Source organism: Psychromicrobium lacuslunae, from assembly GCF_000950575.1.
GTDB lineage: Bacteria > Actinomycetota > Actinomycetes > Actinomycetales > Micrococcaceae > Renibacterium > Renibacterium lacuslunae.
Genome location: NZ_CP011005.1, coordinates 2,403,093 through 2,633,778, shown reverse-complemented (window position 1 = coordinate 2,633,778; position 230,686 = coordinate 2,403,093). Strand labels below are relative to the sequence as shown.

Genomic DNA, 230,686 nt, shown 5'->3' with positions numbered 1-230,686 from the left:
GGCGCTGGCTAAACCATTCGCGGGGCGTCATTTCACCAGTCATCGGGAGTTCGACGAAGCGGTACTGAGCGAGCTGGAAGCGGACGCCCGAGGCTCCGCCGCGGGCGAAGCGGACCCGGTCAAAATGGCGATCGGTGCGCTCAATAAGGGTCGCGCACTGATAAAGGATTTAGTCGCCGACGGCGGCATCACCGATGCGTCCTGGCTTGGCGAATTGCGTGGCTGGTTTGAACCGCTCGCCGAGGGGTTGGCCAGCGGTCCGCCGGCGCTACGGATCGAACAGTTGGCAGCACTGGCCCGGGCGGGTGTGGTGCGCTTCGTCGGCCCGGATCCGCGATTCAAGGTGGCTGCTGAAGGGTATTCAGCCAGCTCGCCTTGGGTTGCCGACGAACCGTGGCGGGCAAAGTATCTGGTTGAGGCGATGTCACCGACTAACCAGGTGCTGTTGAGCACCTCCCCGCTGATGCAACAACTCTTAGCCAGCGGTTTGGCCAGGCCCAAAGCCATGCTGGCCGCCGACGGCGAGGTAGTGCAGAGCAGCGGCTTGGAGGTGACTCAGCCGCCCTACCGCCTGGTGTCGGAGTCAGGATCGGTTGAAGAAGGCATTTATTTACTCGGCCTGCAACTGTCCTCCACGCAGTGGGGCACAGCAATCGCAGCTGAGGCAAAATCCCAGTATCGCAGCGGCTATCGCACCCTGCTGGACGCAGATCAGATCGCCAGCGATCTGCTGGCCCGGCTCGTCGTTAAGGGCTAGGCACTCACTGTTCGATGGCGCCGCCAACGCTGCGCAAATGCTCCCGAAAGGTTAGCTCTGGTCTACTGGCCCGGGCCGTCAGGTACTCCGAGAAACCGACTTGGCTACGCAGGCTGTGACCTTGGCGAATCAACTCCGCTTGCGCGCGTTCGGTATCGCGAATTTTTTCGGCAGCGTCGAAAACAGTAGCGGCGGCCGAGATCGGGATGAAAATAGCGCCGTCGTCATCGGCGAAAACTAAATCCTGCCGGGTAATTTTCCACTCGGCGACCTGAGCGACTCGCAGTGCGGCGTCCGGACGTGGCCGGGCGCTGAGCGGCCCAGCGGAGAACCCCCCCCCCAAGACAAGACCCTGGAATGACCGGTTAAATTCCACTCGGCGCGCAACGCACTTTGACACCTGCCGGCAAGCAGCCGTCGGCCAAGTGAGCAGTGCTCAGGCTGGCGAATCTCGACTGAAAGCTCTGATCCTGCATACGAGTTCCTTCCGGTTAAACCACAAGTGCACTCCAGCACCGATCCTAGCTTCGATCGGTGCTGGAGTGCACTCACGGTTATTCAGCTGCCAGGTTTAGCCATGCAGGCCGTGCAGCCAGACCCAGAGCCAGCTGTGCCACAGCCAAAGCAGGGACTTCCAGAACCAATCCCACCAACTGGTCGGCGGGTTAGTCGGCTGGGTGGTGCCGATGTCGATTGGCAACCGACCATAGGTTCCGGTGTCAGTGGTGACCGTAAAGCGTCCACCCTTGAGTTCGGCAGGAACCTTGAAGGTCAGCGTGGCTGCACCCGCGGTCACCGGGAAGGTGCCCAGGTCGGCGGGAACCGCCGCGGTCGGCAGCGCCCAGCCCTTGCCGCCGCCAACGCCCGAGGGCTCGTAGCGAACCGTCACCTTGGTGCTCAGCGGGGTGCCCAGCGAGGTCAGATCGAGTTTCTGCAACTTGACGGTGACCTGCTGGTTTTCCTTCACCGTGCTCGGCGCATCGGTGACGCTGAGTGCCCGCCGGGTGAAGTCCGGCGCAATCGGAGCCTTGCTTGACTCGGTGCTGAGGTACTTGAACCAGGCATCCCGATCCACCAGACCGCTGTCCTTGGCGTTCGTGCCGTCCTTGAAGATCCGGAAGTTATCGCCGCCGGTGGTCAGGAAGCTGAAGGTGCCGATTCGGTAGGACTTAGCCGGGTCGATCGGTGCGCCATTGATCACGATGGAGGTGACGTGGCTGCCCTGCGGCTTGGTCGGATCGTAGGTGTAATCCACGTTCTTTGACAGGCCGAGGTTGAGGAACGGGCGGCTCGGAATGGTGCCGTCGGCATTGGTTTGCCACTGCTGCTCGAGCAGCGTCTTGAACTGCGCACCGGTCAGGCTGGTGGTCCACAGATTGTTCAAGAACGGCAGCACCGCATTAGCTTCAGCAACCGTCACCACGCCATCAGCTTCCGCGCCGGAGGCCTTGAAGAGCAGGTCCGCACGCAAACCGCCGGGGTTCACTACACCGATCTCGGCGCCGCCAAGGCTCGGGTCAGCTAGCGAGGACTTGAGCGCGTTGGCGACCAAATTGCCCAAGGTTGATTCGTTCTGACGGTCATCACGTGAGTACTTACCGGTGGCCGGATCGAGCACCTGAGCGGTGGTGATATCTGCCGAGATCTTGCCGATCGGCTTATCGCCTTCAGCCTTGGCGTAGGCGAGTGCTGCATCGACAATGGTCTTGACCTTGGCCGCCACCGGGAACTGGTTGACCAGATCCGCGGCCGGTGTGGTGGTGCGCGGTACATTGCGCTGCGTGTAGCTCAGTAGCTGCTTGCTGCTCGGGTCAACGTAAAGCTGAACCTGGCCGATGTTCGCGCCGTAATCACCGGTCTGCAGCACCGGACGGGTCTTCACCACAGCATCTGCGGCGACTCCCGGAATCGGCGCATCCCAGGCGTACTGCTTGTGAGTGTGACCGGTGAAGATCGCATTGACCGAAGCCGAGGTCTGGTTCACGATCTTCTTGAAGGCTTCGTTCTGACCGGCCGGAGCATTCAGTTCCTGCTCCAGACTGGCGCCGTCCGGAGTGCCTTCGGCAGCTCCTTCGTGGTACTCAGCAACCACGACGTCGGCCAGTTTCTGATCCTTCAGCTTGGTTGCTACCCGGTTGACAGCTTCGACCGGATCGCCGAAGTCAACCTGGGTGATCCCGCCCGGGCTGACCAGGGTGGGAGCTTCCTGAGTGACCGCGCCAACGACGGCGATGCGGACTCCGTTAGCGGTGAAGATCTTGTACTCATCGAGCGCCGGGGTGGTGGTTCCCTTGAGGTAGACATTCGCCCCTAGGTAGCTCCACTTGGCATTATTGCCGCCGTTGATAATCCGGTCTTTCAGGTCGGCAAAACCGCCGTCGAACTCGTGATTACCTACCGCCGAAGCCTGCAGGCCCATCGCGTTCAGCACATCGATGGTGGGCTGATCCTTTTGCACCGCGGAGGCGTACAGCGCAGCGCTGACATTGTCTCCGGCCGAGAGGAAGGCGGTGGCACCAGCGGGCGAAGCCGCCTTGAGCTGCTCCACCGTGCCAGCGAAGTTCACCGTATTGGCGTCAATCCGACCGTGGAAGTCGTTGATATTCAACAGGTTCACTTCGAGCGGCTTCGCCGGGGCTGCCTTGAGCTTCAGGCCAACAACTACCGGATCGTGATCGCTTGCCGAGTAGGGCTCGGTGTTGTAGTAGTTAGTGACGTTGTAGTTGTAACGCGAGTAGTTCAGCGAGATCGGCTCGACCGAGTTGATATTCCAGATATCAGCACCGGTGATCGAAGCCGCGAACTCATTGGAGACCAACACGTGATCCAGCGAGCCAACCCGACCCTGGAAGAGGTAGGAGTGCTTACCGGTCTGCGGGTCGAGGTCGGTGTAGCCACCAGCGGTCAGCGTGTTGATCGGATCTTCCTTGCTGTAAGCATTGAAGTCACCGATCAGCAGCACCTTCTTGGTGTTCTTCTGCGTCTTGAGCGTGTCAGCGAAGCTCAGCAAAGCCTGCGCCTGTGCGACGCGCGCCTTGTTCGCTTTGCCCTGGCCCAGGTCGACGTCGCTCGGGTCGCTGCTAGGAGCCGAACCCTTGGACTTGAAGTGGTTCACGATGGCTAGGAACTGCTCGGAATCTGGCGCTCCCTTGGCCTTGAAAGACTGAGCTAAGGGCTGACGGGCGATGCCGGTGAAGGCCGCGTCGTCGAGGATGACGGAATCGCCAACCGGCTCAGCCGCCGCGGTCTTGAAGATAAACGCGGTGCGAATGACATCTTCCTTGCTGACGTCTGGGCGAGTCTGCGGGGAGCGCACGTAGTCCCAGACCTGCGAGCCGAGCTTGGCGTTCAGCGCGTCAACAAGGGTTTTCAGAGCCTTGTCCCGGTCATTCGCGCTATCGGCGAACTTGGCCGAGTTTTCGATCTCTTCGAGCGAGAGCACGTCAGCTCCGGTGCCGATAATGCCGGCAACTACTTTGTCCTGCTGACGCTGCAGGTTCGCTGCGTCCCACGCCCCGCGCTGCGTGCAGCCGTCCTTGACGGTCAGTTTGTTGCCGTCGCGGTCGGTGTAGGCGACGCAAGTATCGGCGTTCAGATCACCGGTGTGGATGAAGTAGTTCTGCACGTTGAAGGAGGCGATTTTCAGATCGCCGCCGACGTTAGCCGGGGCCGAACGCGTATCGGAGAAGCTAGCAGGCTGCACGCTTGCCGCGTTATCCGGGGTGAGGTGGGTCAGCGGTTGCAGCTTGTACGCGCTATTACGGTTGTCGAAGATGACATTGGTCTTGAAGCTAACCGCCGCACCGACTCGCAATGAGCCGCCCGGGACGAGGTACGGCAGCGGAATGCTCTGATTGGCAGCGCTCAGGAAATTCGTCGAGGCACCGTCATCAAGGGTGATGGACTTTGCCAGGTTGCTGGCGATTAGCGCGGTGTTCTCGGCGCTACCGTAGGGGTAAAGGGCGTTGGGCTGGACCAAGGCAGAGGTGCCAGCAGCCAAACCGATTTCTCCGTATTGATTCAACGAGTAGTTGTCCGAGACGGTGAAGTCGCCCTTGGGCTGGAAGAGCATGCCTTCCAAGGACTCACGTTCCGCATCAGTGGCGGGCAGATCGACGACCGCGGGCTTGACCGCGACGGCTGCCTGGCTCAGCTTGGTCAGCTTGTCAGCCGCAACGGTGATCTCGGTGAGCGAGGTGACGTCTTTAGCGCCCTTGAATTCGCTGACCGCTCCAGTGACCTCAACGAAATCGCCGGCTTGGACCTGAGTTACCGTGCTCGGCGAATAAACGAACACTGCGTCTGAGGCTTTATGCGTGCTGAGGTCTAGATCGCCGCCGGTGCCTTCGGTTTGGATGTAGTAGCCGTTGAAGCCGCCAGTCGGGTAAACCGCGGTGACGACGCCGCGGGTGGTGACCGTCTGATTGACCAGCGGGCTGGTATCGGTGGTGCCTTGGATGTCCTTAATGGCCGCGATAGTCGGGTTGCCCGGGCCTGGATCGACTGGACCTGCCGCAGCACCCTGCGGGGTGATAGTCGAGCTCGCCACGAAGTCTGCGGCGTTGCTGTTGGTATCTGCGAAGTTAGTACGATTCAGCGATTTGGTCACGCTGGCGGCGCTGGAGGCCGCGGTCTCGAAAGTGTTCGAGGTGCCGTAGCCGAGCAGATCGGCTACATCGGCGTTGTCGGTCACCGAGCCAGTGGCGAGCGGGCTGAGAGCGGTGGCTTTCTTAGCCAAAATCAGGGTGCCGCCCGCTGCCGCGAAGCTGAAGCCGGAGGCATCGGCGTCGGCGGCGGGTAGCTCCGCGCCATTAGCTGCATTGCTGCTGCCCTTGATCAGGTAGTAGCCGTGCGCGGCAATTGAACCGCTCAGCGAGGCAACTCCGGTCGGTGCAGCGGTGCCGGTGGCACTGCGGTACTGCAAAGACCAACCGCTCAGCGAGACCGGGGCATCGCTGGTGTTGTACAGTTCGACGAACTTGTTCTTGTAGCTGGCGCCGGCGGAACCGCCGTTGAGATACGCCTCGTTAATGACGACCGGCGAGTTGCTGAGGCTCGCCGAGGGCGCTTGGTCTGCGGCCATTGCCGGCGCAGCGACCAAGGGGGTAGCTATGAAAGCCGCCGCCAGTGTCACCCCCACCGTGGCCCGGATGGATCGTACTTTCATTTTTCCCCATTTCTCTGAACTCTTCATTGAGTCACGCGCAGGCCTGGACGCCCCGGTGAGGCTGATTGGTGATGGAGGCAACGCGACTCTGCGATACAGCCAAGCAGGCCGGGGTTAACGCGAGGTTGCGTAGCGACAATAACTTCAAGAACATACACCAGAGGCGGCTCGGATGAGCCGCCTCTGAGTCATTTATTTTTTGGCGCCCTTCAGGCTGCCGGTGGTTTTCTCACCCTTTTTGCCGGTGACCAGGCAAAGAATTTCCCGATCGCCTTGCTTCCAGCTTTCAGCCGTCGGGTAGAAGTAGGTCATGTTCAGGGTTGAGTCGTCGATCGAGATGCCGACGAACTTCGTGAAGGCCGGCTTGCAATAAGCTTCGGCCTGATCGGTAGCCGCGGTTTCGCCGGGGTAATCGCTGTCCTTCATCTCGGTGCGATCAAAGGCCTCGTAGTCGTGTGGTTTGCTACACGGCAGTGTGACAACCTTCTCTACCGAGGTGGTGCCTGGATCCTGTAAGCAGTCGCCGACTTTGATCTGGAAAGCATCGGAGGTCGCGGTATTGGTGATCTGACCGTTTGACGGGTCCCGATCCGGACCACCTCCGCCGAGTAGGCCGCATCCGCTCAGTGCGAGCCCTAGGGCGGCGACGCCGCCGACCAGAGCAGTGGCACGAAGCCGGTTGGACTTCATGACTTTGACCATCTCTTAACTCCTATATTTCGTGATCCCCAAGGCCCCGCCGACGAGTGCCTGTCATTTTTGAACAAAAGTTACCTGCTTGAGACTACCCGATTTGCACAGCCGTTTTACAGCTAAATGCCGGGAAAATCAAAAACTCAGAAGAGCTTGCCGAGTTCGAAGATCTGCACGTTTGGAGCCCGCCTAAGCGTGCAGATCTCCGAACTCGATCACTTCGTAGCGGTGATTTGCGACCGGAAGCGCATAGTCCCAGAAGTAGCATAGTTGATCAACTGATCAATTTTTGCTTGACTCGGTGCATGAAAACTTTGCGACAAGGTATCGCGGTATCTGCTGTAGTGGCTTCTGCCGCACTGCTCGGCGCTTGTTCGGCTCCTCAGGGGCAGCAGAATCAGGCCGCTGGTGAACAGCAACAGACGACTAAGCAAACCTGTGACCGAATCGGCCCGGCAATGACCAGTTTGATGGAGTCAGCTAAGAAGGGGCCGGCCGCTGGCCAGGAAATTATCGACTCCTTTAAAAAGCTCAACGGGGATCTCGCCGCGGCCGCCAAAGACGCGGGCGACTCGGAACTCAAAACCGGACTGACAAGCCTCAATGGCAGTATTGACAAGTATCTTCAGCTCATCGATCAGCTGAAGAGCGCGCCGACTGAGGCGCAGAAAAACGTCCAGAGTGTGGTGTCGGAGCTAGGCGCGAACGGCAGTAAGGTCGGCCAGATCTGCAAAAACGCCTAAGCGCTGAGGCCTTTAGGCGCCGGAGCGAACACGGTAACAAGCTCCTAAACCATGAAGGGAAGCAAGCCCGAAACGGGCTTGCTTCCCTTCAGCTATGCGGAAGGTATGGGATTTGAACCCATGAGACGGGGTTACCGCCCACTGGTTTTCAAGACCAGCTCCATCGGCCGCTCGGACAACCTTCCAGGGTTACTAGTGTTTCATGACTCAGGCCGCTCAATCAAAGCGTGCGCCGAGAAAACCAGAATCAGCTGCTGAGCCATCCGGCGCCGGTTGTCCCCACGAGGGCGTCCAAGGTGTTCTCATTGCCGATAGTCTGGGTGAAGCCGTGGGCTAGTCGGTGGTGTTGCCTGCTGTGTCGATCATCGAGGAGTAGAAGTGAAAGCTGTCATCGTTTCTTCACCGGGCGGGCCTGAAGCCCTGCAACTCGCTGAGGTTCCTGAGCCTCAACCAGCTGAGGGCGAGGTGCTGATCGAGGTGGTAGCGGCAGGTATTAATCGGGCAGATGTGCAGCATCGCCGAGGTCTTTACCCATCACCCCCGGGCGTTGCAGAAAATCCTGGCTTGGAGGTTTCCGGCCGGATTGCCCAGTCAGCGGCGGGATTCCAGTCGGGCCAGCCGGTGGTGGCGTTGCTGGCTGGTGGCGGATACTCCGAACGAGTGGCTGTTCCCACGGGTCAAGTGCTGGCTGCCCCAGAGGGCATCGACCTGGTTTCTGCCGCCGGGATTCCCGAGGTCGCCGCAACCGTCTACTCGAATGTCTTTATGGTGGCTAAGTTGCAGCCCGGCGAAACCTTACTGGTACACGGTGGTGCTGGCGGAATTGGCGCGATGGCCATTCAGCTCGCCAAGCTGCGGGGCGCCCAAGTGATTGCCACCGCGGGCAGCGCGGAAAAGTGTCAGCGAGTGCTGGAACTCGGCGCGGACGAGGCGATTAACTATCGAGAGCAAGACTTCGTCGAGGTGGCCCATCGGTACCGTGGCGCGAACGTCATCCTCGATGTGATGGGAGCCTCCTACCTGGGCCGGAATGTCGAGGCATTAGCGCGCGGTGGACGCCTCGTGGTGATTGGTCTGCAGGGCGGCGCGCATGGCGAGCTCGATTTGGCGGCGCTGATGGGCAAATGGGGTTCGGTCTATGGCACCGGACTCCGCTACCGCCCGCTTGAAGAAAAAGCCGAGATAATGCGTCAGGTCGAAGAGCAGATCTGGCCGCTGATCGCTGAGGGAAAGATCAACCCGAGCATTGACAAGACCTTTCCGCTGGCCGAGGCAGCGGCAGCCCACGAGTACTTCGACTCCGGGGTCCACCAGGGGAAAATCCTGTTGACCGTCTGAGTTGCCCTTGAGCGGCCAGTGCCAGCAGTGGCAGTAAATGATGCCAACGGTGGGACTGGAGCACTCACTCGACGCGGACCGCGGTTGCTGATCCTCAGTCCTGCAAATGATCAACCAACTGGCTGGCAATGCCAGTGTAGCTAGCCGGGCTGAGTGCTTGCAGACGTTGTTCCGCTTCGGCGGAGAGACCGAGCTCGGAGACAAACTCCCGCATTCTGTTCACATCGACCCGCTGGCCTCGGGTGAGGTCCTTGAGTCGTTCGTAAGGATCATCCATGCCCGGTACACCGGCCAGCGCCTCGGCTCGCATCACGGTCTGAATTGCTTCCCCAAGGACCTCCCAGTTATGGTCCAGGTCCTCGGCGAGCACTTGCTCGGCGGTATCCAGGCGACTCAGGCCCGCCAGCACATTATTGATCGCTAGCAAGGAGTGTCCGAACGCGACGCCGATATTACGTTGGCTCGAGGAATCTGTAAGGTCACGCTGCCAGCGTGACGTCACCAGGGTCGAAGCTAGGGTGTCCAAGAGCGCCGAGGAGATCTCCAAATTGGCTTCGGCATTCTCAAAACGGATCGGGTTGACCTTATGTGGCATGGTCGAAGAGCCAGTGGCACCCGGCACCGGGATCTGGGCAAAGTAACCAATCGAGATGTAGCTCCAAATATCGGTGCACAGATTGTGCAAAATCCGATTGAATCGGGCGATATCGGCATAAAGCTCCGCCTGCCAGTCATGTGATTCAATCTGGGTGGTGAGCGGGTTCCAGCTCAGTCCTAGTCCCTCGACGAAACTGCGGGAGACCTGCTGCCAGTCGGTTTCCGGGGCGGCTGCATAGTGGGCCGCATAAGTACCGGTGGCCCCGTTGATCTTGCCGAGGTACTCGGCGTTCGCCACTCGGTTCAGCTGACGATCTAAGCGGTAGGCAAGCACCGCAATTTCCTTGCCGAGAGTGCTAGGCGTTGCGGGCTGTCCATGGGTCCTGGAGAGCATCGGCACGCTACGATTTTCCTCGGCGAGGGCATGCAATTTACCGCTCAAAGCGCGTGCCGCAGGTAGCCAGACCTGCTCCACAGCGCCCTTGACGCCCAGTGCGTAGGAGAGATTGTTGATGTCCTCACTGGTGCAGGCGAAATGCACTAGCGGTTTGAGCTGGGCGATACCAATATCTGCCAGCCGTCGGCCAATGTAGTACTCAACCGCCTTCACGTCGTGCACCGTGGTCTTCTCGATCTCAGCGAGCTCGCTCACCGACTCGACGCTGAACTCGGAGACAACGGCGCGCAAGTGCTGCTGTTGCTGATCGCTCAGCGGCTCGAGGCCAGGCAGTACCGAGTTCGAGCTCAGGTGAATCAACCACTCCACTTCCACTGCGATCCGATCACGATTGAGTGCTGCCTCGGAAAGGTAGTCGGTGAGCGGCGCGACAGCCGAACGATAACGTCCATCCAGTGGGCCGAGCGCGATGGCGTCCTCGGCAAGGGAAAGTCGGCCGGAGGGCAGTCGAGTCGAATCAGAAACCTGAGTGGGGAGTTCAGCCATAGCCTAATTCTTTCATGCCGCCGCGGTCACTCTCTCCGAGCTCCCTCAGCAGCGGCTCAGCGGTGTTCGCGTTGCCGGTTGACGCCGGTGATTGCACTGCCGATCATCGACAGGATGCTAATGATGATCGCCGCCCAAATAGCAGTCCAGAAGAAGGAATCGATGGTGAAGTGCACCGGGGTGTAGCTACTCAGCCACGAGGTCAGCCAGAGCATCAGCGCGTTGATCACAATGGTGAACAAGCCGAGCGTCAAGATCGTGACAGGCAGCGAAATAAGCTTCACTAAAGGACGGATCAAGGCATTCACTACGCCGAAAATCAGACCGATGAACAGGAAGGCCAACACCGCTGCCAGGGTGTCGTTACCCTGCGCGACATCCATGGTGCCCTGGTTTCCGACCTTCACGCCGGGCAGTATCCAGCTGGTGATCCAAAGCGCGAGGGTGCTGATCAGTACCCGAATCAGGAAACGTCCCATCTCACTATGCTGACACACGGATCGGGATTTGAGCAGTTACAGTGGCAGTGTGAGTAGTGAGAATTCCGAGCAGCCTTTGGTTCACCCGCGCGCCGCCCTAGGGCGACTGCCTCGCTATGCTGCTGGCAAGCCGCCGGTTCAGTTGGAGGGAATGCAGAGCTTCAAACTCTCCTCGAATGAAAACCCGTTGCCGCCGCTAGCAGAGGTGCTGCAAGCCATTGCCGACCACCCCGAGGTCAACCGGTATCCGGACCCGACAGCTGCTCCGCTGCGAGCCGCGCTCGCTAGCTTCCTTGACGTACCCGCCGATGACATCGTCACCGGCGGCGGCAGCTTGGGCGCATTGAACCAGATCCTGGCAGCATTCTCCGGTGCCAATGACGGCGCGGAGCCAGATGAAGTGATTTATGCCTGGCGTTCCTTCGAGGCGTATCCGATTTCGGTCGGCTTGGCCGGGGCCAGGAGCGTGCAGATTCCGCTGGCCGCCGGTGCTCGGCATGATCTGGATGCGATGGCCGCTGCGGTCACCGAGCGCACTAAGGTGATCATCTTGTGCACTCCCAATAACCCGACTGGACCGGTGCTGCACACCGCTGAAGTCGAGGATTTCTTGGCCAAGGTGCCCAGCGATGTTGTGGTGGTGATTGACGAGGCCTATGTCGAGTTCGTCACCGATCCCGAGGCCGTTCAAGGCCTGGAAATGTATCGCAAGTACCCGAACGTGGTGGTTTTGCGCACCTTCTCTAAGGCCTATGGCCTGGCCGGGTTGCGAGTCGGTTACTCGGTGTCGCAAGCAGAGCTCACCCAATATCTAAGGGTGGCTGCGGTACCTTTCGCGGCCTCCAGCCTGGCTCAGTTCGCCGCGATCAGTTCGCTTGAACTCTATCCAAAGATTCTCGAGCGGGTGCAGAGCTTGGTGCTGGAACGCGAACGCGTGGTGAATGGCTTGCGGGACCTTGGTTGGCCGGTGCCAGACGCTCAGGGCAACTTCGTCTGGCTCGATCTGAAGCAGGATTCGGCCGAATTCGCGGCCCTGGCTGAGGCCCAAGGACTCGCCGTACGTCCTTTTGCGGGTGAGGGCGTCCGGGTCTCGATTGGTGAGGTTGAGGCGAATACTCGGTTCTTGGAGTTCTGCCGAGATTCAACGATCCGACCGGCGGAATGAAGTAAGCGGTTCCACGCCGCGAATGCCCCATCACCTCCGCCGATCCTTGGCGATAAATCGTTGCAACCTCAGCACCGCACTGTTACACACCGATGACACGCGCTGGCAAGACTGGAGAAACCCCAAGAGAGGGCTTCCCTAGCTGCTAAGAGAACGATGAATCACGATCCACGCGAGCAAGCTTTACTGACCGTCGATGAGCAAGCTATTGCGAGCAATACCGAGTTCTTGAGCGGTGTGGCTGGAAAGCCGCTGATGGCGGTGATAAAAGCTGATGGCTTTGGCCATGGTTTGCTGACGGTGGCGAAGACCGCACTCGGTCACGGTGCCGATAGCCTCGGTAGCACCGGGCTGGCCGATCCGCTCAGACTGCGTGCGGCCGGAGTGCAGGCGCCGATACTGAGCTGGCTCAACCCGGTTTCGGCGAACTTCGAGGAAGCGATTAGTCACCGGATCATGCTCGCCGTGCCCAGCGTTGAGCATCTTGATGCGATTTTGCGAGCCGCGACGGCCTTGGGGCAGAGCGCTGTCGTTCATCTGCAGCTTGACCTGGGGATGCATCGAGAAGGGCTCGATCCGGAAGCTTTCGAGGACTTGCTCAGCCGGCTTTGTCGGGACCCGCGAGCGGACCAGCTTCGAGTTGTTGGTCTGATGGGGCATCTTGGCTGGGCGGAAGATTCTAGTGACGCGCTCAATGTTCGCGCCCGTGAGGTCTTTGAACAGGCCTGGCGGCAATGTGAAGAGGCCGGTCTCGGGATTCGTTTCAGGCACCTGGGCGGTACCGCCGCTGTTTTAGCGGACTCCCGCAATCACTACGACTTCTGCCGGGTCGGAGCCGGGCTGGTGGGAATCGATCCATCCGGCAGCCACAGGCTGCGGCCCGCTATCACGCTCACTGCGCCGGTGCTGGAGACCCGACGTGTTCGGGCGGGAGAATACATAGGTTACGGTCGCCACCATCGAACGGCCAAGGCTTCGAACTTAGCGCTATTGCCGTTGGGGTATGCCGACGGAATACCCAGAATCTCGAGTGGCCTTGGTCAGGTGCGCCTAGCTGGGAAGAATCGAGCCATCACTGGCTTGGTCAATATGGACCAAATCGTTGTGGACACCGGGGAAGATAGAGTGCTGCCCGGCGAAGTGGCGACCATCTTCGGTGCCGGCACTGACGGCGAGCCAACCGTCGCCGATTGGGCTACCTGGTGTAACACCCTGCCACACGAAATCATCACCGGTATCGGCCCACGAGTGCATAGGATCAATCGACCCACGGCGGTAGTTCGATGAGACATGCCAGTCTGAAAGTCGCGGTGATCGGTGGCGGTGCAAACACCGAATATCAGGTCGGTCTGGCAAGTGCAGCCGCGGTGAGTGACTCGCTGATCGAATTAGGACACGAAGTCATCGGATTGACTATCGATCAGCAAGGCCGCTGGGCCAGTGCGCAGGGTGAATTGCTGAAGGGTGGCTTGAGCTATGCCATTGCCTTGATGAACGGCTGCGATCTGGTTTTTCCTGTCGTGCATGGAGAGTTGGGCGAAGACGGCACGCTTGCTGCCCTGCTCGAATTGCTCGGCAAGCCCTATATCGGTGCGCCGACCGCGGCGGGGGCAATTGCGATGGACAAGATTGCCACCAAAGCGATCTGCCGAGGGCTGGGCATCGCGGTGGCCGAAGGCGAACTTATTGGCCCGGCGGGGCTGTCCCGGACCTATGCCTTGCCGGCAGTAGCTAAGCCGGTCACTGGTGGCTCTAGTCATGGCGTGCAGTTGATCCGTTCCCGAGGCGAGTTGAGTAGGTTGCTTAGACGTGCCCGGGAGGGGCGGCGGCGCTTGATGATTGAAGAGTACGTTTCGGGTCGAGAGATTGATATTGCGGTGCTGCGAAAGTCTGACGGCAGCTTGCTAGTCGGGCCAGCGCTGGAGATCACGGTCCAAGCGGGCGGTATCTTCGGGGCAGTCCAGAAATATGACGGTTCAGCGGTTTTCATGATCCCGGCCGCGCTCACCTCCGCGCAGCAGCGGCATCTTGAGAGCACGGCTGGTGAGCTCTATGAAACCCTTGGCTGCGCCGGAGTAGCCCGGATTGACTTCTTTCTTCGCGAAGACCAATTCGTTCTGAACGAGATAAACACCATGCCCGGCTTGACCAAACAATCCCAGGTACCCCGGATGTTCGCTCAATGTGGCCTGAGTCACCAAGAGCTGGTTGCCGAACTGTTGGCGGCGCCGACTATTCCGCTGCTTGCTAGCCCCGTGGCTTAGTCATTTCAATCAACACGTAGTGCTTCCGCTCCGTCGGCTACAAAAACAGGGCCGCTATCCTGGCGAGTCACATGTGCTTCGCCGTCCTCGTTTTTAGCTAGAGTGGGTATATTCAGTCGGGAAATATTCCGTGACTGGCATGCATTCCCTTTGAGGAATATATTTACCGTCGAAGCATGGATTGAGGTCTGCTGTGTCAACAGCGCATCTGCCGAGAACCGAAGCGGAACAGCTTTCGGGTAACCCCGCTCAGCGAGTTGAAGCACGCCATCAGCAAGGCGCCGAGGACGCGTCGCGAGAGGTTCTGCAACTGTTAGCCCCGGACGGTGGCCGTCGGCAAAACAGTACTTTCAGCCCCTTCGCCGAGGCACTGAGTTCAGCGCAACTTAGGCAGTTCTACCGAGACATGGCTTTGGCTCGCCGTTTTGACCAAGAGGCGACGGCGTTACAGCGCCAGGGCGAACTCGCAATGTGGGTGCCCATGGTGGGCCAAGAAGCCGCTCAGGTTGGCTCCGGTCGGGCCAGCCGACCGGAAGACTATTTGTTTCCTACCTATCGAGAGCATGCGGTGGCAATGACTCGTGGAGTCAATCCCTCGCAGCTCTTAGGTCTTTTCCGAGGCGTATCCCACGGTGGCTGGGATCCCCGGCAGAACAATTTCCATCTCTACACCCTGGTCTTGGCTGCCCAGACGCTTCATGCCGTGGGCTACGCCATGGGCGTGCAACGAGATCGCGCGGCCGGGCTGACGGAGTCGCCCGCTGTGCTCGCGTATTTTGGGGATGGCTCAAGTTCTGAGGGCGATGTGCATGAATCGATGGTGTTCGCCGCCTCCTTCCAAGCGCCAGTGGTGTTCTTCTGCCAGAACAACCGTTGGGCTATTTCCGTGCCGTTCTCGGTGCAATCCCGAGTTCCCCTGGCGCAGCGAGCGGCTGGCTATGGATTTCCTGGTTTGCGTGTCGATGGCAATGACGTACTCGCGGTTTACGCCGCAAGTCAGTGGGCATTGGAACACGCCCGAAGTGGTGCTGGCCCAGTGCTGATTGAGGCCGAAACCTATCGATTGGGAGCGCACACCACGGCGGACGACCCGAGCAAATATCGCGGTAGTGACGAGGAGGAGCAATGGCGGCTGCGGGATCCGTTGCTTCGATTGGAGACACTTTTGCGCGCTGAAGGGCATGCCGACGATGCCTTCTTCGATGATTTAGGTCAAGAGGGTGACCAGCTTGCCAGTGATGTCCGGCGTGAGGTGTTGGCCATGGTCAACCCTGACCTACGGGCTTCCTTCGCCAATGTCTACGCTCAACAACACCCTTTGATAGCCGAAGAGCTCGCCTGGCTGGAAGAGTACGAAGCTGGCTTCGTTACGGAAGGCGAGTAATCATGACCACAATGACAATTGCTAAAGCAATTAATGCCGGTCTACACCGCACCCTGAGTGAAGACCCGAAGACTCTGCTGATGGGCGAGGATATTGGTTCACTAGGTGGCGTCTATCGAGTCACCGAAGGGCTCAAAGCAGAGTTTGGTGCGGACCGAGTGGTCGACACCCCGCTCGCGGAATCAGGCATCATCGGTACCGCCATTGGGCTAGCGCTACGCGGCTACCGGCCGATTTGTGAGATTCAATTCGACGGTTTTGTCTTCCCGGGGTTCAACCAAATCACCACTCAGTTGGCCAAAATCCATGCCAGGGCTGCCGGTCAGCTCACCACCGGAGTGGTGATCCGGATTCCCTATGGTGGCGGCATTGGCTCCATCGAACACCATTCGGAATCGCCGGAGGCCTTATTCGCTCATACCGCCGGCTTGCGCATCATCACCCCGTCAAACCCGCACGATGCTTATTGGATGACCCAGCAGGCCGTGCAGTGCCCAGATCCGGTGATCATTTTCGAACCCAAGAAACGCTACTGGCTCAAAGGCGAAGTAGATACCGAGCAGCCCGCGGCGGACCCCTTCACAGCGCAAGTACTGCGCGAGGGGCAAGACGCTACCTTGCTCGCCTACGGCCCTTTGCTGCCGGTGGCACTCGCCGCCGCTAATGCCGCTGAACAGGACGGGCGGAGCGTGGAAGTTATCGACCTACGCTCGCTTTCCCCGATTGATTTCGACACCATCACTGAATCCGTGCGCAAAACTGGGAGGTTGTTAATCGCTCATGAAGCACCGACCTTCGGTGGTTTGGGTGGCGAGATAGCGGCTCGGATTAGTGAGCGGGCGTTTTACTCGCTGCACTCGCCGGTGATTCGGATCGGTGGCTTCCATATGCCCTACCCGGTAGCCAAGGTGGAGGAACAATACCTGCCCGATATCGACCGCATCCTCGAAGCGCTTGATCGCGCCCTGGCCTACTGAATACTGAGCGGAGTCGAGATGAACACTTTTCATTTGCCCGATGTTGGTGAAGGCCTGACCGAGGCTGAAATTGTTTCCTGGAAGGTTAAGGTCGGCGATACCGTGGCGATCAACGACGTCTTGGTGGAAATCGAGACGGCGAAGTCGTTGGTTGAACTGCCCTCGCCATACGCCGGAGAGGTCACTGAGTTGCTGGTCGGCGAGGGAGAAACCGTGGACGTTGGGGCGCCGATCATTGTGATTGGTGTGGCACACGTACCGAGCAGCGGTCTGCTCAATCTTGACCCGCAGCTGATTGAACAAGGAGGTTTTAAGGACACCCGGCCCAGTGCGCAGCTCGAATCAGTGGCGCCTGCGCCGTTAGTTGGTTCTGGGCCTAAGGCCGACGCCGTGAAGCGTCGCCCGCGGCTAGCAGCCAGTAGTTCGGGGCCGAAGGGCGCTGCGTTGCCGGATCAGCCGAGCGCTCAGCCGATGGCTGGTGTGCAGCCGCTCGGAACGACTCGGGTGCTTTCCACGCCGCCCGTACGCAAGGCCGCTAAAGACCTGGGCATAGATCTCGCCAGCGTGAACGCCACCGGCATACGTGGCGAGGTGACTCGGAAAGATCTGCAGACTCATCAAGAGCAATTGTCCAGGGAGACTGAACTGAATGGATCGACTGAATCTACCAAACTGCTTGGAGCGAACGCGCCAGCATATTCAGCAATCCAGTCTGACTTTGACGGCACGGTAGAACGGATCCCGGTCAAAGGAGTTCGTAAGGCGACAGCTCAGGCTATGGTGCGCAGTGCTTTCAGCGCCCCGCACGTCTCGATCTTTGTCGACGTCGATGCTAGCCGCACGATGGAATTCGTCAAGCGACTCAAAACTAGCCGCGATTTTGATGGGATCAAGGTCTCGCCACTATTGATAGTCGCCAAGGCGGTGATCTGGGCGGTGAGCCGGAATCCGGCCGTGAACGCCAGCTGGACGGAGCAGGAAATCCTGATCAAGCATTTCGTGAATCTTGGCATTGCGGCCGCTACTCCACGCGGATTGGTGGTGCCCAATATTAAGAATGCCCAGCAGCTTTCGCTCAAGGAACTAGCGCTCGCGCTCAATCAATTATCAGATACCGCCCGGCAGGGTCGCACTCAGCCAGCCGAGATGCAGGACGGCAGCATTAGCATCACAAATATTGGTGCCCTCGGACTGGACACCGGAACACCGATCCTCAATCCGGGCGAGGTAGGTATTTTGGCGTTTGGCAGTATTAAGCAAAAGCCCTGGGTGGTTGATGGTGCGCTGCTGCCGCGCTGGGTCACCACGCTCGGCGGCTCCTTTGATCATCGAGTGGTGGACGGCGATCTGGCAGCAAGGTTCCTCACCGATGTTGCGGCAATTCTTGAAGAACCAGCGCTTTTGCTGGATTAAGTCCTGCCGGGCCCTGTTCGGCTAAGGAGGCCCGGTGAAGACGGCTGGGCTTAGCCGGGCTGAACTTCTGCGATTGCTTTGGCTAGCACGGGCGCAAGCCGTCGAACACCTTCACGGATGTTCTCCGAACTCACCGCGCTAAAAGCCAAGCGCAAGGAATTGCTTCGCTCGGCAGTGGTGAAGGCCGCGCCAGGGACGAATACCACGCCCTCGGCTATCCCTTGCTGTAGCAGCGGATAGCTGTCCACGTCTTCCGGCAAGGTAAGCCAGACAAAGAATCCGCCAGCGGGGCGGGTCCAGTGCACCCCCGGTGGCATATGTTCCTCAAGCGCCTCGAGCATGGTTTCGCAGCGCTCGAAATACAGCTCGCGATAGCGCTGGATTTGTGCCATCCAGTCGTATTCTCGAATATATGTCGAAACGAGCATTTGATTCAAAGATGGCGGGCAGAGCGTCACCGCTTCGCTGGCTAAGTAGAATCTTTGCTTGAGTTCGGCGGGGACCAGAGCCCAGCCAATCCGCAGGCCCGGTGCGAAGATTTTCGAAAAAGAACCCAGGTAGAGCACATTTTCACTGTCCCGAGCGCGCAGAGGCGCTACCGGATGGCCATCGAATTTGAGTAGTCCGTAAGGATTGTCCTCCAGAATAAGAATATGCTCTTTCTTGCATATATCGATGATCTGTTGCCGCCGGGACTCCGCCAGCATCACTCCGGAGGGGTTATTGAAATTGGGGATGGTATAGAGCAGCTTGACCCGCTTACCTGCTAAGCGGAGCTGCTCAAGCTGGCTCTGCAAGGCCTCCGGAAGAATGCCTTCGGCATCGCCTCGCATCGGCACTACTTCAACCTGATAAGCCTCGAAAGCGTTGAGTGCACCGACGTAGGTGGGATCTTCCACCAGCACCACATCGCCCGGATCACAAAACACCTTGGCAGCTACGTCCTGGGCCGATTGGGAGCCGGCGGTGATCACTACATTTTCGGGATCGGCATTGTGAATGCCTTCGGCGGCCATCACCTGGCAGATTTGTTCGCGCAGCTCCAGGGTGCCCTGACCGCCGCCGTACTGCAGCGCTTCCAGCCCCTCGGTGGCGATGATTTGAGCGGCCGATTGAGCCAGCCGTTCTAGCGGCAGCGACTGCAAATAGGGGTTGCCACCAGCCAGCGAAATGAGTCCTGGTTGCATGGAAATTTCGAAGACGTCGCGCACCGCCGATTGCTTGATATTCGCGGCTCGGGCGGAGAACAGGTCGCTCAATGCAGAGGATTCGATATGCGGTGAAGTCACCCTGACAGCATAAACCTAGCGGTTGCATAGAAGTCAACAGAAGTTGCATATAACTTCTGAATGATTGATGCAAGCGCATGACGGTTTAGTAACTTTTCTGTAACGCAAGGAGGTCGATCGTGTCACCACAGCAACTGGTCCTCCAGCGAGAGTTGACTTGCTGAGTCCTCCGGAGTGTCGTCAATTTGGCTAAATGTAGGGAGAAAATTGCCGTTTTTGAGGGCGGTTCGTTGCTCGGTGTCTAGCATGATCTCGCTATTTCCGCAGTAGACCGCAATTTTTTCTCCCTGTGAATTGTGATGGCTGTGTGAAATTGCTGTGTTAGATTCGGTGCAATGTGATGCGCGACATAGTCATTTGGGGGATAGGGCGGCAACGGAGCCGCCACCATGAACCTCGTGGGAGCGAAGACTTCCGACTGGGGACGCGTCAGCCATCAGGCCCCAAGCCGTTCGAGAAGGAAGTTACCAGGTGTCAACGTTGGTCATGGGAAATCGAGGATTCTCCTTGAAAGCGCAAATTTGCCTCTCACAAGGGAGTTCTCGGGTCTAGAAGCCTTCGTTCTATGTTTGTATATCTACTTAAGCGAGCTGTCACTTATGTGGTGATGATCTTTGTCACCACTTCGGCAGCGTTTTTCCTAGCCACTGCTTTCTTCCACCCCGGCAAGGACATGGAGAGTAGATCTCCTCGTCCTAGCCAAGAGCAGATCAACGCCTCATTGGCGAGCCTGGGCTTAGATCCCAACCGTTCCGCCTGGGACAAGTACATCGACTGGTTGGTCGGTATTTTCACCCGTTGGGACTGGGGTCGTAGCCCCAATTCGCAGTATGTCACTCACGAGTTCGGTACTCGCGTCTGGGTAAGTACCCAGCTCTATGGCTTGGCCATTTTGCTCACCCTGCTGATCGGTGTTGCGCTCGGCGTTTACGCCGCCTCGCGGCAGTACAAATTCGGTGATCGGGTGATCACCGGCTACAGCTACTTCACCTTCATTATCCCGTTGCCGATCGCCTACTTCTTGATTCAGCAGATTGCCATCAATATCAACAACTCGGCAGGTCAGCGGATCTTCTATGTCACCGGCTCCAGCAGTGAGGGAGTGGAGGGCTTTTTCCCTCAACTCCTGGATTATGGGGCGCACTTCGTGGTGCCACTGTTTGCGATTACCGTCTTCGGCTGGGCGTCCTATCAGGTTGCCCAACGTCAATATTTGCTGGATAACATCAATGCGGATTTCGTCCGAACCGCGAGGGCTACCGGTCTTTCGAAGAATGCTGCGATCCGCAAACACGCGCTTCGGGTGTCATTTATCCCGGTAGCGCAGAGCATTGCTTTCACTGTTCCAGCTATTTTTACCGGCGGGTTCTTCGCGGAAAGCATTTTCGCTTGGCATGGCATTGGAAAGTGGTCGTTGGAGGCGATCCTGAATCAGGACGTCAGCGTGGCTGTTGCCACCGTCGCCTTCGCCTCAGTGATCTTCGCGATTGGCGCTATTCTGGCGGACTTCGCTACCACAATTGTTGACCCGAGGGTGAGGGTGTCCTGATGAGTGCAAATGTCGAGGCTGCCGAACAGGTCATCGATGCGGACCTGACTAAGTCGCTGGTCAATAAACGCACGTTGATCCTCCGCCGGTTCTTCCGGAACAAACCTGCTCTGATTGGCACCATCATCATGGTGTTGATGATTCTGCTCGCGATCTTTGGACACCTGATCAACGGTCGTTTCGATTCGCGGACTCCGGTGACCGATGTTTTCGGTGCGGTGCCGCCGGACGGCGAGTATTGGCTGGGCACTAACCAAGCCAGTATCGATGTTTGGGCGCTAACCATTGACGGCATCGGAATTTCGCTGATGATTGGCTTCATTGTCGGCATCAGCACCTCGCTGATCGCAGCGGTCTATGGTTCGGCCCTGGCCTACTGCGGTGCCGTGTATGAGCGTTTTGGCAAGCTCATCGACAAGGTGGGCTTGCTCTTCCTGGAAACTTTGATCATGGTGCCAACCCTGTTGCTGGTAGCCATTTTGATGGCCGGCTCCACCGGCGGTTGGGGCACCCTGTGCGTCGTCCTGGTGGTCTTCGGTTGGATGTACACAGCGCGTCTGATCCGCGGCATGTCCTACTCCTTGGTTGAGCGGGAATTCGTCAAGGCGGCCAGGTACATGGGTGTACCGGGTTGGAAGATCATCTTGCGTCACTTGGTGCCCAATATGGGTTCGTTGCTGGTGTTGGATATCACTCGTGGAATCTTCAACGCGATTATTTCCGAAGTGGCTTTTTCCTTCATCGGTATCGGTATTAAGCTGCCGGATACTTCGCTCGGCGTGCAGATTTCCCAGGCATCCGATCAGCTGGATGTCTATCCTTGGCTGTTCTGGGTCCCGGTGCTGACCTTGACCCTGATCACCACCTCACTTTTCTTGGTAAATGATGGTCTGCGCGATGCTCTTGACCCCAACTCGAATTCTGGAGGCAAGGCATGAGCGCCAACGCTAATACCGAAATAATCGACACCGGGGTCGGCAGCGAGTACTTGGAAACCGGCCGGGGTGAAGGCACCCCGGTGCTGCAGGTTCGGGACCTACACGTTCGATTCCCCACCGAGGCTGGATCGGTGCATGCCGTACGTGGCGTCGACTTTGACCTCTACCCGGGCCGGGTGCTGGGGATTGTCGGTGAATCAGGTTCCGGTAAGTCGGTCACCTCGCTCTCCATTATGGGTTTGCTGCCTGATTCGGCGAAGGTCACCGGCTCGATCAAGTTGGAAGGCCAAGAACTTCTCGGCCTGAGTGATCGGCAAATGGGCCGCTATCGCGGCAAGGATATGGCGATGGTCTTCCAGGATCCGCTGTCCTCACTAACACCGGTTTTCAGCATCGGCAAACAAATTACCGATGCCCTGCTGATCCACCAGAATCTCAGCAAATCGCAGGCGGAGAAGCGTGCCGTCGAACTGCTTGACCTGGTCGGTATTCCTAGCCCGAAGGAGCGGGTGAAGAACTTCCCGCATGAATTCTCCGGCGGCATGCGGCAGCGTGTGATGATCGCTATCGCGATGGCGAACGATCCTAAGGTGATCATTGCTGACGAACCGACCACCGCTCTGGACGTGACGATTCAAGCTCAGGTGCTGGAGGTGCTCAAGGCTGCGCAGCGGGAAACCGGTGCTGCCGTAGTGATGATTACTCACGATCTGGGCGTGGTGGCCGGGGTCGCCGACGACATGATTGTGATGTACGCCGGAAAGCCAGTGGAGCGCGGCAGCGTTGACGATATCTATTATCAGCCGCGGATGCCTTACACAATGGGACTGCTTGGTTCGATTCCTCGGGTTGACCGGGCTGAGAAGACCTCGTTGATCCCGATCGAGGGAAACCCGCCGAACCTGATTAAAGAGCCGGTCGGATGTTCTTTCGCTGATCGTTGCCCGCTGGCCACTGCGGAATGCCGAACCGCCGAGCCAGAACTGGTCAAGGTGGGGGAGAACCATCTGGCCGCCTGCATTAAGACCGATGACTTCGTCGGTGGCGTGAACGTGCGCGAAATTTATCACGCACCGCCTAAAGCCGTTTCCAAGTTTGAGCAAATTCCGCGCACCGAGCGTCAAGAAGTGCTGGCGCTCAAGGACGTCAAAAAGTACTTCCCGCTGACCAGGGGAGCCTTGGTCAAGCGTCGGATCGGCACCGTCAAGGCCGTTGATGGGCTGACCCTCGACATTCGTGAGGGCGAGTGCTTGTCAATTGTGGGTGAGTCTGGCTGCGGCAAGACCACCACACTGCTTGAGATCATGGAGTTCAGGAACAGCCAGCCGGGCGAGATTATCGTTAATGGGATTAGTACTAAGACAAAGTCATCGGGTGCCGAGCGGCAAAAGATGCGCCGCGAGATGCAGATGGTCTTCCAGGATCCGATGGGGGCGCTCGATCCGCGATTCACGGTTTTCGAGATCCTTTCTGAACCAATGCGTACCCATGGTTTCAGCAGTGCCGAGATCAAGAAGCGGACCTTTGAACTGATGAAGACAGTTGGTCTTCAACCGGATCATGTCAATCGCTTCCCTAACCAATTCTCTGGCGGGCAGCGTCAACGCATCGGCATCGCCCGGGCACTGGCAGTCAATCCCAAACTGGTGGTACTTGACGAGCCGGTTTCGGCGCTCGATGTGTCAATCCAGGCGGGTGTTATCAACCTCTTGGATAAGCTTCGTGCTGAGCTTGGTTTGAGCTATCTGATGGTCGCTCACGACCTCTCAGTGGTGCGACATATTTCTGACCGGGTCGCGGTGATGTACCTGGGCAAGATTGTCGAGCACGGCCCGGTTGACGAGGTGTTCGACAACCCCAAGCACCCGTACACCCGCAGCTTGCTCTCCGCTATCCCGATTCCTGATCCGAAACAGGAGAAGGCTCGGGAGCGCATTATCCTGCACGGCGATTTGCCCAGCCCCCTGGAAGCCCGAAAGGGCTGCAATTTCGCCACTCGTTGCCCGGTTTTCGCTGCTTTACCCGCGGAAAAACAGCAGCGATGCCTGGAAATTGAACCCGAGCTCGAGCCGAACGATTCGGTCCAAGAGTTCGCCTGTCACTTCCCGGAAGGGAAATTGGCCGCAGACACCCTAGTCGGCAGCCACTAGCAGCAGGAATTCATTCCTCAAAAGAAAGAAAGGAAGTACTGCAAGTGAAAAGACAAAAATATCTGGCCGCTGGCGCTGCTGCCCTTGGCTTGGCACTGTTCCTGAGTGCCTGCGGCGGAGGCGGTAACAATAACTCCGGCGGCCCGGCTAGCGCGACCTCGGATTCGGACAGCGCAAAACTGGCTGCTGACAATCCGCAGGCAGTTGACAAGCTCGACCAGGGTGGGACCTTCACCTTCGCGGTTGGTGACTTCGGTCCTAACTTCAACTTCAACACCAACTCCGGTTACAGCGACGGCGTTCAGCAGACCATCCAGCCGATCGATAACACCGGTTGCTGGAAGAGTGAACTCGATGGCACCGCGGTGAAGAACACCGACTACTGCACGGACGTCAAGGAAGAGGTGAAGGATGGTAAGCAGACCATCACCTACACCATCAACCCCAAGGCTGTGTGGAACGACGGTACCGCGATTGACGTCAAGACCTTCGAGAATCAGTGGAAGGCCTTGAACGGCTCAAACAAGGAATTCGACGTGCCCTCCACGCAGGGCTACGACCAGATTGAATCGGTGACCGCGGGCAAAGACGACCGTGAAGTTATCGTGAAGACCAAGGCCGTCTACGAACCCTACACGGATCTCTTCGCTGGTTTCATCCACCCGAAGGCTGACGCCGATCCGAAGACGTTCAACAACGGCTTCATTGACGACCTTCGCCCGGACTGGCGGATGGGCCCGTTCAAGGTTGAGTCACTGGACAAGACCTCGAAGACCGCCGTTTACGTCCCGAACGATAAGTGGTGGGGTGCTAAGCCGGTACTGAGCAAGGTTGTGGTTCGCGCGATGGACTCCTCCGCGACCCTGCCTGCCTTCAAGAACGGTGAGATTGACGCTACCGACGCCCGTACCCTGACCCGTTACAAGCAGGTCGAGAATGTCGCCGGTACTGAAATCCGTCGCGGACAGCGCACCTCGGTGTTCGGCTTCATCTTCAACACCACCAAGGCGCCGCTCACCGACGTCAACATTCGCAAGGCAATGTTCAGCGGCACGGACCGTGAGAAGCTCGCCAATGTGATCTTCAATGGTCTGAACTGGAGCGAGAAGGCTCCGGGCAGCTGGATGCTGATGCCGTTCGATCCGAACTACTCGGATAACACCGCCTTCAAGTACGACGTCGAGGGTGCTAAGAAGATCCTGGACGACGCTGGCTGGGTCGCTGGTTCTGATGGCGTGCGTACCAAGGGCGGCCAGAAGCTGAGCACTTCGGTGACCTACTACGGTGATGACGCTACCGTCGCTGCTTTCACCCAGACCTTCCAGGCACAGATGAAGGCGATTGGCGTTGACGTCGCAATTGACGCTCAGCCGGCTTCGGCCTTCGCTGACTACGTTGGCCAGAAGAAGTTCAACATCTCCCGCTCCGGTAACGGTGTGGGTCCGGAGGCTTCCTCCTCGCTTTCGCAGTACTTCGACAGCAAGAACAGCGGCAACGTAACCGGTGCCGGTAGTGCTGAAATCGATGCGATGATCAAGAAGGTTCCGACCATTGTTGACAAGAAGGAGCGCAGCAAGGCAGCTAACGATGTGGAGAAGAAGTTCTCCGAGCTGTACGCCATGCTCCCGGTTTACAACGGCCCGGATATCTATGCGGTGAAGAAGGGCCTGGCTAACTGGGGTCCCTCACTGTTCAAGACTCTTGACTGGACCACCGTTGGCTGGGAAAAGGGTTCGACCCACAAATAACTAGTCGATGAGTTCCTAGGAACTCAGCGACCGCCAGCTCCAGCAGCTGGGTCTATAAATGAAGAGCGTGGCCGAGATTTTCTCGGCCACGCTCTTCATTTATCAGTGCGAGCAATGCTTAGGCGGCGACCTTTTCGTTCACCGCACCGAGCAGGGTCTCCAGCACTTCACTGATCTGGGCAGAAACCTCGGAATCATCCTTGGGATGCTGCTCAGCAAAACGTACTAAGGAGCCAGGTACCGAGAGCTTAGCCTCTTCAACCACGTTCGCGCCGGCAATCTTGAGCGACTTGCGGGCGTCGTCGTGGGCCCAGACTCCGCCGTACTGACCGTAGGCGGTGCCGATCACGGCGGCAGGCTTGGCTTTAACCGCACCTTCGCCGAACGGACGAGACAGCCAGTCAATAGCGTTCTTCAGTACTGCCGGGATGGTGCCATTGTGCTCGGGGGTGAGTAGCAGCAGCGCATCGGCGTCCAGGGCAGCATCTCGCAGGCGCTGCGCAGCGGCCGGTACCGAACCCGGGACGTCAATATCGTCGTTGTAGAACGGAATGTCGGCCAGGCCCTCGAAAATCACCACCTGGCTATTGTTCGGGGCAAGGTGTGCAGCGGCTTCGGCGAGCTGGCGGTTGGTCGAGCCATTCCGCAGGCTGCCCACTAGTGCTAGTACGGTGTTGTCAGTCATGATGAATACCTAAGCTTTCTCTGTCGTTCTTTGGCCCAGACCGTTCGTCGAGCGAACGGTTCCCCTTTGAAACGGACTGTAGTCCGTTTTATATTCCCGAGTCGAGGTTTTATTGCCGGATATTACGTTGCCAGTCATTTCAAACGCTCCGGCGGTCTCCACGGAGCGTGGCGATGCGGCGCGCAATCGACGCAAGCTACTCGATATCGCCGCTCAGATCATCGCCGCTGAAGGTTTTGCGGCGCTGACCATGGACCGGCTGGCCGAGCAGGCGGAAATTGGGAAGGGCACTATTTTTCGGCGCTTCGGTAGTCGCTCGGGGCTGCTCGAGTCTCTGCTGAACCACACCGAGGAGGAGTTCCAACGGGCAATGATTTTTGGCCCACCGCCGCTCGGGCCCGGGGCGGAACCGGCAGTCAGATTACTGGCCTATGGCCGCGCCGTGATCGACCGTTACGATGCAGTTGGCGAATTGCAGCAAGCAGCCCGTGAGGCTTCCGATCGCCGGTTCAGCGTACCGGCAGCTCAATTGCATCGCGCCCATTTGCTGATGCTGCTGAAGGCGGCCGGGGCCGAGGCTCGTGGTGCCGATATTGAGCTGTTGTCCTACACCTTGCTCTCGGCCCTGGACCCGGGGCTGCTCGGCTATCAGCGCCGGGTGCTCGGTATTACCGCAATCCGGCAATACCAGCAGTGGCGCTACCTGATTGAGCGAATTCTGAGCAGTTGAGCAGGAACCGCTTAGACCAAGGTTTTCCAGTCCGCCGCGAGTTCCAGATCATGCGCCACCGCAACCGAGTGGTTGGTGACTTTCCCGCCAGCCACATTCAGGCCCGCGGCCAACGCTGGGTTGCTCTCCAGCGCAGCTTTGGCGCCCAGGTTGGCGAGTGCAACGGCGTAGCGCAGCGTGACGTTGGTGAGGGCGTAAGTCGAGGTATTGGGCACCGCACCGGGCATATTGGCAACGCAGTAAAACAGCGAGTTATGCACTGTGAAGGTGGGGTTTTCATGAGTGGTCGGGTGGCTGTCTTCGAAGCAGCCGCCCTGATCAACTGCAATATCTACCAGCACAGAACCCGGTTTCATTCGGGCCACCAAAGCGTTGGTGACCAATTTCGGCGCTTTGGCGCCCGGGATCAACACTGAGCCAATCACTAGGTCAGCGTCCAGCAGCGACTTCTCAATCTCCAAGGTGTTGGAGGCGATGGTCTTCAAGCGGCCCTGATAAATTGCGTCGAGTTCGCGCAGTCGGTTGATGTTGATGTCGAGAATGCTGACATCAGCACCCAGGCCAAGCGCCATCGCGGCGGCGTTAGTGCCCGCAACGCCGGCCCCGAGCACCACGACCTTGGCCGGCCGGACGCCTGGTACGCCGCCCAGCAGTACACCTTTGCCACCGGCCGGTGCAGTCAGGGACTGTGCACCAACCTGGACGGAAAGTCGGCCTGCGACCTCGGACATCGGTGCCAGCAGCGGCAGTGCGCGACCTTCCTGCACGGTTTCGTAGGCGATGGCGGTAACTCCGGATTTCACCAGTTCGGCGGTCAGCTCCGGTTCGGCAGCAAGGTGCAGGTAGGTGAAGAGCACCAGGCCTTTGCGGAAGCGGTGATACTCGGCGGCAATGGGTTCTTTGACCTTCATCACCATATCGGCGCGCGCCCAGACGTCATCGGCAGAGTCAAGGAGCTGAGCGCCAGCCGAAACGTATTCGGCATCGGTTATTGACGAGCCGATACCTGCCCCGGTCTCGATCAACACGGTGTGACCATGGCTAACGAACTCGTGGACGCCGGAAGCGGTAATCGCCACCCGGAATTCGTTGTTCTTGATTTCTTTGGGGACGCCGATGATCATGGCAAAAGCTCCGTTGATGGATGGGTGAGTTCTGCAACCAGCTTAGAACCGATGTGAGCCAGCAGACAGCACGAATAATGGAACTGAGGCCTCGAAAGGCTGCTATTCCGGGGATTTTGGACTTCATGACTCGACATATGTCGATCTTGGAAGCGTCAATTGTCGCCTGATGTTGTAACTGGTTCTAAGCTTGATATGTGCAATCGGCAGATGTTGAAGGACTGGTGGAACAGATAGCGCTCTCCCTCGGTCGGGGCCTTTCGCTGGAAGACCTGGACGGTATTCTGCTGGCTTACAGCTCAAACCAGCCGCGGGCCGATAAGGTCCGGGTGAACTTCTTGCTCAGCAAGAAGGTGCCTTCGGATGTCAGCGCCTGGCAGCTTTCTCATGGGGTTGCCATTGCGGTGCGCCCGGTGGCTATTCCGGCCAACCAGGCCTTAGGGATGTTCGGCCGGGTGTGCGTACCGTTGCTGGTGCGGGGCTATCGGGTTGGCTATCTCTGGGTACAGCAGGAAGAAGAGGAAGAATCTGCCACCGCTATCCTGGCTCAGCTGCCTTCGGTGCGCGATCAGATTGCCCTGCTAGCCGCCCTGCTCCTGGACTCCAATACGGCGGAATCTGAGTATCGACGAGGACGTGAGCAAGAGTTTTTGGGTGCCTGTGCAGCCGATCCGGCCGCGCTTGGTGCGGTAGCGGGGTGGCAGGAGTTCGCCCAGCGAGGCCGTTGGCAGCTGGTCACCGCGCTCGAGGTGCAAGACGGCCAGGCAACGCCTCTCGACGATCCGATTGCCGCTGCTTTGACGCATCGCTCGGCGGCCCTGCAAGCCACCGTTGGTCTGGACGCGGCACTGTTCAGCGCCGGCGCCAGCAGCCACGCGGTGATAATGTTTCGACACTCGACCGGTCGAGCAGCCCACGCCGCAGTATTAGTGCAGTATCAACTGGAGCTGGCCAAACGGCTAGGCCGGCCGGCCGGCCGGGTACTGCTGGGCATCAGCGAGCCGTTTGGCGCTTTTGCTGAACTCGCGACCGCCTATGAACAGTCGAAGATCGCCGCGCAGGCCGCAGCGGTGGACCCCGCGCTGGGCGAATTGGTGGACTGTCGTGCAGTCGGGGTGTATCAGTTACTCGCCGGGGCGAGCTGGGGCCGACTGGCATCGGTTTACTATCAGCGGCTGCTTGAGCAGGATCGTAATCATGAGTTACTGCCGATGCTCGAACTGCTCTACGACAGTGACAGTTCGGTGCAGTCAGTCGCTGATCGACTGCACCTGCACCGCAGTTCAATCTACAACCGATTGGCCAGGGTTCGTTCAATCCTCGCCGCCGACCCACTGCACGGCACGGTGCGGCTGGAATTACACAGTGCGCTCAAGGCTGAGCGATGGAGTCGCCGTCCACGCTTCTAAGCCGCAGAAGCCGCAGGGCTGGCCTGCCGGCAGAGTGCCGCATAGTCTCGAACCATGACTTTGTCGAAGGATGCCCCGATCAGAACTGCCGTCATCGGTTTTGGCTTGGCGGGGAGCGTTTTTCACGCTCCGGCAATTTTCGCTGACCAAAGCTTTCAGCTCGCCAGTATTGTCACCGCCGATTCGGAGCGGCAAGCGAAGGCAAGACTGAGCTATCCGATGGCAGAAATCGTGCCAGCTGTCGAGGAGTTGAATTTCGCGGAGTTAGATCTAGCGGTTATTGCCACCCCACCAGAGACTCACCTTCCCTTGGCCAAGCTTGCGCTCGCCGCTGGCGTTGCTGTGGTGGTTGATAAACCATTTACTCCCAGCAGCGCTGAGGGTTTGGAACTTATTGCCGCCGCCCAGCGCGCAGGCAAGCCGCTGACCGTCTATCAGAACCGACGCTGGGACGGCGAGTTTCTCACGCTCCGGAAACTGCTGGATCGGAACGCCCTAGGCGAGGTCTACCGGTTTGAGTCCAGGATGGAACGTTGGGCCCCCAGCATTGTCAAGGCCTGGAAAATGCAGGCAAAACCGGGGGCCGGAATTCTCTTCGATCTTGGCACGCATTTGATTGATCAGGCGCTCTTGCTCTTTGGTCCGGTGGATCAGGTTTACGGGGAGCTGAATGCGCGTCGGCCGCAGGAGCCCAGCGATGACGATGTCTTTATTGCCCTGAAACACAGCAACGGCGTCCGTTCCCACCTCTCAATGAACGTTTCTGTGGCGCAGTTCGCGCCCAGGATGCGAGTGCTCGGCAGCGAGGGAGCCTATCTGAAGGAATACGGTGATCTCCAGGAAGCACAAATACTTTCTGGCGTATTGCCCGGAGACCCAGAGTACGGCGTGGATCCAGAATCGCACTGGGGCCTACTTGGGCACAGCGGAGAAACTCGCAGGATTGAGACCGAGCGAGGCAATTTCCCCGAGTTCTACCAGCTGCTAGCTCGCTCGCTTAACACCGGAACGCCGCCACCAGTCGACCCTCTCGACACGGTGGCGGCGTTGCGGATTATTGAAGAAGTCCGAGCTCAGCAAGGGCTTTAGAGTGCGGCGGCTGCCTCTTCCTTAGCTGCAGCGGCTTCCTTCGGGTCGGTAATCTTCTTTTTCGGCAGGAAGAAGGTGATCACGAAGGCGACCGCTACCAGGCCAGCCGCACTCAGCATCACCAGGTCGATGGACTGGGCGAAGCCGTCACGGATCGGCTGGGTGAGCGCCTTATTGGCATCATGCAACCATGAAGTGTCATTCAGGTCGCTACTGCCGCCGCTCTGCGCGTTCTTTAAAAAGTCCAAGAAGCCCTTATTGTTCGGGTCCTGCACAATGGCCGGGTCCTTAAACATTGCGGCATAGCTGGAGTTCTTCATGGCATCGCCGAGCAGCGTCGAGATCTTGTCCTGCGCAGTGGAGAACAGCATCGAGATGAACACCGCGGTGCCCACTGTGCCACCCATTGAGCGGAAGAAGGTGGCTGATGAGGTGGCGACGCCCATATCCCGGGGCGGCACCGCGAACTGCATGGAGAGGGTCAGCGGCTGCATGCAGAAACCGAGGCCTAGGCCGAAGGCAATGGCAATTCCACCGGGAACCAGCAGCGAGGTATCAACTCCGAGCAGCAGGCCCATTGCTAAGGCCGAAGCGGCCAGAATCAGGGTGCCGACAATCGGGAAGATCCGATAGGTGCCGGTCTTCGAGATAACCTGACCACTGGTAATCGAGCCAGCCAGGATACCCACCGTGAAGGTGATCATCAAAAGTCCTGCCTCGGTCGGCGTCAATCCGGCGACTAGCTGTAGATACATCGGCAGCATGGCGATCGCTCCGAACATGCCAATGCCGATAATGAAGTTCAGCAGTGCGGACACACCGAAGGCGGGGATCTTGAAGAAACGTAGCGGGATCAGAGCCGAATCGCCGGCCATTCTCTCGGCCAGGATGAAGGCGATGATACCGACGGCGCCCAGCACGTAGCAAAGGATCGAGCCCAGCGACGTCCAGCCCCATTCGCGGCCCTGTTCAGCAACGATTAGTAAGGGCACCAAGCCCAGGGTGATGGTGGCAGCGCCCCAGTAATCAACGCGTTGTTTGACGTCGTCTTTCTTGGGTAGGTGCAAGAAGATCCAGACCACGATCAGGGCTGCGAGAGCGATAGGCACATTGATCAGGAAGACCCAGCGCCAGCCTTCCAGCCAGAGGATCTGCGAGGAGCCGGCAAAGAAGCCGCCGACCACCGGGCCGAGTACTGACGAAACACCGAAGACCGACATGAAGTAGCCCTGGTATTTTCCACGATCCTTGAGCGGCACAATATCGCCAATAATGGCCAGGCCGAGCGACATCAGGCCACCGGCGCCCAGGCCCTGGATGCCGCGAGCAACGGCGAGCTCGCCCATTGAATGCACGAAACCGGCATAAATTGAGCCAGCCAGGAAGATGCTAATCGCGATCACGTACAGCGGGCGGCGACCGAAAATATCGGAGAGCTTTCCGTAGAGCGGAGTGCTCACCGTGGAGGTGATTAGGTACGCTGTGGTAGCCCAGGCCTGCAAGGAGAGCCCATTGAGGTCGTTAGAAATCGTGTAGATGGAGCTGGAGACGATGGTCTGATCCAGCGCGGCCAGGAACATGCCGAGCAGCAAGCCGACCAACACCGTCATGATCTGACGATGGGTGTAGGGTTGCCCCGCCTCGGGTATCCGCCTATTGATGTTTGTTGTTTTTGATGTCATCGAATGTGACATGTTGCGCTCCGTGTCTGAGCTCAGGGATACCCCCGGTACCCGTAAAATTAGTTGCTTTCGTGAAACAAGTATATGTCGAGAGTTGGGAAATGTCGTTAAAAATCGAGTGATCTTCGCCGCAAGCCGCTATCGAGTGTCGAGATAGGGGGGTCAAAGCCGGGTTTTTAAGCCCCGCATCTCGACACTCGACGGTTGTTGGGGGATTAGAACTGCCAGATCCAGCCGGGGCCGTCGGTATTCTTCTGCGAGAGAATCAGGGAGCCCGAGCTGATCGGGGAGTCCAGCACTAGCAAGCCCCGGATCTTCTGTGACGGTCCGATCCGGGCAGGCAGCCCCAGTTCGTTGTCTAGGCAGGCATGGGCGGGATAGGTGTCAAGGGTGGCGGTGACTTTATTGCCGTCGCTGGACTGAAGATCAAAGTCCTTCGCGCTGACGCCGAAGTAGGGATCTTTCGAAGTTGAAAGCTCCGCAGTTGTCTCGATCCAGAGTTCAACCGCGATGAAGTGCCCATTGCTGGGTTTGACCGGACCGGGAACTTTGCATTGGTAGTCGGCTTTTATTGAGGCCACCGAAAAATTGACCAACCGGATGTTTGAGTTCTCGCTGGCCACCACACCGGCCAGTTCGCCGATTTTCTTTTGCAGCATGCCAGCCGAATTCGGATTGATGGTGCCCGAAGAAGAGGGCAGCTTGAAGTCACTGCGAGGCGTGGCCGGGGAGTTGTCGGTGCCGGAGCGGTCCCGGACGCTCGGGCTGGGGGTGGAGGCAGAACCGAGCGGTGGACTGCCTGGACTAGCTGCGCCGTCTCCCGGGGCGGTATCGCCTGGCACGCAGCCACTGAGCAGGAGTGAGCTAACTAGCAAGCCGAGAATCAATGGCACAAGATAGCTGCGGCGGGAGACACCGTGATGAGCGCGCACAGCTAATTCCTTTCTGCCGTGAATTCGATAGGCTGAATCCACGTTACCGGGCGGCATGCTCGGGCGCCGGACCTTTTGCAGAGTACACAGGAAAAACAGGGGGACAAGCCGATGACGCAGTCGCAGGCTAATCCGGACAATCTCGCTGAGCTGCCAGCGGCGCTCGCAGAGCCCGTGCTTAAGGTTCGTCGGGGCTGGACCGCGGCCGTCATTTTGGTCAATGTCGGGATTAACGCTGCTTTTTTCGGTCCGATTCAGGTGCTACTGGGTACCCAGGCGGCTTCCTTTGACGAACACCAGAAAGAGGCCATCCTGGCGCTGGTGACCGGGGCTGGCGCAATGGTCTCAGTGGTTGCTAATCCGCTTTTCGGCACCTTTTCGGATCGCACCACCTCGCGGTTCGGCCGTCGTGTCCCTTGGGTTTTCATTGGCGCGCTAATCGGAACCATTGCTCTGCTCAGCCTGACCGTGGCCCCCAGCGTGGCGGCGATGACTTTACTTTGGTGCTTGGTGCAACTCGGTTGTAATGGTGCGCTGGCCGCTATCACTGCCGCTATTCCGGACCGGGTACCGGTGGTGCAACGCGGTCTGATCGGCGGCCTGGTGTCGATGGGAACCGTTGTCGGCATTCTGGTCGGGGCTGGAATTGGCGCCATCGCCGGAGCGAACTTCGCACTGGGCTATCTGATTTGTGCGGTGGCTTTGCTGCTGGGTGTGCTGCTCTACGTGCTGCGGGGCCCCGATCATCGCCTGCTCAAGCAAGATCAGCCAGCATTTAGTTGGCGAGGCTTCCTGGCAGGCTTCTGGATCAATCCGGTAAAGTACCCGGACTTTGGCTGGGCTTGGCTGACCAGATTCCTGGTTCAGTTAGGCAGCCATATTTGCACCCTCTACCTCCTGTTTTTCCTCAAGGACGAGGTGCGCTACCCCGACCCGGCCTTCGGCGTGCTGATCCTGACTGGAATTTACGCAGTGCTGACCATTGTGACTGCTGCCATCGGCGGTATCTGGTCCGACCGGGTGAAGCGTCGGAAACCCTTTGTGATTGCTTCCTCAGTCATTATTGCTGCGGCATCGTTGATCCTCGCCCTGGCCCCCACCTGGACCGGGGCGCTCCTAGGCGCAGCGGTTCTTGGTATCGGGTACGGGGCCTACCTCGCGGTGGACCTTGCGCTTTTGACCCAGGTGCTGCCCGCCGCATTGAGCCGGGGGAAGGACCTGGGAGTGATCAATATTGCCAGCTCACTGCCCCAGGTACTCGCCCCGCTCATCGCCTTCCCCTTTGTCGCCTTTCTCGGTGGCTACCTCGCGCTCTACTTGGCGGCCGGGGTGATCGGCCTGCTGGGGGCGGTCTTCGTGGTGAAGATCAAGAGCGTGCAATAAGCCGCTGAGCGGCAGCTAGTAGCGCCGGGTAGTCCTTTAACCGGTATGCCTTGGCCACTTCGGCCACATTCGAAGTGGGGAATTCCGAGGGCTCCTGGACTTCCGAAGGATCTTGGTAGGCGGCCGAGTTTGAGAAGGCCAGTTGCTGGTTCTGCTGCACCCAAGACCGCAGCTCTTGCTGGTAAGCCTGATAAGCGTCCGGGCTACCGTGACTGAGCGCCAGTTCACCGGCCAGCACATAGGCGCCGACTAGGGCGATCGAGGTTCCCTGGCCGGAGAGTGGCGAGGCGCTATAGGCGGCGTCACCGACCAGGGCTACCCGTCCGCGGTGCCAGTTGTCCATTTTTATTTGCGCCATCAGATCGAAGTGAAAATCCTCAGCGGCGTCCATCGCGTCGAGAATCTCCGGAATCCGCCAGGCGTCGCGGGCGAATTCGGCGCGTAGCAGGGCTTTTTGCTGAGCGGCATCTCGGTAGTCGAAGTCCGCGGGTAGCTCACCTCGGTAGCCCAGCATGGCGCGGATCGCCTGATTGTTCCGCGCCGAGTAGAAGATGCACATCGATCCCGCCGAATCCTCGCTCGGACCGACCTGTCGGATAATCTGCCAATGATCGAGTTGCAGAATATTGGGGATTGAGAAGATGCCGATCTGAGTGTCCAGCGAATGAAGAAAATCCTGCTCTGCACCGAAGGCCAGCGCCCGGGTCCGGGAATGCAGGCCGTCGGCACCAATGACCAGGGTGAATTCTCGCTGCAGTCCGCTCTCAAAACTGACGGTCACCCCATCGGCGTGCTCACTGAGTTCTGAGATTGAGTCGCCAAAAATATATTCGACACCGTCGGTGGCCTCAGTGATCAATTGTGCAAGGTCGTCTCGCAGAATTTCAATGTCCGGACTGTCGATCAGGCCTCCGGTGAGAGTCCGTTCTTCGCTCCGCATGATCTCCTCGCCGTCGGCGCCAATCATTGTCATGCCGCGCATATCGGTGCGTTGTGCATAGGCTGCATCGCGCAAGCCCATCAACTCAAGCACCGTCAGTGCGGTGCCCCGTACGTCAATTGCTTGGCCGCCGGGTCGTAGGCCGCCGGGATGGCGTTCCACTACGGTGACCTGAAAGCCGTAGCGACGGAGCCAGAAGGCCAAGGTTGGGCCGGCGACACTGGCGCCGGAGATCAAGATGTTCATGACGGTTCCCTTCGGATCTGTGTACGTCATAAACATATATCAATATGTGTATCATGTAAACAGTTATCTTCATGGATGCATGTCGGATAATGATTCGTGCTCAGTTCTGGGGTGGGTTTCCTACTAGTGGCTCTCGGAGGAAGGCTGGGATGCCGATGTTGGCTAGTTGGGCTTCCATGTCCGCTATTTTGGCGGCGGTGGTATGGCTAGGCTGGGTGTCCCATCCCATGAGGGTGTAGCGGACTTGGAAAGAGTATGTTCCGTTCTCGTAGTGGGCGAGGAAGAGGGCCCCTGCGGTGCCTGCGTAGGCGCCTTGTTTTTCTAATCTTTTGTAGGCGGCTGTGGTGAATTCGAAAGCCATCCAGCCGCCAGCACAGCCAAGGACTTTGAAGTCCCCTGGATAGGTACGCATATTAGCTTGCCAAGGGTCGGTGGGCTCATCGAATCGTTTGATGTTGGTGATGCTGCAGCTCAGCCCAGTTGTTGGATCGGAAGTAGCTGGTGTCATGCTCGGGGTTGTTTGGACTGAGATTGTCGGTGAGGGAAGCGCTGGCTGGGTTTCGTGTTTGGGCAGCCCGGTCACGATACCGATGCCTAATGCGCAGAGCAGAAGAATGCAGGCCGCGGCGACGAGGGTTGTGATGTGCCGTTTGGGCCGGCGAATTGGTGTCGTCGGCTCCTCGACAGAGAGAATTTCGGCTGCGTTGAGGTCTTTTTGAACCGACGGGCGGGACAGCACCCGATCCGTTTCCTGGATGGGGTTTGCTCGCCGAAGCATTTTTTCTATATTGTCCATTTCAGTTCCCTGTCCGGTTCTTTGCGGCTCTTGGTAGAACGCTCGCAAAAGCACGTCGTGCGCGGTGGAGCCGCACTCCTGCAGCGGATTCGCTGCATTTGAGAATCAGGCCAATTTCGGCCAGGCTGAGGTCTTCCCAGTATGCGAGCATGAGGATCTCGCGCTCGGCTTCGCGTAAAAATTGTAATCCGGCTGCGACCAGCTCATTCTCGGCATTGTGGTCTTGTTGTTGAAGTCTTTGGACTTCTTGAAGTCGTAGCTGGAGTTGCTGGGCTCGTTTTCGACCCCGGTATTCGTTCCCGATCACATTGCGAGCAATGCTGAGAAGCCAGCCGATTCCGGGTTCTTCGTGATCATCAATTTTCTGCCACGCGATCCTGAAAACATCCGCGACGAGTTCCTCGGCTGTATCGTCGGAGCTAACCCGACGACGAATATAAGCCAAGACGCGTCCAGAAAACTGTTGGTGCAGGCCCTGGAAACGTATATTTCGCTCCATCTCAGCGTCTGCCCTTTCGTTCACCACATCGCTTCTCATAACTACGAAGTTTCCAGACCCGTATCGTTCTTTACACGCCTGCATAGATATCTTGAGAAGGGGTGTCAATCGGGCAAAAGTGTTCTGATGTGAGGGCTTACTAGTTGCCCGAGAAAACTATATTAATTTCACAATGTCGAATGCGTGTCTTCTCCGACCGTAGAGAACGACGCCTAGGCAAGAATTTTTGGTTTTTTGCTCAGGGATGTAAGGAACAGAGGTGATTCGGCAACTTCGTCAACATACGACGGTGCAACGTACCACCGTCGCGTTGCGAAAAAGTGCGACAGTCTACGAAGGAGAAGACAATGCTAAACAAGACCGAGGTCGGGGTAACTTCACTAAGCGTGGCAGTAGTTTTACTTTGCTTGAGCAGTCAGGTCGCCGGTGCTTCAGCACTGGAGGGAAGTCACCCAGAAGGAAGCAGTTGCGTTCAGGGGACCCAGACGCTCAAAACCTTTGACCTCCCTAGGGGTCAGCAGGGGTCAAAACTTGAGGTGGTTTATTCACCCCGCTGCGGGACTAAGTGGGTAGCGATCGAGAATGTCTCAGGTTATCCGCACGAGTACTCCGCCATCCTGACGAACACAAATAGCACCGGAAGGCATGACTATGCGCTGGCAGTCTCCACCCAAAGCACTGGCATCAGCCAGCAAACGGTCTCAGGCAGCGGCGGTTGTGTAGATGTAACGATGGGCTATCAGAACCTGGCTAAAGGCGACGCGCAAGTGAATTTAGGCCAGCTCCACATTTGCTAACTGACATCCAGAGGTAGCCTCCAGGCGCACGGCACTACAACGATAGCGATCACAGCTGCTACGACTAACACGACAGGAGCGGCGTCCAGCAAGGTGACGAGGGAGAACAAGGTTATCCGCCCGCCAGTTCCGGCATCGCAACGCGCATGAAGGCGTGGGCAGCCTGAGCGCCCTGCCTGGTAATTTAGCCTGGCGGCTAGCCGTGCACGAATTCGGCTAAGGCGCTCAGCTGATCCTCTCGGCACTGCGGGTTCAAATACATCATGTGGCCAGCCTGATGATAGTGGTGGCTGAAGCGCTCGCGTGCCTCAGCGGAAATATTCAGATGTGCCCAGACGTACTCGGCGGCGAAGTGCGGAGTGGCGCCGTCATGATAGCCATAATCGACGTGCACCCGAAGATTATCGTTGTAGTTCAGCAGCCGCTCAAGATCCTCTGCGACTTCGATCGGGCGGCCCTCGAAAGTCTTGTAGCTCCACGGCTGCACGCGGCCAGTCAAGATCTCATAGGGCAGGTCGTTCTGGTACCCCAACTCGGAGCGAATATAGTGATTAACCGCTGCTGCGTAGGGGCCATTAATAGCGTTCAGCGAGGGATCATCCCAGTTAATGGAGGCCTGACCACGCAGGTTCTTCTGAGTGAAACGGCCATCGATCCGGCCCACCGTAAGGCCCTCTTCGCGGAGCAACTCGGCGGAGAACTCCGAGTAGTCCCAGCGCAGATTGCTGCGCCGCACGAAGCCTTCGCTCAGTGTGGTGATGGCGGCAAGCCGCCGCACCACCTCGTCGTACTCGGTATCACTGAGTCGGTTGCCCTGGCTGAGTGCATAACCGAAATCCTTAGCCGCGAATTCTTCCGCCTCGGTCACCACTTCGGCGAGCTCGCGGCCGGGATGGCGGCCATGGAAATGCGCGATCGCGGCATAAGTCGGCACATGCAGGGCATAGGGGGTATCGGAGCCGGGCGCAAAATCTAAGGTGGACATATTCAGCACCGTAGAGATCAAGCCCAAGCCATTGATTGCCATCCCGTAGGCATCGAAAAGCCGGGCAGCGACGGCCACCGCGCGCAGCGTGCCATAGGATTCGCCGACCAGGTACTTCGCTGAAAGCCAACGATTATTGCGGGTGGTCCACAGCCTGATCACCTCGGCGACCAGGTCGCGGTCCTCGACGAAAGCGTGGAATTCGTCGTCCTTGCCACCTTTGACTACCCGAGAGAAACCGGTGCTGACCGGGTCGATCATCACCAGATCGGCGTGTTTCAGGATGCTGTTCTGGTTATCCAGCAGACCATAGGGGGCCGGGGTGAGGGCGCCGACGTCACCCGAGTCCACCAGCCGCGGGCCGAGCAGCCCCATGTGCAACCAGACCGAACTTGAACCTGGACCGCCGTTGAAAGCGAAAACCACTGGACGATTTTCCGCGGATTCAGCGACGTAGGAGGTGACGAAGATTTCCGCCTTGGCTTTGAAGCCCTCGCTCTTGCCGTCTTTACTCTCCTCTTTGCGGAGCACCAGGCGGCCAGCGGTCGAGGTGTAACGAAGCGAGCCGAGTTCGTGCGACCGGGTGACGAAGTCATCGCTGACATCGGGTTCGGCGGATTCCTTGGGATCAGATGATGTGAGCTCAGCCATAGTTTCGAGCATAGGCGGTTAGCTCTGGTTTTGCAGCGGCCGACCGACTGCTGAGATGAGTCTTTATTGATAGCCGGGTGGCGAAGGCTATGCCGAATTCGCTACCCCTCAGTAACATAGCCTCATGCACTTGTTCCTCAGGACCTTGTTTCATCTTTTCCTTGCTGCGCGTCGCTCTGCGCTGAGCCTCTGGGGACATTCCTCGGTGAAGATGCGGGCGTGGCCGACAGATATCGACATTGCCGGGCACATCAATAATGGAATGTACTTCTCGTTGATGGACCTGGGGCGTTTTGATTTGATGATCCGCTCGGGGATGTGGCAGAAGGTGCGGGATCGGGGCTGGACGCCGGTGATGAGCGCGGAGACGATTTCGTTCCGGAAATCGCTCAAACTGTGGCAGCGCTACACCATGGAGTCGCGGGTCATCGGCTTTGATGAGCGGGCCATGTACTTTGAACAGTGCATGGTGGTAGACGGTGAGATTTACGCCCGGGCCTTTATGGCGATGCGATTAGTAGGGCGTGGCAGGCCGGTAACCAATCAGGAACTTTTCGAGGTGATCGGTGAACCTCCGGCGGATCTGGTGTTGCCCGAATGGATCCACGGCTGGCGCTCCGAGGTGGCCTTGCCGGGTGCCCGTAAGCCAGCGCCCTTTGGCTGGACCAGCAAGCTGCCGACGGCTAAATAGCTTACAGCTAGTTCAACTGCCAGCTGTTGGCCAGAGCCGTATGATCCAGCGCCGTATGATGGCGTCGTGAGCTTTGATTTTTCTTCACCAACAGCGGCATCGTTACGGGCCCGGGGCGGTATCAAATGGAATGCCTATCCACCCGAGGTGCAGCCCATGTGGGTGGCGGAGATGGACTTCCCCACCGCCGAGGTGATCACCGAAACACTGCGCGAAGCGATCGGCCGAGAGATGTTCGGCTATGTAAACACTAGCCAACCGGAACTCGCCGCAGCGCTCGCCGAGTTCTGCCGGCAACGCTACGACTGGGCCTTCGATCCAGCCGCGGTGCGGGTATTACCAGAAGTGATCCGCGGCGTTGAGCTGGCGATTGATGCTTTCAGTGCTCCGGGCAGCGCTGTGGTTCTCCCGGTGCCAGCGTATATGCCCTTCTCAGAACTCATCGGGGTGATGGGTCGGCGGATCATCGAGGTTCCGATGCTGCGCCAGGGCGAGCGTTGGCAGCTTGACCTGGAAGCGCTTGAAGAGGCTTTCCGCCAAGGCGCTGGCTCATTGATCCTGACGAATCCGCACAACCCCCTGGGCAAGACTTTTGACGCGGCCGAGCTGACCGAGATCGCCAAGATTGTCGACCGGCACCAAGGCCGGGTGGTCTCCGACGAAATCCACGCCCCGCTGGTCTATCAAGGTCGGCACATCCCCTATGCCTCGCTGAGCGAGACCGCAGCGGCTCATTCGGTGACTCTGATGTCCACCTCGAAAGCCTGGAACTTGCCCGGCCTGTGTTGCGCCCAGGCCATTGTGCACACTGAGGCGGACCGGGTCCGCTGGGACGCCATTCCGGAGGTCAGGAAGCACCTGGTGTCTCCCTTGGGCGTGGTCGCCTCGGAGACTGCCTACCGTGCTGGTAGCCCTTGGCTGAACGCCTTAGTTCAGCAACTGGCGGCCAACCGGGACTACCTCTTCAACGCCTTGCAAGAGGTCGCTGGCCTGCGGGCTTTCGCTCCGCAGGCCACCTACCTGGCCTGGCTGGATTTTCGTGAGCACCGGCTGGCTCAGCTCGCTGAGAGTCCAGCTTCGTACCTGCTTCGCGAAGCGAAGCTCGCCACTGTAGACGGCAGAGCTTGCGGCGAGATTGGTGCGAATCATGTCCGGCTCAATTTCGGCACCACGAGCGAATTACTGCATCAAGCAGTGGATTCCCTCAAGGCGGTGCTCTGAGTGGGTCCTGAGCGGTCTTAGAGGGCGGCGGCGCTAACCGCGGACCCGGCTAATGAATAGCTCGGTGCGTTCCCGCAGACCATCGATCTGGCGTTGCCGGATGCTGGGCCAGTCCAGGTGCTCGGCTTTGCTGGGAACCTCAAAGCGGACGTTGCGCGAGCAGTGGAAGTCGGCGCAAATCAGCGTGCCCACGGTATTGCCGTTGCGCCCGGCCGGTCCGGTGCGACGGGCGACGTAAAGATAAACCACCACCTCACAGCGCACATCTCGGCAGAGGTCGCAGAGCACTTTGCGAAGTTTCCCGCTGCCACCCTCGGGGGCGCGCAGGAACAGGCCAACCGGGCCGTCCTGGCCGGGATAAATCAGATAACCGCGCTGCGGCATTTTGGGATCCCGCCAGCCCAGATAGTCCAGGTTCTCCCAGTCGGTGGTCTCAAACCCCGCCGGGAAGTTGATTGCCTTGACTTCGCTGCGCGAGGCATTGATGAAGCTGCGGCGAATTTGGTCTTGAGTAAGATTTTGCATGTCGAATCCTTCGTCTGTGAAAGCCACACCGACCGGCTGCTATGCAGCACAAGATGGCCGGTTTAAGTGAGGGGGCTCAAAGGCGTCGACGGCGCACTGAACAACCGAAAGCTCAGTGGCTCCTCGACGCGGAGCTCGCAGCGAAGCAGGCCTGGAAGGCCAGCACCCCGCTCCCTATGGCTGCATTTCGCACGCACATACTCCTGGATCGACGTGTTCCTGACAACCGGCGGTCAGGCGCGGTTGAGAAGAACTGGCTATTAGCCAGAGTAGCATTCTTGGCAATACAAGATCCAAGGAGGAACTGTGATGAGAGCAGCCGTGCTGCGTCAATCCGGGCTGACCGCTCCCTACGCGCAGTCGCAGCCGCTTTCCCTTGAGGAACTCAAGCTGGCCGCGCCGCGCGCTGGAGAGCTAGTCGTCAGGATTGAACGGGCCAGCCTATGCCACTCCGATCTCTCGGTGGTGAATGGGTCCCGGCTCAGGCCACTGCCAATGGCTTTGGGGCATGAGGCGGCCGGTGTAGTCACCGCCCTTGGCGAAGGCGTGAATGACCTGGAAGTCGGCCAGCGCGTGGTCACAGTTTTCGTGCCCAGTTGTGGTTCTTGCCGGGCGTGCGCGGCGGGCAGGCCGGCGCTGTGCCATCGCGGTGCGGAAAGCAACGGTAGCGGTGATCTGTTGCACGGCCCAGCCATCTTGGAAACCGAACACGGTGAGGAAGTTAAACATCACCTAGGGGTATCGGCCTTCGCCGAATACGCGGTGCTCGCCAGGGAGTCAGTGGTGCCGGTGGCCGAGGACGTTCCAGCCGAGGTGGCGGCGCTATTCGGCTGTGCGGCCCTCACCGGGATGGGAGCCGTGCTCAACACCGGTGAGTTCAGTGCCGGGCAGTCGATTGCTGTCTTCGGCCTGGGTGCTGTCGGGCTGGCGGCAGTGATGGCGGCCGCCATCGTTCCGGAAACCACAGTGATTGCGGTAGACCCGCTGCCAGCTAAACGCGAACTGGCCGTACGTTGCGGAGCGGATTATGCGGTGGCGCCCGAGGAAGCGGCCGAGCTGGTCAACCAGCACTGCGGCGACGGCGTGGACCTGGTAATCGAGGCGGTGGGCAGTGCTCGTGTGATCGAAGCTGGACTGGCCCTACTGACCCGAGGTGGCGCTGTTGTCTCGGTCGGGCTGCCAAATCCCGAGCAGCAACTCACCGTTCAGGCCTTGCAGTTTGCCGGCGCGGGTAAACGTCTGCTTGGTTCCTATTTGGGTGATGCGGTGCCGGAAAGGGATCTACCCAGGTATCTGCAGCTGTGGCGCCAAGGCGAATTGCCCATCGAGCTCTTGCACACCGATACCAGGCCGCTCAGCGAGATCAATCAGGGCCTGGACGCGCTTGCCTCGGGCGCTGTGGTTCGCCGACTCTTCGTGCCGGGGGAATAGCGGGTGTCGGCGCAACCTCGACAGATCCGTAATATTGCACTGGGCTTCATGCTGCGCGGGGATCGGGTTCTGGTCTCGTTCGGTGAAGATCGGCTCCGAGGCAGCAGGTTTTGCCGGGCGGTCGGCGGTGGAATTGAGTTCGGCGAAAGCGCTGAGCAGGCGCTGCGCCGCGAGTTTCGCGAGGAGCTGGCAGTCGAGTTGGAGGCAGTGCGGGCCATCGGGGTGCTGGAGAACTTATTCGAATATGAAGGGCGACAGGGGCATGAGATCGTGCACCTTTTTATGATCGAATCCGTCCAGCTCAGCGAGACTGAGCTGGACCAGCCACTGCGAATTCGCGATACCGGTGAGGCTGCTGGTTGGCTGCCGATCAGCGAGTTCGACGAGGCGAGCTTGCCACTATATCCGCAGGAATGCCAGCAAATTCTGCTGGCGGAATGGCGTCGAGCTTCGTCTTAGCGAGCGGGATTTTCCGGGCCGTCGTGCTGACTACTTCCATCCTGCGCAGCTCCGGGCCGTCCGGGCACTTCGGTTTTCTGGTCAGCGCTCTCGGAGCCGAAGGCTTGTGTGTAGAGCGCATCGAGCTTGCGGCCCGCTTTCCAGACCCCGTAGCAAAGGCAGCCCACGCCAGCGAGGGCAGCGAGTGCGCCGAGTAGGGCCAAGAAACGCCAACCGTCGGCGGCACCGGAGTAGCTTGAGGTATTCGCGCTCATGCTGCCTAGCACACCAATGACGAAAGCGGCCGGGCCGAGAGCGAGTAGCACGATCCCGTAAATGAGCGGCCCTGCAGTGGTTCCGATGCGCTTTTTCATGCACCGAGCATAGCCTGAGCCGATTGCTTAGGGCAGCCCAGAGGCAGCCGCCGAAAACGTGATGCGGCGCTGCAGCACCGATTCGGCATAGGCTGGGCAGATGAGCCTTAGTCTGCAGATCCCAATGCGTTGGGGTGATATGGATGCCTACGGGCATATCAATAATGTGGAGATCGTGCGCATCTTAGAAGAGGCTCGAGTGCACGCTTTCGGACCACCAGCCGGCACCGGGCTGCCCGGTGTGGAGGTCGAGCTGCCGATTTTTGCTGATTTACCCAGCGGCATCCAAGCGCTTGTGGTCGAGCATCGGATTAAATATCTTTCACCATTGCATTACCGGAACTTACCTGCCCGGGTTGATATTTGGGTCAGTGCGGTGAAAGGCGCAAGCTTCACAGTCGCCTATGCCATCTACGATGCGGTGAGTGGTACCAAATGCGTGATCGCCGAAACCACGCTGGCCTATTTCGACGAGGCAGCGCAGCGGTTGATCAGGCTACTGCCGGAGAAGAAGGAACTATTGCAGGGACTGCTGGAGGAATCAAACTTTCCCTGATTCAATGCTCAAGAGTTCACCTAGGGATAATGGCTCTCGACCGGTCAGCTCGCGGACAGCGGGGCTAAGCGCGGCCATTTCACCGGCCGCTATTGCGGTATAGGTGCTCACCCAAGCATCGAGCTCCCAATCGGGGGCGTTGAAAACGGCCCGGGAAGCATAAGCCTCGGCGACGGTTTCGTGCTGAAAGCTGGTCGCCCTGCCGGTCAGCCTGGTGATCTCCGCGGCAACCTCGGGCAAACTCAGAGCCTCCGGGCCGGTCAGATCGTAACTGGTATTGAGATGCTTAGCAGGATCCAGCAAGATCGCCGCGGCACTCCGGGAGACATCTGCCCGAGCCACCGCCGCCACTCGGCCGTCGGCCGCCGGGCCACGGATCACGCCGTGCTGATCGGCGAAGTGAGGCAATAGATCGAGGTAGAAGTTGTCTCTCAAGAAGGTGTGATCGAAGCCCTTGGCAATGATTCGCTGTTCGGTCGCCCAATGGTCACGAGCGAGGGTGAAAGTCGACGTTGGCGAGGCTCCGATGAATGAGGTGTAGACAATGTGTTGCACCCCCGCCGCGGCGGCCGCATCCAGGAAGCTGAAGTGTTGGGCTAGTCGGTCTGGAGCTTCGGCGGCCGAGACCATGAACAGCACTTCGACCCCGCTCAGCGCGCTGCGGGCAGCCGGGACGTCGTGGAAGCCCTGGAATTCTCTTCGCGAAGCCAGCTTCAGCCCCTCGAGATTTCTGCCCGGCCTGAGCAGCAGGCGAGCGGGCAGTCCGGCCTGATCGAGCAGCTTGGCTACTAAGCCGCCAATCTGGCCACTTGCTCCGGTGACGGCGATCTCACTGGGCATGCTGACTCCAGTCTTTCGGGGTTCTTTGAGTTGCTTCGCTGATTCCTTGAGTCTAGCTTCGCCCGGCGAGGATCGGTCGAGCTTTAGCCAGACTTTAGCTGTCAATAATTTGCTGCAAAATGGCGCCGTAGCGCTGGATTAATTCCTCTGCCGGCACCTCCGCAAACAGCCCGATGCTGCGCATTCCACTGCCAAAGCCGATCAAAAGCGCCATGACTAGTTCGGCTTTCTGCTGCTGTGGCCCCAATCGCTCGCTCAGCCAGCCCAGGTATTTATTGCGGGTTTCTTCCCGAGCAAGCTCTCGATCGGGGGAATCATGCACCCTGATCGGTGCCATCGCCCAGGGCTCCGGTTGACCGGTTTCCCGGCGTTCCACTAGACGACGGGCCAGCTGGAAACCGAGGGGTTCTGTGCTCAGTTCCTCGTCGCTGGGTGCGAGCGGGGTGGCAGCTGCGTAGAGTTCCGCTTTGCTGCCCATTGCCTTCATCACCATCGCCGGGGAGTAACCCGCCTTGCTGGCGATGTCTTTAATGGTCACCGCGGTATAGCCCTGTTCGGCGAAGAGCTGCCGGGCGGCCGCGATAATCGCCTCCCGGCTGGTCATGAGCGCACCAACTCGGCGGCGGGCAGCTCGTCGAAGTTCAGCACCGAAGCCTGAGAACTGAGGAACACCTGTTGAGCTGAGGCCTCAGTGGCACCCTCTGCCAGTCCACTGAGAATGTACCGCCCGGTTTGCGGCAACGGCATCTGGTAGCCGCCCTGCTGATCGCTACGTACCGAGCAGACGAACTCTCCAGTGGGTTTGGTCAGCGTGAGCAAGGCTCGGGCGGCTGGTTGCCCGGCAGAGCGGACCGTGCCGCTGAGCGCTAAGCGCTCTTTCAGCAAGATCTTGCGGTCCCGTTCCCCGGCGGCAAAATCAGCTACTGCGGACGACGGTGCCCAGCCGTCAGCGCTGGAGATCACCAAATAGTGGCCCGCGCCGGGCAGCACCAGGGTGTATCTGCCTTCATTGTCCGCGCGAGACCAGTCTGCGGGCTCACCATCCAAGTCGAGTGCGGTGACTACGGCATTGCGGACTGCCTTACCAACTGAACTGAGCACAGTGCCACGCACCACGATTTCGTCGTCGGCGAGCTGTAACTCCGGTTCCGCGGCAAGCTTCGGCAGCGCGGCGGTGCTGGGGCGTTTGTCCTGCTGTTCGGCGCCGGGAACTAGCTTGATCGCCCCGGTGGCGGTGCTCACCGACTGAGCAGCTGGGATGAACACGGCGACTCCTATCGCCGCGAGTGCGGCCACTGCCGCTACCCAGAACACCGTGGTGAAGGCGCTCAGCGTCGGCAAGGTTAGCTCACCGTGTTGAGCCACCAGACCGGTGAGAATGGCGGCAATGGCAGCGCTCGCGGTCGAGGTGCCGACCGCTCGAAGCAGCGAATTGAGGCCATTGGCGGAAGCGGTTTCGGTAATCGGTACCGCGCGCATAATCAGGGTCGGCATTGCCGCGTAAGCGATCGCGGTGCCTACGCTGACCGCAGTGGCCCCCAGAATGACCATCCAGACCTGACCGGTAAGAAAAACCCGCGCGACATAAGAGAGCGCTAGCACTGCGGCCCCGACAATCAGGGTGGTCTTGGCGCCGAATCGTTTCGTTAATCCTGCTGAAATAGGTGCGAAGGCAACCATCGCCAAACCTGACGGCACCATGCACAGGCCGGCCACGGTCACCGCTAGCCCGAAGCCAAAGCCGCTGATCTCGGGGAGCTGTAACTGTTGAGTGGTGGCCAGCATATTGGCGTACATCGAGAACCCAACCAGCAGCGAGGCGAGGTTGGTCAGCAGCACCGGGCGGCGCGAGGAGGTGCGCAAATCGACCATGGGTTGGCTGACCCTCAATTCATAGGGCACCCAGGCGGCTAGGAAAACCACTGCGGTAATAAAGAGTAGGATCACCGGTTCGCTGCTCCAACCCCAGTGCCCACCCTTGGAGATGGCGAGAAGCAGTGCGGTCAAGGCAATTGAGAGCAGCACTGCACCGAGGTAGTCGAAGCGGCCATGAGTACGCAGTTCGGATTCCGGTACCACGCTCAGTACGGCGATGATCATCAGCACGCCGACCGCAGTGCTGAGCCAGAAAATCGCCTCCCAGCCGAGACCCTGATAAATCAGGCCGGAAAGCGGCAAGCCCAGCGCGCTGCCGATGCCCAGCGTCGCACTCATCAGAGCGACGGCCGAGGCCACTCGTTCCTTCGGTAACTCGTCGCGCAGGATCGAGATTCCGACCGGAATGAGCGAGGCAGCTAGACCCTGAAAGGCGCGCCCCACCACGAGCCAGCCGAAGGATTCGCCGACGGCGCAGATCACCGAGCCAATCACCATGGTGACCATGGCGACGATCATCATCCGTCGTTTGCCGTACATATCAGCCATTTTGGAAACGATGGGGGTCGCCACCGCAGCGGTTAGCAGAGTGGCGGTAACCAGCCAGGAGACATCATCCGGGGTGGTGTGCAGAATCTTGGGAAAGTCGGGGAGCAGTGGCACCATCAGGGTCTGTTGTAGGGAGACGACTGTCCCGGAGAGGCAGAGGATGGTGACAATCAGCCAGGTAGGTCGACGGGCGGTGATGGTTTTAGTGCTTTGCAAATGCGCTGGCACGACTGTCCTCAGTTCGGGGGGTGAATGAGCGTTCACCATCCAGTCAATCACCGTTCGTTTGCCTTTAGCAACCAATTTTTGTGTTGCATGGCTCACAGCGCGAACAAGTTGCAATGCCCGCTGGTGGTCATTTGATGGCTCAGCTGAGCGGTATTTAGTTCCGCTGCTGAGCAGTCCCGGGGCGGCGTAGGCTGGTGCTATGGCTGATACCGAGCAGAACGTTGAGCACCGCGAACAATTCAGTACCGCCGGGGCCTATGTGCACTCCGGCGAGGAATACACCAGAGACACCAATTACATTGAGGACCGGATCACTCGTGATGGGCAGCCCGGCAAGAACGGTGAGCCGGGCTGGCCGGTGGAGGCAGGCCGTTATCGACTCGTGGTGGCACGCGCCTGCCCCTGGGCGCATCGTTCCACCATTGTGCGTCGCCTGCTCGGCCTGGAAGATGTCATCTCCCTGGGAATTTGCGGGCCGACCCACGATGTGCGGAGCTGGACCTTCGACCTCGACGAGGGGGCTAAAGACCCGGTGCTGGGTATTGAGAGACTGCAGCAGGCCTATTTCAGCAGGTTCCCCAACTATCCCCGTGGCATTACGGTCCCGGCAATCGTCGATGTTCCCAGCGGATCGGTGGTAACCAATAATTTCCCGCAGATCACCTTGGATTTCAGCACCGAATGGCAAGAGTTCCACCGTCCCGGTGCGCCCAAGCTGTATCCCGAAGAGCTCCGGGAGGAAATTGATTCGGTCAATAAGAGGGTGTTCACCGAGGTCAATAATGGCGTCTACCGCTGCGGCTTTGCGGGTTCCCAGCAGGCCTATGATGATGCTTATCATCGGCTGTTCAACGCGCTGGATTGGCTCAGCGAGCGGTTGGAAACGCAGCGTTACCTAGTTGGCGACACGATTACCGAGGCTGACGTCAGGCTGTTCACCACCCTGGTGCGCTTTGATGCCGTCTACCACGGCCACTTCAAGTGCAACCGCAGCAAACTTACCGAGATGCCGGTGCTTTGGGCTTACGCTCGTGACTTATTTCAGACCCCCGGGTTCGGCGATACGGTCAATTTCGAACAGATCAAACAGCATTACTACATCGTGCACACCGATCTGAACCCGACGCAGATTGTGCCGCTCGGACCGGATGAGAGCGGTTGGCTGAGCGAGCATGGGCGGCACGAGCTGGGAGGGCGTCCCTTCGGTGAAGGCACGCCGCCTTCCCGGCCAGCGAGTGAAGGCTGACAGTGTCTATTCCAGTGTCTAATCCGGTACCTCATTCGGCGGGGCCCCAGTGGCTCTCCACCGAGCAGCGACGGGCCTGGTTAGCGCTGCTCTCGACACTGGCGACCTTGCCGCGGGAGTTCGATGCGCCGTTACAGAGGGCAGCGCAGCTAACGCTCTTCGACTACAACGTGCTGGCCATGCTCAGCGAGCAGTCGGACGGCAGGCTGCCGATGAGTGAGTTGGCCTCGCGCACTGCGGCCTCGCTCTCCCGACTCTCGCATGTGGTGCGTAAGCTGGAGGGTCGCGGATTGCTCTCCCGCAGCGCACACCCAGCGGATGGCAGGGTTACCACGGCCGAGCTTTCGGTGTTTGGTCGACAACTTGTCGAGCAGCTGGCGCCCGAGCACGTCGAGCAGGTGCAGCGATTGATTTTCCAGCGGCTTGACGCCACCGAAGTAGAACAGCTGGATCAGATCCTGCGAAAGTTGCTCAGTGGCATTGATCAGAATCAATGGATCTTCCGAGCCGACTGAGTGTCATCTTGAACGTAAGCTTCGCCACAATTGGGAGATAGTGCCCAAATAGGGCACAAGTTTGTTTCCTAATCCTTTTGCTTTGCGCTAGCCTTTATTAGGTTTGCATTACCTAATAGAAGGCTCGTTGTGAAAATTTCTCGCCCCCGTAACCTAGCCGGTCTAGGCGTTGCCGCCCTGGTTGCCGCACTCGCTCTTACTTCCTGTTCAACCGGCAACGTTGCAGCTACCGACAAGAACAGCGAGCCCAGCGCGGCTAGCGATCAGTTCCCGGTCACCTTGAAAAACGTCTTCGGCGAGACCACTATCAAGAGCCAGCCGCAACGTGTCGCCACGGTGTCCTGGGTGAATGACGATACCGCTTTGGCGCTCGGAGTGGTTCCGGTGGGCATGCCGAAGGTGGAATGGGGTGGCGACGCTCAGGGTTTGACGCCCTGGAAGGCCGATGCGCTCAGTAAACTCTCGGCCTCGCTCGGTACTGAGAAGGCGCCGAAGCTCTACAGCGAAGCCGACGGGATTAACTTTACCGAGATCGCCAAGACCACTCCCGATGTCATCCTGGCCGCGTATTCTGGTTTGTCCAAGGAGGACTACCAGAAGCTCTCCAAGATCGCTCCGGTGGTGGCGTACAACGGTGATCCCTACGGCACTTCCTGGCAGGATTCCACCACCGCGATTGGCAAAGCCCTGGGCAAGAGCCAGCAGGCTCAGGAACTCGTCACCTCCACCGAGAAAGCCATTAAGGATGAGGCCTCGAAGTTCCCGCAGCTAGCGGGCAAAAGCTTTGTCGCCGGCAATCTTGAGCCGGGTAAAGCCGACGGGGTAAACATCTACACTGATCTCGATAACCGGCCTAAGTTCCTGACCAGCCTTGGCCTGAAGCAATCATCAGTGGTTCAGGCAGCTACTAAAGATGCCAAGAGCTTCTTCATCTCCTGGTCTTTGGAGAAAGCCAATGAGCTAGATTCAGATGTTTTCGTCAGTTGGGTCCCCGACGCGGGTGCCAAAGACGCGATCCTCAAGGATCCCTTGCTCGGGCAGGTACCGGCCATTAAGAAGGGTGCGTTAGTTGCCGACCCGGATAAAACGCTGAACTTGGCGATCTCAGCAGCCTCGCCATTGAGCATTCCCTGGGCTTTGAACAAATTCGTGCCGGAATTGGCTGCGGCGCTCGATGCTGCGGCCAAGTAGCCGAAGCATGGTGGTGAGTAGCACGAGCGAGCTGACCTAGAACCGATGACCGAGGTCCTTGATCGGCCCGAGTCAGCTGAGCAGTCGGTGACGGCGGCTCGGCGCTCCGGCCCGGCTCGCAAAACAGTGGTGCTGATCGTGCTGGTGACGGTGCTGGCACTAGTCAGCATGGTCTCGGTGGCGGTCGGTGCGCGGTTCGTGTCAGTGAGCACGGTGATTGATGCCTTGGCACATCTCAATCAGAGCGATGGCGGTGACTGGGACGTGGTACATAGCCGGATCCCGCGTACCGTGGCGGCTTTACTCACCGGTGCTTGCTTGGGGCTGGCCGGCACCGTAATGCAAGGGGTGGCGAGGAACCCATTGGCCGATCCGGGCATTCTGGGGGTGAATGCCGGTGCCGCGCTCGCGGTGATCGTGGCTGTGGTGTACTTCGGTATCCACACCCTGAGCGGATACGTCTGGTTTGCTTTCCTTGGTGCCGCGCTCGCTGCGGTGCTGGTTTACGCGGTGGCGAGTCTGGGCCGCGAGGGAGCCACTCCGGTCAAACTCGCGCTGGCTGGCGCGGCGTTGACCGCCGGGCTGGGCTCGCTGCTCAACGCCCTGCTGATCACGAATCAGGATGCCCTGGCCTCGTTTCGAAACTGGCAGGTCGGTTCAATTGCCGGAAAGAACCTGGAACAGATCCTTTCCGTGTTGCCGTTTATGGTGATTGGGACCCTCATTTTGCTATTCACTGGTCGGATCTTGAACGGTCTGGCGCTCGGCGATGATTTAGCTCGCGGCTTAGGTCAGAATCCTGCTCTCGGACGCGGGCTTTCGGCTCTTGGCGTGGTGCTGCTTTGCGGTTCAGCCACCGCTCTTGCCGGGCCCATTGGCTTCATCGGATTGATCGTGCCGCACCTTTTGCGGACTCTGATCGGCACCGACTACCGCTGGTTGTTGCCTTATTCGCTGCTCACTGCCCCCATTGTGCTGGTGGCAGCAGATGTGCTCGGACGAATAGTGCTTCTGCCGGGCGAAGTACCGGCCGGGATCATCTCAGTGATAATCGGTGCCCCGGTTTTCATCTGGCTGGTGCGTAAGCGCAAGGCGATTAGCCTATGAGCGCGCAACTGTTGGCTCCGGCTGGCGAGCGTGATTCAAGCCGCACAATCGATTCACTGAAGCTGCTGCGTGCGCAGCGCGCTCGGTTACGCCGCAAAACGGTGCTGGTCTGCCTCGGCCTGGCAACCTTGAGCTTTGCCCTGCTGGCCGTCAACATCCTGCTTGGCAGTTTTACCGTGACGATTCCTGATTTCTTCGCAATGCTCTTTGGTAAGACTATCCCGGGCGCCAGTTTCATCGTGATGGAGAATAAATTGCCGCGAGCCGTGCTCGGCCTGCTGGTCGGGCTGGCCTTCGGGGTTGGTGGAACGATCTTCCAGACCTTGCTGCGAAACCCGCTGGCGAGCCCCGACATCATTGGCATTTCGCAAGGCGCAAGCGCCAGCGCGGTGGCCGCGATCGTTTTCTTCGGTGCCAGCGGAGCCACTGTCTCCCTGGTCGCTATTATTGGCGCCGTCTTGCTTGCGCTACTGATAGTGGCATTGGCGGGCCGGAATTCCGGTGGCCGATTGATTTTGGTTGGTTTGGGAGTGGCGGCTCTGATGAACGCCTTTGTTACCTTCGTGATGCAGCGTGCTGAGATCAACCGGGCCCAGGACGCCATTGTCTGGCTGACCGGCTCATTGAACTCCGCCAACTGGGACCGGGTGGTGGCGCTGAGCGGCGCACTGCTGTTGATCTGGCCGCTGAGCGCACTGTTCTCTGCCCGACTAGGCACCTTGCAACTCGGTGACGATACTGCCGCGGGTCTAGGGATTGCGGTAAGTCGAACTAAATTGGGCCTCATTTTGGTCGGGGTTGCCTTAATCGCTGTGGCGACGGCGGCGGCCGGGCCGGTTGCTTTTGTTGCTTTCTTAGCCGGCCCGATAGCGCGAAGACTTCTAGCTGGCAGGATCTCGTTGCTCGCTTCCGGCTTAGTCGGGGCAAGTATCGTGCTGGCCGCTGATTATGTCGCGGCGTATCTGATTCCCGGTGGCGCTGCGCTTCCGGTGGGGGTCGTTACTGGAGCGACGGGTGCCCCCTTCTTGCTCTGGCTGCTGATCAGCAGCAATCGCCGCGGGAACGCTGCCTGATGCAGACAAAGACACAGACAAAGAAGCAGACAAAGATGCAGAGAACTAGGGACAAGCGAGGAGTGGCAGCGGCAATGCGCCAGCAGACCGGTAGCGGAAAGGCCCCCATGAGTGCGGGCTCAGCCAGTTTGAAAGCTCAGGGCATCTCCCTGGGCTACGCGGAGCGGCTCATTGTCGAAGAGCTCAGCGTGGAGCTACCGGCCGGGCAGATCACTATGATCGTCGGGGCGAATGCCTGCGGTAAGTCAACCCTGCTGCGTGGGTTGGCCAGGCTGCTCAAGCCCTCCGCCGGAAGCGTACTGTTGGACGGCGCTGATATTCACCAGCAAGCAGCCAAGCAGGTGGCGCAAAGGCTCGGGTTACTGCCCCAGGCACCGAGCGCGCCCGAGGGCATCACCGTTTCTGAACTGGTGGGTCGTGGCCGCTACCCGCATCAGGGCTGGTTCAGGAAGTGGTCCAGAGAAGACGATGAGGCGGTTGCCGATGCTCTTGAGGCAACCTCAACCCTGCAATTAGCAGATCGGGAAGTGGACGAACTCTCCGGCGGACAACGGCAGCGAGTCTGGATTGCGATGGCGCTGGCCCAGCAGACCCCGCTGCTATTGCTTGACGAGCCAACTACCTATCTCGATATGGCCCATCAGGTCGAGGTGCTCGATCTGATTACCGAGCTCAATCGCAGCCGGGGTACCACCGTCGCCATCGTGCTGCACGAACTCAACCTCGCGGCACGCTACGGCGACCATTTGATTGCGATCAAAGAAGGGAAGATCGCGGCGCAGGGAACCCCGGCGGAGGTGCTCGATGCTGAGCTGGTCCGCGAGGTTTTCGGTCTTGAGTCGATGGTGCTGCCCGACCCGATCACCGGGGCCCCGATGGTGATTCCGCAGGGTCGGCAACATGCCAGAGCACTCAACTCGGTGTCTCAAGCCGCGAAGCAGACCAGAGCCCATGCCGACCCTCAGCCGACCGATAATAACCACGACACCAGCTTGGAAGGAGTAGAAGCATGACAGCAGGTACTGCAGCCAGTCAGAACGCGGCTAAGGTCAAACCACTCGTTGCCTTCGAGGTGGAGGTGGACAGGGTGCAAAGCCTGAGTCCACACTTTAAGCGAATCACTTTCAGCTCCGAGCAGCTGCGCAATTTTGGTTCCGATGCGGAGGGCAATACCTTGGATCTGCGGATCAAGGTGATGGTTCCCTCGCCGGGTCACCCGCTGCCGGACTTCGCTGAGTTAATGGAAACCCACGACTCCAATTGGTATCAGACCTGGTTGCGAATGGATCCGGAGAGCCGTGGCTATATGCGCACCTATACGGTGCGTGAAGCCCGACCAGAGGCTGCCGAGATCGATGTGGATTTTGTGCTTCATCCGCCTGCTGCCGGAGTTGCCGCCGGACCAGCAGCGAGCTGGGCCGAGCAGGCGAGCGTTGGCGAGCCAATGGTATTGATTGGTCCCAATGGCCTCGCAGGCCCCTGCCTCGGCATTGAGTTCAAACCGGGGAATGCGCGTCGGGTGCTGTTGGTTGGCGATGAGACAGCGGTGCCAGCGATTGCGGCCATCCTGGAAAATCTCGATGCTGAGGTGACCGGCGAGGTGATCATTGAGGTGCCGGAAGCAGCGGATTTTCAAGATCTCAAGGCTCCTGCCGGTGTGAAGATCCAATGGCTCTCGCGGGCCGGAGCCGGAGCACCCGCGAGCCACGGAGAGCTCCTTGATGCCGCGGTACGTGCCACCATCCTGCCAGGCTCGCAGCACGGCCCGGTGGAACTGGAAGAGGTCGATGTGGACGCCGAGATTCTCTGGGAGACTCCTGATGCGGCTCACCCGCCGATTGCTCCTAGCGGCCCCGAATCCGAAGCCCATCGACTGTATGCCTGGATCGCTGGAGAAGCAGCGGTGATTCGTGAATTGCGTCGTTACCTGGTGCGCGAGGTCGGTATGGACCGTGGTCAGGTGGCATTTATGGGCTATTGGCGGATGGGGAAGGCCGAAAGTAGCTGATTCTTCAGACTGTTAATAGCAGTGATCGACAGGCAGCGATTCAGGAAAATTGATCATTCGAACAGGTTTTGGTGATTCTTTGAGGCGCCCAAAATGCGGTCGCCGTCGAGGCGAACCGTAAATCGCCAGTTTTTCTAAGGAGCCTGAGATTTACCTGAAAATAGTCTGAAAATAACGCGGCTGTGATTTAAAGTGGTTTTAAAAAACTGAGTAGTATTTCACTTTTGAATTTATGTCGTGATTGAGCTCACTGCGAAAGTTTCCCTTGTTTCCGGGGTTTCGATGCTCAAGTAGTGGTCCTGAGGTGGCCGTGTGTGACGGGGCTAGGTTTCTCCATATTTCGTATTTAATAATATAAAGTTACCTCCGATTAACATAGCGTGAATGAGTCGAAATTATCTTGACAATGTTGTTATTCGAGCCAATGCTTGAACAGCAAGATGGATTTAATGAAAATGCGGTCGATCGATTAATTGATCATCCGGTTTTGTGGATGTGGGGATCCTAGCGAGTCAAGAAGATGGGACACAGCCATGAGCATCGAATTTGTGGAGCGTACTGCGATCCTGGCAGTCAGCCCCTTTGCCACTCCAGATGCCAGGCTGGTAGCCGCTGCTTGTAATAGCGGAGCACTTGGCATTCTCGATCTGGGGTCCGCTGCCGAGCCGGCGCGTGAGGCGCTCGAGCGGCTGGGGCGTTGGACCTCAGAGCCTTTCGGGGTCCGAGTGGATAGCGCTTGCGCGCTGAGCTCCGCCGAGGTCTTTGCGCAGTCCGCTGTTGCGCCGAGTTTCCTGCTTCTGGCAGCCGGGCCCGATCAGCTACCAGGCTGGGCTCCGGAGACGCTGCCGGACGGCGTCACGGTGCTGGTCGAGGTACGTGATCTAGCAGAAGCCTTGGTAGCCCAATCCGCTCAAGTCAGCGGTTTGGTGGCTCGCGGGAGCGAAAGCGGTGGTTTAGTCGGGCCGCTGAGCAGTTTCGTACTACTCCAACAGCTGCTCAACGCTGAGGAGGTGTTGCTGCCGGTTTGGGCCGCCGGAGGCATTGGTCCGAACACCGCACGAGCAGCTAGCGTTGCCGGTGCCGCGGGCGTGCTTTTAGACACCCAGTTGGCGCTTTTGAGTGAGGCCGATAGCTCGGCAGCACTGACCGCTCTGCTCAGCAATCTCGATGGCTCTGAGACCTCGATTATCGACGGCTACCGGGTGCTACGGCGTCGTGGCCCAGCGCAAGGCCAGGAGCAACCAAGCTACCAGCTGCCACGGGATCTGGGCAGCCAGGATCTGCAACGACAACTACTGCCGATTGGTCAGGACGGTTTCCTGGCCAATCGTTTCAATTCGCTCTGGGGAAGTGTCCCGGCGACCATTAAGGGTCTTCGCGAAGCGGTGCGATTCCACTGCGATAGCGCCCTGTTGCGAACTGCTTCAGCGATGGCACAGGCGATGGGAACCGAGCTTCCGCTGGCCCAGGGGCCGATGACCAGGGTAAGTGACCAACCGGCCTTCGCCGCTGCGGTTGCTGCGCATGGTGCGCTGCCGTTCGTCGCACTCGCGCTTTCAACGCAGGCGCAGAGTCGAGCCGTGCTGGAAGGCACACGCGAACTGATCGGCGAGGCCCCTTGGGGTGTTGGCATCCTAGGCTTTGCTGACGAGGAGATCAGGACCGCTCAGCTCGAGGTGGTTCGTCAGCTGCGACCTAGCCATGCCATTATCGCCGGTGGTCGTCCCGCGCAGGCCGCTGAATTGGAAGCGATCGGCATTAAGACCTTCTTACACGTGCCATCTCCTGCCTTACTCAGCCAGTTTCTGAACGCCGGCGCTCGTCGCTTCATCTTCGAAGGCTCCGAATGCGGCGGCCATATCGGACCGCGGAATAGTTTCGCGCTCTGGGAAGCCCAACTCGCGGTACTCGAGGATCGGGTCGAGCAACTCCCAGGTGAGCCGGTGAGCATTTATTTTGCGGGCGGGATCAGCGATCAGCTTTCAGCTGCCATGGTGGCCGCCTTAGCCGCGCCGCTGGCTGCCAAAGGCGTTCAGATCGGGCTGCTTGCCGGCACCGCCTACCTCTTCACCGCTGAGGCGGTCAGCGCCGGTGCCATTGGTGAGGTTTTTCAGCAACAAGTACTCAGCGGGCACAGCACCGCGAGACTGGAAACCGCGCCTGGGCATGCCACTCGTTGTGTCACTAGCCCGTTCACCGAGGAATTCCGGGCGATCAAGACCCGGCTGGCGGCGGAGCAGGTGCCAGACCGGGAGGCGTGGCAGGAACTTGAAGCGCTCAATCTGGGACGGCTGAGATTAGCGAGCAAGGGCGTCGAACGACGAGGCGATGAGTTGCTCGAAGTGAGCGCGGAACGTCAGCTAAGTGACGGCATGTTCATGGCAGGCGAGGTGGTCGCGCTACGTTCCGAGGTCATCTCAATAGCTGAGTTGCATCACACCCTGAGCGAAAAAGCCGCAGAATTCCTAGATCGTCGTAGTGCCAAAAGCAGCTGGGTTGCTGACGAACCAGCAACCGCAGCGCCGCTGGACATCGCAATAGTTGGTATGTCCGGAGTGTTTGCGGGCAGCCCCGATCTAGCGGCCTTCTGGGCCACCATCGTTGCCGCCAAGGACGTTGTCACCGAGGTGCCAGCCGATCGCTGGAATGCCGAGGTCTACTACGATCCGAGCGGTAGCGAAGCAGTCAGCACGCCGTCCAAATGGGGTGGCTTCCTGCCCGAGATTCCGTTTGATCCACTGCGATACGGCATTCCCCCGGCGTCCCTCGGTGCCATCGAACCGGTCCAGCTACTTGCCCTCGAGGTTACCCGGAGAGCCCTTGACGACGCCGCCCTCGGTAAATCAATGGACCGCTCACGCGCAGCTGTTTTCTTTGGTGCCGAAGCGGGCAGCGACCTTTCTAATGCCAGTGTGCTGCAGAACCTCTTACCGCAATACCTCGAACAGGTGCCGGAGGAACTTTCCGCACAGCTGCCCCTGCTGACCGAAGACTCTTTCCCGGGCATGCTTTCCAACGTTATTTCCGGCCGGATCGCTAGCAGACTTGACCTGGGCGGAGCCAACTACACAGTTGATGCAGCCTGCGCCTCCTCGCTGGCAGCCTTGGACGCGGCCTGCAAAGAACTGACCCTGGGTACCGCTGACGTAGTGCTGTGCGGTGGCGCTGATCTGCATAACACTATTAATGACTACTTGCTTTTTGCCTCGGTCACAGCGCTCAGTCCGAGCGGTCGATCCCGAGCTTTCGACCGCGACTCAGACGGCATCGCACTCGGCGAAGGAGTCGGCTGTCTGGTGCTCAAACGGCTTGCCGATGCCGAGCGGGACGGCGACCGGGTCTACTCGGTGATCCGAGGCATCGGCAGTTCAAGTGACGGCCGTTCGCTCGGGCTCACCGCGCCTAGGCCGGAAGGCCAACGTTCAGCGTTGGAACGCGCCTACCGCAATGCTCGGGTAGACCCGGCCAAAGTTGGTCTGATCGAAGCCCACGGCACCGGCACGGTGGTGGGCGACCGCACCGAACTGAGCATGCTCAGCAAAGTGTTTGCTGAGGCCGGCGTACCGGTGGCCAACGCCGCTATCGGCTCGGTGAAGTCCCAAATCGGCCACACCAAGTGCGCTGCCGGGGTGGCAAGTCTGATCAAAACTTCGCTAGCGATTCATCACGGCGTGAAACCGCCCACACTGCACGTGAAAAATCCCAGTCTGGCCTGGCAAGCAGGGCAGAGCCCCTTCGTTTTCAATCAAGAAGCCACACCTTGGCAACAGCCGATAGAAGAGCGATTCGCCGGGGTCAGCGGCTTTGGCTTTGGCGGCACGAACTTCCATGTGGTGCTTTCCGGGCATCAGAAGGCGGCTCCCGGACGACACAGTCTGGACGAATGGCCAGCCGAGTTGTTTCTTTTCCACGGTGAGCCCACCGACGCGGTGCGGGCGGTCAAGGAGCTCGGCGCCATGGTTTCGTTGGGCGAGGACAACGGGAGACCGTGGCGACTTCGGGACCTGGCGGCAAACCAGGCAGCCCGCAGTAGTTCGACGAGCAAGCCGGTGGCGATTGCCTTAGTCGCTCGCGACATTGACGAACTCACGCTGCTTTTGGCCCGCGCTGCCCGTGGCGACCACGACCCGCAGGCTGGCCTGTTCAGTGCCGCCGAAGCGCCCGGTTCAGTCAGCTCAGACAATGCGAGCGGCAGCGGTTCCTTGGCTTTCCTTTACCCCGGGCAAGGCAGCCAACGCCCCGGCATGTTGCGGGAACTCTTTGTTGCCTTCCCGGAATTGCACGAACTGCTATCACTCGGCGAGCGTTGGGCTGGCACCATGTTGCCACCGGCCGCCTTCGGCGCGGAAGAGTCAGCCGCGCAGGTCAAAGACATCACCGATACTCGGGTGGCCCAGCCGGTGCTTGGCCTGGCCGCACTAGCACTCGGGCAGCTGCTGAAGAAGGCCGGAATTGAGCCTGATCTTGCCGCTGGACACAGCTATGGCGAACTGGCTGCCCTGGCTGCGGCCGGAGTTTTCGATGCTCGGACGTTAATTTCGCTGAGCGCCGACCGGGCAGAGGCAGTGGTGGCGGCGATTGGTGACGATCCCGGCAAGATGGCCGCAGTAGCCGCCTCCGGAGCGGAGATTGAGGCCGCTTTGGCAGCTGCCCAGCTCGAGCAGACGGTGACGCTGGCGAATCGTAATTCACCTTCGCAAACGGTCATCTCTGGCTCCACTACGGCCGTTGAGGCCGCCGTCGATGCACTCAAATCAGCCGGTCTGGGCGTAAAAACCTTCCCGGTGGCCTGTGCTTTCCACAGCCCGATGATCTCGCGGGCAAGCGATAATTTTGCGGAAAAATTGCGCGGAGTGCCGTTACAGGAGGCTGCCTTCCCGGTCTGGAGCAATCGGCAGGCAGTTGCTTATTCGAAGGACAGCGAGGAAATACGTGCTGAACTCGCCGCTCAGCTGACTGCCCCGGTGCGTTTCGTGGAACAAATCGAATCGATGTATGCCGCTGGGGCCAGGACCTTCGTAGAGGTTGGCCCGGGCCAGGTGCTGAGCAAACTGGTGAAAGCGATTCTGAACGATCGTCCGCATACCGTCGTGCCATTGGCGGCCAGCTCGAAGGGCAGTATCAGGGAATTGCTGCTCGCTTTCGCCGAGTTGGCCAGTGTCGGTGTATCGGTCAGCACCGACTGGCTTTACCGAGGACGTGACATTCAGCCCATTGACGATGCGGTCGTCCCCACTGTGCCCGGTTGGAAAATCAACGGCGTCACCATTAAAAATCGGCAGGGCAAGATCGTGCCCGGTGCCCTGGTACCAGCTCAACGAATCAAGGAGGTCACAGTCGTGAACAACACCCAGCAACGCTCAGAACGGGATGCCCTGGTGGCAGATTTCTTGCGCAGCAGTCGAGAGCTTATCGCTGCGCAGCGCGACGTCTTATTGGGGTACCTCGGCAGTTCTCCGGCCGCGCCATCATCGGCCGCGGCCCCCAGCGCCTTCGCCTCAATAGGGGCGGAGAACTCGCTGGCCCCTCAGACGGCACCGTCGCCCCAGCCCTTAGAGGCCGTAGCTGCTCCGGCCATTGACACTTTCCAGGCAGCAGCGTCGCTGCCCGGGGCTGGCCAGCAGGCAGTAGCAGCGTCGCAGCCGGCAGGTACCGACACGCTGACCCGTCAGCACGCGGAGAACTGGAGTTTGGCAACCGTGTTGGAGACGGTGGTGGGGGTGATTAGTGAGCGTACTGGGTATCCGGCGGAGATGATTGAGCCGGATTTGGATTTGGAAGCTGATTTGAGTGTTGATTCGATTAAGCGTACTGAGATTGCTGGTGAGTTGGCGGCTCGTTTTGCTACGGTTGGTGGGCCGAGTCTGAGTGAGTTGCAGCTTGAGGAGCTTTCCAAGGCGCGCAGCACCGGGGCAATCGCGGACTGGCTCTTTGCCAGCATCGACAACGCACAAACTGAGCAAACACAACAAGCTCAACAAACTCAGTCAGCGCAGGCCGGGATCGCGGTCAGCCAAGTTCTCCCCGCAGCACCCCAAGGAACGCCAACCAGCACGACCTCTCCGGGCTGGACACCGGCGAGCATCCTGGAGACGGTGGTGGGGGTGATTAGTGAGCGTACTGGGTATCCGGCGGAGATGATTGAGCCGGATTTGGATTTGGAAGCTGATTTGAGTGTTGATTCGATTAAGCGTACTGAGATTGCTGGTGAGTTGGCGGCTCGTTTTGCTACGGTTGGTGGGCCGAGTCTGAGTGAGTTGCAGCTTGAGGAGCTTTCCAAGGCGCGCAGTACCGGGGCAATCGCGGACTGGCTGTACCAGGCTGTGAACCCGCAGACCGCGCCGACAGAAGCCACCCAGGCTGAGACAACTCAGCCCGCCGAGCCGGATAGCCTCGCTCGAACCGAGGCGCAGCCAACGGCTGAGGCAGCACTCGGGGTTACCGGGTTCAGCCCGGAGCGGTTGCTTTTCAAGAAGACCCGGTTGCCGAACCCGCAGGCAACCGAGGGCAGTTTAGGTGGCGTGCAACTCCTGGTGGTCGGTTCGGGGGAGATCGCCCGACAGGCGGTTGAAGCTGCCAAAGCACTGGGGGCCACCGCCGAGTTGAGCAGCCCGGAACAAGCTCTGAGCGTTTTATCGGAAGACCTCGACGGCCTGCTCTATCTTGAGCCGCTGGACAGTTCAAGCAGCGCCGGAGTGCTCGAACTGTATCCGCTTTTCAAAGCTGCGGTTACGCTGAATCCACGCTACTTATTGGCGGCGCGTCCCACCGCTCATCACGGTGCGGGCGACGAGCAGCAGATCATTGGTTTACGTGGGCTGTTCCGCAGTCTGGCCCGGGAGTACCCCGAAGTGCTGGTTAGGTTGGTGGACATTGAGCCGACCAAACCCGCGGAAGCAGTTGCCACCGCTTTGCTAGCCGAATTGACCGACTCAGCCTACGAACCAATTATTGACTTGTTCAACGGTGAGCGCACCGGCCTGGAATTGGTCAAGACCACACTCGGTGTGCTGGGGGCTACCGGTGCCGGGCCGGCGGGAGAGGGTGCAGCTGAAGCCGAGGCCTTGCACCTGGATCGTGATTCGGTAGTTGTTTTGGTGGGCGGCGGACGTGGCATCACAGCCAAATTCGCAGCTACCTTAGCGCAGGCCAGCCGTTGCCGGATCGAGCTTTTTGGCCGCACTACACTGAGCGCCGAGCCCGAAGCCGCAGATATTGCTGGGCTTTCCGAGACCAATGAGCTGCGCCGGGCCTTGGCCGGTCGCCCTGGTGCTAGCCCGGCATCGGTCGCTCGAGAAGTTTCGGAGATTTTGGCTCGTCGCGAGGTCGCCGCCACGATGACCGAGCTCCGTGCCGCGGGTAGCTCGGTGGAGTACCACTCGGTAGATGTCCGCGATGCCGATTCCTTGCGGGACGCGCTATCAGCCGTTTATCAGCAGCATGGCCGGATCGATGGTCTGGTGTACGCCGCCGGGGTGATCGAGGACAAGCTAGTCGCCGAAAAGGACGCTGAGTCGTTCCGCCGGGTGTACAGCACCAAGGTTGATGGTGCAGCCACCATCTTGGAGGTGGTCGACAGCTTGCCTAGCGGTCCGGAGTTTGTGGTGTTCTTCGGCAGTATTGCGGCGGCCCTTGGTAACCGTGGGCAGAGCGATTACGCGGCTGCCAATGACGCCCTAGAGGCAATGGGCTCGGCCTGGTCATTACGCACCGGCGGCCGAGCGATCACCGTGCACTGGGGGCCATGGGCACCTTCCGGCACTAACCCCGGAATGGTAAGTCAGGAACTGGCCCGGGACTACCAGCGGCGCGGTATCAAGCTGATCGACCCAGAGGCCGGTACACATGCGCTGCTCAAAGAGCTCGCCTGGGGTGAACGTGATTTGAGTGCTGTGGTCTACACCGCCTCGGGGTGGTGAGAGTGCAGCAGCCGATAGCAGTTGTTGGCATGGCTGCGTTCTTCCCCGGTGCCAAGAATCTGCAAGAGTTTCGCGATAACCTCTTCGCCGGGACTGATGCGATCAGCGAGGTTCCCGAGGGTCGCTGGCAGCCTGAGCTCTATCATCCGGAAGCCAGTTCTGAACCGGCTAGCTCGGACCGTTTCTACTGCCGTCGCGGTGGTTTCGTGGCGGACTTTCCCGAGGTTTCGGTAGCCCGTTTCGGCATTATGCCCAGCTCGATTGAGGGTGCCGAACCGGATCAGCTGATCGCTCTTGAAATGGCGGCGGCAGCGTTAGCCGATGCCGGGGCCTGGGGACCTGAGGGACTGGTAGCGGGCCTGGATCGCTCCCGGGTGGGTATCGTGTTGGGACGTGGCGGGTATTTGGCGCCAGGCGTGGTGCGGCTCAACCAGCGGGTACGCACCGCCCATCAGCTGGTCAGCACTCTTCGGCAGTTAATGCCGGATCTAACCGAGCAGAAATTGGACAAGATCAAGCAGGCCTTCCTCGAGCAACTCGGTCCTGACCGACCGGATACTGCAATCGGCTTGGTGCCGAATCTGGCCGCCTCCAGGGTGGCCAATCGACTGGATCTGCGCGGGCCTGCCTATACCGTCGATGGTGCTTGCGCTTCCTCGCTGCTCGCGGTCGATCACGCGGTGCAAGAATTGGAGTCCGGCCGTTGTGATCTGGTCTTGGCGGGAGGGGTGCATCACGCGCATGACGTCACGCTGTGGAGCGTGTTCACCCAATTACGCGCGCTCTCGGTTGCCCAGCAAAGCCGCCCCTTCGATGCTGAATCAGATGGCATTCTGATCGGCGAAGGCACCGGAGTGCTGGCCTTCAAACGATTGGAAGACGCGGTTCGTGATGGGGACCGGGTGTACGCCACTATTCGGGGCAGCGGAGTGGCAAGCGATGGCCGCACCTCGAGCCTGATGAACCCCGACCCTGGTGGTCAAAGTCGTGCCGTCCGCTCCGCTTGGCAACAAGCCGGGATAGACCCCGCGGGCGCCGCCTCGGTGGGATTGATTGAAGCTCACGGTACTGGCACACCGGCTGGAGACGCCTCGGAATTGACCACTCTTGCCGAGGTTTTCGGTGCTGCTGATCCGGTCGGACCCAAGCCGGTGATCGGCTCGGTGAAGTCGATGATTGGCCATGCCATGCCCGCCGCCGGAGCCGCCGGGTTAATTAAGGCGGTCCTTGCGGTTTACCACGGTGTACTTCCTCCGACGCTGGGGATCAGCCAACCACACCCCGGCCTGGCAACAACCAGGTTTGCCCCGCTTAGCCAGCCTGCCGAATGGGCTACCGACCCGCGGCAGCCACTGCGCCGGGCCGGAGTCAATGCCTTCGGCTTTGGTGGCATCAATGCCCATCTGGTGGTTGAACAGCTACCCGGGCAAGCAGCGCAGCCAGTGCTGATCGGGACAGAGCTTTTCGACGCCGACGGAGTACGATCAGCCCCCTCGACGGCAACGCCGGTCCCCGCTCTCTCGGCGGCCCCGGTGTTATTGCTCTCGGCTGACAGTGTGCCGGAATTGCAGCAGATCCTCGCCCTGGACGACGATGAGTTAGTTGGCAAGATTGGCGCAGATCCGGGAACCGGTGCGGTCCGGCTCGCCATTCTGGCGCCCGGCAAAAAACAGTTGTCGATGGCCCGCAAGGCAGTGTCCAGAGGAAAGGCCTGGCATGGCCGCGGAGATGTCTGGTTCCGGCCCGGTCCGCTATCTGCCGATTCAGAGCGCGCCGGGGTCGGAAACCAGGCCGGGCTTGGTTCGCGCAGCGAGCCGCTTGGCTCAGCTGAGCTGGCCTTTGTCTGCCCCGGTTTGGAAGCCGAATTCAAGCCCAACGTTGCCGATGTGATTTCCCACTTCGGCTTACCGCCCTTGCGAGGCGCGGCCGGAGCGGGGGCCGATGGCGGAGCGACTGAGCTGGTCGGCAACACTCAGCTGCAGGGCAGCGCGGTGCTGCAAGTGTCCCGAATCTTGGCGGCGGCGTTACAGCAACTTGGCGTGCAGCCGGACGCGGTTGCTGGTCATAGCGTCGGAGAGTGGGCCGCGATGGTGCTGGGCGGCATCTACGACAGTGCGCGGGTCGATGAATTCCTGGACGCTTCCGGAATGTCCGATGCTCAATTCCCAGGGCTATCTTTCGCGGTGATTGGTGCTCCTGCACAGCAAGTGCTCGCCGAACTGGCGGGACAGCAAGAAGTGGTGCTCTCACACGATAACTCGCCGCTGCAGTCAATGATCTGCGGTCCAGAGGATGAGGTGGCTGAGTTAGTACAGAAATTTCGTGCCCAGGGGCACGTTTCCAGGGTGCTGCCCTTCGTCTCTGGCTTCCATACCCCAATGTTCGCGCAGTATCTCGACCAGCTCGAGAACCTCACCGGCAACTTGGAGATGCGGGCCGCGCAGATCCCGGTCTGGTCGGCCACCACGGTGGCGCCATTCCCGGATGATCAGCAGCAAATTCGAGAGATTTTTGTCAGGCACCTACTCGAAACGGTACGGTTCCGGGAACTGATTGAGCAGATGTACCAGGCCGGTCATCGGATCTTCGTGCAGCTTGGACCGGGACAAATGGGCAGCCTGATCACCGATACGCTCGGTGAGCGGGAACACCTGGTGGTTAGTGCGAATTCGGCTCAGCGTCAGGGCCTCGATCAGTTGCGGAACGTGCTGGCCGCGCTCTGGAGTTGTGGACGACAGGTCGATTTGAGCTTCCTCGGTGTCAACTCAGTTGCCGCCACTGGCTCGGTTGAACCCGCTGCCGAGAGGGAAGCGGCCCGGCGGACGGGGCCGCTCAGCCGACTGGATCTGACCAGCCCGGTGACCAAGCTATCCGAGCAGGCAGCGGCCGCGCTGGCCAGCGAGTTGGCGGCACAGAGCAACCAGCCCTCGTCGACGGCGGTGAAGGAACTGGCCAACAGCGGAAATCTCAATCCCCAACTGGCTACCGAGCTGAGTGCCCTGCTTGCCGAAACGAATCAGCTGGTCGACTCGGTGATGAGCGCGGCGCTGAAAGCCCCGAGCCAAGCGCAGCCAGCCATTCAGGCTTCGCCGAGCCTCGCCGAGCCTCCGACATCGATACCGCAGGCCGTACCAGTTGCGGTGATTGCGCCGGCCTTAGACGGGCCATCGCAGCCAGCCATCCCTAGCCAGCCGAGCCCGCCCGAACCGCGAAGTCTTGAGATATCCCTCCAGACGATGCCCCATCTTGCTGACCACAGCTTCTTCTCGCAGCGCGCGGATTGGCCCGAATTTAGCGACCGGTTCCCGGTGGTGCCAGGTACCACGATCATCCGCTTGCTGATGGATGAGGCCGAGCGGTTGAGCGGGCAGCACGCTGTGGCCGTGCATTCGGTCAGATTCAACCAGTGGGTCGAGCTGACCGAACCTCGTCGGCTGGAGATCACCGCGAGCTGGATCGACGATAGTCGACTGGCGATGTCCTTTGGCGGTTTCTCGCATTGCACGGTGGAACTTGCCGAGCACTACAACGTCCCCGAATCAGAGCCGTGGCTGGTCAATCTCGAAACGGAGGGTCCCTCCGGACTGACCGAAGTATCGGAAATGTACAGCAAGCGCTGGATGTTCCATGGCCCGCAATATCAGGGGATCGTGGCGGTGCATGGTGTTGGCCCGGAGCATATTCGCGGCCGGATTGTGGCTAAACCTGCCCCGGGCGCGCTGCTGGATAACGTCGGTCAGTTGGCTGGGTATTGGTTGATGTCGAGGTTTACCGAGCGTTCTACTGTGTTTCCGGCCGGGATGCAGACGATCAAATTTTTCGGCCCGGATCCGGCTCCCGGCAGCGAGATAGACTGCCTGTTGCGAATCACCGAAGTCAACGATGACTTCTTCCAAGCCGATGGCCAGTTACTCCATGATGGAAAGATCTGGTGTGAACTGACCGGCTGGCAGGATCGACGCTTCGACAGTGCCCCCAATATTCGCCAGATGGACGAAGCGATCGAGCATCATGCCTTCGCACATCCGCAACCCGGTGGCTGGGTACTGATGCCAGACTATTGGCCCGATCTGGCCTCCCGTGACCTGACCATGCGGAAGTATCTGGCCAAACAGGAGCGCCTGGAGCATCAGGCCAGCGCACCACGGGGTCGACGGCAACGGCTACTCGGTAAGGTGGCGCTCAAGGATGCGGTGCGTCTAGAACTCTGGAAATCGCAGCCCGGGCAGGCGATCTTCCCGGCGGAGATAGCCATTGATCACCTGGCCTCCGGGCAACCGGTGGTGGCTGGACTGCATGGTCGGGAATTGCCGGAGCTGGACGTCTCGGTGGCCCATTGTGAAGACCTTGGGGTTGCCATGGTGCGCCGACGCAAAGACAAAAAGAACCAACAGACCCAACTGAACGGGGTCGGCATCGACCTGGAGGTGATTGGCCATCGATCCGAATCGTTCCGGGAGATTGCCTTTACCGAGAACGAGCGAGAGCTGCTTGGCAGGCTCGAACCGAGCGCGCTAGGAGCCGAGGATGCTATTGAAGCACAGGCCTGGCCGACCCGGTTCTGGGCCGCCAAGGAGGCGGTTGGCAAGGCGCTCGGTACCGGACTTGCCGGTAAGCCTCGCCAATTCGAGATTGTCGCCGTGCACCCCGGCGATGCGAGCTGCGATTTCTATCTCGAGGTCAGCGCCGCGCTACGACGTCAGCTGGTTGCGGTGCGCACTATCGAAAATCCAGAAAAACTACCCGAGCGCAAATATGTGGTCGCCTGGACCACTGATTCATCCGATTATGAAAGGACTTCACGATGACTACCAACCTCTCACAGGATGTGCCAAGCCCAGAGGCAGTGCTTGCGGAAATTAGCCGAATCCTCGAAGAGCTACTCGGGGACTACGGGCTTGACGATATTGAGGTTACTCGCGAAACCCTGTTCCAGGATGATCTTGAGTTGGAGAGCATCGACTTGGTCACGCTTGGTGGCAAGCTGCGTGATCGCTACGGTGAAGCGATCAATTTCGCTGAGTTCCTCGGCTCGATGGAGCTTGACGAGATCATTGAAATGCGGGTGGGACAACTCGTCGACTATGTCACCGAGCGGCTCAGTGAGACGGCGAAGGACTCCGCAGCGGAGGGGGTAGCATGACCTCAGCGATCATTAACGGTCATAAACTCAACTATGAGCTGTTGCGTGCTACCGGCCTTGCCCCGGGAGCACCGCGAGAAACCTTGGTGCTCATTCATGGCATTCTGATCGACAATCTCTCCAGCTACTACTTCACCGTTGCTCCAGCGTTTGCGGCCGCAGGTTTCGATGTGCTGATGTTCGATCACCGTGGGCACGGTAAGAGCGCACGAATTGAATCTGGCTACACCGTCGACCACGTGGTAGACGATCTGGCCGAGTTGCTGACCGAGATTCAGATTCCCGGACCGATCCATTTGGTCGGTAACTCCTACGGCGGTGCAATTGCTTATTCGTTTACGCTGCGCTTTCCGGAGCGAGTGGCCAGCGTCACCGTCATCGAGGGTGAGCATCCCACTGAAAGTTGGCGTTCGGTGATGCAAGACGCGCTTGATCAATGCCTGATCGAATCGGTCAAACCCGATTTTATGAGCAAGATCAAGGATTCCTATGGTGCCCACGGGGTGCGGCTAGCCAAGGTCGCGCTACGTATTTTGAACACCACTAAAATCGTTGAAGAGCTGCCGCAAAGCCAGCTTGTCGCTGAAGATGCACTGAGTAAAATTGAGGCGCCGCTATTGGCGATTTACGGTGCTAAATCGAATTTGGCGGCGCAGGAACCACTGGTCCGAGCGCAGGTCAAAAAACATCGAATCATTATGGTGCCTGATATCGGTCACACCATTTTGCAAGATGCCGCCAAAACGGTGGAGATCGAAGTGATTGACTGGGTGCGCGCCCACCCAGCGGCCACCGGTTCGGTGGCTCCGCTGCGAATCGCCGAGCCTTCGCACTGAGCGGAGAACTGAAGATGCGAATCCTCATTGTCACCCCGCCGCTCGTCGGGCATATCAGCCCGTTGCTCGGTGTCGCCGCCGAACTCGAAGCCCGAGGGCACCTGATTGCCTGGGCCGATATTGCCGGTTTCCAGCGAAGATTACTGCCACCCACCGCGACCAGCTATCCGTGTCGCAGCGGCTGGCCAGACGATCTGGCACCAAGCCGTCCAGATAACTTGAAAGGGCCCGCAGCGCTGAAGTTCCTCTGGGAAGACATCTTCGTTCCGCTGGCCCGGGGGATGGCCGACGATCTAGCCGAAGCAGCACAGGATTTCCGGGCTGAGTTGCTGCTTGTCGATCAGCAGGCGCTCGCCGGGGCGATCGTTGCAGAGCGACTGGGATTGCCCTGGGTAAGCTCGCTCAGCACCATGGATGAGTTGCTCAACCCGCTCGCGGAACTACCCAAAGTCGCCCAATGGCGTGCCACGCTGTTCGCCGAACTTGCCGAGGAACTGGGCTTGCCGGACGGTGTCATCGGCCCGGCCGGCCCTCCTCATAACTCGCCTTTTAATCCGCTTTTCTCGCCGTTGCTGAGCTTGGCCTATGGCATTGCCGGATTGTTCCAGCGTGGCCCCCTGCCGAGCACGCCGATTGATTTTGTTGGGCCGGTCTTTCGTCCTAACACCGGCGGAGAGGCAGCGGAGCGGTTCATTGATTTCGCTCGCGAAGCCGAAGGACCGACCGCGTTGCTGGCGCTGGGCACCGCGAACGTCGAGGCTGGGGAGAGGTTTCTGAAAACCGCCGCCGAAGGGCTGACCGAGGCCGGTATCAGTACCATTGTCGCTGACCCGAGCGGGGTGCTAACCGGGTTCGAATCGGAGTGCCTGCTCAGCGCACCATTCCTGCCGCAACGGGAACTGCTACGCCATGTCGATGTCTTCATTACGCATAGCGGCTACAACAGTGTTTGTGAATCAATTTGGCACGGTGTGCCGATGGTGCTGGCAGGTATCCGTGACGATCAACCGCTGATCGCGCAAAACGCTGCTGAACACGGCCTGGGCATAGCAGTCAGATTCTCCCGAGCCTCGGGTGCGCAGATTGCCGAGGCAACCGCGCAAGTGTTGGCTGAGCCTAGTTATGCCGAGAAGGTTGAGCTCTACGCGGAGAAGTTTCATTGCGCCGGCGGGGCTGCCGCTGCTGCCGATGCGCTGGAAGGACTTCGCCTCGGCGAGCTGCAGACGGCCCAGTCGAACTCCGCACCAAGCTCAGGAAGCATTCATGATCAGAACCCTACGGTTTGAGCAGCACCTTGATAGCCCGCCGCTCATCCATTGCCCGGTAAGCCTCCGCTGCCTCGCTTAGCGGCAGCTCAAGGTCAAAAACCCGGCCCGGTCGCAGGCTGCCGTCAAGTACCTCGGGCAGTAGCTCCGGGATATAAGTGTGCGCGGGAGCGATGCCACCGGCGACATGGATATTCGTCTCAAAAAGATAGCGCAGCGGCAGTTCCGGACCACCCGCGGGTACCCCGACATAGCCAAGATGGCCGCCCGGTCGCAGCACATGCAAGGCCTGATCCATTGACTCCTTGGTGCCGACACACTCCAGGGCACAATCGGCGAGTCCGCCGAGTAATTGTTTAATCGCGGCGATGCCCGCCTCACCACGTTCGGCGATCACGTCGGTAGCACCGAATTCAACGGCGAGCCGCTGTCGATCAGCGTGCCGAGACATGATGATGATCCGTTCCGCGCCGAGCCGAGAGGCCGCTAGCACGCCGGAAAGGCCCACCGCGCCGTCGCCCACCACCACAACGCTCTTGCCCGGACCCACTTCTGCGGAGATAGCCGCATGATGGCCGGTGCACATCACATCGGCCAGGGTGAGCAGATCTGGGATTAACTCTGCCGGAGGCATTTCCGGGGTGGCGATCAGGGTGCCGTCCGCATAAGGCATCCTGACGTACTCGCCCTGAGCGCCATCGACCGCAAGTCCAAAACCGTCGGTGCCGCCGAAGCCGGTGCCGTGCTCGCAGGCCTGCGTCCAGCCATTGCGACAGTTGACACAGCTACCGTCACTGATCGAAAAAGGTGAAATCACAAAATCACCCGGTTTCACCGTCTTAACCTCGGCGCCCACCTCTTCGACGACACCGACCAATTCATGGCCAATCGGGTGCGGTTCTTTGGTCGCTCGGACGCCGCGGTAGGGCCAGAGATCTGATCCGCAGACGCAGGCAGCCACAACGCGCAACACGGCATCGGAGGGGTGCAAGATCTTGGGCTGAGGCCGCTCTTCAACCCTGATGTCCTGGGGTGCGTGGATCATGGTGGCAAGCATGGGAAGTCCTTAGGGTCTCGGCTGAAATGCTGTTCAGCTGGTAATGCTACTCGCTACTTATCACTCGTTGCTCGGGGCTTTGAGTGCCGCCAGCTTCTGCCTGCCACGGAACTCCCGCGGCGAGAGCTGCTCAAGATGTTTAAAAAAGCTGGAGAAGTTTGAGCTGTCTCGAAAATTCAGGATTTGAGATAGCTCCACAATCGATATTTCCGAGTGAGTCAGGTAGCGCTTGGCCTCTAGATGAACGCGCAGATCAATGATGTCTTTAGGGCTTTTCGCCGCCGAGAGCTGGCAGGCGTTGCGAAGCGTCCGGATCGAGATCCCTAGCTCGGCGGCGTACCAACCAACGCCGCGATGTCGGGCGAAGTTTGTCTCCAGGAGTGCTTGAAATGCTCGGTAATGCCGGTAGCTGCTCGGCTCGCTGGGGGCTGGGTATTCCGAATTCAGGCTGAGGTGTAGCAGGATCGCGGAGAGTTGATGGTGCAAGAGGCCGGCGCGAGCCGGATTGGCCGAGGCCCGGTAGCTCTCCAATAACTTCAGCTGGGTGGTGAAGGCGCCAGCTAACGCCGGGCTGAGTTTCCAATGATTGTTCTCATACGGTGTTGGCAAAGTGGCGAACACCTCGCTACTGAGCGCGTCGGGCCGAAAAAGCACGCAATGACCCTCCACCGCGTCAAGATTTCCCCACTGCAGTAGTTGCCCAGGATGGATCAAGAGCACCGAGTCCGGTGCTAAAGCGAAGGGATGGAAGTCGATCAGCTGGGTCAATGAGCCCTCGGTGAGGAAGAGCAGAATAGCGAATTGTGGTCGCTGCGCACCGCTGAATTCCCCGGCCGGAGCCTGCCGCCGTAGCGTGCTCAGCGGCAGAGCCTCAATTCCGCCAGCGGAGCCACGAGTGTCGTGGAACTCCACTTCACGAGGCGTCCTATTGCCGTTTTTTACCGGTATTTTGCCGATTTCCATCTCAATTATTGAATCATATGCCGAAAAAAGCAGAAGCTGAAGGTGCCGACGGGTGATGAACTTTGTCGGTCGCAACGGCTGAAAAGGACTAAGACAATGAAGAGAAAAGTGATCCGCGGCTTCCGCCCGCTGCTCGGGGTGAGTCTATTGCTGGTCTTGGCTGGCTGCTCTACTACCACCGGAACTGCCACCGGAGCCGATGGCTCCGAGGCGCCAGCAACCGCCGTTTCAACTAGTGATTCGGCGGCGACGACTGATCAGCAGGTGGCGGCGAACAAGAAGGCAGCCCAAGACTTCTACGATCTGGCGTTCAATCAGAAGAAACTTGAGGAAGCGGCACAGAAGTACCTGGCCGCTGACTACCTGCAGCACAACCCTGGGGTCGCCGACGGTGCCGCCGGATTTACCGCGGGCATTGGAGCGTTGCTCAAAGCCAATCCACAACTCAAAGCGACAACTCATCGAGTGATCGGCCAAGCTGACTTGGTCGGTTTGCAGACCGAAATGACCGCCAAGCCCGGTGGCAGCAGCCAGTCAGTGATGGATATCTTCCGTTTTGACGGCCAGGGCAAGATCGTTGAGCATTGGGACGCCATTCAGGATGTGCCGGCTAAAAGCGCAAACGGGCACACCATGTTCGATGGTCCGACCGAGGTGGCTCCGGTGACAGCCTCGGTACTGCAGAAGAACACCGAGACGGTGCGCAGCTTTCTCGACTTAGCCTTCAACCAGGCGAAAGCGCAGCAAGCGGTGGACAACTTTGTCGGCGAACAGTACCTCCAGCACAACCCGTTGATTGCCGACGGTAAGGAAGCCTTTGTGAAGGCCTTTGCCGGCGCGAGCCCATTGACCGGTGCAGCAGCGACTAAATTTCCACGGACCATTGCAGAAGGTGACTTCGTGATGGCGCAGACCTTCGCGCCAGCCGAGTCCGGGGCCGGTGGCTCTGGCTCAATCGACATCTTCCGCTTGGATGCGGACGGGAAGATTGTGGAGCACTGGGATGCCGTACAGGACTATCCGGCTAAAACCGTCAGCGGGCACACCGTGTGGGATAGCGGCAAATAAGCGGCAATCTGCCCGGCAGCACCGGAATTGGGGGTCGGTCCTGCGCAACCTCGGAACCTTCCGCAACTCAGCGAACAGTTAGCAAAACAGTAGGAGAAATCATGCGAATCATTACCAGTGCAATTACTGCCCTAGCCATTGGCGTGCTCGGAGTGGCGGCGGCTCAACCCGCTGCTGCGGAAGCGCCGCAACCAAGCAGCACCTCGGTGCAGCAAGTGGCCAAAACCACCAAAAAACCTGCTCCGAAACCGCAGAGTGTGCCGAGTACGCTGGCTGGTCGTGTGGTGGATGTCAGCTTTGATAACGGTGCTGCCAGTACTTTGACCTTTTCCGCCGACGGTAAGCAGGTCAGCTACGTTGACGTCAACGACGGTTCTGTTTCCACCGTTGCAGTTAGCGTGGTGAAAAATGCCAAGGGTTTGTTCCTGGTGACCTGGTACGAACCGGCCACCGGCTACACCGTGAGCCACCTGCAGAATTACAACACCGGCACCTTGAGCTCAACCTGGACCTACCTGGACCCGGCCACCGGTCAGTACGTGGTGGAGCCACATCAAGGAACGCTCAAATTGCACGGCTAAGCAGCAGCTAAAGGGCCGTTTCGGTGCGTCGCATAAATCTGCGACGCACCGAAACGGCCCTGAAGTGTTTTAGCCCTAAGTTTTACCGACTAGCTACCGCGAACGGTCAGCACCGGACAGTCGGCCTCCAGGATTACCTGCTGAGCCATCGAGCCGAGGAAGAGCTTCATCACAGGTGAACGTTTCCTGGTAGCTAGCACAATGAGTTCAGCCGAGTGTTCGGCGGCGAGTTCTAGGATCTGTTCCGCCGAGTTATCCCGAGCTGGCACCAGTTCAAACTCCAGTCCGGCCGCCCCCAACTCGGCCGAAATCTGTTCGAAGGCTTCGGGGGAGGAGTACACCGGGGTGCCACTGGCATCGCCCTGAGCGCTCACCGCGATAACTCTGGCATTTCTCCAGCGGGCTTGCTGGCTCGCTTCCCGGACGGCGGCCAGGCCGTCCTCGCCTTTCACATGAGCCAAGATGATGGTTGCCATCTGCCGGTCCTTTCTGCTGTCACTAGGGTGCACGGTCTACCTGAATTGGTTCGAACTAGCCTGAACTGGTTTGAATTAGCCTGGCCTAGCGGCCAAAAGGAATAGTGCCGACCAGTACGCCGACCGCTAGCATCACCAGAGAAACCACCAGGGCTCGCCAGAGCACCTTCTTGTGGTGATCGCCGAGGTCAACGTTGGCCAAGGACACCAGCAGGAGGATCGCTGGCACTAGCGGGCTCTGCAGGTGCACCGGCTGGCCGGTGATCGAGGCGCGAGCCATTTCGACCGGCTGGATGCCGTAGTTCTCGGCGGTTTTGCTGAGCACCGGCAAGATACCGAAGTAGAAGGCGTCGTTGCTCATGAAGAAGGTCGCCGGAATGCTAATCAAGCCGCAGAGTACCGCGGTGAAGGGGCCCATTGATGGCGGGATGATATTGACTAGCCATTGCGACATGGCGTCGACCATGCCGGTGCCGCTGAGCACACCGGTGAGTACCCCGGCAGCCATCACCATGGCCACCACAGCCACCACTGAGGGCGCGTGGGCGATCAACTGCTTGGCCTGATCGTGCACCTTCGGGAAGTTGACTAGCAGAGCGATGGCACTGCCGAGCATGAAGACGTAGGGCAGCGGAATCACATCAAGCACCAGCATCACCATGATCAGCACGGTCAAAACGAGGTTGAACCAGATCAACTTAGGCCGCAACGTGGCGCGATCAGGGTCGAGCACGGTATCCGCCATAGTCGAGTCGGCCGGGTCTACCTTCACCTTGACCAGTTGTCCGGCGCCGCCCAACATCTTGCCCAGGCCACCGCCCACCGTCTTGGAGCTGGGGGCGATGGTTTGCCCGGCCCCCGGTGCCCAAGCGATCGGGTCGAGTGCCCGTAGTCGTCGCCGTTCGCTCACCCCGAGCATCCAAGCAAAGCCGAAGGCGACCAGTAGACCGGCAAACAACGAAGGGAGCATCGGCACGAAGATGTCGGTGGCGGAGACCTTCAGAGCGGTGGCTGCACGGATCGTCGGGCCGCCCCAGGGCACGATATTGAGGGTGCCGTTGGCCAGGCCAGCGACACAGGTCAGCACCACGGGGGAGAGGCCTAAACGAAGATAGACCGGTAGCATCGCGGCGGTGGTAACGATGAAGGTGGTCGAGCCATCGCCATCGAGGGAGACGGCGGCGGCTAGTAGCGCGGTCCCCAGCACCACCTTGGCCGGGTCATTTCCGAGCACACGCAGAATAAAGCGCACCAGTGGGTCGAAAAGACCGACGTCAATCATTAGCCCGAAGTAAATAATGGCGAACATCAGCAGTGCTGCCGTGGAAGACAGGCCACCAATCGACTTCATCACCATATCGCCGAGGTTGTGGTCTTCACCCCACAGCAGTCCGCCCGCGAACAGACCAAAAACGGTAGGCACCAGGATCAAGGCGAGGACCGGAGTCATTCGCTTGGTCATGATCAGCACCATGAAAACGGCGATCATTAAAAAGCCGAGAACTACCAGCACGTTATATCTCCCCTTGAGTCCGACGTCGATGTCTGACGGCTATTGGTCAAAATTTCGAGTGATCTGGCTGTTCGAGCGGCCAAATCTTCCGACTTTGCCGTGTTGTTTGACGCTTGATGCCTCGTTCAGCCTTCGCAAGACACTAGTGCATGATCTAGGTCACACTCTGCTTGAGAAGATAAAAGTGAGATCTGCTCCTTTTCGACCTTTTGCGCATTGTGCTCATCGAGTTCTTGGAATGGCCGGAAGTGTTGACTGGTCATTTGCGCCGGGCTGACCGCTGGCAGATTCGCTTTAATGCCGGTTGTGCCGGTAAACTTATCAGGCGCTAAGTGGCGTGGAACTCGGGCAATTGCTCCGGAGGTCGAAAACTCGGCAGCCGGTAGTTAGGGGCTCACGTTGCGCGGACCCTCGGCTGGCCTCTTGATCTGCTTCTGCACGGTAGTGAAAACTCCAATCTGATCTGGCTGGACGCTGCTTTGCGTGAAAAATACACACATCAATGGAGGCAAATCATGGCAGCACACTGCCAAGTGACTGGAGCTGAGCCGGGCTTCGGACATAGCATTTCGCACTCGCACCGTCGCAATAAGCGTCGGTTCGACCCGAATATTCAGAAGAAGCGTTACTGGGTTCCGTCCCTGCGTCGCAATGTGACGCTGACGCTTTCGGCAAAAGGTATCAAGACCATCGACGTGCGCGGTATTGACGCCGTCGTCGCCGACATCCTGGCTCGTGGGGTGAAGCTCTAATGGCAAAAGACAAGGACGTACGTCCGATCATCAAGCTGAAGAGCACCGCGGGCACGGGTTACACCTACGTAACCCGCAAAAATCGTCGTAACGACCCAGACCGTTTGGTTCTGAAGAAGTACGATCCCAAGATCCGCCAGCACGTCGAATTCCGAGAGGAGCGCTAAGAGATGGCTAAGAAGTCGAAGATTGCTCGTAACGAGCAGCGCAAGGTCATTGTCGAGCGTTACGCTGAGAAGCGCCTCGAGCTGAAGAAGGCCCTGGTCAACCCGGAGTCCACCGACGAGCAGCGTGAAGCCGCTCGCCTGGGCTTGCAGAAGCTGCCCCGCAACGCTTCCCCGATCCGTCTGCGTAACCGCGACGTGATCGATGGTCGTCCGCGTGGCACTTTCCAGAAGTTCGGCATCTCGCGTGTTCGGTTCCGCGATATGGCACATAAGGGTGAACTTCCTGGTATCAAGAAGTCCAGCTGGTAAGAGCTTTTCACGAAGGGTCGGTCGCTTTGGCGACCGGCCCTTCGGCTTTTAACGTCCGTAGGCTTTCGACACCTTCGGCTTGGTAAGCCTGAGGTGCCGGTGGTCATTTCTTGATTTCTAAATAGTTAATAAAATGGAGACTTATTTAGTAATATTTCACTTGATTCTCTGTGAAATTGTAATGTTACAGATAATCTTGAGTTCGAGAGAGCCGCTAAGGTGATGAAACTCTGCATCCCACGAACTTTTGCTGAGTGCGTTGCCTCAGGTCATTCATCTTCATTCCTCAAGCCTCGAAATGAATCTCTCGCCCAAGCTGTCGAGACCGCCGATGGCAGGCATCCTCCCTAGAGTGCCTGCCATCGGCTTTTCATAATGCTGCTGAGCCCTGTCAGCTATTTCCCAGTGATCGTGACGGCTCTCTAGGCAGTCAAAATGTATTCAAGATTTCACTAAATAACTTGCCAGCACACCTTTGTGGTCGGTGGGCCACGGGATGTCGGTCAAAATAATCGGATCCCGGCCGCTTTCGTCGACCCGTTGGTTCCTCACGATCGATCCCTTTGGTCCGACCACTTCCGCGCTTGTCAGCCGGAGCCGGGGATCCGGATAGTGAAAGACGTAGTCAATTCGATCGCGTTCATCGGCTTCGGGTGTCCAGGTTAGTTCGCTAATTTCAGCGTTTGGATTGCTAGCAGGCCAGGTAAAGCCGGGATGGCTCGCCGGGTCCGGGTGTCGCAGCCGGTAAGCATCCACGAAGCCGGCGTCTTTGAGTGCTTGAGTTGACCCCCAGCGCAAGGTAACCCCGTGATGGTCGAAAAGTCGCGCGGTGCGTTTGGTCCAATCCAAAGTGGAGGGCTCGTTGAAGTCACCGCCCATCACCACCAGTCGGCCGAGCCGTCGTTCTTTGCGCGCGTCGCTAATGAATTCGGCAATCGCGGCAGGTCGGCCCGAGGCGTCATTGACTCGCTTGACCGCAGCGACGTCAGTGACCGGACCGCTGGGGATCTTGTCCCAGGCGTATTCTGAGAACTCTCCGTCCGGCACTCCCGCCCCGTAGCCGCGAGGTAGGTAAGTGGCATACCAGCGGTATTCCAGATGGGCGGCGTAAGCTGCGATCTCGGTCTTTCCGACAGTCACTACCGCTTTGGTGAGGAAAGGGAAGGTGGTGGTTTCGCCGATGGGGTAGGCGGAGATGATCGCGGTGTCTCCGGTCATGGCGTGCTGGAACGGCAGCCCGGTATCTTTGAGCTTGGAGACAATTTCGGGAGTGGTCTCCTTCGCCTCCGGGATAAAAATAAGGGAGGCGCCGGATTCCTTAATGATGTCCGCGATCATCTGCACGCCGCCGGGGATTTTCTTCCCGCCGTACCAGGCATTGAGCACCAGAACCTTCAAGGTCGCCTGAGGGCAAGAAGCGGCTGAGGCTGAAGGAGCTGCAAAAGACAATGCGCCAACTGCGGCCGCGCTAGCCAATCCTTGGACTACCTTGCGACGTGATATTCCGTTCATGACCATCCTTGGTTGCACGATAATTGCTTGGAGGTTAGCACAACATGCTTAAAGATGATCGTAAATATAATGAAAAAGCTATAATCAATCAGCCGGACGGAGCTCGCTTAGCGTTTACCAGGCGTAGGCCTCGGGGGCGGTGCCGCCGGGACCGGGGAAAATTTCATCAAGTCTTGCGAGCTCAGCCTTTTTGAATTTTACTTTGAGTGCAGCGAGTGAACCTTCGAGTTGTTCAACAGTGCGGGGGCCGATGATCGGGCCGGTGACCCCGTCCTGGGCCAGTAGCCAGGCTAGGCCGACGTTTGCCGGATGCTGGCCAAGCTCCTTGCTGAAGGCTTCAAAGGCTTTGATCTTGTCGCGGTTCTTTGTCAGCAAGCCCTGGCGATAGTCATCGACGCCGCGCACTGCTGACTTCCCCTTTTGCAGCACGCCGCCCAGTAGGCCGCCGGCCAGCGGCGACCAGGGGATCACGCCCAGGCCATAGTGCTTAGCTGCAGGCAGTACCTCTAATTCAAGATGGCGGTTCATTAAATTGTAAATCGACTGCTCGCTGACCAAGCCGAGGAAGTGTCGCGCTGCGGCCGCTTCACTGGCTTGGGCAATATGCCAGCCCGCGAAGTTCGAGGAGCCGACGTAAAGCACTTTGCCCTGCTGAACGAGTACTTCCATGGCCTGCCAGATCTCGTCCCAGGGGGTGTCCCGCTGCACGTGATGGAACTGGTAAAGGTCGATGTAGTCGGTCTGCAAACGCTTCAAGGAGGCCTCGACTTGGCGGCGGATGTGCTTCGCGGAGAGCCCTTCCGAGTTCGGACCTTCGCCCATTGAACCGTAGACCTTGGTGGCCAGCACCACATCTTCGCGGCGGCCGGAGGCAGCGAACCAGTTGCCGATGATGCTTTCGGTGGTTCCCTTCTTATCCCAGCCATAGACGTTCGCGGTATCGAAAAAATTGATACCACGATCGAGGGCGCTGCTCATGATCTGATGGCTGTCTTCTTCGGTGGTGACCGGTCCGAAGTTCATGGTGCCAAGTACTAAACGCGAAACCTTGAGGCCAGTGCGACCTAGGTAGGTGTATTCCACAGTGAATCCAATGCTTGAGGATGGCTTGATGCTCCGGCCCAACTCCTGGGGAGCGGCGCGGCTACTCCGACTCAACTCCAGCCGAGCCGCCCTGTCAACAGTGCCGCCAATCATCCGCGAGTTCGTTAGTTACTCTCGGATTCGCTGGTAATTACTAGCGAATCCGAGAGTTATCCGCGAACTCGGCGGGTGACTGGCGGGCGGTGGGGAGAGAGGTCGACGGGCGGCCGAGTTCTACTCTGAGAGCGAACAAAAGCCTCGAAACGCCGCGAAAGATGAAGAAAACCGCCAATTTCCGGGGAAATCGCCGCGATTTTGCTGGCGAAGTCAGCTAGAACTGGTATGTTTTCGAACAGTGGCTAGAACGAATCCCGTGTTCTAGCTCCATTCCTAGGTCCAGGAGGACATAAATGGCTAAGAATCGTAGTGAGCTTGTTGCTGAGGTTGCTGCCAAGGCTGAGACCAGCCAGGCTGCAGTGAACAACGTTTTGGATGCGGTTTTCTCCGTATTCGAAAGCTCAGTTGCCGCTGGCGAGAAGATCACCATCCCGGGCTGGCTCGCAGTTGAGCGCACCGACCGTGCAGCTCGCACCGGCCGCAACCCGCAGACCGGTGAGACCATTCAGATCGCCGCTGGCCACAGCGTTAAGCTGACCGCTGGCTCCAAGCTGAAGGCTGCCGTTGCGAAGAAGGCTCCGGCCAAGAAGAAGTAAGTACTTCTGAAACTTCACGCAAAGGCGGTTCCCTTCGGGGGAGCCGCCTTTGCTGTTTCCGGGGCAGCAGCATGAGGGCTCCCCGCTGAGCTGGTGGCTGAACAAGGGCGCAGCTGATTAGCCTCGAATCCTTCCATGCCGGAGAATGGAGTGGTGCCTGCTTCGCTGACTAAGACCAAAACGCCGGACGGAATTCGCAACCCCTGGTTGTTGTTGGCGCTCGGAGCTGCAGTGCTTGGCCTAGTGGGCTCGCTGGTCTTCGGCGGAGCGTTAGTCGCCAGTACGCTCCTGGACGCTGGCCCGGTGGTGCGATGGGCCCTACCCACCGCCTTAATGATTCACAATCTGGCCGTGGCCGCGGTCGTCGGGTCGCTAGTTTTCGCGGTGGTTATTCTGCCAAAGAACCGGGTCTCTCAAGGCCGTACTGCCAGCAGTAAAAACACAGACGAACACCCGGCGTTTAGCCGTGCCATGACGCTCGCCTCGCTGGCCGCCGTGGTCTGGACATTGGCCGCCATCGCGGTGTTGATTTTCACCTATCTGAAACAGTCCGGCCTTGCTATCTCAGCAGGCACCGACTTCACTCGCGGACTGGTCTTCTTCATGACCGATATCGACTCCGGCCGTGCCTGGCTTGCGATCTGTATTTTTGCCGCAGTGGTCACCACGCTGTGCTTCGGGGTGCGGGCGCTCACCGGCCTCGGCCTGACACTTGTCCTGGCAGTGATTGGCATGGTGCCGCAGGCGTTGATTGGGCACTCTGCCTCGGCGGCCGACCACCAGGGCGCAGTGAATTCGCTCCTCTTACATATTGTCGGAGTCGCGCTCTGGTTCGGTGGCATCGTGGCGCTCAGTGTGGTTTCTACCAAGTTGCTGAAGCCGGAGGCGCTGACCGGCAAGGTCCTCAAGCGGTTCTCCTCGCTGGCCCTCTTTGCCTTCTGCCTGGTGTTCGCCTCCGGTGTGGTTAATGCTTCGATTCGAGTCACCGGCTGGGATGCTCTCTTCAACTCGCCCTATGGCCAGCTCATCCTGATCAAAGCGGTGGCCACCTTGCTGCTGGGCGCAATCGGCCTGATGCACCGGCAGTGGATCATTCCACAATTGGATAAAGGGGTGAAGAGCGCGAAGCGGGTGCTTTGGCAGCTCATCCTGGTAGAGCTGGTGGTGATGGCCGCTACCAGCGGCGTCGCCGTCGGACTGAGTCAGTCGGCGCCCCCGCAGGTCACCGAGTACGCCCCGAATACCTCTCCGGCAGAGATTCTCTCTGGCTACCCGCTGCCACCTGAGCTGACGCCGATTCGCTGGCTGACCGAGTGGCGGATGGACTGGCTCTGGCTCACCTTCGCGCTAGGTGCCGGGGTGGCCTACCTGCTCGCAGTGCGCAAGCTACGACGCCGCGGCGACAGCTGGCCGGTGATGCGCACGGTGGCCTGGCTGGTCGGCATGGTGGCGATGGTCTACGTCACTTCCGGCCCGCCCAGCGTTTATGGAATGGTACTCTTCAGCGCGCATATGGTTGATCACATGGCGCTCACCATGGTGGTGCCAATTTTCCTAGTCTTGGGTGCGCCCGTGAGCCTGGCGCTTAAAACGCTCAAACCTCGAGCCGATGGCAGCCGTGGCATCCGAGAGTGGATTTTGGTTGTGGTGCACTCCAAGTTCTCCAAGCTAGTCACTCATCCGTTGTTCGCGGCGGCTAATTTTGCCGGCAGTATTGTGATCTTCTACTACTCTGGGCTGTTTGGTTATGCGATGCGTGACCATGTGGGGCATGAGCTGATGATCCTGCATTTCACTATCACCGGCTACCTCTTCGTGCTTTCGCTGATCGGCAGTGATCCGGTGCCATACCGCTTCCCCTACCCGCTACGCCTGCTCTTGCTGCTCGCCACAATGGCTTTCCACGCTTTCTTCGGTGTTGCGATCATGAGTTCTACCACGCTGCTGCAAGCCTCCTATTTCGGGAACCTGGGCAAATCCTGGGGGGTCTCGGCCCTTGCTGACCAGCAAATTGGCGGTGCGGTGGCCTGGGGGATAGGTGAGGTCCCCACCGTTTTGGTGGCGATCGGGGTGGCCCTGATGTGGTCACGATCCGACGCCCGAGAAACAAAACGTAAGGACCGGGCCGCAGATCGGAATAACGACGCCGATCTGACCGCTTATAACGACATGTTTGCCCAGCTTGCTGAGCCGTCCAAGGCGCGTCGGACGGTACCCGTCGGCAAAAACGCTGGTAAAAACACCGAACCGAAGACCACCGATTCTGAGACTTCTGGAGAGAACTGATGTCAGCGACCAGCCCAAGAATTCGTGCCTCCGACCTGGTAGGCCGCGGGTGGCTCAACACCGGCGGGGCAGCACTGGACCTCGAGGCGCTCCGTGGCAAGATTGTGATCCTGGACTTCTGGACCTTCTGCTGCATCAACTGCCTGCACGTAATCGATGAATTGCGCCCATTGGAGGAAGAGTTCTCCGACGTCTTGGTGACAGTGGGAGTGCACTCGCCGAAGTTCGAGCACGAAGCGGATCCTGTTGCGCTGGCCGCTGCCATTGAGCGCTACGAGATTCATCACCCGGTGCTTGATGATCCCGAGTTGGTTACCTGGCAGGCATATTCGGCCCGGGCCTGGCCCACGCTGGTGGTGATCGATCCGGAAGGTTACATCGTGGCCAACCTCTCCGGCGAAGGCCATTCAGCCGGGCTAGCCTCGTTCATTCCGGAGTTGGTGGCGCAACATGAGGCTAAGGGCACCTTGCATCGTGGCAGCGGGCCGTATGTGGCCCCTGAGCCGCAGGCTGGCACGCTGCGTTTCCCTGGCAAGGTGTTGCCGCTGCCCGGCGTCGACGGTCAGCCCGGTAACTTCCTGGTTTCTGATACCGGCCATCATCGCCTGGTCGAATTAGCCGAAGATCTGGAAACCGTGGTGCGCAGTTTCGGCAGCGGCCAGAAGGGGTTTGCCGACGGACCGGCTGAGACCGCGCAGTTCAATGAGCCGCAGGGCATGACACTGCTGCCCGCCGAGCTTGCGGCAGAGCTCGGTTACGAGGTGGTGGTGGCTGATTCGGTGAATCACCGTTTGCGCGGCCTCACCCTCGCCACCGGAGAGGTGCGCAGCATCGCCGGTAACGGGGTGCAGCGTTTGCTCGATGCCGGGCCAGGCCGGGTCAATGAGCAGGGTGAGGGCCTGCTCGGGGTGCTCTCCGAGGACGCGCTTTCAGTGGCGCTCTCCTCGCCCTGGGATGTGGTCTATTCAACGGCGCTCGGCCAGGTGGTGGTGGCGATGGCCGGGGTGCATCAGATTTTCGGTTTCGAACCACGCAGTGGAGCGCTCAGCGTGCTCGCCGGCACTGGGCTCGAAGGACTTTTGGACGGCGCCGCTGACCAGGCGTGGTTCGCCCAGTCATCGGGGATCGCCGAGGACTCGGAGGGGAATATCTGGGTTGCCGATTCGGAGACTTCTGCGCTGCGGGTGCTGCGGACCAAGGGGGGCGCGGTTTCTTCGGTGGAAACCGCCATCGGCGAAGGGCTCTTCGACTTCGGTTTCCGGGACGGTGAGGCCGCGCAGGCACGATTGCAGCATCCGCTCGGCGTTGCCGCCTTGCCGGACGGCTCGGTCGCGGTGGCGGACACCTATAACGGTGCGGTGCGGCGTTACGATCGGGTGAGCAAGCAAGTCAGTACCCTGGCCCGAGGTCTAGCCGAGCCCTCTGACGTGCTGCTCGACGGCGAGTTGCTGATTGTGGTGGAGGCGAATAGGCATCAACTCATCCGCCTGCCGTTGCCTAAGGACGCTCTGCAGGTCGATGAGGGTGCGGCCCAGACGCAGCGACCGACCAGCAATGTCGCTCCCGGCGAGTTCTCCCTTGAAGTGCGTTTCAGCGCGCCCACTGGCCAGAAACTTGACCACCGCTGGGGCGACCCGACTCAGTTGAAGATCTCATCGACGCCGCCTGAACTCTTGCTTTCCGGCGACGGCACCTCGACCGGTCTGAATCGGATTCTGGACCTGAACTCCGAGGTACCGGAAGGTATCCTGCACATCACCGCGCGGGCGGCGGCTTGTGATGGTCCGGAGGACGCCGACGGCGAGATCCCGGATCACGCTGCCTGCCATCTCTATCAGCAGGACTGGGGTATCCCGGTCAAGCTGGTTGCCGGTGGCGATGCTGGTCTGCAGTTGGATCTTCGCGGCATGAAGTAGCGGACGCGGCCCCTCAACAAAGGCCGTCCCCAAGCATCGACCGCCAAGCAACCGAGTGTGCAGATCTACATCTTTTGGCGGTGCTATGAGGTGTAGAACTGCACACTCGATGAGGGCTGATGCGGCAGTGGGAGTCAGCCTGCGCTGATCACCATTGAGTGGATTTTGTCGTGCGCGAGGGTGAAAACAAAGGGGCTGACACCGTTGTAGCCGTTGCCGCCGGTCTTAATGCTGACCAGGTATTGCCCGGGGCTCTGCTCTTCAATGGAGAGTGCCTCCCAGCTGGCTTGCTTGCCAATATTGTCGGTCTGATTCCAGCTGGCAATTCCCGCCGAGCCGTTCAGCTGACGGCCCCAGTCATTGATGAAACCGTCTTCAGCGAAGGCGGCAACGAAACCGTCGGAATCGGCGGCGTTGGTGGCATCGAAGGCCTTCTGGATGGGTTCAGGTAATTCAACGCTCATGGGAATCTCCTTCTAGAGCACCGTCGGGATGCATCCATTAAACCGCAACGAGTTCAGAGATCTGCACGGATTGAGTCATTCAAAGCGTGCAGATCTCCGAACTCGGCGGAGCGATAGGACGAGGGGGGCTTAGAGCGCGCCGCCCGCTGCTTCTGGAGCTGCCGAGTCTTCGCCGCCGTCGCCAATGGTCTCGCGGGCAATGAAGTTCTCGATGTCGAACAGGCTGTCCGCGCGCTCGGCAATGTTGACCAGAGTGCTCATCGAAGCAACTTCCTCGACCTGCTCCTTGAGGAACCAGAGCATGAACTGCTCGCCCAGCGCGTCATTCTCAGCGCGAGCGGTGGCGAAGAGTTTCTCGATCTGAGTGGTGACCTGTTTTTCCTGCTCCAAGGCCAGTTTGAGTGGTTCGGTGACGTCCTTGAAATCATTGTAGACATCGCCGATACCGGGGATCTTGACCTCGATGTCACGGTCGAGCATGTACTGCACCATCATCATGGCGTGATTGCGCTCTTCCAACGATTGCTTATAGAAGTGAGCGGCCAACTGAGGTAGGTCCTGTCCATCGAACCAGACAGATACCGCGATGTACTGCTGTGAAGCAGCGAACTCGTGGCCGATTTGCTCTTGCAGAAGTGTGGTGAATTGGCTCATGTTCCTAGCCTAGTTATTCTGAGTGATTCGCGATAGCAAGCAAAGCCAATCCTCAGTGAGATTAGCCTAAGCTGTCTATTCGCGCTCAACCCAAAGGCTGAGACAGTGACAGCGTGATGGCCATCAGTCGCCGGGCTCGCTGCGCTGCACTGTCGTCGGCCAGTAACTGGATGGACTGATTGGTCGCCATTGCGATTCCCACTAGCTGTTGCACCAGATCGTCGGGACTCAATTCAAGGGCTAGCTCACCCTCTTGCTGGGCCTGCTGCACGTTCTGCCGAAGGAACCCTAACCAGCGTTGCAGTTCGTTAGCCAGTCGGTCGCGCAGCGGCCCGGGTCGACCATCCAGTTCGGTTGCTGCCGCGGTAACGAAGCAGCCGTTCGGGAAAGGGCAATCGGCTAGATAGTCAATCCAAGCCTCGAGGGTGGCCTTGAGCCGGGGTAGGCCGGCTGGGTGGGTCAGGGCGGGTTGCACAATGGCTGCCTCGAATTGTTCGCAAGCTTGTTGCAGAGTGGCGAGTTGCAGGCCTAGCCGATTGCCGAAGGGCCCAATCAGCCCGGCCTTGCTCATGCCCAAGCTGTTCGCCAGGCTGCCAATAGTCAGCCCTTCCAGCCCATTGATCGAAGCCTGCTCGACGCTGAGCTTAATGATCGACTCGCGAGTGTCGTTGGCGGCTATTGCGGAATGTCGAGGGCTCATGGTTGCATCTTAATAGCGAACGGTCGTAAGTTATAATTGAAACGTCGAACGAGGAGCAGCAAATGAGGATCAGACGCTTAGGTTGGGCGGGCTTCGAGGTCGCAGCACAAGGGGAGAGCCTAGTGATAGATCTCTTGCAGACCCCGGAAGGCCTTTTTAGCGGCACCGGGCTTTCGGCACCATTACCGGAAGTGGTGCCGCTGATCGCCAAAAATGCGGCCTTGGCCGGGCTCTGCACGCATTTGCACAGAGACCACACCGACGCGGAGGCGCTCCGTCAAGCGCTCACACCAGAGGGCATTGTGCTGCACCCAGCCTCAATAGGTGGCGATGATCAGGAGAACTTCGGGTTACTCAAGGCGGAGAAGGAACTGGCAGAGAGCGGTCTGCGGCGACGCGAGGTGTCCAACTGGGAAGTTCTTGACATCGGTCCGTTTCGGATTGCCGCGATTCCTGCGGTCGACACCCTGGGCGACCCGCAGGTTTCCTGGGTGGTGGAAGCCGATAATCAGCGTCTGATCCATTTGGGCGACACCATGTTTCACGGCTACTGGTGGCGGGCTGCGCATCGGCACGGCCCCTTCGACGCGGTGCTCACTCCAATCAACGGCCCCACCGTGAGTTTCCCGCATGCTCAGCCAGCGAGCCCATTCCCGGCCACACTGGATGCGGAGCATGCCGCGGTGGCGGCGCGGCTATTACGCGCCAAAATGGTGGTGCCAATGCACTATGAGGGATTCCATCTCGACGGCTTCTATCACACGGTTCGAGACGAGCTGGCTCGGTTTCTGGAAGCTAGTCAAGGGGAAGAATATCGGGTCGAGGTACTGACCCCCGGGCAAAGCCTGCAGCTCTAGTAATCAACCACCGGAGTGACCGTCACGGTATCACCGGTGATGTTCAGCTTGGCGGTGAAGCCGTAGGGCTGCTCCTGATTGATATTGCTGTAAGCACCGGTGCCTAGGTCTTGTTCCTTGTACTGGATCCGAGCCTTCACCATCAGCGGGGCGATTACCCAGCCGCCGTTGTAGGCGGAGATCGAAGCCTTCGGGTACTCAGTAATGGACCAGTCAATCGGACCGCTCACCGCCTGGACGCTGTGATGGCTGAGTGGACAACCGCTGGGTAGCAGTACCTGCTGACTGGCGCATTGATCGAGGTAACTTTTCAACGAGCCGTTTACCTGGCTCAGCAGTTCCGGACTGGGTTCGGTGAGTAGTGCGATCGGGGTTGGGTTCGATTGGGCAGAATCAACCGTTTCGGTGGCTGGCTTCGCGGTGAAGAACTTGTCTTGATAGCCAGCTTGATAGCTACCCGGAAAGAGCACCGCGAAAGTGTTCTTGCCATTGGGCATGGTGACGTCGACGCCGTTGATCTGCGCCTGGTTCTTGTTCACCACCGAGACCTCAAGGGTGGGCAATGAGGTGGGTACAAACTGCCACTTATTGAAGAACATCCACTGCACGCCCGCCGGTTCTAAGGTGAAATCAGTGCTGTGCGGCTCGCCGCCAAGCTGATAGTTCACCGAAACTTTCACCCTGCCACCGGCCAGCATGGTGGGGTTGGCCACGTGTACGTCAGTCAGACCCTCGACGGACTTCTTCAGCGCGTCCCCGTCAAGTAATGCGGGTGAAGCCTGAGCCAGGTTAGCCCGCAGCAGGCCGAGGGCCCTTTCGCCATCGCCGTCCTGCAAGGCCTGCAAATAGTCGCGCACCGCTTGCTGCGGCCCGTACATATTGGCGTTCACCAGCTGGATGGTGATGATTGCCGCAGCGATGGTAAAGAGCAGCCCAAAGAGCCAGCCAGCCGCAGCCCGGACCAGCCGTGAACCTGCGGGATCTTTGTTTTTCGCTACTTCAGTCAAGGGCGAGCGCTATCGACGACGGCGACGCGAGGTGGTGCCAAAAATATCACGCATGATCGAATTGCCCAGCCCGGTGCCCATTGAGCGAACCATTGACTTCAGGCCACCACCGAGAATTCCGCCCAGTGCGCCGGCAATTTCCGCGCCGAAGCCACCACCTTGCTGCTGCGGCTCGGGCAGTTGCGCGGGTGGCGGCGGAATCGGCACCGGTGGAGCCGGCATTGGCGGGGCGGCCTCGCCCACCGAGTCTCCGGTGCTGGGAGCGGCCTTGTTCTGCAGTTTCTCGAAGGCCGACACCGGGTCAGTCTCGGTGCCGTATTTGGCGAGCAGGGGCGAACCGGCAACGGTGGACTTAACCAGATCCTCAGCGCTCGGACCCATCACCGATTCCGGTGCACGCAACCGGGTCAGTGCCACCGGCGTTGGCGCGCCCTTCTCGTTCATCACTGTCACGACGGCTTCGCCAATACCAGCGCTGGTCAGCACTTCTTCCAAGTTGTAATCGCTGACCGGGAAGGTGGAGACAGTCGCTTTCAAGGCCTTGGCGTCATCGGGGGTGAAGGCGCGCAGCGCGTGCTGTACTCGGTTAGCCAGCTGAGCGAGTACATCGGCGGGCACGTCCTTAGGCGTCTGGGTGACAAAGAAAATGCCGACACCCTTGGAGCGAATCAGCCGCACGGTCTGGGTGATAGCGTCCAGGAAGGCCTTGCTGGCGCCTTTGAAGAGTAAATGCGCCTCATCGAGGAAGAACACCAGCTTCGGCTTCTCCACATCACCGACCTCGGGCAAGTCGCGGAAAAGGTCGGCGAGGAGCCACATCAGGAAGGTGGAGAACAGCAGCGGCTTGTCTTGTACGTTGGGGAGCTCGAGGCAGCTGATCACGCCTCGGCCATCCGGAGCATTCCGGATCAGTTCGGCGGTGTCGAACTCCGGCATTCCGAAGAACTTGGTCATGCCCTGGGCTTCGAGTGTGACCAACTCGCGCAGGATCACTCCAGCGGTGGCTTTGGAGAGGCCGCCCAGATTGGTCAGCGCGTCCTTGCCCTCGTCCGAGGTGAGGAACTGGATGACAGCCCGCAGATCCTTGAGGTCGTAGAGTTCGAGGCCTTCGGTATCGGCGTAGTGGAAGATCAGTTGCAGGCTGGATTCTTGCGTTTCATTGAGTTCCAGCACGCGGGAAAGCAGAATGGGTCCGAAGGAGGTGATGGTGGCGCGGACCGGTACCCCGTTGCCGTCGCCGCCAAGCGCTAGGAATTCGACGGGGAAGGCCTTGGCGGCCCATTCCTGTCCCAGGCTCTGAGTCCGAGCCGTGAGTTTATCGCTGCTGGTTCCCGCGGTGGCCAGGCCGGAGAGATCCCCTTTGATATCGGCCATAAACACCGGCACTCCGGCAGTGGAAAGCTGTTCGGCGATCATATGTAGGGTCACTGTCTTACCGGTGCCGGTCGCTCCGGCCACCAGGCCGTGCCGATTCATCATCGCCAGTGGCAGTCGCACCTGTGCGTCTTTATAAACTTCAGCGCCGACCAAGGCAGCGCCGAGCGCAATGGCCGGAGATTCGAAAGTATAGCCCTGGGTGATATTTGCAATAATGTCTGCTGCGCTCTTAGAAGCCATGAAAGTAGATTACCTGCTGCTTTCCTCGCTCGCCGCTATTAAGTCAAAAGGGCCGCCATAATCAGCATGGCTGGTACCGCAATTGCAGTGCTGAGCAGAACTGCATCCTTAGCCTGGTTAATGCCCACCCGATAGCGAGCGGCAATCACATAAACGTTCTGCGCGGTGGGCAAACCAGCCAGTACCACCGCAGCGAATAAAGCCACGCCGTCTAGCTGGAAGGCAAAGCGGGCGAGCAGGTATGCGGCTAGCGGCTGAATGATCAATTTAATTCCGGTAGCGCTCAGCACAGTCATTCTGCCCGCTGGATCGGCCAGCGGTTTAGCGCCAAAGAGCGAGATGCCGAAGGCAATCAGCGCGCAGGGTACTGCGGCACCGCCGACTAGTTCAAAGGGCTGAAAAAGTAGTGCTGCTGGTTTCCAGCCGCTCACCGCCACCAGCACGCCGGCCAGTGCGGCAAGAAGAAGTGGATTGCGGATCACGCCGAGCAGGATTTTACCGATCGGTGCGGATTTCCGTAGTCGTAGTACTTCGATCAGGATGACAAAGAGCGGCTGGTAGATGGCCAATTGAAAAACCACCACTGGTGCCGCCAAGGCTGCATTGCCCAGCACATAGACGGCGATCGGCAGGCCAAGGTTATTCGCGTTCGCATAGGAAGCCGTCATAGCGCCAACGGCTAGTTCGGCGTCGACGGGTTTTCTGCGTAGCAGCCAGATCAGCGTGAAAATCAGCGCTGCGACCAGGGCCGAAGCGGCAACAATCCAGAATGAGGCACCGAAAACGGTATGAAAATCTGCCCGCGAAATTGTCTCGAAGAGCAAGGCTGGGCTGGCCACAAAAAAGGTGAAGCGACTCAAGACTTGCTGGGCGCCCTCGCCAAGTACTCTAAAGCGGCCGAGCAGATAGCCGAGCGCAATGATCAGCCAAACTAACGAAAACCCAATCAGCACGCCGCCCATCGTTCAGGCTCGGTATGTTCGGAGGCTTGGCACTGTCTTAGCGTAATCTCCGATCCTGGGTCGAAGGCTATTCGGTACCACGATGTGGGATTGCTGGCTGCGCCGCAGCAGGGCAGCGCCGCTGCCCCGGTTGAGCAGTATCGGCTGAGTACTAACTACTGAAAACTATCGGTTGAGCGCGAAAGGCGGTTGCGCTAAACCCTCTGAGACGGCTTCTGCCGGATCGTTTCCCAGCTTGAGGAGCCTATTTTGGGCGTCCACGTGCACCACCGTCGGCAGGTATTCCTTGGCTTCGGCCGTCGTCATCTGCGCATAGCTGATCAGAATGACCAGGTCTCCGACCTTGACCAGATGAGCTGCCGCCCCGTTAATGCCGAGCACACCCGAGCCGCGTTCGCCAGCGATGGTGTAGGTTTCCAGCCGTGCACCGTTGGTGACGTCAACAATCGAAACCATTTCGCCAGGCAGGATGTCAGCGGCGTCCAGAAGATCCTGGTCGACGGTGACCGAACCGACGTAGTGCAGATCGGCGTGGGTCACCGTGGCGCGGTGGATCTTTGACTTAAACATGGTTCTGTTCATGGTAAATACAACTCTAAACGGTGCGGGAAAATTCTGTGCTGTCCAGTAATCGGGGTGACTGTGGCTCAGAGTTGTCGATCACCAGTGAGGCCCGGTGCCAGGGTTCGCATTGCGCGAAGTAAAGTCGCTGACCCTGCACGTAGCGCCGCATCGAAGGGTGCTCCGGATCCGGGTTACTGCCGTCTCGGAGCGCCATCCGAGCCGCGGTGACGGTGAAGGGCGCATCCAGGAAAATTGAAAAGTCCCAGAACTCAGCGAGTTCATCGCGATGCAAGAACATTCCCTCAATGATCACGATGCTGTCAGCCGGCGCTTGTCGCTCCGGGAACTCGAGGTAGCAATCCTCGCTCAGGCTGGTAGCTGCTTCGCGATACCGGCCGTTGCCGCCGGCTCGGAACGGGTCGATGACTGAGCTTTGCAGGGCTCGATAGTCATAGCTGTCCAGCCAGAACCCTTCGGGGGACTCCCTGCCCCGGCGGTAGCGAACGGCGCGCAGATTGAGGAACTGGTCGGCGTGGATCAGCACCACAGCATAACCCTCGGCGGTTAAAGAGGAGGCCAACGCACGAGCAAAACTGGTCTTCCCGCTACCGTCGACACCATCGACAGCTAACAGGGTGTAGCTCACCGGTTGGCAGCGTTCAGTTTGCGGCCCAGAATCGCCTGTTCCAGTGCGTCCACCACGTCGGTGCGGGCCAGCGGGTTCCGAATCAAGGTGAAATCGACTTCGCCGACCGGCGGCAAATCGAAACGGCGAGTGATGGAGACCAGGTCTTCAGGGATGAGCGTCGAGGGCATTACGGTAATCCCAATGCCCGCGCGGACTGCGGCAATCACGCCGTTGATTTCCTTGGTATTGCAGGTTATTCGCCAGGTTCGCCCGGCAGCCTCCAGAGCGTCAATGGCCAAGCGGCGACTCAGGCTGGGGCTGGGGTAGGCGATCAGCGGCACCGGGGTCTCCGGGTCGAGCTGGGTCTGCTCCAATCCCACCCAGGAGAAGTGATCGTGCCGGACCACTCGTCCTTCCTGCTCGGTACCTTCAGGGTTATGCGGTTGCTGTAGCGCGGATACCCACTTCACGAACACTAGGTCGAGCTGACCGGCCTTGACCCGGCGGTAGAGCTGATCACTCTGGCTTACGGTGAGTTCCAGGTTGATTTGCGGGTAGAGCTGCCGGAAGTCGCGCAAGATGGTGGGCAGCCGGGTGTAGGCCAGATCGTCAGCGGTGCCGAAGCGCAGTCGTCCGCGCATTGCTGCCCCGGAAAAATAACGGCTGGCGTCATCCTGGGCAGCCAGGATATTCCGGGCAAAGCCAGCCATGGCATCGCCATTATCGGTGAGTCGAACCTCGCGGGTGTCGCGCGAAACGAGCTGGCGTCCCGAGTGTTCTTCCAGTTTGCGGACATGTTGGCTAATCGTGGGCTGGCTCAGGCCGAGCCGTTCCGCGGCGCGGGTGAAGTTCAGTGTCTCGGCCACGGCGAGGAAGCTGCGAAGTTGATCATTGTCGAACATCAGCGCTCCCGTCATGACTGACTCAGTGTCTTCCGATACGGCCCTAGTAATGCTACCTAGTATTGCTACCCACTAATTACAGATCGTAATAGTAGTTATAGGGATTATATGCCTTCCGAATGATGTTTTAGCTGGGTAGCGTTAAAGCATCCCCAACCCAAGGATTTTTCCGTGGCTTCCCCTGCAACCGCCCCTTTGCCCATACAAAAACCACACACCCATGACGAATCCTCGCGCCGGGTAGCGGTGCAGCTTGACCCGCCCGCAGTGAGTGCTGCTGCCCCTGATGCGGCAACTGATCGCGAAGTAACTGATCCGGGAGTGACTGCGCCGATCAGCATTGTGCGGGCGAACAAGGGCTTCAAAGACACCTTCGCGGCCTTCGCGATCCGCAACTACCGCTATTTCACGATGGCTCACTTCGTCGCGGTGATCGCTTTGTGGATGCAGCGGATCGCCCAGGACTGGATTGTGCTGCAACTCTCTGGCTCGGTGACCGCGGTCGGGATTACCGTGGCCCTGCAGTTTGCGCCCACACTGCTGCTCGGACCCTGGGGCGGGGTGCTGGCGGATCGGTTTTCTAAGCGCGCCCTGCTGGTGATTGCCCAATCAGCTGCCGGAGTGCTCGCGGTGGTGATGGCAGTACTTTCCTTGAGCGGCGCATTGCAAGTCTGGCATGTCTATTTAGTGGCTTTCGTGCTCGGGCTGGTCACCGTGGTTGATCAACCGGCTCGTCAAGTATTCGTCAATGAACTGGTCGGGCCGGTTCAGCTGCGCAACGCGATTAGCATTAACTCTTCGATCTTCCAGCTTGGCGGCATGATCGGGCCAGCCATTGCTGGCATTATGCTCACCGCTGTCGGTGGCGGCTGGGCCTTCGTGGTGAACGCGGTGGCCTGTGTCTTCACTGTCACGATGCTCGCCGTGATGAAGGGCTCGGATCTGGTGCGCTCCGCCCCGGCCCCCAGGTCCAAAGGGATGCTCGCCGAGGGAGCAAGATACCTGGTGCGCAAGCCGGCCATTCTGTACTCCACCATTATGGCCAGCTTCGTCGCCGTTTTCGCGCTGAGTCTACCGGTGATGATGGCGGCCTTCGCCGACCATGTTTTTAACTCGGGCGCTGGTGGTTACGGCTTACTCAACACCCTGGTGGCGGTAGGGGCGTTGATTGGTGCGCTGGCTTCCACGCGGCGGCGCGAACTGCGGCTGCGTTCGGTGGTGATCAGCGCGGGAGCCTACGGGGCTGCCCTGGTGGTCGCCGCTTTGATGCCGTCGATGTGGAGCTTCTCGGCGGTCATGGTGATCGCTGGGTTCGCCTCGCTAATGTTCCTTACCGGAGCCAATCAGCTCGTGCAGATCTCCACTAATATGCAGATCAGAGGCCGGGTGATGAGCCTCTACGTGATGGTGTTGATCGGCGGTCAAGCCCTGGGCGGCTTGCTGATCGGCTGGGCGGCCGAGCACCTCGGGCCTCAGCTGACCTTGCTGCTTTCTGGCAGTGTGCCAGCCCTCGCGGCCCTCGTGGTGGGAATAATTCTGGCCAGGCGCGGCGAATTAATGCTCAAAGTGAACTTGCGTTTCTGGCGACCGGCCGACGTGCTGCGCATCGTGCAACGCTAAGTCTGCACGCTGCGGCGGGGAAACGAGAGAACTGGAGCGGGCGACGGGAATCGAACCCGCGTATCGAGCTTGGGAAGCTAGCGCTCTACCATTGAGCTACGCCCGCATAGCATTTTCGGTCAGTACCGAAATATCCCGGAAACCAGCATAGCCGAGTTTTCCCGGTTGCTGGTGCAGCCTGGGTTCTGGGGAAGCGGAGCAGCGCTGCCAGTTACTGTTTAAGCAGCTCGCACAAACTTGCCAAGGTCAGCTAGCGTTGGGCGCAAGAGCGAGCAGGCGAAGGCGAAAACGAAGAGCATAGAGAGCGGGCGGTGACTTTGCGGCGGTGGCGTCAGTCTTTCCGGGACAACCGTGGCCGGAACGGTGAGGGTGAGATTACCAAATTCCGCCGTGGTGATCATCAACTGATATCCACTTCCTGGGGCGATCCAGCGATGCAGACGGTTGTGCTGATCCACGGTATTGGCATGGGGCAGCAATATTTTGGTCTGCTGCGCGATGAGTTGCTGAAGTCCTTCAATGTGGTCACAGTTGATCTGCCAGGCTTTGGAGACTCCCCGGAGCCAGCCGAGTCGCTACCGATGCCGGAGCTAGCGGATTTGTTGGCCGAGTGCCTCGCCGAACGGTCCGGCCCGCAGATCCTGGTCGGCCATTCAATGGGTACCCAGGTGGTTGCCGAAGTCGCGGCACGACACCCGGAACTGGTTTCCCAGCTGGTATTGATAGCCCCGACGGTAAATGCCCAGGAGCGCAGCATGTGGCAACAGACGCTGAGAATGCTGCAAGACCTGTGGGGGGAGTCGCCAATGGTGGGCTTGGTCGGCTTAGTGCTGTATGCAAAGGCTGGTCCGCGCTGGTTCCTGAAGAAGTTCCGCACCATGCTGGAACATCGGATTGAACTGATTGCGCCCCGAATAAGCACCCCGACGTTGGTGATCAGGGGATCGGAGGACTGGGTGTGTCCGCGGGGTTGGGTTCAGCAGGTTACCGATCTAATTCCAGGCGCCATCATGCTGGAGGCTGAGGGTCGTGGGCACGAGGCGATGATCACGGCGGCGGAGCCGGTAGCTCGGATGATTTACGGCTTTGTTCGCGAATGAAATCGCCCAAGCGAGGCGAAGCCGCTAGCTGGAAATTACGCCACTGGAGCGCCGACTATTTGCGGGCCAGCTGGTGGCAGCTGAGTTCTGTTTTTTCTCGGCTCAGCCCGGCAGCTTTCGCGCAAGCCGAGGAAACCCGACCGCTGATCGTCTTATTGCCCGGGGTCTATGAGACCTGGCATTTCATGGCTCCGCTGGCCAAAACGCTTCATGCGCAGGGATACCGAGTGCTCCCGGTGCCGGCGCTGGGACACAATCGGCGGCCGGTTTTGGCCACCGCGCAGCTGGTTGAGCAGTTGCTTCGGGAGTTTGGCATCCGTGCCGAGGCGCAGGGGCGCCGAGAACGGGTGCTCCTGGTGGCGCACAGCAAAGGAGGCTTGGTTGGCAAGCAATTGATGATCAATAACCTGACTGCCTCAGCGCCCGAACCGAAAATTCTTGGTATGGTCGCCATCGCCACCCCCTTTGGCGGTTCCCGGCTGGCGCACCGCTTGCTAGGCAAGACCTTGAATGAGTTCGCCGCGAGCCATCAAACCATCACAGGACTGCAGGCTAGCTCCGAGGTCAACGCGCGAATCATCTCGATCTTGCCTCGTTTCGACCCACTTATTCCTGATAACCCGGGACTTGAAGGCGCTCAAGAGACGGTGCTCCGCGGTTCCGGACACTTCAATGTGCTGGTTGATCAGGAGGCGATTCAGGCAGTGCAAGCCGGGTTGGACTTTCTGCAGGAGCCCGGCGAGTAGCTGACATTTACCTCGATGAGCGAGGGCCGCTCGCGCTTCCATTAATCTCCCAGATAATTTTCAGTCATATTTCAGAAAATTACCCTAAGGTGCATTCTTTTCAATTTAAATATTTGAGTTGCATTTGCCGAATTTCTCCCGCAGAATAAGCATGCAGCTTGGGGGGAGCTGCTTTTCTCCCTGGCTGTGTTTGTCAGTAAATAATATCAATATTGTTAGGAAAGCTTCCTAACTGAGTATTAAAAATCTAGGGGAGAAAATGAAAAAGGTTATTTATCGATCTGGTGTGGCCGGGGCTGTTTTGGTTGCTGCTTCGTTGGCACTTGCGCCCGCCGCTACTGCTGCTCCGGTCGCTACTGTTGCCAAGGTATCGCAGCCTGCGCCGCGGGCAACCATTGGAGATGGCGTGTGGGCGCCGAGTCATGACGAGGCGCTGGCTATTATTCCGCTGTGTCAGCCGCTGAAATTGCTGAGCTGGCTCAATGCGAACTTTACCGATCACGGCAAGGATATTGCTAAGTACCTGACCGAAAATCCGGCGGCTCTGGCTAAGGCTTTGCTCAGCCTGAACCCGGCCGAGGCGTTGAAGCTGCTACTGAAGGATTTCCTGCAGATCCCGGTTTACGCCATCAATGACACCACTTTTCACATTCCGGCGACCCTTGGCGACATTCTTTCTTTTTGTGCCTCGGCACGTTCATAGTCGCTAACTCGGGGTAATGCCCAGCAAAGTGTTGTCTGGGCGGAAATTTCTGCCCAGACAACACTTCTAACGATAGGAGTAAATGTGGTTCAAGGAGTTAGTCGCCGAGGATTTTTGGGGGCATCAGCAGCAGCTGGTGCATTTGTTTTTATCGGAGTGGAAACTCCTGCGAGTGCTGCCGAGGGTCTGGCCGATTTTCCGGCCGCTGTTCCGGTGCATCGCGAGGTTTATCGAAACTGGGACGGCGTGGTGGTCACCGACGCACTCTGGACGTGCGTGCCGCGTCAGAGCGCGGACGTCGTCGCGGTGGTGAATTGGGCGCATCAGCACGGCTACACGGTGCGTGCTCAAGGCTATCGACATACCTGGTCGCCGCTGACCGTGGCTACCGGCACTGCCGCCGATAGCAAGGTGATTCTGCTGGATACCACCAAGGCGTTAACCGCAATGTCACTAGTGGGCAGCCGGCGGGTGCGAGTCCAGGCCGGTGCCTCGATGGAGAATTTGCTCTCTTACCTCTCGAGCAAGAATTTCAGTCTGGTGGCGACTCCCGCGCCGGGCGGAATCACCGTGGCCGGGGCGTTGGCTATTAATGGGCACGGCACGGCGCTGCCAGCGCTCGGCGAGAAACCGCTCCCGGGGCAGAACTTCGGCACCGTAAGTAACCTGGTGGTGGAGCTCACCGCAGTGGTTTGGGATCAGGCATCCGGGCGATACCAGGAGCGGACCTTCAGCCGTTCTGACACCGAATGTAAAGCTTTCCTCACCCACCTCGGCAGGGCTTTCATCACCGAGGTGGTGCTCCAGGTGGTTGATGACTACAACATTCGTTGCCGGAATCGGACAGACATAGCCAGCAGTGAACTATTCGCTGCTCCGGAAGCCGTGACGGATCGTTCATTGAGCAAGCTCATTGACGCCTATGGCCGGGTTGGCATCATCTGGTACGCCTTCACCGATCGGCCTTGGGTGCAGATCTGGGAACCCAGTCCGAACCGGCCACTGCTCTCTAGGCCGACCTTGACGCCCTATAACTATCTCTTCGCCGATAATCTGCCTACCCCGGTGCCACAGTTGCTGGGACAGTTGGTCGCCGGGCAGGACTGGGTAGCTCCGGCTTTCGGTAACGCTATTCTGCTCGCCACCGATACCGGTCTGACCGCGCTCGGTGCCCGGGATATGTGGGGTAAGTCGAAGAACTTCCTGAATTGGGTGAAGCCAACCACGCTGCGAGTGACTGCCGGCAGTCACGCGGTGGTGACCAGTCGGGCGAACTTACAAAAGGTAGTGCACGATTTCACCAGCTTCTATTCCGCGAAACTCGCCGAGTATCAAGCGCAGGGCAAGTTCCCGGTCAATAGTGCCCTGGAGATCCGGATCACCGGCGTTGATGATCCGACTCAGATCGATGTCCCGGGCGCGGAAGCTCCAGCGCTCTCTGCCGCTCGACCCGTGGAAGGTCATCCGGAATGGGACATCGCGGTCTGGCTCGATCTAGTCACACTGCCTGACACCCCGCATCAAAATGAGTTCTACTCCGAACTGGAGCAGTACTTCAGGAGGCTGCCCGCGGAACTCGGCGTCGCTCGCCCGGAATGGGCTAAGCGGTTTGCGCATACCCCGGCCGGCGCTTGGACCGATACCACAGCGATGCAGGACGAGATACCGGCAACCTTGCCCGAATGGGACTGGACGGTCAGCACGCTCAATAAGTACGATCCGCACCGCTTATTCAGTAATCCGCTGATTGATCAGTTGCTGAACTAGCTTCACAGCCACGCGGCCGCCGTGGTTCGTGCCAAACAGCACGAACCACGGCGGCCGCGCCGTGAAGATCTTCAACTTCCGGGGATCATCGGCCGCTAGGATTAGCGGACGTTGCTCTCGGTAAGCAGTTGTTCAACCAGGCCCCGCAGGTCGATAGGCAGCGGATCAAACCAATTAGTGTTTGCACCCAACAACCCAGCGGCCCGGTAATAGTAAAGACCAGGGACTGCGGTGGCGCCGTTGTGGTGCTGGATCTGACCATCCCGATCGACCACCTCCGGACCGAGCCAACGATAGTCAGCGCGTAGGCCGGTGGCCCAGATTACACTGCTAATTCCGCTGCCGAGCAGATCGAGTTCCGGTGGTTCCACGAGTGCCTGGCGCGCTCGGCCCCGGCCTTCCTCCGGTGCTTCGATTCCTTGTTGCTGCACGAAGACATCGACCAAGTCCTTGAAACCGTTATTGAAGGCTTCGGCGGCTTCTAAGGAATTGTTAAGGCCGGAGCTGAACCGCGCTCGGCCGCCCAGAAGCTGCTCGATTCGGCCGTAGAGCTTCATCCCGCGTTCGGCGAAGTCGTAGAGATTGATATCGCGCCCGCCGTCGCGACCCGTGACGTAGGGCGAGGTGGTGATCTGCCCGCGGCCCAGCGCTTCACTCAGCAGTCCTGCTCGCCAGATCTGGTCCAGCCAGTCCAACACATCGCGACCTCGGTAGAACCGGGAGACCCGGACCGCGCTGCCCACCGCGAGGTGGACCTCCCGGCCTTCCAGCATCAAGTCCTCGGCGATTTGTGCACCAGACTGCGCCGAGCCAACTACCAGTACGGCGCCCGGCGGGAGCTGGGCGGCGTTCCGGTAGTCGAGGGAGTGGAATTGCTTGATCTCAGTAGGCAGCTGGGCGGCGTAATCGGGGATGCGCGGCAATTGGAAGGCGCCGCCGGTGCTGACCACCACCGACCGGGCGCGAATATCGCCCTGATTGGTGCGCAGCAGCAGGCCATCCTCGTCTTGTTGCACCGACTCGACGTCAACACCTTCCCGGAGGTCGGCGTCGACCAGTCCGACGTACCCTTGTAGCCACTCGCAGACCTCGTCCTTGGTCATGAAACCGTCCGGGTCCTGCCCCTGATAGTGATAACCCGGCAGCTGACACATCCAGTTCGGCGTCACCAGGGTGAAATTATCCCAGCGCAGCTGGTGCCAGGCGTACATGGCGCTATGCCGTTCCAGGATGGTCGCCCGGAGGCCGCGCTGCTTTAGTTCCCAGGCCAGTGAGAGGCCGGAGTGGCCGGCGCCGATGATGACAATCTCGTGCTCTGTGGGTGTTTCGGTCATAGCATCCTCCGCCGTTGATTCTGATTCGGACCAACCACACTCTAGAGCCGAAAGTGTTGAGAATGGTTCTCTTGTGGGAAGTGCCACAAACTGCTGATTTGACGGGGTTTTTATGCCCTTGCGATTCTGAATTCAGGGCACGAGGAGGCTGCGGCGTACCCTGGTGAGGTGACTGTCAAAAAGAACACCCGAAGTCTGGAATCCGGCATCGAGACTGATTTCCGAGACAAGATGAGCTACGGCAGCTACCTGGCCTTGGACGAGTTGCTCAGTGCACAGCATCCGGTGAGCGTGCCGGAGCATCATGACGAGATGCTCTTCATCATTCAGCACCAGACTTCTGAGCTGTGGCTTAAATTGGTGCTTCACGAGCTACGCACGGTGCGGCTTTCCCTGCAGCAGGACGATTTGCGGATGGCGATGAAATGCATCGCCCGGATCAAACACATCCAGCGCTCACTGACCGAACAGTGGAGTGTGCTGGCCACTTTGACGCCCACCGAATACGCGCAGTTCAGAGGCGACCTGGGGGCTTCCTCCGGATTCCAGTCCTATCAATACCGCGCGGTTGAGTTCCTGCTCGGCAATAAGAATGCTGGCATGATCAAGGTTTTTCGAGGTGATCCAGAAGCGCAGGAATTGCTTAGCTCGGTGCTCGCCGAGACCAGTATTTACGATGAGTTCATTCGTTTACTCGCTCGAAGGGGGTTTCCAGTCCCGGCCGAACTGCTTGACCGAGACGTGACTAAAGCTCACGTCTTTTCCCAGGATCTAGTGGAGATCTACCGAATCGTTTACGAGAACACCGAGGACTACTGGGATCTCTATGAGGCCTGTGAGGAGCTCGTTGATTTGGAAGATAATTTCCAACTCTGGCGGTTCCGGCACATGAAGACGGTGTTGCGCACCATCGGGATGAAAACCGGCACCGGTGGTTCCTCGGGCGTCGGTTTCCTGCAACGAGCGCTGGAACTTACCTTCTTTCCGGAGTTATTCGCGGTGCGCACCGAAATCGGTCAGCCGCAGGTCGATCCGAAATAGGCTAATTTATAACTGTGCTGATCTCAGACCGCGATATTCGAACCCAGATTGACGCCGGACGCATTGTCCTGGACCCCTTTGAGCCCTCGATGGTGCAACCTTCGAGCGTTGATGTGCGGATCGATAAGCTGTTCCGGCTTTTCGATAACCATAAGTACGCGCATATCGACCCCTCAGAAGAGCAGCCCGAATTGACCCGTTTGGTTGAGGTCGCTGATGACGAGCCGTTCATTCTGCATCCGGGCGAGTTCGTCCTCGGGTCTACCTACGAGACGGTCACCTTGCCGGACGACGTCGCGGCACGGCTGGAGGGTAAATCCTCGCTGGGGAGGTTGGGGCTCTTGACGCATTCGACCGCTGGGTTCATCGACCCCGGGTTCTCAGGCCACGTCACCCTGGAGCTTTCCAATATGGCGACCTTGCCGATCAAGCTCTGGCCGGGTTCTAAGATTGGTCAGCTGTGTTTCTTCCAGCTCTCTTCACCCGCTGAGCACCCCTATGGCTCCGGTGAATACGGCAACCGTTACCAAGGTCAGCGCGGCCCGACGGCGTCCCGTAGCTATCTGAACTTCCACAAAACCCAGATCTAAGCGCCCCGGGCCTCGTGGCGGACACAGCGCTCCGCCCGTCTCCGCCGGCCCTCGTCACCCGCCGAGTGTGCAGTTCTACACGGTTTGAAGTGGTTTTAAGATGTAGATCTGCACACTCGATGAGAATCATGGCGTTGAGCGGACTTTGGTCTGTGGAAAATCCCTCGGCGTGCTCTGCGAGGTTTCATGATGGGTGAATGAAAACTCCTGGCAAGTTACCACGAGATCTCTCTGGTCGGTCGTTCACCCTCGCTGAGGCTGCGGGGCTGGGCCGCGGACGACTGCAGGGCAAGGACCTGCTGATCGCCAGCCGAGGAATTAGGGTTCCCTGGGGCGTCGAACAAGACTTTCAGAGGGCCGTTGCACCGCTGTTTAAACTCTCACCAGAATCGGTAGCTTGCCTGGGGACGGCGGCACGGTTGTGGCGATTACCCTTGCCTGCTTGGATGCAGGGTGAACAGCGATTACACCTAGCCCGAGTGAACTCCTCTACGGTTCCGAGGCGCTTCGGGGTGGTCGGACACCGTCTGCGGCTCAGCGAGGACGAGATCTCCGCTAGCTCAGGCATTCCGTTGACGGGCCGGTCTCGGACGTGGCTGGATTTAGCGGCGTTGCTCTCCATCGAGGAACTGGTTGCCGTTGGTGATGCTTTGGTCAATAGTCATCGCCGCGCGTTCGGGCCGACCAAAGCTGCCTGGGTTGATCTTGCCGATTTAGTCGCCGTGGTGCGTCGGCATTCAGGGGCGCGAGGAGTACGTAATGCTCGAATTGCGCTGGCCCTTGTTCGGGTGGGGGCAGATTCAGCCCCCGAAACCTACTTGCGGCTGGCGGCATCGCGGGTGGGGCTGCCGGAGCCCGAATTGAACGTCGCGATTCTCGACGAATCGGGATGCGAAGTTGCCTGGCCAGACTTAGCTTTCCGGGAGTTTCGGGTGGCGATACAGTACGACGGCGCGCACCACCTGAGCGTCGAGCAACAGGCATCCGACGCTCGGCGGGACAACGCGAGCGCTGCTGCCGGTTGGATATCGATTCGGATAAGCAGAGCAATGGTTCAAGAACTCGGCTACCAAGGTGTGATGCGCCAACTAGTCCCGATCTTGCGCGCCCGCGGCTGGGAAGCCTCGCGTCGAGTGTGCAGATCTGCATCTTAAAACCGGGTCAAAAGGTGTAGATCTGCACACTCGACGGTGGGAGCGGCGGGCGTGGGGCGACGGCGGGCGTGGGAGCTTAGGCCTGGGCGGGGCGGTTGACCGGGATGAGGAGCAGCAGACCCGCCAGCAGCACGATGGCGATGCCGATAATGCCGAAGCGCTGGCTGCCGAACCAGGCGATGAACGAAGCAAAGAGGATCGGTGCGATGAATGACGCCGCCCGCCCGGTGGTGGCGTAAAGCCCGTACAGTTCACCTTCGCCTCCACGCGGGGCCAGGCGCCCGACGAAGGTGCGGGCCGAGGATTGTGCTGGGCCGACAAAGAGACAGAGCAGTAGGCCGAAGATCCAGAAAATCGTCTTCCCGGAGCTGAAGAACAGCACCACGGCAGAGACCAAGAGGCCGATCAGCGAGATCACGATCACCGTCTTCGGGCCGAGCCTATCGTCGAAATACCCAGCGGAGAAGGCGCCGATGGCCGCCACCACGTTGCCCGCGATAGCGAAGATCAGCACATCACCCTTAGCGAAACCGAAGGTGCCGACCGCGATCACCGCGCCGAAGGTGAAGATCGCGGCCAGGCCATCGCGGAAGATGGCACTGGAGATCAGGAAGTAGAGGGTGTGTCGACGATGTTGCCAAAGCCGCGCAATGGTGCGGAACAACTCACGGTAGGAGGCGAAAAACCCGATCTTCGGAGTCGTTGGGTCCGCCTTGTTTTCCGGGATGGCGAACAGCACCGGAAGGGAGAAGACAGCGATCCAGGCCGCTGAGAACAACGCGACAACGCGGTATTTGAAGTTCTCATCGGAGATACCGAAGAAGCCAACCTCGGGGGATAGCAGGCCGTAGTACAAGATCAGTAAGGCCACAATGCCGCCAAGATAGCCAAAAGCCCAGCCGATGCCACTGATCCGGCCGATGCTCTTCGGCGTGGATATCTGCAGCAACATCGCGTTGTAATTGACCGAGGCTAGCTCCGAAAAGACATGGCCCAAGGCCAGCAGCACGCAGCCCAGCAACAAATACGACGGTTCGGGCAGTACGAAGAAGCAACTACCGGTGAGCAGCACCACGACCAAGGTGTTTATACCGAGCCAGAGCCGGCGTCGGCCGCTATGATCGCTGCGCTGACCGGCCACCGGTGCCAGTATGGCGATGAGCACGCCGGCAATGCCTAGGCACCAGCCCAACACTTGCGAGGTGTAATCGGCGCCGCCGAAGATATCTGTGGTGAGGTAGAAAGCAGTGAAGATGAAGGTGGTCATCACCGCATTGAAGGCTGCCGATCCCCAATCCCAGGATGCCCAGGCCAGCACTTGCCCCCACTGACTTTTCGGCCGGGTTGGCACCGATTCGGCTATTGTCGTCTCGCTCATACCGTGAATGCTACCGCCGGGCTGAGCTAAGTCGAAGGTCTGCTGCGGATAACTCTTGGCGAACTCGGAGGTAATTCGCTGAGGCAACCCATTGATAGAATGGATAATCCGACCGACCGAATCCGACAGGTGGAGCCGATCGTGCTAGTGATCCTTGCCATTCACTTTGTGGTGGCATTTATCGCGCCTTTTTTCTTCCGCTGGCTCGGCCGCAATGGATTTTACTTGCTGGCCGCCGTGCCGGCCGGTTCGTTCATTTGGCTGCTCAGTCAGCATGACGCCGTTTACGCCGGGAATTACCCCACCGAAACAGTGCAATGGATCCCGGACTTCGGGATGGAACTCGCCTTTCGGATGGACGCCCTGAGCTGGGTTGTTTCGCTCCTAGTGCTCGGCGTCGGCGCTTTGGTGCTGGCCTATTGTGCGCGGTACTTCAAGGCGAACGACGAGGCGTTCCAGGCGCACGGCGGCGGCTTCGGCGCGCAGCTACTCGGCTTTGCCGGGGTGATGTTCGGCCTGGTGATCTCCGATGATCTGATCCTGCTTTTCATCTTCTGGGAACTCACGACCATCCTTTCCTACCTGCTGATCGGCTACTCGCGCACCCGCATTGCCGCCCGCCGGGCCGCGCTGCAGGCGCTCATGGTGACCACTTTCGGTGGCTTGACCATGCTGCTCGGCCTGATCATGGTTGGCCAGAGCGCAGGCAGTTACCGGATCTCCGAGATCCTACAAAACCCGCCGAGCGGCACCGTGGTCGATATCGCTATCTTGCTGATCTTGGTCGGTGCGGTGAGCAAATCCGCCCTGGTGCCATTCCACTTCTGGCTGCCCGGCGCGATGGCTGCGCCCACCCCGGTCAGCGCCTATCTGCATGCTGCGGCGATGGTCAAGGCGGGTATCTACCTCATCGCGCTGTTGGCGCCGGCCTTCTCTGAAACGCCGTTCTGGCAGCCCAGCATTATGATCCTCGGGCTGGGCACCATGCTTATTGGCGGCTGGCGGGCGCTCAAGCAGCACGACTTGAAACTCATTTTGGCCTATGGCACGGTGAGTCAACTCGGCTTCCTAACACTGGTTGTCGGGTTGGGCACTCCCTATGCCGCCATGGCTGGCATTGCCATGCTGCTGGCACACGGACTGTTCAAGGCAACTCTCTTTCTGGTGGTCGGCATTATTGACCACCAGACCGGCACCCGAGATATTCGCAAGCTCTCCGGAGTTTTTCGCTCTGCTCCGGCGCTCGGTGTGGTCGCTGCGATAGCTGCAGCCTCAATGGCCGGCCTTCCGCTGCTTGCCGGTTTTGTTGCTAAAGAAGCCGTACTTGAAGCCCTGCTGAAGCTCGGCAACCCTTGGCTGCTGGCCGGAGTGGTGATCGGTTCAGCACTGACCTTCGGCTATAGCGCCAGATTCCTCTGGGGCGGTTTCGCCCGCAAGCCGAAGGGGATGGCGACCGCCTTCAAGAAGGTGCCCGCCGAATTCTTGGCCGCTCCGGCCATCCTGGCCGTGCTCAGCGTGCTCTACGGCCTCTGGCCTGAGCCGGTGCAGCAGTGGACCGAACCGTATGTCGAGCAATTCTCCGCGGAGGCGCATCCGCACCTCGCGGTCTTCGCCGGGTTCAACGCCGCGTTCGGGCTGAGTGTCCTCGCCATCATTTTGGGTGCGCTGCTTTTCCTGGCTCGGGAATGGGTCGAGCGAGCGCAGGACCGGCTTTACCCACTAATCGACGCCGAAAAGGGTTATCGCAATATTATTGGCGCGCTCGACGATGTGGCGGTCTGGATCACCGGCCGCACCCAGCGTGGTTCCTTATTCTTCTATCTGGCGGTGATTCTCTCCACCGCAGTGGTGGTCAATATTGTCGCCGTCATCCTGAGCGGTCGGCCGCTGCCGGAGATGTATCTGATCGATCCGGGCTCGCCAGCCCAAGCCATCGCCGCACTGATTATCGTGATTGGCGCGATCGCGGCCGCGCGAGCCAATAAACGCTTCCTGGCCGTGCTGATGGTTTCGGTCACCGGTTACGGCATTGCGCTGATTTTCGCTTTCCAAGGTGCACCTGATCTGGCACTCACCCAGATGCTGGTGGAATCGATCATCTTGGTCGCCTTCGTGCTGGCGATGCGCTCGCTACCGCCAGAGTTGCGGAACCGGACCACCGGTTCGCACCGGCTGATCCGGATGCTGATTGGTATTGCCTTCGGTGCCACCATGGTGGTGGTAGCGCTGATCACCCTCGGCTCCCGGGTCGATCTGCCGGTTTCCTTACAGTTCCCCGAACTGGCTTACAGCCAGGGTGGTGGCTTGAACATTGTCAATGTCACCCTGGTGGATATCCGTGCTTGGGACACCTTCGGCGAAATTTCGGTGTTGGCGATTGCGGCCACCGGTGTGGCCAGCCTGATCTTCGTGCACAACCGGGGACGCGCGCTGCCTCGCGCAGCGGGCGTTGAGAGCGGCAGCGTGGGCCGCCGCCAGGAGCGCCCAGAGGACGGCAGCCGCGATGCTGCGGCTTTGAAACTAGCCCGTCGCTTTGCCACCGCGAGTCGGGACGCCTGGTTGGTTGCCGGGCGCACGCTGGCACCGGAGCGACGCTCGATCATCTTCGAGGTAGTCACCCGATTGATCTTCCACTCGATGATTATCTTCTCGGTCTACCTGCTGCTGGCCGGTCACAACTTCCCGGGCGGCGGTTTTGCCGGGGGCCTGCTGGCAGGCCTGGCCCTGACCATCCGGTATTTGGCCGGTGGGCGGGTGGAGCTGGCTGAAGCCACCCCGATCAGTGCCGGTGCGCTGCTGGGCTCGGGGCTCGGTATTGCCGCGCTGTCTAGCGCCTTACCGTTGTTCTTCGGCGGCCAAATCTTCCAGAGCTTCATTATCGACTTCAGCCTGCCAGTCTTTGGTCAGATCAAATTTGTCAGCTCGACCCTCTTCGATATCGGGGTGTACCTGGTGGTGGTCGGGCTAGTGCTCGATGTACTGCGCAGCCTGGGTGCGGAGATTGATGAGCGGGAAGAACTTGGCACCCTTGAAGAGCAGGAGGTGCGGGCCGAATGAGCGTGAATCTGACCCTGCTCTTGGTGATGGGGGTGCTCTACGCGGTGGGCATTTACCTGCTGCTGGAACGCAGCTTGACCCGGGTATTGATGGGCCTCATGCTGCTCGCCAATGCGACGAATCTGTTGCTGCTCACCACCGGCGGTTACGCAGCGCTGGCACCGCTCTTCGACAAAAATATTCAGCCCGGGGAATATAACGATCCGCTGCCGCAGGCGCTGATCCTGACCTCGATTGTGATCTCCTTCGCGGTCACCGCTTTTATGCTCGGCATTATTTATCGGACCTGGATCTTGGCCCGGCAAGACGAAGTGCAGGATGACCTCGAAGACCGCAGGGTGGCTAACCAACCCAGTTTCGACGCCGAAGAAGACGTCGAAATCCCGCTGGAAACTACTGAGTTCGACGAGACAACGCAAGGGAAGGGGAAGAAATGAATTTCACCGATCTAACCCCCTTGGCCGTCGTCTTGCCGATCTTCGGCGCGGCACTTACCTTCTTGCTGATCAGGCACCCCAAGGCACAGCAAACCGTCAGCATAGCGCTGCTCAGCATCACCTTATTGCTCGAGATTTCACTGCTCGCCCAAGTCTGGAATGGCGGCACCGTGGCGGTGAAACTCGGCGCTTGGATGCCGCCCTTTGGTGTTGTGCTGGTGGTGGATCAGTTCTCCTCGCTCATGCTAGTGGTCTCCTCCGCCGTCGGCCTAGCGGTGTTGATCTACGCCACCGGGCAGGGCGCGGCGGACGGCGATTCGGAAGGCCCGGTATCGATCTTCCACCCAACCTATCTGATTCTGATGGCGGGGGTTTCCAACGCCTTCCTCTCGGGCGACCTGTTCAACCTCTACGTTGGCTTCGAGATTCTGCTCACCGCTTCCTATGTGCTGATGACCTTAGGTGGCACCGGCCCGAGAGTGCGAGCCGGGGTCACCTATGTGGTGGTCAGCGTGGTCTCTTCCTTGCTGTTCCTGATTGCCATTGCGATGATTTACGGCGCCACCGGCACCATCAATATGGCCGATCTAGCGGTCAAACTTGGCCACCTCGACCCTGGCACGCAAACCGTATTGCACCTGATGCTGCTGATTGCCTTCGGCATTAAAGCCGCTGTCTTCCCGCTCTCCTTCTGGTTGCCAGACTCCTATCCAACGGCACCCGCCCCGGTAACGGCGGTGTTCGCCGGCTTGCTGACCAAGGTTGGCGTCTATGCGATGGTGCGCACCGAAACGCTACTTTTCCCCACCGAGGATCTGAATAATCTGCTCATGGTGGTGGCGCTGCTGACCATGGTGGTCGGCATCCTGGGCGCGATCGCGCAGACCGATATAAAACGTCTGCTTTCCTTCACCCTGGTCAGCCATATTGGCTACATGGTGTTCGGCTTGGCCCTGTCTTCCAAGGTCGGACTGGGTGCCGCGGTCTATTACGTGATTCATCACATCACCGTGCAGACCAGCCTGTTCCTGGTGACCGGGCTGATTGAGCGGCGTGGTGGTACCACCTCGATCGATCGCTTAGGTGGCTTGGCGAAGCTGTCTCCTTTGCTTGGTTTCCTGTTCTTCGTGCCGGCGATGAACCTGGCTGGCATCCCGCCGTTCTCCGGCTTCCTGGGCAAGGTGGGTCTGCTGCAAGCGGGTGTCAATCTGGGTACCCCGCTGGCCTGGGTGCTGGTTGCCGGTGGCGTGGCGGTCAGCCTGCTCACCCTGCTGGCGATCGCCAGGGTCTGGAATCGCGCCTTCTGGCGGCGACCAGAGGACGCCGAGTTTCCTGATCCGGCGCTGCTCGCCGGATCCTCGGGCGATACCAAAACTACATTGCCTCGGATGATGGTTGGACCGACCATCGGACTGGTCGGGATGGGCCTGTTGCTGACAGTCTTTGCCGGGCCGCTGGTTCAAGTGGCCGATGCCTCGGCCCAGGAGATGCTGCAGCGCACCAGCTATGTGCATGCCGTGCTCGGCGATGAGGGCGTTAGCGCTCTCGAACAAAATACCGCAGCGGAGGTGAAACGATGAGCCGGAAACGGATCTCCTTTAAGCAAGAACTGCCGCTGCTGATCTGGCTGGTGCTGGTTTGGGCTGCGCTATGGCGGGATTTCAGCCCGGGTAACTTGATTTTCGGCGCCCTCATCGCGCTCATAATCACTCGGCTTTTCTATCTGCCGCCGGTGGAGTTGAGCGGGCGGTTCAACCCGATCTACTTCCTCGAGTACATCGGGGTGTTCTTATGGCATGTGGTGATCGCGAGCGCCCAGGTGGCTTATTTCGCCGTCGTCCGGGGTCCTCGAATAACCAATGCGGTGGTGGCCGTTCGGTTGCGGAGTCATTCGGATCTTATGGTCACCGCCACCGGCCACGTGATCTCGCTCATTCCGGGTTCACTGGTGATTGAAGTTGACCGATCGACCTCGACGCTCTATCTACATGTGCTCAACGCGAGTACTCCAGCGGAGGTCGAAAAAGTGCGCAGGGAGGTGCGATCAGCCGAGGCCTGGCTGATCCGGGTGATGGGCAGTAAAGCCGAGCTTGCTGCGCTACGGGCCGAGACTGCTGATCGTCCGGCCCGCCAGGCTAGGAGCAGCCAATGATGATTTTTGGACTGCCGCTAATGACCGCGGTGCTTTGGCTGGTGGGAGCGGTGCTGAGCCTGGCCGCGCTGGGTGCGATCTACCGGATCGCGGTCGGGCCGTCATTGCTCGATCGGGTATTGGCCGCCGACGTGCTGCTCTCCATCTTCTCTGCGGCATTGGCAACCGATATGGCCCTGAACAAACATTTGAATAATTTGCCCTTATTGGTGGCCTTGACAGTGATCGGCTTTATCGGCTCGGTGACAGTGGCCCGCTATGTCTCGGATCGGAGGAAGAGTTGAGTTTCAATGACATCATCGATCTGATCTCCGCAATCTGCATTGTGGTGGGCGTACTGCTCTCGTTGGCGGCCGCCGTCGGCCTGCTTCGCTTTCCCGATTTAATGAGCAGAATGCATGCGGCTACCAAACCGCAGGTTCTGGGGTTGTTGCTGCTGCTTTTAGCGGTGGCGCTGCAAATGCGGCAATGGCAGGTGCTGCCAATCTTATTGATCGCCTGGATCTTCCAGTTACTGACCGTTCCGGTTTCGGCGCATATGGTGGGCCGGGCTGGTTACCGGACCAAGCACCTGCACCGGGAGACGCTGAGCCAGGACGATCTGGACGAAGTGGTTGAGGCGGCGGCCCGAAAAGAACGAGCAGAATAGACGTCATAGTTGACTATGACGAATTATGTCGTTGTGAGTTGCTGAACCGGTTGAGGTAGGGTTACTCGGGTAGCTAGGGGACTCGTGGGGACGAGTATGGGCAAAAACGGGGATTTATATGGCACAGCTGGGTCAAAATTTAGAACATAAGCAAGGCGTCTCGGGGCGGCACTTGCGGAAACGGCGAGCACGGTTCGGGGTGAAGAACCTCATCCATGCGGCAGTCGCCACAACGGCCGTGATGGCGCTGGCCTTCGGTACTGTGCTGGTTGCGCCGGCGATTCAGCCCTCGGTGGCTGCACCCGGGGTGGCTCCGATGGCGCTACCGCCCGCCACCCAGAACCCGAGCAGCTGCCCGACGCCGATCACGCTCGCCAACGGTGACTTTGAGCAGCCGGTGATGACCGGTCAGTGGACGACCTATCCGCAGGCCTCGGTGCCGGGTTGGAATACCACCGCGCGTGATGGGCTAATTGAGTACTGGAAGAGCGGGTTCAACGGCGTGCCGTCCTACTCTGGCAGCCAATTTGTTGAACTGAACGCCAACTACGCCTCGGCGCTCTACCAGGACATTGCCACCACCCCGGGCCAGACCATTCAATGGTCACTGGCGCATCGCGGCCGCCAAGGCACCGACGTGATGGCGGTCAAGATCGGCACCACCAGCAACCCGGTCGAACAGCAGAGGCTCAGCGATGGGACGACCTGGGGCACCTATTCTGGCACTTACACGGTGCCTGCCGGTCAGACCACCACCCGTTTCCAGTTCGAGGCGATCTCCTCCGCCGGTGGCAACGCCACAGTCGGTAACTTCCTGGATGCGATCCAGTTTGGCAACGCTGCCTGCCTGATCGCGAATAAAACGGTCACTAACCTGAACGGCAATAACCCAGCCAAGGTCGGCGACGTGCTTGAGTACAACGTTGCCGTCAATAACGGCGGTGGAATTGACGCACCCGAGTCGGTGCTGCAGGACGTGATACCGGCTGGCGCTCAGTACCAGCCCGGTTCATTGAAGATCTCTTCAGGAGTTGGTGCAGGGTCTTATACCGATGCGACGGGTGACGATCGGGCCGAATACAGCGCGGCGAGTAATACCGTTAGCATTCGCCTGGGTACCGGTGCCACCGCTTCGACCGGTGGCAAGATCGCGCCCGGCACCAGCACCACAGCCACCTTTAGGGTGCTGGTGACCTCAGCTGCTGCTGCCGGTGAAATCAATAACAAAGCAACAGTTAATTACCGTGACACGCTGACCAATACAGTCAAGACCTCTACTTCGCAGACAGTGCAGACCCTGGTGGCTGCGGCTGCGGATCTGCAAATCACCAAGGCCTTGGTAACTCAAACCCCGGTCGCCGGAAGCCCGATTCAATACAAACTGACGGTGACCAATAACGGCCCTCAGGCTGCCACCGGAGTCACCGCCGTGGACGCCTTGCCGGCCAGCATCACCGGTGGCACAGCTCAGATCGACGGTGGCGCTAGCTGCGCCGTGAACGGTCAGAGCATTAGCTGCGCGATCGGTAACCTCGCGGTGGGGGCGAGCCAGACGATCACGGTCAATGGCACGGTGGCAGCGGCCACCGCGCCGGGCAGCACGGTGACTAATACCGCGACGGTGTCCGGAAATGAATTCGACCACGTCCCGGCGAACAACACCGCCACCACCAATACCGTGCTGCTTAACCCGGCGCTCACCGTGACCAAGACCGCCGGGGCACTGCAAGACACCAATGGTTCCGGCCGGGTCGATGCGGGGGATACCCAGCTCTACAACTTCGTGGTGCGAAACACCGGTAACACCGTGCTCAACTCGGTTTCGGTGACCGATCCCAAGATCAGCAACGTCTCCTGCCCGGCAACCACGCTGGCGGTCAACGCCAGTATGACCTGTACTGGCAGTTACCAGCTGACCCAGAGTGATATTGACGCAGCCTCTGTGACTAATAGTGCAACAGCTAAGGGCACGCCACCCGGCGGCAGTGCTGTCACCTCTCCGCCCAGCCAGGTGACCACTCCGATCACGACGCCGAGCACGCTCAAGCTGACCAAGACCGCCGGTGCAATCACAGACGCTAATAACTCAGGCCGCACCGATGCTGGCGATACCATTGCCTACACTTTTGACCTTGAAAACACCGGGGCGACCACGCTGAACACCCTGAGTATCAGCGACGCCAAGATCCCGGGGGTGAGCTGCCCGGTAAGCACCTTGGCGCCTGGCGCTAAAACCAGCTGCACGGCTACCTACACGCTAAAGCAGTCTGATATTGACGCCGCTAAGGTGGATAACTCCGCCACCGCAAACGCTAAGAACAGTAGTGGCCAGTCGGTGGTATCGAATACTTCAACCGCCAGCAAGCCGTTGCCGCAGGTCTCCAGCTTCAGTTTCGTCAAGTCCGCGAGTGCGCCGGTGGATAGCAATGCTTCTGGGCGTTTGGACGCGGGCGACAGTATTGGGTACAGCTTCAAGTTCACCAACACCGGCACCACCACGCTGACGAAGGCGACTGTTGCTGACTCGCTGCTCGGTGCGGTGACTTGCCCAACCGCTCCGCTGGCACCGGGTGACTCCATCACGTGCACCGCGAACTACACCATTAGCCAGGCCGATATGAACGCTGGCCACCGGGCCAATTCGGCCACCGGTGCGGTAACCAAGCCGGATAACAGCAGCTCAACTTCTGCCCCGAGCACCACCGATACGCCGTTGACTGGCGTCGGCTCGCTGACCTTTGATAAGCAGCAGGGCACGCCGGTGGACGTCAACGGTGACGGCAGCATCGGCAAGGGGGACCGGATCCCCTACACCTTCGTGGTGACCAACTCCGGCTCGGTGACGGTGACCGGCGTCAATGTTGTCGATAGCAAGGTCAGTGGAGTGAGCTGCCCGCTGACCACGCTGGCCCCCGGACAATCGACTAGCTGCACCGGCTCATACTTGATCACTCAAGACGACGTAGATTCAGGCAGCGTGCGCAACACCGCTCATGCCAATGGCAAGGACCCGAAGAACCAAGACGTGAACTCGGCAGAGGACTCCACCAGCCTGGCCATTGTGCAAGCGCCGAAGATCAGCTTGCTGAAGAAAGCTGGCGATATCGCCGATACCACTGGCGATGGCAGCACCGGGGCGGGGGACACCCTGAGCTACAGCTTCACCGTGACCAACACCGGCAACGTCACCGTCGACACCGTGACGGTTGCCGATCCGAAGATCCCCGGCGTGAGCTGCCCCAGCGCCCCGCTGGCGCCCGGTGAATCAGCGACTTGCACCGGTTCTCTGGTGCTGACCCAGGCTGATTTCGACGCCGGCAAGGTAGACAATAAGGCCACCGCCAGCGCCAAGAGTGGTGGCAGCACGGTGACCTCAAACGAGTCCGTCGAAACCAAGCCGCTGCCCGTGGTGGACGCCATTTCGATTAAGAAGAGCGCCGGTACCCCGGTCGATGCGAATAGCAGTGGCCGGATCGATGCCGGAGATACCATTGCTTATAGCTTCCTGGTGACGAACACCGGCAACACCACGCTGACCGGCGTGCTGGTCAGCGACCCGAAGGTCACCGGCCTGCAATGCCCGAGCACCACGCTGGCGCCGGGCAAATCGGTGAATTGCACCGGGACGCACACCATTAGCCAGGCCGAGGTGGATGCTGGCAAGGCAGATAACTCCGCTACCGCCACCGGAACTCCGCCGGGACGTGGCGCGGTGACCTCTCAGCCCAGCACCACCTCCACACCGATCACTCAGGTTGATTCGCTCAGCCTGGTCAAGGATTCGACCGGTCCGGTGGACTCCGACGGCAATGGCAAGATCAATGTCGGGGACACCGTTCCTTACACCTTCGTGGTGAAGAACACCGGCACCTCAACGCTGCAATCGGTACGGGTTCAGGACAATAAACTCAGCGCTAATTGCCCGGCGGGTGCGCTGGCGCCCGGTGCCAGCGTCACCTGCACCGGTAGCTACACGCTGACGCAGGCGGACCTGAATGCGGGCGTGGTCAATAACACCGCGACCGCCTTCGGTACGCCCCAGGGCGGACGCCCCGAGGTCCCCTCCAATCAGTCAAGCAAGAGCGTGGTGGTCCCGCAGCTTCGTAGCATTAGCTTGCTCAAAGAAGCGCAGGCCGTTATTGATAACAACAACAATGGTCGTACCGATCATGGCGACTTCATCCCCTACACCTTCAAGGTCACCAACACCGGCACCGTGGCATTGAACACCTTGGCGATCAATGATCCCAAGGCTGGTTCGGTACAGTGCCCAGCAACTGACCTAGCTCCGGGCGCCACCGTGACCTGTACGGCTACCTACGAGATCTTGCAGGCCGACGTCGACGCCGGCAAGGTCGTCAACGAAGCAACCGCGACCGCCAAGGACTCCGCAGGAACCACCGTGACCTCGAATAAGTCTTCGGTGACCACCCCGATGAGCGTGGTCGCCTCAATGACCTTCGATAAGCGGGCGGCAGCACCTACTGATGTGAACGGCAATGGAGTGACCGACGCGGGCGACACCATCGCCTACACCTTTGAGGTCACCAATAATGGTGCTGTCACCTTGAACGCGCTCTCCATTGTCGATCCGAAGGTCGGTCAGGCGAGTTGCCCAGCCGGTCCACTAGCGCCCGGCCAAACCCGCTTGTGCACCGCGACTTACACGCTCACTCAGGCGGACGTTAACAGTGGTTCAGTGCAAAACACCGCACACGCCACCGCTACCGATCCGACTGGCGACACCGTCGATTCACCTCAGGACAGCACCAATACGCCGATCCTGCCGCAGACCGAGCTGGCCCTGCAGAAGACTGCGGGCACCCCGCAACCAGCGCCGGGTCAGAGCACTGTTGGCGCGGGCGGCACCGTGGAGTACACCTTCACGGTGAAAAACAACTCGACGGTGACGATTAAGAACATCGCGATCAGTGACCCGCTGGTGACGTCGGTGATTTGTGATGTCACCGAGCTCGACCCGGGACAGAGCGCGATCTGCAAGGGCACGTATGTTCTGCAAACTGCCGATTTCAATCGCGGCGAAGTGCACAACGTGGCTACTGCCAAGGGCACCGCGCCGGATAACAGCGCGGTGGAATCATTGCCAGCAACCGCAAATGTGCCGCTGGTTCAATTGCCCAGCCTCTCGCTGGATAAGACGGCCGGAGCAATTCAGCACCAGAACGGTGGCACCACCATCAAGGCTGGTGACTTGGTTCCGTACACCTTCAAGCTGAAGAACACCGGCAACACCACCTTGCACCTACTCGGCGTGAACGATGGCCTGGTTGGATCGGTGCAGTGTCCGGTGGCTGACCTGCAGCCGAACGAGGAAACCAGCTGCCAGGCGCAATACGCGATCACCCAGGCGGACATCGACGCGGGCACCATCGTCAATAAGGCGAAGGCTTTTGCCACCCCGCCCGCCGGTGGCCAGATCACCTCGCCCGAGGATTCCGCCGTCGTCGACGCCAAGGGCGAAGGCAAATTGAGCCTGAGCAAGGAAGCGAACGCGCCGACGGACAGCAATGGCAACGGCCGGATCGACGTCGGGGATACCGTGAGCTACCGCTTCGTGCTCCGTAACGACGGCAATGTCACGCTGAGCAACTTCGCGGTCACCGACCCGAAGATTGGTGCGGTGAACTGCCCGGTCAACACCCTGGCGCCCGGGGCGAGCACCACCTGCACCGGCAGCTACCTGCTGACTCAGGATGACTTGAATGCGGGCAAGGTGGATAACACCGCGAGCGCTACCGCCAAGGACCCCTACGGCGGAACCATTGATTCCGGCGATTCCACCGCCACCGTCCCAGTACCGCAACAGAACTCGCTGACCATTAAGAAGTCCGCTGGCCAGTGGAATGACGCCAATAACAATGGCCTAATGGACCCGAACGAAACGATTCCCTACAGCTTTGTGGTGACCAACTCGGGTACCACCACGCTGAGCGGCGTCGTAGTCAATGACGGCCTGATTCAGAACGTGAACTGCCCGGCGACCACTTTGGCCCCCGGCGCCAGCACCACCTGCACCGGTACCTACACCCTGAAGCAGGAAGACGTCGATAAGGGCTTTGTCTTCAACTCGGCGACCGCGACGGGCACCACCCCGAGCGGCGGCAACACCACCTCTCCCGGCAGCGAGGTAACCACCCCGATTCCGGCGAAGGCCGAACTCGTCTTCGACAAGGCAGCCAGCCCGGTCAAGGACGCCAATAGCTCCAACCGGGTCGATGCTGGTGACGTGATTAGCTACACCTTCACGGTGACCAACCAGGGCAACGTCTCGATCGATTTCCTGGCGATCAGCGACACCATTATGAACGGCATTAGCTGCCCGAAGGACGTGTTGGCTGCCGGCGAGACCATGGTCTGCGTCAAGGACTACACCATCACCGCCGCCGATCTGGATAACGGCAGCGTGCAGAACACTGCCTCCGCGAGCGGGCTCGACCCGAGCGGTAAGACGGTGAAGTCCAATACCGATAGCACCACGACGGCGCTGACTCCGACCGTCGGATTGACGGTTGAGAAGAGCGCGGCTGCGCCAGTGGATGTCAATGGCAACAGCTTTGTCGATCGCGGCGACACGATTGAATATTCCTTCAAGGTCACCAATACCGGCACCGTGACCATGAAGGGTCTGACGATCAATGACCAGCTGCTCGGCAATGCGCCGATCAGCTGCCCGGTGACGGATCTGCCCGCTGGTGACTCAACCACCTGCACGGCGAGCTACACCATCGGGCAGCACGACGTCGATGCGGGCAAGGTCGTCAATAAGGCCACAGCCACCGCAACGCCACCCGGAACCGATGTGCCGGTCATCTCACCTCCTAGTAATGAGGTAACGGTGCCGATCGCGCCGAACAACCAGCTCGGCATCGTGAAGAAGGCCGGTGCGCCGCAGGACACCAATAACAATGGTCAGATTGATCCGGGCGAGACGATTGCTTACACCTTCACGGTGACCAACCTCGGTACCACCACGGTGAACTCGATAGTCATCGTCGATCCCTTGATTCCGGCCAATAAGATCAACTGTTCGGTCACTACGCTGGCCCCACAGGGCGTCGCCGAGTGCACCGCCAGCTACTCCATCACCGCGCAGAATCTGGATGACGGCCTGGTCAAAAACACTGCCATCGCCCAGGGAAAGGCGCCGAATGGTTCGACCGTTGAATCGCCGGGCAGCAGCACCGAAACACCCCTGGTTGCTGCCGATAAGCTCAGCCTTAGCAAGGCTGTGGTGAAGCAGGCGGGCAAGGACTATCAAGACGCCAATGGCAACGGCCTGCCCGACGTCGGCGAGACGATTAACTACAGCTTCACTGTGCAGAACACCGGTAACACCAGCCTGGACAATATCGCGGTTACCGACCCGAAGCTGCCGTTGATCAACTGCCCGAAGTCTTCGCTGGCCGCTGGTGAAACCATCACCTGTCAGGGCACTTATGCCTTGACTCAAGATGACATCAACGCCGGGAAGGTTGATAACCAGGCCAAGGTCTCGGGCACGCCGCCGCTGGGACGCCCCGCGGTGAACGCCGATAGTAATCTGGTCAGCACCCCGTTGCCGCAAGCCAGCAACGTCAGCCTGGTTAAGACGCTGCAGAGTCATGACGATGCCAATGGCAACACCCTGACCGATGCTGGCGATTCGCTGACTTACAAGTTCGTGGTCACCAACACCGGGAACACCCGGGTCAGTGAGCTCAAGATCAACGATGAGTTGATTGCCGACATCAGCTGCAACCCGACCACGCTCAACCCGGGCGAGTCCGCTGAGTGCAGTGGCAGCCTGACCGTGACTCAGGCCCAGGTCAACGCCGGCAAGGTGGTCAATAGGGCTACCGCGACGGTGACCGGACCCGAGGGAGTGAAAACCTCAGCGCCGTCGGAGGCTACCGTACTGACCGATTCGAAGGCACTGGTGAAACTAGTCAAGTCGGTGAAATCGGTCGAGGACACCAATAACAGCGGCGGCATCAATGCCGGCGACACGGTGAACTACTTGTTCACTGTTAGCAATGAAGGCACCCTGACGCTGAGCAATCCCAAGGTTATTGAGCAATTGCCCGGCGTCACAGTGAGCTGCCCGAGCGGTGAGGTGCAGCCGGGGAAGAGCGTCGACTGTGAAGGCAGCTACACGCTGACCCAAGCGGATGTGAACGCTGGCAAGGTGACCAATACCGCGACCGCCACCGCGACCGCGCCGGTGCCCGGTTCTGAGCCAGCTCAGACGCAAACCGTGACTTCAAACGAGGCCCGCGTGGTCCGCGCACTGCTTCGGGATAATCATCTGGAACTGGTCAAAACCGTCACCGGAATTATCGATGTCAATGGCAATGGCAAGACGGATACCGGCGACCGGATCAATTACGCACTTGTAGCCAGCAATAAAGGCAATACCACGCTGAAGAACGTCAAAATTGTGGATCAACTGCTACCCAATCTGAACTGTCCGGCGGTAACCCTCGAGCCCGGGGCGAGCACAGAGATTTGTTCGGGTAGCTACACCCTCAAAACATCCGATGTGGATGCGGGAATGGTGACCAACAGCGCTACCGCAACTGCGACCGCACCGGATAACTCGACGGTCAGTAGCAGTGCCTCGGTCAATACACCAACCGCAAACGATGGAGCGCTAAGCCTCGAGAAGAGGTACGATCCGCCGGTCGATGCGAACAACAATGGTCAGATCGACGCGGGCGAAAAGGTTAAGTTCAACTTTGTGGTGTCCAACACCGGTTCGGTCACGATCAATGGCATTGCACTCACGGACAAGATGCAACTGGAAAATCTGGATTGCAAATCTACCGTGTTGGCTCCCGGCGAATCGATGAATTGTTCCGGGATCTATACGTTGACCCAGCAAGACATCAACAACGGTAGCGTCAAGAACGTCGCGGTAGTCAATGGCAATAAGCCAGATGGCTCGGCGGTTGCTGAGGCCACCGCCGGGGTCACGGTGCCGCTCGATCAGAAGCCCATGCTGGGCTTTGTAAAGCAGATCGCGGGCACCCACGACCTGAATAACGACGGCCAGCTGGCCACCGGGGACAGCATCGACTACAAATTCACCGTGCAGAACACCGGCAATGTGCCGGTCACCGCGGTGAGTGTTGCCGATGGCAAACTGACCGCGGCCGGGGTGCAGATCTCCTGCCCGAGCACCGAGCTCGCGCCCGGCGAGAGCGTTGACTGCACCGCGACATACTCGATCACCCAAGCTGATACTGATATCGGCGAGGTAGTGAATACCGCGCAAGCCACGGCGCAGCACGGCGAGACGAAGATCGATTCGGTGACCTCAACGGCAACCCAGCCGCTCACGGTGCGTGACGGCCTCAGCCTGGAGAAGAAGATCGGCCAGACCAAGGATCTGAACCGGAACGGAAAGCTCGACGCCGGGGACAGCATTGAGTACCTCTTCACCGTAAAGAACACCGGGACTCGCACGGTCACGGGCGTCGCCGTGAACGATCCACTGGTGAAGGTCAGCTGTGCTGCGGCAAGCTTGGCAGCGGGTGCTAGCACCGACTGCAGCGCGCTGTACACGGTCACTCAGGCCGATGTGGATGCCGGGGCGGTCAAGAACACTGCGACCGCTGGCGGCAAGACGCCGGACGGCAAACCGATTGTCAGCGATCCGGACTCGGTGACCAAGAATTTGGATCCGACGTCTAGCCTGCAGCTACTCAAGAAGGCCGGAGCGGTACAGGACGCCAATGGCAATGGCCGGAAAGATGCTGGAGACACCATTGTTTACAGCTTTACGCTGAGCAATACTGGCAACACCACGCTGCTCAAACTGAGTGTCACCGATCAGCTGCTCAGCAACGCTGGGGTCAAGCTGAACTGCACGGTGCCTCAGCTCGCACCGGGCAGCTCGGTGACCTGCACCTCGGATCCCTACCGGATCAGCGCCGCTGACGTGGCTGCCGGAGCCGTCTTCAATACCGCCACCGCGACCGGAAGCAGTAACGGCAAATCACCGGTTGTCTCGCCGCCGTCGAGCGTGAAGACCGCGCTGGACCCGAAGACCAAGCCGCTACCGAACACCGGTGTCGACAATATCTGGCTCTTCGGTGCAGGCGGAGCGGTGCTCTTGATCGGCATCCTGCTGGTGCTTTTCGCAGCACGCCGCCGGAAGAACAACTCCTAGGAGATTATGAAATACCGAGTTGGAAAAGACAGCATCCCGATGAGTAAGGGCGGTCTGCCTGGCGCTGGCGGCATCGCCAGCATTGCGGTGGCGACGCTGACGGTTCTCGGTTTGGCAGCTTGTACCCCAGGGGAGTCCAAGGACTCGAACTCCAGTAGTGCACCGAGCAGTTCGAGCGCCCAGGCCAGTCAAGGGCTGATCTCTCCGCAGTTGCCCGAGATTCCAGCGCTGGACGGTGCCAAAGGTATCCGGGCCAACACCACCTTGGCTCAGTGCTCCACCAAACCGGGCGCCGTTTCTGCGAGTGGCAAGGTGAAAAATTCGACGGCCGAAACCGCTGATCTGGTGGTCACCGTGGATTGGGTGACGGCGAGTTCGGATGTGATGGCGCGCGGCGTCGTGGTGCTCAAGGGCGTCCCAGCCGGTGAGAGTAAGGACTGGAAAGTCAACGCTCAGCTGTCCTATCAGCAGCCGGTCAATTGCATCTTGACCGCGCAAGCTGGAACTCTGAAGTAGGCTGAAGACATGAATCTGTTGTTCAAACTTTTGGCCGCGGGAATCAGCTTCGGCGCCGGCTTCGCCGCGAATAAGCTGGTGGACACGATCTGGACGAAAACCACCGGGAATGCGCCGCCCAAGGACGGCGAGAACCTGGAACATAGCCTGCGTTCCGCGCTGACCTTCGCGATCGTCTCAGCTACGGTCGCCGCGATCATCCAGACCCTGACCGGTCGAGGCGCGCAGCGCGCCATTGCCAAGTTCAATAAGTCCCGGGATCTGACCTAAGCAGCTCCTCACCCAGTCACCTCGTTCCACCGGCCGAGTGTGCAGATCTACATCTTATGACCCTGTTTTAAGATGTAGATCTGCACACTCGGTGTGGGTTAAGTCGGTGTAAACTTAGACAGCAAAGTTACGACAGGGGAGCGCCGCCGCGAGGTGGGCGCTGAGAGTGCGGATAACCGCAGACCCTCGAACCTGATCCGGTTAGTACCGGCGAAGGGAGTCGAGCGCTCTTCGGCGTGTGAAAGCCCGCCGCCCCTCCTGAAAAGGAGGAAGCATGACTAGTACAACCTCAACCCCAGTTAGCTACCGCTGGCGAGTAGTGGATATTGTGGTCGCCGCGGTGATTGCGGTCGCCGGTGGCGTCATTTTCTGGGCCTGGTCGGCTCTGGCCACCGGAATTAGTGTGCTTTCCGCCGGATACCCGCCGCTCAGCGCGCTCTGGTCCGGTGGCTGGTTCATCCCGGCGGTGCTCGGCGGGCTAGTGATCCGCAAACCTGGCGCGGCACTGTTCTGCGAAATGGTGGCCGCAACCGGCGAACTCATTGCCGGATCCCCCTATGGCGGCACAGTACTGCTTTCCGGCATCTTGCAAGGCCTGGGCGCCGAACTCGTCTTCGCTGCTTTCCGCTACCGTTCCTGGCGGCTTCCCGCCTCGGTGCTGGCCGGAGCGGCGGCTGGCCTCATGTGTGGCATTAACGACTGCTTCCTGCTCTGGGGCTGGAACATCGAATACACAGCTGATTTCAAAGCCGTCTACATCGTCTTCTGCATGATTTCTGGCGCCGTGATCGCTGGACTGCTCTCTTGGCTGGCTACTCGCGGACTCGCGCGCACCGGGGCGTTATCAAGCCTGGGAGCCAGGAACGCGCATCGGGAACCGATCGTCTGAGCGTGCCGGCAACCAGATCTGGCCCGGCGCGGATCACGGCGGAGAACTGGTCTTTCCGCCGCGCCGATCGTGCCGCAGCCGTGCTGCACGGACTTGACTTCAGTATTGCGCCCGGTGAACGGGTACTGCTGCTAGGCCCTTCCGGTTCGGGGAAGTCCACTCTGCTGCACGCCTTAGCGGGTGTGCTGGGAGACGGCGATGCTGAGGAAACCGGCACCCTGGCCCTGGACGGCACACATCCCAGGGCAAGCCGTGGCCGAGCCGGATTGATGCAGCAAGACCCGGAGACCCAGGTGATCTTGCCCCGGGTTGGTGACGATGTCGCTTTCGGCGCGGAGAACCTCTCGGTACCGCCCGAACAGATCTGGCCGCGGGTCAACGACGCGCTGCGCGCGGTCGGCCTCGATCTGCCGCTTGACCATCCGAGCAGTTCGCTTTCCGGTGGTCAAAAACAGCGGCTGGCGCTGGCCGGAATTCTGGCCATGCAACCCGGATTGGTTCTACTCGACGAGCCAACCGCCAACCTGGACCCCGAGGGCGTACTCGAGGTGCGCGACGCTGTTGCCAGCGCCTTGGCTGATCGCTCGGCCACCCTGATCGTGGTGGAACACCGGGTGGAGGTCTGGCGTGACCAGGTTGACCGAGTTCTGGTGCTAAATGCGCAGGGCGGTTTGGAAGCTGACGGCACTCCTAGGGAGGTGCTAGTAGCGAGGGGCGAAGCCTTGGCTGCGCAAGGTATCTGGCTGCCCGAGCATCTGCCAGAGCTGCCGCCGTTCAACTCGACACCCGGCCGGCAGCTGATGACTACCGAGTCCTTAGCAGTAGGTCGCAGAGCTGTTGCTGCCGCGCAGGGCTTGAACCTGGAAATACAGGCCGGTCAGGCGCTCGCAATTACCGGACCGAATGGCAGCGGTAAATCCACCCTGGCGCTCACCCTTGGCGGCTTGCTCAAGCCGATTTCCGGTGTGTTGAAGGCGGAGCCGGAACTCGCCGATGGCCTTGGCGCTCAGCCGAGGAGCTGGAAAGCCAAAGATCTGATTGCTCGGATTGGCAGTGTCTTCCAGGAACCGGAGCATCAGTTTGTTACCGGAAATGTGCGCGACGAGCTTGCCTTCGGCCTGCGACATCAAGGACGCCGCGGCACCGAAAAGGAGGGCGCCGAAAAGGAGTGGGCCGCTCGAGTCGATGAATTGCTTGAGGCCTTGGGCCTGGCTGACTTTGCCGAAGCGAATCCATTCACCCTCTCCGGCGGTCAAAAGCGCCGACTTTCGGTGGCCACCGTGATGGCGGCCAAGCCAAAGCTATTGATCCTCGATGAGCCCACCTTCGGACAGGACGCGCTGACCTGGGCGGCCCTCATCGAACTGCTCCGGACAGCGCTGCTCGAAGGCAGCGCGGTGGTTTCGGTAAGCCATGACGAGCAGTTCATTGAAGCGCTCAACAGCAGGCAACTACTGATGCCTGAACAACCCGAGTCAAGGCTTTCCGACCCTCGACTAACCTCTGAGAGGAGGCCTGGCCGGTGAACGGCGGCTGGTTGGCGGCGGCGAACCCGCTGAGCAAGCTGGTAGCGGTTTTTCTGCTCACCTTCTCGCTCGCTCTCTCGGTGGATTGGGTTTCCGGCAGTGTGGTGTTGCTTTGCTTGCTCGTGGTGTTCCCGCTGAGCGGCGTTTCCTGGTGGACTTTGCTGAAGCGGATCTGGCCGGTCCTGGTCGCGCTCACCCTGGCTGCCTGGGGCACTGCTTTGGCTTCGGCGGATTCTGGCCGAGTGTTGCTCGACTGGGGGTATCTCAGTGTTAGCGAGGGTTCCTTGGCTACCGGCATTGCGATTGGGGTTCGCGGTATAGCGATCGCCCTGCCTGCAGCACTCCTGGTGCTCAGCACCGATCCCAGCGACCTGGCTACCGCACTCGCGCAAAAATGGCGGCTTTCACCGCGATTTGTGATGGGCACCCTCGCGGCGATGCGGCTGATTGGCGTAATGGCCGAAGAGTGGCAGACGCTGAGTATGGCTCGCCGAGCTCGTGGGGTGGGGGCCAGTGGCTCGTTCCTGAGCAGGGCTAAAGCTAATCTTGGTCAAGCGATGGCGCTTTTGATCCAATCGGTGCGCCGTGCCACCCGGTTAGCCGTCACCATGGAAGCCCGCGGTTTCGGTGGCAAAGAACGTAGTTGGGCTCGGGAAAGCAGCTTTTCCGGCCGTGACGTGCTGATCATTGCCTTCGGGGTGCTCGTTTCGGCTCTCGCGGTCTGGGTTTCGATCAGCTTGGGTGCTTGGAACGTGGTGTGGGGACGTTAGATTTATCGCATGTCACGACTATTTTCTTGACGTTATCGAATCTTTAGCAAGAAATTCGTCATCAATATGCGTTTTGTGATATTTTCTTCCTGTGACTACTGACATTCAGGAAACCGCAGAATCCGTCGCCCAGTTGCTTCGCGACGCCCGGATCGAGAAAGGCTGGACACAAGGCCAGCTGGCCACCGAACTGGGTACCAGCCAGAGCGCGGTAGCGCGGATGGAGCAGGGCAAGCAAAATCTCAGCTTGCGGATGATCCAGCGTCTCGAGATTATTTTTGGCCGTAGCATCGTCAACGTCGGTGCTCCCGCCACCACCAAAATGACCCATTTGCGGGTCACCGGCGGGCACCGGCTCTCCGGCGTCGTCGACGTGAACTCTTCCAAGAATGCCGGCGTTGCCTTGCTCTGTGCCTCGCTATTGAACCACGGCACCACCACGCTGCGCCGCTTGGCTCGGATTGAAGAGGTGAATCGGATCGTTGAGGTGCTGACCTCAATCGGCGTCGAGTGCACCTGGCTGAATGCCAATGACCTGCAGATTCGCCGCCCGGCGGTGCTGGACCTGGAGTCGATGGACGTGGAAGCGGCACGTCGCACCCGTAGTGTGATCATGCTGCTCGGGCCGTTGCTCGATGAGCACGAGTTGTACCGACTGCCTTATGCTGGCGGTTGCGACTTGGGCACCCGGACCGTGGAGCCGCACATGCAGGCGCTCCGTCAGTTCGGTCTCTCGGTGGAGGCGCACAATGGCTTCTATGCGGTGCAGGCTCCGGCCGCCGATCTGGAAGACCGCACCTTCGTGCTCACCGAACGCGGTGATACCGTGACTGAAAACGCCATTATGGCCGCCGCGCACCGCGAAGGCGCCACCGTGATTCGTAACGCCAGCCCTAATTACATGGTGCAGGATCTCTGTTTTTACCTGCAGGGTCTTGGCGTCCAGGTCGAGGGCATTGGCTCCACGACGCTCACCATTCGGGGCAAGGCTCGGATCGATACCGACATCGAGTATGCGCCCTCGGAGGACCCGATTGAGGCAATGAGCTTGATCACCGCTGGCATTGTCACCGACTCCGAGGTGACCATCCGCCGGGTGCCGATCGAGTTCATGGAGATTGAACTTTCAGTCCTGGAGCAGATGGGATTCCAGTACCGGGCTTCGGCGGAATACACCGCCCGCAATGGGCACACCCGCCTGGTGGACATCACCACGCTGCCCTCTAAACTCAAGGCTGCTCCGGATAAGATCCATCCGATGCCGTTCCCGGGTCTGAATATTGACAACCTGCCGTTCTTCGCGGTGATCGCTTCTTGCGCTGAAGGCAGCACGCTGATCCATGATTGGGTTTATGAGAACCGGGCGATTTACCTGACCGAACTCAATCGGCTGGGTGCCAAGGTGCGGCTGCTCGATCCGCATCGGATTGACGTCGAAGGCCCCACCCGGTGGCGCGCCGCCGAGATTGGCTGCCCGCCCGCTCTGCGGCCCGCAGCTTGTATTCTGCTGGCCATGCTGGCGGCGCGAGGCACCTCGGAGCTGCGCAATATTTATGTGATTGAACGAGGCTACGAGGACTTGGCTGAGCGGTTGAATACCCTCGGTGCCGAGATCGAGTACTTCCAGGACTGAGGGTTGGGGCCTTGTGCACCCTGCTGCGGCTCAGCAAGGTGAGTGCCATGCTTGAATTCTGCTGGCGTGCTGCCGACCCGGTGCTGGAAAAACTTGGAGAAATTCGCCGCGTCGTCGAATCCCAACGATTCGGCAACCCTGACCACCGGGCCGCTTTGGTGGACCAATAATCGCTTGGCTTCCAGGATGATGCGCTGGTCGATGAACTGTTTTGCGCTCATGCCCGCGTTTGCCTGTGCCGCCCGGTTCAGCGTGCGGCTGGAATAACCCAGCCTCGCGGCATATTGCGCCACCTGATGCATCGAGCGAAAGCGCTGCTCCAGTTCGGTGCGAAACCAGGCAAAGATCTGCGAGTGCGGCTTAGCAGGTTGTGCTGCTTGCTGACTGTGCTCGATCAGTCGCAGCACCGTGACGGAAAGCAGATGCTGCAGGATCTCGGTTTTCAACTCGGTTTTGCCGGCTTGTTGATTGGCCAATGTGAGTTCTTCAAAAGCATGTAGCGTGCTCGAAGCTGGCGTGGCCACGGCAGGCCAATGAGTTTGTTGTTCGCCAGCGAACCTCAGCAGATTCAGTAAGCCCGGTGCGAGAGTGTGTTCGGCGAACATCACCACGTCCCCGGAAAGTTCTGCTATCTGGCCCCATTGGTGAACTTGGTCTGAGCTGATCCAAAGTACGTCTCCCGGGGCTAGTGAGTAATCGACGAAATCGACTGTGTGCCGAGCGTTGCCGGCGGAGACTCGGAGCAGCAATTCAAAGCCAAGACGTTGCGGGGCTCGGAACTCCGCTCGTCCGCCGCGTCTCAAAATGGCGGCTACCGTGCTGACTTCAATGATGGGGGTGGCGTCGGAAGATGGCACGAAGGGAATGCTTCTAATGGCATTTTGTCCACTTTTCACCATGATCTGTCCTTAGAAAACCGTGAAACTCTCGAGCGATAATCCTAATCTTACTTATAGATCGAGATCGGCAAGCTGACCGAGATCGATAGTCAGAGTAAGTTTCATAGTTTGGAAGGAACACCATGTCCACCCTTGAATACACCGTCTTAGATTTTGCGGATAGCTCACTCAATAAGACCAGCGTGCTGGTCACCGGCGAGCATGATGCTTTGGTGGTCGACGCGGCTTTCACTCGCGCTGATGGCCACCGGATCGTGGCTGCTGTGCTGGATTCAGGCAAAACTCTCCGCACCGTACTGGTCACTGCTGGAGATCCAGACTTCTACTTCGGTGCCGAAGTGATTGCCGATGCCTTCCCCTCGGCGCAGTTCGTTGCGCCGGCTGATGTGATCGAACACATTCAACACAGCTACCAAGGCAAGCTGGCGGCGTGGGCGCACCTTGGTGCTAATCTGCCCACTCGTTTGGTGGAAATCCAGACCTGGCAGGGCGACGCTCTCGAGCTCGAAGGGGTTCAACTTGAGCTCCGCCAGGCCAGCGAACTGCTGGCGGACCGCTCCTGGTACTTGTTTGAGCAGCAGAGCAAGTCACTGCTCGGTGGCGTCCTGTTGTTCGGTGGCTTGCATGTCTGGACCGCCGATACCGCGACGCCGGAATTGCGTGCTGAGTGGGTCCGGGTGCTCGATGAACTGGAAGCGCTGAACCCGGAATTTGTAGTCGCTGGTCACCGCTTGGCTGGTTCGGAAACCGATCAGACCGCGATCCGGCATACCCGTGACTACCTACGGTTCTTTGAAAAGACGATTGCCGAGTCAGCTGATGCGGCAGCTGCTGAGCAGACTCTGCTGGCAGCCTACCCCTCGGCCGGGCTCACCGTCGCCGCAAATCTGGGCACCAAGGTGGCAAAGGGTGAGATGGCATGGGGCTGATTGAAGCCAACGGCAACGCACCCGCCGACGTCGTTCGTCGTCAATATCTGGCCTCCGCAGCTGGTGACTTAGCAGCTTTGCGGGCCACCCTGGCACCGGATGTGGAGTGGACCGAGATGGCGGGTTTCCCGCTCGCGGGTACCTATCGGACTCCGGAAGGAGTGACCAGCAACGTGATGGAAAAGCTGGGTGCCGACTGGGAAGGTTGGGCCGCCCACGATGACCAGTACGTGGTGGAAGGCGAAAACGTGGTGGTGCTGGCGCGTTATACCGCTAAGCATCGCGGTACTGGCAAGCAACTCAATGCCAGAGTAGTTCACCATTTCGTGGTGCGCGGCGGCCTGATCGTCCGGTTCGAGCAGTTCGTCGATACGGCCTTAGTGCGGGACGCGGCACAGGCTTAGTCCTGAGACTCGGGCATCCGCGGTATTAGGGACTAACCCCTTAAATACCTGCACCACTTTTAGTCCCCAAAGCGGTGCAGGTGTACCCCCGCACCACTTTGAACCGTGAAACTAGTGCTGCTATTTAAGGCCCCGGGGCTAGTTTTTAGCCAGAGAGCCCGAGCTGGAGATACCACGATTTACTGGCTAAGCCGTAGCGCGACTCTGGCCGCGTTCAACCGGAAAACACCGGAAGGTGTCAGCGGATCAATCGAGAGGACTTGTTGGATTTCAGCCACTCGATGCTGCACGGTGGAGTGGTGCAGCCCGAGTAGGTTGGCTGCGGCACGGAGGCTGGAACTCGCACACAGCGCAGCGACGGTTTCCTCAGCCCAGGAATGTTGTTCGAAAAAGCTTGCCAAGCCGTCCACGTCGGGATCTAGCCGCAGTGCCTCGACGGGGAGTTTGATGAGGTGCACGGCAACCCCGAGCGCGGTGGCATCAACGGAGGGCAGGGACGGACTAGCCATTAGTAGAGCAACTAGCGCCGCCTCCCAGGAATCCTTGAGACGCCCTGGCTGAACGATTCGGCCGAGGCCGAGCGGGGTCGAATGCTGGCCAAGAGCTGCCCCTGTGTTCTTGTCGATTCCGGCTCGGATCAGGCCGTAACGGGTGCTCAGAATGGTCTGCTGGCTGACCTCTGGCAGCTCCGCCTCGGGGTAACAAGCGAGGATTCGATAGTCACCGTGCGGAGCCAAACCCAGGGCGGCAATAGCCGTCGCACGGTCAGAGGCGGCTGTCTCTTCTTCTAGAGCGAGGTTCAGATTGCGGCGCGGCTCATCCAGCCGGCCTTGGGCAATTCCGATGGCCAGCGCCAAACGTTCCAGTACCAGTGCATCGTTGGCATGCTCGGCGCCCTCCCGCTCAAGCCAAAGCCGTCCGCCGTCGTCCATGGTGAAGGCGAGGCCACCTTGCTGGGCGGGAAATGCTTGGGCCGTCCGCTCGCCGTTGGGGCACAGCCGGATTGGCTTGCCGGAGACCGGGGAGTAGCCGCAGGGGCAGCCGGTGAGGGTGACCGCAGCGCGCAGCAGAGCCTCAACACTGACCTTGCCGTTGATCAGCACATCGAAATAACTAATCACTTTGAGGCTTTCGCTTGCCTCCGGATCAAGCGCTTGCAACCGCCCGGTGAGTTCTTGCATGGCCGCTAGTTTACGCGGATTCAGACGTCCAGAATGCGGCGGACCCAAGAGTCTCTGGCGTCATGCGCTGCCTTGGAGACCAAAGCAGCGCTGAAGCCCTCGGAACCGTGAAAAGCGCCAGCCCAGATATGTAACTCCGCCTGCACCCCGGCCGCCCAGAGTCGTGAAACGTAGTCGACCCCCTCATCTCGGAAGACCTCAGCGGAGCCATTGTCGAGATAGGTTGACGGCAATTCGCTCAAATCGGTGGCCAGTGCTGGAGAAGCATAAGGCGACACTTCGGCATTATGGTGATCGTCACCGAGCAAGGCCGACCAGCCCAGTTCGTTGCTCTCTCGGTCCCATTGACCCAGGCCGGAATATTGCTGGCTGGAGACGGTCACGTTGCGATGGTCAAGCATCGGGCAAGCGAGTAGTTGCCCCACCAAGGCAGGGCCTTGCCGATCCCTGGCCAAGAGCGTAACCGCTGCGGCCAGGCCGCCCCCAGCGCTTACCCCGCCGAGCAAAATACGCCGTGGATCAAGGCCCAGTTCGGCGGCCTGGGCAGCTGTCCACACCAGGCCGGCATAGCAATCTTCAACCGGGGCCGGGTGTGGGTGCTCCGGGGCTAAGCGGTATTCCACCGATACGAGCGTGACGCCATACTGTTCAACCCAGTCCACTTGCTGCTCCGAGATGGCGTACCTGGTGCCCACCACCATGCCGCCGCCATGAATGTAATAGAGCGCCGGGCGCGGACCACTGAACTCGGTGGATCGCAGCACCAGTAACTTAATATCGGGTGAACCCTCCGGTCCTGGCGCCTGGTATTCCTGAGTTTCGATGGCCCGGCCGACGAGCAGCGCATCAAGCTCAATTGATTGATCGATGGCCCTGATCTGCTCGATCCTGTCAAGGCTCAGCGGCGGGATGCCGAGCTCCGGGTTGGCCTGCAAGAGCGCCGCCAACTCGGGATCGTAACTGGGACGCTTGAGACTGGCGGGAGCATCCTGCGCGGTGGGTTCATTGAGGGACACGAGAGTTCCTTTGCTCGATCTGATTTACTCTTATCCTTATCCTGCCGCTTAGCCGGACCGTGCGGTACCGCCGCAGCGGTGCAGCTTCGGAGTCGCTAACCGCCAATTGGCGGCTAGCTGGCGAGCGCCAGACGAGCAAGTTCTCAGAGTTCCTCGGTTCGACTCAAAGCTTCGCCAAGGCCTGGCTCAGGTCCGCCCGCAAATCGTTGAGATCTTCTAACCCGACCGAAAGCCGCACCACACCGTCGCCCAGGCCGATGGCGGCCCGGCCTTCCGGCCCCATTGCACGGTGCGTGGTGGTGGCCGGGTGGGTGATCAAGGATTTCGAGTCGCCGAGGTTATTCGAAATATCGATCACCTCGAGGGCGTTCAGTAGTGCGAAGGCCTCCGTTTTGCCGCCGCGCAGCGCGAAGGTCAGCACGGTACCGCCCGCCGTCATTTGCTGGGACGCCAGCTTGTACTGTGGATGAGACTTCAATAACGGGTACCTCACCCACTCCACAGCGGGCTGCGCCTCCAGGAATTCCGCCAGCGCCAGCGCCGAAGCGCAGGAATGATTGACCCGCAGCGAGAGCGTTTCCAGCCCTTTGGTGAGCACCCAGGCATTGAAGGAGGAGAGCGCCGGGCCGGTGTGCCGCATGAGCTGTTTCACCGGACCGTCGATGAATTCCTTGCTGCCCAGGATCGCGCCGCCCATCACCCGGCCCTGGCCGTCAATGTGCTTGGTGCCGGAGTAAACCACGATGTCAGCGCCGAGATCGGTGCAGCGTTGCAGCAACGGAGTGGCAAAGACATTATCGGCCACCACCTGGGCACCGGCGGCGTGCGCTAGCTCGCAGACCGCGCGGATATCGACGATCTCCTGCATTGGGTTGGAGGGAGATTCGAAGAACACCGCCGTGGTCGGCACCGAGAGCGCTTCCTTCCACTGCTCCAGATCTGGGCCGTCCACGAAGACGGTTTCGACGCCCCAGCGCGGCAGGATTTCATTCAAGATCACAAAACAGGAACCGAAGAGGGATCGGGAAGCAACCACCCGATCCCCGGCAGCAAGCAATGCACCGAGGGCAACAAACACCGCCGACATGCCAGAGGCAGTCGCGAAGCAAGCTTCGGTACCCTCCAACAGCCGCAGTCGTTCTTGGAAGGTCGCCACCGTCGGATTGCCATAACGAGAATAGACGAAGCGCTCATCCTCACCAGTGAAGGCCCGCTCTGCGGCCTCGGCAGAGTCATAGACGAAACCCGAATTGATGAAGATCGCCTCCGAGGTTTCGAAGAAGCCGGTGCGGTCTAAGCCGCCACGTACCGCCTGAGTGTCGGCGGCCCAGTCGGAGGCTAAGGGGTTGAAGCTCATGCGCCCTTCTTCCAAGGCAACTTGCGGTTCTTCCAGCCGTTGACGACTCGATCACCGTAGGCATCGGGTACTCCTTCGAAGCCTTCCAGGACATTGAAGGAGGTGAAACCGGCCTCGGTGGCCGCCTCGGCGGCCGAGATCGAGCGGGCGCCGGAACGACAGAGGAAAACCAGCTCAGCCTCGGCTGGCACGGTCTGCTGTAACTGAGCGAGGAAATCCGTATTCCAAACCCCGCCAGCCAGATTCCACTGCACAAAGCGCGGTTCTGCTTCGATGCTCGAAGTGTCCGGCACCCCGATGAGTTGCCACTCCGCCTCGGTCCGCACATCGACCAGTACGGCCCCGTCGGAAACCTTCTGCCAAGCCTGTTCTGGGGTGAGATCGCCCGCGTAGCTCATTGCGCCGACTCCGATCCCACAGTGGCGTTAAAGCCGGGCAGCACCACAGCTTGAGCAGCGATTACCTGGCCGCCGTTGGAGGTCACCGAGGGGCTGCCGTACAGCACGTATCCTTCGGCAATCGCGTCGCTGACTCTCTGACAGAAGGCGTGGTCATCGGGACCGGTCAGCAACCGGTAGGTAAGGGGGGCGTCAGCCATTAGATTCTCCTTTTGCGTCGGAGCAAGCCGGAGCGATTCCACGCTTGCAACCTCAATACGTTGCCGAGTACTCACCTGAGGCACCCCACCGGAATCGAGGGTTGCCGGCCAGCAAGTCAGGGCAGTGCAACCAAGTCTTTGGTTGCGCGCTGGCGCTCATTACTCATCGTCAAAGTAGCACAAAGTGGGCCGAGCCTTGGCATGCTAGTGACTTTATTGCGAGGCTTGACTGCTTGCCTGTTCCCGGTAGAGAGCCGCATACCGCCCCGCTGCGGCGAGCAGTTCCTGATGACTGCCGGATTCCACAATCCGACCCTGTTCGACGACGAAAATCACGTCTGCCGAGACCACGGTGGAGAGTCGATGCGCAATCGCTACCGTGGTTCGACCATGCGAAGCGGTTTCCAGCGCGGCCTGCACGACGCGTTCTGAGATCGAATCGAGTGCACTAGTGGCCTCATCGAGGACCAGTACCGCAGGGTCTTTCAACAACACTCGGGCAATCGCGATCCGCTGCTTCTCGCCACCGGAGAGTCGATAACCGCGCTCGCCGACCAGGGTATCGAAACCCTCCGGGAAGCTCATGATGGTCGAATAAATATTGGCCTGTTGGGTGGCTTGGTCGAGTTCCTGCTGACTGGCGTCGGGCTTGGCGTATCGCAGATTGTCGGCGATGCTGGCGTGGAAGAGATAGGTCTCTTGAGAGACGATGCCGATGTGGGACACCAAGGAGTTCTGCTTGAGTTCCCGAACATCCACACCGGCGAATTCGATGCTGCCAGAGCTTGCCTCGTAGAGCCTCGGGATCAGATACGAAATGGTAGTTTTTCCGGCACCCGAGGACCCTACGAAGGCGGCGAACTGCCCGGGTTCAATGCTGAAAGAAATGCGGTCCAGAGTGGGGCGTTCTTCTGGCTGGGCGTCGGGGTAAGCGAAGCTGACTTCTTTGAAGCGGATACCGCCTAGCCGGGTGTCCCTTGGCAGTTCCACCGCCTCGGGCCGGTCGGCGATGGCTGGGGTGAGGTCGAGGTATTCGAAGATCCGAGCGAAAAGTGCCCCGGAGGTTTGTAAGTCGAGGGCCACTCGCATCAGGCTGGTGAGCGGGAAAAGCAGTCGAGCCTGCACCGTGGTGAAGGCGACGATGGTGCCAGCGGTGATGGCCTGAGCGCCGTTATCGACGAGCAGCCCGGCTACCAGGTAAACAATCGCCGGAATCGAGGAGAGGAAGATCGTGACAATGGCGAAGAACCATTGCCCGCTCATCGCCTGACGAACCTGCAACGCTATTTGTTTACGGTTCTCGGCAGAGTATCTATCGATCTCGGCGCCCTGCATGGTGAAGCTTTTCGCCAATAGAATGCCCGAGACGCTCAGGGTCTCCTGGGTGATGGCCGACATTTCGGAGAGCGATTCCTGGGTTTGGGTGGCAATTTTTGCCCTGACCTTGCCGACCTTGCGTTGCGCGATCACCAGGATCGGCATCAGCACGACGGCGACCACGGTGAGCTGCCAGTTCAACAGCAGCATCGCCACGAAAGCAGCTATTACTGTCACGGTGTTACCTAAGACCGCCGTCACGGTATTGGTGAGCACGCTGGCGACGCCGCCGACGTCGTTCTGTAAGCGCGACTGGATGACGCCGGTTTTAGTGCGGGTGAAAAAGCTCAGATCCATGGCCTGCAGGTGCCCGAAGAGCTTGACCCGGAGTGCCCCCATCACGCGGTTGCCGACCGAGGAAGTCAAATAGGTTTGCCAGACGCCGAGCAGCGCCGAGCCGATATAGACCAGGATCATCGCGGCGACAATAATGCCCAGGGCGGTCAGATCGGGTTTACCTGCGGGCGGAAACAGACCTTCATCAAAGGCTCGCTGGGTGAGCAGCGGCGGCACCACAGAAAGACCAGCACCGACCAAGACGAGGCAGGCGGTGAGGATCAGCGCACGGCGATGCGGTGCGAACAGGCCGTAAACCCGGCGAAAGAGATGTGGGATCTTTGGCGCCTGGGCATTGGCGGCGCGCTGCGCCTCTTCGTCGCTGCCGCTCAGTCGGCCGCCACGCACGCCGGCTGCTCGCATTCCGCTCATTGCGGCGCCCCCTTTTTTGGTCTTCGGTGGATTGGTGGCCCCCGTCGGGGCTGTTCTGGAGTTTCGGCCCTGGGCTGCCGGAGATAGCAGGTCGAGGGGGTTACTCGGTGCTGGCTAGGATGGCCGAGAGTTCCGCGGTCAATTCGGCCCGCTGGGTATCCTCGCCGATCTGCTGGCCGTCGATACTATTGATCGGCGCGAGCAATCGCACGCTGGAAATCAGCCAAGCAGCGTCTGCTTCGTAGAGGTGCTTCGGTTCGAGCGGACCATACCCCAGTTGCCAACCGGCCCGCTGCGCGGCAGCGAAAAGCGCGCCCTGGGTGGTGCCGGGCAGAATGCCGGAATCCAACTGCGGGGTGATCAGCCGCTTCAGCTGGCTGCCGTTCTCCTCGGAGACCTTAGCGATTAACACCGACGAAGTCGGCCCCTCAAGGACCCGACCGTCCGCGCTGGTGAAGATCACGTCATCGGCGCCGTGCTGTTGGGCGTAGCGTAGCGCTGCCATATTGACTGCATAGGAGAGGGTCTTGGCGCCGAGTAACAACCAAGGAGCACGTAACGCCACCTCGGAGTCGTAACCGCGATCGAGCAGGATGACGGTGAGGCCGCGCTCGCGCTGTTGCTTGCCGAGCGCGGGTAGCGGCGAAACCTGCACCCAGGCAGTGGCCTGCTTCGCGCCTTCAACTCCGCGGGTGACCAGTAGCTTCACCACCGCTTCCGGCTGATCAAACTCGGCCAGCGCGGTATCGATAGCGGCACGCCACTGCTCGGCTGTGGGGATCTCGAGCTCCAGCAAGGTAGCAGAGGAGGCGAGCCGGTCCAGGTGAGCCTGAATCTTCTTGGGCTTGTTCTCGACCGCGAGTAACGATTCAAAGATGCCGTCGCCACGAGTGGCGCCCAGGTCGGTGGCGAAGAGCTGGGGCTGGTTCGCGTCGGCGATCCGACCAGCCGGGAAATCTGAGTCAATGAAGACGAGTACGGTCATTGCTTTAGCGTACTATCGCCCGGGATGCCCTGTGATTCTTGCGTCGACGAGATACCAGTGTTCGATGTTCATAAGTTGCTCCTAGGCGTCAAAGTGTCCTTGGCCTAAGCCGCGACCTTCGGATAGCGCAGTGGAACTGTTTTTTGGGGCAAATAGCTTGTTTTTACCCAAACTCCAGTAGATATTATTTTTTCAGGGTTAGATTCCGACGTTTCATTTCTTTCCTTGCTTCTTCGGCGAGGACTGGATCTTTGAGTGCTTTTCCTAGGAATTCAGGAATTCGGACGTCTCGACTTCTTCGCAAATAACGAGGAATTATCGACTTTCGATAATCAACCTGACTTTCATCGAATAAAAGATCAAGCATGACATTGAGATCTTTTTCGGTCGCAGTCCGGGAGAGAGCGTCAAAAATTAGCCACTGATAATACTCGTCTGAAGAGGCTAACCGCAACTCATTGAACAGCGCTGAGAAGGCGAGCCCGGCCGCATCGGGTGTTGTCAGCACTTCAACCAAGGTCATGCCAAATTTTCTGTGATACTCCTCCGGAGTTCTCGCTCGATAGTTCTCTAACCAATCAGTAAGAATGGGGATTGCTTGGGGATATCTAAAGTGTGAGGTGACTAGGCCGCTCCAGAGATCTGTTATGGAGACCCCGACAAGAGCTAATTCTTCGACGATTCTCTTCTGATAAGGAGGAGTGGTTGCGGTGAGTCTCTCGTCGGGTTGGGCTAGGGCGACCTCTAATCCGGCTGCTCGTAGAATTGCAATCTGCCCACCGCTCAATGTCGGCGGGAGGTCCAGACTGTAGGCCTCGTCGAGTATCGACTGCACCGACTCGTACTCCTTCATGTCGCCGGTGAGCGTCCAATTTTTCTTGGCTGCCCAGCCAGAAAAATCAGTGATATATGATTTTTCATGGTGGTTTCGATAATACTTTATGACATAGCCATTTCCAGCGTATGTGAACTCATCGGAAGTGAGGCGAGTTTTGCGCAGATTTTGAAATATCTCCAGTGCTGATGCTCCTGAACTAATGAGTTTGGCGATTCGCTCGGATGGTGCTTTTAGCAAGAGATTGTTGCTATATGACCAAAGATAGAAGAAAGACATTCTGATCGAACATACTTTCTCCGGATCGGTCAACTCCGATGGGATGCCCAGCGGTTCACTGCGTTTATCGTAAATGATCAAAGTAAATCCTTCTTGAGCTATCAGCGGCAGCGGACTATCCCGAAGAATGAAGTCTCAATAATATTGAGAAGGATTCTCATTGCGCGGAATTCCGAACGCACCTGAATCGTGTGGCTGTTCTAAGCTTGTGGCGGTGTCCAGCGCTCTTCTTTGCGGATCAATGACTCCCACCTTCCGAACTCAGGGATTTCTTCCCAGTTCGCCGAGACGTCGATTGATCTATAATTTTCGACTGTAGTTTTTCTTTCAGCAACGAGATAAGTGGTATATTTCAGGTCACCATTAGGGTGGTAGAGATATGTCTCTACCAGTTCGGCTTCATTTTGTCATATCGCCTTGTTTCGTCGGAGTATGTATAGTCCATCAATTGAAGCATGAACAGCTTGTTATCGACTGACTTGAAAGAGAAGATTTGGGTAATCGTGCCCAGTCTATTAAGGAAAAAAACCTTAAAAAACTCTCTGGTTGATCTAATTTCGAGAAAGCAGCGGGGTTGGTTATTTGTTTCTATATTTTCAAAAATCGCGGCGGTGAACCAGCCTTGTCGCACGCCCTTTCCGGTTTCGTATGATAACTGAACGGCTTCCTCTTTTAGCTGTTTGCTGGCCGACGAAATTCCCGTATTCCAGCGTTCCATGTACTCAACGCGGAGATCTCTATTTAAAGACGTGCCCATTTGTATAGATTCCCTAAGCTGTCTTGAAGTTCAGTATCAGTGCATCGTAGCAAATTCAATGATCGATGGGGGCGGGCAAGGTTAGCCCTCCGGAAACTCCAAACCGAGCGCATTGAGTACGCCGAAGGCTTTGGCTTGGACCTCGTCCCACTCCGCTTCCGGGATCGAATCGGCGGTAATTGCACCGCCCACACCGAGGCTGGCCTGCCCATCGTTGAGCACCAGAGTGCGGATCACCACCGAAAGATCGCAGCTGCCGTCGCGGGAAAAGTAGCCAATAGCTCCGGAATAGACGCCGCGAGGGGCTGCTTCCAGGTCATCGAGGATGTGCATGGTGCTGATCTTCGGTGCTCCCGTCATTGACCCGGCGGGGAAAGCGACGGCAACCGCCTCGGCCCGCGAGGCTCCCGGGGAAAGTTGAGCCTCGATGGTGCTGACTAGTTGATGGACGCTGGCATAGCTTTCGACGTCACACAGTCGACTGACTTTAACCGATTCCGGATCCGCGAAACGGGAGAGGTCATTGCGCATTAGATCGACGATCATCACGTTCTCTGCACGGTCTTTTGCCGAGTTAGCTAGCTCGTCCCGCAGCGCCCGATCTACCGCTGGGTCTTGGTCTCTGCGCCGGGTGCCTTTGATTGGCTCGGCCTTGAGGCTGCCGGTGGCACTAATGCTGAGAAAACGCTCCGGAGAGGTGCTCAGTACAGCAAGTTTGCCGAAGCGCAGAAACGAAGCGAAGGGAGCGGGGTTGGCGCAGCGTAGCAAGGCGTAGAGCGCTAGCGGATCGGCGTCTAGTTGAAAGTCGAGCGCCGTGGTTAGGCAGACTTCGTAACTATTACCTTCGGTGATCTGATGCTGAGATTGGCTGACTTTATTCTGATATCCGGCGGCAGAATCCCGCAGTTTGGCCTCTGAACTTAGCGAGTTTCTTAACGCAGCAGCCGCATTCAGCGCGGCATCATCGAGGTCAATCTTGATCGGCTCGGCACCGAGACGATCGGCGGCAGGGGCCGTCGGCTTGATAGCTTCCCTGACCTCTTCCAGCCATTGAGCTGACTCCTCGGACGATTCGAAGCTGAGCGCCCAGGCCAGGTGCTCCTGGTGATCAATGACGACGGCGCGGTCGGCGAAGATCAGCGCAGCGTCCGGAGTAGCCGCGGCTTGGTCTGAGCCGCCGCTTTCGCGCTTCAATTCATAGCCCAGGTACCCCAACCAGCCCAATTGAAAGCCGGGGGCAGTGGCCTCGAGGTTCGAACCGGTGCTTGACCACTGCCGGTCCAACCAGGAGAAGAAGGGGCCCGGTAACCGAACCTCGACGTCGTTGATGAGCAACCGAGTGAGCCCATTGGAGTGCAGTGCTAACTGCCCGGAGGCGCCACCGTCGTCGGCCATCAGGGAGAACCGGTTCCGCCCGGAGAGCGCGCCAGCATCCGAACTGTCCAGCCAGACCGCGTGCCGAGACTTTCCGAACAGCCGATTGAACAGCCCCAAGGTGTCACCGCGGAAAGGTAGCTGGTCAGCGACGATCTGACGCTCTCGCTGCTGCAGCAATTCCGGCGCGAGTAAATTGCTGAGCTCAGGAATCGTGCCGAGTGCGGCTAAGGTGTCGGTGGGCCTGGCCGCCGCCGGGCCGTCAGCATTGAGCACGATATCGGCGTCATGGACGGGTTGGTATTCGGCCAGCAGCATTTCTTCTTGAGCCGCCCAAAGCTCCCAGTAAGGGGCGTAGGTTTCGCCATCGCGGCTGAGCGCTCGCTGCTTGCGCAGCTCATCGTCCGCTGCCACCCAAATCACCACGTCGAGCAGTTCCCGGGCAGCTAGCTGGGCAGCCCCCACGCCCTCGATGATGACGATCGGTGCCGTCGCGGTGCGCCGAGCCTCGCCGTCAAAATGAGCTTCCCAATCCCAGCTCACCCACTCGGCGTCGAGCCCTTGGCTGAGCGGGGTCAGCACGGTTTGCACGTATCTATCCACGCCGGCCACTAGGCCGTTCCAGCCCGGATAGATGTCTTCCAGGTGGAACAGCGAGACCTCGCGATGCTTCCGCAGCAAGGAGGCTAGTTCTAAGGCTAAGGAAGTTTTACCGGCGCCGGAGCGACCATCAATGGCAATGATCACCGGCGTCTGGCGAGCGCGCGGACGAGGCTGACTGGAGATCTGCGGGCCGGGGAACGGCGAGGCAGGCAACTCAGGCATGCCCGGCCGCCGAGGTCTGGACGTATTCCACGACGCCGGGAAGTGCGGCGGTGATCAGCCGGTAGGTCTCTTCAAAATCGCTCAGGTCACCGTACCAGGGGTCGGCGATGCCTAGATCGGCTTTGTCCGCTGCGGGGTCGAACTCGCGCAGCAGCCGGATCTCCGAGTTAGTCGCGCTTGGAGCGTGTCGCTGCAGCCAGTCGAAATGATCGGTGTCTAGGGCCAAGATCAGATCGCTGGTGACGAAGTCTTCTGGCTGAAACTTACGCGCCTGGTGACCGCTACCAATTTCGACGTTGTGTTTCTCCAGCACCGAGATAGCGCGCGGGTCGATCGGACTGCCACGTTCCCAATCCGTGGTGCCAGCGGAATCCAGTTCTACTTCGGAATCCTGAAAAGCTTGGCGGAGGATGACCTCGGCCATCGGGGATCGACAGATATTTCCCGTACAGACGGTCACGATCCGGTAGCGAGAACTCATACCTCCACTGTACTCAGACCGCGCTTCGCTCGCGCAGCTAACGAGGCAGCGATCAGCTCAGTCGATTCGGCAACTCGGCTGGCTAAGATAACGGCATGGAACTCTTGATCGCCTGGGCCGGCTTTGCCGGTGGCTGGTTTTTAGTCGCTGGGCCTATTTTCCAGGCAGCCGTTGAACTGCGAGAGCACGAGGCCGCGGGTAAGCGATACTTGCTCGACCAGCCGGATGGCGATGCCTCGGGCAAGGTGTCTCCCTGGTGGTGGCTGTTGCCGCCGGTCAAGATTTTTCTCGAAAAACGCCGCAGTGATCGCTATCGACGAGAGTATTTCTCTCAGCTACCGGCAGACGATGCTGCAGTTCTCGTCTCGTTTATGAACAAGGCCACCGGCTGGGTCTACGTCGCCACCGGAGCTTTCCTGATCGCGGTCAAGGAGACTTTCGAGCTGGTCGAAGAAATGCACCTGGAGATGTGGGTGTTCTGGGTAGCCATCGTGGTGATGTTCCTGATCGCGGTAATGAACACCGTGATTAGGGTGCAGCGCGGAACGCTGATGGCGAAGAGGCGTTAGCGAGATCAAACACGACGGCGCGATGGGCGTATCTCATCACCGCGCCGTCGTCGAGCATCAGCCTCCGTCAGTCAGCCCAGCCCGTTCCGCTGCGCCACCGATCCCAACCAAGCCAGCGAGGGCTTGGGTCGCCGTTCGAAGGTCTCCCGGTCGAAACCGATGAGACCGAAGGTTGGTCGGTAACCGCTGGCCCATTCGTAGTTGTCCAGTGCGCTCCAATGCAGGTAGCCACGCACGTCAATGCCGTCGGCGATGGCTGCGTGTAAGCCTTGCAAAGCATCCTCGGTGTAGGCGATCCGGCGGCTGTCATCGGCGGTGGCAATGCCATTTTCGGTGACCATCACGGGCACGCCTCCCGAGAGCTCCCAGGCGCTGCGAACTCCTATTTCAAGGGCAGGCGGGAAGAATTCCCAGCCGGTCAGTGTGGTCTCCACCTCGGCGGAAACCGGCAGCGGACCCTGCGGGCCAATGAAGGTTCGGGTGTAGGCCTGCACGCCGACAAAATCGTCACCCGCGGATTGCTCTAAGTACCAGTCGTCGCGCGGATAACCGTATTCACGGAGTTTTTCATCGGCGCTCGGGCCACCATCGACGCTGGGTTCACCGGTGGAGTGGAAGGCCTGGGTGGCTACCGTCCAGCCGGTTTTCAACCCGGAGACCGAGGAGAGCACCTCGCGGGAACGGTGGTGCGATTCGAGCAACGCATCGGCGACGTGTAGATCCGGGTTCGGCAGGCCGTAGGCGACCAGATTAGAGGCGTCTTCACCGCCGGCGATCATCGCGGCGATATTTGGCTCATTAATGGTGCAGACGTAGTCCACCCCTTCGGAAACCACTGGCAGCGCCAGCTCGGTATAACGGGCGAAGAGTTCTGGCGCTTCCGGATTGCGCCAGAAGCCGGCGTCGTGCATCCAACGCGGCACGGTGAAGTGCATGAGCGTGACCACCGGGTTCAGGCCGAATTCGTGTGCTGCTTCAACCATTCGGCGATAGTGATCGATCTCGGCACGCGAAACACACCCCCGTTCCGGCTCGATCCGGGACCACTCAATGGAGAACCGATAGGAATTCAACCCGGCATCGGCGAGCAGCTTCATATCCTCGCGGTAGCGATGGTAGCTATCCGCTGCGTCGCCGCTGGGCTCAACGATGGAGGTGCCGGGAGTGTGCTCCTTGACCCACCAGTCGCTGTTCACATTGTTTCCCTCGATCTGATGGGCGGCGGTGGCTGCCCCCCAGAGGAATCCGTCGGGGAAACTGAGCATTGGTACTCCTTTTGTCGTGAGCTAGCTTAGGAATCTGATACTGCGAGCGAGTGCCAAAAGGCATCGAGAGTGGCGGCTGAGGCCTGCGGAGCCTCGAGCTGTGGTGAGTGTGCTCCAGCCGGAATCACCCGGTATTGCGCCCGTTCGCCGATGTCTAGTGCCAGCTGCCGTTGTGCACTTTGCGGCCAGGCTTCGTCGTCTTGACCGTGGGTGACCAGCACCGGTAAGCCGCTGCCGCGGAGAGCGGCACTGGGGTCTTGGTGGTTGCGGAGGATCTCGGCACCCGCAAGCAGATTGTCGTTCGAGGTGTGCGCGGCTCGCATCCGCAGGAAAGCCACTTCCGGGCCGAGTTCGGCATCGCTGGCGTCAATCAATTCAGGGTTGTCCCGTTCCCAGAGCCCGAGACTGCCGGTTCGAGTCACGGTTTCAGTGGTCTCCAGATGCCGATCAGGCCAGCCGTGCGGTCCGGAGCAGAACATGGTCAGGCTGCGGAAACTCGAAGGCGAGGCGATCGCGGCGGCCGAGGCGATCACGCCGCCCAGGCTGTGGCCGAGCAGGTGTACCGGCGAGGGACTGATCAGTGAGGCGACTTCGACGACATCGGACGCCTGCTTTTCTAGTGAATAATTTTCCGTTCCCAACGGTGCCGAAGAATCCGCCTGACCGCGTTGGCTATAGACCCACACGTTCCAGCCTTGCTCCGCCAGCAGTGGCAGGAAGCTCAGAAAGTCCTCTTTGGAACCGGTGAACCCCGGCACAATCAGCACCGTGCCACACGGGATGCCGCCGGGCTTGGCTTGATCTTGTGGCACCCGAGGCGTGCTGTGTAGAGCGGTCAGGGTACCCACCTCGGCTGGTATTCCGATCACCTCAACCCCTGCTGGGATCGGGAAGTCCCCGAACGGCGGGACTTTCTTAAAGTTGTCCAAGCGTGCAATGGGTAGCGTCATCGAGTTGGCTCCTTGAGGCCTCGACGCGGGTTGGGTACCGCTTCGAGTAGTCGAATGGTGTAGTCGTGGCTCGGGTGCTGCAGGACATCCGCGGTTGCTCCGCGTTCCACCACCCGACCATTTTCTAGCACCATAATGTTGTCGGTGACCAGCCGGGCACTGAGCAGATCATGGGTGATGTAGAGCAGGCTCAGCCCGCGTTCTTCGCGCAGGTCCCGCAGCAAGGCCAGCACCCCGGCCCGCAACGTGACATCCAGCATCGAGACCGGCTCATCGGCAATCAGCACCTGCGGGTTGCTCGCCAAAGCCCGGGCGATCACCACTCGTTGCCGCTGCCCGCCGGAGAGCTGGTGCGGCAGCTTCTGGGCAAACTGTTCCACCGGGGTGAGGCCCACGGTCTCTAATAACTCAAGGACTCGCTGGCGTACCGCACTGCCCTTCAGCTCGGTGAAATTGTGCACGGGTCGGCTCAAGGTGTGCTCTACGGTGTGCAGCGGGTTCAGCGCAGCGTAAGGATCCTGGAAGATCATCTGGACCTTGCGGTGCACCTCGCGCAGTGCCCGCCGACCCAATTCGGGGATCGCTGCTTCGCCAAACTGCACCTGGCCAGAGCTGGGTTTTTCCACCCCGGTGATCAGCTTTGCCAAGGTGGACTTTCCGCTGCCCGAGGCACCGACCAAGGCCAGCGCTTCACCAGGTTCCAGCCGAAAACTGACGCCGGAGAGAGCTTGAACTTCCGGCTCGCCGCGGCGCGGACGCGGGTAAACCTTGGCGACGTCCTCGACCACGATCGCAGCCTGCTGAGTTCGGCCTGCCGAAGCCAGTTGCACCGGTTCGTTTTCGGTGTCGTGAGTATCGGCCTGGCGTTGTGCGTTAGTCGCTGTGGAGACACCGAAGCCCGGTAGTTCGATCACCTCGGCCCGGGGATCGGCATAGTGGCTGAGCAACATCTGGGTGTAGGCGTCTTGCGGGCGTACCAGGATGTCTTGGCTCGAGGCGTCCTCCACAATGCGCCCCTCGTGCATCACCAACACTCGTTCGGTCACCTCCAAAACAATGCCCAGATCATGACTGATTAGCACCGCGGTGAAGCCCTCGGAAGCTTGCAAGGAACGGATGGTGTCCATAATGGCGTGCTGCACCAAGACGTCCAGCGCGGTGGTCGGTTCGTCGAAGACCATTAGTTCCGGCTCGAGGGAAAGGGCTAGGGCAATCGAAACCCGCTGCCGCATGCCGCCGGAGAGCTCGCCGGGGTAGCGGCTCAACACCTCGGCGTCGAGCTCTACCTTTTCCATCAGCTCTGCCATTCGCTCATCCCACCGTACTTTGGGAACGTGGCGATGTGCCTTGAAAATATCGACAAAGTGATTTCGGATGGTGCGCACTGGGTTGAGCGCGTTCATGCCCGATTGCAGGACCATCGCGAAGCCGCCCTGGCGTTGCTGGCGTAACCGTTCCTCGTCCAGCTCTCGAATGTCTTGCCCGGCGAAGCGAATTTCGCCGCCATTGGTCCGTGCCGGGGGCTTTTGCAGTCGAGTGATTGCGAATCCCAGAGTGGACTTTCCCGAACCAGACTCGCCGACCAAGCCGACGAATTCGCCCTTGGCCACGGTGAAGGAGACGCTGTCCACGGCCTGAACGGGATCCTGGCCCGCTGATTCGTAGACCACGGAAAGATTCCTGACATCGAGCAAGCTGGTAGCTGGCAGGGCCCCGGTGAGCTTCGTCGGCTCGGCACTCGGCGCTGAATGTTTCGGCTGGCTCATTTGCTGATTCCTTCCGTCGCGAGTGGTGTGCTGGTTTTGCGGGCTTTACCTTCTCGCAGCCGCGGATTGCCGATCGCGTCGACGCCGAAGTTGATCAGCGTGAGGCTCATTGCCAGCAAGGCAATGCACAGGCCCGGTGCGAACAGCAGAATCCACTGACCGGTGAGCAGCGCATTGGAGTTTTGCGCCCAGTACAGGATGGTGCCCCAGGAGACCAGACTGGAATCGCCGAGCCCGAGGAACTCCAGACCGGCTTCGGCGAGGATCGCCGCGGTGGCGGCGCCGAAGAAGCTGCCAGCGATGATCGAGGTCATATTGGGCAGGATCTCGCTGAACACCACCCGGAAACCGCTGTCCCCGGAGAACCTGGCGGCGGTGACGAAATCCCGGGAGCGCAGCGATTGGGTTTGACTGCGCAGCACTCTGGCACCCCACGCCCAGCCGGTGATGGTGATCACCGCGATGATCATGGTCAGCCCGCCGTTTTGAAGGTAGGCGGCGATCACGATCATTAGCGGCATCCCGGGAACCACCAGGAAGAGGTTCACAATAAAACCCACCACTTCGGCCGCGAAGCCGCGGATATAGCCCCAACTCAGGCCGATCAGTACCGCGACGGCGGTGGAGAACAGCCCGGCAATAAAGCCAACCAGCACGCTGATCCGGGCACCGTAAATGAGTTGGCTGAGCACGTCTTCGCCCGCGGCAGTGGTGCCCATCCAATGCTCGGCGCTGGCATCCGCGTTACGTACGAAGCTATCGTCGCTAGCGCCGTAGGGTGCCAGTAGCGGGGCGAAAATCGCCACCAGCACGAAGAGGCCAAGAATGATCAGACCAAGTCGGGATTTCCAGTTAGACCACAGGGTTGAAGCGATCCGGCCGATGACCGCGAAGGCGCCAGGGGGCCGACGTCCGACGGCGGTCTCGGCGGCGCTGGGGCTAACTGCGCCGGGGTCAGTAACGTGGCTGGCGCTCATCGGCTGATCCTCGTTTCGGACAGGTCTGGGTGACTGGGGGAATGGGTGTTCATCGTTGGCCGCCTCATCGCCGGGTCCTCGGATCGAGCACGCCGTACAGGATGTCGACGATAAAGTTGGCCACTAAGACACTCACCGTGATCATCAGGAAGAGTGCCTGCATGAGCGGGTAATCCTGGCCGATCACCGAGTTGAAGAGCAGATAGCCGATGCCGGGGTAGCCGAAGACCTGCTCCACCAGAATCGAGCCGCCAACCACACCGCCCAAGGCCAGGCCGAAACCGGTCAGGTTGGGCAGAATCGCGTTCCGGGCGGCGTACTTAATCGCCACGGTGCCGCCCTTCAAGCCATTGGCCTGGGCGAAGGTGACGTAATCATCGCCCAGCGTGCCGATCATCGCGTTACGCATACCGAGAATCCAGCCGCCCAGCGAGGTGAGCAGAATGGTCAGCGCCGGTAGCAGTGCGTGGTACAGCGCGTCGACGGTGAAGTCCCAACTGAAGGCTGGGCTCGCCGTCGGGCCATAAGCTCCCGAGGTGGGGAACCAGTGCAGCACATATCCCAGGAAAAAAAGCAGCAAGAGCGCGGTCCAGAAGTACGGGAAAGTGCTGAGAAAACTACCGCTGAGGGTGGGCAGCGCGTCCGCCCAGGTATTCCGTCGCCAGGCCGCGAAGACGCCGATCAGGGTGCCGAGCACGAAGGCCACCACGGTGACCAAACCAACCAGCAGCACCGTGTAGGGAAAGGCCTGACCAATTAACTCTGAAACGGACTGTGGATAGAAGGTATAAGAAACTCCGAAATCCAGGGTGACCACTTGATGCAGATAGTTCACATATTGGTCCCAGAGGTTGCCGCCGGGGACGCCGAGCTGCGCCTCGATCGCTGCGCGGGTGGCTGCGGTGACCGGGCCATTCTGCGAGAGTTTGGCAATCGCCGCATCAGTGGGGGAGCCCGGCATCAGCCGGGGGAGCAGAAAGTTGAGCGTGATGGCTGCCCACAGGGTGAGCACGAATAGGCCGAGCTTGCGAGCGATATAACGCATAATCAGCCTTCCTTCGCCGCGGCGTTGCCGGCTTGAGCATCAGCACCGACGAGCTTGAGATGAGTGAAAACCAACAGTGGTGTTGAATCGTAGGTTTGCGGCGGCGCGTAGGGGTTGTTGGCATCCGGCCAGCCAGTGAATTTCGAGGTGTTGTAGAGTCCCCAGAGCCCGCCGTAATACATCCCGATCACCGGCAGCTGGGTGTAGACCGCTTGCTGCAACTTGTAGTTCAGCTGGGTCTGCTGCTTCGGGTCGGTGGTCTTTTTATAGTCATCCAGGAGCACATCGACGGCCGGATCCTTGAAACGCTGGAAATTGGCGGCTGCCTGCTTGCCGACCGGGGCATAGAACTCACTGGAGAGCAGATTATTGAAGGCTTGGAAAAGGTCGCCGCCGCCCATGCCGCCCATCGCTACCTCGAAGTCACCGTTCTGAATGGCTTGCTGGTAGCCAGCGGGTTGTGGTTGTTTGATGTCTACCTGAATGCCCAGCGCGGCGAGTTGCTTGCGGACTTCCTGCACGGCGCGTAACCAGTCGGTATAACCGTTCGCGGTGGTAATCGCGAAGCTCAATTGCTTGCCGGCCGCATTGACGAGCTTCCCGTCCTGTTGGGTGTAACCGGCTTGGGCGAAGGCTTCTAAGGCAGCCTTGGTGTTCTGCTTGACGATGCCCTGATCGGCAATAGAGGGGTCCAATTGATCCTGCTGATTGGGCAGCAGCAAGCCGGTTTGGCCAGCGGCCTGCATGTAGTTCTCGGTGGCCACCCCGGCGATCTTGTCCCGATCCAGTGCCAGCGAGATGCCTTGCCGAACCTTAAGGTCACTGAACGGTGCCTTGCTGAGGTTCGGCACTAAGCTGATCACGCCTCCCGGTGGGAACCAGTACTTATTGCCCGGGTTTGCGGCTTCCCAGGTGCCCTGCACATTGCTCATATAGGCGTAGGCCCAATCGAAACCCTTGGTCACGACGTCGAGCTGGCTGGTCGAGGCTGGTAGCACCAGGTGATTGACCTGGATCTTATCTGCCTGCCAGTAGTCCTGATTCTTATTCATGGTGTACTGCTGGGCAGCAAAGTTGCCGAGGGTATAGGGTCCGGTGCCGACCGGATCGGGGTTACGCCAAGTGTCCGGGTTCGGCTGATCTTTCCAGAGGTGTTCGGGCACGATCAGGGTGAGCGAAATGATCGACTGCGCGGGTGCGTCAGCGCCCTTCAGCTTCACCACTAGGTGCTGGCCGCTGGCACCGCGATCTTCCACCTGCATACTGTCGATGTGTTGCCAGGCCCCTTTAATGTCCAGGGTGGGGTATTTCTTCAGCAGATCGAAGGTGAACTTGACGTCAGATGCGGTGAAAGGTTGTCCATCGGACCACTTCACGCCGGACCTGATGGTGTAGTCAATGGTGCTCGCGTTCGGCAAGGTATAACCACTGGCCAGCCACGGCGTCTGCTTGCCGTCGAGCGCATTGGTGACCAGCAACGGCTCATAGATGTAGCTGGCGGCCACCCGTTTATTGCTCAGGTAGGGGTTGAAGTTCTTCTCCATCATCGGGGTGCCCTTGTCCGCGGCAAGGAGCATGGTGTCCTTGGGGATCGAGGGGTCCGGCTGTGAGGTGATTTTGATCGAGCAAGCGGTGAGGGCTAACAGCGCGGCAGCGCTAGCGGCGGCAAACGCGGTGAATCTATTGAATCGTCGGTGCCGTTTGGCTCGCTCGGGGTGTGCGGTATTCGACTGTGCTGCGCGGGGTGCTGGCTGCTGGTGCATCCTCATTGACACTTTTTGTCCTCACTGACACCCCGTCGACGTGGTTGAGTGGGGCTGTAATGTGATTGTAAGCGCATACATTCGCAGATGCAAGGTTATTTCTGAAGGGCGATGACCAGCATGGCGAGCCCGGCCAGGATGATGGCAACCCTGATGTAGTGCAAGCGATCCCAGCTTTGCAGCTGCTGAGCCCAATCGTCCGGGGCGCTGCTCGCAGACCAGTTCGCTGCCCGCGAGTTGATCGGCACCAACAGCAGAATCGAGAGCAGTACGCTGGCGGCGAGCAGGGCTGCCCCGGTCAGCGCGAGCCCGCCCGCGGTGCTGTCCCAGGCGAGAATCGCCCAGCCTACGGTGAGGAGCAGTGAGCCGATGTACCAGAAGGGCATCACTCGGCCCAGGAGTCTGGCGCCGTCGCTGCGGGCGGCGAGTGCCGACTCCCTGGGTAGTCGGTTGAAAATTGGGTTAATAAAGACTGCCACGGCGAATTCGACGCCGACGAGAACGCCGGTGACGGTAACTGTGATGGTGGACAAAATCTCAAGCATGGTGGCTCCTCATTGGCGCATTTTAGAAATCTAGCGTTGCTAGAATTTAGCCTAAAGGAAAACATCTAGCAGTGCTAGTATTTTCTTATGGGTATTTCTGGTCCGGCAGAACAGCGGCGACGTGATCGAGAGTCACGGGGTCTGTCAATTGCGCAACAGGCCCGGCTACTGGCTGAATCGGAGGGCTGGGATGGGCTCACCGTGCGGCGCCTCGCCACCGAGATCGGCTACAGCCAACCGGTGATCTATTCGCATTTTCCAGGCGGCAAAACCGAGCTGATGACGGTGATCGCCCAGCAAGGGTTCGTCGAACTGGCGGAGCAGTTGGAAGCTGCGAGTCACGTGACTGCTGCCGAAGCTGCTCCTGTCGAAAAACCGCGAAGGGTTTCCCCCGATGGTCAAGACGTGCCGGTTTCGCTCGAAACGCTGCGGGCGGCCTCGCAGGCTTACCTCGGCTTCGCGGCGAGTAACCCGGCTACCTACGATGCGATGTTCACGCTGCCGATCGATTCTGTTTTTGGCGAAGAAAAGACCCCGGAGCCACAACGTCGAGCCTTCAACGAAGTAGCCCGGCTGACGGCTGACGAGTCAGCCGCCGAGCTGCTCTGGAGCACCCTGCACGGCCTGGCAACTCTTGAGCGTGCCGGTCGGTTGCGGGAGAATGCAGCTGCGCAGCGACTGGACGTTCTGGTGAGTAAATTCGGCTGAGTCGAGTGAGTAGTGATCGGGGCCGACAGCTCTCCCCGGTGATTCAGCTAGTTAAGTGGGGATGGACAGCTTGGCCCACTGAAACCATGAATTCAGGGGGCGACAGCCTTCAACTAGGAGGATTGAACGGCGGTCAGCGAATGTCTCGGGCCTTAGTAGGCTACGCTTGCCGCTCGCCGAAGTGCTTCACGGAACTCTTGCCTTCGAAATGAACTGTTGAGTGCGAGCGGGGACGGGTGCCAGGTGTAGATTACCGTAAGGTTCGGGCGAACTTGGGCAGAAATATGTCGTTCCCAGCCTCGTTGGGCAAACCGGCCGCAAGCTAATACGACGCGGAGGTCGGGAAGCAGGTCGAGGAGTGAGAGAGTTTCGCTGGCACCTTCTGCCAGTTCTGAACTGTTAGGTTTTCTGCTCGCAGGGCCTAAATACCAGGGAACGATGTTCCAATGTAAGACTCCGGTATGCAAGCCGACTTCCTGTCGGTAGTTCCAGCAGTTCTCCGCCGTCTTGTCATTATTGTCCACCGAGATGAAACCTGAACCAGGCCGCTTATTCTGAGAGTTGGTCATGGGCCCGGGTGCTTCAAGAAGAATCAAGATCCGGGCCTCGACACCAGCTTCGGCTGGATCGAAGTGTGGAACCAAAGTGGGCCCCGCTGAGAGGAACCGCCGTCGGGAGAGGTCGGCGGCCCATGCCCTGAGCGGCTGAATTTTGGGATCGTGAAGCAGTAATGAGTGGCGTTCTCGCACTGCCTCGTGATCTCGTAATGCTCGGGGAGTGGCGGCAAACATAAGCTGATAATAGTGCTAATTCGTTGACAACCTTGAGCGAGCCGGAGCCGTTGCGGGCCACCGGTGACCAATTACCCGTCCGAGCTGCCGCGCAGCAATACGGTGACCGGCAACCGCTTACTCACCGGCTCGGCATCCGGTGAATCAAGCCGATCAGCCATGATCCGGACCGCCTCGCGGCCTAGCGTTTCCATTGGCTGGAAAACCGTGCTGAGCGTTGGCACGCTGGCCCGGCCAGCGTCAATGCCGTCGAAGCCGGTGACTATCACCCGATCAGGCACCGCGATCCCGGCACGGTGCAGCACGTCCAGCACGCCGAGCGCCATTTGGTCGTTGGCGCAGATCAGCGCGCGCGGTAGCTTGTCCGCCGCGAGCAACTCCCGGGCTACGCTGCGGGCCGTTTCGCGGCGGAAGTCCGCTCGCAGTGGCGGCAAGGCGAGCGGGTCCAGGCCAGCCAGCCGTAGCGCCTCGCAATAGCCAGCGTAACGTTCAACGTCGTCGGGGGAGTCTGCGGGGCCGCCTAGGTATTGCAGTTCACGGATGTTCAGTTCCCTGATCACGTGCTGGGTAAGCGCTCGGATGCCCTCGGAGTTGGCGACCGAAACATGATCGAAGTTATCCCCGCGGCGCGGCCCGGCAATGAGCGTCACCGGAATGCGATGCGCAATTGCATTGAGCAAATCATCCGGCACGCTGCGGGCCAAAACTACTAATCCGTCAACTCGGCCAGCGATGTCTCGCACCACTGACTCTGGATCGGAGCCGCGTCCAACGCCAACCATCAAGACCAGCCCGCGGCGCCAAGCTTCTAATTCGGCGCCGCGCAGCACGGCGTCAAAGTAGAGGTCCGGTGGGCGCTGGCCCAGACTGTCGTCGCTGTCCCGGACCATTCGGACCAAGCCGTCTTCGGCGTCGGAGAGTTCCGGAATTTCCCAGGCGGCGTCAAAGCCGGGAAAAAATACGCCAACCACACCGGTGCGCCGGGCGGCCAAGCCGCGCGCGCTCGCGCTGGGCACATAGCCTAGCTCTCGTACCGAGTCCAGCACCTTGGAGCGGGTCGCCTCGCGCACGTCGTCCGGCCTGCGTAGTACCCGGGAAACGGTGGCGATCGAGACCCCCGCGTGGGCGGCGACGTCGTAGACAGTGGGTGGCTTTTCAGTCATGGTGTGCTTATCCTAGCGAGCCTGGCTGAATGCGCTGTCATTTTCACCATGATGCAATTTCGGAAGGTGTTCACTATGCTGAACGCAACCGAAAGTGAGTCAGATGAGTACACCTTCCCCAGCCCCGGCCGTCACCCGAGCCGCTGCGGCACTCGATGCCCTGGCTGCGTCGCCCACCGGGGTGATGACGCTCAGCGATTTAGCTCGCGAACTGGAGATTCCCAAGTCTTCCGCCTCAAACCTGCTGCAGGCGCTCGAGGAAGCTGGTCTGGTGCGTCGACAAGGGCCCGGTTATGGCCTGGGCCGAAAGCTGGTGGAGCTGGGGGCGGCCTATCTCGATCGACAAGATGACGTCCGGGAGTTTTATCGATTTTGCGAAGAGTCGCCCACCCTGGTCAACGAAACGGTGCGGATTGCCATGCTCGACGGCGAGGATGTTATCTATTTGGCACGCTACGAAGGCCACCCTGCGGTGCGTTTTACCTCGAATATCGGCGATCGGATGCCCGCCTCGCTTTGCGCGGTCGGCAAAGCCCTGCTGGCACGTCGGCATGAAAAGGATATTGCCGAGCTGTTCCCCGACGGGAAGCAACTTCCGGCGCTCACCCCGCATTCAATCACCGATCCGGCGACCCTGCGCGCCGCCCTGCAGGAAGTTCAACAGCGCGGCTACGCCTTCGAAGACGAGGAATCTACGCTGGGTGTGGTCTGTGTGGGGGTGGCGATTCCGACCCGAGGAACTCACGGCGCCAGCCTGGGACTTTCGGTCACCGCGCTCAAGGCCACCTTCACTCGCGAGCTCGAACGCAAATTGGTGGCCGAGTTGCAAGACCTGGCGCGCTCGCTCGGTGCGCCGATGTCTTTGGGGCGTTAGCCGGCTCGGAATTGTTCGGCGGAACGGCTCGTTCGGCGGCGGCTCGTTCGGCAGCCCGCTCCAGCTCAGCTCGACTCCGTGGCGGCGGCCAAAACCGCTCCTCAACTGCATTGTGCGCTGCTGAGATTGTCATCAACCGGCGGTTTCGACTGGTTGTGTCTTCACAACCTGTTCAGCATGCTGTACGGTGTTCACAATATGATCAAAGGAGATTGAGATTCCGGCGGTCATCGCGCTGCGGCCAACGGGGGCCCGGGCAAGAACACAGCAATGAGGTGCAGGACAGCATGAGAACGGTTCATTCCGCCCATTCCACACCGCTTGAAGAGCCGGTGGTGGAGGCTGATCAGCTTCGCCGGGCAACCCTCGCCAGTTCGATTGGCTCGGCGCTGGAGTACTACGACTTTTATATCTTCGGTCTGGCCACCGCGCTGATTTTCGGTCCGCTATTCTTCGAGCCCTTCGGCGACGCCAAGGTAATAGCGTCCTTCGCCACCTTCGGTGTCGCCTATGTCGCCAGGCCGCTGGGTGGCATTATTTTTGGCTACATTGGCGATCGCTACGGTCGCAAGGCAGTGCTGCTGAGCACGGTCGCCCTGATGGGTGGTGCCAGTTTTGTGATTGGCTTGCTGCCAACCTATGACGCAATTGGGCCGCTGGCTCCCATTCTGCTGGTTGCGCTGCGGATTTTGCAGGGTCTTGGTGCCGGTGCCGAGCAGGCAGGTGCCACCACGCTGATCTCCGAGTTTGCCCCGGCCAAGCGCCGTGGTTTCTTTGCTGCTCTGCCCTTTGTCGGCATCCAGATCGGTACCCTCTTGGGCGCTGGCACCTTCGCTCTGCTGGGCATGGTCGATAAGGAGGCGCTGACCGGCTGGGTCTGGCGTCTGCCGTTCTTAGCTAGTTTCATCTTGATCATTGTCGCCGTGGTAATCCGGCTCAAACTCAAGGAAACCCCGGTCTTCCGCGAAATGGCGGCCCATCAGGTGGTGGTGAAGAACCCGGTCGGGGTGGTGTGGCGGACCTCCCGATGGAACATCCTCAAAGGCATTGGCATTCGGATGGCCGAAAACGGCAATTCCAGCCTGTACTCTGCGGTCACCGTGAGCTTCCTGGGTGGTATTGCCGCCTTCAAGGGTAATAGCAGCCTGGGCCCGACGGCCCTGCTCGTTGCCGCGGGCTTCGCCGCCGTGATGGTGGTCTTCTTCGGCTGGCTCTCCGACCGGGTTGGTCGGGTTCCGGTCTATAAGTGGGGAGCGCTCTTCCAGGCCGTGGTGGCGGTTCCGGCCTTCTACCTAATGACTCTCGGCCAGGCCTGGCTGGTGATTGTGGTCGTGGTGGTCGGTGTGGCGCTGGGCGTGCAGTCAATGCTTGGCCCGCAATGTGCGCTGCTGCCGGAGCTCTTCGGCTCCACTCATCGCTTTACCGGGGTCGCCTTGAGCCGAGAGATCTCGGCCATGCTGGCCAGCGGTCTGGTGCCAGTGCTGGTGGCTTCGCTACTGGCGGCGACCGGCAATTCCTGGCTGGTGATGGCGATTGCCTCGTTGGTGCTCTCGCTGATTAGCTTTGGCACCACCTTCCTGCTGCCGGAGACCGCTGGTCGTGACCTGCGCAGCACCGACGACGCCTAGCATCTAGCGAGTAGCTAGGCCAAGATCGCTCAGTTCACCGGGGGCTGGTTGGAGATCATGAACTGGTCAACATCGTCCTCGGTCTCGAGCACGAAGCCATGCCGCTGGTAAAGCTTCTTCGCGGCGCTGCCTTGCAGCACATTGAGCCGGTAAGGCCGGTGATCGCGGTGCTCGGCGAGGAGAGTGCCGAGCACCGCGTTGCCGAGGCCCCGGCCCTGAAATTCGGTGGCTAAGTAGAAGTGTTCAAGCCACTGATCGGCGGCTTCGGGGCGGAGCGCGATGCTTCCAGCCTGCCGGTCGGCAACTTTGATGATCCAGGTATGTTCCGGATGAAAACCGTTCAGAAAACGTTGCCGAACTCGGACCGGATCCCAAAGACCCAGGCGTTGCAGATCCGGGTACATCACTTCGGCGCGCAGCTCGGCGATCCACTCGGCGTCGGACGGCGAGCTTTGGCGCAGGGACCACTCTAAGGGCATCTCTCTATTGAAACGATGCCGGGGGTGTTGGAGCAAGCCCGGGGCTCTGGCGGAAGAGATTTGCTGAGGCTGCCGCCTGGGAGGTGCCGATCAGCTCAGTAAAAGTACACTGGATCAACCATGTGCGGCATCACCCGGCCAGCTCGGAAAAGCTCCAGGTTCGAAATGAACCGTTCGGCTATCAACCGGTTCTCCGCGCTGCTGAGCGCCGAGGTATGAGGTGAAACCAGTACCTTTGGGTGCTCCCAGAGCGGGCTGGAGGCGGGCAGCGGCTCCTGTTCGAAAACGTCAAGGCAGGCATAGGAAATTCGGCCCTCATCTAGCGCGGCTAGCAGGGCGGTTTCATCCACCACCGAGCCCCGACCGACATTGACAAAAACCGCACCGGGCTTGAGAGTCGCGAGTAGCTCAGCGTCGAAAAGATGCTCGGTGTAAGGGGTGCCCGGCAGGGTATTGACGACGGCATCGGCCGAGTTGAGCAGTCCGGCTAAGCCATCGTTGGTGACCACTTCATCGATACCCTCGAGTTCTTGCGCTTGTCGTTTGCTGCCGCTCACCGTCATCCCTAGAGCTTTTGCTAGCCGCGCCGTTTCCATGCCAATCTCACCCAGGCCAGAAATCACCAGCTGAGAGCCGGCCAGTAACCGGGTCGGCACTCGCAGCTCGGGCCAAAGCTTGGCGCGTTGGTCCGCCTGCAATTCGGCGACCCGCTTGAAGCCATTGAGCAGGCCCATCAGCGCAAACTCTGCGAGCGGTAGCGCGTGCACGCCCGCCGAAGTGGTGACTACAACGCGTTCTAGCTCGGCCTCGCTCAACTGGGCGGCGCGTACCGAGCCGCCCGCACCAGCCGCCATTGCATGGATCCAGCGCAGCTTAGGGTTTTCTCTGACCGCGCGAGCCAGATCAGCGGGGGACTCATTGGGGATTCCATAGAGCACGTCAGCTTGGCGAATATTTTCCCAGTACTGCTCTTCTTGTTCGGCGCTGCGTCGGAAGTCTGGATCGCCAGCGTGATCAGCCGGGAAGCGTTCGGGAGGTAATAACTCGGGTGAATACCGCACTGTGACTCCTGGCGAACTCTGCCGAATTCGCTCCACCAGTGCTGCCTCGAGCGGGGCACAGATGGCAATGGTGAGAGCGGCGTGAGGCGCGTTGTCAGGAAGCGCGGTAGCAGTCATCTGTTCATCATACTGAAAGGTGGCTAGTATGTTGGACATTATGAAGGCGACGGAGCGATCACCGCAGATAGTTTTTATTGGTCTCGGCAAAATGGGTGAGGCGATGGCCCGCAATGTGTTGCGGGCTGGATTTTCCTTGCGGGTGTGGAATCGCTCTCGGCCCGCGCTGGAGCGCCTGCTCGCCGAAGGGGCTGAAGAGCTGGAGAGCGTTGCCTCCGCGGCCGATGCCTCGGTGGTGATCGTGATGCTGCCGGACCTGCCGCAGGTCGAAGAAACCTTGGCGCCCCTGCTGGAAAGTTGGTCTGGCGAGGCCTCGAAGACACCCCTGGCGGACGCTAAGACATTGGTCATTTGTAGCACTGTCTCGCCCGCCGCGGTGCGCGATTTCGCTGACCGGGTCAGCGCCTTGAGCGGTGCTGCGGTGTCGTTGATTGACGCCCCGGTAAGTGGCGGAACCGAAGGCGCCGAGCAGGGCTCCCTCTCCATCATGGTCGGTGCTAGCCCGGATGCATTTGAGCGAGTGCTGCCGGTACTGCAGAGCATGGGTAAACCGCATCGGCTCGGCGAGGTGGGCGCAGGCTCACTGGCCAAAGCTTGTAACCAAGTACTAGTCGGTTTGACCACGGCAGCCCTTGCCGAGGCGGTGGTGGTCGCCGAGCGCTCCGGACTCGACTCCAGGCAGTTGCTCGAGGTGCTCGGTGGGGGATTGGCGGATTCTGCCGTGCTCAGGCTCGTCGGCCCACGAATCGTCGGGCAGGACTATGAAGTTCGGGGTGCTGCGCAGTTCATGCTCAAGGATCTGGGTTTTTTCCTGGATGCTGCCCGAAGCACTGATACCGACGCCAGGCTGAGCAGCGCGGCAAGGCAGCGCTACCAATCCCTTGTTGACCACGGCCTTGGTGCCCAGGATCTCTCCGTGGTGCGCGCCGAAATTGAAGGAAACCATGGAGGGGAGCAGGCATGAGCCCGACTTCTTTTGACCTGCAGGGAAAGCTCGCCCTCGTTACCGGTTCCAGCCGGGGAATCGGGGCGGCGATGGCACGCGGGCTGGCCGAGGCAGGCGCCAGCTTGGTCATTCACGGCCGTGATCGGGTGCGGGCCGAGGCTGCCGCTGCCGAATTGGCGGCATCGTTCGGTACCGATCGGGTGCACGCGGTAGCTTTCGATGTCACCGATCCGGCGGAAGTTTCGCAAGGCGTTGCTGAGCTGATTGAACGTGCCGGGGCACCCGATATTTTGATTAATAACGCCGGTCTGCAGCACCGGGTGCCGCTGTTGGACTTGGAGTATGCGGACTGGGAACGGGTGATCAAAACGGACTTGAGTAGCCTGTTCCTGATCGGCCGGGAACTCGCCAAGCCGATGATCGCTCGCGGCAGCGGCAAGATTATTAATATTGGCTCCGTGCAGAGCGAGCTCGCCAGGCCGACCATTGCCGCCTACACAGCGGCCAAGGGCGGGGTGCGTAACCTGACCAAGGCGATGGCGGCGGAATGGGCGCGGCATGGCATCCAAGTTAATTCCCTGGCGCCCGGCTATATCCATACCGAGATGACGCAGAACCTGGTTGACGATGAGGCCTTCAACTCCTGGGTGGTCGGTCGGACTCCGGCGGCTCGCTGGGGAACCGTGCAGGACCTGGTGGGACCGGCGGTGTGGCTCGCCTCCGAGGCGTCCAATTTTGTCAATGGGCAAACAATTTTTATCGACGGTGGGATGACCGCCGTTGTCTAAATACACAGTCCCTGCGACCCAGATCGCCGAGGAGAATAGATGAAAACCAATATTGGCGTTGTCATTCACGCCAAGGGCGATCTTCGGTTGGAAGAGTTGCCGATGCCGGAACCCACCGCCGATCAGGCGCTGATCGAGATTGCCTTCGGTGGTATTTGCGGCTCTGATCTGCACTACTGGCGGCACGGCGCCGCCGGGCAATCAATCCTGCGTGAACCGATGTTGCTCGGCCATGAGGTAGTTGGCACGGTGCTGCAAGCCGCCAGTGACGGCAGCTCACCGGCCGCAGGAACGCAGGTAGCGGTACATCCGGCCACCGAGCTGGACGACGAGGCGCGCACCCCCTACCCAGCGGATAAACCGAATTTAGCTCCCGGGGGCACATATCTGGGTAGCGCGGCGCGATTCCCGCACACTCAGGGCGGTTTCGCCCGCTATTTGGCTTTGCCTGGCCGGATGCTCCGAGCATTACCTGAAGGTCTATCGCTTCGTGACGCTGCCATTGCCGAACCGGCAGCGGTAGCCTGGCATGCGGTCAAGCAGGCTGGGTATCAAACAGGAGAACAAACAGGACAGCAAATAGGACAGCAAGAGGCGAGTTCAAACGTGCTGAGTGGTGCCAAAGTTCTGGTGATCGGGGCGGGGCCAATTGGTTCGCTGATTGTCGCGGCGGCTAAGTCAATGGGGGCCCGCGAGATTGTCGCGGTTGACTTGCAAGCCAAACCGCTGGAGATAGCCGCCACGGTCGGTGCGAGCAGCACCCTCCAGGCTCCGAATGAGGATGACCTCGACGCCATGCATGCCGATGTGGTGTTTGAATCTTCCGGCCACCACAGCGGGCTGGGCCTAGCCTTGCGTGGCGCCAAACGCGGTGGCCGCGTGGTGATGGTCGGCCTGCTGCCCGCGGGCCCGCAACCGGTGGAGATTTCTCTTGTGGTGAGCAGAGAATTGCAGCTGACCGGCTCGTTTAGATTCAACGAGGAACTCGACGAGGTGCTTTTCGGGCTCGCCGACGGGAGGCTAAACGCCGCCCACGTGGTCACGCACAGCTTCCCGGTGCAGCAAGCCCTCGAAGCCTTCGACGTTGCTGGCGACCCCTCGCGTTCCGGCAAGGTGCTGCTGGAGTTCTAGAATTCCTCGTGCTCATTTGGGTCTTGACCCCAGAGCCTGCCCTTTTCCAGGGAATTGATCCGGGCCAGGTCTTCATCGGTGATATCGAAGCCGAAGATTTCCAGGTTGTGCTGTTGACGCTCCGGGTTATTCGACATCGGAATCGGTACTACACCGTTTTGCAAATGCCAACGTAGGACTAATTGACCCACGCCAACGCCATACTTCTCTGCCAACTCAACGAGCAGTGGTTCCTGCAATAGCTGGCCGCGACCCAAGGGGCTCCAGGATTGGGTGACAATGCCATTACGGGCGTGGAATTCGCGCAACGCCTGTTGCGGAAAGTAGGGGTGCAATTCCACTTGATTGACCGACGGAGTCACTCCGGTGGCATCCTGCAGATCTTTTAGGTGTTCTTCGGTGAAATTCGAGACACCGATGGAACGGACCTTGCCGGCCTTTTGCAGTTCCACCAAGGCCTTCCAGGTGTCGACGTACTTACCCTGCTTGGGCAGTGGCCAGTGAATTAGGTAGAGGTCGATGGTGTCGAGGCCAAGGTTCCGGCTGGATTCTTCGAAGGCTTGGAAAGCTTCGCCGTAACCGTGATTGCGGCCCGGCAGTTTGCTGGTCAGCACGATCTCTTCGCGGGGGACCGGAGATTTTCGGATCGCGGTGCCGACCTCAACCTCGTTTTCATAGCGTAGCGCGGTGTCAATCAGCCGGTAGCCAAGTTCCAGCGCATGCCCGACGGCTCGCTCGGAATCGGCGTAACCGTGCGGGTAGGTGCCGAAGCCGAGGGCCGGTAAATCGTGGCCGTCGTTCAGCCGGAGGGAGGGGATGGTCGTCATCTGTTGCTCCTTGGATATTCCTTGGAATCAGTTCCACCATTGTGCCGGTCTGCGGCCGCAACTTCGAATCGAAGAACCGGTAGTGCCGTTTTTTGGCTTCCGATGACGCCGCGTTTAGACCACGGCGAGCAGCACACCAGCACCGACGAAAAGCCCGCCGAAGGTCCGGTTGAGCGCGCGCTCACCACGCTGACTCTCGGTGAAGCGGCTGAAGGATCGGGCAGCAGCGGCGAAGAATAACCACATCACCACGACGTCGACCAGCACCACTGTGGCGGCGAGCACTAAATATTGTGGCAGTAGCGGCGAATCGGGACGAATGAACTGGGGGACGAAAGCCAGGAAGAACACTATTGCCTTCGGGTTGAGCAGATTGACCCAGAAGCCCCGGCGCAGCATGGAAAAAGCGCTTTCCGGCTTGGCTTCTTTGGTTTCTTCAGCGGCTTCCGAGCGTTTCGCTAAGAGTTTCCGCAGGCCCAGGTAGACCAAATAGGCAGCGCCCGCGTAGCGAATCACGTGGAAGGCGATGGGGGAGGAAGAAACCAAAAGCCCGACGCCGGCTGCCACAATCACAATCTGAATCAACAGCGCGATTTGCTGTCCGAGAATGCCCCACAGCGAACGACGGAAGCCCGCGTTCAAAGAGTTACTCATGGTGTTAATCGCGCCGGCGCCCGGGGTGAAGCTGATCATCAGGCATGCCGCCAGTAGGGCGAACCAGAGCGAGAGTTGCATAGAAAAATGCTAGGGGAAAGCCCTTTGGAATGACGATTTATGCAGCATTGTTGCTTCAAACTTGGCGGGCTAGACTCGAATTGACCACGTCGTGGCCAGGTTCTCCCCGAGGAAGTGGAAGGAACGTCAATGCCTGCGATCACCAATTGCCTGTGGTTCAACACTCAGGCCGCCGAAGCCGCCGAGTATTACTGCGGCATTTTCAAGAATTCGAAGATTAATAACACCAGCTATTACGGCGAAGGGTCACCGTACCCGGCCGGCACCGTGCTGACAGTAGATTTCGAGCTGGACGGGCAGGGGTTCACCGCGCTCAATGGTGGGCCTCAGTTCACCTTCAGCGAGGCGATTTCATTCCAGATTGACTGCGCAGACCAGGAAGAAGTGGACTATTACTGGAACAGCTTGACCGCCGACGGCGGCGAGGAGAGCCAATGTGGTTGGCTCAAAGACAAATACGGCCTGTCCTGGCAAGTGGTGCCAAACGTCCTGTCCAAACTGCTCACTGGTCCGGACGCCGAGGGGGTGCAGCGCGCCATGAACGTGCTGATGGGGCAGCGCAAGCTGATTATTGCGGACCTGCAGAAGGCATACGACGGCGGCTAGGTTTTTCCGGTTGACTAGCCGTCGAGAAAGTCCTCGGTGAGACGACGCGAAATCTCCGCCGCACAATCTGCCACCGAGCGGCGGCTGGTGTCGACTTCAATGTGGTAGTTGACGTGGAGGTGTACCGACGTTGCTTGCTGACGGGCCATTCCGGGTACCCGATCGGGCCTGTCGGCCTCGCGTTCTGCGGCAATCTCGGCCTCACAGCGCACTGCCACCCAGATCAGTTCAGTTCCGGTGAAAGCAGAGCGAAGCCGCTCTTGGCCGACGGCTCCGGCAAGCATGACTTCGTCGAGGATAAGGCTGGCACCGGCTTGAGCCATCGCATTGAGTCCGGCGTACCAGTTGCCCTCTAAGGCTCGGTGCTCCGGGGTAAAGGTGATGCTGCCGTCGGGCTCAAAGTGGATTCCGGCTCGAGGGCTATTCCCCCGTCCGGGCAGGGCTTCGATGAAAGTGTCGACACCAAAGGTCAGCCAGATGCCGGGGAGCAATTCTTGGAGCGCTCGGGCGATTGATGATTTTCCCGAACTCGATCCACCGTTCAGCACTACTACCCGGGCATTCGATTTGTTCGGCACTGCACCAGCTTAGTCCGAGATAGTCCGCTCCGACTTGAAGCGAAAGAAGGGGGTGGCCGGTTATGGAACCAGCCACCCCGTTCTTTGCGCTACTAATGCGGCCTAGAAGAATGCAGCCTAGCCTTGCAGCTTGGCTAGCAAACCTTCCAACTGGTTCAGCGTCATGGTCATGCCTTCCAGCATGCCCATCTGCACCACGGTGTCGCGCTGGGCGTTATCCGGGTAGTGGATTTCGGTGCGGGCGGTGGTCACGCCGTCGGCCTCGGTGAAGGTGACGGTGGCCTTGCCCTGCGGCATATCCGTGTTGACATTGCCCTCGGCGTCGCAGAACGCGTCGGTCCAGACGATTTTCTCCGGCACGACGATCTCGTGATAAACCGCCTTCGACCAGAACTCTTCGCCTGATTCATCGCTGCGCATGCTGTAGAGCCATTCGCCGCCGACCCGGAAATCCATCGTCGAGTTATTGACCGGGAAACCCTCCGGCCCCCACCACTGGCTGATCAAGTCCGACTCAGAATGAGCGCGGAAGACCAGTTCGCGCGGCGCCTTGAAGCTCGCGCTAATGACGAGGCCGTTGTCGATGAGTTCCTTGCTTACTTCAGTCATGATCCTTGTCCTTTTCTTGTGCTGCTGCTGATTTCTTTTGAGGTTCTTCGCTGCTGAGCGTATTCAGGAGTTTGTCTAAGCGTTGCCAGCTGCCCTCCCAGAGTCTGGCGTAGTGCTGGGTCCAGTCTCGAAGCTGCAGGAAACCTTGCGGCTCCAAACTGCAGGTGCGCCATTGCTGATTAACAGTTCTTTTGATCAGGCCAGCCTTTTCCAGGATGGTCAGATGCTTCGAAATGGCCGGAGTGCCTAACTCGAAGTGTGCAGCCAGCTCGTTGACCGTTGCATCGCTCTCGTGTAGCAGGTCAACCAGCCCTCTGCGGACCGGATGTGCCAAGGCGGAAAAGATCGCATCAAGCAGAGCATCTCGCTCGGTGTTGATTTCGTATTTTCCAAACTTGGAACTTTCCATATATGGAAAATAGCAGAAATGGGATCAGGGAGTCAAGGGCTGGTGGAAAGTTTATTGCGACGGGTTCTGCTAGCGGCGTTCTCGAACGATGGCACAAGCGCTGTTGTGCACGGTTCGCGCCGAGCTGTGCGCTGTAGGCGTTGTGGTGCAGAGTTTGCTGCGAACCGGGCGTGAGAGTGTCGCCTTCTTGATGGGAGCCGTAGACGTGTACATTTTGCAGCGTTTTTTCGACACATCAGCGCGACGTGTCGAGTAGGTGTACATATCAACTCAACTTTAGAGGTGTTGCCGCAGGCCCCCTGCCGGCAGCCCTCCCCGGTGAATCCTGCTGTTCAGTGGGGCAAGCTGGCCCTCCCTGCTGGAAATGCAGATTCGCTGGGGAGGGATGGGGTGGGGGTTCCACTTCTGTTGCCTGGGTGTTAGGTGTCGCTCTAGCTCCTACATTCTGTATTTTTCGAAGTTGAGTGCACCACGCTCAAGTTCAACTTGACAACGATCGACTCAACTATAGAATTGATCTCAGAGCACTCAACTTACTAAGTCGTTCAATGAAAGGAACACCATGTCACGTGCAGTAGGTATCGACTTGGGAACCACTAACTCGGTGGTTTCCGTCCTGGAAGGTGGCGAGCCCACCGTTATTGCGAACGCCGAAGGCGGCCGCACCACCCCCTCCGTCGTCGCTTTCTCCAAGAGCGGCGAGGTCCTGGTTGGCGAGATCGCCAAGCGCCAGGCCGTCAACAACGTTGATCGCACCATTGCTTCGGTCAAGCGCCACATGGGCACCGACTGGACCATCGCGATCGACGATAAGAAGTACACCGCTCAGGAAATCTCCGCTCGTACCTTGATGAAGCTCAAGAACGACGCCGAGAGCTACCTGGGCGAAAAGGTCACCGACGCGGTAATCACCGTTCCGGCCTACTTCAATGACGCCGAGCGTCAGGCCACCAAAGAGGCCGGCGAAATCGCTGGTCTGAACGTGCTGCGTATCGTCAACGAGCCGACCGCGGCTGCTCTGGCCTACGGTCTGGACAAGGGTAAGGAAGACGAGCTCATCCTGGTCTTCGACCTCGGCGGCGGCACTTTCGACGTTTCCTTGCTGGAAGTTGGCAAGGACGAAGATGGCTTCTCCACCATTCAGGTTCGCGCCACCGCTGGTGACAACCGGCTGGGCGGCGACGACTGGGATCAGCGCATCGTCGACTTCTTGCTGAACCAACTCAAAGTCAAGGGCATCGACCTCTCCAAGGACAAGATCGCGCTGCAGCGTCTGCGCGAAGCTGCTGAGCAGGCCAAGAAAGAACTCTCCTCGGCTACCAGCACCAATATCTCCCTGCAGTACCTCTCCGTCACCCCCGACGGACCGGTGCACTTGGATGAGCAGCTGACCCGCGCTAAGTTCCAGGAACTCACCGCTGACCTGCTCGATCGCACCAAGAAGCCGTTCCAGGACGTGATCTCCGAGGCCGGCATCAAGGTTTCCGATATCGATCACATCGTGCTGGTCGGTGGTTCCACCCGGATGCCCGCCGTCAGTGAACTGGTCAAGCAGCTCGCCGGTGGCAAGGAGCCCAATAAGGGCGTCAACCCGGACGAGGTCGTCGCTGTCGGCGCTGCCTTGCAGGCCGGTGTGCTGAAGGGCGAGCGCAAGGACGTGCTGTTGATCGACGTCACCCCGCTTTCCCTCGGTATTGAGACCAAGGGCGGCGTGATGACCAAGCTGATTGAGCGCAACACCGCGATCCCGACCAAGCGGTCCGAAACCTTCACCACCGCCGATGACAACCAGCCTTCGGTTGCCATCCAGGTTTTCCAGGGCGAGCGCGAGTTCACCCGGGACAACAAGCCGCTAGGCACCTTCGAGCTGACCGGCATCGCACCGGCTCCGCGCGGCGTGCCGCAGGTTGAGGTCACCTTCGACATCGACGCCAACGGCATCGTGCACGTGTCGGCTAAGGACAAGGGCACCGGCGCCGAGCAGTCGATGACCATCACCGGTGGCTCCAGCCTCTCCAAGGAAGATATTGACCGGATGGTCAAGGAAGCCGAAGAACACGCGGCCGAGGACAAGGCCCGTCGCGAGCAGGCAGAAGTGCGTAATAGCGCCGAGCAGCTCGCTTACTCGGTGGAGAAGCTGCTCTCCGAAAACGATGACAAGCTGCCCGAAGAGGTCAAGACCGAAGTCAAGGCCGATGTCGACAGCCTGAAAACCGCTCTGGCTGGCACCGACGAGGATGCCGTGAAGGCAGCCTTCGAGAAGCTACAGGCTTCGCAGAGCAAACTGGGTGAAGCGATCTACGCTCAAGCCCAGGCCGATGGCGCAGCTGCCGACGCCGGCGCGGAAGCTCCGGCTGGCGAGGCTAAGCCCGAGGAAGACATCGTTGACGCCGAGATCGTGGACGAAGAAGAACCGAAGAACGAGAAGAAGTAGTCATGTCTGATCAGGACAACAACTACGACGGTCCTGAAAAGGACAACCCTGAGGTGGGCAACTCAGCGGAGGAGCCGGTCGAGCAGACCGGCCCCTCGGCCGAGTCCGATCAGGATCCCTTGGCTCAGGTCGAAGACATCCTGAACAACGCCGAGGTGCCCGCCGATGAGTCGGTCGCCCAGGGTAGCGAACAAGCGGATGCGGCGGAGCTCAAGAACGATTTGCTCCGTTTGCAGGCCGAGTATGTGAACTACCGCAAGCGGGTCGAACGCGACCGCGCGGTTGCCGGGGAGAGCGCCGTGATCGGCATGCTGAACTCGCTGCTGCCGGTGCTCGACGACGTCGACGCGGCCCGCACGCACGGAGACCTCACCGAGGGCCCATTCGCGGCCATCGCGGTCAAACTCGAAGCCGCGCTACAGACCTATGGGCTGGAGCGCATCGACGAGACCGGAGTTGCTTTCGACCCCACCGTGCACGAGGCGCTGATCCAACAGCCCAGCGCCGAAGTGCAGGTCGATTCGGTCAGCCAAGTGCTTCGCTCCGGCTACCGCAAGGGCGAACGAGTTCTCCGGGCTGCGCAAGTTATTGTTGCAGTACCTGAATAGGAGGGTTGCTCCAGCAGTTTTTTTAGCCCCGCCTCACGAGCCCCCGCGTGGCGCGTCAGCGACACGCGAAGCCTCGTGCCAAAGGGGCGGAAAACTGCTGGAGCAGCCCTCATCGTGAAGATCAAAACGTACGAAAGGAGATACCTTGGCTAGTCAGGACTGGGTCGATAAGGACTTCTACGCAATCCTCGGTGTCTCCAAGGACGCCAGCGAAGCGGACATTAAGAAGACCTACCGCAAGATGGCCCGCAAATACCACCCCGATCAAAATCAGGGTGATGAGGCCGCAGAGAAGAAGTTCAAAGACATCTCCGAGGCCTACTCGGTGCTTTCCAATGCCGAGGATCGCGAGCAGTACGACGCGATTCGGGCGATGGGTTCTGGTGCCCGGTTTAGTGCTGGCGGCTCCGGTGCTCAGGGCAGTGCTGGCTTCGACGATATGTTCGGCGGACTGTTCAATGCCGGGCGCTCCAGCCGAAGCAGCCGCGGCGGTGGTTTCGATGCCTCCGGTTTACCGCCCGAGTTCGCTGATATCTTCGGCTCTGCTTATCAGGGCTATCAGCAACCGCGTCCCACCAAGGGCGCCGATCGTAATGCGCAGACTACGATTTCCTTCGCGGGCTCCGTGAAGGGAACCACGATTGGGCTCAAGGAGCCTTCCGGTGAAGTGATTGAGGTCCGGATTCCGGCAGGAATCAAGGACGGACAGAAAGTCCGGGTACGTGGCAAGGGACAGCCCGGTTCGGCTGGCCCCGGCGATCTAATGGTTGCCGTGCACGTCAAACCGCACGACTTCTTCGGCCGCGATGGCGATAATATTCGGATCCACGTTCCAGTGACCTTCCCGGAGGCCGCCCTAGGTGCGGATATCACCGTGCCCACCCTGGATGGCGAATCGGTCAAGGTGCGCATCCCGGCGGGCACCCCGTCAGGACGCACCCTGCGAGTCAAGGGTAAGGGGATCAAAACCAGCAAGGCCACCGGTGATTTACTCGTGACGGTGGACGTGGTTACCCCGCAGAAATTGAACAAAGAGGCCGAACAAGCAGTCCGTGACTTTGCTGCGGCGACCGATGACGGTGATCCGCGGGCTGAGCTGGCCGCCAAGGCGAAGCTCTAATGTTCGCCTCGGTCGGGAGGGAGTAGCACGGTGGCCGATGACCCACATGCCCCCATTTTTGTTATTTCGGTAGCAGCCGAACTGGCCGAGATGCACCCGCAAACCCTCAGGCAGTACGACCGCTTGGGCTTGGTCTCACCGAGTCGTGCTCCTGGGCGTTCCCGGCGTTACTCTCAACATGATGTGGACCTTTTACGCGAGGTGCAAAGACTCTCCCAATCAGGGGTTTCCCTTGAAGGCATTAAGCGCATTCTGGAACTTGAAAACCAGGTTGCCGCGCTGCAAGCCAAGGTCAAGGAGTTGAGCACAGAACTCAGGGAGCGAGGCGATGCCGCCCGGATCTTTGCCGCTGGCTTAGCCGGTGACGTGGTGCGGCTCAATCGTGGCGAGCGTCCGCTGCCGCGTTCCCAAGCCGTGGTGGTCTGGCGCCCACACCGCAAAAGCTAGCTCTCGGATGGGTCGCTGGTGGCTTAATAGCTAAGATTATTGCTCAGTCCCAAGTGATCGCTGCCAATGGGGGCCAGTACCGAGGAATCGGTGATGCTAAAGCCTTTACTCAGGATGTGATCGGGACGGGTAACCGGGAACTTGGCAGGCCAGGTGAAACCAAAACCACCGCTACTGGAGAGCTTCTCTTGCAGTTGGTTGTTGAAGCCGTCCATGATTCGGTTGGTGGGGGCCGCGTTGAAATCCCCCATCACCAGTAGCCGCGGGGCGGGGTCTTGAGCGAGACGCTGCTGTAGGTCGTTCAGCATCTCATCGCGGGCGCTGTGGTCTCCACCGCTCACCGAAGCGCCGTGCACTACATAGACGCTCACGTCGCCAGAGGGTGTTTGCACTGTAGCGTGCAGCGCCCGATAGGAAGAGAAGCCGTTGAGGTCCAGGCCAGCGGATTCCTTGAACGGATATTTACTCAGCAGCGCAACCGTGCCCACTCGTTCCTGGTAGGGATACTTGGCTAGCAGTTCATCCAAGGCTTCCGGAGTCTTCACTTCCTGCAGCGCCACTAGATCAGCATCCTGCGCTATCAGGGCATCCTTGCTGGACAGCGAACCGTTGTAGCCTTGCAGGTTCTGTGTGGCCACGCTGAGCTTGTTGCTGCCGGTTGTGCTGGCGGTGCCAGGCAGGATGTTCGGCACGAAAACCAGCGCCCAGACCAGCACCGGTACTAACCAAGCGAACCAAGCTAGCGCTGATCTCGATCGGATCGCGGGGATCAGCAGCAAGACGCTGAGTAGCCCAAGCCAGGGCAGGAAGCTCTCCAGCCCCATTGTCCATTCCCCGATGTCGGGGATCAGCCGATGGCCGGCCAAGATCAGTGCTAGGGCCAGGCTGAAAAGTACCACCACGGTAGCGGCGAGTACTCGCACATGACCGGCCCGGGGACGTCCGGGGACGGCTCGCTCACGCGGCTGATCCGGATCGAGCCGGTACATTACGGTGGTGTCCATAGTTTTACGATGACTGGTGAGGCTGTGCGAGTGCTGTAGAAATCGCACGGTTGGGTAACACCGAGGCGGTGACCTTCCGATTCTGCCGCGTGATCACTGCTAGCTCATACCAGAGTCTGATTTTAGTTTTCCTGGCAGATACCGCCTCTTGCTGACCGGCTATCGCCGATTGCTATTTCGTGGGCAGCTCTTTCTGGAAGGTCAAATCATGGATTTCTCGGCCGGCCAGCTGAGCCTTGTTTTCGAAACTGGTAATGACTCGACCCTCAAAACGTGGTGCCCAGTCTGGATGGACATTCCGCAGGCTCGAATTGCTGCCTACCTCAAGCATTTGTTCCGCGTAGTGTTCCCAATCGGTGGCCAGTCGCCACAGACCGCCCGGTGCCAGGGAAGTCGCCACCAGCTCAGCAAAGGACACGGTTACCAGGCGTCGTTTCTCATGTTTGCTCTTTGGCCAAGGGTCTGGAAAGAACGTCCAGACCTCGGAAATGCTGCCCGCCGGGATCATCGAGCTGAGCACCTCCGGAGCATTGGCCTGCACCACGCGTAGGTTGCTCAGTTCTTGAGCGGCGGCGCGCTGAATGGTCTGTGCCAAGCCCGGCAAATACACCTCGACGGCGAGGAAATCACGGTCCGGCTGGGTGCTAGCAGCATGCACTATCGCTTCGCCCAGGCCGGAACCCACCTCGACAACTAATTCCGCGCTTCGGCCAAAAACCTTTGCGGCGTCGAAGCGATAGTCGGGGTGCACCGAGGTATCGGCGACCAGGCGTGGCACCTCAAGAAGGTAGCGCTCGCTGTGTTCTTCCCAGGCTTTCTGACGGCGCCCTTGCAGACGGCTACCGCGGCGCACAAAGGACACCGGCTGTTGGCGATACGTGCTCTCATTCATTGGTCTAAGCCTAGCCGAGAGTGGCTGGCCCACGGCTAGGCCAAGGATCTGAAAGGCCCGAGGTCGGTTCAAACTGTTCCGACTGAGTGTGCGGCAGAAGGGCCGTCGGTGGAGGGGCGTAGCGCGAACCAGGCCCAGAGCGTAGCCAGCAGGGCCAGCGCGATCACCGTCAGCGCGAGCGCATTCCAACCCAGCTGCTGGAACACCAAGCCTCCCCACCAGCCGATCAGGCTGGAACCGGCGTAGTAGCAGAGGTTATATAACGAGGCGGCTTGTGCCCGACCGACGCTGGCTCGGGCCGGTGCCCAGCCAGAAGCGACCGCGTGCGCCGCGAAGAACCCGGCGGTTAGTACCAGCAGGCCGAAGAGCACCATCAGCACGGTGGGAACCATGGTCAAGGCGACGCCGAGGGCCATCACCAGAGTGCTCAGCGCCAGCATGTTCCGGCGTCCGAAGCGAGCGCTCAAGCTGCCGACCAGTCGAGAGGAGAAGGTGCCGGCCAGATAGGCGAGAAAGAGCAGACTAGTCACTGCAGTGGGTAGCAAGAATGGCGCTGCTTCGAGCCGGAACCCCAGATAGTTGTATACCGCGACGAAACCGCCCATCAGCAAGAAGCCTTGAGCATAGAGTGCCAATAAGCCGGGGTTCTTCAGGTTGCTGCCGAGCCGAGAAAGCAGGCCAGGGCTGCCCTCCGCTGCCTTGCCAAGCCGGACAAAGCCGCGCTGTTTTGGTGCTAATAGAATGAAGCCGGCCGAAGCCATGGTGGCCAGCAAGCTGACCAGCAGCACGCCGGTGCGCCATCCCGCCAGGTCTCCGATCGGACCGGCGATCACTCGGCCCGATAAGCCTCCGATCGTGGTGCCCGCGACGTAGCTTCCGGCCGCGATGGCCGCGTGCATCCGGTGCACTTCCTCGGTCAGATAGGCCAGAGCCAAGGCCGGGATGCCGCCGAGCGCCAGGCCTTCGAAGAACCTGAGCAACAAAATTGAACTCAGGGTGGGCATCAGCGGCACGAGCAACCCCAGCACAGTAGCCGCAATCACCGCAATAGACATGGCTCGAAGCCTGCCAATCCGGTCAGCCAGCGCCGACCAGGGAATCACCGCAATCGCCAAGCCGATGGTGGCGGTGGAAACGCTGAGCGCCGCCTCGGCAGCCGACACTCGCAGATCCGCGGCGAGCAGCGGCAGTACGCCCTGCAAGGAGTAAAGCTGAGCAAAGGTGGCAACGCCAGCGCAGGCGAGCGCCAACAGGATCCTTTGATATGACTTGCTGCCTCGCAGGTGGCCTTGCCAAAGCTGGTCACCGGAGTTAGAAGTCACTAGTTCATGGTAGGACTCTTTGCCTCAGGAAACCGATTCTGCGGCTGTCAGCTTCACGCGGTGCTTTCGATTGCTTGCAGTAAATCGGCGCTCAGATCTTCAGCGCCCTCGAGGCCGATTGAGAGCCGGAGCAGGTTGGCGTGCGGCTTGGCTTCGTCCGCTACCGGGCGATGAGTGAGGCCAGCCGGGTGCTGAATCAGGGTGTCAACACCGCCCAATGAGACCGCGTGTGTGATCAGCGACACCGCGGCCGGGACACGTTCGGCATGCTCGGCGCTCGCTAGTTCAAAGGCCAGTAGCGAACCCGGTCCGGCCATTTGGGTGCCAATCAGACCCTGCGGATCGCACTCGGGCAGGCCCGGGTAGAAGACTTGCGTGACAAGTTCGTGCTGAGCCAAGGCCGAGGCAAGTTTGGTCGCCGATTCTTGCTGCGCCCGCATTCGGACCGGTAGCGTGGCCAGGCCGCGGTGCAGCAGATAAGCTGGCCAGGGAGTCAGGATGCCGCCAGTGATCGCCCTTACTTGGCGTAGCCGTTTGCTCCAATCAGGGTCACCGGCAACCACGCCGCCCATCGCATCGCCGTGCCCGCCTAGAAACTTGGTAGCGCTGTGCAACACCATGCTGGCACCGTGCTTGAGCGGTTGTTGCAAGATCGGGCTGGCGAAAGTGTTGTCAACCAAAACAGGCACGCCATTCGCGGCATTGACCAGTGCGGCGATGTCCACTAGTTCTAAGCTTGGGTTCGCGGGCGTCTCGAGCACAATCAGTGCGGTGTCAGCGCGGAGCGCCTGAGCCAGTTCCTCCGGGCGAACGAAGCTGGTCTCGGTGCCGAGTAGACCTGAGGCTAGCAGGTGATCGCTGCCGCCATAAAGTGGCCGCACCGCGATAATGTGCTTCTTCGCCCCAGCGGTGGCAGCCAATAGAGCGGCGCTCAATGCGGCCATTCCGGTGGCGAAGGCAACCGCCTCGGGGGCGCCTTCGAGAGCGGCAACACCCTCCTCAAAGCGTGCCACGGTAGGGTTCCAGAGCCGCTGATAAACGGTGCTTTGACCGGGCTGATGCTGGCCACCGGTTGCCATCTGCTCGTAGGATAGGCCGCCATCGATGACCGAGGGCAGCGGAGCCGTGGTTGAAAGGTCGATGGGAACAGCATGTACGCCCTGCTCGGTGAGGCCTTCGCGACCGGCATGCACTGCGGTGGTGTCAAGTGACGGCATGATTCTCCTACGGCTTATGATCGACGATTGAGATTATTATCACATTAAGATTCGGCAATTAATCAGAAGTTCCGAATATTTATTTGGATATTCCGGATTTAGCGAATATTCGAACCTCTTAGGTGATCGATAGTTTGGCGTCGAGCCGGTGCTTCCCGGCCCTCGGTGCCCACCGGTCAATCAATTCATTGATCGCTGATAGAATAGAAGTACTGGATGCGCCATTGTTGTGTGCATCCTGCGTCGATGAACGCGAAAGTTCGGTCCCGCCTCGCGGTTGACCGCACAGCTACTCAGCTTTTCTTCGGCGAACCCTTGTGCCAACCGGCCATGAGGGACGTGCCTTTCGAAGCCTGAGCTGCGGAAGGCCAAGCCTGAAAGTTATTTTCTTGCAAACCTTTGCTTCCTTGGGCGTGCCCAAGTCCTTAGTTTCCGTGCTCGATGCCCAAGGCATCTCAACGCCCTTCCCGATTCAAAGCAAGACCCTGCCCGACTCCCTCGGTGGTCGAGACGTTCTGGGCCGCGGCCGTACCGGTTCCGGCAAAACCCTGGCTTTCGGGCTGCCCCTGGTGGCCCGACTGGCCGAGGCCGAGGCTGCGTACCGGCGCAAGCCAGGCCGCCCGCTCGGCCTGATCCTGGCGCCCACCCGAGAGCTGGCGACCCAGATCAACGCCACGGTAGAACCCTTAGCCCAGGCGCTCGGACTGAACACCACGGTGATCTACGGCGGCGTCTCGCAGCAACGTCAGGAACGCGCGCTGCGCGCCGGTGTCGACATCGTGATTGCCTGCCCGGGGCGCCTAGAAGACCTGATGCGGCAGAAAATTATTTCTCTCGAAGCGGTGGAGATCACTGTTCTTGACGAAGCAGATCATATGGCTGACCTTGGCTTCTTGCCGGTGGTGAAGCGGCTGCTCGACACCACACCCAGTCAGGGTCAGCGTCTGTTGTTCTCAGCCACGCTGGATAATGGCGTGGACAAGATCGTGCAGCGCTACTTGAACTCACCGGTGACTCACTCGGTGGATGAGCCCAAAGCGGCTGTTTCCACGATGGAGCACCACGTGCTCGCGGTTGCCGATCAAGGCGTCAAAAAACAGCTGATTGTTGAGCTGGCCTCCGGTAAGGGTCGCCGCGTGCTGTTCATGCGGACCAAACACCACGCCCGCAAATTGGCGAAAACCTTGACCGACGCTGGTATTCCCGCGGTTGATCTGCACGGTAACCTGTCGCAGAATGCGCGAGATCGCAATCTCGCCGAGTTCTCCTCCGGAGATGTTCGGGTGCTGGTAGCTACCGATGTGGCAGCTCGCGGGGTGCATGTCGACGACGTCGAATTGGTCATCCACGTCGACCCGCCCACCGAGCACAAAGCCTACTTACACCGCTCCGGCCGCACCGCACGGGCCGGCTCCGAAGGTACCGTGGTGACCATTTCGTTGCCCGAACAGCAGCAGGACGTCAAGAAGCTAATGCGCGCGGCTGGCGTCGATGTGGCCTTTGAGAAGGTAACAGCAACCTCACCGCTGATTGCCAAGCTCGTTGGCGATGTCGCCGATCGTGTCGATCCGCGCACTCGCGCCGCCCTGCTCGCTGCTAAGGCCCCGCAGCAAGGGCAAGGTAAATCCACCGGGGCGAATGCGCAGCGTAAGCGGGCTCGCCGCCAAGTCCAGCCAGCACCGGCCGCTGGCAACCGACAGGAACGACGTCGAGACCAGCCGCAGGCGCCGCGTTTCGGCTCCGAGACGAGCCGTGGCCAGAGCAACGGTCGTCGCGGTGGTGCCGCTCCCGCCGGTGGCCGCAGGGATTCAGCGCCGCGCGGCGGAGCTCAGCCCGGCTCCAGCCAGGGCGGTGCCAACCGAGGTACTTCGGCTCCGGGCACCTCGACCGGTGGCCGGACCGAGCGTAGCGCGGCTCCGGCGCAGCGTCGCAGCCGACCGTCCGGGCCGCGTCGCGCTGGCGCGCCGGCCTCAAACGCACGCCGTGCACGCTAACTTCACAGCGCGAGAAAGTTAGCCAAAAATGCCCGCTACCTGATCAGGTAGCGGGCATTTTCTACGCCAAATTATTCCTTAGTCGCTGGCAGGCTCAGGTTCCAAGCTGATCACCGCGATAAAACCACGACCGCTGATCTCCGGCGGTGTAGCGGCGCCCTGCACCGCGTCGAAACGCTCAAGCTGGCTACCGTCGGCAAGCTGTGCTGAGCCCTGCAGCAACACTGCCCACTGATCTTCGAAGACTGGGTGCGGGCGCTTTTTCGAGATTTCCAAGACCGTAACGAAACCCCGGTAGCTGCCGCGTCTTGTCATCAGATTGAGATCCATTCCCGGCCCGGTCGGCAGCTCCGCGCTGGTCGCGGCATCGCCCGAGAATCGGAACGGTCGGTAGCGTTCCAAGCCCTGTTCCACGCCGTCGACGGTGAGCATCAGGAACTCGCCGTCGATCAGGGTGATGATCCGGTCGATCCCAGGCAGCTCGGAAAACTCCCCGGCCTTGTTGACTTCGGCGATACTGATTCGCCAGTCAAAGTCACCATCTGGCCCGGTCGCCGAAGCCAGCACTCTGGTCTCCCCGCCACCGTTTAGCCAGCGCTGAGACTTTAGCTCTCGATATCGCACCACTGGCATTAGTCATCAACCGTTTCTACGCTGATCACCCGGATGCGTTTTGGTTCACTGCGGCGGCGCTGTACATACCGCCGAATCCGGTTGGAAATCACGCTGAAAACCAAAGACAGCACAATCGCTGCCAGCATCTTCAGTAAGAACGGCCAATTGACCAGCGAGAGCAGCACAAAGATCAGTACGAACCCGCCAATCCACAGGCCGAACTCGAGCCAATCTACTTTTCTGCGCATAGCCCCAGCTTAGCTGGCCTACTTCTTCAGCTGATGACGGGGGCTATCCGGGTTCATGAGCGAGTGCTTACGACCGTAGAAGAAGTAAACCACCAGACCGACGATCAGCCAGACCACGAAGCGCAGCCAGGTCTCCCAGTGCAGTTGAGCGATCAGATATCCCGAGGCCAGCACGCCAAAGACCGGCACCACCGGCATCCAGGGCAGCCGGAAGGTGCGCGGGGTGTTGGGCTTGGTGTAGCGGAAGACAATAACCGAAACGCACACCACCACGAAGGCCGCCAGGATGCCAATATTCGTCAGATCGGCTACTTCGCGGATCGGGAAGATGCCAGCTAATACGGCTGAGCCCACCCCGGCAATCCAAGTCACCCGCTGTGGCACACCGCGGCGATCCACCTGAGAGAACCACTTCGGCAAGAGGCCGTCGCGGCTCATCGAGAACCAGACTCGGGTGACACCGAGCAGGAAGGTGAGCATCACCGTAATGATCGAGATCACCGCGAAGACCGAAATAATGGTGGCAATTACCGGCAGTCCGACGCTGGTGAAAGCGGAGGCGAAGCCGGCTTTGGGATCGATGTCCTGATAGTTCTGCATGCCGGTGAGCACCAGGGTGGCACCGACGTAGAGCACCATGGCGATGATCAGCGACAGCACAATAGCCTTGGGCATGTGCTTCTTACCGTCGGTTGATTCCTCCGCCGCGGTACTCATTGCGTCGTAACCGAACACGGCGAAGAACACAGTCGCTGAACCGGCGATCACCGGTCCGAAACCAAAGGGCATGAACGGCGAGTAGTTATTTGTGTTGATGTAGAACAGCCCGAGACCGACAATGAACAGAATCAGTAGGATTTTGAGCGCCACGGCAATGATTTCAAAGCGCCCTAAGGCCTTGGTGCCACGGCTCAGAATGAAGGTAACGAGCAGGCAGATCACAATCGCAGGCAGATTAATCAGACCGCCGGGCGAGTCAGCGGTTTGTGACATCCAATCGGGCAAATGCACGCCGAAACCGGAAAGGAAGGCGTCAAAGTAGCCGGATATCCCGATTGCCACCACCGCGACAATGGCAATGTACTCCAGCAAAAGATCCCAGCCGATGAACCAGCCGGCGGCCTCGCCGAGCGCCACATAACCGTAGGTGTAGGCAGAACCGGCGCGGGGAACCATGCCGGCGAACTCCGCGTAAGACAGCGCCGCCGCCGCGGAGGCTGCCCCGGCGATCAAGAAGGAGATCAACACCGCCGGTCCGACCGCCGGGTTATTGGCGTCGCCGTGCGCGACCAACCCGGCGAGCGAGAACACCCCGACGCCGACGATGCCGCCGACGCCGATTGCGGTCAGTTGCCAGAGGCCAAGACTCTTTTTGAGTCCGCTCTTGCCACTTTCTTCTTCGATCTCATCGACCGGCTTGCGCCGCCAGATCGAATAGGGATTGGCTACGCGTGCCATCTCTGCCTCCAGAACGTCGTTGTTTGTTACCTAAAGCCATTCTTCGTCGGAAAGTCAGTGTAGCCTGGCCGGAGTTTACTGCGCAGTTATTTGCTAGTTATTTAGCCTTCTGGTCTAAATAACGGTCTTATTCGCGGTCCGATGACACCCAGTTCGGGGTATTGGAACGGCTGCCAACCACCGCATCCGCTGCCTCATCCAGGGCAGCGAGCTGAGCGTCGCTCAGTTCGAGAGTGACAGCACCGAGGTTTTCGTCGATTCGCGCGGCACGTCTGGTGCCTGGAATTGGTACTACTGGCAGGCCAAATCGCCTGCCTTGAGTTAATAGCCAAGCCAGCGCGACCTGCGCCGGGGTGGCTTCGGCCTCGCCGACCCTGAGTTCGCTGGCGACCCGGCGGATCACTTCGACGACCGCTTGGTTGGCGTCAACGGCGTCGCCGTCGAACCTGGGAATTTGGCGGCGGAAGTCGTTCTCAGCAAGGTTTTTGGCGGCCAGGGTGCCGGTGAGGAAGCCGCGGCCTAAGGGCGAGTAGGGCACGAAGCCAACGCCCAAGCGAGCGGACGCTGGAACCACGCTCTGCTCTACATCGCGACTCCAAATGGACCACTCACTTTGTACAGCGGCGATGGGGTGCACAGCTGTAGCGCGTTCCAACTCCGACGCTGTCACTTCGGAGAGACCCAAATGGCGCACTTTTCCCTCCTGCACTAGTTCGGCCATCGCGCCAACGGTTTCTTCAATAGGTACCCGGGCGTCAAGCCGGTGTAGATAGTAAAGGTCGATCACCTCGGTATCTAAACGTTTGAGGCTGGCGGCCGCAGATTCTTTGACGTAGGCCGGATCGCCGCGCACCTCTCGGCCACCGGTTGCCGGATTACTGGCGATACCGAATTTAGTGGCCAGCTGGACCTCGTCGCGGCGGGATTTGAGCAGCTTAGCGATGAGTTCTTCATTGCTGCCCATGCCATAAACATTGGCCGTGTCGATGAAGCTGACACCGACGTCGACCGCATGATTCAGGGTGGCTAGAGCCTCAGTCGGATCGCTGGGTCCGTACACCGGGGTGAGGGCCATGCCGCCGAAGCCCAGCGAGCTGACCTGGAAATTGTCGCCGAGATTAATGCTCATTAGTCGCCTTCGATTCATTTGTTTTAAGGGGGTTTTGCTCAGCAATACAGTCCTGATCGAGAGAGATCAGTTGGTCGTAGTGAGCGATTTTGAGGTCGACCATCTCAAGGTCCGACCTCACCTGCTCAAGCTGTGCGAGTACCTTGATCCGATGCTCCAGCAACAGCGTCATGCGTTCCTGGTGAGTTTCTTTTCCGCCCGCCAGTAGATGCACGAAGCGCTGCATATCGTGCACCGACATCCCGGTACGGCGTAGCTTGACCAGCAACATAATCCTGGCCAAGTCGTCCTGGTTGTATTTCCGGCGTCGATCTCCGCCGCGGGCGATATGGGGGAACATACCTTCGCGTTCATACCAACGAAGTGTGTCCTGACTCAGCCCAGTTGCTTCAGAGACATCGGATATCGAAAGGATCTGCTCGCCGGGTTCGTCTGCTGCGGCTGCCGGTGTATCGGCCCTTGCCGGTTTCAAGACGCTCGGTTTGGAAGCCTTGATTGTCCGCTGCTGTGTGCTCATCTATTCAGCGTAGGACCTGGAGTGCACTCCAACACAAGATTTATTTTTCCCGATGACCGTTCTCGATGACTGTTCGCGTCAGAAGGCGTTGCGTCCGAGGTGCTGCTGCAGCTTGGTGCTGTGAGTCGGTGGTTTGTGTGGGCGTCCTTGCTTAGCGGTAGGTCGAGACGAAGGGCCGGTCGGTGGGGACCACCATCTTGCCGAGTGGCATGAGCGAGACCGGGATGAGCTTGAGATTGGCAATCGCCAGCGGGATGCCAATGATCGTGATGGCCATCGCGATGGCGGTCAGGACATGGCCGATGGCAATCCAGATCCCAGCGACTAGCAACCAGATCACATTTCCCAGCGTGGCGACCACCCCGGGGCCTTTGGGCTTGTCGACCACTGTCCGGCCGAAGGGCCAGAGCGCGTAGCCTGCAATTCTGAAAGAGGCAATGCCCCAGGGGATGGTGATAATCAGAATGCAGCACACTACACCGGCGAGAAAATAACCCAGCGCCAACCACAGACCGCCGAAGACCAACCAAATGACGTTAAGAATCGCTTTCACGTTCTTATTCTCCTCTTTTCGGATTACTGCGACATCAGGGAAAACCCCTAATCTCGTTCAGCCCGTGGCAGTTGCCTGGGCGTTGCGCTTCACCGCTTCCAGGGAGAGCTCGATCATGGCGCTGAAGGTTTCTTGACGTTCCTGGGCGCTGGTGGCTTCTTCGGTCAGGATATGGTCCGATACGGTGGCCACGGTGAGCGCCTGAACACCGTATTTGAGCGCCAGGGTGTAGAGTGCGGAGGCTTCCATCTCAATGGCCAGCACCCCGTAGTCGGCCAGCTGCATGGCGAGTTCGGGACGGTCGTTGTAGAACAGGTCCGAGGAGAATAAACCGCCAACCTTACTGCTGAGGCCTCGTTCTTCGGACACCTCGACGGCATGTCGCAGTAGCGCGAAATCCGCCCCCGGAGCGAAGTCAATGCCGTGAAAACGCAGTCGATTCATCGCCGAATCAGTTGAGGCGGTATTGGCAATAATCACGTCGCGAAGATTCACTTGGTGCGAAATAGCGCCGCAGGTGCCGACCCGGATAATGGTTTTCACGCCGTAGTCCTGCATTAATTCGGTGGCGTAGATCGACATTGACGGCTGCCCCATCCCGCTGCCTTGAACAGACACCGGCAGGCCTTGATAATGACCTGTGTAGCCAAACATATTGCGCACCGTATTGTACTGCTGGGCGTCCTCCAGGAAAGTCTCAGCAATCCACTGCGCGCGCAGCGGATCTCCGGGCATCAGGACGTGCGGTGCGATTTCGCCGGGCTGGGCAGCTAAATGAACAGACATATGCTCAGCTTAGCGGTGGGGCTGATGGGGAAGCCGTCTCTCGCCGGTAGCTTGCTTGCAAGAATGGAAGGAACTCCGCGGAGTCCTGAACCGAAATATCAACCCGATAGTCAAGCGCATCAGCAATAGTCCAGCAGTGCCGCGCCTGTCCGCGTGGGGTTGCCTTGAGCAGGGTCAAGGTGTTGCCATCGAGTCGCCCGCGGGCCGGTTCTAGGGGCGCGAAACCGAAGGTATCGAAGCCGAAGAGCCAGATTTCACCGTTGGATTGCTGCTGATACACCTCGTGGGCCAGGAATTCACTCCCGTCCGCCCGTTGTTGCCGGTATTCACGGAGCCAGACACCCACCGGGGAATGGCTGAAACTGAACTGGCCCGAGGCAGTGCCTGCTGCTGACCAGGGCGAGTCGAACATGATTTCTGAGCCGGACCAAGAGCCACTAAGTCTTTCCAACACAGCTCTATTGTGTCACCGAGCGAATCAGGCCTGGGGGTTGCTCAGCTCGGCGAGTTCTTCGCTGAGGTTGCTGACTGCTTGATCACCCCACAGCTGCCGGGCCTGTTCGGTGTGATAAAGCGGTTTGAGTGCCAAAAGTTGTTGCAACACGGCAGCCCGGCCGCGTCGAAAGTCCGATTCGGCGATATCGGCGTAATCCTGGCGGACCGCCCTGCGATAACGCGCGTATTCTTCGGCGCTACCGCCGAGCACAGCGAGGTCGGCATCGCAAAGCAAGGCGCCGTTGTGGTCAGTAGGCTTCGGGTCATGGTGCACGGTGAGCCGGACTAATCTGGCAACTTCTGCTACTTCGTTGCCGGGGAGGTGCGGGCTAAGGAGAATTTCGGCGAGCCGGGCCGAATCTTCTTCGTCTTGCCCGGCCACGCCCTGGTAAACCGCGTCGTGAAACCAGGCGGCTAGCAGCACGGTTCGGGGGAGCTCAGCGGTGATCAGTTCAAGCGCTTCCAGCACAGCCAAGAGGTGGGTTCGGGAATGATAGTGCCGGTGCGGTTCGGCCCAGCGCTCCAGCAGCTCGGCGGCAATGTCATCGGTACCGGGCAACAAGGCTCTCCAGCGTAAGCTGAGCGCGGTTTCCAGCGACTCGCTGCGCAGCCGGGCCGGCACGCGTAAACCGCTGGCGATCAGCAATCTGGTGAGCTCGCTGCCCTCGACGGGGATGGCCCCTAAGGCAATCAGTTCAGCACGTCGTCGCATCGGCACATCGTAGTGATCACGATCGAAGGCGCGTTCTGGAATGCCAGCCGTAGCGGCAAAGCTATGAAGTTCTTCCAGTGACTGGTTGGAAATCAGATGCGAAAACATGGTGCCGTGCGCGGGCCAGCGCGGCGGATCAAGATAGACAGCCATAGCGGAAGCTTAGTCCGGATAGCAGTCCAGCCGGGTCACCGAGAAGTTTTCGGTGACCCGGCTGGACTTTTGGTCTCTAACGGCCCTAAGCGGTTGTGCGGCAGGAGCCTCCGGTGGGCTCAGTAGTAAGTAATGTCCCAGTGGTTGCCTTCGTCGCAGTAGATATTGCCAGCGGCCGATTTCCATTGCGGATATCCGTCGCCACGATTGGCAATCTGAGTGAAGGAGCTCTTGATGTAGTTATTGATGCAGGTGTTCTTAGCGATATCAGCCTTGTAGCCGTTGTAGTGGCTGTAAGTGCCCGAGGCGTGGCCGACTTCGGTTCCTCCGGTGACGTTGATTGCGCACTTGCTGGCGTTCTTAAGAGTGACCAACCCGGTTACCGTGGATTGGTTGATCTGTTCGTAGGAAGTGCAGGTGGAGTTTGACCTGGTGGTGCAATTCCCGCTCGAAGAGTGGGTGATGCCAGCCGCGCTTAGCTGAGCGGCCGCATCGGCCTGGCTGAGTTTTGTGACAGCTGAAGCCGGGGATGCTGCGGCAAAGAACGCGACTAGGGCGATGCCCAGACAGAGCGGGATCTTCCAGAGATTTTTTAAAGCCATGCTTATTCATGCCTTTCACTTGCTGCCCTCTACGGTGGGCCGGACAGTTCCAGAATGTATCAGCGAATCCCGAGGCATCGAAGGGAATCCAGATAATTAACTGAGAATTCCCCGGGAATTGCCAGGGAGTGCGATGGGCCTGATTGGATGCTCGGATCGGTCAGGGCTTGCCGTGTCGCGGCGGGGATGGAAGCCTTTATATCAGGAAGTGCCAGTTGCGGTCTCCCGCCCGAGGCCAGCGAAAGTGCCGAGTTTCGCCCTGGGCGGATAATCACGCTGGGAGCGAATTCTCAACTTGAGCGTAGTAGACTCAAGTTAAGAACTTTATCGTCCAGCTAGCAAAAAGGAGTGCAGTTTTTTGGACACTAAATTCACCACTAAGACGCAAGAGGCGCTCTCTGCGGCAGCGATGAATGCCTCTACAGCAGGGAACCCTCAGGTTGAGCCAGCGCATATGCTCAAGGCTTTGATGGATCAGCGCGAAGGGGTGGCAGTCGCTTTGCTCAAAGCGGCAGGAGTGGATCCCGAGGCGATCAGTGTGCAAGCCTCCGCAGCGATTAAGGCGCTACCCGCTAGCTCGGGGAGCACCGTGGCGCAGGCTCAATTTTCGCGTTCTGGACTGCAGGCTATTCAAGCTGCCGAGCAGGAAGCTGAATCGCTTGGCGACTCCTATATTTCCACCGAACACCTATTGTTGGGGCTGGCTGCGGGCTCCGATGAGGTGGCTCGATTGCTGCGTGAATCCGGTGCTTCGGTAGAGGCGCTGCGGGCTGCCTTGCCGGGCGTTCGAGGTGACCGTAAAGTCACTTCCGCTGACCCGGAGAACACTTTTCAGGCTTTGGAGAAGTTCGGGCTGGACCTCACCGAAGTGGCTCGAGCGGGCAAGCTCGATCCGGTGATCGGACGTGATTCCGAAATTCGCCGAGTGGTTCAAGTGCTGTCCCGGCGAACCAAGAATAACCCGGTGCTGATCGGTGAACCTGGCGTTGGTAAGACCGCTGTGGTGGAGGGCTTGGCGCAACGGATGGTGGCCGGGGACGTGCCGGAAAGCCTGCGCGGTAAGTCGCTGATCAGTCTTGATCTGGGGGCCATGGTGGCCGGGGCGAAGTATCGCGGTGAGTTCGAAGAGCGACTCAAGGCTGTGCTGGAAGAGATTAAGAACTCCGACGGCCAGATTGTCACCTTCATTGATGAGATCCATACCGTGGTGGGGGCAGGCGCTTCTGAGGGTGCCATGGACGCCGGCAATATGCTCAAACCAATGCTGGCGCGCGGCGAATTACGCTTGATCGGCGCCACCACCTTGGACGAGTATCGTGAGCACATTGAAAAAGACCCGGCGCTGGAACGGCGCTTTCAGCAGGTCTACGTCGGCGAACCCAGCGTGGATGACACTATCGGCATCCTGCGCGGCCTCAAGGAACGTTACGAAGCTCATCATAAAGTGGCAATAGCTGACTCGGCGCTGGTGGCGGCCGCCTCGCTTTCGAACCGCTATATTAGCGGCCGGCAGCTGCCCGATAAGGCCATTGACCTCGTTGATGAGGCTGCTTCCAGGCTGCGGATGGAAATCGATTCTGCGCCGGAGGAGATCGATCAGTTGCGCCGCTCGGTGGACCGGCTCACCATGGAAGAACTGGCGCTGGAAAGCGAAACGGATGCTGCTTCGGTCGAACGCCTCGAGGCGTTACGTGCCGATATGGCCGATAAAAAGGAAGAGCTGGCGGCGCTGAATGCCCGATGGGAGGCGGAGAAGGCCGGGCTGAATAGGGTCGGCGAGCTGAAGGCCAAGCTGGACGAATTGCGATCGGTGGCCGAAAAGGCGCAGCGTGAGGGCGATCTGGAACAGGCGTCGAGGGTCCTCTACGGGGAGATCCCCGGCCTTGAAGCAGAGCTGGCGGAGGCACAGAAGGCCGAAGAGTCGCTCGCCGATGTGAGTAAGCCGGAACTGATGGTGGCCGAAGAAGTCACGGCCGACGATATTGCCGAAGTGATTTCCGCGTGGACCGGCATCCCAGCTGGCCGGATGCTGCAAGGTGAGAGCCAGAAGTTACTCAGTATGGAGCAGGTGCTGGGTTCACGATTGATTGGCCAGGCGAAAGCTGTCACCGCGGTCTCCGATGCGGTGCGTCGCGCGCGGGCTGGGATTTCGGATCCGGATCGACCCACAGGTTCGTTCCTTTTCCTGGGACCAACGGGCGTTGGTAAGACCGAGTTGGCTAAAGCGCTGGCAGACTTCCTCTTCGATGATGAGCGCGCCATGGTTCGCATCGATATGAGCGAATACTCCGAAAAACATGCTGTCTCGCGTCTAGTTGGCGCACCTCCTGGGTACGTCGGCTATGAGGAGGGCGGCCAGCTCACCGAGGCGGTGCGACGTAGGCCTTATTCGGTGGTGTTGCTCGACGAGGTGGAAAAGGCCCACCCGGAAGTTTTCGACATTCTGCTGCAGGTACTGGACGACGGTCGGCTGACTGATGGTCAGGGCCGCACGGTGGACTTCCGTAACGTGATCCTGGTGCTGACCTCCAACCTCGGTTCTCAGTTCCTGGTCGACCCGCTACTGGACGAGGCGCAGAAACGTGATTCGGTGATGTCGGTGGTGAACGCCTCGTTCAAACCCGAGTTCCTGAACCGGCTTGACGATGTGGTGATGTTTGACGCGCTCAACGTCACGGAGCTATCCCGGATTGTGGATTTGCAGGTGCAAAAGCTGGCTGCCAGGTTACAGGAGCGCCGGCTGACTCTACAGGTCACCGATGGTGCCAGGGCTTGGCTGGCGATGACTGGTTTCGACCCAGCCTATGGGGCAAGGCCGTTGCGTCGCCTGGTGCAGCGTGAGATTGGTGACCGCTTGGCTAAGGGACTGCTGGCCGGGGAAATCAACGATGGTGACACGGTGCTGGTTGACACCGCAGCAGATGTCGACGAGCTCGGCGTGGAAAGCTCGAGTAGCAACACGGGTCTCACCGTCCGCAGGGCTTAGCCTTTCGGTTGACGAAGCTGCCAGCTAGCGGGGCTAGCAAATATTAAACGGGTGGGGCCCAGAACTAAGATTCTGGGCCCCACCCGTTTAATCAGTCGATGACTGACAGTCAGCTGGCTACTTCGTCACATTCGAGGTTAAGGAGTTCGACTTGTCCTTGGAGTAGGCGATGCACTGGATCAGCCGGTCGCCATTCGCCCAGGTGCTCTCGGTCGGGTAAGCGTAGCTCTTCTTCACCCCGGCGTCCTTCGCCTCAGTGGTGAGTGGGGCTGCGTCGCAGATATCCTGACCCTTACTCTGCAAAGCAGGCTTACCTGGGAATGCCGCGGAGTCTGGGTAATTGTAGGTGTTGATCAGCTGTGCGCCATGTGGCGTGGAGCAAGTGACAATGTCTGCCCGAGTGTTGATGTCCTTGTAGTCCTTCAGGCAGTCGCCCTTGAGCCACTTCAGCGGGCTGACATTCGGCAGAATGACGCCATCGTCCGAGGAGGTCGGCGAGGGAGTGTCGGTCGGGGTACTCGGATCGTCAGTGCTGCTCGGGCTGTCGGTGGTCTGCGAGCTGGTGGTTGGCTCGTTAGTCGGTGCGCTGACCGGTGCTTTCGGGATCAGGTTAATAATCAGCACGATCACCAGAACAATGAGGGCAACCAGGACGACGGCACCACCGATAATGATCCACAGCTTGTTATTGTTCTTGGGCGCTCCGCCGAAGGGGCCGGGACCTTGCGGGCCGCCAGGGCCTTGCGGGCCGGAACCGTAGGGGCCACCAGGACCTTGCGGTCCACCGGGTCCCTGCGGTCCGCCCGAACCATAGGGTGCGCCCGGTCCTTGCGGGCCGCCAGCACCTTGCGGGCGCGGCTGGTTCCAAGCGGGCGGGGCTCCCTGAGGGCCAGTATTACCTGGGCCTTGGGGCTGACCGTAAGGATTGGCCCCGGGGCCACCCTGCGGTTGACCGAACTGCTGAGTGGGAGCTGGCTGCCCATAGGGCTGTGGGGCGCTGCCGGTGCCCGTGCTAGGGCCGGTGCCAGCGCTATGCTGCCCACTTGGCGCAGCATAAGGATTGCTGGGCTGGCTTGGGGTTGACTGCCCGTAGCTGGCAGGCTGCCCAAATTGCTGGGTCGGCGCTGGCTGGGCTGCGGAGCTCGGCTGGCCGCCTTGCTGAGCGTTCGTCTGGCCAGTTGGCTGTTGGTTTTGCGCCGACCACGGTGAAGCTGCTGCGCCCTGCGGCTGGCCACTTGCCGAGGCTGGAGCCTGATTGCTGGGGGTGGCGGGGGCAGAAGCTGGTTGGCTCGGAGCCTGATGCTGTGGCTGAGTCGGAGCAGAAGGAGCTGCCGTCGGCGCCGACGGTGCCGGAGTGGACTCAGACTCACCCGCATTATCGCCGCGGGTCCATGGATTGTTTACCACCGGAGGCTCGTTAAAGTTGGTCCGAAGAGTGGTGGTTTCTTCCGCGCCCCATTCGTTCTCGGCGGAAGGCGCAGCCGCGGCAGGTGCAGAGGTTGCCGGCTGCTGGCTGGGTGTGCTGGCGGACGGAGCGCTGAAAGCGTTATCCCATTCATTGCTGCTATTGCCAGCGCCCTTGTCCAGCCAGGATGGCTCGTTGACCGTGGACTCAGCTTCTGCTGCCACCTTGGCAGCTTCTTGCTCCGCTTCGTCCAAGGACGCACTCTGGGCGGCGTCCTGGCTGATTTGCGCTTCGCCTAGCGAGGGCTCAGGGAAGTTCAGATGGGTATCAGCTGCGGGCTGATCCCCATTTGCTCCTCCGGCCCCCGCCGGATTGCTGTTGTTTTCACTCATCGGAGCCCTCAACACCCTTCATGACTTGTCTTCGGTTTTACTCTATTGCCAAGAATAAACGACGCGCTGTGCTGTCTAAAACTGTCTTTAGAATGTGACTCTACCGAATTTCCGGGCTTCTGGGCAGGTTTTGACACCGTCAAGATGGAATGGGTTCACGACTTGGCCGGTTAAACATGTAATCTAGTAACACGACAAATTGACCGATAATCCGGGGCCTCGCCCGCAGCCAGGGCGACCACCTCCGGTACAAGTACAAAAGGGGGTCACGCCATGGGGCGCGGCCGTCAAAAGGCAAAAGCTACTAAGCAGGCTCGGGACATGAAGTACTACTCGCCGAGCACTGACTACTCGGCGCTGGAACGCGAGCTCTCGCACACCTCCAGCCCTGCCTCCAAACGCTACTCGGAAGAGCCGGATGAGCCGGACTATTCCGAATATGAGGATAAGTACGCGGACGACGATACGGACACTCGCCGGATCGGTTAGTTCGTTGCTGTTCGGTCATTAACACCGTCGGGGTATCGGCGTAGGGTGGCTTTATGACCACCATCGCTGTTGGCGTGCCTGTGACCGGATCGCGCGTGTCCGAATTATTGACAGTCCCTGAGCAGCTCAACAGCTGGCTCAGTATTGTGGCGCGCGCCGATCCGCGGCTCGGCGGCGAATTCAGATTCACGGTGGCTCCCGGTTTGCATGCTCGTGGTCATTTCAGCTGCCTGAAACCCGATCTTGTGGGCTGGGCTTTCAGCTGGGAGGGCTTCAAAACTGGGCCGTTGACCGAAGTGCTGTGGAGCATCCGGGCTGGTGACGCCGACAGTGAGATCACCGTTGAATTTGACCCCGAGTTAGCTGGCGACCTGGCCCCAGCCGTTGCACGGTTGCTGCGGGTCTGCGCTGGAGATGCATTGGGACCCGCGGAATGGATCCATCTTAAGGAACCCAGCGAGCTTGACACCAGCGTGGAAGCCGCGCTTGCGGTGATGCTTGACGTGCTGCGAAGGATCGGTCCAGAACACTACAAACTGCCGACCCCTTGCGAGCACTTCACCGTAGAACAACTGCTGGAACATGCCTTTGGCTCGTATCGCTACGCATTGGATGCCCTGAATCTGCACACCGTGCTTCAAGCCGATCTGCAGCGATCCGATGACTATGTTGCGAGATTAGCCAAATCGGGCCAAGCCATTATTGAAGAGTTCAGGCATCGGTTACGAGGTGAAGGCCCGGACCTGCTTCCGGCGGCCCTGGCAGAGGAACAGAACCAGTTTATTTCCGGCATGCTGGGCAGCGAGCTCTTTGTGCATGCCTGGGACCTAGCCAGGGCAACATCAATGGAATTGACGGTGCCCGCTGGCTTTATCCGTTACCGGGCTGCGCAAGACGATCCGGCCGCAATGACCCCGCTGATTGAACAGGGGCTGTTCAAAACAGCCTTCCCGATAGCCGAGGATGCCGACGAGTTAGCCCGCGTGATTGCCTACACCGGTCGGAACCCGGATTGGCGTCCCTGAGTCGAGTGTTACTGAGCGCTAACTAGGCGGGCGGTCGACCGTGCTGGGGTTACTTTGGTTACTTTAGGCGTAAGCACCCAGCAGACGTACTGCGCCACCGTCGACGCCCTTAGCGCCCTGCACGTAGTCAGGCCCGTCCTTGGGCAGATTGTCTGCTGCACTGGCTTGCACGCTGCCCATCACCCAGGAAGGCAAACCACGTTCGTTCAGGTGTGCGACGGCGTCGTCAGCGGCTTGCGCACTGACAATAGCGACCATACCGACGCCGAGGTTCAGGGTTCGCTCAAGATCCGGCAATGGCACATTGCCCAGCTCGGAGATCAGTTTGAAAATGGCGGGCAGTTCCCAGCTGGAACGCTCAATGGTTGCAGTCAGACCTTGCGGAAGTACCCGGGCGAGGTTGGCAGCGAGGCCGCCGCCGGTGACGTGGCTGAAGCCATGTACGGCCTTTTCGGCGTCGACGTCGAAAGTTCTTGCCAGGTCGAGGCAATCTGCTGCATAGACCCTGGTTGGAACCAGCAGTTCTTCACCCAAGGTACGGCCCAGTTCGCTGACTTGGCGATCGAGTGCCCAACCGGCGTGATTGATCACCCGGCGGACCAAGGAGTAACCGTTTGAATGCAGGCCGGAGGAGGCCATCGCGATCACTACATCGCCCTCTCGTACCCGTTCCGGGCCGAGCAGTTTACTCTTCTCCACCACGCCACTAGCCGCGCCAGCGACGTCATACTCGTGTTCGCCGAGCAGGCCCGGGTGCTCAGCAGTTTCGCCGCCAATCAGGGCGGTACCAGCCTGCTCGCAGGCAGCCGCAATGCCGCGCACGATATCGGCAATGCGTTCCGGCACCACCTTGCCGCAAGCAATGTAGTCGGTCATGTACAGCGGTTCGGCGCCAACCACCACGATGTCGTCGACCACCATGCCAACCAAGTCATAGCCAATAGTGTCGTGAATATCCATTGCCTGGGCAATGGCCACTTTGGTACCCACGCCATCGGTTGACGTTGCCAGTAGCGGTTCACGGTACTTCAGTAACTGCGAAACATCGTAGAGACCGGCGAAGCCACCTACGCCGCCCAGCACCTGCGGTCCGTGAGTGGCTTTAACGGCCTCTTTCATGAGTTCGACCGCTTTATCTCCGGCCTCAACATCTACCCCAGCACTGGCGTAGGTGATCGATTCGCTCATACTCTCTCTTTCGAGTGCTGCTTCGCAGTGGGTTCAGATTCGTTCAACAGTCTTTCCAGCTCAGCCCCCGGTCCCGGGTCGCAGCCATTGGCGCCAGGATGGCCTCCGGTCGCGGAACCGCGCTCCAGCAGATTTTTCCCTAGCCGGTCCGCGGCTGGCAGCTCGATCGGGTACTGGCCGGTAAAGCAGGCGGTGCAGAGCCGTTCGCGGGGCTGCTGGGTGGCTTCGATCATGCCGTCTTCGGAGATATACGCCAGGGAGTCAGCGCCGATCGATTTGGTGATCTCATCGATCGCGGCTCCGTTGGCGATCAGCTCGGCCCGCGAAGCGAAGTCAATACCGTAGAAGCATGGCCAGCGCACCGGTGGGGAGGAAATCTTGACGTGAACCTCGGCGGCACCCGCCTCACGCAACATCCGCACCACGGCGCGCTGCGTGTTGCCGCGCACGATGGAATCGTCGACCACCACCAAGCGCTTGCCTTTGATGACGGACTCCAAAGCGTTGAGTTTGAGCCGGATACCGAGCTGGCGCAAGGTCTCGGAGGGCTGAATGAAGGTTCGGCCGACATAGGCATTTTTGACGAAGCCGTGTGCGAAGGGGATGCCGGATTGCTCCGCGTACCCCACTGCTGCCGGGGTGCCCGACTCGGGGACCGGGATCACAATATCGGCGTCGAACTCGTTTTCGCGGGCCAGCTGGCGGCCCATTTCGACGCGAGATTCGTAGACCGAACGGCCAGCGATGGTGGCATCCGGGCGAGCCAGGTAAACGTATTCGAAGACGCAGCCAGCAGCTTGAGCGGGAGCGAAGCGCTGTGAGCGGACGCCGTCTTCGTCAATGGCAATGAACTCGCCCGGTTCGATCTCGCGGATAAAGCTGGCACCCACGGTAGCCAGTGCAGCCGACTCGGAGGCGACCACCCAGCCGCGCTCTAGGCGGCCGAGGACCAGCGGGCGGACGCCGTAGGCATCCCGAGCGGCGTAGAGGGTGTTTTCATCCATAAAGACGAAGCAGAAGGCACCCTTAATCCGCGGCAGCAAATCCATTGCGGTCGCTTCTAAGGAGTCGGTGCCGGAGCCCTGCAGAAGGGTGGTGACCAGGGCGGTATCTGAGGTATTGCCCTGCGCCATTTCGCCGGTTTTGGGTCGACCGTAGCGATCGAGCACCAGGTCGAAAAGTTCGGCGGTGTTGGTCAGATTGCCATTGTGCGCGAGCGCTACGGTGCCTTCAACCGTGGCCCCGAGCGTCGGTTGGGCATTGGCCCAAGTGGAGGAGCCAGTGGTGGAATAGCGACAGTGTCCCACTGCCATATGCCCGAGCAGGGTGTTCAGTGTGGTTTCGTCGAAGACCTGGGAAACCAAGCCCATGTCCTTGTAGACGTTGATTCTTTTGCCATCGCTGGTCGCAATGCCAGCGGATTCTTGGCCGCGATGTTGCAGCGCATAAAGACCGTAATAGGTCAGCTTTGCTACCTCTTCACCGGGAGCCCAGACGCCGAAGACGCCACATGCATCTTGGGGGCCTTTTTCGCCGGTGAGAAGATCGTGGGAAAGTTTGCCATCGCCGCGTGCCACTAAGCCATTCTAAGCTATTTTTGGGCCGCCGAGTTCTAGTTTTCTTCGGAAGGTAGTTCTGTGGTCTCTTCAACTACGGCTTGGCGCGCTCGGCGACGGCCGAAGAAATCGAAAATCAGCGCTACAACGCCACCGAGCCCGACCCCGACTAAGGCGATCAGAACCAGGAAAAAACCGAAGATCGTGCCCTTGTCATATTGGTCATTGGGCACCGCAAAGGCCACGATGACGGTGGCGATCAGCCCAACTACGCCGCCAGCTACCAAGAAGGGTACATATTTTGGCGCACGACGCACCGAGACTTTCAGATTCTCCTGATCGGATGTGGGCTCCGGGCTGGAGGGTGTTTCACTCATCCGTCTAGGGTATCTGGCAAAACTCTGCTGTGAGCACCGCTTTAGTCTTAGGGCAAGCTTTTTGGGCGAGCTTTTGGGCGAGCCAGCGGAGTTTTATTCGCTTGGATTGCCGGAAGCTGACTTAAACAGCTGCACTACATTGAGTCGTTAAAGTGGTGCAGCTGCTATTCCAGCACCACTTTAGCGGCCTAATCTGGTGCTGGTGCTGGTGCTGGTGCTGGTGCTGGTGCTGGTGCTGGTGCTACTCGTCGTCCAGCAGTGCCAAGAGGGTTCGCTCAGCGGTTTGGGACATCGCCGGATTGGAAACCCGATAGTAGTAAAGGCAGCCCACCGCCTGAGCCAGCGCCCAGGCTTTGCCGCGTTGCCATTCGGCGTCGGAACAGCCCAATTCGCTCCGGTAAACCTCGCGGGAAGCGGGGTCGAGAAGATTCCAGGCTGGCATTAGATCGAGCGCCGGATCTGCCGGGCTCAAAGTGGCAACATCGATAACTGCCGATAGTCGCTCGTCTTGGAGCAACAGATTACCGGGCATCAGGTCGCCGTGAGTCCAGCGATCGGAGCCATCTGGGCGGGGAGCCTTTCGGAGCCGCTGCCAGAGCGCGCCGAGCCGATCAATATCAATCAGACCGCGATTCCGAGCGAGCGCTTCGGCCACGTACTCGTCCTGACTGGTAAGCGAGCCACCACGACCGGAACCACTGAAGCTGCGGCCAGCGGTATCCAAGGACCGTAGCGCGGTAACGAAACCGGCTAATCGAACGGCGAGATCCAGTTGATCGGTCACTTCGTTCTGATGCACGACCTGACCCGGAATCCAGCGGTAAATCGACCAGGGCAGGGGAAAGCCTGGGCCGGGTTCAGCGATGGCGACGGGCTCCGGAGTCTTCAGCGGCACCTTGCCGAGCAGAAACTCTGCGGAACGAAATTCCGCCTGTAGCTCGCGCAGGCTGTTTTCCACGTCGCCAGCTTCTAGCGGAAATCTCAGTAACCATTTCTCGCCGAGCCGGAACAGCTGATTAACGGTTCCGGTCGAGATCACTGGCTGGAGAGGCAGTGCGGACCACTGCGGGAATTGCGTGGAAACCAGTCTCGCAACAATAGGCAGCGTCAATTCCAGCTGGTTCTCATGCATCCGCATCATCTAAGCGTAGCGTCGGGAACCGGTTAGCGCCGCTGCCGCCGCTCAGCGCTTAGGCCGTCGGGAAAAGCGGCAATAACTCGGCCAGATCTGTCCGGGTGCCGGAAGCCGCTACCGCACCTTGGGCCACCGCATCGGCCCACTCTTGCTGGCCCAGCACCAGCTTGAGCCAGGTGCTGGCGTCTGTTTCGACCACATTGGGTGGGGTGCCGCGAGTGTGTCGTGGACCTGCAATGCATTGGGTGACGCCGAACGGTGGCACTCGAACTTCGACCGAGTTCCCTGGTGCCCGAGCAGTGATCTCCTCGAGGCAGAACCGCACCGCGAGCGCTGTGATATTACGTTCCTGGGATCCGGAACGCCAGGCAGCGAGCGCGGCTCGACCCTCAGCTTCGGGTACCCGACGTCGGGCGACCATCCGAAGCTCAGTCCAGCAGCGCGGAAACCGCGGCGCCCAGGCGCAGACTGCCGACCACACCATTACCGCCGGTAATCGGTTCGACCACCTTGCTTAGCACCGTGGCCACCCCGGGAACATCAATGGCCCCAGAGGCCGCGAGCAAAGTGAGAGCGACCAAAGTTGAGGCACGTTCATTGCCGTCAAGAATCTTGACTGCTACTCCGACGCCGGTCTCGGTGCCCAGTGCGATAACGCCTTCGGCGCCACCCTTAGTGAGCACGCCGAGGTCTTCCATCACCACGCTATTGGGCTTGCCACGACCCTGCACAGCCCAGGGGTAATCGACCATCGAGGTGGCGATGGTAGCGGCGCGGGCATTGGCGTTCTTATCGCCGGGTGAGCGGCTCAGCTTGCCGTAGCCACGGGATAGCGCAGTGAGCGAGATTGCGGCCACTGGGGCGCCGCAGCCGTCTACGCCAAGGTGCACAGGTGCCTCGCCGCAGTATTCCTCGATGAGCGAGATGGCCAGCTTTTGCAGCGGGTGCTGAGGGTCCAGATAGCTTTTCAGATCCCAGCCTTTCTCGACGCAGGCCCAGAGGAAAGCGGCGTGCTTTCCCGAACAGTTCATCGCCAGCGGGGTCTTGCCTCGTTCGGCCCGCACCATCCAGCGATAGGCCTCGGAATCTTGCGGCCAAGCCGCAGGGCAGAGCAAATCGGTCTCCCGCAGACCGGCTTTCTGCAGCATGTCTTTGACCAGGTCCATGTGTTCAATAGAACCGGTGTGGCTGCCACTAGCAATTGCGGCCTGGGCGCCGCGTAATGGCGCGCCGGCCTGCATTGAGGCGAGAGCTTGAAAGGGCTTGAGGGTGGAACGTGGGTAGATCGGAGCAATCGGATCGCCCAGGCTGAAAACCACTGAACCGTCTTGCGCGGTCAATACAGCGGAGCCAATATGCCGGGATTCAATAAAACCACTGCGTTCGACGACGGCGAGTTCAACGGCGTCCTGCGCCAAAAATGTATGCACCACGCCTCCATTATCTCCATATTCGGCGCAATATCTTCACTGCGCATATTCGGCTTAGATCCGCCAATAGCGAGGCAGTAGAGCGCGGTTAGCCAGGGTTCCGGTGCAGCTAAGGGGCTTTGGGCGAAGGAATAAGCAAAAATCTGGACAGTAACGCGCGAGGAGTAGCGCGAATTGATCGGTAGGCTTGGCTTTTGTGAAGGTTCTTGTCATTGGCCCCGGCGGCCGCGAACACGCCATTGTCCGAGGCCTGTTGGCCGATCCTTATGTCCACGAAGTGCATGCAGCCCCCGGTAACGCTGGCATAGCTGCGTTAGTGCCCACCCATCAGCTGAACGCCAGCGACCCCGAAGCCGTCACCGCCTTGGCAAACAAGCTAGAGGTGGACCTCGTGGTGGTTGGCCCCGAAGCGCCGCTGGTCGCCGGGGTGTCAGATCGGCTTCGTGAGGCAGGTTTTGCGGTCTTCGGCCCCAGCAAAGCTGCTGCGGCTTTAGAGGGTTCGAAAGCCTTTGCCAAGCAGGTGATGGCTGGCGCCGGAGTGCCGACCGCGATGGCCAAGGTGGCTGCCAACGCCGAAGAGGCAGCCGAGGCCCTTGACACCTTCGGTGCCCCGTATGTGGTCAAGGACGACGGCCTGGCAGCAGGCAAGGGAGTGGTGGTAACCAGCGATCGGGGTGAAGCTCTCGCTCATGCGCAAAGCTGTTTTGATGTCGGCGGCGAAGTGGTGATTGAGGAGTTCCTCGACGGCCCCGAGGTTTCACTCTTCGTGCTTTCCGACGGCAGCAATGTGGTTCCATTGGCTCCTGCACAGGATTTTAAGCGAATTTACGACGGTGATGAAGGCCCCAACACCGGCGGAATGGGGGCTTACTCTCCGTTGGATTGGGTACCGGCCGGGCTAGTCGATGAAGTGATTTCCCGGGTGGCACAACCAACTATCGATGAGATGGCCCACCGCGGCACGCCCTTCGTTGGGGTGCTTTACTGCGGACTGGCGCTTACCTCGCGGGGACTGCGGGTGATCGAGTTCAATGCTCGGTTCGGTGACCCGGAGACTCAGGCAGTGCTGGCTCGGTTGCGCACCCCGCTTGGTGGTTTGCTGATGGCGGCCGCGAAGGGGCAACTCGACACCGTTGAGACGCTGCGCTGGGCCCCGGAAACCGCCGTTGCTGTTGTGCTGGCTTCGGCTAACTACCCCGACTCTCCGCGCACTGGAGATCGGATCCGGGGAGTCAAAAAGGCTAATGCGCTCGACGGGGTGCATGTGCTGCATGCCGGTACCGCGACGGATGACGAGCAGAAACTCATCAGCGCCGGCGGCCGAGTGCTCGCGGTTGTCGGCCTGGGCGAGGATCTGGTCGAAGCACGAGAGCGCGCCTATGACGGCATTGGGCTGATCCAGTTGGATGGCGGCCAATATCGACGAGATATTGCCGCTAAGGCGGCGCGCGGGACGGTTTTGCTACCGAGTCAAGACAAAGCTAATCAAGACAAAGCTAGTCAGGGTGCGCCTCAAGAACAGGAGCAGGCTAAATGAGTGTTGTCGAACTTGCCGGGTGGAACCACCTGTACTCCGGAAAAGTCCGCGAGCTCTACGTTCCCAGTAACGGCAGCCAAGATCGTGTCTTGGTGGTCGCCAGTGACCGGATCAGCGCCTTCGACCAGGTTCTGAGTACCGAAATTCCAGATAAGGGCAAGGTTCTCACTCAGCTCAGCCTGTGGTGGTTTTCGCAGCTCGAGGTGCCCAATCACGTGATTGCCAGTTCTGTGGAGGACGGTGTTCCGGCAGAAGTCGCTGGCCGGGCGATGATCTGCCGGAAGCTTGAGATGTTCCCGGTGGAGTGCATCGCCCGTGGTTACCTGACCGGCTCGGGGCTAGTCGAGTATCGCAAAAGCCAGACTGTCTGCGGTCTGCCGTTGCCCGAGGGCTTAGACGATGGCTCCCGATTGGCCGAGCCGATCTTCACGCCCTCGGCGAAGGCTGAGGTGGGAGAGCACGACGAGAATATTGATTTTGCTGCCGTGGTGGCTTCGGTCGGCACCGAGTACGCCGAAGCATTGCGTGAGAAGACCCTGGCAATTTACCGTCGAGCCGAGGGAATTGCCCGCGAACGCGGCGTGATCCTGGCCGATACCAAGGTCGAGTTCGGCCTCGATGCCGACGGCGTTGTCACCCTGGGGGACGAGGTGCTGACCCCGGATTCTTCACGGTTCTGGGACGCTGCACTGTGGCAGCCCGGTCGCGCGCAGCCAAGCTTCGATAAGCAATACGTGCGGGATTGGCTGCGTTCCGACGAGTCTGGTTGGGATGGCCAAGGCGAGCCGCCAGCACTGCCCGAGGACGTCGTCGAACGAACTCGCGGGCGCTACATCGAGGCGTATGAAAAGCTCACCGGGACGAAGTTCTGAAGATGGCCGACCATCGAGAATCTGTTGCCGAGGCAGCGAGCGGCGAACTGCGCAGTTCGCCCCGGCGAATGACGAGTTTCATTGGTATGCATCCGGTCTGGTCAGGACTGATCGGCCTCGCCCTTTGGCTTGGCTTCTTTGCCGGTGGCGCGGCCTTATTGCAACTATTTAACGCTCCCTCACTGGTGCTCAATATTTGGGTTGGGCTGACCCATCTGGCTGCCTTCGCGGTGCCGTTCCTGATCCTGATGCCGGCTTATAACGCCAATAAGAAACACCTCGCGCAAGTGATGAAAACCCTGGCTGAGGAACGCGAACAACAAGCTGCCGATCCCGAGAGACAAGGTCAGGCCGTGCTGAAATCGGATGAGCCTGACGCCACCGCGGCACGCTAACTCGAGCGGCCGCTGCCTCGAGTGCTCGATGGCATCGCATAAGCTGGGCCGATGACGGCGTCGGGCGGAACAACTCAGGTCAGGAAGCGACGATGGTCGATTAACCTGCTGGTCGACAACCTCTTTTTTGTCTTTAGCGGGGCGGCCTCGGTTTGGCTGGCCTGGCTGGTGATCACCGCGAGCTTCGGCGGCGGCTGGTCCTGGCTCTGGCTGACTTTACCCTTCTGGGCAGTGCTCGCTTATGTCGCCCTGCCTAGGCTGCATCGGATCTTGACCAGCATTTATGTGCCGGACTACTTCATTGGCCGCTCCCGCACTGCCGACGGCCTGCTGGGCGATCCGATCAACCTGGCGGTCCGTGGCTCGCAGCGCCAGCTCGAATCGATCATGCGAGCGGCGGGCTGGACCAAGGCTGATGAAATTACCCTGCTGAGCAGCTGGCGGATCATTGCCTCGACGCTCACCCGGCGCAGCTATCTGGAAGCTCCGGTGAGTTCGCTGATGCTCTTTGGCCGGCAACAGGACTTCGCTTTTCAGCAGGAAGTTGCTAACAGCCCGGCCAAACGACACCATGTGCGGTTCTGGCGCTGCCCGGATAATTGGCTGCTACCCGGTGGGCATCGGGTGGACTGGCTAGCAGCAGGCACCTTTGACCGAAGTGTCGGACTTTCGCTGTTCACCTTCCAGATCACCCATAAGATCGACGCGGATATCGACAAAGAACGCGACCACATTGTGCAGACCATGCAAACAGCCGACCCCACGGTTGCTCTCGATGTAATCGAGGATTTCTCCACCGGTTATCACTCGCGGAACGGTGGCGGTGATGAAATCACCACCGACGGTGACTTGCCGATTGTGGACTTGAATGGCATTGAAATGGCCGACTCCGCAGCGGGACAGGTCCAGTCGGAACAGATCCACGCGGTGCAGATCCCGGGCACTAGCGATCTCGAGGTGCCAACCCTGGAGCGGCCGCTGCCGACAATTTTTGGCGCCTTTTTTGGGTTTTTTACCGCGATCACCACGATTATCAGCGCTATCGCGTTCTTGACCTCGAGCGAGGTGAACAGCCTATTAGCCGGGGAGAAATATACCCCGGCGGAGCTTGTCCAGCTCACCGAGGGCGTGACGATCATCACGCTTTTGATCCTGGGTTTACTCGCGCTCTTCCAGATTGCTCTGGCTTTTTTCGTCTGGATTGGGCACAACTGGGCGCGGATCGCGCTGCTCTCCGTGACTGCGCTTTCCATCGTGGTTACCGCTATTGGTGCGGCGCACGGCGAACGAATCTCCTTCAGTACCAACCTGATCGGCGTAGCGCTGGATATCTTCGCCATGCTAGCCCTTTCCAGCGAAAAGGCCAGGGCTTTCGCCCGTAACCGTCGAGCTTGATCCCAGTGAACGGCGTTATAGTGGCGAGGGCACGATGACTCTGAGAGGCGGAAACGTAATGGCTGCGGATGGTACGAATAGGAAACTCCAACTCAAGGTGATCGGTTTAGCGATCTCCGCGGCGGTGGGCGGCTTCCTGTTCGGTTTTGATTCCTCGGTGGTCAATGGCGCGGTTGACGCTATTCAGGGTCGGTTCGGCCTCTCCAGTGCGCTTACCGGGCTCGCGGTCGCCTCCGCGCTGCTGGGTTCTGCCGTCGGAGCCTATTTAGCCGGCGCAGTGGCGGATCGTTGGGGCCGCCGGGTCACCATGCTGCTCGGCGCCGTGCTGTTCTTTGTCTCCTCCATCGGTGCCGGTGCGGCCTTCGAAGTCTGGGATCTGGTGCTCTGGCGGATTATTGGCGGTCTCGGCATTGGCATCGCCTCGGTGGTGGCTCCGGCGTATATTGCCGAGATTTCGCCCAAGCTGATCCGCGGCAGGCTGGCCTCGCTGCAGCAGCTCGCGATCACGCTGGGTATTTTTGCAGCACTACTTTCCGACACTGTGTTCGCCAACGCCGCCGGCGGTGCCGCCGAGAAGTTCTGGTTCGGCTTAGAGGCTTGGCGCTGGATGTTTATTGCTTGCGCGCTGCCGGCCCTGGTCTATGGCCTGCTGGCGCTCCGGTTGCCGGAATCACCGCGCTATCTGATGCAGAAGGGTCGTGAAGCTGAAGCAACAAAGGTTTTCGCCTCGCTCTGGCCGAAGGCCGACGTCGACAAGGCAGTCAAAGATATCCGCAGTTCCATCGCGGAGGACGCCAAAGCTAAAAGAGCCAGTCTCTTTGGCGGTCGATTTGGCCTCCTGCCGATTGTTTGGATCGGCATTGCGCTTTCGATGTTCCAGCAGTTCGTCGGCATTAACGTGATTTTCTACTACTCCACCACGCTCTGGAAGTCAGTCGGCTTCGATGAGTCGTACTCGCTGTTCATTTCCGTGATCACCTCGGTGACCAATGTGGTGGTGACAGTGGTGGCAATCCTGCTCGTAGACCGGCTTGGTCGGCGGCCGATCCTGCTGGCCGGCTCGATTGGGATGGCCATCAGCCTGGGAGCGATGGCGCTAGCCTTCAGCACCTCTTCCAGTGTCAACGGGGAAGTGCAGCTTTCCGGCGCCTGGGGGCCGATTGCGCTGGTGGCCGCCAATGTCTTTGTGATCGCCTTCGGGGTTTCCTGGGGTCCGTTGGTTTGGGTGCTACTGGGCGAGATCTTCCCGAACAAGATCCGCGCCAAGGCGCTCGGCGTCGCCGCAATGGCGCAATGGATTTCCAACTTCGTGATCACCGTGAGCTTCCCGGCGCTGGCCAGTATGTCGCTCAGCGTCACTTACGGCATTTATGCCGCCTTCGCGTTGCTTTCCTTCGTCTTTGTCTTCTTCAAGATCCCGGAAACCAATGGCATGTCGCTGGAAGAAGCAGAGACCCTATTCGTCAAGAAGCCTAAGAAGGCATCGGCTGCCTAGCGGTGCTGTTGCTCTGAGCGAGATTGTTTCCCCGGCGTTCGCGCTACCGCTTTGAGTGGCACATTGCCTCGGGTGCCAGGCCCCGTCGAATCCTTGGGTTCACTGGGGTAAGCCGTCTCTGCCCACTGAGACCCTTGAATCAGTGGGGCGGGGTGCAGCCAACACCAAGAGCCAGTGGACGGATCCTGAGAAGATGCCGTCGAAAGCTCTTCGCCCCTAGCAACTTAGTAGGAAGTCCGAGTATATTTCTTAGCAGGCAGGTCTGCTCAGTTCCGAGTCAGCCGAGGCCACAACAGAGGAGAATTCCAAGCAATGGTGCGCGAACTTACTCACTATGTCGGCGGCAAGCATGTCAAGGGCGAATCCGGTCGTTTCAGCGACGTCTTCAATCCCTGTACCGGTGAGGTGCAAGCCAGACTGCCACTGGCCGGAAAAGCCGAGATTGACACCGTAATTAGCAATGCCGCGCAAGCACAGCTTGCCTGGGGCGCTACCAACCCGCAGCGTCGGGCCCGCATCCTGCTGAAGTTTGTCGACTTAGTGAACGAGCATATGGACGAACTTGCCGAGTTACTCTCCTCGGAGCACGGCAAGACCTTTCCCGATGCCAAGGGCGATATTCAACGTGGCATCGAAGTAGTGGAATTTTGCGCGGCCGCCCCGCACCTGCTGAAGGGTGAGTTCTCGGACAGTGTAGGTACCGGCATCGACGTGCATTCGCTGCGCCAGCCGCTCGGCGTCGTCGCTGGCATTACGCCCTTCAACTTCCCGGCGATGATCCCGCTCTGGAAGGCTGGCCCGGCGCTCGCCGCGGGTAACGCCTTTATTCTCAAGCCCTCGGAGCGCGACCCATCGGTGCCGTTGCGACTAGCCGAGCTACTGACCGAAGCGGGTCTGCCGGACGGCGTCTTCAATGTGCTCAACGGCGACAAAGAGGCTGTCGATGGGCTGTTGGAAGATCCGCGAGTGAAGGCCATCGGCTTTGTCGGTTCCACCCCGATTGCGCAGAGCATCTACGCCTCCGCTGCGGCTCACGGCAAGCGGGCCCAGTGCTTCGGTGGTGCCAAGAACCACATGATCATCATGCCCGACGCAGATCTGGATATGGCCGCGGACGCCCTAATCGGTTCGGGCTACGGCTCCGCTGGGGAACGTTGCATGGCGATTTCGGTGGCGGTTCCGGTCGGCAAAGAAACCGCAGATGCCCTGGTCGCCAAGCTGCAGGAACGGATCAAGGACCTCAAGGTAGGAGCCAGCATGGATCCCACCGCCGACTTCGGCCCGGTGGTTGCTGCCTCCGCCAAGGAACGGATCGAAAACTACATTCAGGCCGGTGTTGACGAGGGTGCCAGCTTATTGGTTGATGGCCGTGGTCAAACCGTCGAGGGTTACGAAAATGGCTTCTGGTGCGGGCCCTCGCTCTTCGACAATGTCACCACCTCGATGAGCATCTACAAGGAAGAGATCTTTGGTCCGGTGCTCTGCGTCGCTCGCGCCGCAGACTACGAGGAAGCGCTGAGCCTGCCGAACGATCACGAATTCGGCAATGGCGTGGCGATCTTCACCCGCGACGGCGACGCCGCCCGTGACTTCGCCAGTCGCGTCCAGGTCGGCATGGTGGGGATCAATGTGCCGATTCCGGTGCCGATCGCCTACTACACCTTCGGCGGCTGGAAGGCTTCCGGTTTCGGCGATCTGAACCAGCATGGCGCAGACGCCTTCCGCTTCTACACTAAGACGAAAACGGTGACCACCCGCTGGCCCTCCGGAATCCGGCAAGGCGCGAGCTTCGTGATGCCGGAAGGCAGCTAGTGACGGAGACAGGCTTGAACCCAGCCGAGCTAGAAGCAGCAATCCTGTTCGAGCAGCGCGGTTCGCTCGGTGTGGTGGTTCTGAACCGACCCAAAGCGGTGAACGCTTTGACCGCGGGGATGTGCGAGTTAATGCTCGCCCAGTTACAGAGCTGGGCGGTGGATGACGCCATCGATCAAGTGCTGGTTTACGGCAATGGCGACCGCGGTCTTTGCGCCGGGGGCGACATTGTCGCGATCTATCGAGACGCGCTTGATCAGCAGGCCGGTGGCGGTAACAATAGCTCGGCGGCGTTCTGGGCCACCGAGTACCGACTCAATTCGCTCATTTCGCGCTATCCCAAGCCTTATATTGCGTTTATGGACGGCTTAGTTCTGGGCGGCGGAGTGGGCATCTCGGCGCACGGCTCGCACCGGCTGGTCACCGAGCGGACCCGCTGTGGGATGCCGGAGACCACCATTGGATTCGTACCGGACGTCGGCGGCACTTTCCTGCTTTCGCGTGCACCGGGAGAAACCGGTACCCACGCGGCGCTGACGGGTTCCCATCTGGCCGCCGCCGATGTTTTGTTCCTCGGCATGGCTGATGAATTTGTTCCCTCTGAGCGGCTTTCCGAACTCGCATTAGCGCTGGAATCAGAGCCAGTGGATGAAGTTCTGCCTCGATTCGTGGCGGCGGCCCCGGCGTCGGCGCTACAACAAGAGCAGCAACTTATCGACGAGGCCTACGCGGCGCAGAGCGTCGAGCAGATTTTGAGTAGTCTGCGTTCGGTAACAACTGAAGATCAAGAAACTGCCGCTGGCTACGCGCAGACCATCGAATCAAAATCTCCCACCGCGCTCAAAGTTGCCCTCGCTTCGCTGCGTCGTTCTCGTGAGCTAAGCAGCCTTGAGGAAGCACTGGATCAGGAGTACCGGGTTGGCCTGCGATTGCTGGCCGGTCACGATATGGCCGAAGGCATCCGAGCCCAGGTGATCGACAAGGATCGTAACCCGCAGTGGCAGCCGGCCAGCCTGGCCGAGGTGAGCGACTCCGACGTCGAAAGTTACTTTGTCCGTAATGGCGAGCACGAGCTTGGCCTGGCCGCGGCCGTGCAGAGCTAGACAAGCAAACAGCCTGATGAGCAGTTCGAAGGAGAACGCAGCATGAGTGAAGTTATTGCCTTCCTAGGTTTAGGGCATATGGGCGGCCCGATGGCGGTCAATCTGGTCAAAGCCGGGTATCAGGTAAGGGGTTTCGACGTGGTCCCCGCTGCCCTGGAAGCGTCTACCGCCAATGGGGTGCCGGTGGCGGCCAGCGCGGAGGAAGCCGCTGCGGGAGCCACCGTGGTGCTCACTATGTTCCCCAGCGGAAAACACTTACTGGACGCCTACCGTGGCGGACTCCTGGCTGCCGCGCAGCCGGGCACCTTGTTCCTGGATTGCTCAACCATCAACGTTGATGAGGCCCGTGAAGCGGCGCAGCTAGCAGTGGAGGCGGGGCATCGTGCAGCCGATGCCCCGGTTTCCGGCGGCGTGGTGGGGGCCGAAGCAGGCACTTTGACCTTTATGGTCGGCGCAGCCGCGGCCGAATTTGAAACCATTGCTCCGCTGCTCGAAGTGATGGGTAAGCGTGCCGTGCATTGCGGCGGAAACGGCGCCGGTCAGGCAGCGAAGATCTGCAACAATATGCTGCTCGGAGTAAGCATGATCGCCGCTAGTGAGGCCTTTGTGCTGGGCGAAAAACTGGGTCTTGAGCATCAAGCACTCTATGACGTGATCTCCACCGCCTCCGGGCAATGTTGGGCCGTCACCACCAATTGCCCGGTTCCCGGACCAGTGCCAGCTAGCCCGGCAAATCGTGACTATCAGCCCGGGTTTGCCGGAGCGCTGATGTCAAAGGATCTGAACCTTGCCTTGGCTGCCTTGGAAAGCACCGGGGTTAGCGGAGAGCTCGGTGCGCTCGCCGCCCAGATCTACCAGCGATTCGCCGAAGAAGGCGGCGCGGGTCGAGATTTCTCCGGCATCATCACCGACATCCGAGAAAAATCTGAACACTAGACTGACCGTAGCTAAGCAGCGGCAGCTGCCAAGGCCCGAGGCTAAGGAATCTGAATGAGCGAAACGCAGTATCAGAACATCTTGTTAGAAAGGCATGGCCGGGTTGCACAGTTGACCCTGAACCGCCCGGAAGCGCTCAACGCGCTGAATAAGGCGACTATGGACGAACTGGTCGCGGCGGCGACCGAATTGGATCCCGACCCGGAGATCGGTGCCATTGTGATCACCGGCTCGGCGAAGGCTTTTGCCGCCGGTGCGGATATCAAAGAGATGGCCGCCCAGGACTACATGGAAATGTACGCCCAGGATTGGTTTCGTAACTGGGAGAATCTGACTCGGCTGCGCATCCCGATGATCGCGGCGGTCTCTGGCTTCGCGCTCGGTGGTGGCTGCGAGCTGGCGATGATGTGCGATTTCATTATTGCCGGCGAGAACGCCAAATTCGGGCAGCCGGAGATCAACCTGGGAGTGCTGCCCGGAATGGGTGGCTCACAGCGGCTGACCCGGGCGGTGGGAAAAGCGAAGGCGATGGATCTGATCCTGACGGGCCGGTTCATGGGAGCCGAAGAAGCTGAACGATCCGGGTTGGTGGCTAGAGTAGTGCCCGCCGAGGAGGTCGTCGCCGAGGCGCTGAAGGCCGCCGAAGTGATCGCCTCGAAGTCGAAGCCGGTGACCATGATCGCCAAAGAAGCCGTGAACGCGGCTTTCGAGATGGGGCTGGTGCAGGGTGTTACCTATGAGCGTCGGCTCTTCCACTCGGTCTTTGCCACCGAGGATCAAAAAGAAGGGATGTCAGCCTTCGTGGAGAAGCGAACCCCGGACTTCAAGCACCGCTGATCCTCGCAAGCGCGCCGCCGAGTGTGCAGATATACATCTTAAAGACGGTCCATAAGATGTATATCTGCACACTCGATGGGAGGGCTGGGAAAGAACGCGGGCTTAGAAGTCGCCGGCGCCTTGGCGGAAGCGCGCTAGCACGTCGATCAGAGTGTGCACATCGCCCTCGGCAAAGCCGGATTGGCTGAAAATCTCTTCGTTCAGTGCCGCCGTCGCCCTTTTTGCTAGGGCCTTACCCGCCGGGCTGAGCGTGATCAGGGTGGCTCGACCGTCGGTGGGGTGTGGCGAACGTTTCACCAAGCCGTCCCGCTCCAAACGGTCGACGGCGTTGGTTACCGAGGTGGGATGCACCTGTAAGAGTGCGCTGGCCTTGTTCATCGGCAGCGCGCCGTGCTTGGAGAAACTCAGCAGCGCAAGCAATTCGTAGCGAGCAAACTTCAGCCCAAAAGGTTTGAGCACCGTCTCGATCCGCAACAGCAGGATTTGCTGGGTGCGCATAATCGCGGTGATAGCGGCCATCGGCGAGGCCACCTCAGCCCAGCCATGACGTTCCCAGTTGCTTTGAGCCTCGGCAATTGGGTCTCGGGGGAGTGGGGTGCTCATCCTTGTTCGGTGCCTCCTCTAAGCCCGGGGAAATCGCTGTCACTGTATTCCACCCCAAAACCCTCGGGCAACGGTCCGTCGCCGTGCCGCAACGCCTCATTTCTTCGCAATTCGACTCTGCGGATCTTGCCCGAAATGGTCTTCGGCAGCTCGGTGAATTCCAGCCGACGAATGCGTTTGAAGGGGGCCAGGTGCTCCCTGCAGTAGCGCAGGATGTCCTCGGCGGTTTCCGGGCTGGGCTGATAAGCCGGAGTAAGCACCACAAAGGCTTTGGGTACCGAGAGCTTGAGTGGGTCGGGAGAGGGCACCACGGCGGCCTCGGCCACCGCCGGGTGCTCAATCAACACGCTCTCTAGCTCAAAGGGACTCAGTTTGTAATCACTTGACTTGAACACGTCGTCGTCGCGCCCGACGTAGGTGATCACCCCGTTAGCGTCTCGCTCGGCCAGGTCGCCGGTGTGGTAATAGCCGTCCCGGAAAGCGTAATCGGTCTTCTCGGCGTCGCCGTAGTACCCCTTCATGAGTCCTACCGGCCGGCCATAACGGCCTTTTTGGCCTTCCGACGCTGCAGTTAGCCGCAGGCAAAGCTCGCCTTCCTCGCCTTCTTGGCCGGAGATCGGATCGACTAACACGGCATCGTAGCCGGGCAGTGGCCGACCCATTGCGCCGATAGTGACTTCCTGCCCTGGTGTATTAGCGATTTGCACTGTTGATTCGGTCTGGCCGAAGCCGTCTCTAATGGTCTGTCCCCAGGCCCGGCGCACCTGCTCAATCACTTCGGCATTGAGCGGCTCACCGGCCGAAACCACTTTCTGCGGCGGATTCTGCAGCTGAGTCAGGTCGGCCTGAATCAATAATCGCCATACCGTGGGCGGGGCGCAGAAACTGGTTACCCCTTCGGCGTCCATCTGTGTCATCAGAGCTTTGGCATCAAAACGCTCGTAGTTGTAAATGAAAACGCAGGCTTCGGCGATCCACGGGGTAAAAATATTTGACCAGGCGTGTTTGGCCCAGCCTGGCGAGGCGACATTGAGGTGCACATCGCCGGGCTCTAGCCCGATCCAGTACATCGTGGAAAGGTGGCCAACCGGGTAGGAAGTGTGGGTGTGCTCAACCAGTTTGGCTTTGGAGGTAGTGCCCGAGGTGAAATACAACAACAGGGTCTCGGAGCCTTGAGTTGGCTGATCGGGTTCGAAGAGCTCCGAGGCTTCCGCCGACTGAGCGTAAGGCAGTGCGGCTGGATGGCTCATGCCTCCCACTTCGATGAGTCGGTAGTCTCCCGGCACTTCGGCAAACTTGGCTAGATCTGCCGAGGAGGCCATTGCCCAACGAGCTTCGCCGCGCTGCACCCGGTCGGCCAAGTCGGCGGGACCCATCTGAGTGGTGGTGGGGATCAGCACCAGTCCGAGCTTTATCCCGGCCAGCATGGTTTCCCAGAGTTCAACCTGATTACCGAGCATCACGATCATTCGGTCCGCGCGCTGCGCCCCCCGCGATCGCAGCCAGTTGGCAAGCTGGTTGGAACGCAATGAAAGGTCGCGAAAACTGCGTCGAGTAGCGCTGCCATCGGGCTCCACAATGACCAAGGCGGGCCTATCAGCGGTCTCCGGGTTGCTGGCAATTGAATCGAACCAGTCCAGGGCGAAGTTGAACTGCTCGAACTGAGGCCAGCGGAACTCCTCGCGAGCTTTCTGGTAGTCCAAACGAAGTTCGATCAGGCGGTCGCGAGCAGTGCGGAAGTCATCGGTGACGGTCATGTTCAGCTCTCCATTGCCTTTAGTGATCTGGGTTATTCTGCAATATACTTGGATATCCTAGGGTTTGAAAGAGTGACTGCTCATTCACCCAATGGCCGCACCGGCCGTAGAAGGGAACCAAGTGCTGGTAACGAAGCCCGCTAGTCAGAATCTCGAGACCACGAGTGATGAATTGCCTTTTCCCGACGCCGATCTCATGCAGATCGTTGATCTGTTATCAGCGGAGGAACGGCAGCGTTATCTCAGCACCAGGGAGTTTCTGCAGCGCCGGATTCGTCCCGAAAGCATTGACTACTGGAACCGCGAGGCCTTTCCCTTCGAGTTGCTACCCGAGCTGGCTTCCTACGGCCTGGGCGAATTGCAGACCGATGGGAGCTCTCAGCTTTTCAAGGGGCTGATGTACTTCGAGGTGGCCCGTGCTGATGTCTCTCTTTCCGCGTTAGTCGGTATCCATAACGAACTGATCGTCGGAATGATCGATGAGCTCGGCTCGGAAGAGCAGAAGCAGCGTTGGCTACCCGGTTTGAAGGTCTTCCGCGAACTCGGAGCTTTTGCGCTAACCGAACCGAATCACGGCTCGGATGTGGCGGGTGGGCTAGAGACTACTGCCGAACTGATCGACGGCGAGTGGATTATCAACGGTGCTAAGCGGTGGATCGGTTCCGGCACGGTGGCTGATTTTGCTCTGGTCTGGGCGCGGGACCTGGCTGATAACGAAATTAAGGGCTTCATTGTAGAGACTGACCGTCCGGGCTATAGTGCCAGCAAAATCGTCAATAAGATCGGTCTGCGGATCATGCAGAACGCCGATATCGTGCTCGATGGTGTCCGGGTGCCGGAAGCCAATTTGCTGCCCGGGGCTAAGAACTTCGTTGCCGCCAATGAGCTGCTTCGGGATTCGCGAGCCTGGGTGGGTTGGCAAGGCGCCGGTATTCAGTTCGCTACTTTCGACGTCGCCCGAGACTACGTGGTGCGGCGTCACCAATTCGGCAAGCCGCTGGCGAAGTTCCAGTTGGTGCAACTGGGGCTGTCCGAAATTATCGGCAACGCCTCCTGCTCGCTGGCGTTGATGGTGCAGTTTGCTCGATTGCAAGACCAACGCGAGGCGCAGATGGCGCAGGCCGCGATGGTTAAGGCGACCACCACTCGATTGGCTCGGGCCTCGGTGGCGCAGGGCCGGGCGCTGTTAGGCGGCAATGGTATTGTCACCGATTACGAGATGGCGAAGATCTTTGGTGATGCCGAAATCCTCTACACCTACGAGGGCAGCTACGAAATCAACTCGCTTATCGTCGGACGGGCGGTCACCGGGATGAGTGCCTTCGTCTAGAGCGGATTACGCTCTCTAGAACGACTCAGCGAGCGGCTTCGCTCTCCCCGGTGGCCCATAACCCTCGAGCATGGCCGATGTGGCGCTGCATGAACGCCATTGCTGCTTTTCCATCGCCCGCCGCGATCAGATCAAGCAGTTCGTGGTGCTCCTGGGCGGACTCCGCGAGCTGGTCACTATCGCTCAGCGCCTTGAGACCATACAGCCGGGTTCGGGTGCGCAGATTGGTGGCGAGTTCGACGAGCTGATCATTTCCGCAATAACGCAGCAATTCGGCATGGAACTCGCGATCGGCAGCCAAATAAGCGGCGAGGTCGCCGCTCTGTGCGGCCTCGACAATATGATCAGCCAAACCATGCAACATGGCAATACCGGAGGGTGGCACGGTACCGGCGATATCCACCATCACTGGCGGTTCCAACAGCAGCCGAATCTGGGTGAGCTCATCGAGCTCACGATCGCTCATTGCGGTGATCCGGAAGCCTTTGTTCTTGACCGTCTCGACCAGGCCTTCGCGAGCAAGGTCCATCATGGCTTCTCGGACTGGGGTGGCCGAAACTCCGTAAGCGGCCCCCAACGAAGGCGCCGAGTAAAGAGTACCTTCGCTCAGTGAACCGGCAATAATGGCGGCGCGTAGTGATTCGGTGACCGATTCGCGAAGACTTCGTTGGCGGCCCAGCGGGGCGAGGGGGAGATGGTTCTGATCGGCCTGCACTGGGAGTTCTCCTTGCTTAGATATCAACGTCCGCTGCCTCCTTCATACACTACGGTGGCCATCACTAGGTCTTCCCAGGCCATTCCTACCCCGTTGTAAAGACAAGGTTTCGTAGCATTCCGACGAAGTTTGCCGTTCACCAGATCCTGCAGATTAGCGGGTTGGATGCTCTGCCACTCCGAGACGCTACGAGCCGGAATCAGATCTCCGGCTTCCCGCCAGGCGGCAGTTCTGGACTCTACTACGACGTCGCTGCGCCGCACTAGGGCGGCGTCAACTTCACGAGCATCCAGGCCGTGCTGACCGATAGCTGCCACGATGGTGCCGGGGGCTACCGAATTCCCATCGAAAAGCGGCGTCCGTGAGGAAGTCGTGCACAGGATGATATCCGCGTCGGAGACCTCGCTAGGTTCGGCCGGGCGAACTTGGATCCCCTCCGTGTTGAGCTGTCTGATCAGGGCTTGTACTCGCTCCGGCCGCTGACCGAGCACCGCGAAATCGGTGGCCTGCGGTAACAAGACGTTGGCCGCCCGGAAATGATTGAGTGCCTGAACGCCCGCCCCGAAAATAAGTAGTTTAGGCTGCGTTGGCTCGCCGCCGGGAGCCGCCGCGAGCATTTGGCTGACCGCAAGCAGGGTGACCGCCGGGGTTCGTATTGCGGTCAGTTCATTGCCGTCCATGGTGGCCAGCGGGGACAGTGTTTCGGAATCGATTAGCAGGTAGATGCCTTGAATTTTCTGCAAACCGCGAGCCGGATTCTCCGGCGCGACGGTAAGAGCTTTCAGACCGCTATAGCGCGAGCCCGTGGTGGGCATCAGTAGGAACTCCCCACCCGGTGCCGGGCTGAAGATCCGAGGGCTATCCTGCTCGGGGTCGACGCCTTGCCGCAGGGCGTTGTGCAAAGCAGTGACGGCGGTGTGCCAGGGGAGTGCCGCCCGCACCGCCTCGGCATCGAAATAGCTCAAACTCATCCGAACTCCTCAAAGATCCTTTGGGTGCGGCGCACGCCCGCGCCGCACCCAAAAGCTAATGACACCGCTCTGCGGGGCAGTCTGACCGGTAGCTTGACCGCTAGCTTAGTGGGCTAGCTTAGCTAGCTGGCACGATGTACTGAGTAGTGGCAACCTTACCGAGTCCCTCCGACAATCCGGCGCCGGTCAGCAGTTTGGTGATGGTGCCGTCCTGATGCTGTGCCGCAATGCCGGCATTGAGGGCTTCTTTGAGGCTGTTATTTCCTTTAGTCATCGGGAAGGCGGCCTCGGGTGCGTGAGTGATTGCGCCGACCCGGGGATCCGGCTTGTCGTTGGAGAGGGCGACGGTGATTGCGGAATTGCCCTTGAACTGAAGAACCTGCACACCGTAGGCATCGACCGCAGCATCGAGGCGACCGGCGTCGAAATCGGCTTTGAGTTCAACGCTGCTGGGGTACGTGGTGAGCTTATCGCCCAGAATCTTCTTGAGATCCTCGACCCAGAGGTAGCCGTCGATGGTACCAACTTTCTTCATTTTCTCCAGATCGGTCACCGTGGTGGCAGCAGACTTGGAGGCGATGCCCATTCCGTCGAGATAGGTCGAAGCTGAGAAGTCCACGGCTTTGAGGCGCTTCTCGGTGGCGTCGATGGTGCCCACTGCTAGGTCGATGTTGTTGCCGGAGATCGACTGCACGGCGTCAGCGTAAGTAGCTTGCTGGTAAGCCAGCTCGAGGCATTCATCCTTGGCGATTTTGCTCAGGATGTCGATGTCGATGCCGCTTGGCTTTCCACTGTTATAGCTACTGAACGGTGGAATATCAATCACGCCGACCGTGAGTTTGCCAGCCGCAATGGTTTGAATTCCTTCGTGTTTTGGTTTGCAGCCGGAGTTGGCCGTTGTGCTGCCGCCCCCGCAAGCAGTGAGGCTAAGCCCTAGGGTGAGCGCGCCAGCTGCGATGATCGCGGCGCCCTTGAGTCGAGTTGATTTCATGGTTCCTCCTGATGTTGTGATGTGTTGCGAGTGTGATGCGAAGGTTCAGGCGTGCCTGGCTAGGCGTTTTTCAAAGAAGACGGTGATCCATGTGGCGGGCATCGAGATCACCGCGTAACAGATGCCAGCGAGCGTGAAGACCTGTAGGTAGTTGAAATCCTGGCTGCCAATGTTGTAGGCGGTCTTCATTAGCTCAGGTACTGCAATGGCGTAGGCCAAGGAGGTGCCCTGGAACATTTGGATGGCGACGCCCATCAGGCCTGGAATTGCTGATCTGATGCCCTGCGGCATGACCACTCGGAAGAAGGCATCCCGACCGGAGAGGCCGAGCGCGCTTGACGCCTCATGCTGGCCACGGGCCACCGACTGCAGACCGGCCCGGATGATTTCGCTTGAATAGGCTGCCGCGTTCCAGGTGAGTGCCAGACAGGCTGCTGTGATGCTCTCGAAAGCGATACCGAACTTTGGCAGACCATAGTAAAAGAGGTAGAGGATCACTAGGGCGGGTGCACCGCGGCCAATCTCGACGATGGCCAGTGCCAGGGTGCGGAGAACGAGATTGCGGTGAGTCACCAACACTCCGAGTCCTAGACCGAGCGGGAAACCCAACAAGATTGAGATGCCAGCGATCAACAAGCTGACGCTCAGCCCGGAAGCCATTTGCGGCAGATAATTTAGCCAATCTGTTAGCCAGCTCATACGTAAATGGCCTTCCTCATCCGGGCGTCAAGACGGCGTGAAATATAGGCGACCGGCAGGCTCAGCACGATGTAAAGCACGCCGACGAAGACGTAGGGCAGGATGCCCTCGACGGTTGGATGTTGCCGGGCGAAGGACTGGGATTGGAAGACCATTTCGCTGACGATGATGGTCGAAGCGATCGAAGAATCTTTGAGCAGCCCGGTGAGATAGGTGGCGATTGACGGTGAAACCACTCGGAAAGCCTGCGGGACCATCACTCGATAGAAGGTGGTGCTGCGGCTCAGCCCCAGAGCATCGGAGGCCTCGCCTTGACCACGCGGGACAGCTTGTAAGCCACCCCGATAAATTTCCGCCAGATAGGCGATGGAGACCACACCGAGGCCAACAATGGCAGCGGCCACCGGGTTGAACTTGAAGGTGCCGATCTGGATGCCGAACTTCAGTAAGAAGAGCCAGACGATAATTGGCACCCCTCGGACCAGGTCAACAAAGAGCCTGCAGAGCAGCCGAACCAGCCAGTTCTGCGCGGACAGTCCGACGGCGAGCGGAACTGCGCCAACGATGCCGATCGCGAAGGCGGCGAACGTCAGAAGCAGGGTCATTGGTAAGCCCTGCAAGACGGCGGTGAAGGCGTCCATCTCAGCGCTCCAACACGGCACGCAGAAATTGCCGAGTGCGGGCTTGCTGCGGATCGCTCATCACGGCGTCGGGGGAGCCCTGCTCGATGATCTTGCAGTCCGCCATCACTACCAGAGTGTCCGAGACGTCTCGGGCAAACTGCATTTCGTGGGTGACCACGATCATCGTCATACCCTCGGCTGCCAGCTCGCGCATCACCGCGAGCACTTCGAGCCCTACCTCGGGATCCAGCGCTGAGGTGGGTTCGTCGAAGAGCATAATGCTCGGGTCGAGAGCCAGCGCGCGAGCGATCGCAATGCGCTGCTGCTGCCCACCCGAGCAGCGGCCTGGGTGCTGATGCGCCTTCTCCTTGAGTCCTACTCGATCCAGCAACTGCAGGGCGCGCTCATCAGCTTTTTCCTTGCTGCGTCCTAAGACTCGCTGCTGCGGGAAGCTGATGTTCTGCAAGGCTGACATGTGCGGGAACAGGTTGAAGGATTGGAAAACCATGCCGACGGTGCGACGCAGCGTAGCGAGGTCTCGGTTATTAATCACCCTGCCAGGTTCGATGGTGTGCTGAGCCACCCGGATGGTGCCCGAATCCGGACGCTCGAGCAGGTTAATGCATCTCAGGAAGGTGCTTTTGCCCGCTCCCGAGGGGCCGATCAGGGCGGTTACGGTGCCCGGTTCGACGTGTAGAGACACGTCATCGAGGACCAGGTTGTCGCCGTAGCGTTTAGAGATGTTATCCAGCTGGATGCCGAAGCGAACAGCTGTGCTGTCGGCAGCAATACCTGAGAGGGCCATGAGGATCTTTCGTGCGAGGAGTACCAGTCGTCATGTGATATGTATCACGTGATATGTGAAATGGTACATAATACTAAACGAAGAGGGAAGCGTTTAGTGGAAAGATCTGCCAATAAACTGCTTGGCTGGTTGAGAAGTGATCTAAAGCAACGCCTGCTTGGCAAGGCAGTTGGAAGTGCTGGATCATGTTCCAGCTATGGTCGGGGTGACAGGATTTGAACCTGCGGCCTCGTCGTCCCGAACGACGCGCGCTACCAAGCTGCGCCACACCCCGATGCTTTTCTGGAAGGTTCTCCAGAAAGCAACCTCTCAAGAATAGCCGACTAGCGCCGCCCACTCAAACGCGGACGACGCCGGTCGGCTAAGCCGGAGCCAAAACCGGTTAAAAGCCCGGCTAAACCAGCGAGTCTTGCCAGGCTCCGTGCAGCTTGGCGAAGCGACCACCGGAGGAGATTAGTTCCTCCGGTGTGCCATCCTCAATGATCCGGCCATCATGCACCACGAGCACTCGATCAGCGATTTCTACTGTGGAGAGCCGGTGCGCGATGATGATTGCGGTTCGGGAAGTGCCTGCAACTGAACCCAACAGGCTCTGCAGGCCTTGCTGCACGACTCGCTCGGAGGGGATGTCCAGTGAGGCAGTGGCCTCGTCTAGGATCAGCACCGCGGGCGAAGCCAGGAAGGCGCGAGCGAAGGAGAGCAACTGGCGCTGCCCGGCAGAGACCCGGCCGCCACGCTTGTTCACGTCGGTGTCGTAGTCTTCCGGCAGCTCCATAATGAAATCGTGAGCACCAACGGCTCGAGCCGCGGCCTCAATTTCCGCGCGGCTGGCCGAGGGCTTGCCCAATGCAATGTTCTCCGCCACAGTGCCGCTGAACAGGAAGGCCTCCTGGGTCACCATCACCACGGCGCGGCGCAGATCTTCGTTGGAGAGCCGATTGAGCGGTACCCCGTCGAGAGTCAATGAACCCGCCGAAACGTCGTAGAACCGGGCGACTAGTTTGGCCAAGGTGGACTTGCCAGCGCCGGTTTGCCCTACTACCGCAACGGTCTGACCAGCAGGAATGCTGAGGTCCATCTTGGGTAGCACCACTGGGCCGTCGCCGTAGCGGAACTCAACGCCGCGGAACACTAGCTCGCCACGAGGCTGCGGCAGCGCTATTGGCTCACTCGGCGGCCTGACGGTCGGCACTTCTTCCAGCAGACCGGAGACTTTCTCCAAAGCAGCCTGAGCAGATTGGAAGGAAGTGTAGAACATTGCCATTTGATCCACTGGGGAGAAGAAACGCTTGGTGGAGAGAATGAGCGCTAGGAGCGCGCCGACGGCTAAGCCGCCTTCGAGTACCCGGAAACCACCGAGCAAGAGCACCACCGCGACCGTAACATTGCCGATCAAAATCAGCCCGGGCTGGAAGATGCCGTTAAGGTTGATCGATCGAACCGTGACCTTGCGGTAGTCCTCGGCCAGTTCCGAATAGCGGGCGCCGTTATCCTTTTCTCGGCGGAAAGCCTTGACCGCGCGAATGCCCGTCATGGTCTCCACGAAGTGCACGATCAGCTTGGCCGAGACCACGCGGGAGGCACGGAAGGCCAGCTGCGAACGAGTCTGGTACCAGCGCGCCAGGAAGAACATCGGGATGCCAGCGAGCAGCACCACGATGCCGGTCTGCCAGTCCAGCGCGAAGATGCTGATCGCGGTGAAGAGCATAAACACAATGCCGGAGGCCAGGGACGAAACACCCGAATCGAGCAATTCGCGGAGCGCCTCCAGGTCCGAGGTCTGCCGGGCGATGATCCTGCCCGAGGTGTACTTCTCGTGAAACTCTAAGCTGAGCCGTTGGGTGTGCCGGAACACTCGGCGTCGTAGATCCAACAGCATCGCCTGACTCAGCTGAGCCGTGGCCGTGACATAGCCTGCCGTCATCACCGAAGTGAGTACCGCGGCCAGAATGTAGCCGCCACCGGTGAAGAGCAGTAGTGCGGGGTTCCCGTTGATCATCGAAGGCAGCGCGTGGTCAATGCCGAACGCGATCAGCAACGGGCCGGCCACCCTAGTGGCCTGGGAGAGCACCACTAAGACAATGGTGTAGATGAAGCGGCCACGGACCGGGCTAATCAGCGAGCCGAGCAGCTTGAGCGACCGCTTGCGAACTAACTTTGAATCCGCGGTATTGAGTTTGATCCGATCTTCATCGGCGGTGCCCATGCTCATGCTTTTACCTCGCTCAGTCCCGGCAGATCATCAAGATCGTTGTCATCGTCTTCGAGTTCGCTATCCAGATCCTTCGGCTCTTCATTCAGGCTGGCCAGCACGTAACGGTAGTGCGCGTTGCTGGCCAGCAGCTCGGAGTGGGTGCCCACCGCGCTAATCGTGCCGTTCTCCATCAGGGCGACCCGATCCGCCATCGCTACCGTGGAGGGTCGGTGCGCCACGATCAGCGTGGTGGTCTCAGCGAGTACCTCACGGAGCCTGCCCTCCACCAATTCCTCGGTGTTCACGTCCAGTGCGGAGAGCGGATCGTCTAGTACTAGGACGGCGGGTTTGGAAGCAATCGCGCGAGCCAGTGCGACGCGTTGCCGCTGGCCACCGGAGAGGCTGAGTCCTTCCTCGCCAATCAGGGTGTCAACGCCCTCGGGAAGCGAATAGGCGAAGTGTGCTTGGGCGACGTCGAGCGCCTCCTCCAGTACCTTGTCGGCGGCGGGGCTGGCAGGGTCCAGGCCGGTGCCGAGCAGTACATTGTCTCGAACCGAAGAGGAGAACAATGTGGTGTCTTCGAAGGCGACTGACACTAAGGTCCGTAGCCTGTCCAAAGATAGTTCCCGCACGTCGACGCCGTCGATGCTGATCGCACCGGAACTCACCTCATAAAGCCGCGGCACCAATTGCAGCAGGGTGGATTTACCGCAACCGGTCACCCCGACCAACGCCATGGTTTCACCCGGGCGAATGCTGAGGTTCACATCGCGCAAAATATTGCTCTTGGCATCGGCGTAACGGAAGCCAACTTGTTGGAATTCGACAGCGCCTCTTGGCTGGTTGAGTTCGCTTGGTTGCGCGGGGTCGGTGATGGTGTTCGTGGCGTCCATCACTTCATAGAACCGTTCCACCGCGGTTTTCATGGTCAGTGACATTGCCATCAGTGGGCCCATGAACTCCACCGGGGTAGCGACCACCGCTGCGGTAGCAAAGAACGCCACCAGCGCGCCCACCGTCAGGGTGCCATTGGCTACCAGGAGGATGCCGACGATCAGTCCGGAGCCCAGCGCAAGCTCGGGCAGTAGGCTGATCACCAGTGAGTAGGTGGCAAGAGACTTCGCTTTGGAGATCTCGGTTTCGCGCAGCTCCTCGGCCTGATCGCTGAAGTTCTCCAAGGCCTCACGGCTCCTGCCGAAGGCCTTGAGCACCCGAATGCCATGCACGGATTCCTCGACGGCGGTGGCCAGGTCACCAGCTTGGTCCTGACTCTTCCGGCTGACCTCGCGGTAATAGCGGTTGAAGCGGAAGCCATAAATCACGATCGGCACGCCGGCCAGAATGAAGATCAGCGCCAGCGCCCAGCTCAGCGTGAACATCAGCACCAAGCCGATGATCACCGTAATGGTGGTGACCACCAGCATGATGGCACCGAAGGCCATCCAGCGACGGAGAAAATTCAAATCGCTCATCGCCCTGCTGAGTAGCTGCCCGGAGCCCCAGCGATCGTGGAACGAAACAGTGAGGTCCTGCAGATGCCGGTAGAGCGAGATCCGCATTTTGGTTTCCACCGTGGTGGCTGGAGTGATCACGAACTGGCGGCGCAGGGCGACAAAGGCGGCCTCTAAAACACCGAGCGCGAGGACGATGCCGGCGGCGATCCAGACACTACTGGTCTCGCCGCCCTGATGCAGCGCGGAGTTGATCAGAACTTGATAGACCTGGGGGATTGCCAGTGCCACCACACTGGCGGCCAGGGCGCAAAGTAAGCCCATAACGAGGCGAGGAAGAATGGGTTTGAGGAAGGGATATAGTCGGCCGATGGAGTAAGCGAGAGAGTTTTGATTACGTTTCGATGCAGTCATGCCAGCTTCTTTTGTGTCTTTGTGACCGGTAAAAATTAGTTACGCAGAGTAACAATCCTAGTGTGTTGTGGCCTGGGTCACCAAGAGTTTCGACTGGCTACTTTGGAGTAATGTTCGAATTCTTTGCGGAGTCGTCGAAGCCAGGCTGTGCTGTTGCGCTGTCGCGCACCGTTCTCTGCGAACTTTGTGCCCCAGCGCCTCTTCCACAGAGTTCGTTGCAAATCATGCACGGTGGTGCTGCGAAGCTCGGCTATCAGAGGAGGTGCGATGAACTAGAGTGCCGACATTGCTCTCCGTACCAAATCGACGAACTCCGTTGGATGATGCACCACCTGTGCGTAACCTACCCGCAGCACCGGAAAACCAGCGACTGTGTATTGATTGAAACGTCGTAGATCCTCGTTGAAGCTCTGTTCGGCGAGGTGAAATTCTTTGCCCATCAGTTCCAGTGCGAGCACGCCGTTGATGCATTGATCCATTCGCCCCATCCCTGGCAGATAAACCTGTGAAGTCACCACGAACCCGGCGTTTTCCAGGTGAAATCGTGAGGCGACTTCTAAGGGCGATTCCGCATGCGGATCGATTCTCTTCAGAAGTTCGCGAGCCCTCACATCGGTGCGTCTGCTCAGCCGCTCATTCAGTTCGTTCAGAGTGCATCTTTTCATTCGAATTGCCGAGGTCACGACAACGATGGCGTCAAGTTCGGTTATCTCATCGAAAGCAGCGCGGTGTGAAGCTTGCCCTGGCTGTTGACCGCTGTTGCTTGGCCGACGGACCGAGCTCCGCGGTGCGCACCGCAGTACTTGTAATACCACGTCAATATCGCTCAACGGCAGTTTGGCGCGATGTTTCACGAAGCCAATCAGCTTCTTATTGTTATTCGCCGAGACATGTGGCTGATTTGGTTGCTTGAGCACCCAGAATCCGCGCTCCTTAGCGGCGGTAAAGCACGCGGATTCTGCGTTACCGCGTAGCATCTGGAATCGTGCGGTACTCATCCCCGGTAGTCCATAGACGCCCGAACCGTAGTTAATAATGCGCTTCGCTTCGACATCGTGGGCAAGTGCTGCGCGACTAATACCGGCCAACATTAGGGTCTTCCAACGCGCGCCGCCGCCAAGCTCTCGGATGATCTGAACCGGATCCGTCATGGAGAACATTTTGGCTTAGCGAACAGGCGTTTTCTGGTCTCAAAGAAAAGTCGGGGCCAGATGTGAGGAAAACCGGCACAGTGATGCGGAGTTCCCTACATCACTGTGCCTCATAACCAACGAAGTTTGTGCGAGAGTGCCTATTTCACGGAGTTCGCAGCGAGCCAGGCGCCGTAGCGTCGCGAACTTGAGCAATAGCTGCGCCGGTCGAAAGGCTGCATAGCATCCACTCTGGCAGGCTGGGTGAAGCGTAAATATAGCTCGTAAATCCCAGAAAATAGCAGCGGAGTAAAACCATCGCCGGCGTCCTGCCCGGAGATGGGTCTTGAATCGGGCAGTCGGGAATAATATATGCAAACGTATGCTTCTAGTGACCATGAAAGGTTTTGGATTTCTCTCCTTTGGACACTACGGACCGGGTAGTGGCTCGCAAACCGTCACCGCGAAAGACTCGATCAAGCAGGCCATTGAGCTTTCGGTGGCTGCCGATGAGCTGGGCGTCAACGGTGCCTACTTCCGAGTGCACCACTTCGCTAAGCAGCAGGCCTCGCCCTTCCCGCTACTATCAGCCATTGCCGCGAAGACCGAGCGGATCGAGGTGGGGACGGGCGTTATCGATCTCCGTTACGAAAACCCGCTCTACCTGGCCGAGGAAACCGCTGCGCTAGATTTGATCAGCGATGGCAGGCTAGCGCTCGGGATGAGTCGGGGGTCGCCCGAAACCGCACTCCGAGGCTATGAATCCTTTGGCTACACCGGTAGTAATGATCCGCGCGGCGGTGATATTGCCCGGCAGAAGTTCGCGCTGTTCTTGCGGGCGATCGACGGTGAAGGAATTGCGCCCTCCGATCCAAGGGCGACCGGGCGAGAGACGTTACTGCGAGTGGAGCCGCATTCACCCGGCGTCCGGAAGCGGATCTGGTGGGGCTCCGGGACCCGGGAAACCGCCGAATGGGCCGGGCAGATGGGCGTCAATATGATGTCCTCCACCCTGCTAACCGAAGATGCCGGGGTGCCCTTCCATGAATTGCAGGCGGAGCAGATCGCGATCTATCGTCAGGCCTGGAAAGACGCCGGGCATGACGGTAATCCTCGAGTTTCGGTCAGCCGCAGCATCTTCCCGATTATGAACGACACGGATCGGCTGTACTTCGGTCGCAGCGACGGGGACCAGGTCGGCATCATCGACGGTTTCCGTTCGACCTTCGGCAAGAGCTATGCCGGGGAGCCGGACAAGTTGGTGGAGGAGCTGTTGCAGGATTCAGCGGTGATGGCGGCTGATACGTTGATGCTAACCGTTCCTACCCAGTTGGGGGTCGAGTTCAATATGCACATCCTGGAATCTTTCGCCAAGCATGTGGCGCCGAAGCTGGGCTGGAAGCCGAATACCGAGGGACCGGTGACGGCGGAGTAGATGTGAGACCGTCAGGTGTTAGAGCTTCGTGCTCTTAACTCCAACATCACTGCCTCGGGTCGGCAGGCGAAGCGCACTGGGGCGAAGCGGGAGGTGCCGATGCCGCCGGAAACATTGACCGGCGTCGTGCGCCCTCCGCTTTCCCAGTCATTGAGCCCTTTGGCTCGCCAGGTCGGCAGATCGCAATTGCTGACAATGGCACCGTAACCCGGGATGCACAACTGCCCGCCATGGGTGTGGCCAGCCAACAGCAGGTCCGCTCCGTCCTCGGTGAAGTGGTCCAGCACCCGCTGATAAGGGGCGTGTGCGACGGCGACCTTGAGATGCGGCGAATCTTCCTGATCAACGGCTCCTTGCGGCCAACCAGCGTATCGTTCACGCTTCAAATGCGGATCGTCCACGCCGGAGAAATCGAAGCGAATGCCCTTCAGCACGAGCGATTGATTCCGATTAGTGAGGTTAACCCAGCCATGCGCACCAAAGCCAGCGTGCATTCGCTCAGTATCCAGCCGAGCGGGTTGGCGTTTCAATGGTAGTTTCGATGGCCCACGCAGATAGACCGCTGGGTTATTCAACCGTGGCGCGTAGTAGTCATTCGAACCGGGCACAAACACGCCCGGAAATTGCATGAGAGGTTCAAGCGCGCTCAACAGCGGATCAATGGCCTGCGGATGGGTCAGGTTATCGCCGGTATTGACTACCAAATCGGGCTTGAGCTCCGCCAGCCCTTGCAGCCACTCGGTCTTCTTACGTTGCCCAAGGTTCAGATGGATATCGGATAGGTGCAGGATCCGGAATGCCGGTGCACCGGCGGGCAGAATATTCAGCGATTCACGCCGAATAGTGAACCAATTCCGCTCAATGAAGGCCCCATAGGCAACACAGCCTAAACCGGCGGCGGCTACCGTGCCGAACCCGGTCAGCCAGTTCCTCGCTGACCGGGACGCGCGAGTGGTCAAGGCTTCTTCTTCGAGTCGCCGTTCCCGTTGTTCCCCTTGGTGTTGGCATTTCCGTTAGTCGCCGGCGGAGTTGCCTTACTGCTGCTCGTGGGGTTGTTCCGGTTCGGAGTTTGGGTCACCGGGGGCGCGACGTAGGGCTCCTCAAGCATGCTGCTTGGCGGCTGTGGGAAGTCCTCGTGCTTATAGCTTGGAGCAACCTCGTTCATAAAGTTGGAGAAGGCTGTGCCTGCGATATTTGCACCGTCGATTTGAGCGTAGGGCCGACCGTTTATTGTCACGTTCTGATTGTGGAACGGTTTATCAATTTCACCGGTAGGACTACCAAACCAGGAGGCTGTCGCTAGACCGCTGGTTGTACCAACAACCCAGGTGTCCACACCGAAGTTGGTGGTACCAGTCTTGGCTCCTAGGTTGTAGCTATCCTGATTCACGTTTGGTTGGATAAGGGCTCCAGAGCCACGCGCCTTGTCGCTCAGCACACGTTGGAGAGCGTACATAACACCCGCGGCAACCTCAGGCTTCATCGTCTGCTTGCACTCGGACTGGGGTACTTGAAGTTGCTTGCCCTGAGAGTCAGTGATCGAGTTGATCGCGATTGGCTTGCAGTAGACCCCCTTATTCGCAAAAGTAGCGAAAGCATTCGCCATCGTCAGCGGGTCGATGCTGTCGGAACCCAGGAGTTTTGATGCGGTATCAAAGGTGAGCGGTTTGCCGGTGACGCCGTCGATAATCCCGGCCTCGGTGGTCATTTGCTTGATTTTGCAGAAATCGAGCTGAGAGGCGCTGGCAAAGGTAATCGTATTGATCGAGCCCACCAGACCATTGAGTACCGACATCGAATAGTAATGGTTCGGGTCGTCGTTCTGCAGATCATCACTTCCCGGCAGGCTGCTATCAAAGTAACCCGTTGTGGTTCCGCAAGAGTTCCGCCACACCGTGTCGGTGCCGTAAACGCGCTTCGCGCCATTGAGAACCGTGTTCATCGAGCGGCCGTCATCAAGCCAGGAAGCGAAGGTAAAAGGTTTCATCGTGGAGCCGACCCCCATGGTGCCGAGGCCGCCCAAAGGGTTGTGATCTGCATCGAACTTGCCGACGCTGAAGTTATAAGATGTCTGACCAACCGCGGCTACGGCTGACATCTTGAAGTTCTGCGCCATGGTTAGCACTTTTCCGGTACCGGGCTCGATGCTCACCATCGCCGAGCCACGATTGTCGTTAGGCCCGGTGGTGTTGTTCTGCTGATCTTGAGCGATCTTTTGGGCTTTGGGGTCGAGAGTCGTCTTAATTGTCAGGCCGCCCTGATAAAGCGCCTGAGCCCGATCATCGACGGTTTTTCCAAAGGTCGCATCACCAAGAATTAAGTTTTTGACGTATTCGCAGAAAAATGGTGCCACTGCTGCCGTCGCACAGCCCTGCGGTTGCACTTTTGGCTTCAGGGTAACCGGTGCGGCGACGGCGGCGTCGTGATCTTTCTTGTTGATCATCTTTTGCGCCAGCATCTTGTCCAGCACATCATTTCGGCGATCCTTGGCATTATCGGGATGCGCGATGGGATCGTAGAACGAGGGGCTGTTCACCACTCCGGCCAGAGTGGCCGCCTGGACCAGCGTTAGCTTGCTGGCATCGACGCTAAAGTATCGCTGCGCAGCGGCCTGAATGCCATAAGCACCGTTGGCGAAGTTCACAATATTGAGGTAGCCAGCCAGGATCTGATCCTTAGACTGCTGCTTCTCCAAAGCGATAGCGAGCTTCATTTCGCGTAGTTTATCGGCGACTGTCTTCGCTGCGCCGATTTTGGCTAGATCGCCCTTATTCTGCGCTTCGAGCCCCTGGATGATTTTATTGTTCACATACTGCTGAGTGATGGTGGAGGCGCCCTGACGGCCGCCTTGCACGGTGGAAACCAGGGCTCGCATGATGCCAGTGGCGTCAACACCGCCGTGTTCGTAGAACCGGGAATCCTCGATCGCGACCACTGCGTTTTTAATGAACGGCGACATCTGATCGAAACCCACCGGCTGCCGGTTCTGGGTGTATAGATTGGCAATCAACGAGCCGTCGGAGGCCAGGATCTTGGTCGCCACCGCAGCATCGGCCGAGGTCAACTCACCCGGAAGCTTGTCGAAAGCATCGATGGAGGTGCTGGCGGCGCTGCCAGTCAGTGCGACAGCGGGCACCATCAGGCCAGCAACCAAGACGCCGCAAAGCACACTCACAGCAAGGAAGCCGACGAGCTTTCCCAGCGTGGTGGCAGTATTGATGATCGGATTCTTTCGAACAGCCATTTCCTCAGTCTACCGGGGGCAGGCTAATCTGAGGGTATGACCAAGTGGGAGTACGCGACTATACCGCTCATTATTCATGCCACCAAGCAGATCCTCGATCAGTGGGGTGAGGATGGCTGGGAGCTGGTTCAGGTGGTTCCTGGACCCGATGGCAATGGCCTGGTTGCCTACCTCAAACGAGAGAAGCAGTAATCGTGAGCGAACCCCGAACTGACGCGCCAATCCAGCAAACCGACGCTCCGCACTCGGCGGTGGAACGTCGGCTGGAAGAACTTGGCCACGCCCTGCCACCGGTTCCCGCGCCGGTCGCTGCTTATGTGCCCGCGGTGATCAGCGGAAACTATGTTTACACCTCGGGGCAGCTTCCCAGCATTGCGGGAAAACTCACAGCTAGCGGAAAGGTTGGCGCCGAGGTCTCCGCTGAAACCGCGAAAGATTGCGCCGCGCTTGCCGCGGTGAACGCACTCGCCGCGGTGAAGAGTGTGATTGGCGATCTGGATCGGATCACCCGGGTGGTCAAGGTCGTCGGCTTCGTTGCCTCGGAGACGTCTTTTACCGGTCAACCCGGAGTAATTAATGGCGCTTCCGAGCTACTCGGTCAGGCCTTGGGGGACGCCGGTGTGCATGCCCGCTCAGCAGTTGGTGTTTCAGTGCTGCCGCTGGACGCGCCAGTGGAGGTGGAATTGATTGTTGAGTTCCAATAACCCCGTTCAGGGCAAGCTGCTCGGGAAGCGGCGTTTTCAGTTGTGGCAGGACGAATTCGTGGCCGCACAGAGTTGGCTGGAGCACGGCGAACGTACGCCGAGCAAGGCCCGTTATGCTTCCTCGCTGATCCTGCTCAAGGACAGTGCGCACGGGCCGGAAACCTATCTGAGCTATCGACGCGGCTATTCCCCCTTAGGCACCGTGGCCTTCCCCGGGGGCAGCGTGGAAACCACTGACGACGTCGACGCCAGCATTGAGTGGGTCGGCCCGAGCGCCGCAGCCTGGGCCAAGACGATGGGGATGGACGACCCCACCCTGGCGCGCAAGCACATCGTCGCGGTGATCCGGGAGGCGTTTGAGGAAACCGGCATCCTGCTGGCTGGTAGTGACGCAAGTTCGGTGATTGACGTTGCCCCGACCGCTGAGTGGATGAAGAAACGCGAAGCTCTGGCGGCTCAGGAATTTAGTTTTCAAGACATGCTCAGCAAACGCGGCCTGGCCTTACGCACCGACCTGCTCAAGCCAGTGATTAACTGGATCAGCCCGGACTTCGCTCATCGTCGTTTTAATACCCGGTATTTCGCCGCTGCGGCGCCGGTGAATCAGACCCCGGCACCCTTGGAGAGCAAAAGCCAATGGGCAGACTGGGTATGCCCGTCCAAGCTAATTGCTGAGCGTGACACCACCGCACTCGGCGACCGAGTCGGTGCGGAGAATACTATTGGCAGAACCCTCGGCGAACTAGTCAGCTCCGGTTGCGATTTGATTCTCAGTAAGATCGCGATGTCCAGCGGTTGCATCGCCTACCTCAACCATGCTCGGCCGGCCACCGCCTTCCAGCCCCGTTTGGTGGTGGAAGGCGGCGAATTTTGGCTCGAAATCGATGCTGCCAATAAGCCGGACGGCATCTGCCGGGAGCGCTAAGCAGTTCTTAGCTCTCAAATGGTCGGCTGCCCCCGTCCAACCGGGGTTTCGCTGGGCATAGCCAGCTTCTCCCACTCAATCCCATGATTCGACGGGGTCTGCTAGCGAGCGGTGGCCGAGTGATTAGCGGCTGCGCTGCCGCAAGCGATTAATATCAAGGATCACCACGGCGCGGGCTTCGAGCCGCAACCAGCCGCGCTGCACGAATTCAGCAAGGGCTTTGTTCACGGTTTCGCGTGAAGCGCCGACCAGCTGGGCAAGTTCTTCCTGGGTCAATTCGTGTGCCACCAGCACGCCATCGGTGGCTGGGCGACCAAAACGTTCGGACAGGTCGATAAGGGCTTTGGCCACTCGGCCTGGCACATCGGAGAAGACCAGATCGGAAAGGTTGTCATTGGTGCGGCGCAGTCGGCGGGCTAGAGCCTGCAGCAGCTGGGCCGACACTTCAGGGCGGGATTGCAGCAGGGTACGCAGGCTATCATTCCGCAGCCCGGCCAACCTGGTCTCCGAAACAGCAGTGGCCGTCGCGGTCCGCGGGCTGGGGTCGAAGAGAGCCATCTCGCCGAACAACTCACCAGGGCCGAGAATTGCCAGCAAAGACTCCCGGCCATCCGCCGCGGTACGGCCGAGCTTCACTTTGCCGGAAACGATGAAATACAGCTGGTCGCCCTGATCGCCTTCGTGGAACACCGATGCTCCGCGTGAGAGGTCGACTTCGGTCAGCTCATCTGTGAGCAACCGGAAAGCCTCGTCGTCGAGCGTTGCGAATAGTGGTGCCCGGCGAAGTACCTCGATGTCCATGAAATCTCCTGAGTAACGTTTCAATGCTGTGCTGAGGCAATTGTTTCAGATAATTCTGGAGAATGTGACGTATTTGGCATCTATGGCCGGTTTTGTGGCGTTCGGTGTGGCTTATCAAGCCGAAAACTGAAGCTGAAAGCACCCGAGCTGAGGACCATACAAAGCAAGATGCTAAGAAGGCTCGATACACTGACACTTCCGCTTTGTCGCCCGAACGGCTGGTGAAGCGAGCTTGGTGGAGGAAGAAAAAAATGGTGTTCGGTCTGACAGTTCTCGATATCGCCTTGCTGATCCTGCTGATCTGGCAGCTCTTTTATGGCTGGCGGGTAGGCCTGCTGATCAGTCTTTGCGGTGTGCTCGGCTTTGCCCTTGGAGCGGTCGCCGCGTTCTTCGCGGTACCTTTCGTCAGCAGTTGGGCGAACGACTCGGGCTGGCGATTGGCTGCCGTGGTGGGCTCCGCACTGCTGTTGATCGCACTCGGGTACTGGCTGGGAATTGCGCTTGGCCAGCTGTTGAGCCGTGGCGTGAAACTCAAGCCGCTCCGTGCGGTGAACCGGGTACTGGGTTCGGTGGCGGCTTTTCTAGTCGCTGCGCTACTGATTTCGCCGGTTGCTTTCACCGTCTCGACACTCGGCATTCCTTTCCTATCTTCAGCGATCAGCCAGTCCAGTGTGATTAGGACTATCGACTCGCTCACTCCGGTGCCGCTCAAACAGGCCATAGCGCAGCTTCGATCGACGGTGGTCAGCGAGGGGATCCCGCAGCTTTTCAATCAATTCGGAGCAGCGACGCCGGTTGCCCCACCCGATGCGCGAACCGATACGCCGCCGCTTAACGCGGCCGCGGAATCGGTGCTCAAAATCACTGGCACTGCCTTCCAATGCGGGCAGAATCAAACCGGTACCGGGTTTGTCATCGCTGAGAATCAGGTGATGACAAATGCGCACGTGGTGGCCGGGGTGAGTCAGCCGGTGGTTGAGGTGCCTGGGCGTGCGCTGCTGGGCAAAATCGTTTACTTCGATCCGAAGCAAGACCTAGCCGTTATCAGCGTTGACGGTTTAGGAGTGAAGCCGCTCAGCTTGGGCTCGAATCTGGGGATTGGCGCCTCGGCAGCCTTTGACGGCTATCCTCTGGGTGGCCCATTCCAATCTAAACCCGCCTCGGTGCAGAGCAAGGGGCAGGTTTTGGTGCCCGATATCTATGGGCAGGATCGGCACCTGGAAGAGGTTTACCAGCTCGCCGGGGATGTGCAGCCGGGTAATTCCGGCGGCCCGCTGCTAGACCTGGAAGGGAAAGTTTCCGGGGTGATCTTTGCGAAAGCGGATTCAAATGTCCAGATCGGTTATGCCTTCACTCTGACCGAGGTGGCGCCGGTAGTGCAGCAGGCAGCTGGACTTAGCCAGCAAGTCTCCTCAGGCCATTGCGTCAGTAAGTGAGAGCTTTTCGGGGAGGCTTCTGCTCGTCAGGGACCACTCGGGATGGGGTGCGGCTAGTCCTTGAGTAGCTCGGCCAGCTGAGCGATGGCCAAGCGGTAACCGTTGATACCGGCTCCTACAATCACCGCGCTCACCACCGGTGAGAGATAGGAACGATGCCTGAACTCCTCACGAGCATGGACATTTGAGATGTGCACCTCAACGGCGGGCAGGTTTACTGCGGCGAGCGCGTCTCTCAGTGCTACGGAGGTATGAGTGTAGGCTCCGGCATTGATCACAATACCGACCGCCTGCTCTCTGGCCTGATGGATTTCATCAAGCAGCACCCCTTCATGGTTCGACTGCACGCACCGAGCAGTGAAGCCAAGCTCGGCCGCGCTATTGCTACAGAGTGCCTCAATATCTGCCAGCGTTGCGGAGCCGTAGATCCCTGGTTCGCGGCTGCCCAGCAGGTTGAGATTGGGGCCGTTAAGGACCAGGAGGGTACCTGAGGAAGTCATGGTTTTAGTATGCCATTAGCCGCTTGGCCGCTGCTGGTTTCGTGCGATGCCCTGCAGGTATTCGTTATAAGCGGTCAGCTCGGCGGGTTCTTCAGCCAGGGCATCTTGTCGACGCGCCAGCCGCAGATCATCGCGCCGCCAACGCACCAAGATCAACATCAGCAGCAGTAAAGATGGCAATTCGCCGTAGGACCAGGCGAGTCCACCAGCGATTCCCTGATCAGCCATTGGGTTAATGCCCCAGGACTCCGGCGGGGTGTCGAAAAACGGTACCAGCGGAGCGGTGGACATCATCACAATGACCCCGAAGAAAGCGTGCAGTGGCATCTCGGAAAATAGGTCGATCAGCTGTCCGCCATGGCTTTGCCGCCGGGGCAATGGGTCAGTGGAAATCAGTGGCACAGTGAAAAGAATTCCGGAAATCAGGAACAGTAGTTCCAGCGCCACATGGCCTGGCCAGCTTGGTAATAGCGCCTGGGCGATGCCGGAGAGGTAAAGGCCGTAGAAGCTCAGCAGAAAGAGCGGAATCATGACAGCAGGGTGCAAAACTAGCCGACTCCAGCGGGAGCGTAGCGCCGTCAACGCCGCGCTGAGTGCAAGGCGGCCAAGCCCGTGATGTGCAGCGCTGCGCAGCAAGAGTCTGCCCGGGGCGCCGAAGACCAGAAGGGGAGGTGCTGCCATCATCAGGGTTAGCTGCTGGAACATGAAGACGGAAAACATCTTAACGCCATAACCTTCGATGCCCGCGCCCATCACCACCATGATGAGCAGGCAGCCTGTCACGAAGGAAGCTGTGTGCAGCACGGACCAGTGGCGACCTTGGCGCCAGAGCCGGATCGCACCACAGAGGTACAGGGCAGCCGCAAGAGTTGCCAGCAGAGGAATCAATGGCACCGGTTGAAGATGAGGGGCTAAATACTCGCTCAGGCTTGGCGGTGCAACCGGCAACCAGGCTGGGCCGTTGAAGTCGCTCGACGGGGGCATCGTGACAAGTTAGCTGGTGACTCGGCGCAGCAGGCTAATCAAAGAGATCGCCCAAGAAACCGCCACGGCGACGTCGACCGTTCTGATTGTGTCCACCCCGACCGTGCCCAGTATTGTGTCCGCCGTGTTTCCCGCCGTAGTTTCCTTGATTCTGCCAGCCAGGCTGCACGAAGGGGGCCGGTGGTGTTTGTTGGCCGCCGTAGTAACCGGCTTCGGCGTCAATGAGTTGTTCGAGTTCGCCGCGATCGAGGAAGATGCCACGACAACCACTGCATTGGTCGATGGTCACCCCATTGCGTTCGTAATTGCGCATCGTCTCGCCGCATTTTGGGCAGGTCATCGTTATGCCTCCGTTTCATAGTACATAAATCACTTAATCCATAAATCAATGTACTAACAGAGTTTGTGAATCAGCTAAGCGGCCGCTTAAAACCGGTCGAGTGTCGAGATATGGGGCTTAAAACTGCTGTTTAAGCCTCATATCTCGACGCTCGACGAAAGGATAGAGGGGAGGTGCCTGGAAGCTGCGGCGGAGAGGCGGCGGTGGTCTCAGGTCGACGGCCTCAGCGCTGCGGCGTGACCAGTCTGAGTGAGCCTACCCGTTCGCGAAGCAGGCTCACCGCTTCCGTTGGCATCCCGTCGTCGGTGATGAATTCCTCGACTTCTTCGAAGGAAGCGATTGATGAGACGCCGAGAATGCCCCACTTACTGTGGTCTGCCACCACGACGACGCGGCGGGAGGCAGCCACCAGGGCACGATCCATCTCAGCCTCAAGCAGATTGGGAGTGGTGAAGCCGGCCTCGGCGTCCACTCCATGCACGCCCATAAACAGCAGATCGAGGTGCAACTGGTGCAAGGCGCGCGTGGCAATCGGCCCCACCAAGGCGTCCGAAGGGGTGCGTTCGCCACCGGTGAGCAGCACAGTGTTCTGGGACGGGGAGTCATAAAACACGCTGGCGACCCGCACGGAATTGGTGACAATCGTGAGTCGATCCTTGGTGGCTAGCTGTTTGGCCAGCGTCCAGGTGGTGGTTCCCGCGCTCAGCCCGACCGCCATGCCTTCCTGCACAAGTTCGACGGCGGCCCGGGCGATGGCTTCCTTTTCCGCCTCCGCCTGGGTGGATTTGAGTTCGAAGCCCGGCTCGTACATGCTGCGTTCGCCGCGGGCCTTGGCGCCACCGTGAATTTTCTCGACTACTCCGGCGTCGTGCAGAGCTTCAATATCGCGACGTACCGTCATCAATGAAACATCGAGAGCTTGTGCTAGATCGGCCACTCTCAGTACCCGGTCCCGCTGCACCATTTCAGCAATCGCCACGCGTCGGGCTTCAGCTAACATGGCTTGGCTTCCCGTTCCAAGGGCTGAATTGCTCTCGTCATAGCAGATCCTTTGGCTTGTTGGTGACCTCAACCCTTGCTAGAACCGAGTGTCAGTCCGGCCACGAACTGACGCTGCAAGAGAAGGTAAATCACCAGAGTGGGCAATACGGTAATGATGGCTCCGGCTGCAATTAGATTGTAGTTGGAAAGGAATTGACCCTGTAGGTTATTGATTCCAGCGGTGATCGGTAACAGGTCTCCGCTTTGGATGAAAAGCAGCGGCCAGAAGTAATCGTTGTAAATGAAAATGACTTCCAGGGTAGCCAGCGCCGCTAGCGCCGGGCGGCAGAGCGGCATGATGATCGACCAGTATTGCCGCCAAATTCCGGCTCCGTCTACCAGTGCTGCCTCGGTCAGATCGGGGCTCAGAGCCTTCATGTAATTGCTCAACACGAAGGTGCAGAAGCCGATCTGGAACGCGGTGTTGACGGCTATTACCGAGATGTAGGTGTTCAGCAGGCTGCCCGAAGCGCTCACCGAGTAGGGCAGTTCAATGTGCTTGAAGATTTCGAACAACGGGGCCGCTAAGACCTGAGGAGGTAGCAGGTTCCCGGCGGTGAAGAGGATGAGCAGGCTGATGTTGAACTTCCAGCTCACCCGGCTAACCGCAAAGGCCATCATCGAGGCGAGAAAGAGCGTTATTAACACGGTGGGTATGGTGATAATCGCCGAGTTGAACAGGTATTTCACCAGGCCAGCCTGGTTCCAGGCATCGATGAAGTTCTGGAAGTTAAAGGGGCCGGCAAAGCTGAAATAGCCGTTAGCGTCAGTTGACTCTTTGGGCCGTAGCGCAGTGTAGATACTCCAGAGCAAGGGCACCAGCCAGATTACTGCCATCATGGTGAGGAAGAGATGAGTTCCCCAGTGTCTCTTGGCTTTCTTGGCTGATCCGGAGGGTCGAGCCGAAGGTTTGGCCGAGCTGAGCTGTGTCGCGGTACTCATGCGTTGTTTTCCTTTCGGAAGGTGCGGACCAGGTACCAAACGATCGGCACTAACGAGATCACTAGCAGGATCACGGCGAGGGCCGAACCCACGCCGATCACCTGTCCTTCGCCGACCAGGTTTTGAATCACCAGGGCGCTCAGCAGTTCCAGGCCGTTCTTGCCCTGGTTGATCACCCAGACCACGTCAAAAGCCCTGAGTGATTCAATAATGGTGATCACTACGATGATGATGTTCACCGGTCGCATGGCCGGAAATACCACCCGGAAAAAAGTTTGCCGGGCATTGGCGCCATCGAGTGCGGCGGCCTCACGGAGCGTGCCATCAACGCCCTTGAGACCGGCTAAATAGAGGATCATCACATAGCCGGCATGCCGCCAGGTGGCGGCCACCATGGCGGCCCAGATGTTCACATTGGAATCACCGAACCAGTCGATCGCCTGCGGGGTGCCGGCGGTGCCGAGCAGGAAGTTCAGCAGGCCGCTATCGCGGTTGTAGAACAGCTGCCAGATAATCCCGATCAGCGCCATTGAGAGCATCACCGGAGCAAAAAAGATGCTCTGATAGATCCTGCTGCCTTTGATCTTCTGATCCAGTAGTACAGCGAGCAGCAGGCCTAGTGGGGTGCCAATAACGCCAAGGAACAGCAGCCAAAGCAGATTGTGCCCGACGGCCGGCCAAAACGGCGGGTAGTCCTGGGCGATGAATTGGTAGTTCTCGACGCCAGCCGGTTTCAGATCGCTCAGATCCAAGCCATTCCAGCGCGTAAAGGAGAGCGCAATGGAGAGCAGGGTTGGGCCCCAGACCAGTAGTAACTC

203 protein-coding genes, 3 tRNA genes and 2 riboswitches (2 of these 208 only partly in view) are annotated in these 230,686 nt (G+C 59.5%); of the genes, 98 read left to right on the top strand and 108 right to left on the bottom strand.

Annotated elements, in window-relative coordinates:
* On the top strand, positions 1-757 hold the final stretch of the coding sequence (locus UM93_RS12340; protein WP_045075878.1) for an FAD/NAD(P)-binding protein. The gene continues 1,103 nt to the left of window position 1, outside the view; only the last 757 of its 1,860 coding nucleotides appear in the window; its start codon lies beyond the left edge, outside the window; its stop codon occupies positions 755-757.
* Positions 758-761: 4 nt separating this feature from the next.
* Here the strand turns inward: UM93_RS12340 and UM93_RS12335 are convergent, their stop codons facing one another.
* From UM93_RS12335 to UM93_RS12325, 3 genes are all read right to left on the bottom strand, one after another.
* A complete protein-coding gene (locus tag UM93_RS12335) occupies positions 762-1,100 on the bottom strand; it encodes an RraA family protein (RefSeq protein ID WP_052663777.1) in 339 nt (112 codons plus the stop codon).
* A gap of 228 nt (positions 1,101-1,328) precedes the next feature.
* Entirely contained in the window at positions 1,329-5,924 is a 4,596-nt protein-coding gene (locus tag UM93_RS12330) for an ExeM/NucH family extracellular endonuclease (protein WP_045075877.1), read from the bottom strand.
* 192 nt (positions 5,925-6,116) lie between these two features.
* Positions 6,117-6,626 carry a septum formation family protein gene (locus tag UM93_RS12325; protein ID WP_052663776.1) on the bottom strand — a complete coding sequence of 170 codons (510 nt, stop codon included), beginning with the start codon at positions 6,624-6,626 and terminating at the stop codon, positions 6,117-6,119.
* A gap of 296 nt (positions 6,627-6,922) precedes the next feature.
* Between UM93_RS12325 and UM93_RS12320 the strand changes: the two genes are divergently transcribed.
* The gene (locus tag UM93_RS12320) at positions 6,923-7,360 is read left to right on the top strand and encodes a hypothetical protein (RefSeq protein ID WP_045075876.1); all 438 of its coding nucleotides are present in this window, start codon (positions 6,923-6,925) and stop codon (positions 7,358-7,360) included.
* Positions 7,361-7,457: 97 nt separating this feature from the next.
* On the opposite strand, the gene UM93_RS12315 is transcribed toward UM93_RS12320, so the two are convergent.
* Positions 7,458-7,545: transfer RNA gene (locus UM93_RS12315), tRNA-Ser, on the bottom strand.
* Positions 7,546-7,738: 193 nt separating this feature from the next.
* Between UM93_RS12315 and UM93_RS12310 the strand changes: the two genes are divergently transcribed.
* Positions 7,739-8,698: an NAD(P)H-quinone oxidoreductase gene (locus UM93_RS12310; RefSeq protein WP_045075875.1), complete on the top strand. Its 960-nt coding sequence runs from the start codon at positions 7,739-7,741 to the stop codon at positions 8,696-8,698.
* A 94-nt stretch (positions 8,699-8,792) separates the two neighbouring features.
* On the opposite strand, the gene purB is transcribed toward UM93_RS12310, so the two are convergent.
* Complete coding sequence (gene purB, locus UM93_RS12305; protein WP_045075874.1) at positions 8,793-10,238, bottom strand: adenylosuccinate lyase; 1,446 nt, start codon at positions 10,236-10,238, stop codon at positions 8,793-8,795.
* Between the two features lie 56 nt (positions 10,239-10,294).
* Positions 10,295-10,717 (bottom strand): phage holin family protein, encoded by a 423-nt coding sequence (locus UM93_RS12300; protein WP_045075873.1) that lies wholly within the window; start codon positions 10,715-10,717, stop codon positions 10,295-10,297.
* 49 nt (positions 10,718-10,766) lie between these two features.
* On the opposite strand from UM93_RS12300, the gene UM93_RS12295 reads away from it, so the two are divergent.
* The 6 genes from UM93_RS12295 to UM93_RS12270 all read left to right on the top strand — a co-directional run bounded on the left by UM93_RS12295 (position 10,767) and on the right by UM93_RS12270 (position 17,920).
* A complete protein-coding gene (locus tag UM93_RS12295) occupies positions 10,767-11,882 on the top strand; it encodes a histidinol-phosphate transaminase (protein ID WP_082057133.1) in 1,116 nt (371 codons plus the stop codon).
* A 156-nt stretch (positions 11,883-12,038) separates the two neighbouring features.
* On the top strand, positions 12,039-13,169 hold the full coding sequence (gene alr / locus UM93_RS12290; protein WP_045075871.1) for an alanine racemase: 1,131 nt from the start codon (positions 12,039-12,041) through the stop codon (positions 13,167-13,169).
* On the top strand, positions 13,166-14,146 hold the full coding sequence (locus UM93_RS12285) for a D-alanine--D-alanine ligase family protein (RefSeq protein ID WP_045075870.1): 981 nt from the start codon (positions 13,166-13,168) through the stop codon (positions 14,144-14,146). The genes alr and UM93_RS12285 overlap by 4 nt, the downstream gene beginning before the upstream one ends.
* Positions 14,147-14,339: 193 nt before the next feature.
* Positions 14,340-15,530 (top strand): pyruvate dehydrogenase (acetyl-transferring) E1 component subunit alpha, encoded by a 1,191-nt coding sequence (gene pdhA / locus UM93_RS12280; RefSeq protein ID WP_045075869.1) that lies wholly within the window; start codon positions 14,340-14,342, stop codon positions 15,528-15,530.
* Between the two features lie 2 nt (positions 15,531-15,532).
* On the top strand, positions 15,533-16,507 hold the full coding sequence (locus UM93_RS12275) for an alpha-ketoacid dehydrogenase subunit beta (protein ID WP_045075868.1): 975 nt from the start codon (positions 15,533-15,535) through the stop codon (positions 16,505-16,507).
* A gap of 18 nt (positions 16,508-16,525) precedes the next feature.
* Positions 16,526-17,920 carry a dihydrolipoamide acetyltransferase family protein gene (locus tag UM93_RS12270; protein WP_045075867.1) on the top strand — a complete coding sequence of 465 codons (1,395 nt, stop codon included), beginning with the start codon at positions 16,526-16,528 and terminating at the stop codon, positions 17,918-17,920.
* A gap of 50 nt (positions 17,921-17,970) precedes the next feature.
* On the opposite strand, the gene UM93_RS12265 is transcribed toward UM93_RS12270, so the two are convergent.
* A complete protein-coding gene (locus UM93_RS12265) occupies positions 17,971-19,209 on the bottom strand; it encodes an aminotransferase-like domain-containing protein (protein WP_045075866.1) in 1,239 nt (412 codons plus the stop codon).
* 565 nt (positions 19,210-19,774) lie between these two features.
* Between UM93_RS12265 and UM93_RS12260 the strand changes: the two genes are divergently transcribed.
* Genes UM93_RS12260 through UM93_RS12245 form a run of 4 tightly spaced genes read left to right on the top strand, consistent with a single transcriptional unit; the run spans position 19,775 to position 25,594 of the window.
* A complete protein-coding gene (locus UM93_RS12260) occupies positions 19,775-20,758 on the top strand; it encodes an ABC transporter permease (RefSeq protein WP_045075865.1) in 984 nt (327 codons plus the stop codon).
* Complete coding sequence (locus UM93_RS12255; protein WP_045075864.1) at positions 20,758-21,696, top strand: ABC transporter permease; 939 nt, start codon at positions 20,758-20,760, stop codon at positions 21,694-21,696. The genes UM93_RS12260 and UM93_RS12255 overlap by 1 nt, the downstream gene beginning before the upstream one ends.
* A complete protein-coding gene (locus UM93_RS12250; protein WP_045075863.1) occupies positions 21,693-23,846 on the top strand; it encodes an ABC transporter ATP-binding protein in 2,154 nt (717 codons plus the stop codon). The genes UM93_RS12255 and UM93_RS12250 overlap by 4 nt, the downstream gene beginning before the upstream one ends.
* Before the next feature lie 44 nt (positions 23,847-23,890).
* Positions 23,891-25,594, top strand: a complete 1,704-nt coding sequence (locus UM93_RS12245; protein WP_045075862.1) for an ABC transporter family substrate-binding protein — start codon at positions 23,891-23,893, stop codon at positions 25,592-25,594.
* 118 nt (positions 25,595-25,712) lie between these two features.
* Here UM93_RS12245 and UM93_RS12240 read toward each other — a convergent pair whose 3' ends face one another.
* Entirely contained in the window at positions 25,713-26,279 is a 567-nt protein-coding gene (locus UM93_RS12240; RefSeq protein WP_045075861.1) for an NAD(P)H-dependent oxidoreductase, read from the bottom strand.
* A 127-nt stretch (positions 26,280-26,406) separates the two neighbouring features.
* Between UM93_RS12240 and UM93_RS12235 the strand changes: the two genes are divergently transcribed.
* Positions 26,407-27,009 (top strand): TetR/AcrR family transcriptional regulator, encoded by a 603-nt coding sequence (locus tag UM93_RS12235; protein WP_157874141.1) that lies wholly within the window; start codon positions 26,407-26,409, stop codon positions 27,007-27,009.
* Positions 27,010-27,020: 11 nt separating this feature from the next.
* Here the strand turns inward: UM93_RS12235 and ald are convergent, their stop codons facing one another.
* Complete coding sequence (gene ald / locus UM93_RS12230; RefSeq protein ID WP_045075860.1) at positions 27,021-28,133, bottom strand: alanine dehydrogenase; 1,113 nt, start codon at positions 28,131-28,133, stop codon at positions 27,021-27,023.
* A gap of 197 nt (positions 28,134-28,330) precedes the next feature.
* On the opposite strand from ald, the gene UM93_RS12225 reads away from it, so the two are divergent.
* Positions 28,331-29,542, top strand: a complete 1,212-nt coding sequence (locus tag UM93_RS12225; protein WP_045075859.1) for a helix-turn-helix domain-containing protein — start codon at positions 28,331-28,333, stop codon at positions 29,540-29,542.
* Positions 29,543-29,596: 54 nt separating this feature from the next.
* Positions 29,597-30,631: a Gfo/Idh/MocA family protein gene (locus tag UM93_RS12220; protein ID WP_045075858.1), complete on the top strand. Its 1,035-nt coding sequence runs from the start codon at positions 29,597-29,599 to the stop codon at positions 30,629-30,631.
* On the opposite strand, the gene UM93_RS12215 is transcribed toward UM93_RS12220, so the two are convergent.
* Complete coding sequence (locus UM93_RS12215; RefSeq protein ID WP_045077365.1) at positions 30,628-32,313, bottom strand: MDR family MFS transporter; 1,686 nt, start codon at positions 32,311-32,313, stop codon at positions 30,628-30,630. The two genes, UM93_RS12220 and UM93_RS12215, sit on opposite strands and share 4 nt — an antisense overlap.
* Before the next feature lie 215 nt (positions 32,314-32,528).
* Positions 32,529-33,245, bottom strand: a complete 717-nt coding sequence (locus UM93_RS12210) for a hypothetical protein (protein ID WP_157874140.1) — start codon at positions 33,243-33,245, stop codon at positions 32,529-32,531.
* Between the two features lie 111 nt (positions 33,246-33,356).
* On the opposite strand from UM93_RS12210, the gene UM93_RS12205 reads away from it, so the two are divergent.
* Entirely contained in the window at positions 33,357-34,628 is a 1,272-nt protein-coding gene (locus UM93_RS12205) for an MFS transporter (protein WP_045075856.1), read from the top strand.
* Here the strand turns inward: UM93_RS12205 and UM93_RS12200 are convergent.
* The 3 genes from UM93_RS12200 to UM93_RS12190 form a co-directional block, all read right to left on the bottom strand.
* Positions 34,612-35,814, bottom strand: a complete 1,203-nt coding sequence (locus UM93_RS12200; RefSeq protein ID WP_045075855.1) for an FAD-dependent monooxygenase — start codon at positions 35,812-35,814, stop codon at positions 34,612-34,614. The two genes, UM93_RS12205 and UM93_RS12200, sit on opposite strands and share 17 nt — an antisense overlap.
* Before the next feature lie 100 nt (positions 35,815-35,914).
* Complete coding sequence (locus UM93_RS12195; RefSeq protein ID WP_045075854.1) at positions 35,915-36,610, bottom strand: hypothetical protein; 696 nt, start codon at positions 36,608-36,610, stop codon at positions 35,915-35,917.
* Between the two features lies 1 nt (position 36,611).
* Positions 36,612-37,148: an RNA polymerase sigma factor gene (locus UM93_RS12190; RefSeq protein WP_234399303.1), complete on the bottom strand. Its 537-nt coding sequence runs from the start codon at positions 37,146-37,148 to the stop codon at positions 36,612-36,614.
* 308 nt (positions 37,149-37,456) lie between these two features.
* Between UM93_RS12190 and UM93_RS12185 the strand changes: the two genes are divergently transcribed.
* Complete coding sequence (locus UM93_RS12185; RefSeq protein WP_045075853.1) at positions 37,457-37,906, top strand: DUF2690 domain-containing protein; 450 nt, start codon at positions 37,457-37,459, stop codon at positions 37,904-37,906.
* Positions 37,907-38,102: 196 nt separating this feature from the next.
* Here UM93_RS12185 and UM93_RS12180 read toward each other — a convergent pair whose 3' ends face one another.
* On the bottom strand, positions 38,103-39,542 hold the full coding sequence (locus UM93_RS12180; RefSeq protein ID WP_157874139.1) for a S10 family peptidase: 1,440 nt from the start codon (positions 39,540-39,542) through the stop codon (positions 38,103-38,105).
* A 124-nt stretch (positions 39,543-39,666) separates the two neighbouring features.
* Here UM93_RS12180 and UM93_RS12175 point away from each other — a divergent pair, with 124 nt between their 5' ends.
* Both UM93_RS12175 and UM93_RS12170 read left to right on the top strand, forming a co-directional pair.
* Complete coding sequence (locus tag UM93_RS12175; protein WP_045075851.1) at positions 39,667-40,233, top strand: acyl-CoA thioesterase; 567 nt, start codon at positions 39,667-39,669, stop codon at positions 40,231-40,233.
* A 66-nt stretch (positions 40,234-40,299) separates the two neighbouring features.
* Positions 40,300-41,454, top strand: a complete 1,155-nt coding sequence (locus UM93_RS12170) for a MalY/PatB family protein (RefSeq protein ID WP_045075850.1) — start codon at positions 40,300-40,302, stop codon at positions 41,452-41,454.
* Positions 41,455-41,487: 33 nt separating this feature from the next.
* On the opposite strand, the gene UM93_RS12165 is transcribed toward UM93_RS12170, so the two are convergent.
* A complete protein-coding gene (locus UM93_RS12165; protein ID WP_045075849.1) occupies positions 41,488-41,979 on the bottom strand; it encodes an FBP domain-containing protein in 492 nt (163 codons plus the stop codon).
* 309 nt (positions 41,980-42,288) lie between these two features.
* Here UM93_RS12165 and UM93_RS12160 point away from each other — a divergent pair, with 309 nt between their 5' ends.
* Both UM93_RS12160 and UM93_RS12155 read left to right on the top strand, forming a co-directional pair.
* Positions 42,289-43,410: an alcohol dehydrogenase catalytic domain-containing protein gene (locus UM93_RS12160; RefSeq protein WP_045075848.1), complete on the top strand. Its 1,122-nt coding sequence runs from the start codon at positions 42,289-42,291 to the stop codon at positions 43,408-43,410.
* Positions 43,411-43,413: 3 nt separating this feature from the next.
* Positions 43,414-43,869 (top strand): NUDIX hydrolase, encoded by a 456-nt coding sequence (locus UM93_RS12155; protein WP_052663773.1) that lies wholly within the window; start codon positions 43,414-43,416, stop codon positions 43,867-43,869.
* Here the strand turns inward: UM93_RS12155 and UM93_RS12150 are convergent.
* Positions 43,866-44,222 carry a hypothetical protein gene (locus tag UM93_RS12150; RefSeq protein WP_045075847.1) on the bottom strand — a complete coding sequence of 119 codons (357 nt, stop codon included), beginning with the start codon at positions 44,220-44,222 and terminating at the stop codon, positions 43,866-43,868. The genes UM93_RS12155 and UM93_RS12150 overlap by 4 nt on opposite strands.
* A 100-nt stretch (positions 44,223-44,322) precedes the next feature.
* Between UM93_RS12150 and UM93_RS12145 the strand changes: the two genes are divergently transcribed.
* The gene (locus UM93_RS12145; RefSeq protein WP_045075846.1) at positions 44,323-44,778 is read left to right on the top strand and encodes an acyl-CoA thioesterase; all 456 of its coding nucleotides are present in this window, start codon (positions 44,323-44,325) and stop codon (positions 44,776-44,778) included.
* On the opposite strand, the gene UM93_RS12140 is transcribed toward UM93_RS12145, so the two are convergent.
* The 3 genes from UM93_RS12140 to UM93_RS12130 all read right to left on the bottom strand — a co-directional run bounded on the left by UM93_RS12140 (position 44,764) and on the right by UM93_RS12130 (position 48,270).
* Entirely contained in the window at positions 44,764-45,618 is an 855-nt protein-coding gene (locus tag UM93_RS12140) for an SDR family oxidoreductase (RefSeq protein WP_045077360.1), read from the bottom strand. The genes UM93_RS12145 and UM93_RS12140 overlap by 15 nt on opposite strands.
* 94 nt (positions 45,619-45,712) lie before the next feature.
* On the bottom strand, positions 45,713-46,222 hold the full coding sequence (locus UM93_RS12135) for a TetR/AcrR family transcriptional regulator (RefSeq protein WP_045075845.1): 510 nt from the start codon (positions 46,220-46,222) through the stop codon (positions 45,713-45,715).
* A complete protein-coding gene (locus tag UM93_RS12130; protein ID WP_045077358.1) occupies positions 46,219-48,270 on the bottom strand; it encodes an MFS transporter in 2,052 nt (683 codons plus the stop codon). The genes UM93_RS12135 and UM93_RS12130 overlap by 4 nt, the downstream gene beginning before the upstream one ends.
* Before the next feature lie 199 nt (positions 48,271-48,469).
* Here UM93_RS12130 and UM93_RS12125 point away from each other — a divergent pair, with 199 nt between their 5' ends.
* The 12 genes from UM93_RS12125 (at position 48,470) to UM93_RS12070 (ending at position 70,594) form a co-directional block, all read left to right on the top strand.
* Positions 48,470-49,516 (top strand): glutathione S-transferase family protein, encoded by a 1,047-nt coding sequence (locus tag UM93_RS12125; protein ID WP_045075844.1) that lies wholly within the window; start codon positions 48,470-48,472, stop codon positions 49,514-49,516.
* 2 nt (positions 49,517-49,518) lie between these two features.
* Positions 49,519-50,031: a MarR family winged helix-turn-helix transcriptional regulator gene (locus UM93_RS12120; RefSeq protein ID WP_234399302.1), complete on the top strand. Its 513-nt coding sequence runs from the start codon at positions 49,519-49,521 to the stop codon at positions 50,029-50,031.
* Between the two features lie 129 nt (positions 50,032-50,160).
* Complete coding sequence (locus UM93_RS12115; RefSeq protein ID WP_045075843.1) at positions 50,161-51,222, top strand: iron-siderophore ABC transporter substrate-binding protein; 1,062 nt, start codon at positions 50,161-50,163, stop codon at positions 51,220-51,222.
* A 45-nt stretch (positions 51,223-51,267) separates the two neighbouring features.
* Complete coding sequence (locus UM93_RS12110; protein WP_045075842.1) at positions 51,268-52,329, top strand: FecCD family ABC transporter permease; 1,062 nt, start codon at positions 51,268-51,270, stop codon at positions 52,327-52,329.
* Entirely contained in the window at positions 52,326-53,402 is a 1,077-nt protein-coding gene (locus UM93_RS12105) for a FecCD family ABC transporter permease (protein ID WP_082057132.1), read from the top strand. Before UM93_RS12110 ends, UM93_RS12105 begins: the two co-directional genes overlap by 4 nt.
* 74 nt (positions 53,403-53,476) lie before the next feature.
* A complete protein-coding gene (locus tag UM93_RS12100) occupies positions 53,477-54,415 on the top strand; it encodes an ABC transporter ATP-binding protein (RefSeq protein ID WP_422784957.1) in 939 nt (312 codons plus the stop codon).
* Positions 54,412-55,410, top strand: coding sequence for a siderophore-interacting protein (locus tag UM93_RS12095; protein WP_045075841.1), 999 nt, complete (start codon positions 54,412-54,414; stop codon positions 55,408-55,410). Before UM93_RS12100 ends, UM93_RS12095 begins: the two co-directional genes overlap by 4 nt.
* Positions 55,411-55,943: 533 nt before the next feature.
* A complete protein-coding gene (locus UM93_RS12090) occupies positions 55,944-63,329 on the top strand; it encodes a type I polyketide synthase (protein WP_045075839.1) in 7,386 nt (2,461 codons plus the stop codon).
* Positions 63,330-63,331: 2 nt separating this feature from the next.
* Positions 63,332-68,137 carry a type I polyketide synthase gene (locus UM93_RS12085; RefSeq protein ID WP_199921745.1) on the top strand — a complete coding sequence of 1,602 codons (4,806 nt, stop codon included), beginning with the start codon at positions 63,332-63,334 and terminating at the stop codon, positions 68,135-68,137.
* Complete coding sequence (locus UM93_RS12080; RefSeq protein ID WP_045075836.1) at positions 68,134-68,472, top strand: acyl carrier protein; 339 nt, start codon at positions 68,134-68,136, stop codon at positions 68,470-68,472. Before UM93_RS12085 ends, UM93_RS12080 begins: the two co-directional genes overlap by 4 nt.
* Positions 68,469-69,308, top strand: a complete 840-nt coding sequence (locus tag UM93_RS12075) for an alpha/beta fold hydrolase (protein WP_052663772.1) — start codon at positions 68,469-68,471, stop codon at positions 69,306-69,308. The genes UM93_RS12080 and UM93_RS12075 overlap by 4 nt, the downstream gene beginning before the upstream one ends.
* 14 nt (positions 69,309-69,322) lie before the next feature.
* Complete coding sequence (locus tag UM93_RS12070) at positions 69,323-70,594, top strand: glycosyltransferase (RefSeq protein WP_045075835.1); 1,272 nt, start codon at positions 69,323-69,325, stop codon at positions 70,592-70,594.
* Here UM93_RS12070 and UM93_RS12065 read toward each other — a convergent pair.
* Positions 70,584-71,630: a zinc-dependent alcohol dehydrogenase family protein gene (locus UM93_RS12065; protein WP_045075833.1), complete on the bottom strand. Its 1,047-nt coding sequence runs from the start codon at positions 71,628-71,630 to the stop codon at positions 70,584-70,586. The two genes, UM93_RS12070 and UM93_RS12065, sit on opposite strands and share 11 nt — an antisense overlap.
* Positions 71,631-71,690: 60 nt before the next feature.
* A complete protein-coding gene (locus UM93_RS12060) occupies positions 71,691-72,593 on the bottom strand; it encodes an AraC family transcriptional regulator (RefSeq protein ID WP_045075831.1) in 903 nt (300 codons plus the stop codon).
* Between the two features lie 96 nt (positions 72,594-72,689).
* Between UM93_RS12060 and UM93_RS12055 the strand changes: the two genes are divergently transcribed.
* Complete coding sequence (locus UM93_RS12055) at positions 72,690-73,661, top strand: nuclear transport factor 2 family protein (RefSeq protein ID WP_052663771.1); 972 nt, start codon at positions 72,690-72,692, stop codon at positions 73,659-73,661.
* Between the two features lie 101 nt (positions 73,662-73,762).
* Positions 73,763-74,242: a MoaF-related domain-containing protein gene (locus UM93_RS17200; protein WP_052663770.1), complete on the top strand. Its 480-nt coding sequence runs from the start codon at positions 73,763-73,765 to the stop codon at positions 74,240-74,242.
* 89 nt (positions 74,243-74,331) lie between these two features.
* Here UM93_RS17200 and UM93_RS12050 read toward each other — a convergent pair whose 3' ends face one another.
* Complete coding sequence (locus UM93_RS12050) at positions 74,332-74,718, bottom strand: universal stress protein (RefSeq protein ID WP_045075830.1); 387 nt, start codon at positions 74,716-74,718, stop codon at positions 74,332-74,334.
* A gap of 85 nt (positions 74,719-74,803) precedes the next feature.
* The gene (locus tag UM93_RS12045) at positions 74,804-76,231 is read right to left on the bottom strand and encodes a CitMHS family transporter (RefSeq protein ID WP_045075828.1); all 1,428 of its coding nucleotides are present in this window, start codon (positions 76,229-76,231) and stop codon (positions 74,804-74,806) included.
* 515 nt (positions 76,232-76,746) lie between these two features.
* Here UM93_RS12045 and rpmB point away from each other — a divergent pair.
* Genes rpmB through rpsN form a run of 3 tightly spaced genes read left to right on the top strand, consistent with a single transcriptional unit; the run spans position 76,747 to position 77,459 of the window.
* The gene (gene rpmB, locus UM93_RS12040; protein ID WP_045075827.1) at positions 76,747-76,983 is read left to right on the top strand and encodes a 50S ribosomal protein L28; all 237 of its coding nucleotides are present in this window, start codon (positions 76,747-76,749) and stop codon (positions 76,981-76,983) included.
* Positions 76,983-77,150 carry a 50S ribosomal protein L33 gene (gene rpmG / locus UM93_RS12035; protein WP_003798558.1) on the top strand — a complete coding sequence of 56 codons (168 nt, stop codon included), beginning with the start codon at positions 76,983-76,985 and terminating at the stop codon, positions 77,148-77,150. Before rpmB ends, rpmG begins: the two co-directional genes overlap by 1 nt.
* Positions 77,151-77,153: 3 nt before the next feature.
* Positions 77,154-77,459, top strand: a complete 306-nt coding sequence (gene rpsN, locus UM93_RS12030) for a 30S ribosomal protein S14 (protein WP_045075826.1) — start codon at positions 77,154-77,156, stop codon at positions 77,457-77,459.
* 441 nt (positions 77,460-77,900) lie between these two features.
* Here the strand turns inward: rpsN and UM93_RS12025 are convergent, their stop codons facing one another.
* Positions 77,901-78,971 (bottom strand): endonuclease/exonuclease/phosphatase family protein, encoded by a 1,071-nt coding sequence (locus UM93_RS12025; protein WP_045075824.1) that lies wholly within the window; start codon positions 78,969-78,971, stop codon positions 77,901-77,903.
* A 114-nt stretch (positions 78,972-79,085) separates the two neighbouring features.
* Complete coding sequence (locus UM93_RS12020; protein ID WP_045077349.1) at positions 79,086-80,054, bottom strand: aldo/keto reductase; 969 nt, start codon at positions 80,052-80,054, stop codon at positions 79,086-79,088.
* Between the two features lie 410 nt (positions 80,055-80,464).
* Here UM93_RS12020 and UM93_RS12015 point away from each other — a divergent pair, with 410 nt between their 5' ends.
* The 3 genes from UM93_RS12015 (at position 80,465) to UM93_RS12005 (ending at position 84,969) form a co-directional block, all read left to right on the top strand.
* The gene (locus tag UM93_RS12015; RefSeq protein ID WP_045075823.1) at positions 80,465-80,767 is read left to right on the top strand and encodes an HU family DNA-binding protein; all 303 of its coding nucleotides are present in this window, start codon (positions 80,465-80,467) and stop codon (positions 80,765-80,767) included.
* A gap of 135 nt (positions 80,768-80,902) precedes the next feature.
* Positions 80,903-83,053 carry a bifunctional copper resistance protein CopD/cytochrome c oxidase assembly protein gene (locus UM93_RS12010; protein ID WP_082057130.1) on the top strand — a complete coding sequence of 717 codons (2,151 nt, stop codon included), beginning with the start codon at positions 80,903-80,905 and terminating at the stop codon, positions 83,051-83,053.
* Positions 83,053-84,969 carry an NHL domain-containing thioredoxin family protein gene (locus UM93_RS12005; protein ID WP_045075822.1) on the top strand — a complete coding sequence of 639 codons (1,917 nt, stop codon included), beginning with the start codon at positions 83,053-83,055 and terminating at the stop codon, positions 84,967-84,969. The genes UM93_RS12010 and UM93_RS12005 overlap by 1 nt, the downstream gene beginning before the upstream one ends.
* A gap of 134 nt (positions 84,970-85,103) precedes the next feature.
* Here the strand turns inward: UM93_RS12005 and UM93_RS12000 are convergent, their stop codons facing one another.
* The 3 genes from UM93_RS12000 to UM93_RS11990 form a co-directional block, all read right to left on the bottom strand.
* On the bottom strand, positions 85,104-85,433 hold the full coding sequence (locus UM93_RS12000) for a ketosteroid isomerase (RefSeq protein ID WP_045075821.1): 330 nt from the start codon (positions 85,431-85,433) through the stop codon (positions 85,104-85,106).
* 129 nt (positions 85,434-85,562) lie between these two features.
* Positions 85,563-86,087: a ferritin gene (locus UM93_RS11995; RefSeq protein WP_045075820.1), complete on the bottom strand. Its 525-nt coding sequence runs from the start codon at positions 86,085-86,087 to the stop codon at positions 85,563-85,565.
* Positions 86,088-86,172: 85 nt separating this feature from the next.
* Positions 86,173-86,787: a TetR/AcrR family transcriptional regulator gene (locus UM93_RS11990; protein WP_045075819.1), complete on the bottom strand. Its 615-nt coding sequence runs from the start codon at positions 86,785-86,787 to the stop codon at positions 86,173-86,175.
* 62 nt (positions 86,788-86,849) lie between these two features.
* Here UM93_RS11990 and UM93_RS11985 point away from each other — a divergent pair, with 62 nt between their 5' ends.
* On the top strand, positions 86,850-87,644 hold the full coding sequence (locus tag UM93_RS11985) for an MBL fold metallo-hydrolase (protein ID WP_045075818.1): 795 nt from the start codon (positions 86,850-86,852) through the stop codon (positions 87,642-87,644).
* Here UM93_RS11985 and UM93_RS11980 read toward each other — a convergent pair.
* The 6 genes from UM93_RS11980 to UM93_RS11955 all read right to left on the bottom strand — a co-directional run bounded on the left by UM93_RS11980 (position 87,641) and on the right by UM93_RS11955 (position 93,324).
* Positions 87,641-88,651, bottom strand: coding sequence for a zinc ribbon domain-containing protein (locus tag UM93_RS11980; protein WP_045075817.1), 1,011 nt, complete (start codon positions 88,649-88,651; stop codon positions 87,641-87,643). The genes UM93_RS11985 and UM93_RS11980 overlap by 4 nt on opposite strands.
* 9 nt (positions 88,652-88,660) lie before the next feature.
* Positions 88,661-90,268 carry a helicase HerA-like domain-containing protein gene (locus UM93_RS11975; RefSeq protein ID WP_045075816.1) on the bottom strand — a complete coding sequence of 536 codons (1,608 nt, stop codon included), beginning with the start codon at positions 90,266-90,268 and terminating at the stop codon, positions 88,661-88,663.
* 38 nt (positions 90,269-90,306) lie between these two features.
* Positions 90,307-91,230 (bottom strand): AEC family transporter, encoded by a 924-nt coding sequence (locus UM93_RS11970; protein ID WP_045075815.1) that lies wholly within the window; start codon positions 91,228-91,230, stop codon positions 90,307-90,309.
* Between the two features lie 165 nt (positions 91,231-91,395).
* On the bottom strand, positions 91,396-91,812 hold the full coding sequence (panD, locus tag UM93_RS11965) for an aspartate 1-decarboxylase (RefSeq protein ID WP_045075814.1): 417 nt from the start codon (positions 91,810-91,812) through the stop codon (positions 91,396-91,398).
* A 13-nt stretch (positions 91,813-91,825) separates the two neighbouring features.
* Positions 91,826-92,440 (bottom strand): nucleoside/nucleotide kinase family protein, encoded by a 615-nt coding sequence (locus UM93_RS11960; RefSeq protein WP_045075813.1) that lies wholly within the window; start codon positions 92,438-92,440, stop codon positions 91,826-91,828.
* The gene (locus tag UM93_RS11955) at positions 92,437-93,324 is read right to left on the bottom strand and encodes a LysR family transcriptional regulator (protein WP_045077346.1); all 888 of its coding nucleotides are present in this window, start codon (positions 93,322-93,324) and stop codon (positions 92,437-92,439) included. The genes UM93_RS11960 and UM93_RS11955 overlap by 4 nt, the downstream gene beginning before the upstream one ends.
* Before the next feature lie 267 nt (positions 93,325-93,591).
* On the opposite strand from UM93_RS11955, the gene UM93_RS11950 reads away from it, so the two are divergent.
* Positions 93,592-94,944, top strand: coding sequence for an MFS transporter (locus tag UM93_RS11950; protein WP_045077344.1), 1,353 nt, complete (start codon positions 93,592-93,594; stop codon positions 94,942-94,944).
* Positions 94,945-94,976: 32 nt separating this feature from the next.
* On the opposite strand, the gene UM93_RS11945 is transcribed toward UM93_RS11950, so the two are convergent.
* Positions 94,977-95,050, bottom strand: a tRNA-Gly gene (locus tag UM93_RS11945).
* A gap of 205 nt (positions 95,051-95,255) precedes the next feature.
* On the opposite strand from UM93_RS11945, the gene UM93_RS11940 reads away from it, so the two are divergent.
* The 4 genes from UM93_RS11940 (at position 95,256) to UM93_RS11925 (ending at position 99,260) form a co-directional block, all read left to right on the top strand.
* The gene (locus UM93_RS11940) at positions 95,256-96,044 is read left to right on the top strand and encodes an alpha/beta fold hydrolase (protein ID WP_157874137.1); all 789 of its coding nucleotides are present in this window, start codon (positions 95,256-95,258) and stop codon (positions 96,042-96,044) included.
* Positions 96,041-96,790 (top strand): esterase/lipase family protein, encoded by a 750-nt coding sequence (locus UM93_RS11935; RefSeq protein WP_045075811.1) that lies wholly within the window; start codon positions 96,041-96,043, stop codon positions 96,788-96,790. The genes UM93_RS11940 and UM93_RS11935 overlap by 4 nt, the downstream gene beginning before the upstream one ends.
* Before the next feature lie 259 nt (positions 96,791-97,049).
* Positions 97,050-97,493 (top strand): hypothetical protein, encoded by a 444-nt coding sequence (locus tag UM93_RS11930; protein WP_045075810.1) that lies wholly within the window; start codon positions 97,050-97,052, stop codon positions 97,491-97,493.
* A 156-nt stretch (positions 97,494-97,649) separates the two neighbouring features.
* Positions 97,650-99,260 carry a cholesterol oxidase substrate-binding domain-containing protein gene (locus UM93_RS11925; RefSeq protein WP_199921744.1) on the top strand — a complete coding sequence of 537 codons (1,611 nt, stop codon included), beginning with the start codon at positions 97,650-97,652 and terminating at the stop codon, positions 99,258-99,260.
* Positions 99,261-99,361: 101 nt separating this feature from the next.
* Here the strand turns inward: UM93_RS11925 and UM93_RS11920 are convergent, their stop codons facing one another.
* Positions 99,362-100,594 carry an FAD-dependent oxidoreductase gene (locus UM93_RS11920; protein WP_052663766.1) on the bottom strand — a complete coding sequence of 411 codons (1,233 nt, stop codon included), beginning with the start codon at positions 100,592-100,594 and terminating at the stop codon, positions 99,362-99,364.
* Between the two features lie 168 nt (positions 100,595-100,762).
* Here UM93_RS11920 and kynA point away from each other — a divergent pair, with 168 nt between their 5' ends.
* The 3 genes from kynA (at position 100,763) to UM93_RS11905 (ending at position 103,379) form a co-directional block, all read left to right on the top strand.
* Positions 100,763-101,635 (top strand): tryptophan 2,3-dioxygenase, encoded by an 873-nt coding sequence (gene kynA / locus UM93_RS11915; RefSeq protein ID WP_045075807.1) that lies wholly within the window; start codon positions 100,763-100,765, stop codon positions 101,633-101,635.
* Positions 101,636-101,649: 14 nt separating this feature from the next.
* Positions 101,650-102,225: a dCTP deaminase gene (gene dcd, locus UM93_RS11910; protein WP_045075805.1), complete on the top strand. Its 576-nt coding sequence runs from the start codon at positions 101,650-101,652 to the stop codon at positions 102,223-102,225.
* Between the two features lie 197 nt (positions 102,226-102,422).
* Positions 102,423-103,379 carry an endonuclease domain-containing protein gene (locus UM93_RS11905; protein WP_045075803.1) on the top strand — a complete coding sequence of 319 codons (957 nt, stop codon included), beginning with the start codon at positions 102,423-102,425 and terminating at the stop codon, positions 103,377-103,379.
* A 76-nt stretch (positions 103,380-103,455) separates the two neighbouring features.
* Here the strand turns inward: UM93_RS11905 and UM93_RS11900 are convergent, their stop codons facing one another.
* Positions 103,456-104,757, bottom strand: a complete 1,302-nt coding sequence (locus tag UM93_RS11900; protein ID WP_045077339.1) for an MFS transporter — start codon at positions 104,755-104,757, stop codon at positions 103,456-103,458.
* Between the two features lie 141 nt (positions 104,758-104,898).
* Here UM93_RS11900 and UM93_RS11895 point away from each other — a divergent pair, with 141 nt between their 5' ends.
* From UM93_RS11895 to UM93_RS11835, 13 genes are all read left to right on the top strand, one after another.
* Complete coding sequence (locus tag UM93_RS11895) at positions 104,899-107,814, top strand: Na+/H+ antiporter subunit A (RefSeq protein ID WP_045077337.1); 2,916 nt, start codon at positions 104,899-104,901, stop codon at positions 107,812-107,814.
* Positions 107,811-108,251 (top strand): Na(+)/H(+) antiporter subunit C, encoded by a 441-nt coding sequence (locus UM93_RS11890; protein WP_045075802.1) that lies wholly within the window; start codon positions 107,811-107,813, stop codon positions 108,249-108,251. Before UM93_RS11895 ends, UM93_RS11890 begins: the two co-directional genes overlap by 4 nt.
* Positions 108,248-109,831 carry a Na+/H+ antiporter subunit D gene (locus UM93_RS11885; RefSeq protein ID WP_045075800.1) on the top strand — a complete coding sequence of 528 codons (1,584 nt, stop codon included), beginning with the start codon at positions 108,248-108,250 and terminating at the stop codon, positions 109,829-109,831. Before UM93_RS11890 ends, UM93_RS11885 begins: the two co-directional genes overlap by 4 nt.
* A complete protein-coding gene (locus UM93_RS11880) occupies positions 109,828-110,403 on the top strand; it encodes a Na+/H+ antiporter subunit E (RefSeq protein ID WP_045075798.1) in 576 nt (191 codons plus the stop codon). Before UM93_RS11885 ends, UM93_RS11880 begins: the two co-directional genes overlap by 4 nt.
* The gene (locus tag UM93_RS11875) at positions 110,400-110,687 is read left to right on the top strand and encodes an MrpF/PhaF family protein (RefSeq protein ID WP_045075797.1); all 288 of its coding nucleotides are present in this window, start codon (positions 110,400-110,402) and stop codon (positions 110,685-110,687) included. Before UM93_RS11880 ends, UM93_RS11875 begins: the two co-directional genes overlap by 4 nt.
* Positions 110,684-111,052: a monovalent cation/H(+) antiporter subunit G gene (gene mnhG, locus UM93_RS11870; protein WP_045075795.1), complete on the top strand. Its 369-nt coding sequence runs from the start codon at positions 110,684-110,686 to the stop codon at positions 111,050-111,052. The genes UM93_RS11875 and mnhG overlap by 4 nt, the downstream gene beginning before the upstream one ends.
* A 118-nt stretch (positions 111,053-111,170) precedes the next feature.
* The gene (locus UM93_RS11865; RefSeq protein ID WP_045075794.1) at positions 111,171-121,223 is read left to right on the top strand and encodes a DUF11 domain-containing protein; all 10,053 of its coding nucleotides are present in this window, start codon (positions 111,171-111,173) and stop codon (positions 121,221-121,223) included.
* Between the two features lie 6 nt (positions 121,224-121,229).
* Positions 121,230-121,739: a hypothetical protein gene (locus tag UM93_RS11860; RefSeq protein WP_045075792.1), complete on the top strand. Its 510-nt coding sequence runs from the start codon at positions 121,230-121,232 to the stop codon at positions 121,737-121,739.
* A gap of 9 nt (positions 121,740-121,748) precedes the next feature.
* Positions 121,749-122,009: a DUF4235 domain-containing protein gene (locus UM93_RS11855; RefSeq protein ID WP_045075790.1), complete on the top strand. Its 261-nt coding sequence runs from the start codon at positions 121,749-121,751 to the stop codon at positions 122,007-122,009.
* A 124-nt stretch (positions 122,010-122,133) separates the two neighbouring features.
* Positions 122,134-122,245: riboswitch (TPP riboswitch) on the top strand.
* A 38-nt stretch (positions 122,246-122,283) separates the two neighbouring features.
* Positions 122,284-122,898, top strand: coding sequence for an ECF transporter S component (locus UM93_RS11850; RefSeq protein ID WP_045075788.1), 615 nt, complete (start codon positions 122,284-122,286; stop codon positions 122,896-122,898).
* Between the two features lie 2 nt (positions 122,899-122,900).
* Positions 122,901-124,424 carry an ABC transporter ATP-binding protein gene (locus UM93_RS11845; protein ID WP_082057128.1) on the top strand — a complete coding sequence of 508 codons (1,524 nt, stop codon included), beginning with the start codon at positions 122,901-122,903 and terminating at the stop codon, positions 124,422-124,424.
* Positions 124,421-125,194: an energy-coupling factor transporter transmembrane component T family protein gene (locus UM93_RS11840; protein ID WP_045075787.1), complete on the top strand. Its 774-nt coding sequence runs from the start codon at positions 124,421-124,423 to the stop codon at positions 125,192-125,194. The genes UM93_RS11845 and UM93_RS11840 overlap by 4 nt, the downstream gene beginning before the upstream one ends.
* Positions 125,195-125,285: 91 nt before the next feature.
* Complete coding sequence (locus tag UM93_RS11835; RefSeq protein WP_234399301.1) at positions 125,286-126,827, top strand: UDP-N-acetylglucosamine 1-carboxyvinyltransferase; 1,542 nt, start codon at positions 125,286-125,288, stop codon at positions 126,825-126,827.
* Here UM93_RS11835 and UM93_RS11830 read toward each other — a convergent pair.
* Positions 126,764-127,726: a helix-turn-helix domain-containing protein gene (locus UM93_RS11830; protein ID WP_082057127.1), complete on the bottom strand. Its 963-nt coding sequence runs from the start codon at positions 127,724-127,726 to the stop codon at positions 126,764-126,766. The genes UM93_RS11835 and UM93_RS11830 overlap by 64 nt on opposite strands.
* A 122-nt stretch (positions 127,727-127,848) precedes the next feature.
* On the opposite strand from UM93_RS11830, the gene UM93_RS11825 reads away from it, so the two are divergent.
* Both UM93_RS11825 and UM93_RS11820 read left to right on the top strand, forming a co-directional pair.
* Positions 127,849-128,655, top strand: a complete 807-nt coding sequence (locus UM93_RS11825; protein ID WP_045075785.1) for an MBL fold metallo-hydrolase — start codon at positions 127,849-127,851, stop codon at positions 128,653-128,655.
* Positions 128,646-129,059: a nuclear transport factor 2 family protein gene (locus UM93_RS11820; RefSeq protein WP_045075784.1), complete on the top strand. Its 414-nt coding sequence runs from the start codon at positions 128,646-128,648 to the stop codon at positions 129,057-129,059. Before UM93_RS11825 ends, UM93_RS11820 begins: the two co-directional genes overlap by 10 nt.
* A gap of 179 nt (positions 129,060-129,238) precedes the next feature.
* Here the strand turns inward: UM93_RS11820 and UM93_RS11815 are convergent, their stop codons facing one another.
* The 11 genes from UM93_RS11815 to UM93_RS11765 all read right to left on the bottom strand — a co-directional run bounded on the left by UM93_RS11815 (position 129,239) and on the right by UM93_RS11765 (position 140,832).
* Complete coding sequence (locus UM93_RS11815; protein WP_045075782.1) at positions 129,239-130,240, bottom strand: helix-turn-helix domain-containing protein; 1,002 nt, start codon at positions 130,238-130,240, stop codon at positions 129,239-129,241.
* Between the two features lie 20 nt (positions 130,241-130,260).
* Positions 130,261-131,256 (bottom strand): alpha/beta hydrolase, encoded by a 996-nt coding sequence (locus tag UM93_RS11810; RefSeq protein ID WP_045075781.1) that lies wholly within the window; start codon positions 131,254-131,256, stop codon positions 130,261-130,263.
* Between the two features lie 163 nt (positions 131,257-131,419).
* Positions 131,420-132,613, bottom strand: coding sequence for an O-succinylhomoserine sulfhydrylase (locus UM93_RS11805; RefSeq protein ID WP_045075779.1), 1,194 nt, complete (start codon positions 132,611-132,613; stop codon positions 131,420-131,422).
* On the bottom strand, positions 132,610-133,011 hold the full coding sequence (locus UM93_RS11800) for a rhodanese-like domain-containing protein (RefSeq protein ID WP_045075777.1): 402 nt from the start codon (positions 133,009-133,011) through the stop codon (positions 132,610-132,612). Before UM93_RS11800 ends, UM93_RS11805 begins: the two co-directional genes overlap by 4 nt.
* The gene (locus UM93_RS11795; protein ID WP_045075776.1) at positions 133,008-133,211 is read right to left on the bottom strand and encodes a DUF1737 domain-containing protein; all 204 of its coding nucleotides are present in this window, start codon (positions 133,209-133,211) and stop codon (positions 133,008-133,010) included. The genes UM93_RS11800 and UM93_RS11795 overlap by 4 nt, the downstream gene beginning before the upstream one ends.
* Before the next feature lie 35 nt (positions 133,212-133,246).
* Positions 133,247-133,375, bottom strand: a riboswitch (SAM riboswitch).
* A 49-nt stretch (positions 133,376-133,424) separates the two neighbouring features.
* Positions 133,425-135,296, bottom strand: a complete 1,872-nt coding sequence (locus UM93_RS11790) for an ABC transporter ATP-binding protein (RefSeq protein ID WP_082057125.1) — start codon at positions 135,294-135,296, stop codon at positions 133,425-133,427.
* A gap of 100 nt (positions 135,297-135,396) precedes the next feature.
* A complete protein-coding gene (locus UM93_RS11785) occupies positions 135,397-136,281 on the bottom strand; it encodes an aminodeoxychorismate lyase (RefSeq protein ID WP_045075774.1) in 885 nt (294 codons plus the stop codon).
* A 184-nt stretch (positions 136,282-136,465) separates the two neighbouring features.
* The gene (locus UM93_RS11780) at positions 136,466-137,476 is read right to left on the bottom strand and encodes a hypothetical protein (RefSeq protein ID WP_045075773.1); all 1,011 of its coding nucleotides are present in this window, start codon (positions 137,474-137,476) and stop codon (positions 136,466-136,468) included.
* 304 nt (positions 137,477-137,780) lie between these two features.
* Positions 137,781-138,152, bottom strand: coding sequence for a hypothetical protein (locus UM93_RS11775; protein ID WP_045075771.1), 372 nt, complete (start codon positions 138,150-138,152; stop codon positions 137,781-137,783).
* An 81-nt stretch (positions 138,153-138,233) separates the two neighbouring features.
* Positions 138,234-140,351 (bottom strand): aminodeoxychorismate synthase component I, encoded by a 2,118-nt coding sequence (gene pabB / locus UM93_RS11770; RefSeq protein WP_082057124.1) that lies wholly within the window; start codon positions 140,349-140,351, stop codon positions 138,234-138,236.
* Complete coding sequence (locus UM93_RS11765; protein ID WP_045075770.1) at positions 140,344-140,832, bottom strand: low molecular weight protein-tyrosine-phosphatase; 489 nt, start codon at positions 140,830-140,832, stop codon at positions 140,344-140,346. The genes pabB and UM93_RS11765 overlap by 8 nt, the downstream gene beginning before the upstream one ends.
* Positions 140,833-140,927: 95 nt before the next feature.
* On the opposite strand from UM93_RS11765, the gene UM93_RS11760 reads away from it, so the two are divergent.
* A complete protein-coding gene (locus UM93_RS11760; protein ID WP_045075768.1) occupies positions 140,928-141,401 on the top strand; it encodes a hypothetical protein in 474 nt (157 codons plus the stop codon).
* Between the two features lie 71 nt (positions 141,402-141,472).
* On the opposite strand, the gene UM93_RS11755 is transcribed toward UM93_RS11760, so the two are convergent.
* From UM93_RS11755 to UM93_RS11725, 7 genes are all read right to left on the bottom strand, one after another.
* The gene (locus UM93_RS11755) at positions 141,473-142,666 is read right to left on the bottom strand and encodes a glycoside hydrolase family 1 protein (RefSeq protein ID WP_045075766.1); all 1,194 of its coding nucleotides are present in this window, start codon (positions 142,664-142,666) and stop codon (positions 141,473-141,475) included.
* Positions 142,667-142,692: 26 nt separating this feature from the next.
* Entirely contained in the window at positions 142,693-143,616 is a 924-nt protein-coding gene (locus tag UM93_RS11750; RefSeq protein WP_045075765.1) for an alpha/beta fold hydrolase, read from the bottom strand.
* On the bottom strand, positions 143,613-145,382 hold the full coding sequence (locus UM93_RS11745) for an ABC transporter ATP-binding protein (protein ID WP_082057123.1): 1,770 nt from the start codon (positions 145,380-145,382) through the stop codon (positions 143,613-143,615). Before UM93_RS11745 ends, UM93_RS11750 begins: the two co-directional genes overlap by 4 nt.
* Positions 145,379-146,359, bottom strand: coding sequence for an ABC transporter permease (locus UM93_RS11740; protein WP_045075764.1), 981 nt, complete (start codon positions 146,357-146,359; stop codon positions 145,379-145,381). Before UM93_RS11740 ends, UM93_RS11745 begins: the two co-directional genes overlap by 4 nt.
* A 64-nt stretch (positions 146,360-146,423) precedes the next feature.
* On the bottom strand, positions 146,424-147,404 hold the full coding sequence (locus UM93_RS11735; RefSeq protein WP_045075762.1) for an ABC transporter permease: 981 nt from the start codon (positions 147,402-147,404) through the stop codon (positions 146,424-146,426).
* Positions 147,405-147,406: 2 nt separating this feature from the next.
* Positions 147,407-149,173, bottom strand: coding sequence for an ABC transporter substrate-binding protein (locus UM93_RS11730; RefSeq protein ID WP_234399300.1), 1,767 nt, complete (start codon positions 149,171-149,173; stop codon positions 147,407-147,409).
* An 89-nt stretch (positions 149,174-149,262) separates the two neighbouring features.
* A complete protein-coding gene (locus UM93_RS11725; protein WP_045075761.1) occupies positions 149,263-149,712 on the bottom strand; it encodes an anthrone oxygenase family protein in 450 nt (149 codons plus the stop codon).
* An 87-nt stretch (positions 149,713-149,799) separates the two neighbouring features.
* On the opposite strand from UM93_RS11725, the gene UM93_RS11720 reads away from it, so the two are divergent.
* Complete coding sequence (locus UM93_RS11720) at positions 149,800-150,420, top strand: TetR/AcrR family transcriptional regulator (protein WP_045075759.1); 621 nt, start codon at positions 149,800-149,802, stop codon at positions 150,418-150,420.
* A gap of 152 nt (positions 150,421-150,572) precedes the next feature.
* Here the strand turns inward: UM93_RS11720 and UM93_RS11715 are convergent, their stop codons facing one another.
* Together UM93_RS11715 and UM93_RS11710 are read right to left on the bottom strand one after the other, a co-directional pair.
* The gene (locus UM93_RS11715) at positions 150,573-151,211 is read right to left on the bottom strand and encodes a uracil-DNA glycosylase (RefSeq protein ID WP_045075757.1); all 639 of its coding nucleotides are present in this window, start codon (positions 151,209-151,211) and stop codon (positions 150,573-150,575) included.
* Positions 151,212-151,282: 71 nt separating this feature from the next.
* The gene (locus UM93_RS11710; RefSeq protein ID WP_045075756.1) at positions 151,283-152,374 is read right to left on the bottom strand and encodes a LacI family DNA-binding transcriptional regulator; all 1,092 of its coding nucleotides are present in this window, start codon (positions 152,372-152,374) and stop codon (positions 151,283-151,285) included.
* Positions 152,375-152,477: 103 nt separating this feature from the next.
* Between UM93_RS11710 and UM93_RS11705 the strand changes: the two genes are divergently transcribed.
* Both UM93_RS11705 and UM93_RS11700 read left to right on the top strand, forming a co-directional pair.
* A complete protein-coding gene (locus tag UM93_RS11705; protein ID WP_045075754.1) occupies positions 152,478-153,248 on the top strand; it encodes an IclR family transcriptional regulator in 771 nt (256 codons plus the stop codon).
* 287 nt (positions 153,249-153,535) lie between these two features.
* Complete coding sequence (locus UM93_RS11700; RefSeq protein ID WP_045075753.1) at positions 153,536-154,876, top strand: MFS transporter; 1,341 nt, start codon at positions 153,536-153,538, stop codon at positions 154,874-154,876.
* 29 nt (positions 154,877-154,905) lie between these two features.
* Here UM93_RS11700 and UM93_RS11695 read toward each other — a convergent pair whose 3' ends face one another.
* Together UM93_RS11695 and UM93_RS11690 are read right to left on the bottom strand one after the other, a co-directional pair.
* On the bottom strand, positions 154,906-155,355 hold the full coding sequence (locus tag UM93_RS11695; protein ID WP_082057121.1) for a GNAT family N-acetyltransferase: 450 nt from the start codon (positions 155,353-155,355) through the stop codon (positions 154,906-154,908).
* A gap of 95 nt (positions 155,356-155,450) precedes the next feature.
* On the bottom strand, positions 155,451-156,533 hold the full coding sequence (locus tag UM93_RS11690; RefSeq protein ID WP_045077324.1) for a D-2-hydroxyacid dehydrogenase: 1,083 nt from the start codon (positions 156,531-156,533) through the stop codon (positions 155,451-155,453).
* A 28-nt stretch (positions 156,534-156,561) separates the two neighbouring features.
* On the opposite strand from UM93_RS11690, the gene UM93_RS11685 reads away from it, so the two are divergent.
* The 3 genes from UM93_RS11685 to UM93_RS11675 are packed head-to-tail and all read left to right on the top strand — an operon-like array spanning position 156,562 to position 159,398.
* Positions 156,562-157,497, top strand: coding sequence for an NAD(P)-dependent oxidoreductase (locus UM93_RS11685; RefSeq protein ID WP_234399298.1), 936 nt, complete (start codon positions 156,562-156,564; stop codon positions 157,495-157,497).
* Positions 157,494-158,267, top strand: coding sequence for a glucose 1-dehydrogenase (locus tag UM93_RS11680; RefSeq protein ID WP_045075749.1), 774 nt, complete (start codon positions 157,494-157,496; stop codon positions 158,265-158,267). The genes UM93_RS11685 and UM93_RS11680 overlap by 4 nt, the downstream gene beginning before the upstream one ends.
* A gap of 39 nt (positions 158,268-158,306) precedes the next feature.
* Positions 158,307-159,398, top strand: a complete 1,092-nt coding sequence (locus UM93_RS11675) for an L-idonate 5-dehydrogenase (protein ID WP_045075747.1) — start codon at positions 158,307-158,309, stop codon at positions 159,396-159,398.
* Here UM93_RS11675 and UM93_RS11670 read toward each other — a convergent pair.
* Both UM93_RS11670 and UM93_RS11665 read right to left on the bottom strand, forming a co-directional pair.
* The gene (locus tag UM93_RS11670) at positions 159,395-160,225 is read right to left on the bottom strand and encodes an aldo/keto reductase (RefSeq protein WP_045075745.1); all 831 of its coding nucleotides are present in this window, start codon (positions 160,223-160,225) and stop codon (positions 159,395-159,397) included. The genes UM93_RS11675 and UM93_RS11670 overlap by 4 nt on opposite strands.
* A gap of 114 nt (positions 160,226-160,339) precedes the next feature.
* Positions 160,340-160,960 carry a LysE family transporter gene (locus UM93_RS11665; protein WP_045075744.1) on the bottom strand — a complete coding sequence of 207 codons (621 nt, stop codon included), beginning with the start codon at positions 160,958-160,960 and terminating at the stop codon, positions 160,340-160,342.
* A 129-nt stretch (positions 160,961-161,089) separates the two neighbouring features.
* Between UM93_RS11665 and UM93_RS11660 the strand changes: the two genes are divergently transcribed.
* Positions 161,090-161,566: a VOC family protein gene (locus UM93_RS11660; RefSeq protein ID WP_045075742.1), complete on the top strand. Its 477-nt coding sequence runs from the start codon at positions 161,090-161,092 to the stop codon at positions 161,564-161,566.
* Positions 161,567-161,580: 14 nt separating this feature from the next.
* On the opposite strand, the gene UM93_RS11655 is transcribed toward UM93_RS11660, so the two are convergent.
* The 3 genes from UM93_RS11655 to UM93_RS11645 all read right to left on the bottom strand — a co-directional run bounded on the left by UM93_RS11655 (position 161,581) and on the right by UM93_RS11645 (position 163,162).
* Positions 161,581-162,144 carry a chloramphenicol phosphotransferase CPT family protein gene (locus UM93_RS11655; RefSeq protein WP_045075741.1) on the bottom strand — a complete coding sequence of 188 codons (564 nt, stop codon included), beginning with the start codon at positions 162,142-162,144 and terminating at the stop codon, positions 161,581-161,583.
* Positions 162,145-162,261: 117 nt separating this feature from the next.
* Positions 162,262-162,753, bottom strand: coding sequence for an SRPBCC domain-containing protein (locus UM93_RS11650; RefSeq protein ID WP_045075740.1), 492 nt, complete (start codon positions 162,751-162,753; stop codon positions 162,262-162,264).
* Positions 162,746-163,162 (bottom strand): ArsR/SmtB family transcription factor, encoded by a 417-nt coding sequence (locus tag UM93_RS11645; protein ID WP_045075739.1) that lies wholly within the window; start codon positions 163,160-163,162, stop codon positions 162,746-162,748. The genes UM93_RS11650 and UM93_RS11645 overlap by 8 nt, the downstream gene beginning before the upstream one ends.
* Before the next feature lie 562 nt (positions 163,163-163,724).
* Between UM93_RS11645 and dnaK the strand changes: the two genes are divergently transcribed.
* The 4 genes from dnaK (at position 163,725) to UM93_RS11625 (ending at position 167,771) form a co-directional block, all read left to right on the top strand.
* Positions 163,725-165,596: a molecular chaperone DnaK gene (dnaK, locus tag UM93_RS11640; RefSeq protein WP_045075737.1), complete on the top strand. Its 1,872-nt coding sequence runs from the start codon at positions 163,725-163,727 to the stop codon at positions 165,594-165,596.
* Positions 165,597-165,598: 2 nt separating this feature from the next.
* Positions 165,599-166,204, top strand: a complete 606-nt coding sequence (locus tag UM93_RS11635; protein ID WP_045075736.1) for a nucleotide exchange factor GrpE — start codon at positions 165,599-165,601, stop codon at positions 166,202-166,204.
* A 145-nt stretch (positions 166,205-166,349) separates the two neighbouring features.
* On the top strand, positions 166,350-167,324 hold the full coding sequence (locus tag UM93_RS11630; protein WP_045075734.1) for a DnaJ C-terminal domain-containing protein: 975 nt from the start codon (positions 166,350-166,352) through the stop codon (positions 167,322-167,324).
* A gap of 30 nt (positions 167,325-167,354) precedes the next feature.
* Positions 167,355-167,771 carry a heat shock protein transcriptional repressor HspR gene (locus UM93_RS11625; protein ID WP_045075732.1) on the top strand — a complete coding sequence of 139 codons (417 nt, stop codon included), beginning with the start codon at positions 167,355-167,357 and terminating at the stop codon, positions 167,769-167,771.
* 23 nt (positions 167,772-167,794) lie between these two features.
* Here UM93_RS11625 and UM93_RS11620 read toward each other — a convergent pair whose 3' ends face one another.
* The 4 genes from UM93_RS11620 to UM93_RS11605 all read right to left on the bottom strand — a co-directional run bounded on the left by UM93_RS11620 (position 167,795) and on the right by UM93_RS11605 (position 172,206).
* On the bottom strand, positions 167,795-168,775 hold the full coding sequence (locus UM93_RS11620) for an endonuclease/exonuclease/phosphatase family protein (RefSeq protein ID WP_082057120.1): 981 nt from the start codon (positions 168,773-168,775) through the stop codon (positions 167,795-167,797).
* Positions 168,776-168,947: 172 nt separating this feature from the next.
* The gene (gene trmB, locus UM93_RS11615; protein WP_045075731.1) at positions 168,948-169,667 is read right to left on the bottom strand and encodes a tRNA (guanosine(46)-N7)-methyltransferase TrmB; all 720 of its coding nucleotides are present in this window, start codon (positions 169,665-169,667) and stop codon (positions 168,948-168,950) included.
* A 68-nt stretch (positions 169,668-169,735) separates the two neighbouring features.
* The gene (locus tag UM93_RS11610; RefSeq protein ID WP_045075729.1) at positions 169,736-170,989 is read right to left on the bottom strand and encodes an MFS transporter; all 1,254 of its coding nucleotides are present in this window, start codon (positions 170,987-170,989) and stop codon (positions 169,736-169,738) included.
* A gap of 53 nt (positions 170,990-171,042) precedes the next feature.
* Positions 171,043-172,206: a trans-sulfuration enzyme family protein gene (locus UM93_RS11605; RefSeq protein WP_045075727.1), complete on the bottom strand. Its 1,164-nt coding sequence runs from the start codon at positions 172,204-172,206 to the stop codon at positions 171,043-171,045.
* 389 nt (positions 172,207-172,595) lie between these two features.
* On the opposite strand from UM93_RS11605, the gene UM93_RS11600 reads away from it, so the two are divergent.
* Positions 172,596-174,200 (top strand): DEAD/DEAH box helicase, encoded by a 1,605-nt coding sequence (locus UM93_RS11600; protein WP_045075726.1) that lies wholly within the window; start codon positions 172,596-172,598, stop codon positions 174,198-174,200.
* A 78-nt stretch (positions 174,201-174,278) separates the two neighbouring features.
* Here the strand turns inward: UM93_RS11600 and UM93_RS11595 are convergent, their stop codons facing one another.
* The 10 genes from UM93_RS11595 to UM93_RS11550 form a co-directional block, all read right to left on the bottom strand.
* Entirely contained in the window at positions 174,279-174,833 is a 555-nt protein-coding gene (locus UM93_RS11595) for a HutD/Ves family protein (RefSeq protein WP_045075724.1), read from the bottom strand.
* Positions 174,833-175,063 (bottom strand): hypothetical protein, encoded by a 231-nt coding sequence (locus tag UM93_RS11590; RefSeq protein WP_045075723.1) that lies wholly within the window; start codon positions 175,061-175,063, stop codon positions 174,833-174,835. The genes UM93_RS11595 and UM93_RS11590 overlap by 1 nt, the downstream gene beginning before the upstream one ends.
* Positions 175,064-175,081: 18 nt before the next feature.
* Complete coding sequence (locus UM93_RS11585) at positions 175,082-176,521, bottom strand: amino acid permease (protein WP_045075721.1); 1,440 nt, start codon at positions 176,519-176,521, stop codon at positions 175,082-175,084.
* 127 nt (positions 176,522-176,648) lie between these two features.
* On the bottom strand, positions 176,649-177,650 hold the full coding sequence (locus UM93_RS11580; protein ID WP_234399297.1) for an aldo/keto reductase: 1,002 nt from the start codon (positions 177,648-177,650) through the stop codon (positions 176,649-176,651).
* Entirely contained in the window at positions 177,640-178,167 is a 528-nt protein-coding gene (locus UM93_RS11575; RefSeq protein WP_082057119.1) for a MerR family transcriptional regulator, read from the bottom strand. The genes UM93_RS11580 and UM93_RS11575 overlap by 11 nt, the downstream gene beginning before the upstream one ends.
* 151 nt (positions 178,168-178,318) lie before the next feature.
* Positions 178,319-178,720: a YccF domain-containing protein gene (locus UM93_RS11570; protein ID WP_045075718.1), complete on the bottom strand. Its 402-nt coding sequence runs from the start codon at positions 178,718-178,720 to the stop codon at positions 178,319-178,321.
* Positions 178,721-178,777: 57 nt separating this feature from the next.
* Positions 178,778-179,506, bottom strand: a complete 729-nt coding sequence (deoD, locus tag UM93_RS11565) for a purine-nucleoside phosphorylase (RefSeq protein ID WP_045075717.1) — start codon at positions 179,504-179,506, stop codon at positions 178,778-178,780.
* Positions 179,507-179,510: 4 nt separating this feature from the next.
* On the bottom strand, positions 179,511-179,960 hold the full coding sequence (locus UM93_RS11560) for a hypothetical protein (RefSeq protein ID WP_045075715.1): 450 nt from the start codon (positions 179,958-179,960) through the stop codon (positions 179,511-179,513).
* A 24-nt stretch (positions 179,961-179,984) separates the two neighbouring features.
* Entirely contained in the window at positions 179,985-180,866 is an 882-nt protein-coding gene (locus UM93_RS11555; RefSeq protein ID WP_045075714.1) for a DUF4031 domain-containing protein, read from the bottom strand.
* 119 nt (positions 180,867-180,985) lie between these two features.
* Positions 180,986-181,468 (bottom strand): hypothetical protein, encoded by a 483-nt coding sequence (locus tag UM93_RS11550; protein WP_045075712.1) that lies wholly within the window; start codon positions 181,466-181,468, stop codon positions 180,986-180,988.
* A gap of 358 nt (positions 181,469-181,826) precedes the next feature.
* Between UM93_RS11550 and clpB the strand changes: the two genes are divergently transcribed.
* Positions 181,827-184,454, top strand: a complete 2,628-nt coding sequence (gene clpB, locus UM93_RS11545) for an ATP-dependent chaperone ClpB (protein ID WP_045075711.1) — start codon at positions 181,827-181,829, stop codon at positions 184,452-184,454.
* A 117-nt stretch (positions 184,455-184,571) separates the two neighbouring features.
* Here clpB and UM93_RS17830 read toward each other — a convergent pair whose 3' ends face one another.
* Positions 184,572-186,251 carry a hypothetical protein gene (locus UM93_RS17830; protein WP_052663762.1) on the bottom strand — a complete coding sequence of 560 codons (1,680 nt, stop codon included), beginning with the start codon at positions 186,249-186,251 and terminating at the stop codon, positions 184,572-184,574.
* 273 nt (positions 186,252-186,524) lie between these two features.
* On the opposite strand from UM93_RS17830, the gene UM93_RS11535 reads away from it, so the two are divergent.
* Positions 186,525-186,740, top strand: a complete 216-nt coding sequence (locus UM93_RS11535) for a DUF3073 domain-containing protein (RefSeq protein ID WP_045075709.1) — start codon at positions 186,525-186,527, stop codon at positions 186,738-186,740.
* A gap of 53 nt (positions 186,741-186,793) precedes the next feature.
* Entirely contained in the window at positions 186,794-187,765 is a 972-nt protein-coding gene (locus UM93_RS11530) for a TIGR03086 family metal-binding protein (protein WP_045075708.1), read from the top strand.
* A gap of 63 nt (positions 187,766-187,828) precedes the next feature.
* Here the strand turns inward: UM93_RS11530 and purM are convergent, their stop codons facing one another.
* From purM to UM93_RS11500, 6 genes are all read right to left on the bottom strand, one after another.
* Positions 187,829-188,953: a phosphoribosylformylglycinamidine cyclo-ligase gene (gene purM / locus UM93_RS11525; RefSeq protein WP_045075706.1), complete on the bottom strand. Its 1,125-nt coding sequence runs from the start codon at positions 188,951-188,953 to the stop codon at positions 187,829-187,831.
* Positions 188,950-190,530, bottom strand: coding sequence for an amidophosphoribosyltransferase (purF, locus tag UM93_RS11520; RefSeq protein WP_045075704.1), 1,581 nt, complete (start codon positions 190,528-190,530; stop codon positions 188,950-188,952). Before purF ends, purM begins: the two co-directional genes overlap by 4 nt.
* A gap of 35 nt (positions 190,531-190,565) precedes the next feature.
* Positions 190,566-190,886, bottom strand: coding sequence for a hypothetical protein (locus tag UM93_RS11515; RefSeq protein ID WP_045075703.1), 321 nt, complete (start codon positions 190,884-190,886; stop codon positions 190,566-190,568).
* Positions 190,887-191,127: 241 nt separating this feature from the next.
* Positions 191,128-192,018, bottom strand: a complete 891-nt coding sequence (locus tag UM93_RS11510; protein ID WP_052663761.1) for an aminoglycoside phosphotransferase family protein — start codon at positions 192,016-192,018, stop codon at positions 191,128-191,130.
* 58 nt (positions 192,019-192,076) lie between these two features.
* Positions 192,077-192,442, bottom strand: a complete 366-nt coding sequence (locus tag UM93_RS11505; protein ID WP_045075701.1) for a sterol carrier family protein — start codon at positions 192,440-192,442, stop codon at positions 192,077-192,079.
* Between the two features lie 7 nt (positions 192,443-192,449).
* On the bottom strand, positions 192,450-193,454 hold the full coding sequence (locus tag UM93_RS11500) for an asparaginase (protein ID WP_045075700.1): 1,005 nt from the start codon (positions 193,452-193,454) through the stop codon (positions 192,450-192,452).
* Positions 193,455-193,647: 193 nt separating this feature from the next.
* Between UM93_RS11500 and purD the strand changes: the two genes are divergently transcribed.
* The 9 genes from purD to UM93_RS11455 all read left to right on the top strand — a co-directional run bounded on the left by purD (position 193,648) and on the right by UM93_RS11455 (position 203,833).
* A complete protein-coding gene (gene purD / locus UM93_RS11495; protein WP_045075699.1) occupies positions 193,648-194,988 on the top strand; it encodes a phosphoribosylamine--glycine ligase in 1,341 nt (446 codons plus the stop codon).
* Positions 194,985-195,860, top strand: a complete 876-nt coding sequence (locus tag UM93_RS11490; protein WP_045075697.1) for a phosphoribosylaminoimidazolesuccinocarboxamide synthase — start codon at positions 194,985-194,987, stop codon at positions 195,858-195,860. The genes purD and UM93_RS11490 overlap by 4 nt, the downstream gene beginning before the upstream one ends.
* A 2-nt stretch (positions 195,861-195,862) precedes the next feature.
* Positions 195,863-196,255 carry a hypothetical protein gene (locus tag UM93_RS11485; protein WP_045075696.1) on the top strand — a complete coding sequence of 131 codons (393 nt, stop codon included), beginning with the start codon at positions 195,863-195,865 and terminating at the stop codon, positions 196,253-196,255.
* A gap of 51 nt (positions 196,256-196,306) precedes the next feature.
* Positions 196,307-197,650 (top strand): LssY C-terminal domain-containing protein, encoded by a 1,344-nt coding sequence (locus UM93_RS11480; RefSeq protein WP_045075694.1) that lies wholly within the window; start codon positions 196,307-196,309, stop codon positions 197,648-197,650.
* Positions 197,651-197,708: 58 nt separating this feature from the next.
* The gene (locus tag UM93_RS11475; RefSeq protein ID WP_045075692.1) at positions 197,709-199,145 is read left to right on the top strand and encodes a sugar porter family MFS transporter; all 1,437 of its coding nucleotides are present in this window, start codon (positions 197,709-197,711) and stop codon (positions 199,143-199,145) included.
* A 312-nt stretch (positions 199,146-199,457) separates the two neighbouring features.
* Complete coding sequence (locus UM93_RS11470) at positions 199,458-200,957, top strand: CoA-acylating methylmalonate-semialdehyde dehydrogenase (protein ID WP_045075691.1); 1,500 nt, start codon at positions 199,458-199,460, stop codon at positions 200,955-200,957.
* Positions 200,957-202,060, top strand: a complete 1,104-nt coding sequence (locus tag UM93_RS11465; RefSeq protein WP_234399296.1) for an enoyl-CoA hydratase/isomerase family protein — start codon at positions 200,957-200,959, stop codon at positions 202,058-202,060. The genes UM93_RS11470 and UM93_RS11465 overlap by 1 nt, the downstream gene beginning before the upstream one ends.
* A 42-nt stretch (positions 202,061-202,102) precedes the next feature.
* Positions 202,103-202,996: a 3-hydroxyisobutyrate dehydrogenase gene (gene mmsB / locus UM93_RS11460; RefSeq protein ID WP_045075689.1), complete on the top strand. Its 894-nt coding sequence runs from the start codon at positions 202,103-202,105 to the stop codon at positions 202,994-202,996.
* 54 nt (positions 202,997-203,050) lie between these two features.
* Positions 203,051-203,833 (top strand): enoyl-CoA hydratase, encoded by a 783-nt coding sequence (locus UM93_RS11455; RefSeq protein WP_045075688.1) that lies wholly within the window; start codon positions 203,051-203,053, stop codon positions 203,831-203,833.
* Between the two features lie 102 nt (positions 203,834-203,935).
* Here the strand turns inward: UM93_RS11455 and UM93_RS11450 are convergent, their stop codons facing one another.
* Both UM93_RS11450 and UM93_RS11445 read right to left on the bottom strand, forming a co-directional pair.
* Positions 203,936-204,436, bottom strand: coding sequence for a MarR family winged helix-turn-helix transcriptional regulator (locus UM93_RS11450; RefSeq protein ID WP_045075686.1), 501 nt, complete (start codon positions 204,434-204,436; stop codon positions 203,936-203,938).
* Positions 204,433-206,193 (bottom strand): AMP-binding protein, encoded by a 1,761-nt coding sequence (locus UM93_RS11445; RefSeq protein ID WP_045075685.1) that lies wholly within the window; start codon positions 206,191-206,193, stop codon positions 204,433-204,435. The genes UM93_RS11450 and UM93_RS11445 overlap by 4 nt, the downstream gene beginning before the upstream one ends.
* 196 nt (positions 206,194-206,389) lie before the next feature.
* On the opposite strand from UM93_RS11445, the gene UM93_RS11440 reads away from it, so the two are divergent.
* The gene (locus UM93_RS11440; protein WP_234399425.1) at positions 206,390-207,523 is read left to right on the top strand and encodes an acyl-CoA dehydrogenase family protein; all 1,134 of its coding nucleotides are present in this window, start codon (positions 206,390-206,392) and stop codon (positions 207,521-207,523) included.
* Positions 207,524-207,548: 25 nt separating this feature from the next.
* On the opposite strand, the gene UM93_RS11435 is transcribed toward UM93_RS11440, so the two are convergent.
* The 10 genes from UM93_RS11435 to UM93_RS11390 all read right to left on the bottom strand — a co-directional run bounded on the left by UM93_RS11435 (position 207,549) and on the right by UM93_RS11390 (position 217,537).
* On the bottom strand, positions 207,549-208,238 hold the full coding sequence (locus tag UM93_RS11435) for a GntR family transcriptional regulator (protein WP_045075683.1): 690 nt from the start codon (positions 208,236-208,238) through the stop codon (positions 207,549-207,551).
* 23 nt (positions 208,239-208,261) lie between these two features.
* Complete coding sequence (locus UM93_RS11430; RefSeq protein ID WP_045075682.1) at positions 208,262-209,209, bottom strand: ornithine cyclodeaminase family protein; 948 nt, start codon at positions 209,207-209,209, stop codon at positions 208,262-208,264.
* Between the two features lie 118 nt (positions 209,210-209,327).
* Positions 209,328-210,200, bottom strand: coding sequence for a substrate-binding periplasmic protein (locus UM93_RS11425; protein ID WP_052663760.1), 873 nt, complete (start codon positions 210,198-210,200; stop codon positions 209,328-209,330).
* Positions 210,201-210,245: 45 nt separating this feature from the next.
* The gene (locus UM93_RS11420) at positions 210,246-210,899 is read right to left on the bottom strand and encodes an amino acid ABC transporter permease (protein ID WP_045075680.1); all 654 of its coding nucleotides are present in this window, start codon (positions 210,897-210,899) and stop codon (positions 210,246-210,248) included.
* Positions 210,896-211,540 (bottom strand): amino acid ABC transporter permease, encoded by a 645-nt coding sequence (locus UM93_RS11415; protein ID WP_045075679.1) that lies wholly within the window; start codon positions 211,538-211,540, stop codon positions 210,896-210,898. Before UM93_RS11415 ends, UM93_RS11420 begins: the two co-directional genes overlap by 4 nt.
* A gap of 1 nt (position 211,541) precedes the next feature.
* Entirely contained in the window at positions 211,542-212,327 is a 786-nt protein-coding gene (locus UM93_RS11410) for an amino acid ABC transporter ATP-binding protein (RefSeq protein ID WP_045075677.1), read from the bottom strand.
* A 197-nt stretch (positions 212,328-212,524) separates the two neighbouring features.
* Positions 212,525-212,601 (bottom strand) — tRNA-Pro (locus UM93_RS11405).
* Between the two features lie 120 nt (positions 212,602-212,721).
* Positions 212,722-214,539, bottom strand: a complete 1,818-nt coding sequence (locus UM93_RS11400) for an ABC transporter ATP-binding protein (protein ID WP_045075675.1) — start codon at positions 214,537-214,539, stop codon at positions 212,722-212,724.
* On the bottom strand, positions 214,536-216,386 hold the full coding sequence (locus UM93_RS11395; protein ID WP_045075673.1) for an ABC transporter ATP-binding protein: 1,851 nt from the start codon (positions 216,384-216,386) through the stop codon (positions 214,536-214,538). The genes UM93_RS11400 and UM93_RS11395 overlap by 4 nt, the downstream gene beginning before the upstream one ends.
* 272 nt (positions 216,387-216,658) lie before the next feature.
* Positions 216,659-217,537: a hypothetical protein gene (locus UM93_RS11390; protein ID WP_157874136.1), complete on the bottom strand. Its 879-nt coding sequence runs from the start codon at positions 217,535-217,537 to the stop codon at positions 216,659-216,661.
* Positions 217,538-217,913: 376 nt separating this feature from the next.
* On the opposite strand from UM93_RS11390, the gene UM93_RS11385 reads away from it, so the two are divergent.
* Entirely contained in the window at positions 217,914-218,951 is a 1,038-nt protein-coding gene (locus UM93_RS11385; RefSeq protein WP_045077310.1) for an LLM class flavin-dependent oxidoreductase, read from the top strand.
* A gap of 11 nt (positions 218,952-218,962) precedes the next feature.
* Here the strand turns inward: UM93_RS11385 and UM93_RS11380 are convergent, their stop codons facing one another.
* The gene (locus UM93_RS11380) at positions 218,963-219,910 is read right to left on the bottom strand and encodes a metallophosphoesterase (protein WP_082057116.1); all 948 of its coding nucleotides are present in this window, start codon (positions 219,908-219,910) and stop codon (positions 218,963-218,965) included.
* Positions 219,907-222,195 carry a transglycosylase domain-containing protein gene (locus UM93_RS11375; protein ID WP_045075669.1) on the bottom strand — a complete coding sequence of 763 codons (2,289 nt, stop codon included), beginning with the start codon at positions 222,193-222,195 and terminating at the stop codon, positions 219,907-219,909. The genes UM93_RS11380 and UM93_RS11375 overlap by 4 nt, the downstream gene beginning before the upstream one ends.
* A 36-nt stretch (positions 222,196-222,231) precedes the next feature.
* On the opposite strand from UM93_RS11375, the gene UM93_RS17705 reads away from it, so the two are divergent.
* The 3 genes from UM93_RS17705 to UM93_RS11365 are packed head-to-tail and all read left to right on the top strand — an operon-like array spanning position 222,232 to position 223,824.
* Positions 222,232-222,387, top strand: a complete 156-nt coding sequence (locus UM93_RS17705) for a Sp36 family protein (RefSeq protein ID WP_009359196.1) — start codon at positions 222,232-222,234, stop codon at positions 222,385-222,387.
* 2 nt (positions 222,388-222,389) lie between these two features.
* Positions 222,390-222,899, top strand: a complete 510-nt coding sequence (locus tag UM93_RS11370; RefSeq protein ID WP_234399295.1) for a RidA family protein — start codon at positions 222,390-222,392, stop codon at positions 222,897-222,899.
* Positions 222,883-223,824 (top strand): NUDIX hydrolase, encoded by a 942-nt coding sequence (locus UM93_RS11365; RefSeq protein ID WP_082057115.1) that lies wholly within the window; start codon positions 222,883-222,885, stop codon positions 223,822-223,824. Before UM93_RS11370 ends, UM93_RS11365 begins: the two co-directional genes overlap by 17 nt.
* A 123-nt stretch (positions 223,825-223,947) precedes the next feature.
* On the opposite strand, the gene UM93_RS11360 is transcribed toward UM93_RS11365, so the two are convergent.
* Entirely contained in the window at positions 223,948-224,625 is a 678-nt protein-coding gene (locus UM93_RS11360) for a Crp/Fnr family transcriptional regulator (protein ID WP_045075667.1), read from the bottom strand.
* A gap of 254 nt (positions 224,626-224,879) precedes the next feature.
* Here UM93_RS11360 and UM93_RS11355 point away from each other — a divergent pair, with 254 nt between their 5' ends.
* Positions 224,880-226,061, top strand: a complete 1,182-nt coding sequence (locus tag UM93_RS11355) for a MarP family serine protease (RefSeq protein ID WP_045077302.1) — start codon at positions 224,880-224,882, stop codon at positions 226,059-226,061.
* 53 nt (positions 226,062-226,114) lie between these two features.
* Here the strand turns inward: UM93_RS11355 and aroQ are convergent, their stop codons facing one another.
* The 6 genes from aroQ to UM93_RS11325 form a co-directional block, all read right to left on the bottom strand.
* Positions 226,115-226,561 (bottom strand): type II 3-dehydroquinate dehydratase, encoded by a 447-nt coding sequence (gene aroQ / locus UM93_RS11350; protein ID WP_045075665.1) that lies wholly within the window; start codon positions 226,559-226,561, stop codon positions 226,115-226,117.
* A gap of 15 nt (positions 226,562-226,576) precedes the next feature.
* Complete coding sequence (locus UM93_RS11345; protein WP_045075663.1) at positions 226,577-227,545, bottom strand: cytochrome c oxidase assembly protein; 969 nt, start codon at positions 227,543-227,545, stop codon at positions 226,577-226,579.
* Between the two features lie 34 nt (positions 227,546-227,579).
* Entirely contained in the window at positions 227,580-227,885 is a 306-nt protein-coding gene (locus tag UM93_RS11340) for a TFIIB-type zinc ribbon-containing protein (RefSeq protein ID WP_052663759.1), read from the bottom strand.
* 223 nt (positions 227,886-228,108) lie between these two features.
* Complete coding sequence (locus UM93_RS11335; protein ID WP_045075659.1) at positions 228,109-228,885, bottom strand: DeoR/GlpR family DNA-binding transcription regulator; 777 nt, start codon at positions 228,883-228,885, stop codon at positions 228,109-228,111.
* Positions 228,886-228,953: 68 nt separating this feature from the next.
* Positions 228,954-229,868, bottom strand: coding sequence for a carbohydrate ABC transporter permease (locus tag UM93_RS11330; protein WP_045075657.1), 915 nt, complete (start codon positions 229,866-229,868; stop codon positions 228,954-228,956).
* Positions 229,865-230,686 carry the 3' portion of a carbohydrate ABC transporter permease gene (locus tag UM93_RS11325; RefSeq protein ID WP_234399424.1) on the bottom strand. It continues 117 nt past the right edge of the window, so 822 of the gene's 939 nt are visible here — the last part of the coding sequence; the start codon falls outside the window, past its right edge — the gene reads right to left on this strand; its stop codon occupies positions 229,865-229,867. The genes UM93_RS11330 and UM93_RS11325 overlap by 4 nt, the downstream gene beginning before the upstream one ends.

Bases quoted from the DNA above. Each gene is read 5' to 3' on its own strand.
- UM93_RS12330 (WP_045075877.1), bottom strand. From the start codon at position 5,924: ATGAAAGTACGATCCATCCGGGCCACGGTGGGGGTGACACTGGCGGCG.
- UM93_RS12325 (WP_052663776.1), bottom strand. From the start codon at position 6,626: ATGGTCAAAGTCATGAAGTCCAACCGGCTTCGTGCCACTGCTCTGGTC.
- UM93_RS12320 (WP_045075876.1), top strand. From the start codon at position 6,923: ATGAAAACTTTGCGACAAGGTATCGCGGTATCTGCTGTAGTGGCTTCT.
- purB (WP_045075874.1), bottom strand. From the start codon at position 10,238: ATGGCTGAACTCCCCACTCAGGTTTCTGATTCGACTCGACTGCCCTCC.
- UM93_RS12300 (WP_045075873.1), bottom strand. From the start codon at position 10,717: ATGGGACGTTTCCTGATTCGGGTACTGATCAGCACCCTCGCGCTTTGG.
- alr (WP_045075871.1), top strand. From the start codon at position 12,039: ATGAATCACGATCCACGCGAGCAAGCTTTACTGACCGTCGATGAGCAA.
- UM93_RS12285 (WP_045075870.1), top strand. From the start codon at position 13,166: ATGAGACATGCCAGTCTGAAAGTCGCGGTGATCGGTGGCGGTGCAAAC.
- UM93_RS12275 (WP_045075868.1), top strand. From the start codon at position 15,533: ATGACCACAATGACAATTGCTAAAGCAATTAATGCCGGTCTACACCGC.
- UM93_RS12270 (WP_045075867.1), top strand. From the start codon at position 16,526: ATGAACACTTTTCATTTGCCCGATGTTGGTGAAGGCCTGACCGAGGCT.
- UM93_RS12260 (WP_045075865.1), top strand. From the start codon at position 19,775: ATGTTTGTATATCTACTTAAGCGAGCTGTCACTTATGTGGTGATGATC.
- UM93_RS12255 (WP_045075864.1), top strand. From the start codon at position 20,758: ATGAGTGCAAATGTCGAGGCTGCCGAACAGGTCATCGATGCGGACCTG.
- UM93_RS12250 (WP_045075863.1), top strand. From the start codon at position 21,693: ATGAGCGCCAACGCTAATACCGAAATAATCGACACCGGGGTCGGCAGC.
- UM93_RS12240 (WP_045075861.1), bottom strand. From the start codon at position 26,279: ATGACTGACAACACCGTACTAGCACTAGTGGGCAGCCTGCGGAATGGC.
- ald (WP_045075860.1), bottom strand. From the start codon at position 28,133: ATGATCATCGGCGTCCCCAAAGAAATCAAGAACAACGAATTCCGGGTG.
- UM93_RS12220 (WP_045075858.1), top strand. From the start codon at position 29,597: ATGACTTTGTCGAAGGATGCCCCGATCAGAACTGCCGTCATCGGTTTT.
- UM93_RS12215 (WP_045077365.1), bottom strand. From the start codon at position 32,313: ATGACATCAAAAACAACAAACATCAATAGGCGGATACCCGAGGCGGGG.
- UM93_RS12205 (WP_045075856.1), top strand. From the start codon at position 33,357: ATGACGCAGTCGCAGGCTAATCCGGACAATCTCGCTGAGCTGCCAGCG.
- UM93_RS12200 (WP_045075855.1), bottom strand. From the start codon at position 35,814: ATGAACATCTTGATCTCCGGCGCCAGTGTCGCCGGCCCAACCTTGGCC.
- UM93_RS12195 (WP_045075854.1), bottom strand. From the start codon at position 36,610: ATGGACAATATAGAAAAAATGCTTCGGCGAGCAAACCCCATCCAGGAA.
- UM93_RS12190 (WP_234399303.1), bottom strand. From the start codon at position 37,148: ATGAGAAGCGATGTGGTGAACGAAAGGGCAGACGCTGAGATGGAGCGA.
- UM93_RS12185 (WP_045075853.1), top strand. From the start codon at position 37,457: ATGCTAAACAAGACCGAGGTCGGGGTAACTTCACTAAGCGTGGCAGTA.
- UM93_RS12180 (WP_157874139.1), bottom strand. From the start codon at position 39,542: ATGGCTGAGCTCACATCATCTGATCCCAAGGAATCCGCCGAACCCGAT.
- UM93_RS12175 (WP_045075851.1), top strand. From the start codon at position 39,667: ATGCACTTGTTCCTCAGGACCTTGTTTCATCTTTTCCTTGCTGCGCGT.
- UM93_RS12165 (WP_045075849.1), bottom strand. From the start codon at position 41,979: ATGCAAAATCTTACTCAAGACCAAATTCGCCGCAGCTTCATCAATGCC.
- UM93_RS12160 (WP_045075848.1), top strand. From the start codon at position 42,289: ATGAGAGCAGCCGTGCTGCGTCAATCCGGGCTGACCGCTCCCTACGCG.
- UM93_RS12150 (WP_045075847.1), bottom strand. From the start codon at position 44,222: ATGAAAAAGCGCATCGGAACCACTGCAGGGCCGCTCATTTACGGGATC.
- UM93_RS12145 (WP_045075846.1), top strand. From the start codon at position 44,323: ATGAGCCTTAGTCTGCAGATCCCAATGCGTTGGGGTGATATGGATGCC.
- UM93_RS12140 (WP_045077360.1), bottom strand. From the start codon at position 45,618: ATGCCCAGTGAGATCGCCGTCACCGGAGCAAGTGGCCAGATTGGCGGC.
- UM93_RS12135 (WP_045075845.1), bottom strand. From the start codon at position 46,222: ATGACCAGCCGGGAGGCGATTATCGCGGCCGCCCGGCAGCTCTTCGCC.
- UM93_RS12125 (WP_045075844.1), top strand. From the start codon at position 48,470: ATGGCTGATACCGAGCAGAACGTTGAGCACCGCGAACAATTCAGTACC.
- UM93_RS12110 (WP_045075842.1), top strand. From the start codon at position 51,268: ATGACCGAGGTCCTTGATCGGCCCGAGTCAGCTGAGCAGTCGGTGACG.
- UM93_RS12105 (WP_082057132.1), top strand. From the start codon at position 52,326: ATGAGCGCGCAACTGTTGGCTCCGGCTGGCGAGCGTGATTCAAGCCGC.
- UM93_RS12100 (WP_422784957.1), top strand. From the start codon at position 53,477: ATGCGCCAGCAGACCGGTAGCGGAAAGGCCCCCATGAGTGCGGGCTCA.
- UM93_RS12095 (WP_045075841.1), top strand. From the start codon at position 54,412: ATGACAGCAGGTACTGCAGCCAGTCAGAACGCGGCTAAGGTCAAACCA.
- UM93_RS12090 (WP_045075839.1), top strand. From the start codon at position 55,944: ATGAGCATCGAATTTGTGGAGCGTACTGCGATCCTGGCAGTCAGCCCC.
- UM93_RS12080 (WP_045075836.1), top strand. From the start codon at position 68,134: ATGACTACCAACCTCTCACAGGATGTGCCAAGCCCAGAGGCAGTGCTT.
- UM93_RS12075 (WP_052663772.1), top strand. From the start codon at position 68,469: ATGACCTCAGCGATCATTAACGGTCATAAACTCAACTATGAGCTGTTG.
- UM93_RS12070 (WP_045075835.1), top strand. From the start codon at position 69,323: ATGCGAATCCTCATTGTCACCCCGCCGCTCGTCGGGCATATCAGCCCG.
- UM93_RS12065 (WP_045075833.1), bottom strand. From the start codon at position 71,630: ATGCTTGCCACCATGATCCACGCACCCCAGGACATCAGGGTTGAAGAG.
- UM93_RS12060 (WP_045075831.1), bottom strand. From the start codon at position 72,593: ATGGAAATCGGCAAAATACCGGTAAAAAACGGCAATAGGACGCCTCGT.
- UM93_RS12055 (WP_052663771.1), top strand. From the start codon at position 72,690: ATGAAGAGAAAAGTGATCCGCGGCTTCCGCCCGCTGCTCGGGGTGAGT.
- UM93_RS17200 (WP_052663770.1), top strand. From the start codon at position 73,763: ATGCGAATCATTACCAGTGCAATTACTGCCCTAGCCATTGGCGTGCTC.
- UM93_RS12050 (WP_045075830.1), bottom strand. From the start codon at position 74,718: ATGGCAACCATCATCTTGGCTCATGTGAAAGGCGAGGACGGCCTGGCC.
- rpmB (WP_045075827.1), top strand. From the start codon at position 76,747: ATGGCAGCACACTGCCAAGTGACTGGAGCTGAGCCGGGCTTCGGACAT.
- rpmG (WP_003798558.1), top strand. From the start codon at position 76,983: ATGGCAAAAGACAAGGACGTACGTCCGATCATCAAGCTGAAGAGCACC.
- rpsN (WP_045075826.1), top strand. From the start codon at position 77,154: ATGGCTAAGAAGTCGAAGATTGCTCGTAACGAGCAGCGCAAGGTCATT.
- UM93_RS12025 (WP_045075824.1), bottom strand. From the start codon at position 78,971: ATGAACGGAATATCACGTCGCAAGGTAGTCCAAGGATTGGCTAGCGCG.
- UM93_RS12015 (WP_045075823.1), top strand. From the start codon at position 80,465: ATGGCTAAGAATCGTAGTGAGCTTGTTGCTGAGGTTGCTGCCAAGGCT.
- UM93_RS12010 (WP_082057130.1), top strand. From the start codon at position 80,903: ATGCCGGAGAATGGAGTGGTGCCTGCTTCGCTGACTAAGACCAAAACG.
- UM93_RS12005 (WP_045075822.1), top strand. From the start codon at position 83,053: ATGTCAGCGACCAGCCCAAGAATTCGTGCCTCCGACCTGGTAGGCCGC.
- UM93_RS12000 (WP_045075821.1), bottom strand. From the start codon at position 85,433: ATGAGCGTTGAATTACCTGAACCCATCCAGAAGGCCTTCGATGCCACC.
- UM93_RS11995 (WP_045075820.1), bottom strand. From the start codon at position 86,087: ATGAGCCAATTCACCACACTTCTGCAAGAGCAAATCGGCCACGAGTTC.
- UM93_RS11990 (WP_045075819.1), bottom strand. From the start codon at position 86,787: ATGAGCCCTCGACATTCCGCAATAGCCGCCAACGACACTCGCGAGTCG.
- UM93_RS11985 (WP_045075818.1), top strand. From the start codon at position 86,850: ATGAGGATCAGACGCTTAGGTTGGGCGGGCTTCGAGGTCGCAGCACAA.
- UM93_RS11975 (WP_045075816.1), bottom strand. From the start codon at position 90,268: ATGGCTTCTAAGAGCGCAGCAGACATTATTGCAAATATCACCCAGGGC.
- UM93_RS11970 (WP_045075815.1), bottom strand. From the start codon at position 91,230: ATGGGCGGCGTGCTGATTGGGTTTTCGTTAGTTTGGCTGATCATTGCG.
- panD (WP_045075814.1), bottom strand. From the start codon at position 91,812: ATGAACAGAACCATGTTTAAGTCAAAGATCCACCGCGCCACGGTGACC.
- UM93_RS11955 (WP_045077346.1), bottom strand. From the start codon at position 93,324: ATGTTCGACAATGATCAACTTCGCAGCTTCCTCGCCGTGGCCGAGACA.
- UM93_RS11935 (WP_045075811.1), top strand. From the start codon at position 96,041: ATGAAATCGCCCAAGCGAGGCGAAGCCGCTAGCTGGAAATTACGCCAC.
- UM93_RS11930 (WP_045075810.1), top strand. From the start codon at position 97,050: ATGAAAAAGGTTATTTATCGATCTGGTGTGGCCGGGGCTGTTTTGGTT.
- UM93_RS11920 (WP_052663766.1), bottom strand. From the start codon at position 100,594: ATGACCGAAACACCCACAGAGCACGAGATTGTCATCATCGGCGCCGGC.
- UM93_RS11905 (WP_045075803.1), top strand. From the start codon at position 102,423: ATGAAAACTCCTGGCAAGTTACCACGAGATCTCTCTGGTCGGTCGTTC.
- UM93_RS11900 (WP_045077339.1), bottom strand. From the start codon at position 104,757: ATGAGCGAGACGACAATAGCCGAATCGGTGCCAACCCGGCCGAAAAGT.
- UM93_RS11890 (WP_045075802.1), top strand. From the start codon at position 107,811: ATGAGCGTGAATCTGACCCTGCTCTTGGTGATGGGGGTGCTCTACGCG.
- UM93_RS11885 (WP_045075800.1), top strand. From the start codon at position 108,248: ATGAATTTCACCGATCTAACCCCCTTGGCCGTCGTCTTGCCGATCTTC.
- UM93_RS11880 (WP_045075798.1), top strand. From the start codon at position 109,828: ATGAGCCGGAAACGGATCTCCTTTAAGCAAGAACTGCCGCTGCTGATC.
- UM93_RS11875 (WP_045075797.1), top strand. From the start codon at position 110,400: ATGATGATTTTTGGACTGCCGCTAATGACCGCGGTGCTTTGGCTGGTG.
- UM93_RS11865 (WP_045075794.1), top strand. From the start codon at position 111,171: ATGGCACAGCTGGGTCAAAATTTAGAACATAAGCAAGGCGTCTCGGGG.
- UM93_RS11860 (WP_045075792.1), top strand. From the start codon at position 121,230: ATGAAATACCGAGTTGGAAAAGACAGCATCCCGATGAGTAAGGGCGGT.
- UM93_RS11855 (WP_045075790.1), top strand. From the start codon at position 121,749: ATGAATCTGTTGTTCAAACTTTTGGCCGCGGGAATCAGCTTCGGCGCC.
- UM93_RS11850 (WP_045075788.1), top strand. From the start codon at position 122,284: ATGACTAGTACAACCTCAACCCCAGTTAGCTACCGCTGGCGAGTAGTG.
- UM93_RS11830 (WP_082057127.1), bottom strand. From the start codon at position 127,726: ATGGTGAAAAGTGGACAAAATGCCATTAGAAGCATTCCCTTCGTGCCA.
- UM93_RS11825 (WP_045075785.1), top strand. From the start codon at position 127,849: ATGTCCACCCTTGAATACACCGTCTTAGATTTTGCGGATAGCTCACTC.
- UM93_RS11820 (WP_045075784.1), top strand. From the start codon at position 128,646: ATGGGGCTGATTGAAGCCAACGGCAACGCACCCGCCGACGTCGTTCGT.
- UM93_RS11815 (WP_045075782.1), bottom strand. From the start codon at position 130,240: ATGCAAGAACTCACCGGGCGGTTGCAAGCGCTTGATCCGGAGGCAAGC.
- UM93_RS11805 (WP_045075779.1), bottom strand. From the start codon at position 132,613: ATGAGCTTCAACCCCTTAGCCTCCGACTGGGCCGCCGACACTCAGGCG.
- UM93_RS11800 (WP_045075777.1), bottom strand. From the start codon at position 133,011: ATGAGCTACGCGGGCGATCTCACCCCAGAACAGGCTTGGCAGAAGGTT.
- UM93_RS11795 (WP_045075776.1), bottom strand. From the start codon at position 133,211: ATGGCTGACGCCCCCCTTACCTACCGGTTGCTGACCGGTCCCGATGAC.
- UM93_RS11790 (WP_082057125.1), bottom strand. From the start codon at position 135,296: ATGAGCGGAATGCGAGCAGCCGGCGTGCGTGGCGGCCGACTGAGCGGC.
- UM93_RS11785 (WP_045075774.1), bottom strand. From the start codon at position 136,281: ATGACCGTACTCGTCTTCATTGACTCAGATTTCCCGGCTGGTCGGATC.
- UM93_RS11775 (WP_045075771.1), bottom strand. From the start codon at position 138,152: ATGGGCACGTCTTTAAATAGAGATCTCCGCGTTGAGTACATGGAACGC.
- pabB (WP_082057124.1), bottom strand. From the start codon at position 140,351: ATGCCTGAGTTGCCTGCCTCGCCGTTCCCCGGCCCGCAGATCTCCAGT.
- UM93_RS11765 (WP_045075770.1), bottom strand. From the start codon at position 140,832: ATGAGTTCTCGCTACCGGATCGTGACCGTCTGTACGGGAAATATCTGT.
- UM93_RS11760 (WP_045075768.1), top strand. From the start codon at position 140,928: ATGGAACTCTTGATCGCCTGGGCCGGCTTTGCCGGTGGCTGGTTTTTA.
- UM93_RS11755 (WP_045075766.1), bottom strand. From the start codon at position 142,666: ATGCTCAGTTTCCCCGACGGATTCCTCTGGGGGGCAGCCACCGCCGCC.
- UM93_RS11750 (WP_045075765.1), bottom strand. From the start codon at position 143,616: ATGACGCTACCCATTGCACGCTTGGACAACTTTAAGAAAGTCCCGCCG.
- UM93_RS11745 (WP_082057123.1), bottom strand. From the start codon at position 145,382: ATGAGCCAGCCGAAACATTCAGCGCCGAGTGCCGAGCCGACGAAGCTC.
- UM93_RS11740 (WP_045075764.1), bottom strand. From the start codon at position 146,359: ATGAGCGCCAGCCACGTTACTGACCCCGGCGCAGTTAGCCCCAGCGCC.
- UM93_RS11735 (WP_045075762.1), bottom strand. From the start codon at position 147,404: ATGCGTTATATCGCTCGCAAGCTCGGCCTATTCGTGCTCACCCTGTGG.
- UM93_RS11730 (WP_234399300.1), bottom strand. From the start codon at position 149,173: ATGAGGATGCACCAGCAGCCAGCACCCCGCGCAGCACAGTCGAATACC.
- UM93_RS11725 (WP_045075761.1), bottom strand. From the start codon at position 149,712: ATGCTTGAGATTTTGTCCACCATCACAGTTACCGTCACCGGCGTTCTC.
- UM93_RS11720 (WP_045075759.1), top strand. From the start codon at position 149,800: ATGGGTATTTCTGGTCCGGCAGAACAGCGGCGACGTGATCGAGAGTCA.
- UM93_RS11715 (WP_045075757.1), bottom strand. From the start codon at position 151,211: ATGTTTGCCGCCACTCCCCGAGCATTACGAGATCACGAGGCAGTGCGA.
- UM93_RS11710 (WP_045075756.1), bottom strand. From the start codon at position 152,374: ATGACTGAAAAGCCACCCACTGTCTACGACGTCGCCGCCCACGCGGGG.
- UM93_RS11705 (WP_045075754.1), top strand. From the start codon at position 152,478: ATGAGTACACCTTCCCCAGCCCCGGCCGTCACCCGAGCCGCTGCGGCA.
- UM93_RS11700 (WP_045075753.1), top strand. From the start codon at position 153,536: ATGAGAACGGTTCATTCCGCCCATTCCACACCGCTTGAAGAGCCGGTG.
- UM93_RS11695 (WP_082057121.1), bottom strand. From the start codon at position 155,355: ATGCCCTTAGAGTGGTCCCTGCGCCAAAGCTCGCCGTCCGACGCCGAG.
- UM93_RS11690 (WP_045077324.1), bottom strand. From the start codon at position 156,533: ATGACTGCTACCGCGCTTCCTGACAACGCGCCTCACGCCGCTCTCACC.
- UM93_RS11685 (WP_234399298.1), top strand. From the start codon at position 156,562: ATGTTGGACATTATGAAGGCGACGGAGCGATCACCGCAGATAGTTTTT.
- UM93_RS11680 (WP_045075749.1), top strand. From the start codon at position 157,494: ATGAGCCCGACTTCTTTTGACCTGCAGGGAAAGCTCGCCCTCGTTACC.
- UM93_RS11675 (WP_045075747.1), top strand. From the start codon at position 158,307: ATGAAAACCAATATTGGCGTTGTCATTCACGCCAAGGGCGATCTTCGG.
- UM93_RS11670 (WP_045075745.1), bottom strand. From the start codon at position 160,225: ATGACGACCATCCCCTCCCTCCGGCTGAACGACGGCCACGATTTACCG.
- UM93_RS11665 (WP_045075744.1), bottom strand. From the start codon at position 160,960: ATGCAACTCTCGCTCTGGTTCGCCCTACTGGCGGCATGCCTGATGATC.
- UM93_RS11660 (WP_045075742.1), top strand. From the start codon at position 161,090: ATGCCTGCGATCACCAATTGCCTGTGGTTCAACACTCAGGCCGCCGAA.
- UM93_RS11650 (WP_045075740.1), bottom strand. From the start codon at position 162,753: ATGACTGAAGTAAGCAAGGAACTCATCGACAACGGCCTCGTCATTAGC.
- UM93_RS11645 (WP_045075739.1), bottom strand. From the start codon at position 163,162: ATGGAAAGTTCCAAGTTTGGAAAATACGAAATCAACACCGAGCGAGAT.
- dnaK (WP_045075737.1), top strand. From the start codon at position 163,725: ATGTCACGTGCAGTAGGTATCGACTTGGGAACCACTAACTCGGTGGTT.
- UM93_RS11635 (WP_045075736.1), top strand. From the start codon at position 165,599: ATGTCTGATCAGGACAACAACTACGACGGTCCTGAAAAGGACAACCCT.
- UM93_RS11620 (WP_082057120.1), bottom strand. From the start codon at position 168,775: ATGGACACCACCGTAATGTACCGGCTCGATCCGGATCAGCCGCGTGAG.
- trmB (WP_045075731.1), bottom strand. From the start codon at position 169,667: ATGAATGAGAGCACGTATCGCCAACAGCCGGTGTCCTTTGTGCGCCGC.
- UM93_RS11605 (WP_045075727.1), bottom strand. From the start codon at position 172,206: ATGCCGTCACTTGACACCACCGCAGTGCATGCCGGTCGCGAAGGCCTC.
- UM93_RS11595 (WP_045075724.1), bottom strand. From the start codon at position 174,833: ATGCCAGTGGTGCGATATCGAGAGCTAAAGTCTCAGCGCTGGCTAAAC.
- UM93_RS11590 (WP_045075723.1), bottom strand. From the start codon at position 175,063: ATGCGCAGAAAAGTAGATTGGCTCGAGTTCGGCCTGTGGATTGGCGGG.
- UM93_RS11585 (WP_045075721.1), bottom strand. From the start codon at position 176,521: ATGGCACGCGTAGCCAATCCCTATTCGATCTGGCGGCGCAAGCCGGTC.
- UM93_RS11580 (WP_234399297.1), bottom strand. From the start codon at position 177,650: ATGAGCATTAATCTCGGCGACAATTTCCAGGTCAGCTCGCTGGGCTTC.
- UM93_RS11575 (WP_082057119.1), bottom strand. From the start codon at position 178,167: ATGAGCACACAGCAGCGGACAATCAAGGCTTCCAAACCGAGCGTCTTG.
- deoD (WP_045075717.1), bottom strand. From the start codon at position 179,506: ATGTCTGTTCATTTAGCTGCCCAGCCCGGCGAAATCGCACCGCACGTC.
- UM93_RS11555 (WP_045075714.1), bottom strand. From the start codon at position 180,866: ATGGCTGTCTATCTTGATCCGCCGCGCTGGCCCGCGCACGGCACCATG.
- UM93_RS11550 (WP_045075712.1), bottom strand. From the start codon at position 181,468: ATGGCTTTAAAAAATCTCTGGAAGATCCCGCTCTGTCTGGGCATCGCC.
- UM93_RS17830 (WP_052663762.1), bottom strand. From the start codon at position 186,251: ATGAGTGAAAACAACAGCAATCCGGCGGGGGCCGGAGGAGCAAATGGG.
- UM93_RS11535 (WP_045075709.1), top strand. From the start codon at position 186,525: ATGGGGCGCGGCCGTCAAAAGGCAAAAGCTACTAAGCAGGCTCGGGAC.
- UM93_RS11530 (WP_045075708.1), top strand. From the start codon at position 186,794: ATGACCACCATCGCTGTTGGCGTGCCTGTGACCGGATCGCGCGTGTCC.
- purM (WP_045075706.1), bottom strand. From the start codon at position 188,953: ATGAGCGAATCGATCACCTACGCCAGTGCTGGGGTAGATGTTGAGGCC.
- UM93_RS11515 (WP_045075703.1), bottom strand. From the start codon at position 190,886: ATGAGTGAAACACCCTCCAGCCCGGAGCCCACATCCGATCAGGAGAAT.
- UM93_RS11510 (WP_052663761.1), bottom strand. From the start codon at position 192,018: ATGCATGAGAACCAGCTGGAATTGACGCTGCCTATTGTTGCGAGACTG.
- UM93_RS11505 (WP_045075701.1), bottom strand. From the start codon at position 192,442: ATGGTCGCCCGACGTCGGGTACCCGAAGCTGAGGGTCGAGCCGCGCTC.
- UM93_RS11490 (WP_045075697.1), top strand. From the start codon at position 194,985: ATGAGTGTTGTCGAACTTGCCGGGTGGAACCACCTGTACTCCGGAAAA.
- UM93_RS11485 (WP_045075696.1), top strand. From the start codon at position 195,863: ATGGCCGACCATCGAGAATCTGTTGCCGAGGCAGCGAGCGGCGAACTG.
- UM93_RS11480 (WP_045075694.1), top strand. From the start codon at position 196,307: ATGACGGCGTCGGGCGGAACAACTCAGGTCAGGAAGCGACGATGGTCG.
- UM93_RS11475 (WP_045075692.1), top strand. From the start codon at position 197,709: ATGGCTGCGGATGGTACGAATAGGAAACTCCAACTCAAGGTGATCGGT.
- UM93_RS11470 (WP_045075691.1), top strand. From the start codon at position 199,458: ATGGTGCGCGAACTTACTCACTATGTCGGCGGCAAGCATGTCAAGGGC.
- mmsB (WP_045075689.1), top strand. From the start codon at position 202,103: ATGAGTGAAGTTATTGCCTTCCTAGGTTTAGGGCATATGGGCGGCCCG.
- UM93_RS11455 (WP_045075688.1), top strand. From the start codon at position 203,051: ATGAGCGAAACGCAGTATCAGAACATCTTGTTAGAAAGGCATGGCCGG.
- UM93_RS11450 (WP_045075686.1), bottom strand. From the start codon at position 204,436: ATGAGCACCCCACTCCCCCGAGACCCAATTGCCGAGGCTCAAAGCAAC.
- UM93_RS11445 (WP_045075685.1), bottom strand. From the start codon at position 206,193: ATGACCGTCACCGATGACTTCCGCACTGCTCGCGACCGCCTGATCGAA.
- UM93_RS11440 (WP_234399425.1), top strand. From the start codon at position 206,390: ATGCAGATCGTTGATCTGTTATCAGCGGAGGAACGGCAGCGTTATCTC.
- UM93_RS11430 (WP_045075682.1), bottom strand. From the start codon at position 209,209: ATGAGTTTGAGCTATTTCGATGCCGAGGCGGTGCGGGCGGCACTCCCC.
- UM93_RS11425 (WP_052663760.1), bottom strand. From the start codon at position 210,200: ATGAAATCAACTCGACTCAAGGGCGCCGCGATCATCGCAGCTGGCGCG.
- UM93_RS11420 (WP_045075680.1), bottom strand. From the start codon at position 210,899: ATGAGCTGGCTAACAGATTGGCTAAATTATCTGCCGCAAATGGCTTCC.
- UM93_RS11415 (WP_045075679.1), bottom strand. From the start codon at position 211,540: ATGGACGCCTTCACCGCCGTCTTGCAGGGCTTACCAATGACCCTGCTT.
- UM93_RS11410 (WP_045075677.1), bottom strand. From the start codon at position 212,327: ATGGCCCTCTCAGGTATTGCTGCCGACAGCACAGCTGTTCGCTTCGGC.
- UM93_RS11400 (WP_045075675.1), bottom strand. From the start codon at position 214,539: ATGAGCATGGGCACCGCCGATGAAGATCGGATCAAACTCAATACCGCG.
- UM93_RS11395 (WP_045075673.1), bottom strand. From the start codon at position 216,386: ATGACTGCATCGAAACGTAATCAAAACTCTCTCGCTTACTCCATCGGC.
- UM93_RS11390 (WP_157874136.1), bottom strand. From the start codon at position 217,537: ATGACGGATCCGGTTCAGATCATCCGAGAGCTTGGCGGCGGCGCGCGT.
- UM93_RS11385 (WP_045077310.1), top strand. From the start codon at position 217,914: ATGAAAGGTTTTGGATTTCTCTCCTTTGGACACTACGGACCGGGTAGT.
- UM93_RS11375 (WP_045075669.1), bottom strand. From the start codon at position 222,195: ATGGCTGTTCGAAAGAATCCGATCATCAATACTGCCACCACGCTGGGA.
- UM93_RS17705 (WP_009359196.1), top strand. From the start codon at position 222,232: ATGACCAAGTGGGAGTACGCGACTATACCGCTCATTATTCATGCCACC.
- UM93_RS11360 (WP_045075667.1), bottom strand. From the start codon at position 224,625: ATGGACATCGAGGTACTTCGCCGGGCACCACTATTCGCAACGCTCGAC.
- aroQ (WP_045075665.1), bottom strand. From the start codon at position 226,561: ATGACTTCCTCAGGTACCCTCCTGGTCCTTAACGGCCCCAATCTCAAC.
- UM93_RS11345 (WP_045075663.1), bottom strand. From the start codon at position 227,545: ATGCCCCCGTCGAGCGACTTCAACGGCCCAGCCTGGTTGCCGGTTGCA.
- UM93_RS11340 (WP_052663759.1), bottom strand. From the start codon at position 227,885: ATGACCTGCCCAAAATGCGGCGAGACGATGCGCAATTACGAACGCAAT.
- UM93_RS11335 (WP_045075659.1), bottom strand. From the start codon at position 228,885: ATGTTAGCTGAAGCCCGACGCGTGGCGATTGCTGAAATGGTGCAGCGG.
- UM93_RS11330 (WP_045075657.1), bottom strand. From the start codon at position 229,868: ATGAGTACCGCGACACAGCTCAGCTCGGCCAAACCTTCGGCTCGACCC.